Genomic DNA, 221,015 nt, shown 5'->3' with positions numbered 1-221,015 from the left:
CTGGAGCGAACGGGCGACGCAGGTTAGACGGCCAGCATGACCATGCTCGCCATCTTGTCCGCCGGGATCATCGCCTGCACCGCGCCCAATGTGCATGACGGCGACACCCTGCGCTGTGGCAAGACCTCCATCCGACTGTTCGGTGTCGACGCCCCGGAGGTCCGGCGCGGCAAGACGCCGGCGGAACCGCTGGCCTACGACGCGCGGGACCTCCTCGTCAGCCTCACGCGCGAACGCGTGGGGTGTCGCGTGGTCGACCAGGACCGCTATGGCCGACAGGTGGCGCGCTGCTGGTCGAGCGCCTCGCCCGATCTCAACGCCGCCATGATCCGGTCGGGCCTGGCCACAGAGTGGCGCGCCTACAGCAAGGGCGCCTATACGGAGGCCCAGGCCGAAGCCAAGGCGGCCGGGCGCGGCGCCTGGGCGCCGGGCGCCGCGCCACGCAAGGCGCGCTAGACCTTGGCGTCCGCGATGCTCTTGAGGTCTTCGAACGACTCCGCGATCTCGCCGAGGGCCAGGGCCTCGGCCCGCGTCCAGACCCGCGTCTCGCGCTCCTTGCTGACCTTGATCTGGATGCCGCGATAACGGATCCCGCGTGCTGGCGAGGTGCAGCAGGTCGGCAGCGCCATCCCAACCCAGTCGTCTCGCTGGAAGGAGATCAGTCCGGGCCGATCCCCATCGTCGCCCGTCTTGTCGAACTCGGCCTGCATGGCCGCCAGGAGCGCGTCGATCTCGGCTTGGGTGATCATCGGGCCGGGATAGGACGATTCCAACCAGGGGGCGCCGAGCGATCCGGCCCGCGCCAACGACATCCACAGCTTTGTCTTTTCAGTCTCCTGGCCAGCGTGGCTGCGGCGTCATCGTCGCTGACAGGATGCTCCCCGCGAACCGGGCCGTCGCAGAGATGGACCCTCGCCCCCCTCCTCCGCCCCTGATCCATTGTCCCGTTGGAACCAGAGCGGCCGATCCCGAAGGATCGGCCGCCCCCGTCCATACAGGATGATGGGCGGCCTTTCGGCCGCCCATCCCCTACTCCGCCGCCGTCAGCAGGGCCTCCACCCTGGCCTCGTCGTCGTCGGGCAGGACCACCGCGTCCGACAACACCGCGTCAAGATCGCAGAGCGGCGGCTCGCCCTCGCCATGCGGCTCAGACCCGGTCGAAGGCGCGGCGGTGTCCTCCTCGCCGGTCATGGTCGCCTCGGCTTGCGAAGGCGGCTCGACCTCTCCGCCGGGTTCGGCGCCGACCTCGGCAGGCTGTGCGCTGGTCGTGCGCAGCAGGACCGGCAGCCAGCCTGCTTCGACCAGCAGCGGTTCGGCCGTCTCGACCATGGCGGGCTTCTTCATGCCGGAGAGGCGCTCGGCCGCCTCGCCCGACACGCCGTCCGCGACGGCGGCGGTGATCTGGGCCTTGGTCACCCGGTCGAGATAGCGGACGGCGGTCGGCTTCCAGTACGCGCGCATGTCGAGATCGAGCGCCGTGGCCAGGGTTTCGACATGGCCCAGGACGGTCCGGTCCTTGCGCTCCCACGACCGCACGCCATCCACCGTCAGGCTCACGCAGTGGGCCAGAAGGCCCGCGCGACTGTCGCCGTCGAGGCCGACGATGAACGTCCAGATGTCCTCGGGCGCGCGCGGGACCTGCCGCGCCCAAAGCTGGTGGCGCTCGGCGATGGCCAGTCCCGCCGGGCTGTCCTCGATCCCCTCGCCGAAGTCGTTGAGGTTGCGCGAGCCCCACCGAATGTCGAGGCAGGTCGCCGGGGCGCCCAGGGCGAACACCCGGCTGACCAGCGCGTGGACCATCGCCAGCTGCGCCAGATCGGGGCTCTGGGCCAAGGCGTCGCGCAGGGCGGCGGTGCGATGGGCGGTCAGTTCGGCGATCACCCGTTCGGGCAGGGGCGCGGCCGGGTCCCCGGCGGGCTCCTCGGCCTCGGCCTCGACCTCGCCGTCGCCTTCCTGGTCCTGGTCCTGGTCGTCGTCCAGGAAGCGATCCTGCTCGGGGGTAGGATGGGCGGCCTCTTCGTCCGCGTCCTCCTCGGCCGTCTCTTCCTCAGGCGCGGGCTCGTCTTCGGGGCGCACGAAGCCTCGGTCGATCCGCGCCTCGCCGGACGGCGTCAGCACCACCATCACCCCGGCCCGCGCCTTCTCTTCGGGCGTATGGCCGTAGACGTCGGTGAAGCTTTCCAGGGCGTCGGCGATCGCCTCGAAGCGGGCGACGACTTCCGGCGGCAGGGGTTCGACATCGGCCCATTCGTCGGTCAGCGCCGCTTCTTCGGCCTGCAGTGCGGCCATGGTCGCGCTGTCCTTGCCGACGATGGTCAGCAGGTGCTCCCAGATGCGCCCGAACCCGTGGCCGTGCGGGACTTCCAGATGAGCGCTGGCCCACTTCCAGCCCTCGCGGTCGCGGATGTCCTGCGCCAGGGCCGCGAGCTTTTCAGCGACCAGCCGATCGAGGAGAACGACGTCCTCGATCCATCCGGCGTTGTTCTCGGTGAAGAGGTCGCGCAGCACCGGCCCGCCCGCCGCGACATAGGCGTCCAGCCCCAGGAACACCACGCGCCGGTCGTCGGCCGAAACCTTCATTTCGGTCATGCTGCGACGGATCGCGTAGGGCTGAAGGCCGTGCGGCGACATTTGCTTGTAGACCTGAAGCTGACGCTCGGTGTCCGGGTTCACCGCGAAGGCCGTCACCTGCTCCAGCGTCAGGACTTCCTCGCGGTAGAGGTCCAGCAGTTCGGGCGCGACCGCGCCCAGGCGAAGGCGCTGACGCACGATGTCGGGCTTGATGCCGTAGCGCGCGGCGATCTCCTCGGCGCTGTAACCCTTGCGGTCGGCCTGATCCTTGAATGCTTCGTACTGGTCGGCCGGGTGCAGCATCTCGCGGCTGAAGTTCTCATCCAGCGACACCTCGGCCGGGTCGTTGGTCGTATCGACCACGCACCGCACCGGCGCGCCCTTGGCCACGGCCTTGCGCTGGGCCAGCAGGCGCAGGGCCTGACGGCGGCTCTCCCCGGCGCTGACGAGATAGTAGCCGGTTTCGCGGCCGTCCTTGATCTCGGGCTCGACCACCAGGGGCTGGAGAACGCCCTTGTAGGAGATCGAGGCGGCGCGGGACTCGATGGCGGTCGGGGTGTGACTGACCTTGCGGACGTTCTTGGGCGAGGCCTTCAGGCGATTGAGCGGGATATCCCGCACCTCGCCGAACTGGACGACGAGACCGCCGATCTTGGGCGCCGGGGTCGGCTCTTGCGGGGCCGCTGGGCTGTGAGGGGTAGTCATGATCTGCCTCCTTGGGACAGGGGTGCAGGCGCAAAGCGCGCCTGAAACCCTGCCCACCGGCGAGGTCGGGGGTGAAGCGGAGGGGCGCCTTCGCGGGGACCCGGCTGCAGGTCGTCGCTGCCAGCGAGGCGATCCTTGCCATCGCGACCGAAGCTGGGCGGAAGGCGATCCGAAGCGCGCTGGGGGCGGAGCCCTAAGCCCACGGGCGCGGAGCGCCCGAAAAAACCCTTCCGGTGGGTCCGGCCGGGCTCGGTCAAGGCGACGGTGCGGCTCGCGCAGGTGCACGATCATCCGTCGTCGCCCTAACACGCGCCTGTTCGACCGCGCTCTATCGCCAGCGTCAGTCTACCTTCATCGCTTACGCTGCCCTCGACCGACGAGCGACAGGCCTGCTATTGCCACGCTCAGATTGTGGAGAAGCGTCCGATGAAATGGATCACCGCGCGGCATCTGGAAACCTGGGCCGGGACCACGCAGGGACCGTCCAGCCTACCTGGCCTCGTCGGGGCGCTGATCCGCGCTACGGTGTCCGATATCAGCCACTACCGGTTCCCCGAAGGCGACAAGGGCCGGGTCCGTGGTTTCGACGGCGTGGTCGAGACAGCGGTGACCAGCCCGTTCGTGCCCGACGGGCGTTCGATCTGGGAATTCGGCGCCGAGAAGGCGATCTCAACCAAGGCCCGCAAGGATTTCGAGACACGCTCCAAGGAGATCGACGAGGACAAGCGCAAGACGATGACCTTCGTCTTCGTTACTCCGCAGACCTGGGACACCCCGACCGTAAAGCTGCACGATTTCGTCGACGCGCTGAAGGCCGAGTACGTGTGGAAGGACGTGCGGCTCATCGACGGCGTCCAGCTGGAAACCTGGCTCGAAGAGCGCCCGGCCGTGGCGTCGAAATGGGCGCGCCAGGTCATCGGCAACTACCCCAAGGACGGGGCGCTGAGCACGGACGAATACTGGGAGTTCTATTCACGCCGGTTCGATCCCCCGCTGACCGAGGACGTGATCCTCGCCGGGCGTGAGCGCGCGGCCGAAACCCTGATCCAGGCGCTTCTGGGTGATCCTAGCCGCTACCCCCTGATCGCCGATTCCCCGAGCGAAGTGATCGCCTTCGCTGTCGCAGCCATCCGTCGCGCCCCCGACGACAAGCGCCAGCACCTGGAAGCGCGCACCTTGGTGCCGCGCACCGATGACGCCGCCCGCCAGCTCCTCGCCTACAAGGATCTCGTCTTCCTCCCGACGGAGGCGGCCATGCCCATGAGCGGCGCCCTGGCCAGCGCCGGTCCGACGGTGATCGCGCTGGGCCAGGACCAGCCCGGTCGTCGTGAAGCGGTCCTGCCCAGACCCACGGTCCAGGAGATGGCCACGGCCCTTAAGACAATGGGTTTCGAAGGCCAGCAAGGTCGAGACCTGGCACGCACGATCAGCCGCAGCGTGACGATCCTGGCGCGGCGCAAACCGGCGGAGAACATCGAGCCCCCGCGCTGGGCCCAGAAGGGGCGCGAGTTGTTGCCGGCCATGCTGGCCGGCAGCTGGAACACCGACCAGGAGTCGGACCGGGATCGGCTCGGCGACCTCAATGAGCCGGGAAGCTACATCGACCTGATGCGGACGCTGCAGCCGCTTCTGGCCGAACAGGACCCGTTCATTGAGCGCGAGCATCCAATCTGGCTGACGCGCGCGCCCGTCGATGCGTTCGTCCAGCTTGGAAAGTGGCTCACCCAGGACGATCTCGAACGGTTCGAGAAGGTCGCCACCGCGGTCTTCTCAGAGGTGGCCGCGCCGTCCGACGATGCCTTTGCGCCGGTCGAGGACAGCTACAGCCACAGTCGGTTTCTCCGTAAGGGGATGGCCCAGACTCTCCTGCAAATCGCCCTGCTCCACGAGGAAGCCCACCTCGACGTCCCGCACAAGACACCGCAGGCCTATGTCGACGATCTGATCTCCAACCTCCCCGGCCTGAAGGCTGACGCCAGCCTGATGGCCAGCTTGCGCGACGAGCTGATCGTCCTGGCGGAGGCCGCACCCGACCCTTTCCTGGAAGCCCTCGAGCATTTGCTCGAGGGGGAACAGCCTAAGGCCCTGGCCCTGTTTGCCGAAAGCGGAGACACCTTCGGCCGATCGGGCGCTTACACGAATGTCCTCTGGGCGCTGGAAGCCCTGGCCTGGTCGCCCGACCTGTTCGGGCGGGTGGCCTTGGCCCTGACGCGCCTGGCCGAGATCGATCCGGGCGGCCGCTACGCCAACAGGCCCAAGAGCACGTTGCGATCGATCTTCCTGCTCTGGAACCCCGGGACTAACGCATCCTGGGAAGACCGCCGCGATGTGCTCGAGGATTTGTTGGCGACCTCTCCGAACGTTGGATGGCAACTGCTCCTGGATATCCTGCCCGGCCGTCAGGACACCTCCCTCGCCACGGTCCGGCCCAGGCTGCGCGACGGGGGCGGTGATCGCGAGACCATGACGCACGGCCTGCTGGCGCAATGCACCCGGTATGTCACGGCCACGCTGATCGACCAGGCCGGCGCGAGCGCCGAACGCTGGGTCGCCCTGATCCGGCGACTGGTCGATTTGCCGCCGGACCATCGCGCGCTCGCCTTCGAGCGGCTGGATATGGTCCGCGCGGCGATGTCGACCGAGGACCGGACCGAGGTCTGGCACGCCCTGCGCAAGGAGCTGAAGCGCCACGAAGCGTTCGCATCCACCGCGTGGGCGATCCAGGCTGACGAATTGCGGGCCTACCAGGCCGTGACCAGCCGGTTCGGAACGGAAGACCTGGTGGTGACCACCCGCACGCTGTTCACCGACATGCCGATGGCGATGCGCGACTACGAGCAGGCGATGGCCGATCTCAAGGCGCAGCGGCAAAAGGCCTTGGCGGCCTTGTACGAGGCCCTAGGCCCAGCGGGTGTGCTCAGTGTCGTTCGCGGCGCTCCGGAGACGGGCTATGACGTCGCCATCGCCATTACCGACATTTTGAAAGATCCGCAGGATGTCTTCGCCCTCTTCCAGACAGCGCTGAAGGATCCCGGCCTGCTCACGTTCGCGCGGATGCTGAGCGGGGTGAGCTATCATCAGTTTCGGGACCAACCGCAAAGCCAGGCCGCCTGGAAGGAGGTCATCCTCCAGGTCCAGGGCAGTGGCGCCACGCCTGAGGCGGTCGCTGATCTTTGCCTACACTGGCCGGACACGCCGGAGACCTGGGCCTTCGTCGGCGAGCTGGGTGACGATGTCGCCATCGCCTATTGGCGCAACAAGCCCGGGATGCGTCTGGCCGCCGGCGACGTCCTGGAAGGCGCCCTTTTCTATCTGGTGGTCGGCCGGGCCAGCGCCGCTCTTCGCGCCGCCTATGATCAATGGGACGAGTTTCCGACGAGCGTGATCCTGCGGATGCTCGACGCTCTCGTCTCCGAGGTCAATGACGGGCGGGTCCAGGCCGACACTATGACGGCGTTCTACGTCGAAGGCGCCCTGGGGGCGCTGGACCCACGGCCCGACGCTTCGGTGGACGTGGTGGCCGCGCGCGAGTTCGCGCTGCTGCCCTTGATCGAGCACGGCGAGCGAAGCCTGACGATCTACCGCTACATGGCCGAGAGCCCAGAGTTCTTCTTCCAACTGATCAAGACGGTGTTCAGGGCCGAGGGAGAGGCCCCTTCCGAGAATGCGTCGGAAGCGGAAATCTCGTCGGCGACCCAGTCGTTCCGCCTGTTGATGAACTTCGACACCCTGCCCGGCGCAACGGACGAAGGAGTCGACAGCGACGTCCTTTCGGCCTGGGTCGACACCGTCCGCGCTCTGGGGCGCGAGAACGGCCGCGCGCCGATCACCGACCAATATGTCGGCCACGCCCTGGCCCACTCGACCCAGGTAGAGCCATTCTGGCCGGGACCGGTCGTCGCCGCCGAAATCGAGCGGGCGAAATCGGAGGACGTGGAGACCGGGGTTCGGATCGAGCGCTTCAACAAGCGCGGCGTCACCACACGCGGTATGGATGATGGCGGCCAGCAGGAGCGCGATCTGGCCGACCAGTATGCTGCCTGGGCGGCGGCGGCCAAGTCATGGCCTCGGACGCAAAGGCTGCTGAAAGCCATGGAGGCGACCTGGCGCCATGACGCCGAGCGAGAAGACCGAGAGGTGCGCCTGCGCAATGCGCGTGACGTCTAGTCCGCCCGGTCATTGCTCAGGCTGTCAGGCGTCGAAGCGCTCGGCGGCCAACACGGCCTTGGCCTCTTGCTCCGTGATCGCGATGCATTCAGCCGTCAACATGGCCAAGATCGCTTCCAGGCCAGAGTAGTCGTAGTCGGGATCGACCTGCTTCTGGGCCAGAAAGGCCTTCTGAAGTTCTTCCTTGCCCACGATCACGCCCTGGTAGCGCTCGCGCTTGTGGTCATAGCTTGTCCAGCGGATCGTCGGCGCGGGCCCCACATCGAGGTAGCACTCTATCGCGGCGGCCGTGCCGTTGATGTCGCCGACATGCTCGCCGGAAGGCCCCAGGGTCCGGAACGCCTTGAAGCGCTCGAGATCGGGCAGCTTGACGATGCGCATGTTCGGCGGCGCGTTCAGGCGCGACGATCGCTCCCAGTTGAACACGCCTTCGTTGTCGTTGTCGAAGACGACCACGATGTTGTTCTGGATCTTGATGCTGATCAGGCCACGGATGAAATTGTAGAGATTGCCGGTGCCGGAGAACGGGTAGCCCTCCTGCATGTCGACGAAATCGAAGAAGTCGGCCAAGTCCGGATAGAGCAGGTTCAGGCCGTGCCTGAGGATGTTCACGTCGGATGACCCCTCGGTCACCACCAGGAACCGGCGGCTTTGCTTCAAGGGGGCGTCAAACGACGCGCGCGGCGCCCAGCCCCCTTCGGCGACATCGGCGAACTGCCACGTCACGGGTAGTTGCTGAGCCGTCGGGTTGGCGGCTAGCAGCCGGATGATCGTGTAGGGCGTCAAGCCGTCGATATCGCTGTCTCGACGGCTTTGAGAGAACATCCGACCGGCGCCATCAGGCCCCGCGATCGGCAGGACATGGTCGAAAAAGAACTCGGTGAACTCTTCCGAACCCTTATCGGGCGCGAAGGCCGCCGTGCTGAAGTCCGCTGTCGAGAGCATCGCCGTCAGCTCGTCGAACGTGAAGTCGTGGCGACAGGACACCATTTCGCCCAGCGCCTCGAACTCGTCGCGACAGAAGGCGTCCGTATGGCCTAGGAGAAGCAGGCGTCGGGCCACGACGCTCAGCGGGGCCGAGTAGCCCTCCTGCATCTTCGTGATCAGCCGGTAGCTGAAGTCGTCCGAGGTCGTGACGAGCGGCAGGTGCGTGCGTTTCGGATCGTCCTCATCGGCCGCGTAGTAGTAGGGCACCTGGGTCAGGTCGCCTGGCCGGAACAGGGCGCTATGGTTTGTGAACCCCTCGTTCTTGCCCCAATCCAGGGTGATCCGGCCAAGGGTGAGGTGAATCATCGAGCCCATGGCGTCATGGAGCGGCGCCTGGGCGGAGGGTTCAAGTCGCCCGTGAGCGTATTGGCGACGGTCATCGACCCGGACTAGGCGGCGGCGTCCTCGCCCGCATCGTCCACCTCGGCCATCGCCCGGATCAGCCCCAGGATCTGACGGCGCGCAGGTCCGCGCAGGGTCGGCCATTGCTGGGCCAGTTCGAGGCCTTCCGACGACATCAGGAACGCCTGGACCACGCGCGAGGCCCGCTGCCCCTCTTCGTTCAGCGCGCTGTCGGGAGTCACCGGGTCAGGCAAGCCGTCGAAGAACCAGCTCACCGACGTCGTCAGCACGTGGGCCAGGGCGTGAAGCTTCGAGGCGCTGATCCGATTGGCGCCGCGCTCGTACTTCTGCAGCTGCTGGAAGGTCAGGCCGACGGCGTCGGCGACGGCGGACTGGCTGAGACCCATCGCCTTACGGCGCAGGCGCAGACGCGCGCCGACGTGCAGGTCGACATAGTGGGGCGATGGTTCGGATGTCACGGCGACGCTCCGTAGTGGAAATCTGCTCGAAGGACAAATTGGGTTGAGCGGTGTTCGCGCGGTCTGGCCAGCAGCCGGCGGTCGCGCGGGGCTCGATTTCAGCCCAGACGCGAAAGGCTGGCCCGATTAAGTTGCAGCTGAAGCCCGTCCCGAGGACGGCTCGAAGCCATCAGGACAACGATCCGCCCGGCGGGTCAGCTCGACTCGCCGCTGGGCGGATTGCCGATCAGCTGCTCGCACAGGCGCTCGGCCAGGGCCGCATCGCCCTCGGCGATCGCCTGGCCAAGCCCGCGATGCAGGGCGACGTCTTCGAGCTGGCTTTCGGGCGACTGCTTTTCCATCTGCCAGATCCAGAACCGGGTCGCCACGTTCTGCAGCGCGATCACGAACCGCGCCAGGGTCGGGTTCTGGGCGGCGACGGCGACGGCGCGGTGGAAGGCCAGGTCCATGGCCAGCATGGCGCGAAAGTCCCCCGCCGCGATCGCCGCCTCGGCGCCGTCGAACGCGTCGACGATGGCCAGGATGTCGGCGGGACGGCGATTGCGCGCCGCCAGGGCGGCCGTCCGGCCTTCCAGCATGCGCCGGACCTGGAAGGCGTGCTCGATCTCGGCGACGTCGAGCGGGGCGACGATGGTGCCGACGCGCGGCCGGCGCACGACCAGGCCCTCGATGGCGAGGCGGCCGAGCGCGTCGCGGATCCCCGCCACCCCGCCGGCATAGCGCGCGGCCAGGGCCTTCTCCTCCAGGACCTGCATGGGCGGCAGGTCACCCAGGATGATGTCCTGCAGGAGGAGGTCGTAGAGCCGGGTCTTCTGGAGACCGGGCGACCAGGCGCCGTGCGGCGCGACGCTATTGAGGGGCCCCTTCATGGGCGGGGCGCGATCGACGACTTCATGGCCAAGTTCCTAGGGACAAAACGCGGCGGCGTCATTTGTGATGGGCTCTAAAATGTAAGGTTTTCAATCGGCGACGAGCGCTTGGCCCGGCGCCACGCGACGCCCTAAGTCGCCGCCATGTCGTTGTCCCTCCCCTTCCCCGGCGCCGTCGCCGCCGCCTTCGACCAGGCCCTCCTGGCCGGCGCGGCCCTGGCCGGCGCCACCGCGCCCAATCCGCCCGTCGGGTGCGCCGCGCTGGCCGCCGATGGCGAGATCCTGGCGGTCGGGGCCCATCACGGCGCGGGCCTGGCCCACGCCGAGGCCGCCGTGCTGGACGTGTGCCGCCAGGCCGGCCGCCTGGACGCGATCGCGGCGCTGGTGGTCACGCTGGAGCCCTGCAACCACCAGGGCCGCACCCCGCCCTGCGTCGCGGCGATCCTGGCCAGCCCGGTTCGCGCGGTGTGGATCGGCGCGCGCGACCCCAACCCCGCTGTCGCCGGCGGCGGCGCCCAGGCGCTGGGCGATGCTGGCCTCATCATCGGCTTCGCAGCCGACCTTCCCCATCCCGACGCATCGGCCCTGGCCCGGCGCTGCGCCCGACTGATCGCCCCGTTTTCCCGCCGGGTGCGAACCGGACGCCCCTGGGTAACGGTCAAGCAGGCGCTGCGCGCCGACGGCGCGATGATCCCGCCGGCCGGGTCCAAGACCTTCACCAGCGAGGCCTCGCTGGATCTAGCGCACAGCCTGCGCCGCCGGGCCGACGCGATCGTCACGGGCTCGGGCACGATCCTGGCCGACAATCCCTGGTTCACCGTCCGGCGGGTGGCCGACCCCCGCACGACCCGGCGCCGCCTGGCCATTCTCGATCGGCGCGGCCGGGTGCCGGCGTCCTATCTCGTCCAGGCCCGCGAACGGGGCCTTGTCCCATCGGTCCACCCCGACTGGCCGGGCCTGCTGACCGAGCTGGCTGCAGACGGCGCGCTGGAGGTGCTGGTCGAGGCCGGCCCGACCCTGAGCGGCGCGGTGCTGGCCAGCGGCCTCTGGGACGAACACGTGCTGATCCGGGCCGCTGACCCGAGCGGCGGCGTGGATCCGGTCGAGACCCTGCTGGCCCAAGACCTGGAGATCGCCGCCTGATGTTTTCCGGAATCATCGAAACCGTCGGCGAGACCCGCTGGGTGCGGCCCGAGGCCGACGGCGCCTTGCGGATCGGCCTCGCCACCGGCTTTGCCGATCTCGACCTTGGCGAAAGCGTCGCGGTCAATGGCGTCTGCCTGACCGTGACCGACCGGGACGCCAGCGGTGAGGCGAGCTTCTTCCTGAGCGCCGAAACCCTTTCGCGCAGCACCTTCCCGCACCTGAGCGTCGGGGCCGCCGTCAATCTCGAGCGGGCCTTGCGGCTTTCGATGCGGCTGTCGGGCCATCTGGTGCAGGGCCATGTCGACGGCCTGGCGCGGATCGTGGCCATCACCGGCGGCGACGACGACCGGCGCATGCGCCTTGCCCTGCCCGGCGCGCTTTGGCCCTACTGCGTCGAGAAGGGCTCGATCGCGCTGAACGGCGTTAGCATGACCCTGACCGATGTCGCCGCGGCCGAGCCCGGCGCCCCCTTCACCGTCGGTGTGGCGCTCATTCCCCACACCTGGACCCACACCACCCTGCAGCACGCGCGCCTCGGCGATCTCGTCAATGTCGAAGTCGACGTGCTGGCCAAATATGCGGAGCGGCTATGTCACGCCTATCTGAAGCGCTCGAACGCCTGAAGGCGGGCGGCATGATCATCGTGGTCGACGACATCGACCGGGAGAACGAAGGCGACCTGGTCATGGCCGCCGAGCATGTCGACGCCGCCGCCATCGCCTTCATGGCCAAGGAAGGCAGCGGCCTCATCTGCCTGTCGCTGGAGGCCCAGGCCGTCGAGCGGCTGAACCTGGCGCCGATGGTCGCCGACAACCGCACCCGGCGCGGCACGGCCTTCACCGTGTCGATCGAGGCGGCGGTCGGCATCGACACCGGCATCTCGGCCCACGACCGGGCCATGACCATCGCGGCGGCCACGGCGCCGGACGCGACGGCCGCCGACCTGGTCTCGCCGGGACATGTCTTCCCGCTGCGCGCGGCCCCCGGCGGCGTCCTGGTCCGGCGCGGCCACACCGAGGCCTCGATCGACCTGGTGACGCTGGCCGGCCTGCGCCCGGCGGCGGTGATCTGCGAGATCATGAACCCCGACGGGGCGATGGCGCGAGGGCCCTCGCTCGACGCCTTCGCCGCCCGTCATGGCCTGCCGGTGGTCTCGATCGCCGAGCTGGTGGAACACCGGCGCGCGGTGACCGAGGTGGCGCGCGCCAACCTGCCCACCGAACACGGGACCTTCGAGGTCGTGGCGTTCCGCACGCAGGACGCCGAGCATCTGGCCCTGATCGCCGCCCCCCGTGATGGCGCCGCGCCGCTAGTGCGGGTCCATTCCGAGTGCCTGACCGGCGACGCCCTGGGCTCGCGGCGTTGCGATTGCGGCGAGCAGTTGCGGGCGTCGCTGGACCGGATCGGACAGGATGGCGGCGTGCTGGTCTATGTCGGCGGCCATGAAGGTCGCGGCCTGGGCCTGGCCAACAAGATCGCCGCCTACGCCCTGCAGGACCAGGGGCTGGACACGGTGTCGGCCAACCACGCCTTGGGCTTCGTGGACGACGCCCGCGACTATGGGGCCGCCGGCCAGATTCTGCAGGCCCTGGGCGTGGGGCGTGTCCGGCTGATGACCAACAACCCGCGCAAGGTCGAGGCGATGACCGCTGCTGGCCTGGAGGTCGTCGAGCGCGTGCCGGTCCTGGTCCGGCAGACCGACGACAACGCCGCCTATCTCACCACCAAGCGCGACCGCTTGGGCCACGACCTTGGCCACGCCGCCTGAAAGGCCCCCTATGTCAACCGACCTTCCCCGCATCGCCCTGGTCGTCAGCCGCTTCAATCGCGAGATCGTCGATGGCCTGATGGAGGGCGCCCGCGCGGTCCTCGACGCCGAGGGCGTCGTGCTGCCCCCCGAGGCCATCGTCGAAGCGCCTGGCGCCTATGAACTCCCGCTGATCGCCCAGACCCTGGCCCAAACCGGACGGTTCGACGGGGTGATCTGTCTGGGCTGCGTCATCAAGGGTGACACCGCCCACTTCGAATACATCAGCCAGGCCGTCGCCCATGGCCTGATGACGGCGGGGCTGAACGCCCAGCGCCCGATCACCTTCGGCGTCCTGACCACCTATGACGAGGAACAGGCCCAGGCGCGCAGCCGTGAGGATGAGGAGAACAAGGGCCGTGAAGCCGCCAAGGCCTGCCTGGACGCCTGTCGGGCCTTGAAGGCGATCACCCAGCAGGCCGCCTGATCTCCGCCTCGGACGCTGGCGCACGTCAGACAGCGCTCGATAAGACGCCCTTGACCACGCGCCGAAGGTCTGGCCGCCGCAGGGATGGTCCCTCGCCTGCCCTGCGGCCTTGATGGAGACGCTGACCCGGTGACACGAAAACGGCCGATCCCGAAGGATCGGCCGCACGGGCAATTGCGTCGCCGACACCAGCCCCCGCCGCCCGAGGGCGGCGGGGGCCTTCAGCGTCAGTATTCCTCGGCCAACATCAGGGTCAGGATGCGCTTGGTGACGGCGGGGTCGGCCGGGTCCGGCGATCCCTTGTCCAGGTCGAGGTCGTAGTAGTCGATCTTCCAGAGGAGCTTGGCGCTGGCGATCTCGAAGGCGCCGAAGTCGCGTTCGCCGTGCGGGTCGTTGTCTTCGGAGAAGTCCGAGAACGCGGTCACGGCCGCGAAGGCCTTGAGCCTGTCGGCCTCGGGCAGCGCCCAGACGCCCTGGGTCATCACCCAGCCCGCGCCGGGCTCGGCGCGGCAGGCGTCGTTCAGGACCGCGATCGCGGCGGAATGGTCTTGCTCGGTCATAGGAATATTCTCCTCGGTGCTCGGGGTCAGGGCGCAAGGCGCGCCTGACCCCGACGCCCGTCGGCGAGACCGGGTGTGCAAGCAGAGGGGCGTCTTCGCGGGGACCCGGCTGCAGGACGGCAAGGCCGTCCGAAGCTGGGCGGAAGACGATCCGGCGCGCGCCGAGGGCGGAGCCCTAAGCCCGCGCGCCCGCGTCAGCGGGCGCTCATGACAATGAAGCCTGCACAGGAGCCCGCCCGAAGGGCGTGGCGGGAGGCGGCGTCGAGCGTCCGGCGGCAAGCCAAAGCTTGCCTGCAAGGTCGCGCCCGAGGGAGCGGCGAAAGCCGCGGGACCGAGCGTGACCGCCGGACGGTCTCGATCTTGGGGCAAAGCCTGGCGCGGAAGCGCCGGGCGGCGCCCGCCTGGCCGATGTCCACGCCCTATCGCTCAGCGAACAGCGTTAACCAAGCTTGACAACGGGCAAGTTTTGTGGTAGTATAGAAGTAGGATTGGAATTCTTCCAACCCGTTTTCAGCGCCACTTAAAACCGACGACTGAGAAAGAAACAAAATGAACTGAAAGCAATAAGGTCTATATACAGTGATAAATCCATTTATTCAACGCATTTTCCAATCCCGCCAAGCTCGCAACGGCGGGCTCGTTCGCCGCAATATCGGCTGGGTCAACTTCCTCGCGTCCATGGAGCAGCTCGAAGCCGAGGTGCGCCGTCGCGGCTTCCACATGTTCGTCGTCGGCGACCAGGTGCTCATCCTCTGTAACAGCGGCGGCCTCCAGGTCGTCTGCTAAGGCGTCATCGGTGTCCTGGGCCTGGCCCGGGACACCACCACGCTTTGCCTGCGTGATCCTGCGGTGGCGCGAAAGGCTTCATCCCGAACCGCGCGAGGACGATGTGACGGACAGCAAAGTCGCCGAGGGCCTTCGGCCATCCAACCGCGTCCAGCGGGTCCTGATCTCATCGACCAGCTGGTTCATCGGCGAGTTCGCCGGCGATGATCTCCTGATCACCCATGCCTGGCCCAGCCTTGGAAACCGGGCGGCGCGCCAGAGGATGCTGGCCGATCGCAATGCGCGCGGCGCCTTCGTGGCCGCGTTTCTGACCGACGACTACGAGAAGGCCCCAGGCGTCGTGGTCCCGCAATATGCCGGCTACGGCGAGATGTTCGCGGCGGGTATGAGCGTACTGTTCGGCAAGCGCTTCGACGCCCATGGCTCGCTGCAGAACGATGGCATCTTCAACCTGCCCGATCTCAGCGCGTTCTCGACCTTCACCGATCCGGAGCTGCCGCAGAACAACCACCGTCCGCGCAAGACCCTGCCCGTCCTGCTGAACCTGGAAGAGGTCACCCGTCTCTATCCCGTCTGGACCGGCACGCGCGACATCCCGGCCCTGCACGCCTTCGACGCCGCGTGCCGCTTCTACATGCGCGCGCTACAGAGCAGCGAGCACGATCCCGAACAGGCCTATCTGCACCTGATCACGGCCGGCGAGATCATCTCCGAAGCTCAATACCCGGCCGGCGGGCGGCTGCTAGACCCGGACCTTGAAGACCTTCTTCAGCGGATCGAGAAGGACCTGCCGGACGGCAAGGCGGCCGGCAGTGCATTGCGAAAGCGACTGTTCGAAATCAAGCGACGGTTCGTGACCACCTTCATGGACTATATCGATCAGCCCTTCTTCGAAGGGGGCGAGGCCGAGGCGGCATTCTGGTGCTTCCAGCCTGATCGCTTCAAGGCGTCCATCGGCGCGGCCTACGACCTGCGAAGCCGCTTCGTCCATACCGGCCAGTCTTTCGCTGGCTGGGTCGAGCCCAGCCATCGGCTCAACGACGTCCAAGGCGGCCAGCCCATCGTCAACGACAAAGACCTCCGCAAGATCCTGGAACGCGCCCCGACCCTCCTGGGTCTCGAGCGCGCAACCCGCTATCTGATCCTGCGCTTTGGCCAAGCCCGCCTTGGTCTCGACCTGACGCCGCCCCCGCCACCCGAAACCACAGCCTAGCGGCCCCAGACCGAGCATCCAGCATTGAAGAACCGAGCCGAAAGCGCGACAATGCGCCGGTTCATTCACCTGGGGGAACCGTGGGCCTCACTGCGTTCAAAACCGTCCGACAGGCAATGGTGGCTTTCGCCGCCCTGCTGATGGCGGTGCTGTCCGTGCAGGCGCCAGCCGAGCAGGCCCATCTCGACGCAGACGTCGTTCAGGCCACCAGCGCGCTGAACCAAGCGGCAGAACCTCCGGGCGCCGCGGCCCAGGACGCCTCAACTTCCCTGAGGCAGAGCGCGGTCCAGCCTCCGACCGATCCTCACGCATCCGAGGCGCCCGCCTCGGGCGCGCACCATCACCATGCCGACGGCCCGCCCCTTCACGATCAGGCCGCAGACGCCGACGCTCCGGCCGTCGCGACCACCGCAGCGGCTCGATTCCGGCTGGACAACGACCACCGCGCCGGCCTGACCGGCAACCCACAAGACCGCCCACCTAGATCCGACCTCGAACCTATCGCCTAGACCGCGCGGCCCTGGCCGCGTCCTTCGTGTTCGAGGATTCCCATGTTTCTGAAGTCTTCAGGCCGCACGTCGCGGCTCCATGCGCCCGCGCGCGCCTCCACTCTGCTGTCGTCGATCGATAACCGGAGCGTCGCTCCGTGAGCCCGATCCATGACTTGACCCTCTATGCCGCCGCCCATCCCTGGGCCATGACGGCCGCCGTGCTGCTGGTCCTGATCGTCCTGATCGCCAGCCTGGTCTGGCTCTGGCAACGGCAGGCCGAGGAAATCCTCAGCCTCTATAAACAGCCCGACGACGACCCCCACCGGATCGATCTTGAGAACGGACGCTTTCGGCTCGACATCGTGCGCCGCCACGCCGGCTGGCGGTTCGTCGTGACCTGCCGTGACCACGACCTCAAACCCGGCGACGTGGTTGTGACCACGATCCGTCCGGATGGCCTGGGCCAGCGGTTCGACTTCGCTCGCCGTGGTCGGCGCCTGCAATCGATCGTCAAGGTGCGCGAACCGCTGATCTTCGTGGCCCACGTGTCGATCAGCTGGGGCGGCACGGACTCCACCTTCGTCATCGGCTTTGGTGGTGCGGTAGAACCGATCCGCGCGCACGGCGAAGTGCTCCGGCGCCCGGAGACTACCGCCGACAAAGGCTAGAGCGCCGTCTTGGCGCGCCCGCCGGGTTTGCCCGGCGGGCCCTGGAACTCGGTTCGTCCTACTCTGCGGGTCCGCGGAACGGATCGTTCTCCCGCAGCCAGCGCCGGCCGGTCGCTCGACCGCGTGATAGACCGCCACAGATACAAAGAGGCACACCGCCAGGACCCCGAGCCAGGCGGCCCAGGCCCAGACCCCGGCCGGCGGCGCCGGCAGGCGGTCCAGGGCTTCGAAATAGGCAATGTCGACCGGCAAGTGGGTCATGTAGACCGCGTAGGACACCTCACCGAGATAAACCGCCAGCGGCGCGGCCAGGACGCTGGCGCGCCCAGCCTTGTCCGTTTCCGCCAGGCAGAAGATCAGCGCCGCCAAGCCCGGCCAGATCCAGCGATCGGCCAGGCCCACGGAGGTGGACAGGACGATCCAGCCCACGGCGAGACCCGTACCCAGCAGCGCCAGCCCTGGCGACATCGACCGTGTCGCGCCCAGCCGATGCAGGGCCACGCCCATGGCGAAGGACGGCACGATCCGCAACGCCCCGCCCTGGGCGGTCAGCCGGGTCAGCGATCCGCCGAAGGTCTGCACGATCCCGTCGAGCGCGAAGAGCAGGACGATCGCCAGCGCCACGGCCAGGACGGGACGCGCGCGCAAGGCGATGGATGTGACGGCCGCCGCCGGGAACAGCAGATAGGCGAACCATTCGGCCGAGATCGACCAGGATGGGAAATTCCACTGCACGGTTGGCGTCGACCACCAGGCGTGGATCAGCATCAGATGCTGGGGGATGGCGGCGGGATCGAAGGCCTGTGTCTCGAAGCTGGCGCCGGTCCAGCGGCCCATTGCCCAGAGGACGATGGTCGCGTCCAGGGTCAGCAGATGCACAGGATAGAGCCGCGCCAGGCGGGCCCACAGGAAGGAACCGTATCGGAAGCGCCCCTCGGACCAAGCCTTCAGATAGACATGGGAGAGGATGAAGCCCGACAGGATGAAGAAGAGATCGACCCCGAGATAGCCCTTGGCGATCAGGCCGAACCGTTCGAGGTCGAGACCGAGGCGATTGCGGAAGTGATAGACGAGCACCCAGGCGGCCGCGACGATGCGCAAGCCGGTCAGGGATCGAAGATCGGCTGGATACATGGTCCCCCCCCCCGGGATGTTGATGGCCTAGCCCTCGCCGAGCATGCCGCCATCGCGGCGCGTTTCGGTTTCGCTCTCGACGCCCTCGACATTGCCGCCGGTCGGGCCGCCCTCGTCGATCATGCCGCCTTCCTTGCGGGGCGCGGGCTCCGGGGACGATGACGGCTTGCTATCGGTGCTGCTCGCCGCGTCGGGCTTGGGGGGATTGGGATTGGTCATGTGCTGCTCCTGAAAACTTGCCGTGGGACGGGTCGGGACGGGCCTTGCTCCGCGCTAGGCGGGCGCGGCCCCGGTGCGGTGGCGATGGCCGCCATAGGCGACGACCTGGATCTTGCCGATGGTCGCCAACCCCACATCGGCGGCCACTTCCAAGGTCGCGGCCAATGCGTCGAGCTTGGCGCGGCTGTCGACCATCTCGACGATCAAATGCTGTTCGGGAGCCAGATCCCGGGCCTTGGCGCCGTGCAGCACCGCCTCGCCAAAGGCCTCCTCGATACGCAGCACCGCCGCGCCGGCGATGTCCATTTCGCGGGCGCGCGCCATCAGCACCGCGTCATATGCGACCCCGTTTAGGGTCGCGCCGGCGTCCAGGTAGATCCGCAGGATGTGCAGGTCGTCTTCGTTCACGCGTCACCTCACGCTCTGAAGTCTGGCGCGCCCCAAGGTCTGGGGCGGCCAGCAGATTGAGGAGCGGCCGCCTAAGCGTGCCGCCCCTCCTCCCCGCACTCGGTCACTTCGGTCTGGATCGTGACGTGGTGCAGGTCGAAGTCGGTCTCTAGTCGGGTGGCGATCGCGGTGCGCACGGCCTCGCCCTGCGCCCCCTCCGCCAGCACGACATGGACGGTGCAGACCGCCTTGTCCGCGCCCGTGGTCCACAGATGCAGTTCGTGGACACTGGCCACCCCAGGGGTCTCGGTAATGGCCTTGCGTACGCCGGCCAGGGCCATTCCAGGAGGCGCGCCTTCGAGGAGGATTCGGGTGGTGTCCTTCAAAAGGATCCAGGTGCGCGGCAACACCCATAGGCCGATGCCGATGGCCACGATCGGGTCGACGAACCGCCAGCCGGTGATCTTGATGACGACGGCCCCGACGACCACGCCCAGCGAGCCGAGCATATCGGCCCAGACCTCGAGATAGGCGCCCTTGACGTTGAGGCTCTTGTCCTTGTGGCTGGCCAGAAGACGCATGGAGACTAGGTTGATGACGAGGCCCAGCGCCGCGACGATGAACATCCCCACCGAGCCGACGGGCTCGGGGTTGAGGATGCGCTTGACGCCTTCGACCAGGACATAGATGGCGACGCCGAACAGCAGGATGGCGTTGAAGGCCGCCGCGAGGATCTCAAAGCGCCGATAGCCGAAGGTGAAGTCCTCGGTGGGCTTACGCTGGCCGACACGGATCGCCGCCAGGGCGATGGCCAGGGCGGCGGCGTCGGTGAACATGTGCGCGGCGTCCGACAGCAGCGCCAGGCTGTTGAAGGCGATGCCGGCGACGACCTCGGCGATCAGGAATGTCGAGGTCAGCGCCAGAGCCATGGCCAGCCGCTTGCCGTTGGCCTGGCTCGCGCCGTGATCGTGTCCAGCTCCCATTGAAAACCTCTCCTCTTCCCGTGCGCCGAAAAGCGCCTGCCAAGTTTGAGGGATCAACGCACGAAACCCGCCAAATGCGAGCCTCGCGCGCGACCCTGACGTCTATTTCTTGTCGAGGATGGAAAGGGTGGCCTTCTCCATCGCGTCCTGGGTGTCGAGGACGTTGAGATTGGCCTCGTAGGCTTTCATGGCCTGCTTGAGATCGAGGCTCTCGGCCAGGCTGTTGACGTTGGGCAGCAGCACATAGCCAGCGGCGTTGGCCGCCGGATGGCCAGGATCATAGGCTTGCGGGAAGGGCTTGGGATCGGCCTTAACGCCGCTCAGCACCACCCCCTCGTCCCCGCCCATCTGCTCGACCTTGAAGACCGGAATCTGGCGGCGGTAGGGCTCTCCGCCGGCGGTTCGAGCCGTCGAGTTGGCGTTGGCGATGTTCTCGGCGAGGATCTGAATACGCTTCTTCTGGGCTTGTAGTCCCGACACGGCGATCGCCGTGCTTCCCCCTTCAATCGGCTTACTCATTCAAGTGCTCCGCAGGTGGATGTGAAGAACGAGCGGCGCGCCGAGACCAGCTCGACGCGCCGCCCCAGGCTCAGGCTTGTTCAGGACTCCCGGTTTCGGCCTTGCGCAGGACGAAGCGACAGATGGCCGGCAGGACGAAGAGCGTCAGGGCCGTGGCGGTGATCAGGCCGCCGATGACGACCGTGGCTAGCGGACGCTGGACTTCAGCGCCGGTGCCGGTCGCCAGGGCCATGGGCACGAAGCCCAGGGAGGCGACGAGACCGGTCATCATCACCGGCCGCAGGCGCTCCATGGCCCCGTCGATGATCGCTTTCTCAAGTGGCATGCCCGTGGCCAGGCGCTGGCGGATGGCGGTCATCATCACCAGGCCGTTCAGCACCGCCACGCCCGAGAGCGCGATGAAGCCGACGGCGGCCGACACCGAGAACGGGATGCCGCGCAGGGCCAGGCCGAAGACACCGCCGGCCAAAGCCAGCGGAATGGCCGAGAACACCGCCGCGGCCGGTGCGATGCCGCCCAGGGCCATGTAGAGCAGGCCGAAGATCAGCAGGAAGCAGAGCGGCACGACGAGGGCCAGGCGCGCCTGGGCGGCCTTGAGGTTCTCAAACTGCCCGCCCCAGACCAGCCAAGAGCCGGCCGGCAGTTTGACCTGCGTATCGACCTTCTGCTGGGCTTCGCCCACGAAGGAGCCGAGATCCGCGCCACGGACGTTGGCCTGGACCACGACGCGGCGCTTGCCGTTCTCGCGGCTGACCTGGTTGAGGCCTTCCGAATAGGAGAACTTGGCGACGTCGCGCAGCGGCACCGAGGCGCGAGCGCCGCCGGCCCGTTCGGGTAGCATCACCGGCAGGGCGCCGACCGCGTCGAGATCGTTGCGGCTGGCGTCCGGCAGGCGGACCACGACGTCAAAGCGACGGTCGCCCTGGAAGACCAGACCGGCCTCGCGGCCGCCCATGGCCACGGCCAGGGTGTCGGCGACCTCTTCGACCGTTAGGCCCAGGCGGCCGATGGCGTCGCGGTCGAGTTGGACGTCCAGGGTCGGGAAGCCCGAGGTCTGCTCGACCTTGACGTCGGCCGCCCCCTTCACCGTCCGCAGGACCGTAGCGATCTCCTCGGCCGTGCGGCTCATGGCGTCGAGATCGTCGCCATAGACCTTGATGGCCACGTCACCGCGCACGCCGGCGATCAGTTCGTTGAAGCGCATCTGGATCGGCTGGCTGAACTCGTAGGCGTTGCCTGTCAGGCCTTCCAGCTTGTGCTCGATGCGGCTGATCAGCTCGGCCTTGGTCTCGTTCTTGTTGGGCCACTCGTCCTTGGGCTTGAGGATGATGAAGGCGTCCGAGGCGTTGGGCGGCATGGGGTCGCTGGCGACCTCGGCCGTGCCGGTCTTGGAGTAGACGAAGGCCACTTCGGGGAAACCCGCCACGACGCGCTCGATCCGGCGCTGCATGCGCAGCGACTGCTCCAGCGAGGTCGACGGGATGCGCAGGGCCTGGACGGCCATGTCCTTCTCGTCGAGCTGAGGCGTGAACTCCCGGCCCAGGAACCCGAAGGTCACGGCGGCCAGGACAAAGAGCGCCACCGCGCCGCCGATCACCGGCCAGGGCTTGGCCACGACCTTGTGCAGCAGCGGCTCATAGCGGGACTTGGTCCAGCGGACCGGCGCGACTTCCTTCTCGGCCACCTTGCCGTTGATCAACAGGGCGATCATGGCCGGGATGAAGGTCAGCGACAGCACGAAGGCGCCGGCCAGGGCCAGCATCACGGTGATGGCCATCGGCGAGAAGGTCTTGCCCTCCACGCCGGTGAAGGTCAGCAGTGGGGCGTAGACCAGGAGGATGATCGCCTGGCCATAGACGGTGGGCGAGATCATCTCGCGGGCGGCTTCGCGGGTTTCGCCCAGGCGCTCGGACAGCGTCAGGAGACGGCCCTCGTGGTGCTGGCGCTCGGCCAGGCGCCGCAAGGCGTTTTCGACGATGATCACGGCGCCGTCGACGATCAGACCAAAGTCCAGCGCGCCCAGGCTCATCAGATTGCCCGAGACGCCCAGCTTGTTCATGCCGATGGCGGTCATCAGCATCGAGAGCGGGATAACCAGGGCGGTGATCAAGGCGGCGCGGAAGTTCCCGAGCAGCAGGAAGAGCACCACGATGACCAGCAGCGCGCCTTCGGTCAGGTTCTTCTCGACGGTCTTGATGGTCGCGCCGACCAGCTTGGAGCGGTCGTAGACCACCTGGACCTTCACGCCGACCGGCAGGCTCTTGGCCACCTCGATCAGCTTCTCGGCCGAAGCGCCGGCGACGGTGCGGCTATTCTCGCCGGTCAGCATCAGCACGGTGCCGACCACGACCTCTTCGCCGTTCTCCGAGGCCGCGCCGGTGCGCAGGGCGCCGCCCAGCTTGACGGTGGCGACGTCGCGGACGCGGATCGAGACGCCTTCACGCGCCGCGACCGTGGCGTTGGCGATCTCGTCGACGGTGCGCACGCGAGCGTCGGCGCGGACGAGGAAGGCTTCCCCGCCCTTCTCGACGAAGTTGGCGCCGACGGCGAGGTTGGCCGCTTCCAGAGCCTTGGCCAGGTCGTTGAACGAGACGCCCACCGAGGCCATGCGGGTCGGATCGGGCTGAACGACGAACTGCTTTTCGAAGCCGCCGATGGAGTCGACGCCGGCCACGCCTGCGACCGAGCGCATCTGGGGCCGGACGATCCAATCCTGCACTTCGCGCAGGAACGCCGCCTGGGCGGTGGGATCGGATAGCCGCTCCCCGGTCGAGGTCAGGTAGGACCCGTCGCTTTGCCAGCCTGGCGAACCTTCGGTGACCTTGGCGCCCTTGCCGCCCGGATGCTCGAAGGCCACGGTCCACATCAGGACCTCGCCCAGACCCGAGGAGATCGGGCCCATGGCGGGCTCGGCCCCGGCCGGCAGGCTTTGGCGCACCTGGGTCAGGCGCTCGGCCACCTGCTGGCGGGCAAAGTAGATGTCGGTCTTTTCCTTGAAGACGATGGTCACTTGGGAAAAGCCGTTGCGCGAAATCGAGCGCGTGGACTCCAGGCCGGGGATGCCGGCCATGGCCGTCTCCACCGGGAAGGTGACGAGCTTCTCGACCTCGGCCGGGGCCAGGGTCCCCGAGACGGTGTTGATCTGCACCTGCTTGTTGGTGATGTCGGGCACCGCGTCGATCGGCAGGCGCACCAGGTTGTAGACGCCCAGGGCCGCGACCAGCGTGACCAGGGCAATGACGGCCCAGCGGAAGCGGACCGAAAGGTCGAGGATACGGCCGATCATCGGGCCACCTCGCCGGTTTCCATGGCGTGAGGCTTGTCCTGATAGCGGACTTCCAGCTTGGTCACCGAGGCCAGCTGCAGCAGCGGGAAAGTCGCCTCAAAGCGGGCCGGCTCACGGTCGGTGCGCTGGGGGCTCAGGGCCGCCAGGCGCGTGGGGACGGTGATGGCCCAGTGCCCGTCTGGATCGAAGGCGCTGACATCGAGGTGAGCGGCCACCGGCGGCAGGCTGCGCCCCGGCGCGCGTCGGACCAGACCCGACACGCGCAGGCCGTTGCCGGTGTCGCGCGCCGAGGCGGTGATGATCTCGACGGCGCGGCCGCCGATGCGATCGATGGTCACCGCGTCCTTGGCCTGGACGGCCGAAGTGGTGAGCGAGGCGGCCAGAGCTGCCAGAGACAGGGTGAGCTTAGTCCTCATGGCTCGCCTCCCCCTTGCCGAGTTCGGCCTTCAGCAGGAAGGCGCCCTTGCCGGCGATCTGCTCGCCGGTGCGCACGCCCGAGAGGATCTCAACCTGGCCGCCGCCACGACGACCGACCCGGACGGGACGCGGCTCGAAGCCGTCCTTGGTGCGGACGAAGACGACCTCGGCGCCATTGACGGTCTGGACCGCCTCGTCCGGCGCGGAGATGCGGCCGCTGACGCTGGCGGCGGCGCCGCGCGGGGTGATGCGCGCGCGCAAGGCCTGACCGGGGGTCAGCATCGGGGCCTCGCCGCTCACCGCCAGCACGGCGGTAGCCGAGCGGTTCTCGGCGTCCAGCGCCGGGGTGATGCTGCGCACGGTGGCGTTCACCGACCCGCTGGCGGTCTCGACCACGGCCGCGTCGCCGGGCTTGACCCGCTGGGCGTCGGCGACCGGCAAGGCGGCCTGGATCTCGATGCGCCCCGGATCGGCGACCCGGAAGAGTTCGGAACCGGCCGCGACATAGGCGCCGAGGGTGGCGGTGGCGGCGGTGATCCGGCCCGAAATCGGGCTGGTCACGGCCAGGGTGCGGCCGTTGCCACTGACGCCAGCGGCGGCGCTGGCGCCACTGGCGCGCCGCAGTTCGGACTCGGCGATGGCCGCCTCGCGCTGGGCCGCTTCGAGGTCCTGGCGAGCGGTGATCTTGGCGTCGAACAGGCGCTGCTCACGGACCAGGGCCTGACGGGCGGCCGCGGCCTTGGCGGCCGCCGCGCTGCGGTCGGCGCTGATGGCAGCGGCGTCGCGGCTTTCGATGGCGGCGATCACCTCGCCAGCGGCGACGGGGTCGCCCAGGCGCTTGTTGATGCGGACGATGGCGCCGTCAGCGCGGGCCGCCAGGATCGCCGCGCCGTTGGGCGTGGCCACCACCGTGGCCTGGGCCGGTACGGCGGCGTCGAGCCCGCCGCCGGCCAGGGTCACCAGCTGGATGCCGTCGGCGGTGATGCGCTCGGCGGTCATGGCGACATGGGGCTTTTCGCCGGCGTGATCTTCCTTGGCCTCGGCGGCTGGAGCTTCCTTGGCCGGCGAGGACAGCATGGTCTTGCCGACCAGCGCGCCAGCGCCGGCGGCCAGCACGGCGCTGACCGCCACGGCCGTCAGCAGGGTCTTTCTATCGTTGGACTTCATGGTGAGCTTTCCTATTGGGCGGCGGCGCGTTCGAGCGCGGCCAGCGCCTTGGCGCGCTCAAGGCGCGCGGCGATGAGTTCGGTGCGGGCGGTCGTCAGGGCGCCTTGCGCGTCGAGGACTTCGAGCAGCGAGAACTTGCCGGCCTCAAAGCCACCGCGCGCCAGATCGACGGCGGTCTGGGCTTGCGGGACGATCTTGCTGTCGAGGACCTCCAGCCGGGCATTGGCCGCGCGAAGCGAAGCCTCGCCGTCGCGCACCGCCCGGACCGAGCGGGCCAGCGCCAGGCGCTCACGCGCCTCGGCGGCGGTCGCGTCGGCGCGCGCGGCCGCAACCGTGCCCTGGTTGCGGTTGGAGATCGGGATCGGCGCGGTGAAGCCGACGATCATCGCCGAGTCCCCGGTCTGCTCGAACCGCCGCACGCCAGCCTGGACCGTCAGGTCCGGGCGGCCGGCGGCGCGCTCGCGATCGATGACGGCCCGGGCCGTTTGTAGGTCCGCGCGCGCCTGGCGCACGTCCAGGGTCTCGCTAGGATCGATCGTGGTCTGGGTAGGCGCGGCGGCCTCCGGACCGCGCACCAGCTCGATCGTCTCGCCCGGCTCGCCCCAGAGGGTGACCAGCGCGCGCCGAGCGGCCAGCGCCTCGGCTTCGGCGGCGATCACCGCAGCGGCCGCTTCACGGCTGGCGGCCTCGGCCCGCAAGGCCCGAAGCGGTGGTTCGCGTCCGGCCTCGACCAGGGTGCTAGCGACTTTCGAGAGGCCCTCGGCGCGGGCGGCTGTTTCTTGGGCCAGGACCAGGCGATCCTGGGCGGCCAGCGCTTCGGCGTACCGGACCCGGACTTCCTGTGTCAGGTCGGCCTTGGCGATCGTGAAGCCGATGCGGGCGGCGTCGACCTCGGCATTGGCGGCGACGGCGCGGGTGCGGCGCTTGCCGCCCAGCTCCAGGCGTTGGCTGATCGTGGCGGTGGTCTCGGCGGCGCCGAAACGGCCGTAAGGCCCCGACCCGGCGAAGTTCTCCGACTGGAGACCTGCTTCGGGGTTGGGCATCAGGCCAGCCTGGCGAGCGCGGCCTTCGGCCGCCTTCACCGAAGCTTCGGCGGCCGTGACAAGCGGTGACTGGGTCTGGGCGCGCGAAAGGGCGGCGTCCAGGGTGAGCGGCTCGGCAGCGGCGCGCGAAAACGCGCCGGCACCGGCGAGCGCCAGGACCGCGCCGAGAACGGCAGCGGGCCGGGCATAACGGGAATGCATGGGAGGTCCCTGTGTGAGAACTGACGATGGCGATTACGCGCGCGAGGGCGCGGCCAGGGTCAGGCTCGAGGGGGCTCGTTGGGGCCGTCAGGCATGCGCGAGGCCGGCATGTCGAGGGCCGAGGCGACCAACCGAATACGGTCGGCGGACACGACGTGCTGCGCCCCAACGACCGGGTTCAGCAGCTGGGGAACATGGTGGCAGTGACCGCCCTGTTCGCCGCCTTTGGCGTCCGAGACGTCCGACGCATCCTGGTCGTCGATCTGGGCGAAGCTCGCAGCTTCAGCCGCAGCGCCATGCTCGGCGGTCACCGACGTCTCGGGCGGACAGAAGTCCAATCGCAACGACGGCGCGGCGACGGCGAGCACCAGCAGGCACGCCAAAAGCGCCCCCGTCCAGGTCTTCAGCCATGTCGTCACGTCGAACATAAAAGGGCCTATAGCGTCCGTATTGCCTCGAGGAAATACGTTACAAGATACACTCGGCGTGGCGCATCAGCGCAGCCGTAAGGGTTAGATCCGCGTGCGCGGCCGCGACCGCGCCACGGCCTTCAGGGGCGTGCTGGTGGTGACGTATTTCGCGAGAGCTTCCAGCCGGAAGTCATAGATTCTAACTAGCTTTTCGTACTCCTCCTTAAATTTGAACTGCAACGCCGCCAGACCGGTGATCTCGTTGGTGTGACGTAGCAGCGTGCCGCGTTTACTGGGCTCCAAGCGGAAGTATTCGTACGACCGCGCGAAGAACGGACCGGAGCGGAACGCCACCTCCTCGCCGGGCGCCATGCCGATGACGCGGGCCCTGACGCGCATCCGCTTTTCCGGGTTTGACCCGATGCGGATGTAGAGCCGGGCGCCCTGCACCGGCACGCCTTCGATCTCCCAGTGAGGATGCCAGCGCGGATAGGCGCCAAACTCCGACAAGGTCCGCCAGACCTTGGTCGGGGGCGCGGCGATATCGATTTCTGTCTCTAGGATCATGGGCGGCCTTTCGTCGCCTTGTCGCTCGCGCCCGACGGGGCCGAGGGCGGCTCCGGGCACGGGCGGTTCGTGGAAAGTAAGCAGACACGGAACTGCTCCCCGTCTATCGGCGGACTGGCCGTGGGCAGGTCGAAGAACGTGCAGTGGCGCTCGCGCCCGCGCAGGTCCCAGAGGACTTTCGACGCGGTGCTCAGGACCTGGCCGTCGCGATCGAGGCGATCGGCCCGCACGAAGCGCGGCGCGGGGCCGGCGGCGCGTCGGCAGACGGCGCCGTGGAAGCGCACGCCCGGGCCCTCGGCGACGGCGCGGACTCCGTCCAGCACAAAGCCTCGCGGCGTCGACAGGGCGATCGGCCTGTCGATCGTGTCGGCCAGCGCCGAGCCGGCGATCGAGGCGCCGATCATGGCCAGGGCAAGCGCCACGGCCGGGACGGAACGACGCCCGATCATGGCCGATGCCCCATGCCGACCACCGCCACGGCGATGGTGGCAGCGAGGAACACCATCGCCGCCACCAGGGCGATCAGGGCGCGGCGGGCCGAGCGGCGCGCCCAAGCCGCGGCCTCGTCGTGAGATTCAGGGCCGCTCATGCCTGACGGTCCTTGTAGGCCAGGAGGCGCAAGGCGTTGGCCACGACCAGCAGGGTCGAGCCTTCGTGGAAGATCACCGCCTCACCGATCTTCAACCCGAACAGGGTGGCCGGGATCAGCACCGCGACCATGCCCAGACTGACGAAGAGGTTCTGGCGGATGATGCCGCTGGTCTTGCGGCTGAGGCCCACCGCGAACGGCAGATGGTTGAGGTCATCGGCCATCAGCGCGACGTCGGCGGTCTCCAGAGCCACGTCCGAACCTGCCGCGCCCATGGCGATACCGACCGTGGCGTTGGCCATGGCCGGGGCGTCGTTGACCCCGTCGCCGACCATCGCGGCCTTGCCGTACTGCTCGCGCAGGGCCTTGATCGTGGCGACCTTGTCTTCGGGCATCAGGCCGCCACGGGCCTCGTCGAGACCCAGGTCGCGGGCGATGGCGTCGGAGACCGACTGGTTGTCGCCCGACAGCATGATCATCCGGGTGATCCCGAGCGATCGCAGGCGCTTGATGACGTCGCGGGCCGCCGGACGGGCCGTATCCATCAGACCGAGCACGCCGAGATACCGGTCGCCATGGCGCACCATGACGACGGTGCGGCCGCTGGCCTCCAGCTTCTGGGCCTCGCTCCAGACGTCCTCTGGCGGTCGATCGCCTTCGGCTTCGAAGAGGCCTGGCTTGCCGATGACGGCGGCCTTGCCGTCGACCTGTGCCTGGATCCCCTGCCCGGTCAGGCTCTTGATGTTGGTGGCTTCCCGGCGGGCCTGACCGTTCAGCTTGGCCTCCCCATCGCGCACGACGGCGGCTGCCAGCGGATGGTCGCTCAGCGCCTCGACCGCCACGGCGATGGCCAGCAGTTCAGAAGCCTCGACGCCTTGGGCCGGCACGATGTCGGTGAGCTTGGGCTTGCCCTCGGTTAGGGTGCCGGTCTTGTCGAAGGCCAAGGCCGTCAGGGTGCCCAGGTTCTCCAAGGGCCCGCCGCCCTTGACCAGCACCCCGCCGCGGCCGGCCCGGGCGACGCCGCTCAGCACCGCGCTGGGCACGGAAATGGCCAAGGCACAGGGACTGGCGGCCACCAGCACGGCCATGGCCCGGTAGAAGCTGCGGCTGAAGGGCTCGTCCAGCACCAGGAAGGCCAACATCAGCACGCCGACCAGCACCAGTACGGCCGGCACGAACACCTTCTCGAAGCGGTCGGTGAAGCGCTGGGTCGGTGAGCGCTGGGCCTCGGCCTCGGCGACCATGCGCACGACGCGGGCCAGGGTGCTTTCACCGGCCTTGCGGGCCACGCGGATGTCGAGCGCGCCCGCGCCGTTGATGGTGCCGGCGAAGACGCGATGCTCTGCGCTGGCCTTGGCGAAGTCGAAGTCGCGATCGGCGGCGGCGCGCTTGTCGACTGGCACGCTTTCGCCCGTGACCGGGGCCTGGTTGACGCTACTCTCGCCGGTCACGACCACGCCATCGGCGGCGATGCGTTCATTGGGCCGGACGAGAACGATGTCGCCGACCTCCAAGGCCTCGACGCCGATCTCCTCGGTCTTGCCGTCTCGGCGGACGGTGGCGCGTTCGGGCGCGAGCTTGGCCAGGGCCTCAATCGCCCGGCGGGCGCGCCCCATGGCATAGTGCTCCAGCGCATGGCCCATGCTGAAGAGGAAGAGCAGCAGCGCGCCTTCCGCCCATTGGCCCAGGGCCGCCGCGCCGGCGGCCGCCACCAGCATCAGGGTGTCGATCTCGAACTTGCGCTTGCGCAGGTTCTCGATCGCCTCGGTCAGGGTGAACCAGCCGCCGAACAGATAGGCCGCCAGGTAGAAGGCCAGCGGTATCCAGCCATCGGCCTTCAGGCTGATCAGCCACCCGACCAGCAGCGTCGCGCCGCACAGCAGGGCGAAGATGAGTTCGGTTTGCTCGCCAAACAGCCCACCATGGGCGTGGCCGCCCTCCCCGTCCCCGTGCTTGTGGTCGCCATCAGAGCCATGGTCGTGGCCCTTATGATCGTGCGCAGACTTGCTGGTCATCCTGGCCGCTCCTACCGGTGCGGTTCGACGTGATGGCCGCCGTAGCGCAGCACCTCGACCTTTTCGAAGGTGACCAGGCCGATGTCCTTGAGATCGTCGAGCTTGGTCAGGAACTCGCGCAGGCGGGCTTCCTCGTCGACGAACTCGATGACCACCGGCAGATTGTCGTTGAAGTCCAGCGGCCGGGGCTCGTGCATGCGGGCGGACTCGCCAAAGCCCTTGCGGCCGCGCAGGACCGTGGCGCCGGCCAGGCGCGCGGTCTGGGCGCGCTGGACGATGACGTCCATCAGGGAGCGGTCGCCGACCAGGGCGTTTTCGTCGGTGTAGATGCGGAGAAGGACAGCTTGTCCGGGGGTCTGCATGGGGTTTCCTTTTCGGTTGCCTCGATCGAAGGCCGGAGCCTTCGCTGGGTGGAGGTGATGCGCCGGCGCGGCGCTGTGGGGGCTGAGGGGCCGCGCCGGCGCCCCGGCCTAGTGCGTCGTGCTCAGGGGCGACGCGGCCGGTCCCTCGTCCGGGGCCTTCCGACCAGACCCCAGTTGGAGGATGAGTTTGGCGATGGCAGGCAGGACCAGCAGGGTCACGGCGGTGGCCGTGACCAGGCCGCCGATGACCACCATGGCCAGGGGCTTTTGGACTTCGGCGCCGGTGCCGCTGGCCAGGGCCATCGGGATGAAGCCGATGGCCGGGACGAGACCCGTCATCAGGACCGGACGGAAGCGTTCGACCGAGCCCTCATAGATGGCCTGGACCACGGGCACGCCGGCCTCGAGCCGCTCTCGAACGCTGGTCATGACGACCAGGCCGTTGAGGACGGCGACGCCGGCCAGCACGATGAAGCCCACCGCCGCCGAAATCGAGAAGGTGATCCCGGTCAGCGCCAGGGCGAACACCCCGCCCGAGAGTCCGAGCGGAATGGCCGCGAACACGGATGCGGCTGGCCCGAACCCGCCCAGCGCCATGTAGAGCACCAGGAAGATCAGGACGAAGCAGAGCGGCACGACAATCGAAAGGCGCTGGGTGGCGGCCTTCAGGTTCTCGAACTGGCCGCCCCAGGTCAGCCAGTAGCCGGTCGGAAGCTCGACGGCCTCGACCTTGCTGCGGGCTTCGTTGACGAACGAGCCGATGTCGCGGCCACGCACGTTGACCTGGATCACGACCCGGCGCTTGCCGTCCTCGCGGCTGATCTGGTTCAGGCCATCTGCGAAGCGGAACTGCACCAGCTCGCGCAGCGGGACCGAGCGTTGAACACCGCCTTCGCCGGCCGGCAGCATGACCGGCAGAGCGCCCAGGGCGTCTAGGTCATCGCGTTGAGCCATCGGCACCCGGACGGTGATGTCGAAGCGGCGATCGCCTTCGAAGACGTCACCCGCCTGGCGCCCGCCCATGGCCGTGGCCACGGTGTCGGCGACCTGGTCAATGCTGAGACCGAAGCGCGCGATGGCGGCCCGGTCGAACTTCACATCCAGGGTGGGCGCGCCGCCGACCTGCTCGACACGAACACCTTCGGCGCCGGGGATCGATTCCAGGACGGAACCGATCTTGGCGGCGGTGGCGCTCATCTTCTCCAGATCATCGCCATAGAGCTTGATGGCGACGTCGCCGCGGACGCCGGCGATCAACTCGTTGAAGCGCATCTGGATCGGCTGGGTGACCTCGAAGCTGTTGCCCAGCAGCGGGGCGACCTTGGCCTCGATGCGCTCGACGACCTTAGCCTTGTTGGCGACCTCCTTGGGCCACTCCTTCTGGGGCTTGAGGATGATGAAGCCGTCCGAGGCGTTGGGCGGCATCGGGTCGGTGGCGACCTCGGCCGTACCGGTCTTGGAGAACATCATCTCCACTTCGGGCAGGGACGAGACGTTCTTTTCGACCTGTCGCTGCATGGTCAGCGACTGCTCCAGGGCTGTCGACGGGATCTTCAGCGACCCCATGGCGACGTTCTTTTCGTCGAGCTGCGGGATGAACTCCTGGCCCAGCGTCGTGTAGACGACACCGGCCACCAAGAAGAGCGCCAGAGCGCCGCCGATGAACGGCCAGGGACGTTCGATCGAGCGCTTGAGGAGCGGCTCGTAGCGGGCCTTGGAGACGGCGATCACCTTGACCTCCTTCTCCGAGACCTTGCCGCGCATCAGGATGGCGACGAGGGCCGGAACGAAGGTCAGCGACAGGATGAACGCCGCGCCCAGGGCCAGCATGATGGTGATGGCCATCGGCGAGAAGGTCTTGCCCTCCACGCCGGTGAAGGTCAGCAGCGGCGCGAAGACCAGGAAGATGATCGCCTGGCCAAAGACGGTCGGGCGGATCATTTCCTGGGCCGCGCGCAGTACGGTCTCCAGGCGCTCCTTGAGGCTCAGCAGACGCCCTTCGTGGTGCTGACGCTCGGCCAGCCTCAAGAGACAGTTCTCGATGATGATGACGGTGCCGTCGACGATCAGGCCAAAGTCCAGCGCCCCCAGGCTCATCAGGTTGCCGGGCACCTTCAGGCCGTTCATGCCGATGGCCATCATCAGGAACGAGAGCGGGATGATCAGCACGGCGATGAAGGCCGCGCGGACGTTGCCCAGCAGCAGGAACAGGGTGGCGGCGACCAGGATGGCGCCTTCGGTCAGGTTGCGTTCGACGGTCTTGACGGTGGCGTTGACGAGGACCGAGCGGTCCAGGGTGGTGGTGATCACCACGCCGGGCGGCAGGCCCTTGCGGACTTCGGTCAGCTTCTCGCCGACCGACTTGGCCACCGAGCGGCTGTTCTCGCCGATCAGCATCAGGGCGGTGCCGACGACGACTTCCTCACCGTTCTTGCTGGCCGCGCCGGTGCGCAGATCGCCGCCGACGCGCACGTTGGCGACGTCCTTGACCGCGACCGGAACGGTGCGGCGCGTGGCGATGATGGCGTTCTGGATCTCGTCCAGGGTGCGCACCCGCGCATCGGCCCGCACCAGATAGGCCTCGCCGGCCCGCTGGATGAAGTTGGCGCCGACCGAGAGGTTGGCCCCTTCCAGGGCCTTGGCCAGGTCGGTGTAGGAGACGCCGTACGCCACCAGCTTGGCCGGGTCAGGCTCGACGACGTACTGCTTCTGGAAGCCGCCGATGGAGTCGACCCCGGCCACGCCCTTGACCGTGCGCAGCTGCGGTCGAACCGTCCAGTCTTGGATGGTCCGCAGGTACGCGCCCTGCGCGGTGGCGTCGACGAGACGCTCGCCCTCGGCCGTCAGATAGGCGCCATCGCTCTGCCAGCCGGGCTGGCCATCGACGACTTTGGCGCCCTTGCCGCGCGGGTTCGCGTACTCGACCGAGTACATGTAGACCTCGCCCAGACCCGTGGTGACGGGGCCGATCTGCGGCTGGATACCGGCGGGCAGGCTGTCGCCGGCCTGGGTCAGACGCTCGGCCACCTGCTGGCGGGCGAAGTAGAGGTTGGTCTTCTCCGAGAAGATCGCGGTGACCTGCGAGAAGCCGTTGCGCGAGATCGAGCGAGTGGTCTCCAGGCCCGGGATCCCGGCCAGGGCCGTCTCCACGGGGAAGGTCACGCGCTTTTCGATCTCGACCGGCGAAAGCGCGCCGGCCACGGTGTTGATCTGCACCTGGTTGTTGGTGATGTCGGGAACGGCGTCGATGGGCAGCTTGGTCAGCTGCCACGTGCCGAGGGCGGCGATGATGGCGGTGAGAAGCAGGACGTACCAACGCCCCTTCACCGACATCGAGAGTATGCGACCGATCATTTCGGCGTGTCTCCAGAATAGCGGTTAGGGGTCAGTCTTCTTCCGAGCTCTTGCCGAGTTCGGCCTTGAGCAAGAAGGCGTTCTTGACCGCCAGGGTCTCCCCGCCCTTCAGGCCGTCGACGATGACCACACGGCCGCCGCTGCGCTGGCCGGCCAGCACGTGCTGGACGCGGAAGCCTTCCTTGGTGCGCACGAAGACCACGTCGTTGCCGTTGACGGTCTGCACCGCCTCTTCGGACACGACGATCCCGGAGGAGGTAGACTGGCGCGACGTGATGCGGGCGCGGACAAGCTGGCCCGGCTGCAGGGCCCCTGCCCCGTTCGCCAGGGTCAGGACGACCGTTGCGCTGCGGGTCTCCTCGTTGACACCCGGGGTCACCGAGCGGACGACCGCGTCACGGGTCTCGCCGCTGGTGGTCTCGACCACAGCCTTGTCGCCGGGCTGGACCCGCCGGGCGTCGGCGGCCGTCACTGCCGCATTGACCTGGATCTTGGCCGGGTCGGAGATGCGGAAGAGTTCCGTCTCCGGCGCGACGAAGGCGCCCAGGCTCGCGGTCGTGGCGGTCACGCGGCCGCTGATCGGGCTGATGACGGCGACATAGCCGCCCGACACCGCCGATACGCCGGCGGCCGTGGCCGCGCGACGGGCCTCGGCCTCGGCCACGGCCAGTTCGGCCTGAGCGGTCTCGTAGTCCTGACGCGGGCTGACCTTCTGTTCGAAGAGACGCTTTTCGCGGGCCAGGTTCTTGCGGGCCAGGTCGGCCTTGGCCGAGGCGACGCTACGGTCGGCCGAGATCTGGGCGGCCTCGCGGCTGGAGACCAGGGCGAGGGTTTCGCCCGCGCGGACGGGGTCGCCGAGGCGCTTGGTGATGCGGGTGATCGAGCCCGCGGCGCGGGCGGTCAGGGCCGCTTCACCGCCGGGTTCAGCTTCGACCGTGGCTTGGGCGACGACCTCGGCGGCCAGGCCACCGGGGTTGACCGTCTGGAGCTGGACGCCCGAAGCGGTGATGCGCTCGGGGCCCATGGTCAGGGTCTGCGGGCCGGCTGGCGCCGCCGCTGCCGGCTTCTCCGGGGCCGCGGTCTCGGCGGGCTTGCCGCCAGACATCTTGCCGAACGAGAAAGCCGCGATCGCCACGACCACGATGGCCGCGCCGGCCATCAGCAATTGCCGGTTCGAGGAGTTGGACTTGGGCATTAGCGATCTCCGAAGAGGCGGCCTTGCAGGCGCGCCAGGTCGGCCTCGGCGCGGACGCGCGCCAGCTGGGCCTGGATTGTGAGGTCGCGCGCTTCGGCCAGGGACCGGCGCGCATTGATCAGTTCGACCAGCGGGGCCTTGCCGGACTCGTAGGCGATCCGGGTCAGGCGGTAGGCTTCGACGGCGCTGGTCTCGCCTTCGCCGGCAGCCGTTGCCCGCGACTGGGCCGCGCCGAGCTGGAACCGCGCGGTGCGGATGTCGGCTTCGGCGTCCAGGCGCGCGGCGTTCAACCGAGCCTCGGCGGCCTGCAACTCGCCCTGGGCGGCGGTGATATTGCCGCGGTTCTGGTCGAACACCGGGATCGGGATCGAGACCCCGGCCACCAGGGCCGTGGAGTCGTCGCCGCTGAACCGACGAACCCCGGCCGAGACGGTGACGTCCGGCACGGCGCGGGTCTTTTCGATCCGCACGCGGCGGGCGGCCGCTTCCCGATCGGCTTCAGCCGCCAGCACCGCTGGCGTCGCCAGCACGTCGATATCGCCCGGCTGGACCGGAGCCGCCGTGCTGACCAGCAGACTGTCGGTGAGTTCGGTGAAGGGCGTGGGCGAGCCGGCCAGGGCCGTCAGGCGCGCGAAAGCCCCGGTCCGTTCGGCCCGGGCCTCTTCGAGCGTGGCCCGCGCGGCGGTCAGAGCCGCCTGCGCCTGCAGGGTGCGCAGTTCGGCCTCCTTGCCAGCATCGACCAGCGCCCGCGAAGCGCGCAGGGTCTCGTCAGACAAGGTCACGGCCTCTTCAGCGAGCGTGACGCGACGCTCACCAGCTTCAGCCTGGGCATAGGCGTCAGCCAGGGCAAAAGCGAAGTCTGCCTTGGACTGCGAAAGGCGCGCCCGGGCCGCGTCGAGAGCGGCGCGGCCGGCGGCGACGCGCGCCCCCCGCTTGCCGCCGACTTCCAGCGGTTGGCTCAGCTGGAAGGTCGTCTCGGCGTTGTTCGTGCCGCTGTAGACGCCGCCGCCGCTGAAGTTCTCGATGGTGACGCCAGCCGTCGGGTTCGGACGAGCGCCGGCCTGACGGGCGAGACCTTCGGCCTGACGGACACCGGCCGCCGCTTCGGCCAACCGGGGTGCGCTACCTTGCGCCTGAGCGAGCAGGGCCTTGAAAGGCGGGGCCGGATCGGCCGCCGCGCCGCGAGCGGACGCCAACGCGCCCAAGATCGCGACCGCGCTTACGGCCGCGAAACGCAGCCGCCCACGCATGATGAGAGTCATGAAGATGTAATCCTAGAGATTGAAACGCAGACGGTCCGCCGCTCGGGGCGGAAGGGTCGCGTCAGGCTCTAGGCGGACGGTCCAGTAGAACGGCGCGGTCGCCGAGCAGGCGCTGGTCCTGCTGGGGCTGCCAGACGGCGCGATTAGCGAAGGCGACGGTTTCGGGCGCGAACGACACGGGCAGGCTCACGCCGTGAGCGGCGCAATGCCCGGTGCAGGCCGAGAGGGCCTTCTTGACGGGAGCCTTGTGGTCACCGGCGACCTTGATCACGGCCGGGGCCTCGACGGTCGACGCCACCACCTGAGCGGCGGACGGCGTTTCGGTCTCAAGGGCGGCGTGTTCGGCGGGACCGCAGACGACAATGCCGATCAGGAACGCGATGGTGACGACCAGGGCCATCACCTTGCCGAAGCTGAAACGCGCGGACGGACCGCGGCGCGAGCGCCACGTTTCGGCATTCCTGCCGACTTGCCGACCATGGAGTGCGAGTCCAACCATAGGATTCTGGCATACATGCGCAAAGTCGAGATTGAAATGCGTTATATGATTACATGTTATACTATTACATTGTTAGGAGACTTGACGAACATATCCGAACATTGAGGAAAGCTACGCCACACCTGACGAATACTCAGAACAGATAGAGCGCTGCGCCACCCTGTCGCACCAACCGAGACAGGCTGGCGCGCCTCAAACCCAGCTATCCATCCTCCGGCTCAATCTCGACCACCGGCCCTAGCTTGAAGTGTGGCGTGCTCAGCGAGGCAGGAAGCCCCTCGATGGTGAGGTCGGTCCACGTGTAGCCTTTAGACCTCATGCCACCGGCGATCTCGGGATAGTTCTTGAACAAGACCGAATTGTACTCGGGCTGGAAGCGGTGGATGAGCTGCGCTTCAACCTCCCGGGTCATTGCCTCATCCCCCAAGGGCGCCAAAGGCTCACTCATGAAACGGACAAAGGCCTCGGTGTCGGTCAGGTCAACCTCATGCACGATCGTCTGAACGCCAGGCATGTCGCTGACCCCGACGTAGGGCAATTCCGCGACGTCGGTCAGGCCGACGACTGACAACAAGATCAATGAAACTTCGAACGGCGCTCTCGCCGCCGGGGCAGCCCCGACCGGGTTTTGTACGGTGAGGATCTTCTGCATCTTCTCGTGCCCAGTCAGTCGGTCCCAAACCTTCTGATCAAATGCCTTGCCCACATAGAGGACTGAGAAGTCGAGAAACGACAGCGGATCGCCCCCATCCGCCACGGCCACTTCCAGGCCCCTGACGAGCATCTCGTAGAGGATCTTCTGGGGGCTCCACCAGACGATCATGCTCTTATCCTTCCGGAAGAGCTTGATCGCGCCGACGTCACGGAACGGCTGCTTGGCCCCAGGCGTCTTGGTGAAATATTGTGTCTCGACGCAGATTTCCTCGCCGGGACCGCAGATGCCGGCATGGACGAGATCTAGTTTGCAAGCCAGGGGCGTTGCCTCGCCGTCCGCGATCTCGAAATAGATGACGCCGTCGTCAAGCACGACGTTGTCGAAATAGGTCAGCGGCCGCTGGACCAAAAGATACAAGGTGCACTTGTCGAGGCGCTCGCGAACGACATCCTCTTCCTTGAGGAATTCGAACTCGTAAGCAGAGACAATCGGGTAGCTCACCGCGACCTGAATGTTCGCGACTTTCGCCCCCTCGACAATGTCGCTCTCTGCGTCCGCAGCTTCCATGTGCAAGCCCCCCAGTCGTTGCCCAATTTGAGCCAAACTGCGGAGCTGCGCCACTAGCCAGGTGTTCACGATCCGCCGGCGACGCACCCACCGATAGAATTCCTGTGCATCCAATCCATCAATTCAAAATACGCCGCTCCGCGCGAACAGACGCCATGGCACGACGACCGAGTGTACACGATGAGTTCACGACACCCCGTAAGCTTTTGATATTTATAATTACTTCTTACAGTCCATCATGGGCGCTATGGAAAATTTCGTCATAAGTCTTTGATTTTATTCAATAATTTTTACACCAATTGCTCCATTGGAGAATTGGACCGACAGAAACCAGACTGAAGGATTTCAATAAGTTAGCTGAATTCGAAGTGCGAGAACACACCCAAAACCACGCTCATTGTACACGCGTTGTACACGCCGAGCGCCTAATTGCGAGCAGGATGCGGACGCTTGCTCGTCGAGCTTAGCGGCGCTGGATGACCACCGAGTGGATCGGCCGTATGCCGCTTTGTTCCCGCGTCGGCCCAAGCCTGCAGATCTGCAAGGGCATAGACGACTCTACCGCCCAACTTGCGATAGAGCGGCCCTCCTCCCGTCGTGCGAAGCTTCTCCATAGTCCTAGGGGAGAGATTTAGAAAAGCTCCGGCTTCGTGCGTGCGAAGGAACTTGCTCGGAAACGTACCGTCACCACGATCTGCCATGATAATGCTCCGCTCGACGAAAGTGTTATATTGTAACAACAATAGCGGAACAACCGACCAGTTTTACGCTAACGAAGACCGCCGCACGCTCCCCCCGCCTCAAATCACGAGGCATCTCCACCGGGATCGCGCTTCCGCGCTACGCCAGTTGCTGCCGTTGGCCTGCCTCCAGGAAGAGGACGTTCCTCGCCAATCGCGGACGACTATTGAAGCTGCGGCTGGACCCCCGCTAGATTCCCCTCCTGCCCCGCCGGCACCAGCTCATAAAACCCCGACAGCTTCAGCCGCACCTTGATCGGCTTGTCGGACCGATTGCGGAAGTACCAGCCGTGGATGCCCTCGACCGGGGCCACCAGGGAGCCGTTGGCCTCGGCGCCGCTGCTGCGCTCGTAGTCGGCGACGCTGACGGCGCCGTCGCCGGCGCCTTTCACGGTGTGGCCGTGGAAGTCGAACATCAGGTCTTCGGGGACGGTCAGGCCCTCGGCCTTCCAGCTGTAGAGAAGGCTCGCGCCCTTGGGCATGCGGACCTTGAACTCCAGGGCGTTGCGGCGGGCTTCGTCGCCGCTGGCGGCCAGCGGGATTTCGAAGGTGTCGGTGCGGAACGGCACGGGCTCGCGCCGGGCGGCGGGGCCGCCGGCGGCGCTGGCGTCGACCGTCACCTCCTTCGGCGCCCAGAGGCGCGAGAGGCCAGTGGCGCGACCCAGGCCCAGCGGGTCCTTGTTGTACTCGGCCGGCAGGACGGCGGCGAAGGTGATGACCACGGCGGTGATCGCCGCGCCGCCGATCGACAGCAGCAGGGTGCGCTTGGACGGCGCGGGCGGCGTGTTGGTGTCCGACATCAGGCCGGTGCTCCGTAGGCCAGGCCTCCGAGCTGGAAGCCGATGAGGATGAAGCCCAGCGTCATCAGGACGACGTTGGCGGCGACGGACATGCGGCGGTAGCCCGGCAAGGTGCGCCAGACCATGATGAAGGCCAGCATGAAGGTCAGGGCGATCAGCTGGCCGATCTCCACGCCGACGTTGAACGACAGCATGTTGATCAGGAGGCCGTTCTTCGGCAGCTCCAGGGCCTGCAGCTTGGTGGCTAGGCCGAAGCCGTGGATCAGGCCGAAGCCGAACACGGCCGCCTTGGGGTTGGGTTGGACGCCGAACAGGGTGCGGAAGCCGCCCAGATTGTCGAAGGCCTTGTAGGCCACCGACAGGCCGATGACCGCGTCGACCAGGTAGGAGTTGACCTCGATGCCGCCCAGCACCCCGGCCAGCAGGGTCAGGGAGTGGCCGACCGAGAACAGGGTCACGTAGAGCCCCACGTCCCGCATCCGGTAGAGGAAAAAGATCACCCCCAGGATGAAGAGCAGGTGGTCGTAGCCCGTGACCATGTGTTTGGCCCCGAGATACAGGAACGGGATCGGATCGGGGCCTTGGGTCGCGGCCACGAACGCGGCGTCCTTGCCGCCCAGGCCGTGGGCCGCCGCCGAGCCGGCGACGACGACGGCCAGCAGCAGGCCAAGGCCGAGCGCCATGCGGCTCGTGCCTGGCGATGCGGAGCGGGACAGGGTCACGGGAGACCGGGCGGGATCAGCGGGCCTTGTCCGCCAGGATCGTGATGTCGAGCGCGGTCAGGTCGTTCATGCCATCGCCGAAGCCGACGACGTCCACCGACTGGCCGACCTTGATCTCCTTCAGGGTGACGCGCTTGCCGCCCTGCATCACGCGGGTGCTGTTGTCGATGTCCAAGGTGACGGTGTCGCCTTCCTTGGCCTTGATCTGGATGGTCTTGGCGGTGACGGCCGTGATCTTGCCGGCGACGGGATATTCTTCGTGGGCGGCGGCCGGCATGGCGGTCAGGACGGCCGAGGCGACGACCAGCGAGGCTAGGAACTTGCGCATCTGAAACTCCGATTGGGTGAGCGGAAACTGGGGTCGGCCAACGCCCCTAGCTGAGAACGAATTGCAATTTCAAGCCAAGACCCGCGCCTGAAAAAATATAGTTCCAATAGCGGGGGCGGCTCGATCGGGCTGCGTAACCTCTCTCATGAGGTCCAGCCCGTGGCGGCCTGATCATGGTGATTGCCTCGTTCCACGCCATGCCGCACTAACCGTTTCGGCGGACTGGACGCCGACTCTCCAGCCCCGCTCCCAGTGAACCAAATGGCCGTTCCTTCCCCCTGCCTCGACATCTGCCAATTCGACCGGCGCTCCGACATGTGCGTCGGCTGCTTTCGAACGACCGAGGAAGTCCGGCAGTGGAAGAAGATGAGCGATCACCGCCGCCACCAGATCATCGCCGAGCGCCGCCGGCGCGAAGCCAAGCTGGCCCAGAAGAAGAAGGCCTGATCGGCGCGCAAGATTTCGAGGGGGACGCGCGCGGGCTGCGTAAGGCTTAGGGCCGGGACCTTCACCGTCACGCCCGGCGCTCTCACCTCCGAGCGGATGGGTCCCGATGAGTTTCGTCGCAGCGCCAAGGTTTCAGCTGGGCCTGGCCCTGGTCCTTTTGGCCGGCGCCGCGTGGATCGCCAGGATCGCCTGGCGGAAGATGCGCGACGCCCGGATCGTTCATAGCCCGATCTTCGGCAAGCTGTGGATCGTGCCGACGCAGCCCCAGCCGCTGCTTCTGAGCCTTTGCCAGAGCGATGACGGCGTCCGGTTCCAGGTTCGCGCCGCGCTCGGCAAGCCGCCCCGTCCGGACAATGTCACCCTGCTCACGCTGCGGGCCGATGGCCTGGGGCAGCGGTTCGAGCTGGTCGATCGGCGCACGTATCTGGAGTCCAAGACCACCGTGCCCGAGCCGCACGTCTTCATCGCCCGCCTGTCGTGCCTGCCCGATCCGCGCGACCACGACATAGAGATCGAGGCCCTCGACGTCCACCACGCCCTCGACGTCGCCCTACCGCAGCCTCCACGCGCGGAACGAACGGCGCGCGGGCTCGGCGCATGGCGCCCAGACCTCGACGCCTTGAAGGCTGGCGTCGTGCTTGCCGTCAGCACACTCGCCGGCATGCTGAGCCTGGCCCTGGCGACGGCGTCTCTCCAGGCGATGCTAAGCGACTAGCTGGACGCCGCGACGATTTCAAAAAATGGCGCCGGCGCCGGGGGCGGCGCGATCGGGCTGCGTAACGTCTCTTACGAGGTCCAGCCTGTCGTGGGCTCCAACGAGGCGCTAAACCCTTGGGAATAGTCGAAGTGGTGCGTGTTCCGGCGAACCTTCGCCAGGGCCGCATGGAGGTTTCCGATGAGTGATTTCGACACCTGGCTGGACGGCGCGGCCAAGGCGCGCGTCGACTTGTCGGCGGACGCGGCCGACGCCCTGGCCCTGCGTCTGGCCGGCGAGCCCGCGCCCAGCACGATCGAGTCCCGCCGCGAGTGGCGCCAGCTGACGGCCTGCCTGATGATCGCCACCGTGTTCGGCGCGGCGACGACGGGCGGCATCGGCATGCTCAAGCGGCCGTCGAACGAGGTCGTCGCCCGCTGGCCGGCCGCCGCCTTCACCGTCTCGCCGTCCAACCTGCTGGTCCCGCGAGCCGCCGGATGAGCCGCGCGAACTGGACCCGGATGACGGTCGGCGCGGCCATCGCCGGGGCGGTCGGCGCGGTCGTGGTCTCGGGCGCGCACTGGCTGCTGCAGTCGGCGCACCCCAAGCCGATGGACCTGCACCAGGAACTGCACGAGCTGGTCCCGCTGAGCCCGCAGGAGCAAGCCCGCCTCCAGCAGCGCGAGGACGCCTATCAGGCGCGCCGCCGGGCGATCGAGCAGAGGGTCAAGGCCGCCAATGGCCGCCTGGCGCGCGCCATTGCCTTGCAGCCCGGCTGGACCCCCGAGGTCGAGGCCGCCAGCAAGGAGGTGGAGTCCGCCGCCGCCGAACTGGAGCGCGCCACCCTGCAGCACGTGGTGGAGATGCGCGAGGGCTTGGACGCCCAGCACCGACCGGCCTACGACGCGGCCCTGGTCAAGGCTCTGTCCGACGGAGCCAAGTGACCGCCGCGCCGGACGACGCCGAACTCGTCGCCCGCGCCATGGCGGGCGACCGGTCCGCGTTCGTCGACCTCTTCCGCCATCATGGTCCTTCGGTCGCCAAGCTGACCCGCGCCTACGGAGCCCCCGCCTCCGAGGTCGAGGATGTCGTGCAGGAAGTCTTCCTCTCGGCCTGGCGACGCCTGGCCGACTATGACCGCCAGCGCCCGTTCCGCGCCTGGCTGTTCGCCATCGCCCTGAACCGCGTGCGCGACATGGCCCGCCGCCGTCGCGTGCGGGCGTTCTTCTTCGGCGCCTCCGAACTGGACGATGGCGCGACCCGCATCGAGGCCGAGGCGCCTGATCCCGAGACCCAGGCCCATCACCGCCTGGCCCTCGAAGAGGTGTCCCGGCGCATCGCAAACCTGCCGGAAGACCAACGCACGGCGCTGGTCTTGACGGCCGTCTCCGGCCTCAGCCAGCAGGACGCTGCCGCCGCCCTGAAGATCACGGTGAAGGCCCTGGAAGGCCGCATCGCCCGCGCGCGCCAGCGCCTGCGCGCCGCCGAAACATCCGCTTGAAAAATCCACTCCCCCAGCGGGGGCGCCGCCGAGGGCCTGCGTAATCGCAGGTAGGCGGCCCGCGCGGTTGTTACGCGCCGGCCCAAGCTCAGGGGACGTATCCTGTCTAGACTCTCACACCTCGCCCTCGCGTGCGCCGCGTGGGGCGCCATCGCGGCGGGTCCCGCGTGGGCGCAGCCCGCGCCGGCCTTCGCCGACCTGCTGCGCCAAGCCACGCAGACCGCGCCGCGCCTGAAGGAAGCCCAAGCCGGCGTCCGCGAAGCCCAGGGCCTGGCCCTGCAAGCCCAGGCGCGTCCCAACCCGGTCGTCGGTCTCGAAGCCGAGAACTTCGGCGGCAAGGCGCCCTACAACGGGACCAACCAGGCCGAGACCACGCTGTCGGTGGCCCAGGCTCTGGAGCTGGGCGGCAAGCGCTCGGCGCGGGTCTCGGCCGCTAACGCCGAGGTGACCGCCGCTGAAGCCCGTAACCGCCAGGCTTCGGCCGACTTCGCCTATGAGCTGGCGGTCGCCTATGCCGCCGCCGAGGCCGCCCAGGCTCGCGCCGATCTGGCCGCCCAGGCGCTGAAGCGCTCGCAAGACGACCTGGGCGTCTCGCGCGCCCTGGTCGACGCCGGCCGCGAAGCCAATCTGCGGCTGGTCACGGCGCAGGCCGCCGAGGCCTCGGCCCGCGCCGACGCCGAAGCCGCCCGCGCCGATGCGGTTGAGGCCCTGGCGCGACTGTCGGCCCTGGCCGGCGTCGCCGAGCCCTATACCAGCCTGGCCGGCGGGCTTCTCTCCGCCCCGGCCTCGCCGTCGACCGCCGATGGCGTGCCGCCCGCCGACATGCCCGCCCTGCAGGTGGCGCGCGCCGAGCGGGAAGCCGCCGGCAAGCAGGTCACGGTCGAACGCCGCCGGGCTATCCCGGACCTGACCGCCTCGGTCGGCGTGCGCCGCCTGAACGGGCAAGGCCTGACCGGCAATGACTCCACGGCCCTGGTCGCTGGCGTCTCCGTTCCCTTCCCGCTGTTCGACCAGAACCGGGGCAATGTCGCCGCTGCCTCGGCCCGCGCCAACGCCGCCGACGCCCGGTTCGAGGAGGCCCGCCTGCGCGCCGAGGCCGACTGGCGCTCGGCCCGCGTCCAGGCCGACGCCGCCGTCAGCCGGGTCTCGGCCTCCCAGCAATCGGAAGCCGCCGCCGACGAGGCCTATCGCCTGGCCCGTGTCGGCTACGAGTCCGGCAAGACGCCCCTGGTCGAAGTCCTCAACGCCCAGCGCGCCCTGACCGACGCGCGCCGGACCACCCTCGATGCGCGTGTGGCGCGGGTTCGCGCCCAGGCCACCCTGGCCCGCCTGGCTGGCCGCGCCCCCTTCGGAGAATAAGACATGGCTACCCGCAACGCGGCCGGACCGCGCACCCTGATGCTGGGCGTCGCCGCCATCGCCCTCCTGGGCGCCGGCTACGGCCTGGCCAAGCTGACCACCAAGCCCGCCCCGCCGCCCGAAGCCGCCGCCGCCCCCGAGGCCGCGCCAACCGAGGTCAAGGTCGAGGCCTCGTACCTGAAGGTCTCCAACATCGCCCTGCAGACCGTCACCGCCGGCGACTTCGGCGGCCAAGTCCAGGGCTCGGGCAGCGTCGTGGCCACGCCCGGCGGCGAGGCGGTGCTGACCGCCCACGCCGGCGGCACGGTCGTGCGCATCTTCAAGCGCCTGGGCGAACCGGTTCGCGCCGGCGAGACCATCGCCCTGGTCGAGAGCCGCGATGCGGCCCTGGTCGCTGGCCAGCGCGGCGCAGCCGACGCCCGCGCTGTCCTGGCGACCTCCAACCTCGCCCGCGAGAAGAAGCTGTTCGAGCAAGGCGTGACCTCCCGCCAGGACTACGAGACCGCCAAGGCGCAGGCCGACGCGGCTCGGGCCGAAGCCGCCGGGGCCCGCGCCGCCGCCGGGGCCTCGCGCGTCTCGGCCGACGGTCGCAGCGTCGCCGTGGTCAGCCCGATCAGCGGCCGGATCACCGCCGCCCCCGCCACCCTGGGGGCCTTCGTCCAGTCGGAGAGTGAGCTGTTCCGCGTCGCCGACGCCCGCGACGTCCAGGTCGAGGTGGCGGTCAGCCCGCAGGACGCGGCCCGCATCGTCCCCGGCGCGACGGCCTCGGTGCGCAACGCCGCCGGCCAGACGATCGCCGCCACGGTGCGCTCGGTGACCCCGACCCTGAACCCCGAGACCCGCACCGCCACGGTGGTGCTGTCGGTGTCGGGCGGCGGCCTCGTCCCCGGCGAGGCCATCCAGGCCACGATCACCGCACGCGGCACCGGTCAGCCGGGCTTCATCCTGCCCGAAGAGGCCGTGCAGTCGATGGAAGGCCGCGACGTGGTCTTCGTGCGCACCGCCACGGGCTTCTCGGTCCGTCCGGTCGTGGTCGCCACCCGCAGCGGCGGTCAGGCGCTGATCGTCTCGGGCCTGAAGGCCGGCGAGACCGTCGCGGCCCGTAATGCCTTCCTGCTGAAGGCCGAGATCGTCAAAGGCGCTGACGCAGAATGATCGACCGCATCCTAGCCTTCTCGGTCAGAGCACGATGGATGGTCCTCGTGCTGGTGGCCATCGTCTCGGCGTTCGGGACCTGGCAGCTCTTCAAGTTGCCGATCGACGTCACGCCCGACATCACCAACAAGCAGGTGCAGATCAACACCGTCGTCTCGACCCTGGGACCGGTCGAGGTCGAAAAGCGCGTCACCTTCCCGATCGAGACCGCCCTGGCGGGTCTGGCCGGCGTGGAGAGCACCCGGTCGTTCTCGCGCAATGGCTTCTCGCAGGTGACGGCCGTCTTCAAGGAAGACGCCAACCTCTACTTCATGCGCCAGCAGGTGACCGAACGTCTGGCCCAGGCGCGACCCAGCCTGCCCGCCGGCGCCGAGCCGCAGATGGGTCCGGTGTCCACGGGCCTGGGCGAGATCGTCCACTACGCCGTCGACTTCAAGAACCCGAATGGCAAGGGTGCGAAAGTCCAGGACGGCAAGCCCGGCTGGCAGAGCGACGGGTCATTCATCACCGATGACGGCGAGCGCCTGGCCGACGAGACCGCGCGCCTGGCCTATCTGCGCACCGTGCAGGACTGGATCGTCCGTCCGCAGCTGCGCGCGGTGCCGGGCGTGGCCGACGTCGACTCCCTGGGCGGCTACGTGAAGCAGTACGTCGTCGAGCCCGATCCGGCCAAGCTGACCGCCTACGGCATTTCCTACAGCGAGCTGGGCGACGCCCTGGAGAAGGCCAACCTGTCGGTCGGCGCCAACTTCATCCAGCGTTCGGGCGAGAGCTACATGGTGCGCGGCGACGCCCGCATCCAATCAGCCGACGAGATCGCCCGCGCGGTGGTCGCCACGCGCGGCGGCGTGCCGGTGCTGCTGCGCGACGTCGCCACGGTCAATATCGGCGGCGAGCTGCGTCGCGGCGCGGCCAGCCGCGACGGCCACGAGATGGTGGTCGGCAGCGTGCTGATGCTGGTCGGCGAGAACAGCCGCACGGTCGCCCACGCGGCGGCCGAGAAGCTGAAGGCCATCAACCCGAACCTGCCAGCGGGCGTCACCTCGGAAGTGATGCTGAACCGCTCGCAGCTGGTCGAGGCGACCATCGCCACCGTGGCCCGCAACCTCACCGAGGGCGCGCTGCTGGTCGTGGCCATCCTGTTCTTCATGCTGGGCAACTGGCGGGCGGCCCTGATCGCCACGCTGGTGATCCCGCTGTCGCTGCTCTTCAGCGCCATCGGCATGAACGGGATGAAGATTTCCGGCAACCTGATGAGCCTGGGCGCGCTGGACTTCGGCCTGATCATCGACGGCGCGGTCATCATCGTCGAGAACACCCTGCGCCGCATGGCCGAGCGCCAGCACCACGAGGGTCGCATCCTGAACCTGCAGGAGCGGCTGGAGGTGGCGCTGAGTTCGACCCGCGAGATGGTCCGCCCGACCGTCTACGGCCAGATCGTCATCTTCCTGGTCTTCCTGCCCTGCCTCACCTTCCAGGGCGTCGAGGGCAAGATGTTCTCGCCGATGGTCATCACCCTGATGCTGGCCCTGGCCTCGGCGTTCGTGCTGTCGCTGACCTTCGTGCCGGCCATGACCGCCCTCCTGATCCGGGGCCACATCTCGGAGAAGGAAGTCCCCGCCGTCGCCAAGACCAAGGACGCCTATGCGCCGTGGCTGCACCGCGCGGTGGCCCAGCCCTGGCCGTTCATCGGGGCTGCGGTCGGCGTCTTCGCCCTGGCCATGGTGGCGTTCGCCTTCGTGGGCCGCGAGTTCATGCCGACCCTGGACGAGCAGAACCTGAACCTGTCCTCGGTCCGCATCCCCTCGACCTCGATCGACAAGTCCGTCGAGCTCGATTTGCCGATCGAGCGGGCGATCATGGCCCTGCCCGAGGTAGTGACGGTCTATTCCAAGGCCGGCACCGCCAGTCTGGCGGCCGACCCGATGCCGCCCAACGCCTCGGACAACTACGTCATCCTCAAGCCCAAGAAGGACTGGCCCGCCGGCGTGAAGACCAAGGAGCAGGTGATCGAGCGCATCCGCAAGGCCACCGCCCCGATCGTCGGCAACTTCTATGACGCCACCCAGCCCATCGAGATGCGCTTCAACGAACTGATCGGCGGGGTCCGCTCCGACGTGGCCGTGAAGCTCTATGGCGAGGACCTGGGCAAGATGACCGCAACGGCCGACCAGATCGTCAAGGTCCTGCGCACCGTGCCGGGCGCCTCCGACGCCCGCGTGGCCCAGACCGAGGGCTTCCCGACCTTCGACATCAAGTTCGACCGGGACGCCATCGGCCGCTATGGCCTCACCGTGCAGGACGTCGCCGACACCGTCTCGGCCGCCCTGGGCGGACGCGAAGCCGGCCAGGTCTTCGAAGGCGACAAGCGCTTCGACATCGTCGTGCGCCTGCCCAACGCCAAGCGCAACGACCTGGACGCCCTGGGCGCCATCCCGGTGATGCTGCCGCAGACCGGAACCGGCCCCCGCGCCTCGGTGCCGCTGCGCCAGCTGGCCAGCTTCCAGTTCACCGAGGGCCTCAATGAGGTCAGCCGCGACAACGGCAAGCGCCGCGTCTATGTCGAGACCAACGTCGTCGGCCGCGACCTCGGCTCATTCGTCGACGAGGCCCAGAAGAAGATCGACCAGCAGGTTCGCCTGCCGGCCGGCTCGTACATCGAGTGGGGCGGCCAGTTCCAGAACCTGCAGGCAGCCAGCAAGCGCCTCAGCCTGATCGTGCCGATCTGCTTCCTGATGATCTTCGGCGTGCTCTACATGGCCCTGCGTAGCGCCGCCTTGGCCGGCACGGTGTTCACCGCCGTGCCGCTGGCCCTGGCGGGCGGGATCTTCGCGATCTTCCTGCGCGGCATCCCGTTCTCGGTCTCGGCCGCCGTCGGCTTTATCGCCGTCTCGGGCGTGGCGGTGCTGAACGGCCTCGTCCTGATCGCCGCCATCCGCCGCAATATCGAGGACGGTATGGCGGTCGACGAGGCGGTGACCCACGGGGCTCTGGAACGCTTCCGGCCGGTGCTGATGACCGCCCTGGTCGCCTCCCTTGGCTTCGTACCCATGGCCATCGGCACGGGCACGGGCGCGGAGGTGCAGCGTCCGTTGGCCACGGTCGTCATCGGCGGCCTGATCACCTCGACCGCCCTGACCCTGTTCGTGCTGCCCGCCATCTGCGGCCTCGTCCTTCGCCGGACGCGCCGCGCGGCCGAGGTCGCCTGACGGTTCGCCGGAGATGCTCAGCCCCCAAGACATCTCCGGCGCTCGCGGCCGGCGGTTCCCCCCCCCCGCCGTCGGCCGCACCTCACCAGCGCCAAGGCTTCGGAAAGTCCGGGGCCCGGCCTCTAGTCGATGGGCTTGAAGACGAGGATCGCCGCTTCCGCCGAGCCCGCCGCCCTGGCCGCCACGAACAGCCGATCCTGCTCGGGCACGAAGAGCCCCGTACGCGCGCCGCTCCGCGTCTTCGCCCGTCCCAGGGATGCATAAGGCGGCGTCGATGACCGCACCTCCACATCGCCCGAACCGCAGACGACGTAGAACCTTTGGCGTCGGCCATCGACGAAGACATCGTCAGCGTCGCCGCAGGTGGAGACGTCGCCGCGCACAGCGCCGTCCGCCATCACCGCCAGGCGCGCGGGCAGTCTGTAGACCGTGACCAGCGCACCGTTCCCGTCCAGCGCCATCGGGAAGTTCCAGCGATGGTCCGCCTTCCAGGTCGCCGTCACCCTGCCCTGGTCGATATCCCCTGCCACGATCGCGCCAGCGTCGGGCACATTGACGAAAGCCTTGGGGCCGTCCAGCCGGAAGCCTTCGGGATGGCCGGGAAGCTTCAGCTCGCTCACCACCTTCCGCGAAGCCGGGTCGATCGTCGCCAGGGCGCCGTCGCCGTAGCCCACCACCAGACGCCCCGATCGCGTATCGATGCGCAGATTGTCGGCATCGTCGCCAACGCGGACCATGCCCGCCGGCGCGAGGTCGGCGGCCTTGTAGAAGCGCACCGTCCCGTCCCCGCCGTTGGCCACAGCCAGTTCGTCACGGTCGGCCAGATAGGCCAGGCCCTGCGGTTCCGCGAGACCGGTGATCCGCCCCAGCGACTTGCCCGAGCGCAGGTCGATCGCCTCGACCGAGCCGTTGCCCAGTTCGGCGACGAATAAGCGCTGGCCGGCGACATCCACCGCCAGATGGTCGATGCGTCCCTTGACCCCGGCGAGCGGGATCGTTCGGTCCAGGGCCAGCGGCGCCTGGGCGCCCGCGCTGGCGCAGGCCGCGACACCGCATAGGGCCGATAAGGCGACCGCCGCCCATCTCCAAGGATCGGGTCTCACGGTCGCCTTCCCCGTCACGCGGCCATGCCCTTGAACAGGCCGTCCGCGTGGCTCCAGTTGATGGTCGCCATGAAGGCGTCGACATAGGCGCCCGCCTTGGCGCCGTAGTCCATCGCGTAGGCGTGTTCGTACATGTCGAGCGCCAGCAGCGGCGTTCCACCAGCCAGGGTCATGGTGTGATCGGCGGCCCAGGTGTTGACCAGGCGCTTGTCGCGCGCGCTCCAGGTCAGCAGCACCCAGCCCGATCCGCCGCCCAGCGCCTTGCCCATGGCCGCGAACTCGGCGCGCCAGCGGGCGTCGCTCCCAAAGTCCCGCTCGATGGCGGCGGCCAGCGCCGCGCCCGGCTTGGACGGCGCGCCCAGGCCGGCGAAGTACAGCTCGTGCAGGATCATCGAATTCCAGGCGATCAGCTCCTCGCGCTTGAGGCCGTTCAGCAGGAACGTCGGCGCGGCGGCGGGGTCGAGTCCGGCGAGCTGTGCGTCGATGGCCCCCAAGCGCTTCACGGCGCCGACGTAGTTGTTGTCGTGGTGGCTGGTGAGCAGCTTTTCCGACAGGCCGGTGATCGTCTTGGGATCGAACGGCAGGGCTTGAGGCGCGAAGCCGGGCGTGGCCTTGGTCTGGGCCAAAGCCGGCGCTGCGGGAGCGGCGGCGAGCGCGCCGACCAGAGCCGCTCCCGCCAGGACCTGGCGACGATCAGCACGAAACTCGGTCATGGGTGGTTTCCTGTTAGCGAGGGATGGAAGACGTGGAACGGCAGGAACTCTCGGCCAGCTCGTTCAGCAGTTCGCCGAGACGCTGGTCGAGATCGGCTTTGGCGCGATCATAGTCCGTGACCCAGGACGGCGTGCGCCAGGCGCGGGCTTCCGAAAGCCCCGGCGCCGCGGCGGCCTCGTCGAAGGCGATGACGATGTCGGCCCAGGCCGCATCCGCCAGCGCGAAAGTCCGCGCGGGCTCTGAAGTCGGCTCGATCCCGTCGGCGTGCAGTCGCTCGGCAAGCTCGGGATAGAGATGATCCTCGATCTTGAGCCCGCGCGATCGCACCTCGATGGGGACTTGCCAGGCCGGCGCCTTCCTCCTCAGAACCTCACGTGCGATGGCGCTCTTCACCGTCCCCGCCGGGCAGACGAAGAGCACGCGGTAAGGGGCGCAAGCTCTGGGATTGGCGCTGGCGCTGACACTCGTGCTGTCGCCGGCGCTGGCCACGCCAGGCAGCAACAAGAGTCCGAAGACCAGCGCGCTTCGGCGACTCAAGCCGGAGCGATGGCCGCCCATGCTCGAGGATTTCAGAACTTGACGCATGATCGCTCGATCGCCGTCTGGGGAAATGTCCTCCCAGTCTGCCCGCGAAGTTTAAGGCAGTTTTAGAGGCCGGCCGCTCTTCGGCGCCCCTTAAAACAGCCGTAAAAGAACCCGCGCCCTATCGCGTTGAGAGGAAGCGAGGAGCCATGCGCCTGCTGGTGATCGAGGATGAGCGGCGGATCGCCGAACTGGTCGCCGAGGGACTGCGCCAGGCCAGCTTCGTGGTCGATACGGTGGCGACGGTGGCCGACGCGCAGGCCGCGCTGGAACTGACAAGCTACGACGCGGCGGTGCTCGATCTGGGCCTGCCCGACGGCGACGGTCTTCGCCTGCTCACGGCGCTGCGGCGCAAACCCGACACGCCTCCGATCCTCGTCCTGACCGCACGCGACACCGTAGAGGATCGCGTCGCGGGGCTAGACGCCGGCGCGGACGACTATCTCATCAAGCCCTTCGCCATGGTCGAGGTGGTCGCCCGCGTGAAGGCGCTCTTACGGCGTCCCGGCGGGCCGCTCGGCGTTCGCCTGGAGGCCGGCAATCTGGTGCTCGACACCGTGGGGCGCGATGTCGAAGTCGACGGCCAGGTCGTGCCGCTCGCCCGGCAGGAGATCGCCATCCTGGAGCACCTGATCCGCCGTCTCGGAAGGGTCGTGCCCAAGGCCGTACTGGAAGAGAAGCTCTACGGCATGGGCGACGAGCTGGGCTCCAACGCCATTCCGGTCCACGTCCATCACCTGCGGCGCAAGCTGATCGAGGCCAAGGCCGTCTGCGCCATCCATACGGTGCGCGGCGTCGGCTACTTCCTGGAGGAGCAGGCATGAAGCGCGCGTCCTGGCCTCGCTCTCTGGAAGGCCGGCTGCTGCTCCGGCTGGGCGTGCTGCTGGGCGTCACCTTGATCGGGGGCTTGGCCTCGGGCATCGGCGCGGCCCTTCATGCGGCCAAGACGCTCGCGGACGACGGCATGGCCGACAAGTTCGTCGCCGAGTTCATGGGCGACGTCGGTTGGATGTTCCCGGTCCTGACCCTCGCCGTCCTGGTCATCGCCGCCTGGACCCTCCGAGCCAGCCTGAAGCCGTTGCGCGCGGTCTCGACCCAGGCGGCGGCGATAACGCCCGGCGCCATCGCCGTCCGCCTCCCGATCGAGGACCTTCCGCTGGAACTGCAGCCGGTCGTCATGGCCGTGAACGAGGCCCTGGACCGTCTGGCCAAGGGCTTCGAGACCCAGCGTCAGTTCACGGCCGACGCCGCCCACGAACTGCGCACGCCCTTGGCCATTCTCACGGCGGGCTTGGAAAACCTGCCGACCACCGGCGAGATCGAGCGCTTGCGGCTCGACGCCGAGCGTATGAACCGCCTCGTCGCCCAGCTGCTGGGCGTGGCCAGGCTCGATGGGCAGCCTCTCGACGTCAGCCAGACGGTCGATCTGGGCGAGGTGGCGGCGCGGGTCGTCGAGCGCTTCGCGCCCTTGGCGGCCAAGACCGGGTGCAGCCTGGCGTTCGAGCCAGCCGCCAGCCCGGTGCTGGTGACAGGCAATACCGACGCCCTGGGCGATGCGATCCGCAATCTGGTGGAGAACGCCATCGCCCATAGCCCGCCGGGACAGGAGGTCACCGTCGGCGTCGACACGGCCGGCGCCGTCTGGGTCGTCGACCAAGGTCCGGGCGTGCCGCTGGAGGACCGGGACCGCATCTTCGAGCGCTTCTGGCGCAGCCGGGAGCGACGCGGCTCCAGCGCCGGCGCGGGCCTCGGCTTGTCCATCGTCGCCGAAATCGCCCGCGCGCACGGCGGGACGATCGCGGTGATGGACACCCCCCAAGGCGGCGCGCGCTTCGTGCTGGATGTGCCGCTCGCCCCATCCGTCGTCGGATCGAGGGACACCGATCTATGAGCGGCGGAGGCGCCAGGGCGAACGCCCGATCGCGCATTGCCTCCCACCCATTCCCCAAGTATGCGGTGACGCACCGGGCTCTCGCGGGTCGCCCGGACACAGACGGTCCGCCGTCCAAGAACCCGCTCTGGAGGACGCGCGTCACGCGCGGCCAATGGAGCGTGTGTGTTGGATAGTCAGATCGAGACCCCGATCCCCTCGAAGTCGATATCGTTCGGCGAAGCACTGAAGGTGTGGGCGCGCGTAGCGGCGCTGAGCTTCGGCGGCCCTGCCGGCCAGATCGCGGTGATGCACCGCATCTTGGTGGAAGAGAAACGCTGGCTGGGCGAGCGCCGGTTCCTGCACGCGCTGAACTATTGCATGCTGCTGCCCGGTCCGGAGGCCCAGCAACTGGCCATCTATATCGGCTGGCTGATGCACAGGACGATCGGCGGTTTCGCCGCCGGTATCCTGTTCGTGGCGCCCGGCTTCCTGGCGATCATGGCGCTCAGCGTCCTGTACGCCCTGTTCGGCCAGGTCGGTCCGGTGGCGGCGCTGTTCTTCGGCCTGAAGGCGGCGGTGCTCGTCGTGGTGGTCGAGGCGGTGCTGCGGGTCGGTCGACGGTCGCTGAAGAGCCGCGCGATGATCGCCATCGCCGCCGTCGCTTTCCTGGCGCTGTTTGTCTTCAAGGTCCCATTCCCCATCGTCATCGTCACCGCCGGCCTCATTGGCTTCGTGGGCGCGCGACTGGGCGTGGCGGCCTTCCTGAAGGCTTCCGGTCACGGTCCGGCCAGTGGTCATGAAGTCGCCGACGCCGACACCATCCTAGGCGAGGACACGCCCGAGCACGCCAGGCCAAACCTGCGCTGGTCGCTTTCGATCAGCGCGGCGCTGCTGCTGGCCTGGTGGGCGCCCGTGGGTATTTCGGCGCTGGTCCTGGGTCCGAACGCCACGCTCACCCACATCGGCCTGTTCTTCAGCAAGATGGCCATGGTGACCTTCGGCGGAGCCTACGCCGTGCTGGCATACGTCGCCCAGGAAGCCGTTGGGACCTACCACTGGCTTCGCCCCGGCGAGATGCTGGACGGCCTGGGCATGGCCGAGACGACGCCCGGCCCGCTGATCATCGTCACCCAGTTCGTCGGCTTCATGGGGGCCTATCGCAACGCTGGAAGCCTCTCGCCGCTGACAGCCGCGATCCTGGGCGGCGTCCTGACCACCTGGGTGACGTTCGTGCCGTGCTTCCTCTGGATCTTCCTGGGCGCGCCATTCATCGAGGCCCTGCGCGGCGCCCGCGCGCTCAACGGCGCGCTGTCGGCGATCAGCGCGGCCGTCGTGGGCGTCATCATGAACCTGGCCCTGTGGTTCGCGCTGCATGTGCTGTTCGCGCGGATGACGGTGCTCGATGCCCTGGGTGCGCGCCTTGAGGTTCCGGACCTTTCCAGTCTGAACCTGCCGAGCGCACTCCTGGCCCTGGCGGCCGCCATCGCCGCCTTCCGCTTCAAGGTCCCGATGATCCCGCTAGTGGCGGGCTGTTCGGCAGCCGGCGTCCTGTTTTTCCTGCTGGTCGCCCACAGCTAGGATCACGCCTTCGGCCAGCGCTTGTGCTGACCGTCGATCACCACCGGATGGGCGTGGGCTCCATCCTGGCCGTTGGCCAGGTGCGGATGCTCCGCCGGCAGGTCGTCGTGCGTGTGCGGCAGGTTCTCGGGATCGTTGGCCGGCCAGATCACCAGCCCCAGGATAGCGCCCAGACCACAAAGCCCCGCCAGCACCAGGAACGCGGCGCTGGGATTGGCCTGGGCCGAGACCAGGCCCGCCACCGGATAGGCGATCAGCCAGCAGGCGTGCGACAGGGCGAACTGGGCGGCGAACAAGGCCGGGCGATCGGCGGCCGAGGCCGAGCGGCGCAGGGCTCGCCCCGCCGGCGTCAGGGTCAGCGAGTAGCCAAAGCCCATGACCAGCCAGAGCGCCAGCAGCGCCGGATAGCTCTTGGCGGTGAAGGCGCCGGCCAGTAGCACGCCAGTCATCAGGAAGGCGCCGGCGACCATGGCGCGACGGTCGGTGACCTTCTCCAGGACGCGCGGCAGGACCAGGGCCGCGCTCATCGAGCCCAGGCCGAACACCGCCAGAGCCCAGGCGCTGGCCTGGTTGGACATGCCGAAGTTCGAGCGCACCAGCACGACGGTGTTGATGAACACCATGGCCCCGCCAGCGGCCTCGGCCAGGCTCACCGCCAGCAGGCCCCGCAGGCGCGGCGTCAGGGCGAACAGGCGCAAGCCCCCGGTCAGACGCTGCGAGAACGGCAGCTGCTGGGCGCTGGAGACCGGCGGCAGGACGGCCGTGACCACAAAGCCGGCCGACAGCACGAAGCCCAGCGCCGTGCCCAGGAAGAGGTCGTTGAAGCTGATCACCGACAGCAGGATCGCCGCCAGCACCGGGCTGGCCACGCTCTCCAGGTCCGACGCCAGGCGCGAGAGCGACAGGGCTTTGGTGTACTCGGCCTCGTCTTCGAGCAGGTCGGGGATCATGGCCTGGAAGGCCGGGGTGAAGGCGGCCGAGGCGATGTAGAGCACCGTCATCAGGCCATAGACCTGCCAGGGCTCACGCACGAACGGCAGCGCCACGGCCACCAGCGCCCGCACGACGTCGAGCGACACCAGCAGCGTCTTGCGGGGGAGCTTGGTGGCGAGGGCCGACGCGAACGGCGCCACGCCGATATAGGCGACCATCTTGATCGACAGCACCGCGCCTAGGATTTCCCCGGCGCTGGCGCCCGCTAGGTCATGGGCCAGGAGGCCGAGGGCGACGGTGGCCATGCCCGTGCCCAGCAGCGCGGCGACCTGGGCGATGAAGAGGTGACGGTAGGCGCGGTTGCGGAGGGGCGAAAACATTGGGCGGGGATCCTCGATCGGCCAACGAGACAGCGGACAATCCCGTTGCAAGGTCTTACGCAGCCCGCGGGCGCCGCCCTCGCCTCAATAGGTCGATGTCAATGAAGTCGTGAGGCTTTGCCGCCCCGAACGCCGCACAAAGTCGTTGGAGAGATCGTTCAGTTTCAACCTTCACGGCGATGGTGGATCGAACCAGTCTTCAGCGCCTTCCAATCCCTCGTGAGCACGATGGCGAGGATGGTGTCGAAGGTCCCCACAAGGAACCCCGATAGCCACTTCATGCCGATGAGGCCAAGGACAATGCCCACAATCAAACTGGCCGCGGCGAGCCATCCCAGCGTCGCATAGATGATCGCCTGAGCGCCCTCGCCTCGCTTCGCCAGCAGGAGTTCCAGGATACGTTCAAGCCAAAAGCCAATCACCTTCCCTCCCCTCGATGGACATTACTATCACCCACCACTGGCCGACCTAATTTCGACTGCGCAGGCGGATGGCCGTGCGAACATCCCGAGCATCGGCGCGGCTGGCTTGCAACTGCTGGCGGAATTGCGGAAAGATCGGCCGCGTACCTTCAGGGTCTTCCAAAGTCAGAAGCACAGCGAAGGGCACGCCCTCGGCAGGGAAGCTCGCCTCGGCCCGCACCAAACTCGTGACCTCCAAACACCACTGCGAGGACTCGCCGTTCTCGTTGAAAGTGCTCTCGTACTGCTTGGACGGCCACCATTTCAGGCCGTGATCGATCAAGGCTCGCTCGGGAATGGCCAGCTTCGCCGACCCTGGCAGATAGCCGGCATCGATCTGGTTGAGGAAACGCGCGCGCCCATCCTTGGCTGGTTCGGTTTGCCGCTGCCTGAGGCTGGCCTCAAGATTGACGCGAACGAATTCCGCGCCAAAGGCTGGGTCCAACGGCGGCGAGTAGACAAGGGTAATCCGGGCCCGCCCCGAGCAGGCCCCGTCGGGCGTGGTCAGGCTCTGTGGCCAAGTGAACGGGAAGTGCAGGATAACGGGCTTGCGCTCACCGATGCTGAGCCGGCTCTGGAACAGCAGCGTGATCTGATGATCGCCGGTCTCCAGCATGTCGACCACCTGAGCCGGCTGACCGAAGCCCGCGAATTGTCGGGCCAGTTGCTTGTGCCCGCGCTTGGTCAACGGTTCAGGCATGACCGCGTGGTGCAGCAACATGGCGCGCAGGGCCTCACTGGTCAGCCCGCCCTCCGTCGCGACATCCAGGCCCGCCAGGCCGCGTGCCACCAGAGGCGCAGCGAAGCTGGTGCCGACCACGTCCTGACGAAGACCGGCCGGAGTCAGGGAGCTCAGGCCCGTGGACGCACCAGGCCGAGCCCCGCCGGCCCCGCCATACGCGGCCACGTCAGGTTTGACCCCAACCTGCAGACCAGGCCCGCGCGTGGTGTAAATCGTCGGCGCTCCAGCCACATCCGCCAGACCTGGCGGATTCAACGCCCCCACCGAGATAGAGCGTACGCTCTCGGACGGTTTGAAGATCGTGTCCGGCGACGTGCGTGAGGCGAAATACGACACCGCTTCGCTAGGCTTCTTGGGCCATGGCGCCCGCGACTGAGACCGGGGGAGATTGCCTGCGGAATTGACGAAGATCACCCCGTAGGTGTCGGCGATCTGATCCAAGCGCGAAGCGTAAATGCTGTAGCGGTGACGCTCGACATCCGACACGGCGTTGATCGACAGATTGAAAACCCGCACGCCGTGCTGCTGGATGGCCTCAGCGACCGCCTGCTCGACTTCCTCGAGGAAGTCGGTGAAGCCCCGCGGATACTTCTCGCTGAACGAACCGGTTGGATAGAGCGGCACGTCGTAGATCTGGCAGCCGTTGGCCTCTGGCGTCACCGTCGGCGGATTCACCAGCTGCGGAACGGCGATCAGGCCGGCCACCCCAGTGCCGTGGACAGCGTTAAACTCAGTCTCGTCCAGGAAGTCGAACCGCCCGACCACCCAATCCTCAAGACACTTGCCAACGCCAGAGTCGATCACCCCGACGACCGGATAGCTCGCCCTGCTCGCTGGCGTTGGGATTTCCAACGGCTCATCCCCAAGGGAAAGCCCCTCGGCGGACCGCGTCGGGGTCTCCTCGTCCGTAAGCTGCAGAAGCACCGGCGGCAGCACCGCCCGCACAAGGGGATGGGCCTGCAGAGCGTTCAACACGGCTTCATGCCGCGCAGGATCCAGGTCTACCGGAGCCGGGGGCGGCGCCGGTACCAGATCGGACCGGATAAGACTGGTGCGGTTGTCGACCAGGGCCGGCTGGACGCTGCGGGTCAGCTGCAGTTCCATAACCGGCGTACGGCCGATCGCCGAAGCGATGAAGCTGCGCGCGCCAGCGCCAGTGGACAGCAACACCTGCTCGAGCGATCGGCGCAGCGCAGCTCGCCCCGTGAGATCGCTGGCGATGACCTTTTCATCCGGCGTCTCAAAAAGTTCGATCTGGTAACCGGAAACCACGCGCGGGTCCTCGAAGGCCGCCAGCGCCGCCGAGACCGAAAACGAGCGCTTCTGTTCGGGCGGCGCGATTTCGATGGACTCGATCGCCCCGACCTCCTGGCGCGCGTAGGTGGGAGCCTTGTAGGGTTCGCCGTCGCGCTGGCGATACTTGGTGACGACCGTCAGCTCCGCCTGTTCGATCCTGGCCCGGAGCGTGGCGAGATAGAGCAGCGGGGCCCGGAAGTAGAGCGTTCCGACCGCGTCGGCGCCGACGCACGGGAACTGGTCGCGCTTGAAGAGCCAGCCCGGTCGATAGGACTTGGCCAGCGCCTCAGGACGCATCTGGACCTTGAGATAGGTGGCCGGCCCGTGAGGGCTCTTCGTCACGGCCGCGATCACCGCGTCGACTGCCGCAAGCAACTCGGCCTTGTGTGCGGCGAAGGCGGCGTCGGCTCCGTCGTAGAAGTCCTTGGTGCGGGGCGGCTGACCAGGCTCGGGGGCCTGATGGAAGTCCTGATCGTTGAGGATGATCTGGACCGGATTGTTAGGCATGAGCGGCCTCCATCAGGGGCAGATGCAGCTTGGCTTTCTTCAGATCGCTTATTTTGGATTGGGCGTAGCCGGTGGCGTCGCCGATCTCGGTCTGCTTGAGACCCGCATCAGGGTCACTGGCGATAAGACTGACAAAGGCCTCCAAGTCGGCGGCAAGAATGCGCGCAGGCTGGGAGTCCAGCGATGGCGCGCGGGCCAACACCGCACTAAGAGCTCGGAACAGGGCCGGCCCGTCATGGGCGTCGCCACTCAACGCGACCCAACGCTTCACCGCTGCGCACACTCGCTCAAGATCAGCGCCGGATCGCCCGGCCAGGCAGTAGGCGAAGATCCGCAAGGTGGCAGGCTCGGCACCGATCGGGCGCAGGAAGCGGGCGATCATCTGTTCGCGAGCCCCAGGTTCAGGCTCGCCCATGTGGACGTGGGTCTCGAACCGCCGCCACACCGCCGGATCGAGAAGACGGTCGTGGTTGGTGATGGCGACGGTGATGCCGAACTCGCGGCGCATGTCGAGGTTCTGCAGCAGGGTATTCACCACCCGCTTGATCTCGCCGATCTCCTGGGGGTCGTCGCGAAGCTTGGCGAGCGCGTCGAACTCATCGAGCAGAAGCACGCACGCGTAGCGATTGGCGAAGTCAAACAGGTTGGCGATGTTGCGCGCGGTGGTGCCGAGGAACGAAGAGATCAGGCCGTCGATGCGGGCGGTGATCAGAGGCAGGCCAAGACGCTCGGCAATGTAGCGCGCGGTGACCGTCTTGCCCGACCCCGGAGGGCCATAGATAAGCAAGGTGCGTGTTGGCTCCACGCCGACAGATTGAAGCGCCGCCGCACTGCTCCATTCTTGGAGCAGGCCTTCGATCGTTTCCCGGATAACCGGGCCATAGATCGGCGCCGGAAGACCGTCGCCGACGAAATCGATCGAACACAGCCGCGCGCCGGTTTCGCGATCGATGGGCGGATGCACTTCACGGGTCAGCCGCTCGCCGGTGACCAGAGAGCGGGAAACCTCGACGCGGCTGGGCGCCATTTCGCGGGTTTCCTCGACCGCCTCCAGCAGGCGCTCCAGCGTCGCGGCCTCCTTCGCCGCGCCGGCCTTCTCCAGCCTTTCGCGCAGACGGGCGACCTGTTTGCCCAATGCCGCCTGATCGCCCGCAAGCGCGGCGCGAACGATACTCTGCACCACAGCAAAATGTTCCATAGGACGATCCACCCGTAAACCAGTAAGGCAGATTCATATCGACGAAACAGAAAGAGAACAAGGGAAATTTCGTTAATTTATCTCAAAACTCCCGATCAATATCGGGATTTTCGCCATTCATATCTGACAATTGGGAAATCAAATCCGAATTGGACGGCGGAGCCATCGCCCATCCCGTCCGCATAAGCGCCGCCCCACCCGAGGCGACCCCTTAGGCGTCGAAGTAGACGAACGAGTAGCTGAGCATAGTCCTTCGCAGCCCCGAGGGCTGGATCGCGCCGCCGACGGGCCGGCGCGCAATTTCGGGCAATTTCGCGCGCTGGAGGGGAGAAGAAAAGGCGAACGCAGTGTACACGCACTGTACACGTCGCCCCATAAGTTATTGATATTTAAGGCCGATCAGACCAATCCATCATGGGCGCTATGGAAAATTTCGCCATAAGTCTCTGATTTTATTCAGCAATTTTCACACCAATTGCCCCAATGGATAATTGGACCGACAGAAATCTGATTCAATGATTTCAATGAGTTAGCTGAACTCGAGGTGCGAAAAACACGCCCAAAGCCACTCTCACTGTACGCATAGTGTACACGCCGAGGGCCTATTTGCGAACAGGACGCGGACGCTTACTTGTCGAGGTATGCGGCGCTAGGGTGTCCGCCGTTGGTGTAGGCTGTATGGCGCTTTGTTCCTACGCCGGCCCAAACCTGCAAATCCGCGAGAGAATAGACAACCCTACCGCCGGCGTCTCCTACATGGAGGCCATGATCCCGCACCACTCGATCGCGGTCATGACCAGCGAGCGCGCTCGACTGCGCGATCCGGAGGTGCGTCGGCTGGCCGACGGAATTATCGACGCGCAGCTACGCGAGATCGAGGAGATGAAGCGCCATATCGCGCGACTGAAGGCCAATCCGCCGTCTGATTCCGCACCGCCCCTGCCCTCTTATCGCCAGCGTCACGTCCCGCCGCCGCCCCCGCGCACCGATCGTTCGACCGGCATAGACACCTTGTCCATTCCGCGCTGATCGAGGGTGCTATTTCGAGCTGGCCGCCCGGGCGGCGGAGCCAGACGCCTGACGCCAGCCGCGCACAGCAACAACACGGCCAAGGCGGCGATCACGGCGCTGATGACGCCTGCCGTATGGGCGACGATCAGCCAAGCGTCGCGCGTCATGATGCTGACCGCGACGCCGCCCAGCAACAGCATCGCGCTCCCGAAGACCATGCGCAGAGCGATCCGCAGCAGGATCATGCCCGCGGCTCGCCGTGTTGGGCGCTCTTGCCGGCCCGCCGCCTGGGCCGCGTCCAGGCGCGCGCCAGGGCGTGGTAGAGCGGAGTCGGCGCGATGGCTTCCGAGCAGCGACGCGCGATCAGGGTGCAGAGCAGCAGCGGTCCGACAAGACCGGGGTCGCGGGTCATCTCCATCAGGATCACAGCGCTCGTCAGCGGCGCCTGGACGACGCCAGCGAGATAGCCGGCCATGCCCAGGGTCACCGCTTCACGGGCGCCCGCCCAAGGCGCGAGATGCGAGAAGAGCGCGCCCAGGCCCGCGCCCGTGGCCAGGGACGGCGCGAAGATGCCGCCCGGGGCTCCGCTGGCGGCGGCGGCCAGGGTGGCGAGCCACTTACCGACCGCCAGTCCCCAGCCCGAGGCGAAGCGGCCAAAGAGCAGCGATTTGGCCTCCGCATAGCCCGCGCCATAGGTAGCTCCGCCGCTGAGCAAGGCCGCGCCGGCGGCGACCAGGCCGCACAGCGCGGCGAAGCCGATCGGCCGCGCGTCCTTCCATCGGCGAACGGGATTGTCGCCGACCAGGACCGCGGACATCGCGCGCGAGAACAGGCCGCCCATCAGGCCCGAGCCGACGCCGATCAAGGCCGCGCTGATCCAGGCGTTCCACCCCGCCGAGCCGGACATGTCGCCGAAATAGGCGTAATTGCCGCCAAGCGCATAAGCCGCCACGCCCGCCGAGACGACCGCCAGAATGACCACGGTGTTAGCTCTCTTGTCGAAGCCGCGCGCCAGTTCCTCGACCGCGAAGACGATGCCGGCGATCGGCGTGTTGAACGCCGCCGAGACGCCCGCCGCCCCGCCGGCGATCAACAGGGTGCGGCGCCCGGGTCCGCCGCGAAGCCAGCCGGTCAGGAACACCATGACCGCCGCAACGACCTGAACGGTGGGGCCTTCGCGGCCGATGGAGCCGCCGCAGACCAGCAAGAGCGCCGCCAGCGCCACCTTGACCAAGGCCGTGCGGATCGAGACCCGTTCGTCGTGGATCTTCTCGCCTCCAGCGTCGCGCCCGCGACCGATTTCGCCAGCGGCGATCACCTGCGGAATGCCGCTGCCCGCGGCGGCGGGCGCCAGCCGGCGCATCAGCGCCACGCAGAGCGGCATCCCGATGACGAGCAGCACCGGCCCCAGCCACGGCCTACCAGCCAAGAGGCGCGCGTGCGAGGCCATGGCTAGGTCGCAGAGCTTGGCGAAGCCGACAGCCGCGGCGCCCGCCGCGATCGCGGCCGTGACCACGGCGCCCGTGCGCATGGACCGCCGAGCGCGCAGGCGGACAAGTTTGCGCTGACGATCCAGCGCGCGAAGGGGTGCGTTCATGAACAGGCTCTGGTGGCCGGCGCCCTGGGAAGAGAAGGCGCACTTTCTATCGCGTTACGATGTTTATCGCCGTAGCCACCCTCGGATCCGTGGTCAAGGCGCGCCCTCCCCAGCCTGGAATGTGCTGGCGGCGTCGCGCCTCAGCTGGCCAGACGCAGTGACGCGACGGCGACGCAGACGAGCACGGTCGCGATGATCACGGCGACTTCAACCGGAAAGCCAATCGGACGATCGCGTTTCAGGGCGCGTCTCCTCCCAGCGACGGCTCTGACGGCCGTGCGCGTCGAGACGAGCTCGACGGGAAGATCGTATCACGATGCTTTTCGGCTGTCGCCGCCGGTGTTGGTCACGGTCGCGAGATCGCCGGCCAAGGCGGCCACGAACCGATCGCGCCATGCGGCGACGTCATCGCGGAGGACGCCGTCCATCAAACGCCGCCAGCGCTTGCGCCGCTCTTCGCGCGGCATGGCCAGCGCCCGCGCCAGCGCCTCGGACATTTCCTCGCGGCTGAAGGGATTGACGATCAGCGCATCGGTCATCTGCTCGGCCGCCCCCGCATAGCGCGACAGGACGAGCACGCCAGGATCCTCGGGGTCTTGGGCGGCGACATACTCCTTGGCCACGAGGTTCATGCCGTCTCGCAAGGGTGTGACCAGACCGACATGGGCGGCCCGATACAGGCCAGCCAGTTCGTCGCGGCGATGGCTGCGATTGACGTATCGAATCGGCACCCAGTCCACGGTGGCGTAAGCGCCGTTGACGCGGCCAGAAATCGCGTCGAGCCGGGCTCGTATTTCCTGATAGGCCTCGACCGCGTCGCGGCTCGGCGTGGCGATCTGCAGCAGGAAGACTTGCTCGGCCAAATCCTGGTGATCGGCCAGCATCTGCTCGTAGGCTAGGAAGCGCTCCTCCAGGCCCTTGGAGTAGTCGAGCCGATCAACGCCGATGATCATCCGCCGGCCGGCCTGGCTTTGCCGCATGCGCTCGAAGGCGGCCCGCGCCGCCGGCGCTTGGGTCAGTCGCGCGAAGGCCTCGCCTTCGATGCCGATCGGAAAGGCGCCCGCGCGCGTTTCGCGATCTCCGAAAGCGATGATCCCGTCTTGGACCTTCAGGTCGAGTTCTCGCTCCACATACTCGCCAAAAGCGGTCAGCGCGTCGTTGCTCTGGAAGCCGACGAGATCATAGGCGAGCAAGGATTCCACCAACCGCCGATGCTGCGGCAGGGTCGTAAGCGTGCGGGGCCCCGGCCAGGGGATGTGCAGGAAAAAGCCGATGCGGTTGGCGACCCCCAGGCGACGCAGTTCCTGGCCCAGCGGGATCAGATAGTAATCGTGGATCCAGACCAGATCGTCGGGCCCGATCAGCGGCGCGAGCGTCTCGGCGAAGCGCCGGTTGACGCGCTGATAGCCGGCGTCGAAGGAGCGCTCATAGGCCGCCAGATCGGTGCGCGAGTGAAAGAGCGGCCAGAGCGTGCGGTTGGCGTAGCCGTCGTAATATTCCTCTCGGTCCTGCTCCTCGAGATCCATCAGGGCCACGGTGACCCCGCCGATCCTCTGCATGGAGATCTGGCCGGTGAAGGTCTCGACGGTCTCGCCGCTCCAGCCGAACCAAGTCCCGGAATACTCGCGCAAGGCCGCAGCCAGGGCCATGGCCAGTCCGCCGGCGGTTTCGACGCCGGCGTCGGCCGGCGGGTTGACGCGATTAGAAACGACGATCAGCCGACCCATTTGTCGCCTCCAAGACAGGTTTCGAGCCAGGCCAGCACGGCGGCGGGCGTCTCCAGGCGATAACGCGCCAGCGTCGCGCGGCGCGGTGGCCCGACCAGGACGCCAAAGCCGCCGGCCGCCTGCGCCGCCAGGAAGCCATCTTCGTCGGTCAGGTCATCGCCAACGAAGATCGGCCGCGCGCCCTGGAAGGGCCACTCGGTCAGAAATCGCTTCACCGCCGCGCCCTTGTCGTCTCCGCGCGTCCGAAGCTCGGCGACCATGTCGCCCTCCTGCAGCATGAGGTCGGTGCAGGCTTCCAGGCGGCGGGCGGCCTCGCGCACGGCCTCGCAAGCTGCTGGCCGACCACGATAGTGCAAGGCCACGCTCACGCCCTTGTCCTCAAAGATGAGGCCCGGCTGGGCGCTCGCGAGATTTTGGAAGACCTCGCGCGCCTCGGCGAGGTCGGGATCGGGGACCGCGGCGCTGAAATCGCCGAGCACCCCGCGGCGTTCGAGCCCGTGAACGCCGGCGATCGCGGGCACGACGTTCTCGGTGATCGCCGTGATCTGGCGAACGGAGCGGCCGCTGACGATGGCGATCCGCCGATCGAAGCGGTGGACCAGACGGCGCAGGACGAAGGTGCGCCAGGGATCGGGACCGACGGCGTCCGGCCGATCCATGATGGGGGCAAGCGTGCCGTCGAGGTCGAGGAAAAGCGCGTCGCGACGGGGCGACAGCACCGGCGGGGCGGTGAGAGAGTCTGGGAAGGCGATGATCTGAGCCGTCATGGCGATCTCCATGGCAAGCGCCGAAGCAGGACTTCGACGCGGGGCGCGGCGCGTGGAGGCGTCTGCGCGTTCAGGACGAGCGCGGTCTGGAGAAGACCCTGCGCGCTAGGGCGGCGATTGCGACCCTAGAGGGGTCTCAGACTCGGTTGCCGCCATCGGCATGCGCGAAAAAGATCGATCGTCATGAACAGCCCTCTTCGAATTGGACGCCGTGCGCGGCGCGGGAGATCTCCAGCCAGATGGAGCCGCCGTCGGACGGGACGGCGAACCGTGTCGCTGTATGCGAGCGGTGGCCAAGGACCGACGAGGCGGCCTGACCGTCAGAACCTAGCAAACGATTGCGCTTGCGGACGGACTGTCACGCGATGGTGAGCCGGAAGTGACCTTGGCGAGCGGCGACACGCGCAGGCGGGGCCCGTTCAGGCGGGGCGTCGCCAGCTCGTCCATGCCGATCGCCTGGCCCGCGAGAGCTCCTGCGAAGGCCATGGTGATGGCTCCGGCCAGCGCGATCCAAAGCCGCCACCCGGGGCGAAGCGTCGGCGCGCGCGGGTCCGGGTGCGCGTGCGCCGACGACCCCGGCGTGCGGACCTGATCATCAGGAGTCGCTGCCATGGGACCTAAATATCGCTCCACGATATATTGGTCAAATCGCCGGTGTCGCAGGGGCTCGGGATTATGTTAGACGTGGCTCACGTCGCGCTGGGGTGCGGCGCTGGAAGATCGCCTTGCCTAAACGCCAACCCGCCTCCGAGGCCGAGCCCACCCTCGCCTCTTCCGATTACCGAGCCTTGGGTGAGTTTCGCTTCGCGATCCGACAGTTCCTGGCGTTCAGCGAGGAAGGCGCCAAGGCTCACGGCCTCACCAGCCAGCAACACCAGGCGCTCCTCGCGATCAGGGCCCATCCGGGCTCAGATCCGATCTCCATCGGCGAGCTGGCCGAAAGCCTGCTGATCAAGAACCACAGCGCCGTCGAGCTCGTGGCCCGGCTGGTCGAGCGTGATCTGGTGGCGCGGCGCGATTCCGACGCCGATCGCCGGCGCGTGGTCCTGACCTTGCGTCCGAAAGGCGCGGAGATCCTGGAAACCATCTCCCGACGCAACCTGGCTCGGCTGAACGAGGGCGCCGATATCCTGGCGGACATCATCGATGCGGCTCGCCGGGCGGCCAGCGCCCAGCGTTCAGGGTCCTAGCAGACAACAACGCTGGCGCGGGCCGACCAAAAGCTTCCAGGTGGGGCCGCGCTGAGACCCGGCCCGTTGTCGCCGAGGAGCACGGCCCGCGAGATGACGATCAGGTCAGATGGCCGATCGCGCAGGTAGCGCCATATCCCCTGGCCGATCCGCTCGGCCCGGATGGCGAAAGCCTGGGCGCGGCCATCCAGCGCTTGGCGGGCCAGGGCGACCTTGTCATCGGCGACCTCTCCCTCCCGCGAGACCACGAGCACATCGAGTTCGACGTCCTGGCCGGCGTGAAGCGCCACAAGATCGATCGCCGCGCGCCGGTTGGGATCCGCATCGGTAACCGCGACGACGCGGTGGATGGGCAGAAAGACCTGAGAGGCGAGACAGATCGGGACGGTCATGGCTCGGACAAGCGGCTCGACATGTCGGCCAAGGTGCTCGCGGGACTGGTCGGCCCGCCCTCCGCGCTTCCCCATGACCACCGCCGCCGCGCCGGCGCTGAGCGCCGATCCCAGCACCCCGCCTTCGCCGAGGCTCAGCTGCGGCCTGGGCGCGCCTTGGTCGGCGAGCGTCGCGGCCAAGCCTTCAAGCAGATCTCGGCCTTGCGGCGGTGTCTCGTGGCCTTCGCGAACATGCCGAAGTTCCAGCTTGGCGCGTAGGCGCTCGGCCAGCCAGGCGCCGTGCTCGGCGACGCTCGCGGCGTAGGCGGACTCGTCGACCAGCGCGCAGACCAGAGGCGGCGCGGCGACGATGTCGTCCGTCATGTCGGCCACTGGGCCAACGTCGCGCCCTTGTCGTCCTCGAACGCCACGCGATCGAGCGCGGCGCCATAGAGGCAGGTCGGCCGGTGTTCGGCGGACTCGCTCCAGCAATGGATCGCGGCACCGTCGGCGAAACCCGTCAGTCGCCCCTCGATCACCAGCACGAAGTTCTGCGCCGCTCCGACTTCGCCCGCCGGGGACTTGATGACGACCTCGTAGGGCCGGTCGCCCCGGCGAGCCGCTCGCGGCCCGTCCGCGTCGTGGAACACGGCCAGGCCTAGGCTGGGGGCTTCCACCGGGGTCGGCGTCGCGGGCGGCGCCACCGGCCGCCGCTTCGGACATCCCTCGGCCGTGAGCCAGGGCCGAGGCAGCCAGAAGCCTTCGACGCTCTCGGTCTTCGGCGGAAGCGGCGCGCCGCGGATCAACGGCAGGTCCGTCAGGATCACGGGTCGGGCCACCAAGCGAAGTGTCCCCGCCGCGACGTCACGCTGGTAGTAGGCCTGAGCGACGCCAGGATCGACCACGGGCCCCGCGCATCCGAAGGCCAGGCGCAGTGAAAATGCTCGGCCGGCCAAGTTCGTTGGAGCCGCGACGCCGCCGGCCGCGTAGGCGTCGGCCGCCGTCCGGGCGCCCTCGATCAGGTTCGCGCGGCGCAGAGGCGCGTTCGCGGCGGGCGGAGCCGCCACCAGGGGCGGCGCGGGCTCTGACGCTGGCGTGGGTGGCGCGGGCGCTTTGACGGTCGGCGCCGGTCTCAACAGCAACATGATCAGCACCGCGACCGCCGCCAGACCGATCGCGATCGGCGCGACCAGGGCGAACTTGCGGTCGGGGGGCCTTGGCCTATTGTCGCTCATGCCCTCAGCCTAGAAGACAAGGTCTCGATTGCAACCTCTTGTGCTCAGGCCATGACCGCGCCCCAGCTCATCGCGCTCGGCGTTCTGGTCGTCGTCGTCGCCGCGCTCATTCACGGCAAGCTTCGCTCCGACGTCGTGGCCCTGGCCGGCGCGGCGGTCCTGCTGGCGACCCGCACGGTGCGTCCGGTCGAGGCCCAAGGCGCCTTCGCCAGCCCGGCGATCATCGCCCTGGCCTCCCTCTTCGTGATCGCCTACGCCATGGAGCTCTCCGGACTTCTCGGCCTAATGATCCGGGGGGCGACGAAGCTCTGCGCGCGGCTGGGCGCGGCCGGACTGTGGATCGTGATCGGTCTGTGCGGCCTGGCCTCCGCCTTCCTCAACAACACGCCCATCGTCGTGCTGAGCGCCCCCGTGGTCCGCGACGTTGCTCAGGGTCTTTCCCTCTCGCCCAAGCGTTTCCTGATCCCTCTGTCCTACGCGACGATCCTGGGCGGCGCTTGCACCTTGATCGGCACCTCGACCAACCTGCTGGTCAACGACATGGCGCGCAACGCCGGCCAACCCGCCTTCAGCCTTTTCGAGGTCACGCCCGTGGCCTTGGTAGTCGCGGCCGTAGGCGGTCTTTATCTCCTGCTCGTCGGTCCTCGGCTTCTCGTGGCTGATCCCCAGCCCGAGCAAGAGCTCCTGGTCCGGCCACACGGGACGCCGCCAACCGGCGAGGATCCGGCCCTTTATCCGCCCAACCCACCGCTTCAGCCGGTCAAGGCTGTCAGCGCCCTCCTTGTCTTTCTTTTGGTGGTAGTGGCGGCGTCGACGGGCCTCTTGCCCATCGCCGCGTCGGCCTTCGCCGGCGCCGTGGCCTTGGTGCTGATCCGTGTGATCGGCGTCGACGAGGCCTACAGGGGATTGCGTCCGGACATCCTGCTGCTGATCGCCGGCATGGTCGTGGTGGGCCTGTCTCTGGAGGTCACAGGCCTCGCGGCGCTCGCCACTCAGCGGCTCGCCGGCTGGATGCACGGGCTTGGCCCGCTCTACGCTCTGGCTCTGGTCTACGGCGCGACGCTGCTCTTGACCGAGGTGCTGTCGAACGCGGCGGTGGCGGTGCTGCTGACGCCGGTCGCGGTGGCCCTGGCCGAGAGCCTGGGGGTCAGCCCGCGACCGTTCCTGGTCGCGGTGATGATGGCCGCCAGCGCCGCGTTCGCCACCCCGTTCGGCTACCAAACCAACGTCTTGGTCTATCAGCTGGGCGGCTATCGCTACCTCGACTTCGTGCGCATCGGCGCCCCACTCAACCTGATCACCTGGGCCGCCGGCATGGCCGCCATACCCGCCTTCTTCCCCTTCTGACGCGACGGGTCACGATATCGTCAGGCCGATGTGTCCAGCTTCACCATTAGATCGTGATACGATCTATTTAGGCGAGCCAAAGGGCTCTTTGACGCTGGGGAGCGCATGCACGACACCGACAAGGAAACCGTTCTTCTCATCTGCGGCGACGCGGCCGAGGCCGCCCGCATCATGGCCGACCTCTATGAGGCCGAGGTCCGGGTCATAGGACCGATCCAGACCGCCGGGGTGGCCTTGGCCATGACCGCCCAGACGAGCGCCACCCTGGCCCTGCTCGCTGGCGAGCCGACGGGCCAGCGCACCGCGCCGCAGTTGGCAAAAGCCTTGCTGGAGACTTGGGGCGTGCGCTCCATGCTGCTCGACGAAACGGAACACGCGGCCTTGGGCGATGTCGCCTGGCGCGCGCCCGAAGTCCAAGTCTCACGCATTCGCAACGTGCTCTCCCGCACGCCGCTGTCGGCCTAGGCCACCTATCGGGCCGTCCAACGGCGGCCCTTTCCAAGATTCTGTTTCAAGGAGCACGCGCCGATGACGGCTAGCGAACGCATCCTCGCGGCCCTCAAAGGCCTTCTGACGCATTTCTCGGCCCTGAGCTTGACCGGATGGCTGATCAACCTCGCGCTCACCGCGACGGTCATCGCCCTGGCCTGGGCGGCGGGGCGTGTTGCGCGACGGCTCACGCTGATCGGCGCGCACCGATTGCCAGGGCCGGCCGACGCGGAAAAGACCGTGCGCACGCATCGTCTGGCGCGACTCGCCGGCTTCACCGTGAGGAGCGTCTCGAGCCTTCTCGCCGTCCTGGTGGCGGCGGATATCTGGGGCTTCAACCTGCTCGCCTGGACGGCCACGCCGGTGGGCGCTCAAATCCTGGCCGGCCTTCTGCGCCTAGTGCTGTTGTTGATCGTCGCGGTGGCCGCGTTCGAGCTGGTCGGGCTGGCGATCGGACGCGCCATGGGCGGCTTCGCCGAGCGCGCCGACGAGCCGCGCCGTCGCGCTCAGCTGGCGACCTTGGCGCCTCTCCTACGAGGGATCACGCAGACGGCCATTGTCGTCGTCGCGGTGCTGATGGCCCTTTCGGAACTGGGCGTCAAAATCGGCCCGCTCCTGGCCGGCGCCGGCGTGGTCGGCGTGGCGCTTGGCTTCGGCGCTCAGACACTGGTCAAGGACTTCCTGACCGGGATCTTCCTGATCGTGGAGGACATCGTTTCGGTTGGCGATATCGTGCGGATCGGCGACAGCGGCGGCCTGGTCGAGCAGATGACCTTGCGCACGATCCGCCTGCGCGACTTCGACGGGACGGTCCATGTCTTTCCCTACAGCGAAGCCCAGGTGCTGCATAACCTGACCAAGAGCTTCTCCTATTATGTGTTCGACCTGCAGGTGTCCTACAGCTCGGACCTGGACGCGGCGCTGGCGATCATGAAGCGCGTAGGCGCACGCCTTAAGTCGGATCCCAATTTCGCCGACAAGATCCTCGAGCCGATAGAAGTGGTCGGCGTCGATAATCTGGCCGACAGCGGCGTGGTGCTGAAGGCGAGGATCAAGACCATTCCCATTCAGCAGTGGACCGTGGGCCGCGAATACAATCGTCGGATCAAGCTGGCCTTTGACGAGGCAGGCGTCGAGATTCCGTTCCCGCACCTGAAGGTCGTCATGCCCGAGCAGCAGATCGCGGAGCTGACCGCGACCCGAGGCGCGCCGAACTAGGCCGCGTGGAGGCGGCGCACGATCGGCGATCAAATTAGATCGTTACACGATATTTTGAAGCCACCTTCTAGCGCTAAACGCATTTCTCCGACTGAGCGCGGCTGTACGGGCCGCGGCGGACGGAGGGTCCTGCCATGAGCGAAGCAACCAAATCCTGGCCGGTGAAAGTGCTGGCGGTGAGGATCTTCGCCGCGATCCTGGCGCTGATCGGCGCGATCCTGGCGGTCGGCGGGACCTGGTTGGCGACCCTCGGCGGCTCACCGTACTATCTGCTCGCCGGCATCGGGCTCATTGTCTCCGGCGTGTTGATGATGCGGCTGCGGCTCGTCGGGATCTGGGTCTATAGCGGCGTCTTCTTGGCGACCCTGGCCTGGGCCGTTTGGGAGGCGGGGCTGAACGGATGGGCGCTCGTCCCCCGGCTGGTCGGTCCCTATGTCCTGCTGGTTCTCACCTTGGCCTGCGTTCCAGCCCTCTCCGCCCAAAGAGGAACGCGCCGGACAGCGCTCGCGCTCTTCGGCGCGGCGACGGTGATTGTCGCGGGGCTCTTCGGGGTAAGCGCGATCGGCGGGGGAGGCGCGATCGCGGCGCCGTCCGGCGGAACGCCGCCGGCCGGAGACGTCGTGGGCGCGGACTGGCCAGCCTATGGCGGGACGTATGGCGCTCAGCGGTACTCGGCGCTCGCCCAGATCACGCCCGACAATGTCGGCAAGCTGAAGCGCGCTTGGCTGATCCACACGGGCGACCTCCCCGCCTCGGAAACCGCGCGCAAGATGTACGGGGCCGAAACCACCCCGCTGAAGGTCGGCGACACCCTCTATCTCTGCACGCCCAAGAACATCCTGATCGCTCTGGATCCGGCGACCGGGGCGACGCGCTGGCGCTTTGATCCAAAGGTGCCCGACGCCAACATCCCCTACACCGCCGCCTGCCGGGGCGTGGCCTACTACGCGGTCCCTGGAGCCGCTCCCGAACAGGCCTGCGCGACACGGATCATCGAAGGAACGCTGGACGCTCGCCTGATCGCGGTCGACGCCCGTACCGGACGTCCCTGCGCCGACTTCGGCTTCGGCGGCCAGGTCGACACTACTCAAGGGATCGGCAAGCACGTCCCCGGGATGTTCTCCATCACTTCAGCGCCGACCATCGTGCGCGGCGTGGTGGTCACCGGCCATCAGGTGCTGGACGGCCAGAAGCGGGACGCGCCTTCGGATGTGATCCAGGGCTACGACGCCGTGACGGGCGAGCTGCGCTGGGCGTGGGACATGGTCCGGCCCGACCGCGTGGGCGCGCCGCCGCCCGGCGAGACCTATACACGCGGCACGCCGAACATGTGGACGACCGCGACCGGCGACGAAGCGCTCGGACTGGTCTATCTGCCGCTGGGTAATAGCGCCGTGGACTATTGGAGCAGCACGCGCTCGCCGCAGGAAAAGGCCCATTCGACTTCGCTGGTCGCCCTCGATGCGACGACGGGCAGGAAGGCGTGGTCGTTCCAGGCCGTTCACAACGACGTCTGGGACTACGACCTGGGCTCCCAGGCGAGCTTGGTCGATTACCCGACTGCCGCCGGCGTCGTTCCCGCCGTGATCCTTCCGGGCAAACAGGGCGACCTCTACGTCCTGGACCGCCGCACCGGGGCGCCGATCACCGGCGTGGAGGAGCGCCCCGTGCCGCAAGGCGGCGTCGAGCCGGAGCAGAGGTCGAAAACCCAGCCGTTCTCGCTGTTCCACACGCTCCGCAAGGCCGACCTCACCGAAAAGCGGATGTGGGGCATGTCGCCGATCGACCAGATGATCTGCCGCATCCAGTTCCGACGCGCGGCCTACAAGGGCTTCTACACCCCGCCGGAAACCGAGCGGCGGTATGTCGAATACCCCGGCTATAACGGCGGCTCCGACTGGGGCGGCGTCGCCATCGATCCGGCCCGCGGCGTCATCGTCGCCAACTACAACGACATGCCCAACTATAATCGCCTGATCCCCCGCGCCGTGGCGGATCGGAAAGGCTGGGCGCCGCGGGGCGAGGAACGCGGCGGCAGCCTCAAGAAGGGCGCCGAAGGAGCCGGCGATCCGCAGATCGGCGCGCCCTACGCGATCGACGTCAACGCGGGCTGGCGCCTGCCCGGCACCGGTCTGCTCTGTAAGGAGCCGCCCTATGGCGGTATCCGCGCGATCGATCTGAAGACTGGGCGCACGCTTTGGGACCGTCCGATCGGCACGGCTCGCACCAACGGTCCGTTCGGCATTCCGTCTCACCTGCCGCTGAGGATTGGCACGCCCAACAACGGCGGCGCGGTCGTCACCGCCGGCGGACTGATCTTCATCGCCGCCACCACCGACAACCTGATCCGGGCCATCGATCTTAAGACCGGGAAGACGCTCTGGAGCGACGTGCTGCCGGCCGGGGGCCAAGCCACGCCCATGACCTACGAGTCCGGCGGGCGGCAGTACGTGGTGATCATGGCGGGGGGCCATCACTTCATGGAGACGCCGATCGGCGACGCTCTGGTGGCCTATGCGCTGCCGCGTTGAATTGAACTCACGCGGAATGGAAGACCAGCGGCAGCCGCCCAAGGCCGGTGGGCGTTGAACGCTGATGACCGCCTCTCCTGACAGCGCACGCGGCTATCCGCGCCTCGCCTTGACCCTCCTCGCGGTGATCGCAGCGGTCTTCCTGGCCTGGAGGCTCGCCAATGTCGCGCTCATCGCCCTGGCGGCCGTCATCGTCGCGGTGCTGCTGCGCGCCCTGGCTGACCCGCTGCGCCGACGAACCCATCTCCCCGAGGGCGTGACGCTGCTGCTGTCGGGCGTCGGTGTCGTGGGAGCTCTGGGCGCGGCGAGCTGGCTCTTTGGATCGACGGTGATCGAGCAACTGCAAGGCCTGTTCGCGCGCCTGCCGCGTGATCAGGAGGAACTCCAGGCGCTGCTTGACCGGCTGCCTTTCGGCGAGACCTTGGGCGACATGTCGCTGAGCGCCGGCGCCTTGGTCGGACGCATGGACGGCGTCGCCGGGCGCGTCGGCGGCTATGCGCTGAACGCCTTCACCGCCCTGACCAACACGGCCCTCGCCCTGGTCGCGGGCGTCTTCCTGGCGCTCAAGCCAGCGGTCGCGCGCGACGGCCTGTTGCTACTGGTTCCCGAGGACAGGGTGGCGACGATGAGAGCCGCGCTCGACACGTCGGGAAGCGCGCTTCGGCTATGGCTGCTGGGCACGTTCGCGGACATGGCCGTAGTCGCCGTGATGACCGGTATCGGCACGGCGCTCATCGGCCTGCCCTCCCCCATCGCCCTCGGGATCCTGGCCGGGGTGGCGGCCTTCGTGCCGATCGTGGGCCCCATCGTTTCGGTCATCCCGGCGATCCTGATCGCCGCGCAGGAGAGCCCCGCCATGGTGCTCTGGACCGTCCTCGTCTACGTGGCGGTCCAGCAGATCGAGAGCAACCTGATCTTCCCGTTCATCCAGCGTCGCGCGGTCGATCTGCCGCCGGTCCTGACGCTGTTCGGCGTGTTGGCGTTCGGCGTGCTTCTGGGCCCGCTGGGCGTGATCCTCGCCACGCCGCTGCTGGTCGTCGGCATGGTCTTCATCAAGCGCTTCTATGTTCGAGGCGCGCTCGGAAAGACCGTCAGTATTCCTGGCGAGCGCGATCCCGGCGAGGCCTTGTCTTGACGCCGTTTCATCTGGCGGCGCTCCTGCTCGTCCTCGTGGCGGCGGTGGGCTGGGTCAATGTCCGCTTCCTGCGCTTGCCGACGGGTGTCGCCATGGTCTTGGCCGGGAGCTTGGGCGCGGCGGGTCTCTTGCTTCTCCGCTGGCGGCTTCCCGATAGCGGCGCGGCGTCGGCGATCACCGCTTTGAGCAAGCTCGATTTCACCAAGGCCATTCTGGACTACCTGCTGGCCTTCCTGCTGTTCGCCGGGGCCTTGCAAGTCGATCTCGCCGACCTGCGGCGCCGGGCGCTGGCGGTCTGGACCTTGGCGACGCTCGGCGTGCTGGCCTCGACCATCATTGTCGGGTTCGGGCTCTGGCTCGGCGGCAAGGGCCTTGGCGTCGACCTGCCCCTGGCCTGGGCCTTGGTGTTCGGCGCCCTGATCAGTCCCACCGATCCGATCGCCGTGCTAGCGGCCGTGCGCGACGGCGGCTTTTCCCGGAAGCTGCAGTCCATCCTGCAGGGAGAGGCGCTGTTCAACGACGGCGTGGGCGTGGTGATTTTCAGCGCGGCCGTGGCGGTGGCGGCCGGCGGCGGCGAGCTGCATCCGCTCGCGGCGCTCGGACGCGTGGGTGTCGAGGCCATCGGCGGGCTCGTCCTGGGCCTGGCGCTAGGCTGGGTGGCGATCAGCGCCACGCGAGCGATCGACGACTACGCGGTCGAGGTCGCCATCACCCTGGCCCTCGCCGCCGGCGCCTATAGCCTCGCGCAAGCCCTCCATGTCAGCGGTCCGATCGCGGCGGTGGGCGCGGGACTGCTGGTCGGCGACCGCGGCGTCCAAACAGCCATGAGCGACACCACCCGCCGATATGTACGGGGCTTCTGGAGCCTGGTCGATGAGATTCTCAACGCCGCGGTGTTCCTGCTGCTCGGGCTGGAACTAGCGGTGCTCGGTCTACCGTGGCGCGACGCCGGCCTGTGGTTGCTGGCCATCGGACTTGTCCTGGCCGCGCGCCTAGTCGTGGTGGCGCCGTGGGGGGCTCTCATGCGCATCCGATACGAGGAGCGTGGCGCGACATCGGTCCTCATGTGGGGAGGCCTGCATGGCGCCCTTTCGCTGGCGCTGGCGCTCAGCGTTCCTGAAACCGGGCCACGCGACCGGGTGCTTTCGATCACCTACGCCGTCGTGCTCTTTTCCGTCCTTGTTCAGGGCCTGACCTTCCCCGCGTTCGCCCGGTGGCTTGGCCGGAATCAACGAGTAGGAGCGGTTGACGAGGCGCGGAGCGACGGCGACTTCCATGACTGAGCTGCGCCGACATGGGGCCTAGCCCTACTGGCCGTTCTTCCTACAGCCCGGGAGTGCAATCACTCTAGCCAAACCGCCCGCAGACATAGTCCTGGGTTCGCGTCACCTTGGGACGCATGAAGATCTCGTCGGTGGGACCGAACTCGATCATCTTCCCTAGGTACATAAACCCCGTGTAGTCCGAGATCCGCGCGGCCTGGGACAGGTTATGGGTCACGATGACGATCGTGTAGTCGGCCTTCAGCTCGGTGATGGTCTCTTCTAGCTTCGCGGTCGAGATCGGATCGAGAGCCGAGGCCGGCTCGTCCAGCAACGGGATCTCGGGCTCGACGGCGATGCCGCGGGCGACGCACAGCCGCTGCTGCTGGCCGCCCGACAGCGACAGGCCCGAGGCCTTCAGCTTATCCTTCACCTCGTCCCAGAGCGCAGCCTTGCGCAGGGCGTTCTCAACCACGGCGTCCATCTCGGCGCGCGACTTGCCCTCGTAAAGGCGGACGCCGAAGGCGACATTGTCGTAGATCGACATCGGAAACGGTGTCGGCTTCTGGAAGACCATGCCGACCCGCGAGCGCAGCCGCGCCACGTCCTTCATGGCCAGCAGGTTCTCGCCGTCCAGCATCACCTCGCCCGAAGCCTTCTGGCCGGCATAGAGGTCGTACATGCGATTGAAGGTCCGTAGGAGCGTCGACTTCCCACAGCCCGAGGGGCCGATCAGGGCGGTCACGGCGTTGCGCGCCACCGGCAGATTGACGCCGTGCAGCGACTGATGCTTGCCGTAGAAGAAGTCGAGATCGCGGGCGCGCAGGGTGACCATGCTGTCTGGCAGGTCGGCGACGAAGCTTTCGGGTGGGGTCATGGCGTTCATGGGCGGTGGCTTCCCCGCGCGGCGATCACGCGGCCAAGGATGTTGATGGCGAGCACCGCCAGGGCGATCAGCAGGGCGCCGGCCCAAGCCAGGCGCCGCCAGTCGTCATAGGCGCTGAGCGCGTATTGGAAGATTACCGCCGGCAGGCTGGCGGTGGGCTTGGACAGGTCATGGTTCTGGAACTGGTTGTTCAAGGCCGTGAACAAAAGGGGCGCGGTCTCGCCGCTGATCCGGGCGAAGGCCAGAAGGCCGCCGGTCAGTAGGCCGCCGCCCGCGCCGCGCCAGATGATCTTGCGGATTGTCACCCAACGCGGCGTACCGAGCGCGGCGCCCGCCTCGCGCAAGGCGTCGGGCTGGAGGCGCAGAATGTCCTCGGTCGTGCGGGTCACGACCGGCACGGCCAGCAGAGCCAGAGCCACCGCCCCCGCGAAACCCGAGAACCCGTGCAGCGGCCGCACCACCAGTTCGTAGACGAACAGACCGACCAGGATCGACGGCGCGGCCAGCAGCACGTCGTTCAGGAAGCGCACGAGGTGGCCGTAGGGGCTGGCGCCGCCGTATTCGGCCAGCCAGGTGCCGGCCAGGATCCCGACGCCGACCGCCATGGCCATGGCCAGGGCGCACATCATCAGCGACCCCTCGATGGCGTTGCGCAGGCCGCCGACCGATCCGGGCGCTGGCGTGTCCTTGGTGAAGATGTTGGCGTCGAGGCCGCCGACCCCCTGTTTGAACAGCGAGTATAGGATGAAGCCCAGCGCGGTCAGGGCCAGGACGGTCGCCAGGCCGCAGGCCGCGACGAAGACCGTGTTGGCGAAGGCGCGTCGAGCAGGCCTGGAAAGGATCGTGCTCATCGGGCGCCCCTAGTCGTACCGCTGCCGCAGAAGCAGCAGCCGCGCGATCGCTAGCACGGCGAAGGTGATGACGAAGAGCACCAGGCCCAACGCCGTCAGGGCGGCCGTATGCATGACGCCCGTGGCCTCGGTGAACTCGTTGGCGATGGTCGAGGCCAGGGTCGAGCCGCTGTCGAACAGCGACTTGGGCAGGCCGTGGGCGTTGCCGATGATGAAGGTCACGGCCATGGTCTCGCCAAGCGCGCGGCCCAGGCCCAGCATGACGACGCCGATCGCCCCGCCGCGCACATAGGGCAGCACCACCGACAGGATCACTTCCAAAGGCGTGCAGCCGATGCCGTAGGCGCTCTCGCGCACCTGCGGCGGCACGGTCAGGAACAGCTCCCGAAACACCGCCGCCATGTAGGGCAGGATCATGATCGCCAGGATCAGAGACGCGGTGAAGATGTTGGCGCCGTTCGGCACGCCGTAGAACAGCGTCTCCCAAATCGAGCCGGCCGGCGCGTTCATCATCAGCGGCAGCTGAACGTGCTCGGCGAAGAACGGGGCCAGCACGAACAGGCCCCACATGCCGTAGACGATTGAGGGGATGCCCGCGAGCAGCTCCACGGCCACGGCGATCGGCCGGGCCAAGGGCTTGGGGCAGAATTCGACGAGGAAGATCGCGACGCCCAGGGCCACCGGCAGCGCGATGGCCAGCGCCAGGAACGAGGTGACCAGGGTGCCGATGATCGGCCCGGCAGCGCCATAGACCTCGGTCACCGGGTTCCACGAGGTGGTGACGAAGAACTTCAGGCCAAAATGGCTCAGCGCCGGCCAGCCGCCGATCGCCAGGGACACGACGACGCCGGCCAGGGCGGCCAGCAGCAAGGTCGCGGCGAACAGGCACGCGCCTTCGAAGATCGGATCAAGCCAGGCCCCGCGCGAGGCGGGCCGGCTCAGGGCGGCGTCGGTCATGGTCGCCTCAAAACAAAAAGCGGACGGGAGCCGAGGCTCCCGCCCGTTACCCACACTTACTTCGAGACGTAGACCGGCTTGCCGCCGGCCTTGACGTTGGCGGCCCACTGCTTGCGGACCAGCGCCTTCACGGCGGCCGGCATCGGCACGTAGTCCAGAGCGCCGGCGGCGGCGTCGCCGTTCTTGTAGGCCCAGTCGAAGAACTTCAGCACGCCTTGGCCGGCGGCGGCGTCGTCCTGGTTCTTGTAGACCAGGATGAAGGTCGCGCCGGTGATCGGCCACGACTTGGCGCCCGGCTGGTCGAGCAGCAGCAGGTAATTGCCCGGAGCCTTGTTCCAGTCGGCGCCCGCTGCGGCGGCGGCGAAGTTGGCGGCGGTCGGCGCGGGGAATTGACCGGCCTTGTTCTGCACCAGGGCGTAAACGGCGTGGTTCTGCTTGGCGTAGGCGTATTCGACATAGCCAATCGAGCCAATCGTCTGCTTCACGAAGGCCGAGACGCCGTCATTGCCCTTGCCGCCCAGGCCCGTCGGCCATTCGACCGAGTCGCTGGCGCCGACCTTCGATTGCCATTCGGGGCTCTTCATCGACAGGTAGGAGGTGAACAGGAACGAGGTCCCCGAGCCGTCCGAGCGGTGCACGACGGTGATCGGCAGGTTCGGCAGCTTCACGCCCTTGTTCAGGCCGGCGATGCGCGGGTCGTTCCACTTGGCGACCTTGCCCAGATAGATGTCCGCCAGCAGGGAGCCCGTAAGATGGACTTGCCCCGGATTGACGCCCGGCAGGTTCATGATCGGCACGACGCCGCCCATCACCGTCGGGAATTGATAGAGGCCGACCTGGTCCAGTTGCTCGGGCTTCAGCGGCTTGTCCGAGGCGCCGAACTGCACGGTCTTGGCCGTGATCTGCTTGATGCCGCCGCCGGAGCCGATGGCTTGGTAGTTCAGGCCAATGCCCGTCTGGGCCTTATAGGTCTCGGCCCACTTGGCGTAGACCGGCGCGGGGAACGTGGCGCCCGCGCCAGACAGGTCCGCCGCTTGAGCGGCGCCGCCCACCAGAACCGTCGCGCCCAGAACCGTCGCGCTGAGCGCGACCGCGATCGTCTTGAACATCCGTGATCTCCCAGGGGCGCACGCGTTCAATAGGCGCCCGACGGGAGCTGCTTAGGTGGAAAATATAACAACCCGATGACACATATTAAGTTTGACTTACAATGATCGGGCCGCGCCGCCTTTCAGTCGCGCCGTGCCGCGGCGGATCTCCAGCTTCAGCCAGCTGACGAACCGCTCGGCCGCCTCCCCCATCGCGCCAGCCGACCGAAGGGCCAGGCCGCGCGAGGACGGCGCCTCGAACGGCAGCGCCACCAGCGAGCCGCTCTCGAGATGACGATCGGCCACGAACAGATTGGTCAGGGCCACGCCGGAGCCGTGGATGGCGGCCTCCATCGCCAGGGCCGGATCGTCGAACACGTGGGCGCGCGGCGCGCGACCCGGGGAAAGGCAGTGCATGGCCCATTCGCCCCAGCTGGCGCCGGGCTCGGCGATCAGCGGCGCGCGCACGACGTCCTGGGCGGTCTCAAGACCCAGCGTGGTCAAGAGGTCCGGATGGCAGACGGGGACGTGCGTCAGTTCATAAAGCGCCTGGCTGTCAGGGAGTTCGGTCCAGGCGAGGCCGACCGCGCTGGACGCGTCGTCGGCGCGAGTGCGCACCTCGACCTCTACGTCCGGCAAGGCCATGCCCAGCGCTGAGAGCTTCGACGAGAACCACAGGCGAGCAAGCTCCGGCGGCATGGACACGGCCAGGGTGGAGATCGCCTCGGGGTCGGCGATCTCGCGGATCGCCCGTACCAAGGCGTCCTGGGCGGCGGAATAGGTCTCGGCCAGCTTCAGGGCGGCGATGGACGGCTCCATCGCCCCCCCCTTCCGCTCGAACAGGGTCGCGCCCAGCTCGGTTTCGAGCCGGCGGATCGACTGGCTGACGGCGCTGTGCGTGATCTGCAGCTCGCGCGCCGCGCCGGTGAAGCTGCGGTGGCGCGTGGCGGCCTCGACGGCGCGCAGGGCGGTAAAGGGCGGCGATCTCTCGGTCATCGTCTCGACGCTAGCTTGGAAACTTGTACTTACAAAGACTCGCGACGCTTAGTGCAGGGTGGGTTCGAGCACACGACGCTGCCCGTGGCCGCCCTCGAGCGGGAAGGTCAGCTCCGAGATCCTGCCCTCGGCGGCGCTGCGCGAGGAGAATCGCCCCCGCAGTTGCTCGACCATGGCGTCGATCAGGGAAGGGCCGCGCGGCGCGATCGGGCGCAGCGGGCGTTCGATCTCGGTGATGCGCAGACTGCCGATCCCGCGATCGGCGCGCAGGCCGATGCGCATCACGCCGGGGTCCTCGGACGCCAGGCGCTCGTTCAGGCACTCCAGCAGCACGATCGCCACCGAAGTGGCCTGCTCCGACGACAGCCAGAGGCCACCCTGATCGAACTCGATCCGCAACGGCGGATTGGCCCGGGCCGACAGGGTCGCCTCCAGCAGTTGGCGGGCGAAGGCGTCGAAATCCAGCAGCTCGCCGCCCTCCCCCGCGATGCTGCGGTGGGTCTTGGAGATCAGCATGGTGCGGGCGGCGGCCTCGCCCAAGGCCTTGCGAGCGGCGGCGTCCGGCTCATCACGCGCCTGTAGCTGCAAGAGGGCGGCCACAAGCTGTAGGTGATTGGTCACGCGCTCGTTCAGCTCGCCAAACAGCGCCGCGTGCGCCTTGGCCAGGGTCTCGGCGCGGGCCTGGGCCTCGCGGGTGGCGGCGACCGCGCGCGCCAATCCATGGATCAGATAGATGGCGCTGGACGAGGTGACGGCGAAGAAGCCCAGCGAGGTCAGGCTGTCGGCGTCTAGCTTCACGGCGTGGGCCGGCGCGGCGAAGCACCAGTAGCCCAGCGCGGCGCTGACCAGGGCCGCCAGGATCGCGGGTCCCGCCCCGAACGCATAGGCCGAGACCAGCACCACCGGGTAGAAGGCGGTATAGGCGTGGTTGGCGCCGAAAACCGGCTGCAGCGCGAGGCGGGCGGCGTAGCCCAGCATGGCCAGCCCCAAGGCCGCGGCGTAGGTCGCCCAGCGCTTTGTCCCCCGTCGGTCCACGCCCGCACTCCTTCACCGTTCAAAGCTTCGCTTCGTACGACAATGGCGCGACAGATCAATGACGGACTTACAGGCCCTTTCGCATTGTAAGTTCATCTTGACATATGCCGACGAGAGGCGGCTAGACTCTGGCGTCATGCGTCTCGCCTATGTTCAACTCGGCGCCGGTTTCCCGCCCCTGGACGACCAGGTGCGCCGGCTGATGCCGCTCTATCCCGACGACTATGCGATCGAGGAGAATCCGACGATCGCCGCCCTGCGTCGGATCTGCGGTCGTCTGGACGCGCTGGGCCCCGGCGACCGTCTGTGCGTCGCGACGTTGGACGCGTTCTGCGGCACCGCGCGCGAGATGATGGCGGTCTTCCTCGATCTGTTCAAACGCGGCGTCGTGGTCGAGTCCTTTGACGAATATGGGGAAATCTTCGAGCTGGGCGGCTCCGGCGAAGCGCTCCGGCTGCTCGATTGGCTCGTGGCCAGGCCGGAATCACCCGCCGCCCGCAGCCCGCGCCGCGGCGGAGCCCTCGCGCCGCTGTCGGCCGGCGACATCGCCGAGATCAAACGTCTGGCCGCCTCGGGGCTGACAGCGCGGCGCATCGGCTTGATCTTCCGACGCTCCCCCAAGAGCATCGAGGAGATCCTCCGGCTCCGTACCGCGACGCAAACGCCACAGGCGCCGCAAAGCGCGGCGCGTTACGGATAGTGTAAGTTTAAATTACATAAGACTGTCATGAAACGTGACTAGCACCCCTGTCCAACCCGACCAACCGGGTGGACAAGGGGACCCTCCATGAAATCGAAATTGTCTCTGTGCGCCGGCGCCGCCCTGGGCGTCATGCTGGCCGCCGGCCTCGCCGCGCCCTCGCAGGCCGCCCCGCGCAAGGCCAAGGCCGCGCCCGCCGCCAGCCAGGCCGAGATTCGCGAACTGCGCGCCCAGATCGAGGCCCTGACGGCCCGCCTGAACGCTCAGGAAGCCGCCCAGGCCCAGACGGCGGCCGCCGCGCAACAGGCCCAGGCCCAGGCCGAGACCGCCACGACCCAGGTCCAGGCCGTCCAGGCCGCCGCTGACAGCCAGATCAAGATGATCCCGGACCAGGTGAAGACCGCCGTCGCGGCCAATACGCCGAAGCCGAAGAAGAGCTGGGCCGACGACACCGTCGTCAGCGGCCGCATGTACTACGACATCTCAAACGTCACGAACAAAGTCGACGGCGTGAAGAAGGCCCCGTCGGGCAACGGCTTCGACATCAAGCGCTTCTATGTGGGCATCGACCACAAGTTCAACGACACCTTCTCGGCCAACATCACCACCGACTTCCAGTATTCGTCAGCGATCGGCGCGACCGAACTCTACATCAAGAAGGCCTACCTGCAGGCCAAGGTCAGCGACGCCCTTGTGATCCGCGCTGGCTCGACCGACCTGCCCTGGGTGCCCTTCGCCGAGGACGTCTACGGCTACCGCTACGTGGAAAACACCCTGATCGACCGCACCAAGTTCGGCACCTCGGCTGACTGGGGCGTGCACGCCTCGGGCAAACTTGGCCCGATCTTCAGCTACGCGGTCGCCGTGGTCGACGGCAACGGCTACAAGAACCCGACCCGCGCCAAGACCATGGACGTCGAAGGCCGCCTGAGCGCCCAGCTCGACAACGTTATCCTGGCCGTCGGCGGCTACAGCGGCAAGCTGGGCAAGGACAATCAGGGCTCGGTGACCTATCACACCGCCAACCGCTTCAACGCCCTGGCCGCCTACAAGACCAAGACCTACCGCGTCGGCGTCGAGTACTTCTCGACCGAGAACTGGAACAATGTCGCCACCGCGGTGTCGGACAAGGCCGACGGCTATTCGGTGTTCGGCTCGTACCAGTTCAACGACAAGTTCGGCGCCTTCGCGCGCTACGACTACGTCAAGCCGACCAAGGACACGGCCTCGGCCAAGAAGGACGGCTATTACAACGTCGGCCTGACCTACAGCCCGGCCAAGATCGTCGACTTCTCGCTCGCCTATAAGCACGACAAGGTCGAGAACGGCACGCTGTCGACCTCGAACGGCGTCATCGGCGGCGTGCGCCAAGGCACGTACGACGAGATCGGCATCTTCGGTCAGTTCCGCTACTGACGGCCGGTGGGCCTCGCGCTCACGGCGCGAGGCCCACTTGCGAAGAACGCCAAACGTCCAACCTCGGCGGGAGCAAGCCGCATACGTCAGTCGCGCTGCGTGTCAGTAGAGGTCGCGACAGGTTCGCCGGCTTTTGTCTCAGCCCGCTTCTTCCGTGAGCGGACTTTCCCAAGGTCGGCGATGAGTCACGTCTGCTGTAAGCGTCCGGCCGCTGCACGTCGGTCAGGTGTTGACGTGATTTCCGCTCTTCCAGGCCCAGGGCAGCAGCTCGTCGAGGCGGTTGACGGGGTGGCCGTCGACCATGCGCTCGAGCACATCGCGCAGGTAGGCGAAGGGCTCGACGCCGTTCATCTTGGCGGTCTCGATCAGCGATCCGACCACGGCCCAGCGGTCGCCGCCGCCGTCCGAGCCGGCGAACAGGTGGTTCTTGCGGCCCAGGGCGATAGGCCGGATCGCGCGCTCGACGGGGTTGTTGTCGAGGTCGATGCGGCCATCGGTGAGGAACAGGCTGAGGGCGTCCCAGCGGCCCAGGGCGTAGCGAATGGCCTCGGCCAGGGCGCCGCGCGGCGGCACGCGGGTGAGCTGACGTTCGAACCAGGCGTGCAGGGCATCGACCAACGGACGGGAAGACTCCTGACGCGCCGCCCGTCGCAGCGCCGCCGACTGGCCGCGCACCTGGGCTTCGATGGCGTAGAGCTCGCCGATCCGGCGCAACGCCTCGACGGCCACGGGCGCCTTGGTGGACTCGGCGATCTCATAGAACTTGCGCCGAGTGTGCGCCCAACAGGCCGCCAGCTTGACGTCCCCGGACGCCGTCAGCGGTTCGAAGCCGGCATAGCCATCGACCTGGAGAACGCCCTTGAACCGGCCCAGATGGGCGGCCGGGCGCTCGCCCTTTCGGTCCGGCGCATAGACATAGACCGTGCCCGGCGGCTCGGGTCCGCCCCAGGGTCGATCATCACGGGTGTAGGCCCAGAGGCGCCCGGTTTTGGTCCGGCCCCGGCCAGGATCCAGCACCGGGATCGGCGTATCGTCGGCGAACAGATGGCCGCTGGCGAACAGGTTTTCGGCCAGCCTGTCGTGCAGGGCTTGCAGCCACCAACAGGCTCCGCCGACCCAGCCGGCCAGTGTCGAGCGTTCCAGATCCACGCCATGCCGAGCAAAGATCTTGGACTGCCGATAGAGCGGGGTGTGGTCGCAGTATTTGCTGACCAGCACCTGGGCCAGCAACGCTGGCGTGGCCAGGCCGCCGTCGATCGGTCGCTCCGGCGCCGGCGCCTGGACCACCGTGGCGCAGGCCCGGCAGGCATACTTGGGGCGCACGATCCGGATCACCCGCATCTGCGCGGGGACCCAGTCCAGCATCTCGCTGACGCTCTCGCCGATGCTGTGCAGCGCGCCACCGCAGGCGCAGACCGGGCTGGCGATATCGATCAACCGGTCTTCGCGCGGCAGGTGGTCGGGGAGCGATTTGCGCTTGGGCTGAGCCCTCGCGGGCGCCGGCAGGATGTCGGGCCGGCGCGCTTCGGCGGCGGCCAGATCGGTCTCGACATCCTCCAGGGCCAGCGCCAGTTGATCGGCGTCCAGGCGCTCGGACCGGCGGCCAAACTGGGCGCGCTGGAGCTGCTTGATGATGGCTTTGAGCCGCTCGATCTCGCCGTCCCGCTCACCGACGAAGCCAGCCATTTCGCGCACCAACTGATGCAGCAAGGCCGTGTCGGTAGGCAGGTTTTCGAGATCCAGCCGCATGCCCGATTCTACTATTTTCGGAGTCCGCGACCAAGCACTTTCCCCTTATTTGACAGGGGTTTTGGCGTGGTTTCAGCCGGCGATGGCGGGCCTCCAGGTGCGCTCTGGGAACCGCCAGTCGATGCCTTCGATCAGCATGGCCAGTTGTGCGGGCGTGAGCACGACGCAGCCGCCTGGCGTGGTGATATGGGGCCAGATGAAGCGCCCGCGTTGCAGTCGCTTGGTGAACAGGCACAGCCCCGTTCCGTCCCAGTAGAGCAGCTTGATGGTGTCGGCCTTTCGTCCCCGGAAGGCGAACAAGTGGCCCGAGAACGGGTCTTCCTTCAGCAGGTCTTGCACCAGCATCGACAGGCCGTCGAAGCCCTTGCGCATATCGGTTTGACCCAGCGCCAGATGCACCTTCACGCCGGAGGGGATGATCATCATCGCGCCGCCTCCCGCTGGGCCACGTACCGTCGGACCTCGTCCGGATCGCTCCCGGGCGGCGCGAAGACCCGGCGTCCGTCGCCAAGATCGACCGCCACCGCGCCTTCGGGAATGGGCAAGGGGATGCCCGCCGTGGGCGCCTGGCCCGCTGCCTTGAGGCCTTCGCCAACCAGGCGAACGCGAGCCAGCCGGGCGCGCTGGTCCTGGCCAAGGCCCATCTGGGCGCGCCACCGGAACACCATGCTGGTGACCACGCCGTGCTTCCTGGCCACCGCGCTGACCGTGGCGCCGGGCGCCTGTGTCTCGGCGACGATGGCGCGCCTTTGCTCGTCGTTGAACGTCCGGCGGCTACTCCGACCATCACCGTCGCGGACGGTCCTGGTCGCGCCCGTCAAGCCGGATTCCGGCGTCCGGGCCTTAGCACTAGTGCTTCGTCTGGGGCCCACATACGGGCGGGCGCTGGGATGAACGAGCTCTCGCCAATCGATCCCAAGGGGGTCTTCGTCCAGGCGTTGACGCCACTGACGCAGCGACGACGGTGTCAGTCGATGGGCGCTGGCGTACTCTGCGGCGCTCAGTCCGCTCCACAGTTGGGCCTCGACGTGCATGGCCCAGAACGCCTGCACGGCCCTGTTGCGGACCTCGCTGGCGGAGCGTCGCGGCGGAGGCTTTCGCTTGCTCGAAGGCTTGTGCTGCAAGGCGTCGGCGTCACCGATCTTCTTCAGCCAACTGCTGAAGACGCCGGGTTTGAGCTGGTGCTCGCCGCAGTACGCCGCGCGCGACAGACCGCTCAGCCGCCAGGCCTCGATGTGGACCGCCCAGTAGGTCCGCAGTCCTCGGTTTTGGTAGCGCTTCGACGCCACGGCCGACCTCCCTCGATCATCAGGAGCCCGACATGGTTCGTCTCATGGAAGGAGAACAAGAGTGCAACAACCGAACGCAAACCGTCTGCTCGCCCGACGAAGCCGAAGAAAAGCGCAAATGCGCGTGTGCAATTCGCGCACAATATGCGGAATAAGTTATTGATTTTTATGTAAAAATACACCAATCCATCATCGGCGCGACGGAGAATCTATGGCTTCGAAAGGCGTCATTTTTATCGCAGATTCAATGCATTAAGAGCGGCGAAGTCCGAAGGCCGCACCTGAAGGCGCCCATGTCTTCTCTATGTTCCGACATTTCACCGTACGCATGGCCTACACGAAAATGGCGGACTCTGGGAACCTGCCGCTCGGCGCCTGGCGAGCCGTCATCCATCGGGGCGCTATATAGGCGAGACGTTCAAGCCGCGCGAGGACGCGCGGCGTTGGGCCACGGCCACGGACATATCCCCCGCTTCGGCTCCAAGCGCCGAGATCGCCATAGGCATGGGCGCGAGCTCGTTTCCAAGGCCGCCGGCGCCCTGGCGAGATCATGTTGAGGATCGACGCTTCGCCACGCGGGCGGCGCGTTGATAAGACCCGTTTGGGTCTATCTATAAATCCGATCGGGAGGCCTTCGACGGGGGTAGCGCCCGATCAGGAAGCAAGAATGACACGCTATCAGGTTGATCTGGCCGGGACCCGGCACCGCTTCGAGACGCTGGCCGAAGTCCTGGCCAAGGCCACGCCGTCGCGCTCGGGTGATCACCTGGCGGGGCTGGCGGCCCTGTCGTCCGAGCAGCGCGTCGCCGCGCGACTGGTTTTGGCGGACCTGCCTTTGACGACCTTTCTCGACGACTTGGTGGTTCCCTATGAAACCGACGAAGTCACCCGGCTGATCATCGACCGTCACGACGCGACGGCTTTCGCCCCCCTGCGCGCCCTGACCGTGGGGGGCTTGCGCGAATGGCTGCTGGACGACCGCACCGACGAAGCGGCCCTCAAGGCGGCCGCCCGCGGCCTGACCCCGGAAATGGTCGCCGCCGTGTCCAAGCTGATGCGAAACCAGGATCTGGTGTCGGCCGCGCGCCGGATCGAGAACGTCACGGCCTTTCGCAACACCATCGGGCTGCGAGGCCGCCTCTCGACCAGGCTGCAACCCAATCATCCCACCGACGACGCCAAGGGCGTGGCGGCCTCCATCCTCGACGGCCTGCTGCTGGGATCCGGCGACGCGGTCATCGGCGTCAATCCGGCGACCGACGACATTCCCACCATCGGCCGGTTGCTGCGCCTTCTCGACGAGCTCCGCCAGGGGCTGAATATCCCGACCCAAAGCTGCGTGCTCACCCACGTCACCAACACCATCGCGCTGATCGGCCAGGGCGCGCCCGTGGATCTCTGCTTCCAGTCGATCGCCGGAACCGAAGCGGCCAACCGCGGCTTCGGCGTTTCCCTGGACCTCCTGGCCGAGGCCCATCACGCCACCCTGGCCCTGGGGCGAGGATCGGTCGGGACCAACGTGATGTATTTCGAAACCGGCCAGGGCTCATGCCTGTCATCGGACGCCCATCACGGCGTCGACCAGCAAACCCTGGAATGCCGCGCCTATGAGGTCGCCCGCGCCTACGCGCCGCTGCTGGTCAACTCCGTCGTCGGCTTCATCGGCCCCGAATATCTCTACGACGGCAAGCAGATCCTGCGCGCGGCGCTGGAAGACCACTTCTGCGGCAAGCTCCTGGGCCTGCCGATGGGTCTGGACATCTGCTACACCAACCACGCCGAGGCCGACCAGGACGACATGGACGTCATCGCCACCCTGCTGGGCGTGGCCGGAATCAGCTTCATCATGGGCGTCCCCGGCGCCGACGACGTGATGCTCGGCTATCAGTCCACCAGTTTCCACGATGCGCTTTACCTGCGCGATGTCCTTGGGCTGCGGCCCGCGCCCGAGTTCGAGGCTTGGCTCGCCGAGGTTGGACTGACGGACGCCGCGGGCAAGCTGGTCAGTCCGGATTCGCGCCTGCCATCCCTCGAGCGGGTTCCAGCCTTGGCGGCGCTCTATGGCTGACCTGATCACCTCCTCGAGCCTGCGCGAGCGTCTTCGCGCCTACACCACCGCGCGCGTAGCCATGGGCCGGGTCGGCAGCGCCGTCCTCACGCGCGACATGCTGGACTTCCAGCTGGCTCACGCCCGGGCCCGCGACGCCGTCCACAATGGCTTGCCCGAAGGCGCCTTTGGCGTCGCTTTGCACGGCCAGCCCGTCGTCGAGGTCCGCAGCCAGGCCCCCGACCGGGCGACTTATCTGATGCGACCGGATTTGGGTCGGCGTCTGAATCCCGAAGACCTGCCGCGCTTGGCGCGTGAGCGCGCCCAGTTGGCGATCGTCATCGCCGACGGCCTGTCGGCCACCGCCGTCCTGGCCCATGCCGCGGACCTGGCCGGCGCGGTGATCGCCCGCGCCGGGCGCTGGCGGGTCGGGCCGCTGGTGGTGGCGCGCCAGGCGCGCGTGGCGCTGGGCGACGATATCGGCGAGGCGTTGGGCGCGGACCTGGTGGTGGTGCTGATCGGCGAGCGTCCAGGCCTCAGCGCGGCTGACAGCCTATCGGTCTATCTCACCTGGAAACCCGTGCGCGGCCGCATGGATAGCGAACGAAACTGCATCTCGAACATCCGCCCGCCCGAGGGCTGGAGCATCGAGGCCGCCGCCGACGAGATCATGCGCATCGCCGCGACCGCGCGCCTGCTCGAGAAGACCGGGGTGGGTCTGTTCAACGGCGACGTGACCGCCTTGCCGGCGGGCTGATTGAATCAATCAGATCGAATAAAAGATCTTCAATTCAAAAGTTTAGAGCTTTTTTCGATCCGATGACCGTTTCCCACTTGTTGAAAAATGCTCTAGCCGCCGCCGCGCTCCACGGCCAAGCTCCGTAACAACCCGGGGGGCGACATCGGCGCCGCCTTGGATTAAAGCCGGTCTCGTGACTCGTTCGCCGCTCCAGCGCCGTTCCTTCGCCCGCGCCGTCTTCATGACGCTCGCGGCGCTGGCGGTCGCCTTCAAGGTGATGATCCCGGCCGGCTTCATGACCGCGCCCGATCCGCGCAACGGCCTGCCGTTCTCTTTGGTGCTCTGCACCGGCGACGGCGCCAAGCTCGTCCAGCCCGGAGAGGCGCTGGCCGGTCATCACGACAAGGACGCCGACAAGTCCGCACACGACTCGCCCTGCCCGTTCGCCAGCCACGGCGCGGCGGCCCCGCCGCCGAGCCCGTTCACGGCGACCAAGGTCGCGTTCGTCGCCTATCTCGACGTCCCGCCCGCGCGGGTCGTCCACCTCGCCCCCGGGCGAGGCCTCGCCGCCCCGCCCCTGCCGGCGCGCGGTCCTCCAAGCCAGCTGATCTAGAGCCTCCGGCCGCCGCTGGAGCGTAGCGCGCCGCCTCGCGGACGCCTCCACTCGCGCGCGCCGCTCCGCCTTTCAGTCTTGCTTATCCGGCGCGCCAAGCCGCGCCCAAGGACCTACCATGAAGTCTCTCCTCCTGGCCGCCACGGCCATCGCCGCCTTCGTTCCGCCCGTCGCCCACGCCGCCGACAAGCCGGACGCCGACACCCAAGTCTCGTCGGTCATCGTCACCGCCCGCCGCAATCCCGAGGACCCGCCCGTCGTCGCCGACGCGCGCAAGCGCCTGTCGGAGACCCCCGGCGCGGTGTCGGTGATCTCGCAAGAGAGCTACATCAACCGCCAAACCCTGGCGCTGGACGACATGCTGCGCGACGCCCCCGGCGTCTACGCCCAACGCAAGTGGGGCGGCGACATCCGCATCTCGATCCGCGGCTCGGGCATCGGCAACGCCAACCACAATCGGGGCCTGCTGATCGCCCAGGACGGCGTGCCGCTGAACGAGGCGGACGGCTATGGCGACAGCCAGGTCGCCGATCCGCTGAACACCCGCTACGCCGAGGTCTATCGCGGCGGCAACGCCCTGCGCTTCGGCGGCGCCCTGCTGGGCGGGGCCATCAACATGGTCACGCCGACGGGCAAGGACGCGGGCTTCTCCAACCAGATCCGCATCGACGGCGGCTCCTATGGCCTGCTGCGCGAGCACGTCGCCATGGCCCGCCAGTTCGGCGACTGGGACGTCTACGCCGCCGCCACCAACCAGACCAATCAGGGCTGGCGCTCGCAAAGCCAGCAGAACATCCAGTTCGGCAGCCTGAACATCGGCCGTTCGTTCGGCCAGGACCGCGAAGTCCGCTTCATCGTCAACGGCTCGAACATCAACCAGGAGATCCCCGGCGCGCTGACCCTGGACCAGTTCAACAAGAACCCGCGCCAGACCCCGGTCGCCAACATCAACGCCGATCAGGGCCGTAACCAGCGCGGCGTGCGCGGCTCGCTGCAGACGACCTGGCGTCTGAACGATCAGGTCGTGTTCCAAGGCGCGGTCTATGCGGTGTGGAAGGATCTGGACCATCCGATCTTCCAGGTCATCGACCAGCAAAGCCGCAACTACGGCGCCTTCGGCCGCTTCGACTGGGACGGCGAGATCGGCGGCAAGCGCGCCGACGCCTTCTTCGGCGCCTGGTACCGCCAAGGCGACCTCGACTCCAACTTCTACGTCAACAATCGCGGGGCGCGCGGCGCGCCGACCTCGCGCACGCTGCAGAACGCCAAGGCGATCGATCTGTTCGGCGAAGGCCGGCTTTTCGTGACCGATCAGGTCGCCCTCGTGGCCGGCGCGACGTGGGGCCAGGCCAAGCGCGACTACACCAGCTTCGCCGTGCCGGGCGTCAGCTCGACCTTCAATCTCAAGGCCGACAAGACCTACGACTGGATCTCACCGCGCGTCGGCCTGCTCTGGCAGAACGAAGCGGGCGATCAGATGTTCGCCAACCTGACCCGCTCGGTCGAGCCCCCGAACCTCGGCTCGATGTCGCCCATCAACACCGGCTTCACGCCGGTGAAGGCGCAGAAGGCCTGGACGGGCGAGGTCGGGGCGCGCGGCCGTCGCGGACCGTTCACCTATGACGTCACGCTGTATCGAGCCGAGCTCAAGGACGAGATGCTGCAGTACACGCCGGGCGGATTGATCCCGGCCGCGACTTTCAACGCCGACAAGACGATGCACCAGGGGATCGAGGCGGCGCTGGACTGGGCCGTCGCGCCCAAGTGGCGCATTCGCCAGACCTGGACCTATTCGGACTTCCGCTTCAAGGACGACGTCCAGTACGGCGACAACCGTCTGCCGATCGTGCCCAAGAACTTCTACCGGTCGGAAGTCCGTTACGACGATCCGCGCGGCTGGTTCCTGGCGCCGTCGGTCGAGTGGTCGGCCACCGACCAGTGGATCGACTACAAGAACACGAAGAAGGCCCCCAGCTACGCGATCCTGAACCTGAACGCGGGCTGGAAGGTCACGCCGGCCGTGTCGCTGTTCCTCGACGCGCGGAACCTGACCGACAAGGCCTACGTCTCCAACACCCAGGCCGCGACCACCTGGACCGCCTCGACCGCCACCCTGTGGCCAGGCGACGGCCGTTCGGTGTTCGGCGGCGTGACCGTCAACTTCTGATCCGGATCGGCGGCGACTCGCGAGAGTCGCCGCCACTCGCTGTAATCTACCCGCTGGTCGGCGCGTCGCTGATCGCGCCCCTTCTGATCGATCTCATCTTCCGGCGACTGACCTCGCCTTCCCTGAAAGCTGGAGCCTGACCATGAAGACCCTGACCCTGATCGCCTTCTCCGCCGCCGCCCTGGCCTCGGCCGCTCACGCGGCGCCCGCGCCGAAGGTGACCGCGACCGAGGCCTGGTGCCGCCCGACCGTCGCCGGCGCCATGGCCGCCGGCTGCTACGTCACCCTGACGGCCAAGGGCGAGGATCGCCTGATCGGCGTCGAGACTACGGCCGCCGACCACGGTGAAATCCACACCATGTCGATGGACGGCGGCGTCATGCGCATGCGCAAGCTGCCTGATGGCCTGGCCTTGCCGGCCGGCAAGGCCGTGGCGCTGAAACCCGGCGGCGAGCACCTGATGCTGATCGCGCCCAAGTCGGCGCTGAAGGAAGGCGCGAAGGTTCCAATGACCCTGAAGTTCAAATCGGCGCCCCCCCTGACGGTCGAGGCCGTCGTCAAGACGCCGCCGATGCCTGGCATGGCCCACTGATGCGGCGGGCGCTTCTGATCACCGCGGCCGCCATCCTGGCGGCCGCGCCCCTGGCGGCCTGCAACCGCCAGGACGGGGCGGGTCCGGCGCGTTCGCTGGTCAAGATCGGCGGGCCGTTCAACCTGGTCGACATGAACGGCAAGCCGGTCACCGAGAAGTCGCTGCTGGGCAAGCCCACGGCGATCTTCTTCGGTTTCACCTATTGCCCGGAGGTCTGCCCCACCACCCTGACCGACCTGACGGTGTGGCTGAAGACCCTGGGCCCGGAGGCCGACAAGCTGAACGTGGTGTTCGTCTCGGTCGATCCCGAGCGCGACACGCCCGAGCAGATGCGGCTGTATCTCTCGAACTTCGACCCGCGCATCCAGGGCTTCACCGGGACGCCCGCCGCGGTCGCCAAGGCGGCCAAGGCCTATCGGGTCTACTACCAGAAGGTCCCGCAGGAGGGCGGCGGCTACACGATCGACCACTCCTCGTCGGTCTATCTGTTCGACGCCCAAGGCCGGTTCGTCGCGCCGATCCCCTACCAGTCCCCGCCGGATCGGGCGGTGCATCAACTCCAGGCGCTGCTGGCGAAGTAGCGGCCAAAAGAAAAGCCCGGCGACAAGGCCGGGCTTGGAAAGTCAGGGAGGAAACGCCCAGGAAAGGGCAGAGGCATCGGCCTCACGGGGAGGTCAGTTATGATCGCCCCGTCCCCATTCAAGGGGCGTGGACGGAAAAACTTCCCGTTCCGCGCGCTTGGATTGGCCGGGCCGTGTGGTATGAGCGCCGACGACGAGTGCGGGCGTGCGCCCGAAGCGAGCGCCGATCCCATGTCCGACGAGCCGAACGACCTCGACCCCAACACGCCGCCGCGCCAGCCTAGCCCGCCGCGCGACCCGCAGGCGGCGTTGGCCGATCCCGCGCTGGCGTCCGCGCCCGAAGCCACGCCGCCGGCGCCCGAGCCCATGCCCGAGCCGGCGCCTGAGCCCGCGCGAAAGCCCTTCTGGCGGCGGCACATCTGGCTGATCGGCGCGGTAGCCGCCGTTGTCCTGGTCGTCGCCCTGGTCGCCACCCTCTTCTGGTCGCTGCCGCTGAGCCGGGCGCTGGAGCCGCTGAACAATTCGGCCATCGTGCTGGTCGCCAGCGACGGCTCGCCGATCGCCAAGCGCGGCTCCTACAAGGAGGCGCCGATCGACGCGACGAAGCTGCCGCCTTACGTGCCCGGCGCCTTCATCGCCATCGAGGACCGACGCTTCTACAGCCACATGGGCGTCGACCCCAAGGCGATCGCCCGGGCCCTGGGCAAGAACGCCCAGGCCGGCGGCGTCTCGGAAGGCGGCTCGACCATCACCCAGCAACTGGCCAAGAACGCCTTCCTGTCCAGCGACCGCAACCTGCGCCGCAAGGCGCAGGAGGCCCTGATCGCCGTCTATCTGGAGGCCCGCCTCTCCAAGGCCGAGATCCTGTCGCGCTACCTGTCGTCGGTCTATTTCGGCGACGGCGCCTTTGGCCTGCGCGCCGCGGCCCGCCACTATTTCGGCAAGCAACCCGAGCAACTGTCGATCGGCGAGGCCGCCATGCTGGCCGGCCTGGTCAAGGCCCCCTCCCGCCTGGCCCCGACCAACAATCTCGAAGGCGCCCGCGAGCGCATGCGCGTGGTGCTCGGCGCCATGGTCGAGACCGGAACGATCACCCAGGAACAGGCCGACGCGGTCGGCGACGTCTCCCCGATCGAGGTCGAGGACAAGGTGCCGACCGGTTCCTATTTCGCCGACTGGGCCCTGCCCCAGGCCCGCGCCAGCATCGGTCCCCGCTATGGCGAGACCATCGTCCGCACGACCCTGGACCCCAAGCTCCAGGAAAAGGCCGAGAAGATCCTCAACGACTTCATCGAGCGTGACGGCAAGGTCCTGAACATCACCCAGGGCGCCCTGGTGGCCATGCGCAAGGACGGCCGCGTCGTCGCCATGGTCGGCGGCCGCGACTACAAGCAAAGCCAGTTCAACCGCGCCGACGGCGAGCGCCAGCCCGGCTCGTCGTTCAAGCTGTTCGTCTATCTGGCCGCCCTGCGCGAAGGCATGACGACCACCAGCCCGATCCTCGACACCCCGGTGCAGGTCAGCGGCTACATGCCCAAGAACCACGAGGGCAAGTATCGCGACCGCGAGATCCCGCTGATCAGCGCCTTCGCCGCCTCGTCGAACGTGGCCGCCGTGCGCCTGGCCCACGACCTGGGCCCGGCCAAGGTGATCAAGGTCGCCCGCGATCTTGGCATAACCGAGAAGATACCCAACGACCTGACCATGGCCCTGGGCACCGGCTCGATGAGCCTGACGCGGCTGACGGCGGCCTACGCCTCGGTGGCGGCGGGCGAATATCCGATCGTCCCGCACGCGCTGGAGACCTTCAGCAAGCCCAAGACCACGGCCTATGATCCCAAGGTGCTGGCCGGCATGCGCGACCTGCTGCGCTCGGCCACCCATCGCGGCACGGGCCTGGAGGCCGCCATCGACGGCGCCTATGGCAAGACCGGCACCACCCAGAACTATCACGACGCCCTGTTCGTCGGGTACGTCGACGACCTGGTGGTCGGGGTCTGGGTCGGCAATGACGACAACAGCCCAATGAACGGCGTCGTCGGCGGCGGCGAGCCGGCCAAGATCTGGAAGGCCTTCATGCTGTCGGCCCTGGGCCGCGACGTCGCCCTGCGTCCCGCCGAGGATCCGCTGGAGGACCTGGGCCTGCCGCTGGAAGGCGAGATCGGTCCCGACGGCCTGCCCGTCGCCCCGCTGACCGTCCCCGCCGAACCGGCGACGCCCGCCGCGCCGAACAGCGGCGTCCCGCAGGCCCCGCCGCCCGCCGAGCCGCGCCCTTAAGCCTCGTTCAGGTCAGGTTCACACGGCCAAGCTCCAACTGCTCCCGAGGGCCAAGCCCTGGGGAGGTTGAAATGCGTGTTCCTGGTAAGCGGTCCGTGGTCATCGGAGCCTTCGTCGTCCTCGCCGGCCTGACGGTCGCCGCCTGCGCCACGCTCAGCAAGGAGCAGTGCCTGCAAGGCGACTGGCGGGCCATCGGCTATATCGACGGCGCCGACGGTCGGTCGATGAGCCGGATCGAAGACCACGCCAAGGCCTGCGAGAAGACCGGCGTCGCCCCCGACATGAGCCTCTACATCCAGGGCCGCGACCAGGGCCTGATGCGCTACTGCACCGAAATGAACGGCTTCCGCGTTGGACGCCAAGGCCATTCCTACGCCGGGGTTTGCCCGCCGCCCGTCGAGCCGGAGTTCCTGGGCGGCTATGCGGACGGCGAGCGGGTCCACGCCGCCGAGAGCCGCCTTTCCAGCGCCCGCTCCGACCTCAGCAGCGCCGACGCCCGGGCCGACCGGCGCGCGCGAGAAGCCGACGGCGTCGAGGACGAGCTGCGCAATCCCAAGCTGACCGACGAGCAGATCCGCGAGCTGCGCGACCGTCTGCATCGCCTGCGCCGCGAGCGCCGCGAGGCGATCGAGGACGGCCGCCGGGCGGCGGACGCGATCCGCGACGCCGAGCGCGAGGTCGACGACCTGAGGGCCCGCTTCGCGCCGCACTACGGCGGGTGGTGACCTAGTCCGCCACCAGCTTGCCGGCCGGCGGCACGCGGACGATGAAGTGGCCCTTCACGCCCTCGGGCCACTGGCGGTAGGGCACGACGCCCTCCTCGCTCGCGGCATAGGCCAGGGCGTAGTCCAGGATCGCCCGCGCCGCCTGCGCGGTCGGCTCGAAGCGGCCCAGGACGTAGCCGATCTTGCCCGGCGCGCGCAGGTGGACCGAGCAGTGCTGGCCGCAGTTGAACAGGCACGGCATGGTCTGGACCGCCACGCCCGTCCCGTCGGCCGCCTCGCGCAACGCCGCCGCCAGCAGCGCGCCGCCCCGCACGCCGTCCGGACCGTCGCGCTCCTCCGCCGAGAAGCGGCAGGTGTCGCAGACCACCACCGCCGGACCGTCGTCGGCCTCGCGCAGGACACTCAAAACTCGATCCCCGCCTGGGCCTTCACGCCGGCGCGGAACGGGTGCTTGACCTGGGCCATCTCGGTGACGAGGTCGGCGACCTCGATCAGTTCGTCGGGCGCGTTGCGGCCGGTGATCACCACGTGCTTGCCCTCGGGCCGCGCGGCCACGACCTCCAGCACCTCGGCCAGCGGCAGATAGTCGTAGCGCAGGATGATGTTCAGCTCGTCGGCGATGACCATGTCCCAGTCGTCGGGATCGAGGATGCGCGCCTTGATCACCTCCCAGGCCGCGCGGGCCACGGCGATGTCGCGGGCGCGATCCTGAGTGTCCCAGGTGAAGCCCTCGCCCATCGGCCGGAACTCGACCTGGTCGGGAAACGCGTCGAATACCACCTTCTCGCCGGTTGTCATCGCGCCCTTGATGAACTGGATGATGCTGACCCGGTGGCCGTGGCCGATGGCGCGGATGGCCATGCCCAGCGCCGCCGTCGTCTTGCCCTTGCCCGCCCCCGTGTGGACGATCAGCAGGCCCTTCTCGATGTTCTTCTCGGCCATCATCTTGGCGCGAGCCGCCTGGATCGCCTTCATCCTGGCGTTATGGCGCGCGTTCTTTTCAGCCTCTTGGGCCGCCTCGTGGTGCGTTTCTTCGCTCATCGTCCGTCCTTCGCCGGACACCCCGCCGGCCGCGTTGATGTGACGAAGGCCGGTCTCCTGGCTTACGCCCTCCCGTCGCGGCGCCTTCCCAGAACCGAAGCTCCAGTGGCGTGAGGCCGCGACGATCGACGGACGATCACAGTTGCGGGGGCAGCCGCGGATTGGTCACCGCGTTCCCGGAGGCCTTGCGGCCTCCATGCCTTCGAGAACCGGCGTAGGCGCGGCGGGTGGACGGGTCAAGCGGGGATGGCGCCCCGCGCCAAGGTCAAGCTTCGTCCGCACACGGACGCTGTCGCAAAACTGTCGCCGAACTGTGACAAAAGCCCGCTCATCGATCCGGCATGTTCCCCCCAACTTCCCCCGGACGACACAGGATTTGACGACATGAACAAGCTTCTTGGCGCGGTCGCGACCATCGCCCTGCTCGCCGTCGCCGATCAGGCCCACGCGGCCCGCGACTATGTCTGGGCCGCCGGCTCCTCGACGGTGTTCCCCTTCTCCACCCGCGTGGCCGAGAACTTCTCGAAGAAGACCGGCAAGAAGTCGCCCAAGGTCGAGAGCCTGGGCACCGGCGGCGGCATCAAGATGTTCTGCGGCGGTACGGGCGAGAAGTTCCCCGACATCGCCAACGCCTCGCGCCCGATGAAGAAGTCCGAGTTCCAGGCCTGCCAGAAGGCCGGCGTGAAGGACATCGTCGAGATCAAGATCGGCTTCGACGGCATCGTCGTGGCGACCGACAAGCAAGGCCCGGACTTCAACTTCAAGCTCGAGCAGCTGTATCTGGGCCTGGCCGACCAGACCCTGCGCGGCGGCCAGCTGGTCAAGCAGCCCTACAAGAACTGGAACGAAGTCGGTCCTGGCCTGCCCAAGGCGCGCATCCTGGTCTACGGGCCGCCGCCGACCTCGGGCACCCGTGACGCCTTCGTCGAGCTGGCCATGGAAGGCGGCGCGGCCAAGCTGCCGACCCTGGCCAAGATGAAGGGCGAGGACGAGAAGAAGTTCAAGGCCACTGTCTCGCCGATGCGCACCGACGGCGGCTGGGTGGACGCCGGCGAGAACGACAACGCCATCGTCGGCACGATCGAGAAGACCCCGAACGCCCTGGGCGTGTTCGGCTTCTCGTTCCTGGAAGAGAACGCCTCGCGCATCAAGGGCGCGGCGGTCAACGGCGTGAAGCCGACCCCGGCCACGATCGCCAGCGGCCAGTATCCGCTGTCGCGCTCGCTGTTCATCTACGTGAAGAAGTCGCAGGTCGGCGTCACGCCGGGCCTGAAGGAGTTCGTCACCGAGTTTGTGTCGGACGCCGCCACTGGTCGCGGCGGCTACCTGCAGGGCCGCGGTCTGATCCCGCTGCCCCCGGCGCAACACGCGGCGATGAAGAGCAAGGCCGGCGCCCTGCCCGCCATGCCCGCGCCGAAGGAATAACCGAAAGCGTGCAGGCGCACGCTTGACCTTCCGTTCCAGCCGGCGCTCCATGACGGCGGCTGGAACGGAGACGGTCATGACCGACAAGGTCGAAGAGAGGCTGCGCGATCTTGAGGCTCTGGTGGTCCGCCAGGCCGAACGCATCGAGGCGCTGGAAGACTACATCGCTACGCTGATGCAATTCTCGCGGCGCGCGATCATGACGCGTTTCGTCCCGCCCGAAGACGAAGCGGCCTGATCACCTATCCTCCGCCGGTTTCGCGCCCATACGGACGAGCGTCGTCGCAGATCTCGTACCAGGAGGGCTTGTCCGGCGCGTATTCATGAAACTTCACCCGCGCCTCGATGTCGTCGTCCAGGCAGTTGGCCGAGATCGCCAAGATGCGGCCCGCATAGGGGTCGCCGATCGACGTGCCGCAGCGACGACAGAAGACGCGATTGAACCGCATCGGCGGTTTCGGCTGATAGCGGATCAGCAGATTTCGACCCGCCAGCCAATGGAAAGCCTCCGCCCGAACATAGGCATAGGTGCTGGACCCAGCCTTTCGGCAGCGGGAGCAATGGCACGTCCCCATCATCGCGGGCGGCTCGAACAACTCGAACCGCACGCCCCCGCACACGCAGCTTCCCTTGATGGTCAAGCGCATCTCCTTGATAGCCCAAGGAAACTGCGCCCCTCCTGCCGCCAGCGCGGTGTCAGCAGGCTGTGGATGAATCGTGAGACGGGTTGTCGCGGCTCACTTCGGCTTGGCGCGGGACGTCATGCCGGCGGCGGCGGCGTCTTCGGCGACCTGGGGATCCAGCTGAGCGGGCGGCGGCGCGGCGGCCGGGGGCGCTTCCGGCGTGGGAGCGGCCATAGGCGGCGCCGTGGGAGACGACTGCGCTTCCGAGGCTGGAGCCCCGCGCATGGCCGCGTCGGCCGCCTGCTCGGCGGCGGTGGCGCGCGGCTCCATGTAGTCTTCGACGCCGCTATCGTCGGCCAGGTTCAGGAAGAAGATCGCCACGAAGGTGGTTAGGACGCCGAGGACGAAGCCGACAAAGATCCAGCCGAACCGGCCGCCGCGACGCTCGCTCATCCTACCTCGCTTCGATCACGCGCCCTTCCATTGGCGCACCCGGCCCACGTCCACGTGGACGAACCGGCTCTGCGGATAATAACCCACGCCGCCCATGCCGAGATCCAGGGCGGCGGCTCTTACGTGTTCGAGGGCGACGTCCTCCAGATAGATGTCCATCGCCTTGCCCTCCATGTGGAGGCTGTGTTTGGCGACTTCGCCGCTGCGGTTGGACAGCATCTTGTTGGTCGCCGGCGAGCGATAGCCGGAGATCACCTGGAAGGGCGACTTGGCCTCGGTGCGGGCCTGGATCTTGCCCAGAATGTCATAGAGGCCGGGGTCCATCGGGTGGACCTGGTCGTTGCGATAGTCGCGAAGCACCTTGTTCAGGGCCTGGACCGCGTCGGGGACGTACTCGCCGTTCTCCCAGTAGACCGCTTCCAGCTTCTCGCCAGTGTGCACGTTATGCAGATGGACCCAACGCGTCTCGATGGGCGCCGGCGCGGCCGCCGGCGTGGGCGGCAGAACCGGCTCGGCGGGAACCGGAGCCGCGGTCGGATGTTTCCCCTGAAGGATCGCGCCGATGATGTCGTCGTCGGCGCGCGCGGCCGCGAGCGGCAGAAGTCCGGCCCCGAAAGCGCCCAGCCCCCACTGGAGCAGCTTACGTCGATGCATGCGTTTACGCCCTTACCCGACACTGAAGTGGGGGCAGGACACCGCAAGAACGTTAAGAATGCAAGCTGAGCCGGGTCAGAGTGCGGCGATACGCTGCACCAGCTCCTTGTCCCAGCCATACGGATCGTCGCGGAAATTCACCTGCCCGTCCGGCGTCACATAGGCCGTCCAGTACAGCAGGAAGACCGCCATCTGCTGGGGCAACTTGGCCCGCACCGTCTCGCCCGAGGCTAGGGTCGCGTCGATCTTTTCCGGCGTCCAGACCGGGTCGCCGGCCATCAGGAGCTTCACCAGCTCGATCGGCTTTTGCAGGCGCACGCAGCCGTGGCTGGCCAGGCGGCTGAAGCTGTCGAACTTCGAGCGGCTGGGCGTGTCGTGCAGATAGACGCCGTAGGGGTTGTCGAAGTCGAACTTCACCTGCCCCAGCGCCGCCTTGGGGCCGGCCTTCTGCTGCAGGCGCGAGCCGCCGTCGCCCGTCGGGATGACGATGAAGTCGTTGCGCGCCAGATAGCCGGGGCTGGCCTTTTCCTTGGGCCAGATCTCCTTGGCGGCGATCGACTGCGGCACGTTCCAGGGCGGGTTCAGGACGATGCTGTGAATCAGCGACGACAGCATCGGCGTCTCGTCGCCCGGGCGGCCGGTGACGGCGCGCATGGTCAGGGTCGGGACGTCCTGCTGGAACACCGACATGACCGCGGCGGCGACGTTCACCTGGATGCGATCGGCCGGCAGGGTCTGGGGCAGCCAGCGCCAGCGCTCCATATTGGCCTCGATCTGGTCGATGCGGCGCGCGATGGGCACATTCAAGGCGCGCAGCGTGCCCGGTCCGACCACGCCGTCGGGATCGAGGCCGAAACGCTTTTGAGCGCGTTGCACGGCCTGGACCAAGGCGGGATCATAGAGGTCGCTTCCGGTCCGGGCGACCGTGGCGTCCTCGACGGATAGACGCGCCCGCAGGACCTTCACGCGCGGATCGGTCATGCCTTCGGTCAGGCTGGGGCCTGACGGCACCACGCTCCAACCGCCCTTGGCCGCGAGACCGCGATAGGTCGCAAGGCCCGTCATCAGCGTCTGATAGCCCGTATACGGCGGCGGCAGGCTGGCCAGCCACGCGGCGATCCGATCCTGCTGAACGGCGGCTGCGAAGTCCGGCGCGGGGTCGTAAGCGTCCGGCCGCAGCCCCCACTCGGCCATGAAGGCGCTGGTCGGCAGGCGGCCCACATGGACGGCGCGGGCATAGGCCAGGGTCAGGTCGATCAGCTGCGCCTGGCCCTTGGCGCGGGCGGCCGGGTCCTGGCCGGCCAGCAGCGCCATCGCCGCGTCCGGCGCGAACGTCTCCGGCGGCAAGCCGTGGGCGTCCGCGCCGCGCAGAGCCTGGGCCAAGGCGTCGGCCTGGGCGGCGCTCAAGGAGAGGGTCGTCAGGTCGACCGCCGGCTTGGCGGGAACCACCGGAACCGCCTGCACCTGGCGACCGGCGGCGACGGGCGGGCTCTGGGATTGGGCCAAGACCGGCGAGACGGGCAACACGCTCAGCGCCGCCGCCAGGACGCCGCAGGATCTCAAGACTCGCTTCACCGTCACTCTGTCCGTCGCCTTCGCGCGGCCGCGCCGCGTCTTGAAGTTCAGATGGTCGCCTGGACCTTCGCCGTCAACGCGACAGACCCTCGCCCCACCCTTCCGCCGCGCCGTCGCGACGGATTTCTCGAAGACAGGAACCCGCAAGCCACACTGTTGGTTTCAACCGGCGAACGGGGACCCCTGGGGGCGGCCCGAGGGGGCGCTAGGAACAAGACCTTGGACAAGAAGACGCTCGACCTCTTCCCGATCGGCAATTGCGCGGTCAGCGCGCTGATCGACACCGCCGGCCGCTTCGTCTGGGCCTGCGCGCCGCGCGTGGACTCCGATCCGGTGTTCAGCGCCCTGCTCGACGACGCCGATCCCGACGGCCAGGACGCCAAGGGCCTGTGGGACGTGCAGGTCGACCGCCGCGCCGAGGTCCGCCAGGGCTACATCCGCAACACGCCGATCCTGCGCACCGAGATCGCCGACCTGGACGGCGCGCGGCTCGAGATCATCGACTTCGCCCCGCGCTACGAGCAGTTCGGCCGGATCTTCCGCCCCACCGCCTTCATCCGCCTGATCCGGCCGCTGGTCGGGGTGGCGCGCATCACCCTTCGCCTGCGCCCCACGGCGGGCTGGGGCGCCAAGGTCGCCGAACACACGCGCGGCTCGCACCACATCCGCTATCTCTGCTCGGACATGACGATGCGGCTGACCACCGACGCGCCGGTCTCGCACATCCTGGAGGAGCGCACGTTCCGCCTGGAAAAGCCGATCGCCATGTTCCTGGGCGCCGATGAAGGCTTCGAGGCTCCGGTGGGCCCGACCTGCGAGCGGATGCTGCGCGAGACCGAGAGCTATTGGAAGCACTGGGTGCGGGGGCTGGCCGTGCCTCTGGAGTGGCAGACGGCCGTGATCCGCGCGGCCATCACCCTGAAGCTGTGCCAGCACGAGGAGACCGGCGCCATCGTCGCGGCGCTGACGACCTCGATCCCCGAGCACGCCGACAGCGGCCGCAACTGGGACTACCGCTACTGCTGGCTGCGCGACGCCTATTACGTGGTCCAGGCCCTGAACCGGCTGGGCGCGGTGGACGTGCTGGAGAACTATCTCGGCTATCTGCGCAACATCGTCGACCGGGCCCAGGGCGGCCACATCCAGCCCCTGTTCGGCGTCGGCTTCGAGGAGGTGCTGACCGAGCGCGTCGCCCCCGACCTTCCCGGCTATCGCGGCATGGGGCCGGTGCGCGTGGGCAACCAGGCGTTCGAGCACATCCAGAACGACGTCTACGGCCAGATCGTGCTCTCGACGGTGCAGGCCTTCTTCGACGAGCGCCTGCTGCGGCCGGCCACGATCGACGACTTCGAGGCGCTGGAGCCGGTCGGCGAGCAGGCCTTCCGGCTGCACGACCAGCCCGACGCCAGCCTCTGGGAGTTCCGGGGCCGCGCCAACGTCCACACCTATTCCTCGGCCATGTGCTGGGCCGCGTGCGACCGCCTCGGCAACGCCGCCGAGAAGCTGGGCCTGACCGAAAAGGCCGCCTTCTGGAACGGCCGCGCCGCCCATGTGCGCAAGGTCATCGAGGACCGCGCCTGGAACGCGGAGCTGGGCCGCTTCGCCGCCACCTTCGAGGGCGACGAGTTGGACGCCTCCCTGCTGCAACTGGTCGACCTGCGCTTTCAGAAGGCCGAGGACCCGCGCAATCTCGCCACGCTCAAGGCCGTCGAGGAAGGCCTGCGGCGCGGGGCCTACCTGCTGCGCTACGCCATCCCCGACGACTTCGGCTCGCCGCAGACGGCGTTCAACATCTGCACCTTCTGGTTGATCGAGGCGCTGCACCTTCAGGGCCGATCCGAAGAAGCCCGCGCGCTGTTCGAGGACATGCTGAGCCGCCGCACCGGCGCGGGCCTGCTGTCCGAGGACATCGGCTTCGCGGACGGCGAGCTGTGGGGGAACTATCCGCAGACCTATTCGCTGGTCGGGCTGATCAACTGCGCGGTGCTGCTGAGCCGCCCCTGGACCTCCGTCCGTTAGGCTTTCGCAAGGCCCGGATGTTGCAATCTTGGCAAGCACTGAAATCCGGACGCCACATGCGGCAGGCATCGGCGATCTTGGGACTTTGAGACTTCGGAGACGTTCCTTGACAAGCCACAAGCTGGCCCTGGTCGGGTTCATGGGATTTGTCGCGGCCGGCGCCGCCCACGCCCAGGACGCCAAACCCGCCGCCCCCGCCTCCCAAGCCAAGCCCGCCGCCGCACCGGCAGCGACGCCTCAGCGCGCGCCGCAGACGGCGCAGAAGCCAGTGACGCCCGAAGACCTGGACACCGAGGTCGAGGCCATCACCATCACCGCCAGCGGCAAGCCCTATGGCGCGGTGCTTGGCGACATTCCGCCCGAGGAGACCTTCAGCGCCGCCGACGTGCGCTCGTTCGGCGTCTCGTCGATGGAGGACCTTCTGACCGAGCTGGCGCCCCAGACCACCAGCGGGCTCGGCGGCGATCCGGTGACGCTGCTGAACGGCCGCCGCATCTCGGGCCCGGGCGAAATCCGCGACATCCCGACCGAAGCGATCCAGCGCGTCGAGATCCTGCCCGAGGAGGTGGCCCTCAAGTACGGCTACACCGCCGACCAGAAAGTCGTGAACATCGTGCTGCGCCAGCGCTTCCGGGCCCAGACCGTGGACGCCACGGTCGGCGGCTCTACCGAAGGCGGCCAGGCGACCGAGCAGCTGAACTGGAGCCAGCTGCGCCTGAACCGCGACGGCCGTACCAACCTCGCCATCAAGATCCAGAACGCCGACGAGCTGCTGGAAAGCGACCGCGATCTGGTCAGCCGCAGCAACAGCGGCCTCTACGACTTCACCGGCAATATCTCGCCCGCGTCTGGCGGCTCTCTGACGGCGCTGAGCGCCCTCGCCGGCTCGCCGGTAACCGTCGCGGGCGTCCCCGCCTCGGCCGCCGGCGCCGCTCAGCCCCTGTCCGCCTTCCTGCCGGGCGCGAACCGCGCCAACGCCAGCGACATCACCGATGATCGCACCCTGCTGCCGCGCAATCGGCAGGTATCGATCAACAGCGTCACCAACCGCTACATCCTCGACAACGTCTCGGCGACGCTGAACCTGGGCCTGACGGCGTCGCAGAGCGACTCCCTGCTGGGCCCCGCCCGCGCGCGCCTGGTGATCCCCGCCGCCGATCCCTTCTCGCCCTTCGGCCAGGACGTCGCCCTCTACCGCTATCTCGGCGACCAGGACGCCCTGGGTCAGACCAACCGCAATCTGGCGGGCCACGCCGGCTTCACCCTCAACCGCGACACCGAGACCCTGCGGCTGTCGCTGACCGGCAATTACGACCACGCGGTCAGCAAGACCGAGACCGATCGCAGCGTCGATGTGACCGGCGCGCAGGCGCGTCTGACCGCGCTGGACCCGACGTTCAATCCGTTCGCGCCGCTGACGGGCCTTTCCGTCAACGCTGACCGCGCTCGCTCGACCACCGACAGCGGCGACCTGCAGTTCGTCGCCAACGGCGCCCTGGCGAAACTCCGCGCCGGCGACCTGTCGACGACCCTGAAGCTGGGGGTCACCGGCTCGCGCCTGACGGCCACCTCGCGCCGCTCGGGCGTGGAGAGCGACAGCGAACTGTCGCGCGGCGACGCCAACGCCCAGGTCAGCTTCGACCTGCCGCTGGCCAGCCGCCGCAAGGGCGTGCGGGCCGGGATCGGCGACCTGTCGACCAACCTGAACCTGGCCATCCGCTCGGTTTCGGACTTCGGAAGCCTGACCACGATCGGCGGCGGGGTGAACTGGTCCCCCATCAAGCCGGTCAGCTTCATCGTCTCGGCCACCCGCCAGGAGAACGCCCCCAGCATCAGCCAGCTGGGCAATCCGCTGATCACCACGCCGAACAGCCAGATCTTCGACTATGTGCGCGGCCAGAGCGTCGACGTCACCCGGATCAGCGGCGGCAACGCCGACCTGCGGGCCGAGACCCGAAACGTCCTGCGCCTGGGCGCGACCTACAAGCCCGACCAGATCCAAGGCCTGTCCCTGACCGCCAACTACAGCCGCGTGCGGGTCGACAACCCGGTCGCCAGCTTCCCGGCCGCCACGGCGGCGGTGGAAGCGGCCTTCCCCGACCGCTTCACGCGCGACGCGAGCGGCGTGCTGACGCGCATCGACACCCGGCCCGTCAACTTCGCCAAGCGCGAGAGCGAGCAGTTCCGCTGGGGCTTCAACTTCTCGCGCCAGATCGGCAAGGCGCCAGCGCCTCAGCCGGGCGACGCCCGTCCGCGCTTCGGCGCCGGGCAGGCCGCGCCGTCGGGCGGCGACACGGCGGATCGTCCGCAGACGCCGGCGACCGAGACCCCGTCCGATCCCAACGCCCAGCAGCAGGCCCAGGCCCCAGCGGTTGGCGACACCGTCCCGCGCACGGGCTTCGACGGCGGCGGACGCGGCGACGGCGCGCGCGGCCCTGGCGGCGGGTTCGGCGGCGGCTTCGGCGGTCGGGGGGGCGGCGGCGGCAACCCGCGCGCCACGCGCCTGCAATTGGCGCTGTTCCACACCGTCCACCTGAAGGAGCGCGTGACGATCGCCGACGGGATTCCGGTCCTCGACCTCCTGAACGGCGACGTGATCGGCTCGGGCGGCGGCCAGGCGCGCAACGAGGTCGAGGCCCAGGCGGGGATCACCCGCTATGGCCTGGGCGCGCGCGTGACGGCCAACTGGAAGAGCGGCACGCACGTCGACAGCGGCGCCGGCGGCGCCACGACGGATCTCGACTTCTCCAGCCTGGCGACGGTCAACCTGCGCCTGTTCGCCAATCTCGGCGTCCGGCGGGACCTCGTTCAGAAATATCCGCTCCTGCGTGGGACCCGCCTGACCCTGGCCGTCAACAACCTGTTCGACGAGAAGCAGACCGTCCGCGACGCTAACGGCGTCATCCCCGTGACCTACCAGCCGGACTACCTGGATCCGCGCGGCCGGGTGGTGCAGTTCAGCGTGCGGAAGTTGCTGTTCTAAGACCCTCGTCCGGCCCCTCACATCCCCCGCACAAACCCGTGAGCTTCAGCGTTCGCGGGATCGAACCTCGCTGTTCGGCGTTCTTGGCGCATGTTGCTTACAGATGAGGGGGTTCTCGTCATGACCGCGGCTACGCCGGTCGTGCGGGCGGAGTCCGTGGATCTCTCGCCCCCGCCGCTCAATCTCGCCCGCCGTACGGCGCTGTTCCTGGATCTTGACGGCACCCTGGCGCCAATCATGCCGCGCCCTGACGACGTCGGGCCAGACGCCCGCCGCGCGCGGGTGATCGCGCGGCTGCGCGATCGGTTCGAGGACCGCGTGGCCGTGGTCAGCGGGCGCTCGCTGCCGGACCTCGACCACATCCTGGGCGGCGGCGTCGCGGCGATCGGCGCCATCCACGGCCTTGTGCGCCGCACCGCCGGCGGCGGCGTGGTCGAGCTGAAACCGCACGACGGCCTGGACGACGCCCGCCGCATCCTGGGCGAGCTGGCCGACTGCGAGCGCGGTCTGCTGTTCGAGGACAAGGGCCTCAGCGTCGCCCTGCACTATCGCAACGCGCCGACCTGCGCCGAGGCGGTGATCGAGGCCGCCGAGCGGCTCTCGCAATCCACGGGCCTTGTCCTGCAATTGGGCGACATGGTCGCCGAGCTGCGCACGCCCGGAGCGGACAAGGGCTCGGCCGTGGCCGCGTTCCTGAACGAGGCGCCGTTCGTCGGCGCGACCCCGATCTTCGTGGGCGACGATCTCACCGACGAGGACGGCTTCGCCGCCGCGCGCCGCCTGGGCGGCTTCGGCGTGCTGGCCGGTCCGCCGCGCCCCACCGAGGCGCGCCACCATTTGAGCGGTCCAGACGCCGTCCTCGACTGGCTGGAGCGCCTGACGGAAACGGCGGGGGTCCACGCATGAGCCGCCTGATCGTCGTCTCCAACCGCGTCAACCCGCCCAACCCCGCCGAGGGCGGCGAAAGCAGCGTCGGGGGCCTGGCCATGGCCCTGGCCGCCGCGCTGCGGGAATATTCCGGCATCTGGTTCGGCTGGAGCGGCAAGACCATTCCGGAGTTCACCGGCCAGCTGAACATGCAGCGTATCGAGGGCGTCACGGTCGCCACCGTCGATCTCGAGGAGACCGACTACCAGGAGTACTACAACGGCTACGCCAACAAGACGCTGTGGCCGCTGTTCCACTATCGCGTGGACCTGACGGCCTATGACCGCTCGTTCGGCGAAGGCTACGACCGGGTCAATCGGCGGTTCGCCGAGACCCTGGCGCCGCTGATCGAGCCCGACGATATCGTCTGGGTGCACGACTATCACCTGATCCCGGTGGCCCGCGAGCTGCGGCGGATGGGGATCACCAACCGCATCGGCTTCTTCCTGCACATCCCCTGGCCGGCCCACCAGCTGGTCGTCACCCTGCCCCGCCATCGCCAGCTGGTGGAGGCCCTGTTCGACTACGACCTGATCGGCTTCCAGACCGAGGAGTCGCTGCAGGCCTTCGAGGGCTACGTGTTCTCGGAGGTGCAGGGCTCGAAGAACGCGCGCGGCGAATTGGTCGCCTTCGGACGACGGACCCGCGCCGAGGCCTTCCCGATCGGCGTGGACGCCCAGGATTTCGCCGAGATCGTCAACAGCGAGAACGCCCGGAAGACCTACGACCGGATGATGGCCCACAGCGTCTTCCGCAAGATGATCGTGGGCGTCGACCGGCTGGACTATTCCAAGGGGTTGGAGGAGCGGCTGGTCGGCTACGAGCGGTTCCTGCACGACCATCCGGAGATGCGGCGCGAGGTGATGCTGCTGCAGATCGCCCCGATCTCGCGCGATCAGGTCGAGGCCTATCAGGACCTGCGCGGCCGGCTGGACGGCCTGATCGGCCGCATCAACGGCGCCTATGCCGAGATGGACTTCACGCCGATCCGCTATGTAAACCGCTCCTACCGGCGCGACGAGTTGGCGGGGGTCTATCGCGCGGCCAAGGCGGCCTTGGTCACGCCGCTGCGCGACGGCATGAACCTGGTGGCCAAGGAATATGTCGCGGCCCAGAACCCGGACGATCCCGGCGTGCTGATCCTGTCGCGCTTCGCCGGCGCGGCGCGGCAGATGAAGGACGCGTTGATCATCAATCCGAACAGCCCCGAGGAGATCTCCGACGCCCTGGAGCGCGCCCTGTCGATGAGCCTGGAAGAGCGCAAGAGGCGCTGGGAGTCCCTGTTCGACAACGTGCGGCGCGAGGACGTCACCGCCTGGCGCGACGACTTCGTGGCGGCGCTAAGAGAGCGGCCGGGTCCGGACGACGACGGCGACGAAGTTCCCGAGCCGCCGGTGCGCACGCTGGACGTCGCGGCCAAGGCTCTGAGAGCCCAGGGTCCGGAAGCGACGGCGGTGCGCGCCTAAGGCTCTAGCAGACTGGCGCCGCGGAACGCCCGCGGCGTCACGCCGACCACCGCCTTGAACGCCCTGTTGAACGGCCCGATCGAGCCGAAGCCGCAATCCAGGGCGATCAACAGGATCGGCCGGCCGCGCAGCGCCGGGTCAGCCAGCATCCGCCGGGCGCGCGCGATCCGGTGGGCGTTGATCATCTGGTTGAAGTTGGCGAATCCCAGGGTCGCGGTGATGCAGCGCGTGACCTTGTAGTCCGGCTCGCCCAGCCGGCGCGCCAGATCGGCGACCTTCAGATTGGGCGCGGCGTGGATCTCCTCCTCGCGAAGCAGCCATGTGATGCGGCGGGCCAAGTCGGCGTCCTCGGCGCCCTGACCTATCCGCGCCGTTCGTCGCGCGCCTGGCGCGGTCAGGGGGTGACGGGCGCGGAACCACGCCGCCGCACCGCAGAACAGCAAGGCCGCCGATGCGCAGATCGTCTTGACCAGCTCGGCCAGCTCGCGGTCCGCCGCGCCCGCGCCGGGCTGATTGACGGCCAGAACGGAGCTGCCCATCAGCGCGGCGTAGACGGCGACGAAGGCGATGCGGAACCGCTTCTCGGCGCCCGGCAGGTCGCGACGGTAGCCCGTGAAGGGTTCGACGAAGGTCAGCATCAGGACCGTCGAGCTACCAAGCGCGTGCGTGTTCTGGATCACCCGCAGGATCGGCGTCGCCAGGCCATCGCCCAGGACCACCGCAACGCCCGTCAGGAAGACGACAAGCACCACGATCCGGGACCAGCGGGCGTCATGCGGCGCCGGATCGAAAACCGCCCGCGTGAACAGCCAGGAAAACCCGCAACTGGCCGCGCCGCCGATGGCCAGCGGCGTCGTCCAGACGCCGGCGTGCGTTCCAAGCAGTTGGCCCAGGATGAAGCAGGCGAGCGAGACGGTGGTCAGGGCCCAGTGGGCGCGCAGCCGTCCGGGCGGCTTCGGCGCGACGTTGGCGGCGGTGTCCGCGGTCAAGGAGGTGAGCGTCAGGTCCATGCGCCATTCAGCCGGTTCGCGTCGCATCATCGCGCAGCTTAGCCCGTCGCTGTCCAGCGCGCGGACCCGGAATCTTTGGCCGATTTCCAAATCGGCGAGACGGCCGATCGCCCGCCGCCCCATCGACCTGCGACGACCGGCGCGTCGCCGGAGTCGAAGGAGGTCACATGTCGAGCACCGAAGTTTCAGCGCGCGCAAACAGCTTGGACGCCGCAAGCGTCCTGGGTTGGGCGGCCCGGCTCTGGTTCGTCGTCGCGGCGCTGGGCCAGGCCGCGTTCATCTATTTCATCGTCGCGTTCTACGGGACCCGGACGGCGTCCGGAAGCTTCGCCGCCTGGAACGACAAGCCGCTGATCACCGGCTACGTGAAAGGCGACGCCGCCGGCAACGCGATGTTCGCCGCCCACGTCCTGTTGGCCGCGGTGGTGACCCTGGCGGGCCTGGCCCAGCTTGTCCCAGCCCTTCGGCGCGCCGCTCCCGCCCTGCACCGATGGACGGGTCGTGTCTTTTTGGCCGTCGCCTGCTTCCTGGCGCTGGGCGGCGTCTGGATGACGATCGCGCGCGGGAGCTATCTCTCGGCGATCTCCGCCGTCGCCATCTTGCTGGACGCCGCCCTGATCCTGGCCTTCGCCGTCCTGGCCTGGCGCGCGGCCCTGGCGAGGCGTTTCGACCAGCATAGACGCTGGGCGATGCGGACGTTCATGGTGGTCAGCGGCGTCTGGTTCCTGCGCGTCGGCCTGATGGGCTGGATCGTCGTGAACGGGCGACCGATCGGCATGACCAAACGGATGGACGGCCCGGCGGACATCGTGCTGGCGTTCGGCAGCTACCTCATCCCGCTGGCGATCCTGGAGCTGTACTTCGCGGCCGAACGCGACGCGAGGCCCGCGATGAAGCTGGCCGTCGGCGCGTTGATCCTCGCCTCGACCGCCTATGTGGCGGCGGGCGTGTTTGGCGCGATCATGATGATGTGGGGGCCGTATCTGTAGGAGGACTAGCGCTCTTCCAGCCCTTCGATCAGCTTCTTCAGCTTGGCCACCTCGTCCGCCTTCAGCGGGCGATGCTGGGCGAAGTGGCTGATCAGCGGGGCCAACTGCCCCTCGAACAGGCGGTCCAGAAGGCCCTGGCTCTCGGCCTGGACATAGGCGCTGCGGTCGACCAGCGGCCGGTAGCCGTGGCGGCCCTCGGCGCGCTCGGACTTGATCGCCTTCTTCTTCAGCAGGCGGTTGATCAGCGTCTTGACGGTGGCTTCGCCCCAGTTCTGCGCGCCGCCGACCTCGGCGACCAACTCGTCGGCCGACAGGGGCGCGCGGCGCCAGAGCGCTTCCATGACATGGGCTTCGGCGGCGGTGATGTGCATGGCGCTTACGTCCGTAATTCTCAGCGACGCTATACGCGCTGTCGCTGGTGTCAAGCGGCCGGAACCCCGTACAATCCCGCCGCGACGGGTTCACCCCCTCATTGTCAATGACACCGGTTTCCACTAGAGACTCGGGCAAACCCGCCAAGCCGGGCTTGAGCCGAATTCTAGGGAGGATCCGCGGCGTGACCGTTTCTGAGGCCCATAGCGAGGCGTTCGCGCCCGAGGCCATTGCTCCCCAGTTCGTCAAGGCTCGCCAGGAAGGTGTTTGCGTCCCCGGCTATCCGGGCGGCGTGATTCCCGCGACCATGGCCGACGGCTACGCGGTTCAGGACATCGCCATCGATCTTTGGCCCGACGAGCTGGTCGGCTGGAAGGTGGGCCTTGTGCCGCCGCAGCACCGCGAGCGCCTGGGCGCCGAGCGCCTGGCCGGCTGCATCTTCAAGTCCAAGGTCCAGCAGGCCAACACCGACGGCCAGCCGAACAGGTTCCGCGCCATCGAAGGCGGCTTCTGCGCCGTCGAGGCCGAGTTCATCATTCGCCTGGGCAAGGACGCCCCGGCCGGCAAGACCCAGTGGACCGCCGAGGAAGCCGCCGAGTACGTGGGCGAGCTGCTGGTCGGCGTCGAGATCGCCGGCAGCCCGCTGAAGACCATCAACGCCCTGGGCCCGACGGTCGTGGCCTCGGACTTCGGCAACAACGATGGTCAGATCATTGGTCAGGCCATTTCCAACTGGCGCGACATCGCCTGGGAGGATATGCCCGTCGAGACCCTCATCAACGGCAAGTCGGTGGGCAAGGCCACCGCGGCGACCATTCCGGGCTCGCCGCTGGCGGCCCTGGCCTTCCTGCTGGGCGCGGTCGCCGCGCGCGGCAAGCCGTTGAAGAAGGACATGATCGTCACGACCGGCGCGACCACGGGCATTCACGACGTGGTGGCGGGAGACGTGGCCCACGTGGATTTCGGCCCGTTCGGAACCGTGGACTGCGTCGCCGTCCCGGCGAAATAAAAGAACACTAAGGGAAGGAAGGCCAAGGTTCATGGACGTTTCGAAGCCGCCCGAGCCATCCGAGAAGATCGGTCGCTATCGCTGGATCGTCGTCAGCCTGCTGTTCGCGGCGATGGTGATCAACTACGTCGATCGCCAGACGATCGGCCTTTTGAAGGCGGACCTCTCCAAGGAATTCGGCTGGGACGAGACCCACTACGCCGACCTCGTCTTCTACTTCCAGCTGGCCTACGCCATCGCCTACCTGGCGTGGGGCAAGATCATGGACAAGATCGGGGCCCGCTGGGGCTTCGGCATCGCCTTCCTGATCTGGCAGGTCGCCCACATCGCCCACGCCGGCGCCAGCCACATCACCGGCTTCATCGCCGCGCGCATGGGCCTAGGGATCGGCGAAGCCGGCGGCTTCCCGGGCGGCATCAAGGCCGTGGCCGAGTGGTTCCCCAAGAAGGAGCGCGCCTTCGCCACGGGCCTGTTCAACGCCGGCACCAATATCGGCGCCATCGTCACCCCGCTGGTCGTGCCGGGCATCGTGCTGGCCTTCGGCTGGCAGATGGCCTTCATCGTCACCGGCGTCGCGGGCCTGGTCTGGCTGCCGATCTGGTTGATCGTCTACCGCCGCCCGCGCGAGGCCAAGGGCCTGTCCGCCGGCGAGCTGGCCTATATCGAGCAGGACCCCGCCGACCCGGTCGAGAAGATCGCCTGGACCAAGCTGCTGACCAAGCGCGAGACCTGGGCCTACGCCCTGGGCAAGTTCCTGATCGACCCGATCTGGTGGATGTTCCTGTTCTGGCTGCCGGACTTCCTGGGCAAGCGCTATGGCCTGGATCTCAAGACCTTCGGCCCGCCGCTGATCGCCATCTACCTGCTGTCGGACGTCGGCAGCGTGGCCGGCGGCTGGATGTCCTCGACCCTGATGAAGAACGGCGCGACCATCAACAAGGCCCGGAAGCTGACCATGCTGGTCTGCGCCCTGCTGGCCGTGCCGGTGATCTTCGCCTCGTACGCCAGCTCGGTCTGGCTGGCCGTTCTGATCATCGGCGTCGCCACCGCGGCCCACCAGGGCTTCTCGGCCAACCTCTACACCCTGCCCTCGGACGTCTTCCCGCGCGGCGCGGTCGGTTCGGTCGTCGGCATCGGCGGCATGCTGGGCGCGTTCGGCGGCATGGTGTTCTCCAAGTACATCGGCAAGGTGCTGGACAGCATCGGCACCTACGCCCCGATCTTCCTGGTCGCCGGCAGCGCCTATCTGATCGCCCTGCTGGTGGTGCACCTGCTGACGCCCAAGATGGAGCCGGTGAAGATCTAACCACCGCGCTTCACGCGATCGCGATCCGGGCCGGGGAGCAATCCCCGGCCCTTTTCGTTTACAGCTTCGCCATGCCCCACTCTCGCATCCTGAACGTCGCCCTGGTCGGCTTCGGCTATGTCGGCAAGACCTTCCACGCCCCGCTGATCGCCGCCACGCCGGGGCTCAAGCTGGCGACCGTGGTCTCCAGCGATCCGGCCAAGGTCGCCGCCGACCATCCGGACGTCCGCGTCGTCGCCGATCTGGACGCCGCCCTCGCCGATCCCGCGATCGAGCTCGTGGTCATCGCCACGCCCAACGCCCTGCACGCCCCGCAAGCGATCGCGGCGCTGGAAGCCGGCAAGCATGTCGTCGTCGACAAACCCTTCGCCCTGACCGCCGCCGAGGCCCGCATGATGGCCGACGCGGCCCAGCGCGCGGGAACCCGGCTGACGGTGTTCCACAATCGCCGCTGGGACAGCGATTTCCTGACCCTTCAACGGCTGATCCGCGACGGCGTTCTGGGCGAGATCGTCCAGTACGAGAGCCACTTCGACCGCTTCCGCCCCGTGGTCCGCGACCGCTGGCGCGAGCGGGCCGGTCCGGGCGCCGGCGCCTGGATGGACCTGGGGCCGCACCTGCTGGACCAGGCCCTTCTGCTGTTCGGCGAACCGCTGGCGGTTTCGGCCGACATCGGCGTCCAGCGCCCTGGCGCGGAGGCCGACGACTACTTCCACGTGGTCCTGCGCTATCCGACCCTGCGCGTCATTCTGCACGGCAGCCTGCTGACCGCCGCCAGCGACCTCCGCCTGGCCGTCCACGGGACCGGCGGCAGCTTCGTCAAGCACGGCCTCGACCCGCAGGAGGCCCAGCTGAAGGCCGGCATGGTCCCCGGCGCGCCCAGCTATGGCCGCGACACCCGCCACGGCGTGCTGACCACCGTCGAGGACGATGCCCCCGTCCGCGCCGACGTCAGCCCCGAGCCCGCCGACTACCGCGCCTTCTACGCCGGGGTCCGCGAAGCCATCGTTGTGGGCGCGCGCCCTCCCGTGCCGCTGGACGAGGCGCTGCGGGTGATGGAGCTGCTGGAGCTGGCGCGGACGGCGAGCGACGCGCGGCGGGAGGTGGCGTTGTGAGCGAGCTTCCTAAAACCTCAACCGCCTAGCCCCCTGCCCCGAAACCATCCTAAGCTCCCGTCATGCGCTCATCCCTGCTCACCGCCTCCGCCGCCCTCGCCGTCGCGCTCGTCGCCTGCGGCCCCGCGCCCGCTCAGCCCGGCCAAGCCGGCGCGCCGGTCGAGACTCGGCCGCCCAATGCGCCCGAGCAGAAGCCGGCCTTCCCGAACCAGACCCGCGCGCCGGGCCTGAGCTCGGGCGTCATCGGCCAGTACCAGGTGCTGGCGAGCGGCCTGGATCACCCGTGGGGCATGACCTTCCTGCCGTCGGGCGAGCTGCTGGTCACCGAGCGCGCGGGCCGCCTGCGGGTGCTCTCCAAGGACGGCAAGCTATCGCCCGCCGTCGCCGGCCTGCCGGCGGTGTTCGCATCGGGCCAGGGCGGCCTGTTGGACGTGGCGCTGGACCCCGCCTACGCGACCAATAACCTCGTCTACTGGAGCTACGCCGAGGCCGAAGGCGGCGTGAACGGCACGGCCGTGGCGCGCGGCAAGCTGGTCCTTGGCGCCGCGCCGAAGCTTGAGAACGTCCAGGTCATCTGGCGCCAGGCGCCGAAGATGGACAGCGCCCTGCACTTTGGCGGCCGTCTTGTCTTCGCCCGCGACGGCAAGCTGTTCATCACCACCGGCGAGCGCTCGATCCTGCCGGGCCGCGTCCAGGCCCAGAACCTGGACGCCACCCTGGGCAAGGTCATCCGCATCAACGCCGACGGCTCGATCCCCGCCGACAACCCGTTCGTGAAGACGCCGGGGGCCAAGCCGGAGATCTGGTCGCTGGGCCACCGCAACATCCAGGCCGCCGCCCTCGATCCCATGGGCCGCCTCTGGACCGTCGAGCACGGCGCGCGCGGCGGCGACGAGCTGAACCATCCCGAGCCTGGCAAGAACTACGGCTGGGCCGTGATCACCTATGGCGAGGAATATTCCGGCAAGCCGATCGGCGACGGGATCACCCAGAAGGACGGCTTCGAACAGCCGGTCTACTACTGGGATCCTGTCATCGCCCCCTCGGGCATGACCTTCTACGAAGCGAACCTGTTCCCCGCCTTGAAGGGCAGCCTTCTGATCGGTTCGCTGCGGGAGCAGCACGTCGATCGCCTGGTCCTCAAGGACGGCAAGGTCGTCGGCGAAGAGCGCCTGTTCACCGACATCGGCGGCCGCGTCCGCGACGTGAAGGTTGGCCCCGACGGCGCGATCTACGTCGTGACCGATGACGACGACGGCAAGGTGATCCGCATCACGCCGAAGCCGTAGGCGCCGCGCCTCAGCCCATCGGCTTGTCCAGCGACGGCGGCGGCTGGCTGAACCAGCGCGGCCCCTGCTGGGTCAGGTAGATGCAGTCCTCCAGCCGGACGCCGAATTCGCCAGGGATGTAGATGCCTGGCTCGTCCGAAAAGCACATGCCCGGCGCCAGCTTCGTGGTCTCCGACATCACGAAGTTGACCGGCTCGTGTCCGTCCATGCCGATGCCGTGGCCAGTCCGGTGCGACAGGCCCGGCAGCTTGTAGCGCGGCCCCCAGCCCAGGCTCTCGTAATAGGCCCGAACCGCGCGATCGACCGACCCGGCCTCGACGCCGATCTGGGCGGCCTCGAAGGCGACCTGCTGGCCGCGCTGGACGTCGGTCCACACCTTGCGCTGGCGGGCGGTGGGTTCGCCGAACACGAAGGTGCGCGAGATGTCCGACTCATAGCCGCCGACATTGCAGCCGCAATCCATCAGCACGACCTGGCCTTCGCTCAGCACCTGCGGCTGGCGCGAGCCGTGCGGATAGGCGCTGGCCTCGCCGATCAGGATCAGGTTGAAGCTGACCCGTCCGCCCAGCGCCGTCGTCCGCTCGGCCATCAAGGCGGCGATGTCGCGCGGCCCCATGCCGGCCCGCACATTGGCGTGCGTGTGGCGCAGCGCCGCGACGGTGATGTCGGACGCGGCCTGCATCAGGGCGATCTCGGCCGGGGTCTTGATCATCCGGCAGCCGCGGAACACCGCCGCGCCCGGGACGATCTGGGCGTCCGGCAAGGCCCCGGCCAGGCCCTGGACGATAAAGTCCCGGATCGTCTCCTCGACGCCGATCTTGCCCTTGGCCAGCTTGCGGTCCGCCAGCAGGCCGGCGGCGATGGCGTAAGGGCTCTCGTCCTCCTCCCAGGTGCGCACCTCGGCGGGGACCGACAGGCTCTGGCGGATCGAGCCTTCCTCGAACTTCGGCATCACCATGCCGACCTGCCCCTCGCGGGGGAGGATCGCCAAGGTCGGCCGCTCGCTACGGCTCCATTGGGCGCCGGTGAAATAGTCCATCGACGAGCCGGCCTCGGTGATCACGGCCGAAAGACCCAGCTGCGCCATCAGCGCCTGGGCGCGCACGAGACGGGCCTGCCGTTCGGCGGGCCCGATCATGGCCAGACCGTCGGTCAGCTTCTTCAGAGGCGCCTGGCGCGCCCAAGCCTGACCGCCCGTGGCGACCGCGCTCGCGGCGACGCCGGCCAGAAAGCCCCGTCGACCAAGTCTATCCAACGCACCCATACGCTTTCCCCCAAACACCGCGAGCCGACGCCGATGCGGACTCAAGGCGGATGGTCTTGTCCGCCATCGGTCCGGATCCTGACAAGTCCAATGACGGGTCGCCTTGTTCGATAGGGGTGCCCGCGCCGCCGAAAGCCTCTCTCCGCCCAAGAACTCTGCTATCTATCAACCCATGAAGCGCGGACGCAGCATCCTGATCGTGGGCGGCGGGACAGCCGGGTGGCTGACGGCCGCCTATCTGGCCAAGGCCCTGCGGATCGCCGAGCAGACGCATCTGTCGATCACCGTGCTGGAGTCGCCCGAGATCGGCGCCATCGGCGTGGGCGAGGCTACGTTCCCCACCATCCGCGGCACCCTGCAATTCCTGGGGATCGACGAGGCGCGGTTCATCCGCCAGACCTCGGCGACCTTCAAGCAGGGCATCCGCTTCGTGGACTGGGGCGACGCCCCCGCCGAAGGCCGCCGTCACAGCTTCTTCCACCCGTTCGAGGCGCCGTTCTCGACCGATGGCGTCAGCCTCGCGCCCTACTGGCTGCTGCAGGACGAGGCCGCGCGCGCGCCGTTCGCCGAGGCTGTCACCATCCAGGCGCGCGTCGCCGACGCGGCCCGCGCGCCCAAGCGGCCGCACGAGAGCGACTTCTCGGGGCCGCTGAACTACGCCTACCACTTCGACGCCGCCAAGCTGGCCGAGGTGTTGGCCGAACGCGCGCGGGAACTGGGCGTTCGCCACTTGCAAGGCCATGTCGGCGAAGTCGCCCTCGACGACGCTGGGGCGATCGCCCGCATCGCCTCGCCCGAACACGGCGACCTCACGGCCGACCTCTACATCGACTGCAGCGGCTTCCGCGCCGAACTGATCGGCAAGGCGCTGAACGCCCCGTTCAAGTCGGCCCGGCCGGTGCTGTTCGCCGACCGCGCCGTGGCCTGCCGCGCGCCCTACGCGCGCCCCGACGCGCCGATCCAGAGCTACACCATCGCGACCGCCCACGAGGCCGGCTGGCTGTGGGACATTGGCCTGTCGGGCGCGCGCGGCGTCGGCTGCGTCTATTCGAGCAACCACATCGACGACGCCCGCGCCGAGGCGATCTTGCGCGACTATGTCGGGGCCGAGGTCGAAACCCGCCGCATCGCCTTCGAGGCCGGCTATCGCGAGAAGCAGTGGATCGGCAACTGCGTGGCCGTGGGCCTGTCGGCCGGCTTCCTGGAGCCGCTGGAGTCGACGGGCGTCGTGCTGATCGAAGCGGCCGTGGCGATGATCGCCGAGCTCTTCCCGCACACCGGGCCGGTCAGCGCCCCGGCCCGCCGCTTCAACGAGCTGATGGCGGCGCGCTACGAAAACATCATCGTGTTCCTGAAGCTGCACTACGCCCTGAGCCGCCGGCCCGAGCGGTTCTGGCGCGAGAACACCGATCCGGCCACGATCCCCGAACGGCTCCAGGAGCTCCTGGAGCAATGGCGTCACCGGCCGCCGGCGCGGTTCGACTTCATCCTCGATCTGGAGACCTTCGCCTTCTTCAACTACCAGTACATCTTGTACGGCATGGGCTTCGCCACCGACCTGGCCGACGGCGCGGACGAGTTTCCGGACACGGCCGGCGCGGCCAAGCTGTTCGCCAAGATCCGCGGCTTCGCCGATCGCGCCACCCAGGACCTGCCCAGCCACCGCGACCTGATCGCCCAGATCAACCGCTTCGGCTTCGAGGAACGGGCGCTGGCCTAAGCTGGGATCGTTTGCGGCTCCGCTCGCGTTCTAGGGCGCGACACACCCAAGCTTCGGAGCGCTATCCATGACCCATCGCCTTCTCCTCCCCCTGACGCTGGCCTTCGCCGTGGCGGGCCTGGCCGCCTGCGACAAGGAGGCCGGCCGCAAGCAGGAGACCGTCGGCAAGATCGAGTCCGGCGCGGGCAAGATCGTCGGCGACAAGGACCTCAAGTCCGAGGGCAAGAAGGACCAGGTCGCCGGCAATGTGAAGCAGGGCGAACTGAAGGACGCGGTGAAAGAGGCGAAGAAGTAGACGCGGGGCTACGCCCCAACGCCTTCCGGGACCGCGCCCAGTTTACCGCTGGCGCGGGCCTTCCTGCCGTAGACGACCTCGAACAGCGGGCTGGCCATCACCGTGGTGACGATCGCCATCAGCACCAGCATCGAGAACAGCGTCGGGCCGATGATGCCCTTCTGCAGGCCGATGTTGATGATGATCAGCTCCATCAGGCCGCGCGAGTTCATCAGGGCGCCGATGCCCATGGCGGTGTCGTGGCTCTCGCCGGTCAGGCGCGCGGCGGCGTAGCACGCGCCCCACTTGGCCAGCACCGAGGCGGCCAGGATCCCCAGGGCGATCAGCAGCAGTTCCAGTGAGTTGACCATGTCCATCCGGGTGTTCAGGCCCGAATAGGTGAAGAACATCGGCAGCAGCAGCACCACCGCGATCGGCTCGACCTTCTTCTTCAGCTCCTCGACGAACAGGCCGCGCGGCATGAAGACGCCCAGCAGGAAGCCGCCGAAGATGGCGTGGATGCCGACGGCGTCCATCAGGAAGGCCGAGAGACAGAAGGCCATCAGGGTCAGGGCCAGGACGGTGAAGCTCATCTCGCCGTCGCGCTCGACCATGCGGCCCAGCGGCGCCAGGATGCGCTTGCCGAACAGGACCATGAAGACGAGGTAGGCCAGGCCGCCGCCGATGGCGAGGATCGCCACCCCCGGCCCGCCGCCGAACGTCGCCAGCACCAGCGCCAGCACGCACCACGACACCGCGTCGTCGAAGGCGCCGGCGGTCAGCGACAGCGTGCCCAGGGAGGTCTTGGCCAGGCCTCGCTCGTTGATGATCCGCGCCAGCATCGGAAAGGCCGTCAGGGCGATGCAGGCGCCCATGAACAGGGTGGCGTTGGCCTGGCTGATGCTGGACGCGAACAGGCCCGGGACCTTCAGCAGGAAGGGCGTGATGATCGCGGAGATCACGAACGGCGCGGCGATGCCGGCGAACGAGACGCTCATCGCGCTCTTGGCCTTGGACCGGAAGTGGCCCGCCTGGAAGCTGGTGCCGACGATGAACATGTAGAGGCCAACGCCCAGCTGCGAGCCGACATAGAGGACGTTCCGCGTCTCCTTGGGGAACAGCGCGGCCTGGAAGTCGGGGAACAGGAGGCCCAGCAGCGACGGGCCCAGAATCACGCCGGCGATCATCTCGCCCACCACCTGCGGCTGGGCCAGCAGCTTCTTGCCCAGCCAGCCGACCACGCGGCAGGCCAGCAGGATCACGGCCAGCTGGAGGAAGAAATGGATGGAGAAATCGCCCGGCGCGTAGCTGTGGGCGGCGGCTTTCGTGGCCGGACCGTGCGGAGACAGGATTTCGGACGCGGTTTTCAGCGTGTCGGCAAGCAGGTCGGACAACGGATAGGCCCCCTAACGGATCGTCTTGGCTTTGCGCCTTGTCGCCATGCCGACCAGAGAAGCCGCTCCGGCGCAATCCCCGGACGGCGTTTTTGACACGCCCGTCAGCAGATTGTTTTTGCTGGCGAATTTTCTGTTGCTGGAAGAGCACTATGTAGTAACGTACCTACAGACAGCCCTGTCATTCCCTCCCTAGAGAGCGCGCGATGAAGGTCCTCACCAGCCGCGAGTTCAATCAAGACGTCAGCCAGGCCAAGCGCGCGGCGCGCCTTGAGCCGGTGTTCGTCACCGACCGCGGCAAGCCCACGCACGTGCTGATGAGCATCGAGACCTATCGCCGGCTCAGCGGCCAGACCGAGTCGATCGTCGACCTCTTGGCCATGCCCTCGCCCCTGCCCCCGCTCGATCTGCAAACCGCCCGCGCGCCCGAGACCTGGGAGCGCTGATGCACCTGCTGGACACCGAGGTCGTCTACGCCCTGCGCGAGGCCAAGGGCGGCCGGGCCGACGCGGCGCTGACGGCCTGGGCGTCAGGCGCGGCGCGGACAGCCCTGTTCGTCTCGGCCCTGACCCTTTTTGAGTTGGAGACCGCCGTCGCCCGCGTCGAGCGCAAGGACAAGGCGGGGGGCGCGGGGCTGCGCGACTGGCTCGACAACCGCGTCGCCCGCGCCTTCGAAGGCCGCATCCTGCCGATCGACGCCGCCGTGGTCCGCCGCCGCGCGAGCTTGGCGCTCGCCGACGGCCGCGACGCGCTGCTGGCCGCCACGGCCCTTGAGCACGGCCTGACCCTGGCGACCCGAGACCAGGCCGCCTTCGCCAAGGTCCCGCGCCTGAAGCTGTTCAACCCCTGGACCTACAAGCCCGAGGCCGTCGACGAGGACGAGGACTGGGGCCAGGCCGCCAAGGCCGGCGCCCAGTGGCTGCGCAACATCTTCGTGCGGGGCTGAGGCCCTACTGCACGCCCGAAGTGTCGCCCGCCGCCGCCACGATGGTCGTGAAGGGAGCGATGGGCGAGGAGACCAGAACCGGCGGCGCGGCCGGCGCGGCCGCGACGTGAACCGGGACGGCCTCGGCGGCGACCAGCGGCGGCTTCGGCGCGGCCTTGGCAGAGACATAGACCGTCCGCTCGCCCTGGCAGGTCCCGGCGTTCATCAGGCCCTTCAGATAGGCGCGGCGCACGAAGCCGGCCTTGATCGCCTCGCGCACCTGCTGGTCGTGGCGCTCGGCGCAGGTCAGGCGACGGACCCAGCCGCGCATCGGGATCACGTCGGTGATCGTGCTGGCCACGACGCTGAGCACGGGCCTGGAGACACTCTCGTCGTCGTTGTCGTCCTTGGGGTCGTCGTAGTCGTCGCCCAGCACCTCATCCAGCTGCGCGATCTCGGCCTTGAGCGGCGCGCAGCCCGTCTTGGGCGGGGCGTAGGGATCGACGATGGCCTTCTTCAGGAGGTCAGGAATCTCGGAGCGGACAACATTGATGTCGCGCAGCGGGGCCACCACCGCCGAGCCCAGGTTGTCGCTATTGGCTTCGGCCGATGTCTGAGGGGCCTTCTGCCGCTTTCCCGCCTGCGCCGCGTCGGCCGCCCCCATCCCCACACACAGCGCCAGGACGGCCACGCCGCAGCGCTTCAGCGCGCTGACGGAAGGCTTTTGAACTGGCGACGTCATCGTCGTGAACTCGCACGGTTGATCCATGCGGGTTCAACCCCGGAGCGGTTCAGCCTGTTCCGTCGCGCGCGTCTTCGTGATCTCTAGAGCCTCGGCAGCCCGTCCATGATCGCCGTCAGCGCCAGCACCGTCTGACCCTCCATGGCGCTGTGGCCGGCGTCGGTGATGACATAGGTCGCCGGCGGCGTTCCGGCCCGCTCAAGCGCCGCGACCAGCCGCGAGGCCTGGGTCAGCGGGCAGACCTGGTCGAAGCGGCCGTGGACGATGTGGACCGGAACGTCCTTCAACACGCCGACGCCGTCGGTGATCTCATCGGGCTTCAGGAACAGATCGTTGGCGAAGAAGTGGGCCTCGATCTGGGCGAAGCTGAGCGCGAACGCGGCCTCGCCGAACTTGCCCGGGTCGCTGGCGGCCGGGATCATGTTCGAGATCGTCCCCTCCCAGACCGACCAGGCCAGGGCCGCGCGCAGTTGCAGGTCGCGCTCGGCGTCGGTCGTCGGGACCATGTCGAAGATCGCCTTGTAGGCGCCCATCATGTCGCCGCGCTTCTCGGCTGGAATGACCTCGACGAAGGCCTTCCACTCGTCCGGATAGGCGATGTAGGCGCCCGGCTCGGTCAGGCCGTAGGGCTCTTCGGCGAAGGTCGCCGCGTTGCCCTGGTACATGTAGAGCAGGTCCTCCTTGGACCCTAGGAAGATGCCGCGCAGGATCAGCGAGGCGACCTTATCCGGATGGCGGATGGCGTAGACGAGCGCCAGCGTGCTGCCCCAACTGCCGCCGAAGACGTGCATCTTGCCGGTGATCCCCAGCGCGTCGCGCAGGGCGTTGATGTCGTCGACGAGATAATCGGTGGTGTTGTGCGCCAGAGCCTTCTCCGGCCCGTCGGCGGCCACGGTCGGGCGGCTCTTGCCGCAGCCGCGCTGGTCGAACAGGATCACGCGATAGCGGTCGGGATCGAAGAAGCGCGACATCACCGGCGCGCAGGCCCCGCCCGGCCCGCCGTGCAGGAACATCACCGGCTCGCCGTCGGCCCGGCCATATTCCTCCCAATAGAGCTCGTGGTCCGGCGCGGTGTCGACCCGCAGCCAGCCGGTGCGCAGGGGCTCGCCTTGCGGATAGGTCCACTCGTTGGTGACCTTGCTGGTCGTGCGAAGCCGCGAGAAGTCCATCGTCGAATCCTGTCGAAAGAGGCCGCCATAGTCTCTAGAGGAAATGCGGCCTCAATCCGAGCGAGCGACATGACCATAGAGATCGAAGACCGCCACGCGGCCGCCGCCTTCCGCCGCCTGGTCGAGCACCTGCAGATGCGCGCCGACGCCCAGAACATCGACCTGATGGGCCTGGCCGGCTTCTGCCGCAACTGCCTGGGCGACTGGGTCAGCGAGGCCTCAGAGGGCGCGATCAGCAAGGAATCCGCCCGCGCGGCTGTCCACGGCATGCCCGCCGCCGAGTGGAAGGCCAAGCACCAGACGCCCGCCACGCCCGAACAGTTGGCGCGGATGGAGGCGAGCCTGGCGCTGAACGAGAAGCTGCGCGCCGAACGCTCGTAAAGGGACGGGAATAGAACCCCTCTCCCACGGGGAGAGGGCGGGGCCCGCGCCGTCAGGCGTGGGAGGGTGAGGGTTTGGCGAAGCCGCCCTCCAGGCCGCGCAAGCGCCTGATTGAATTAAGCTTTATTCGGCGAGCGGGACATCCCTCACCCTCCCGCGCGATGCGCGGGTCCCTCCCTCTCCCCGGGGGAGAGGGTGATGTCTCCGACGAGCATTCCCGCCTTCTCATCCACCCCCTCCGAAACCGCCTTATCCTGTCTCCACCTCGAAGCACTGGGGAGGGCGCGCGGCCAGCGACCTTCGCGGCTTTGGGGGGCGGTCGAGCGGGGCCAGGTTCGAGGGGGATACTCGAACGGTCCGGGGATCTGGTTGCTGGCCAGACCCGCGCCGTTGGCGTGGTTGAAGGCAAAAGGGCGTGTCTGGCTGTAAGCCCGTCCTCTTCGACCGCTGGGGCTTCCGGAAACGGAGCGCCCCGGGTCCCGGTAAGGCCTGAACAGGGCCACCCGACGGGACGCTGGCGGATAACGATCGCGCGAGGCGTCGGGCTTCGTCGAAACGGTACTTACTACTCACACTCCGGACGGATGTCCGGCGCCTCGCATCCCTCCCCGCTCCTGGCGTTTCCGCGTCAGGCTGATTTCGCGCGCCCTCCCCCTTGATGGGGGAAGGGAGCCCTTGGGAGATCCGTCATGCCTCTGCCTCGAAAGCCAAACCTCAAGCGCGTAGCCAACGGCACCCGCGCCAGCCGCCGCAACACCCGTGACAAGAAGCGCCTGACCGCCATGCTCATGGCCCGGTTCATCGCGCTCCATGACCAGATCGAACGGCGCAAGCAATACACCTATCGCGGTGCTTACGGCGCGATCAGCTACTTCAAGCCCGGAGAGCCCATTCCGCCGGGCTACCAAAAGGTCGAGTACGACGAGAACGGCAACGAGACGCCGCCCTACGTCAAAGAAAAAGTCCCCGGCCTTGCGACCGAGGACTTCTCCTTGTTCTTCAAAGAGCGAGAGGTTTAGCGGATGACCCGCGCGCCCTTGCCCTTCATCACGGCCTCGACCTCGGCCGCGCGCACCATCGAGGTGTCGCCCGGGGTGGTCATGGCGAGCGCGCCGTGAGCCGCGCCGTATTCAACGGCGGCCTGCGGGCCCTTGCCTTCCATGAAGCCGTAGGCCAGGCCCGAGGCGAAGCCGTCGCCGCCGCCGACGCGGTCGTAGATCTCCAGGTTCTCGCGCATCATCGAGGCGTAGAACTGGCCGCCGGCGTACAGGATCGCCGACCAGTCGTTGACCGAGGCGGTCTTGGCGTTGCGCAGGGTGGTCGCGGCGACCTTGAAGTTCGGGAACTCCTTCACGGCCGTCTCGATCATCTTCTTGAAGTTGGCCGGGTCGATCGAGCTGATGTGCTCGTCCAGGCCTTCCACTTCGAAGCCGAGGCAGGCGGTGAAGTCTTCCTCGTTGCCGATCATCACATCGACGTACTTGGCGATGTGGCGGTTGATCTTCTGGGCGCCTTCCTTGCCGCCCTGCGACTTCCACAGCGAGGCGCGGTAGTTCAGGTCGTAGGAGACGATCGTGCCGTACTTGCGGGCCACTTCCACGGCCTCGATCACGGCTTCGGCGGTGTTGCTGGCCAGGGCCGCGAAGATGCCGCCGGTGTGGAACCAGCGCACGCCTTCCTCGCCGAACAGCTTTTCCCAGTTCACTTCACCGGGGCGGATCTGCGAGGCGGCCGAGTGACCACGGTCACTACAGCCCAAAGCGGGGCGCACGCCGAAGCCCTTTTCGGTGAAGTTCAGGCCGACGCGGGTGTTGCGACCCAGGCCGTCGAACTCGCGCCAGATGACGTGGGACATGTCCACGCCGCCCTGCATGATCAGGTCCTCGACCAGCCAGCCCAGGTCGTTGTTCGGCAGGGCCGTGACGACAGTCGAGCGCTTGCCCCAGCACTTACGGAACGCGCGGGCGACGTTGTACTCGCCGCCGCCTTCCCAGACGTTGAACTGGCGGGCGTTGCGGACCCGGCCAAAGCCCGGGTCGAAACGCAGCATCACTTCGCCGAAGCTGGCGCAATCCCACTTCGTCTCCGAAGCCGGGCGGATGTTCAGGATGTTGTCGGTCATTTGGTCTTAGGCCTTCCCACGAACCTTCTTGATCAGATCGACGGTCTCGCGGACCTTCTTGGAGATGCCCGCGTAGTCCTTGGCGTCCAGCAGCTCTTGCGTGATCAGCTTGGAGCCCATGCCGGCGGCGACGATGCCCGCGCCGAACCACTTCTTCACCGAGGCCTCGTCCGGATCGACGCCGCCCGTCGGCATGATGCGGGTCCAGGGCATCGGGCCCAGCACCGCCTTGACGAAATCGGGGCCGCCGACCGACGAGCCCGGGAACACCTTGACGATCTCGCAGCCCAGCTCTTCGGCGTACGAGATTTCCGAGGCCGAGCCGCAGCCCGGCGAGTACGGGATCTTGCGGCGGTTGCAGACCTTGGCGACGTCGGCGTTCAGGATCGGGCCGACGACGAACTTGGCGCCGTTGGCGATGTAGATGCCGGCGGTGGGCGCGTCGACGATCGAGCCCACGCCCATGATCACGCGCGGATCGGCCTTATCGAAATGGCGGGTGACTTCGTAGAAGACGTGGCTGGCGAAATCGCCGCGGTTGGTGAACTCGATGCAGGGCGCGCCGCCGTCGGCGCAGGCCTGGATCACGTTCTTACAGACCTCGACGTCGGGGTGGTAGAACACCGGGATCACGCCCTGGTCCATCAGGGCGGTCAGCACCGCCATACGGTCTTTCACCATCTCAAACTCCTTCCCGAAGGCTCGTTCTTGCGCGGCGCGCCGGAAAGACGTCCGCGTGAGCAAAATTTCGCCGATGCCGGCTCAGGCCGTTCCCTTAGACCGCGTTGCGGACACACGCCAGAACTGGCTTGCCGCTACGTCAAACTAAAGGGCGGAACGCGGGGCCGAGCCGCCGGGCTCGCGATCCGCGTGAAAGACACTGGTCCTCGTTTCCTTCCCCAAACCTTTTGCATCGCCTCCCCTCGCCCGCCCGCCGGCGCAAAAGTGAGGGCGCCGGCATGACCGACGCCCCGGAGTTTGCGCAGGAGCGAGCTCAAAGAGCCGCAAACGAGACGGACCGACCACGACGCCGAACCGAAACGTTGATGACACCGGTGTCACTCGAGAGAGGCGTGAAGTGGCCAGGCCACTTCGCCACCGGTGTCATGCGCAGATAAACAGAAAGCGCCGGAGAGCGCAAGCGGCGCGAAGCTCAGATTCTCAAACAAGCAAAGGATTGAAAACGAAAGACTTTGAACCAATGAAAGAACGACGGTCGGCCGCCGTTCTCCCCGCCCCTCGAAATCAACCGGTATTACGCAGGCCCGCCGCGATGCCGGCCACGGTCAGCTGGATCGCCAGACGCAGCTCCTCGTCCTGGTCCCCCGCCCGACGGCGCGACAGCAGCTCCAGTTGCAGATGGTTCAGCGGATCGACGACCCGGCCGGCCAGCGCCACGGATTCGGCGAGGTCGGGCTGGTTGTCGAGCAGACTGGAGCCGCCGCGGATGGCCAGGGCCAGCTCGGCCGCCCGCTCGTGCTCGCGCCGGATGGTCGCGAAGATGCGCTGGGCGTTCGCCTTGTCCGGCGACAGTTCGACGTAGCGCGAGGCGATCGGCATGTGGCTCTGGGCCAGGGCCAGCTCCATGTTCGACAGCAGCGAGGCGAAGAAGTCGAAGTTACCGGCCAGGTCGCGCAGCTGCTCGACCGACAGGCCCGCCCGATCGACGCCCGAGGCGAAGCCGTACCAGCCGGGCAGCATGAAGCGGGCCTGCGACCAGCTGAACACCCACGGGATAGCCCGCAGGTCCTCGATCTTGCGGCTGGCGGTGCGGCTGGCCGGGCGGCTGCCGATATTGAGGCCGACGATCTCGCTGATCGGCGTGACCGACCAGAAGAAGTCCTCGAAGGCCGGATCGTCGTACACCAGGGCGCGGAAGCCGTGGAACGAGGCGTCGGCCAGGGCGGTCATGGCCGCGTCGATCTTGGGATCGGGCGCGTGGACCGGACGCTCGCTGGCGATCAGCACGGCGGCGGCCAGGCCGTCGAGGTTGCGACGGGCCGTGGGCTGGTCGCCGAAGCGGCGGGCGATCATCTCGCCCTGCTCGGTCATGCGGATGCGGCCCTGGACGGTGCCGGCCGGCTGGGCCAGCACGGCCTCGGCGGCCGGCCCCCCGCCCCGCCCGACGCTGCCGCCGCGGCCGTGGAACAGCTGCAGGCCCACGCCCATCCGGTCGGCCTCGCGCGCCAGGGCCGAGGCCCCGACCGCGACGCCGCGCCGGCTGGCGACATAGCCGCCGTCCTTATTGCTGTCGGAGTAGCCGAGCATGATCTCCTGCACCGGACGGTCGCCCAGGATCGAGCGAGCCAGCGGCAGCTCCAGCCACTGGCGCAGGACGGCCGGACCGTTCTCGAGGTCGCCGATGGTCTCGAACAGCGGCGCGACCTTGACCGAGGCGCGCGGCGCGGCGCCGCCCCAGACCAGGCCGACCTGCTTGAGCAGAACCAGCGGCTCGAGGATGTCGGACAGGGTCGCCGACTTGGAGATGATGTACGCCCCGAGGCACCCGTGACCATAGTCCCGAACCGCCTGGGCGGCGGCGGTCATGGTGGCCAGCTCCTTGGTCGTCTCCTCGCTATAGGCGGTGAAGGGCGAAACCAGCGGCCGCTGGTGCGACAGCTCTTCGATCAGCAGCTTGCAGCGGGCGTCCTCGTCGAGCTTCAGGTACTCGACGCCCGAGCCGGCCCGCTCATAGAGCTCGTGGACGGTGCGCTCATGAACGTCGGCGTTCTGGCGCAAATCGAGGCTCATCAGGTGAAAGCCGCAAGCCTTGGCGACCTCGACCAGGGTGCGCAGGGCCGAGCCGACCAGGCGCTCTCCGCCGTTGCGCTCCAGGCTATCGATGATCACCGACAGGTCGGCGATGAAGGCGTCCGGATGGCCGTAGGGCTCGACGCTGGTCACGCCCGTGGCGAAGGCGACCGGCTGGCCGGTCAGCTTCTGGGACACGGCCGTCAGGCGGTCGAAGATCAGCTCCAGCGCCAGGCGATAGGGCTCGTCCAGGCGATGGACCGAGGGGTCGCGGGTCTGGGCGGCCAGGGCCAGCAGCTCTTCCGAAACCGGCGCATAGGCCGTGGAGACGGCGAGGTTCGACCACAGCTTGCGGACCTCGCCGGCGTACCAGTCGAGGATCACGCGCGACTGGCTGGCGAAGGCCAACTTCAGGGTCTCGCCATTGACGCCCGGGTGGCCGTCGCGATCGCCACCCAGCCACGAGCCCAGCTTCAAGAGCGGCGCCAGATGGCCGTGCGTGCCGATCTTGCCGGTCCAGTCGCCATAGAGGTCGATGATCGCCGGCAGGATCGAGGTGCGGACGATCGACAGGGCGTTGCGAATTTCGTCCTTCACGGTGATCCGCTCGGGACGATAGAGCCGGGTGCGCCACATCAGGGCGATCTCACGGAACAGGCTCTCGCGGATCTCGGCCTCGAGGTCCGGCGGCAGGTGGTGGCGGCGCAGGGCCATCAGGCGCGAGATCTCGGTCTCGCGGTCGACCATGCTGCGACGGCGCACCTCGGTCGGGTGCGCGGTCAGCACCGGCACGACGTTCATCGCGCCGAAGGTCTTGGCGAGCTCTTCGTCGGTCTTGCCCTGGCTCTTCAGCAGCTTGACGGCGTCCACAAGCGTGCGGGGACGCTCGTCGCCCGGCTGGGCGTCGGCCTCGGCGTGGCGGCGGCGGCCGGCGACGTCCTCGCCGATGTTGGCGAGCAGCGAATGGCTGGCGAAGGCGCGGGCCAGGAACACGGCCTCGTCGGTCGAAAGGTCGGAGAACAGGTGGTCCAGCACCGGGGCGTCGCCGTTGGCGACATCCTCGTGCGAAGCGACCCGGCGCGCCCGAGCCACCAGGGCGGCCGCCTCCTCGCCTTCCAGATAGGCGATCGCCTCGACCAGCAGATCGCTCAGAAGATTGGCGTTCTTGCGGACGTGTTGGCTGGTCGGACGATCGACGTCGATCGACAGGGCCGGGTTGCGCATGCGCGGACTCCGAGGACCCCGAGCGACAGGGTCCCATGCAGACAGAGGGTTCGAGGGCGCGTCGCGGCGGGGAGACCTGACGCTACGGCGCCCTCTAGCCTTGTTCACCAGCCGAGAAAACCCGCCCGGCACGATGGTTGCGCTACCATCGGCCGATTGCGTGTTTTTATTTCGTCAGCGGGCCAGCCAGCCGCCATCCACGGGCAGAGTAATCCCCTGGACGTAGTCCGAGGCCGACGAGGCCAGGAACACGGCGGCGCCGCCGATGTCCTCCGGACGGCCCCAGCGGCCGGCCGGAATGCGCGCCAGGATCGCGGCGTTGCGGTCCTGGTCGGCGCGCAGGGCCTCGGTGTTATTGGTGTCGAAATAGCCGGGCGCGATGGCGTTGACGTTGATCCCCTTGGTCGCCCACTCGTTGGCGAGGATCTTGGTCAGGCCGGCCAGGCCCGACTTGGCGGCGGTGTACGACGGCACGCGGATGCCGCCCTGGAACGAGAGCAAGGACGCGATATTGATCACCTTGCCGCCACCTTGCTTGAGCGCCTGCTTGGCGAAGGCCTGGGTCAGGAAGAAGACGACCTTCAGGTTGGTGTCCATCACCGCGTCCCAATCGGCCTCGCTGAACTCGATCGAGTCCGCGCGGCGGATGATGCCGGCGTTATTGACCAGGATATCGGCCTTGCCGAAGGCGGCCACGGTCTCGTCGACCACGCGCTGGACGGGCTCGGTCGAGCTGAAGTCGGCCTTGATCGACAGGAACTTGCGGCCCAGGGCCTCGACGGCGGCTTGCGTTTCGGTCGGCTCGCTGCGGCCCGCGGCGGCGATGTCCGCGCCGGCGGCGGCCAGGGCGATGGCGATCCCCTGCCCGATCCCGGTGTTGGCGCCGGTGACGAGCGCGACCTTGCCTTCGAGGCTGAACGGATTGGCCATGGTTCTGATTTCCTGATCCCAAAATCGTGTCATCCTGGAAGCCTTGCAGAGGCTATCCGGGACCCAGGGGCGACCGCTCTGCGCGTGGCCCTGGGTCCCGGGTCTTCGCTGCGCTTCGCCCGGGATGACACGGGAAAAGCGCCTGGCCTTTCGGCCCTACTTCAGCTGGCAGATGTCCAGCACGTTCATGTCGGTGTAGTCGAGGTTCTCGCCGCCCATCGCCCAGATGAAAGTGTAGTTGGCGGTGCCCGAGCCCATGTGGATCGACCACGGCGGGCTCATCACGGCTTCCTCGTTGGCGATCACGATGTGACGCATCTCGTCCGGCTCGCCCATGTAGTGGAAGACCCGGTCGTTCTCACCCAGGCCGAAGTAGAAATAGGCTTCCGAGCGGCGGTCGTGCAGGTGGGGCGGCATGGTGTTCCAGACGCTGCCCGGCTTCAGCACGGTCATGCCCAGCAGCAGCTGAGCCGATTTGCAGGTGGTCGGCACGATGTACTGGTAGATGGTGCGCTCGTTGGAGGTCTCCAGCGCGCCGCGCTCCAGCGGGATCGCGTCGGCGAAGGCCAGCTTCTTGGTCTCGAACGCGGCGTGGGCCGGCAGGCTGACCAGGTAGAAACGCGCGGCGCCGTCGACGCCTTCGAAGGTCACGTCCTTGGCGCCCATGGTGACGTACAGGCCGTCACGCGGAACGATCTCGTAGACGACGCCGTCGACCGTGACCTTGCCCGTCGTCTCGCCGACGTTGATCAGGCCCAGCTCGCGACGCTCCAGAAACGGGTGGCCGGCGGCCGAGGCGGGCTCGGTCTGGTCAGGCAGCTTGATCGGGCTAGTGGCCACGACGCCGCCGACGACGAAGCGTTCGGCGTGGTTGTAGGTCAGGACGATCTGGCCGTCCTGGAACAGGCCCTGCATCAGGTAGCGGTCGCGCAGGTCGTCATTGCTGACCGCGAACATCATGTCCGGATGGGTGGCGTGATAGGTCTTGGCGAACATCGAGAAGTCTCCGGAAAGGGTGTTCTATTCGGCGGCGGCGCGCAGCGCGGCGGGACGAGCCCAGTCCGGACGCTGGTCCAACTTGTAGGCCTTCTTAGGCAGGTTGTACGTCAGATCGACGATCAGCTCCTCGGCCTCGACGAGGTCCATGCGGTGCTCGGCGACCATGCGGGCCAGGAAGGCGCTGTCGACGCGGCGGGCCACGTCGTGGCGGGCCGGGATCGACAGGAAGGCGCGGGTGTCGTCATTGAAGCCGACGGTGTTGTAGAAGCCGGCGGTCTCGGTGACCTGCTCGCGGAAGCGCATCATGCCTTCCGGGCTGTCGTGGAACCACCAGGACGGACCCAGCTTCAGCACCGGATAGTGCCCGGCCAGCGGAGCCAGCTCGCGGCTGTAGGTCGTCTCGTCCAGCGTGAAGAGGATGATCGACAGGCGCGGATCGTTGCCCATGCGGGTCAACAGGGGCTTGAGCGCATCGACGTACTCGGTGCGCATCGGGATATCGGCGCCCTTGTCGCGGCCGTGCGAGTTCAGCAGGCCGACATTGTGGTTGCGGTGCGAGCCGGGATGGATCTGCATGACCAGCCCGTCGTCCAGGCTCATCTTGGCCATCTCGGTCAACATCTGGGCGCGGAAGAGCTCGGCCTTCTGGGGTGTCACATCGCCCTTCACCAGATCGGCGAACAGGGCCTCGGCCTCGGCGTCGCTGAGATCGGCCGTCGCCGCGGTCGGGTGACCGTGGTCGGACGAGGTAGCGCCGGCTTCGATGAAGGCCTGGCGGCGCAGGCGGTGCGCCTCAAGGTAGGACTTCCAGCTATAGACGTCCTGGCCGGACACCTCGGCGAAGCGCTCGAACGCGCGCGGGCTGCGCTCGTCCTCGAAGTCGATGACAGCGTCGGGGCGGTAGGCGGTGATGACATGGCCGCCCCACCCGCTCTCGCGGATCGCCTTGTGGTGCGCGAGGCTCTCGTGCGGACCTTCGGTGGTCGCCAAGGTCTCGATGTTGAAGCGGTCGAACAGGGCGCGGGGGCGATAGGCCTCGGTCGCCAGGGCCTCGGTGATGCGGTCGTAGTAAGCGTCCGAGTTCGAGGCTTCGAGGAACTCGGTGAAGCCGAACACCTGGCTGAACACATGGTTCAGCCACACCCACGAAGGCGTGCCGCGGAACAGATGGAAGTGGCTGGCGAAGACGCGCCAGGCTTCGCGCGGATCGGTGTCGGGAACGCCCGCCTTGGAGCGAACCTTCAGCGCGTCCAGCTTGACGCCCTGGCTGTAGAGCATCCGGAACAGATAGTGGTCCGGCGCCAGCAGCAGGTCGGTGGCGTCCTGGAACGGCGCGTTGGTCGCGAACCAGCTGGGATCGGTGTGGCCATGCGGACTGATGATCGGCAGGTCCTTGACCAGGCCGTACAGTCCCCGCGCGTAGGACCGCGTGGTCGCATCGGCCGGAAACAGCCGGTCATCATGGAAATTCAGAGGCCTGGGCATGGCTTAACGTCTGCTCCCTGTCTGACCGGCGACTTCGCGAGGGGCCGCTTCGGGCCGCTTGGTAACCGGTGTCATGTTCCTATGCAAGCCGCAGGCGGCCGCGAGCGCTCAGGCCGGAGCCGGCCCGGAGGACTCGCGCACCACAAGGCTCGGCTCGGTCGTGGTGAGATCGCGCGGCTCGGGGCGTTCGACGCCCAACAGCTTCTCGGCGGCCATCCGGCCGATCGCGCGCGTCGGCGTGCGCACCGTCGTCAGCGGCGGCCACACGGCCTGGGCGATCTGGAAGTCGTCAAAGCCGACGACGGTCACGTCCTTCGGCACCGACAGCCCCGCCTTGCGCGCGGACTGCAGCACGCCCGCCGCCATTTCGTCATTGCCGCAGAAGATCGCGGTCGGGCGCGGGTTGCGCGCCAAGAGAACGTCCCCGCAAGCCACGCCAGACTCGAAGGTGTAGCCGCCCTGGACGATGTCCTCGGGCGCGAGTTTCAAGCCTGCCTTGGCCAAGGCGTCCTCGAAGCCCCCTCTCCGCTCGTGCGACGAGCGGAAGGTCGCGGGACCGGAAATGAACGCGATCCGGCGATGCCCCAGGGAAAGAATATGCTCAGCGGCCTGAAAACCGCCCAGACGGTCGTGACCGACAATCATGTGCTCGGGCTTGTCCAGCTCGACCGAGGCGATGCGGATGTACGAGCACCCAATCTCGTTGAGCAGCTTGGCGACCCGGTCGTCCTCGGAAACCGACGGCGGCAGCACCACGCCAAACAGCTTCTGACGCTCCACGAAGGCGCGGATATCGGCCAGGAAGGTCGGGCTGGAGCGATCGCAGGGGTGCACCACCAGCTCGAAGCCGGAACCGCGCAAGCCATCCAGAAGGCCCAACTGCATGTTCACGACATACTGCGGATTGGGGTTGTCGTAGATCATGCCGATCAGGAACGACCGCCGGAACGCCAGACCTCGCGCCTGGGGATCAGGCGCATAGCCCCACTCGGCGATGACCGCCTCGATCCGCTCGCGCGTCTCGTCGCGAACGAAAGGCGACTGATTGATGACGCGCGAGACGGTCTTCTTCGAAACCCCGGCCAGACGCGCGATATCGTTGATCGTCGCTCGGCGGCGTCCGCCCTCGACGCCGGTCTCACTTTCTTCCGGATTCGAGGAAGGCGTATTCGAAGCAGTCACGGCGTTTCCAACGGCTTTGTTTATTTAGGCTTGTCATACTCTAGCGACGCGGTGATCGCCACCTACGACGAAACATCGACTTGCCGCCAATCTGACACCGGTTACCATGTCACTGATCTTTTCTTTTGGCGATCCCCGCCCCGAGGGCGAGACTTCACGATGACTGATGCGCTCCAGCCGCAACGCGAATCGATCCACCCGGTCGACCCGCGTGACCATGTCGCCACGGCCCTGCGCGACATCGCGCGCGGCGAGGCTGTGGACCTGCACGGCCAGACCATCACCGCGCGCGCCGACATCCCCAAGGGCCACAAGATCGCCATCCGCGCCGCCAAGGCCGGCGAGGACGTGCTGAAGTACGGCTGGCCGATCGGGCGAGCGCTGGCGGACATCACCGTCGGCGATCACGTCCACGTCCACAACGTCGCCACGCGCCTGGAGGGCGTCGAGGACTTCGCCTGGACGCCCTCCCCGCCCGAACCCCGGCGGGAGGCAAGGCCGCGCACTTTCCAAGGCTATCGTCGCAAGAACGGCCGGGCTGGCACCCGCAACGAAATCTGGGTGCTGTGCACCGTCGGCTGTGTCGCCAACACCGCCCGCCGGATCGCCGAGAAAGCCAACCAGCGCTTCGCCGGACGCGTCGATGGCGTCTTCGCCTTCCCCCACCCGTTCGGCTGCTCTCAGCTGGGCGACGACCTGACCCACACCCGCAAGCTGATCGCGGCCTTGGCCAGCCACCCAAACGCTGGCGGCGTGCTGCTGCTGGGCCTGGGCTGCGAGAACAATCAGCTCAAGGCCCTGCTGGAGAGCGCGCCGGAGATCGACCGCGAGCGCTTGCGCAGCTTCACGACCCAGATGGTCGAGGATGAGCTCGAAGACGGCCTCGCCGCCGTCGAGGCGCTGGTCGAGATCGCCGAACGGGACCGCCGCGAGCCGATCCCGGTCTCGGAGCTGGTCGTCGGCCTCAAGTGCGGCGGCTCGGACGGCTTCTCGGGCGTCACCGCCAATCCGCTGGTGGGCCGTATCGCCGACAAGGTCGCCGACGCCGGCGGCACGCCGGTGCTGACCGAGATCCCCGAGGTGTTCGGCGCCGAGGGCATACTGCTGGCGCGCGCCGCCAGCCGCGAGGTCTTCGACCAGGCCGTCCGCGTGATCGACGACTTCAAGCGCTACTTCATCGACAACAACCAGCCGATCTATGAGAACCCCTCCCCCGGCAACATCGCCGGCGGCATCACCACGCTGGAGGAGAAGTCCCTCGGCGCCGTGCAGAAGGGCGGCCGCGCGCCTCTGGTCGAGGTGCTGCGCTATGGCGAGCGGGTCGGACCGCACGGCCTGACCCTGCTGGAGGCGCCGGGCAATGACGCGGTCTCGTCGACAGCCCTGACCGCGGCCGGCGCGACGGTGATCCTGTTCACGACCGGACGCGGCACCCCCCTCGGCTTCCCCGCCCCGACCCTGAAGATCGCCTCGAATTCGGGCCTGGCCCAACGCAAGCCAGGCTGGATCGATTTCGACGCTGGCCAGGTGCTGGCGGGGGTCTCGATGGAGCAGGCCGCGGACGCGCTGATGGACCTCGTGATCGAAACCGCCTCCGGCCAGCCGACCAAGGCCGAGCTGAACGGCGAGCGCGAGATCGCCATCTGGAAGTCCGGCGTAACCCTCTAGAAATTGGTCAAGCCAATTGTCACCGAGGCCAGACTACAGCATGTAGGCGGCCTGAACATTCCTTCGATCCCTAGGCGCTTCCCTTGACGGCTTCTTCCGAGACCTCCTCCGCCCTGCGTCTGAGCGCCACCAGCTATCCCGGCGCGATCCCGGGCGTCGCCCTGCCGCCCTACGACCGCGACAAGGTCCAGATCGGCGTCGTGCACTTCGGTCCCGGCGCCTTCCACCGCGCCCACCAGGCCTTCTATTTCGACCAGCTTCTGGCGACCGACCCGCGCTGGGGGATTTGCGCCGTCTCGCTGAAGAGCCCTGGCGTCCGCGACGCCCTAGAGCCGCAGGACGGCCTCTACACCCTGGCCCAGCTGGACGCAGAGACGACCTTCCGCGTCATCGGCTCCATCCAGGAAGTGCTGGTCGCGCCCGAGGATCCGCCGTCGGTCTTCGCCCGCCTCGCCGCGCCGACCACCCGCATGGTCACCCTGACCGTGACCGAGAAGGGCTACACCCTGTCGGCCGAGGGCGGGCTGGACGAAAGCCACCCCGACATCGTCCACGATCTGGCCAACCCGCGCGAACCCAAGAGCGCCGTCGGCTACATCGTCGAGGGCCTGCGCCGGCGCCACGCGGCGGGGCTCGCGCCCTACGCCGTGGTGGCCTGCGACAACCTCGCCGACAATGGCTGGCGCCTGAAGGCGGCCGTGGCGGCCTTCGCCGCCAAGCTGGACGCCGAGCTCGCCGCCTGGATCGAGCGCGAGGGCAGCTTCCCGCGCACCATGGTCGACAGCATCACGCCCGCCACCGACGACGCCTTGCGCGCCCGTGTCCTCGCCGCGACCGGTCTGGAAGACGCCTGGCCGATCCAGCGCGAGGCCTTCACCCAGTGGGTGGTCGAGGATGTGCTGCCGGCTGACGCCGCCGACCTCGCCAGCGTCGGCGTCATCCTGACCGACGACGTCCGTGGCTTCGAGCGGGCCAAGCTGCGCCTGCTGAACGGCGTCCACTCGACCCTCGCCTATGCCGGCATCCTGCGCGGCCATGAGACGGTGTTCGAGGCGGTCAGCGATCCCACGCTGGAGACCCTGGCGCGCGACATGATGACCAAGGACATCATCCCGACCCTGACCGCGCCGCGCGGCCTCGATCTGGCCCAATACGCCGAAGCCATCCTGGCCCGCTTCCGCAACCCCGAGATCCGCCACTATCTGTCGCAGATCGCCTGGGACGGCTCGCAGAAGCTGCCGTTCCGCATCCTCGGCACCTTGACGGAAACCTTGGAAGCGGGCCGTTCGATCGAGCGCCTGGCGATCCCTCTGGCGGCGTGGATGCGGTTCGTCGCCCTCCGCGCCAAGGCCGGCGAGGCGATCACCGATCCCCTGGCGGACAAGCTGACGGCGCTGGGCGCCGCGGCGACCGGAGACGCCAAGACCGACGTCGCTGCGTTCCTGGCGCTGGACACCGTCTTCCCGGCGGCTCTGACGTCCAATCCGACCTTTGTCGCCGCTCTGGAAAAGGCCTACGCCGACCTCGGCTAGCGGGTAACGCCCTTGGCCGTCAGCACCGGAACGACGGTGCTGGCAAGGATCTTCAGGTCGAACAGGAACGAGCGCCGACGCAGATACTCGGCGTCCAGCGCCACCTTGTCGGGAATGGCCAGCTCGTCCCGGCCATTGATCTGCGCCCAGCCGGTCACGCCGGGCCGCAGCACATCGACCCCGGCGGCCTTGCGCGCCGCGATCAGGTCGTCCTGATTGAACAGCGCGGGGCGCGGACCGACCAGGCTCATGTGCCCGACCAGCACGCTCCACAGCTGGGGCAGCTCGTCCAGGCTCAGCTTGCGCATCATCGGCCCGACGGGCGTCAGCCATTGGTCCGGATCGGCCAGCAGATGGGTCGCGACCTCGGGCGTGTCGATCCGCATGGTGCGGAACTTCGGCATCGGAAAGAGCGTCGAGCCCTTGCCCACCCGCTGCGACCAGTAGAGGCCAGGACCAGGCGAAGTCAGCCGCACCAGCAGCCACAGCGCCAGCATCGGCGCGGCCAGCACGATCAGGCCGACCGCCGAGGCCAGCAGGTCAAAGGCGCGCTTCAAGTCGAACGTCCGAAATTAGCCGAGGTCGCCGCTGGCGGCGTCGAGCAGCAGATAGGCCCGCCCGGCGTCGGAGGACAACAGCGCCGCCATCAGGAAGCCTTCGCGGTCCTGCCCGGCCGCTTCCTCGACCATGCCGGCATAGCGCTTGATGAAGCGCTCGGCGTTGCCCTTCAGGGTCGAGTCGGAGAACAGGCGGCGGACCAGGCGACGGATGGCGGCCGGCGCCAGGCGCTTGACCACCTCGCGAGCGCCGCCGGCGTCGCCCGTCTGCAGAGCCGCGGCGATCTCGTCGATGCGCGGACGCGGCAGCAGGGCGTGCGGATCGATGCCCATGGCGGTGATCTCAGCCGCCAGCTTCTCGCCCAGGGCGGCGTCGCCCGGCGAGCTGTTCTCGATGCCCGACAAAAGGTTGCGCCAGCTCCAGCCGCCCTGCCCCTCATCTTCGCCCGCGGGCGGCGCGGCCTTGCGGCTGCTGGCCTTCTCGAAGACCGAGCGGAATTCCTCGTCCGTCGCGGTCGGCGTCAGGCGAAGACGGCGGCGATCCCCCGACGGCTCGGCGTCGTCGTCGAATTCCGCCATCGGCAGGGGTTGAGGTTGGGAGGCCTTCGCAGCGGGCGCGGCTGGCGGCGGCGGAGCGGCTCGGCCCTTGGCCGCAGACGACGAAGCCGCCCGGGCCGCGACCGTGGACACGCCCGCAGCGGTCACGGCGCCAGCCGCCTCGCTGAGCATCTCGTAATTCCGGCGCACGCGCTCCTGGAACGCCTGGTCGATCGCCGCGGTCTCGTCGGCGGTGCGCCGCACGGCGTTCATCAGCTGCTCGACGCCCTGCTCGATCGAGACGCGAACCTCGGCGGCCTTCAGCAGAGCCTCGGACGGCAGCTCGGCGGTGCGCTTGCCGATCTCGGACAGCATCGCCTCCAGTTCGTCCAGCGTGCCGCGCGCGGCTTGCACCGAGTCCGCCAGCTTCTGGGAGGTCCGCGCGCCGGCCTGTTCGACCATCTGGGCGGAGTGCTCGATGATGTCGCGCGCCTCCTCCATGCGAGCCTCGAACACCGCGTCGGCCTTCTGGCCGGCCGCGAAGGCGATTTCGTTGAGCTGATCGACGCGGCTGCGGGCGGCCTCGACGCGGGCTTCGACGCCCTGAGCGGCCTTCAGCGCGGCGTCGGCCATGGCCTCCATCGCCGCCTTCAGCTCTTCCTCCAGCAGCGTCCGCTGGTTCTCGGCGACGTCGCCGATCATCTCGAGCGTCTTCTTGGTCTCTTCGGCCAGGGCGTCCTGACGCGCCTTGGCGCTATCGGCCATCTCGCGGAACTGGTCGGCGGCGGAACTGATCAGTCCACGCAGGATCTCGGCGCCCATCGCGGCCTGGTCGGAAAGCTCCGTGGCCCCCACACGGGTATAGGCCACGAACTCGGTGAGTTGGGCGGTGCGCGTCTCGGCCTCGGCGGCGAAGTCCTCCTGCTCGGAGCGCAGCGCCTGGCTGACTTCGAGCAGCGCCGCGCGCTGGGCGGCCAGGGTCTTTTCGACCACCGCGACCTGATCGCTGACGCCCAGGCCGGCGCTCTCCAGGCGAGCGACCTGACGCGACAGGTCCTCGGCCCCGACGCGGGCGGCGTCGGAAGCTTCAGCGGCGGCGGCGGCCAGGTCGGCGGCGCGGGCGGCCAGAGCCGCCTCGGCTTCGCGCAGCTGGGTTTCCGCCAGGTCGGAGGCTTCTGCGACCATGCGGGCCTGGCTGCCGATGGCGTCGACCACCGCGGTGGAACGCGCGTCCAGCGACTGCGACAGGGTCTCCATCGCCGTGCGCTCGTGACCGAGCCCCTGAGCGAGTTGATTGGCCATCCGGGCCGACTCCGCGGCCGCCTCGGCAAGGCGCGCGGTCTCTTCCGCCAGGGCCTCGCGGAGGGAGATGATGTGCTCACGGGCGCGCTCGGCGGCGGCGGCGGCCTCATCGACGCCTTGGCGCATGGCGTCCACGGCGCTGGAGGCGCCGACGGCGGCCAGGGCGGCGGGCGTCAGGATGCGGTCCGTCGCGGTCCGCGTCCGGCGCAGCTCGTCGGAGATCCCCGTCGCCTGCCGCAGCAGATAGGCGCCCAGCAAGGTCATCAGAGCCGGGCCGATGGCCAGACTGGCGAAGACCGTGAAGGCGAAGCCCTCAACCTGGAAAGCCGGCACGCCCCTGGCGTAACCGAACGCGAACGCGATCGGCGCCAAAGCCCAGAGGGCGGCGATCGCCGAGGCCAGGGTCCAGAACAGCGCGCCGGACATGCGCCTCGGCGAATCTTCAGTCTCAAGCGCCACCGGCGTCGAGCCCGGCGGCAGGCGGAGATCGAGAGCGGCGTCGCGCTTCTCCGCCTTGGCGGGCGCGGCGCGCTCGGGCTCGGGGATCGGCGCCAAGGGCTGAGACACCGACAGCGAAGGCGCGGGCTTCAATTCCGGTTCGGCGAAGCTCTTGGGCTGTCCGGGCTCGGCGTCCCGACGGCGTCGCGACCGCACGGTCGGCGGCGGAACATCCAGGTCGTCGTTCAGGGTCAGAGGTTCGGCGGAGGCCGGTTCGATCGCGGGATCGGAAAACGACGCCGATTCGGGAAGCTCAGGCGCGACGCTGCTGTCCTCCACGGGAGGAGTCGTCGGCGTCGCGGAGAAATCGAACGGTTGTCGCTTCTTAGGCTTCATACACAGCCGGAGTCCCAGGGCGTCGGCGGGGGGCGCTGAGACAGCCTTCGCGCGCCGGCCCCTCCTTCGCGTGTCGGATGAACCTAACGGTGAAAAGCCTTTACGAAAAGCGGCTTTGGTTGCGTTCGCACAGGTGCGACGCCTAATCGCGGCTTAAGCGGCCTTGGGTGTGACCGAGGGCGCGGCGGTCGGGACCTGCCGCGGCTTGGCGGCTTCCGCGCGCGGCGAGCGCGCCACGGTCTTCACGGCATGAGCATGGCCGGCCTTGTGGGCGCGCGTCTCCGTCGCCACGCCAAACTGGCACAGCGCGAAAGAGGACAGCCAAACGACCGCCACCGCCAACATCTCAGCCAAGAAGGCCATAGCCCGCCTCAGGAACCGATAGCGGCGTTATGCGAGAGTCTCGCCCGTCGCGCGAGTGAAAATTCCGTCATGAACGCCGAAGCTTGCGGAGTGTGGCCCCATTCCAACTGACAGCGCCTCCAGATTTCCGGCGTTGCCGCCGCCGCTCGCCGGGCCTAGGTCGCACCACAGGTTCGACGTCTTTCCCATCCAGGAAGGCGTACGGACATTTTCCCTTTGCGGAACCTCGCCTTGGCCCTTACCGAATTCGCACCCACAGCGCTTCCGCCGGAACCGATGACGACGACTCAGATCTCGCCGGCCCGCCTGACGCACCTCCAGCGCCTGGAGGCCGAGAGCATCCACATCCTGCGCGAGGTGGCGGCCGAGTGCGAGCGGCCGGTCATGCTGTACTCGATCGGCAAGGACAGCGCGGTGATGCTGCACCTGGCCGCCAAGGCGTTCTATCCCAGCAGACCGCCCTTCCCGCTGCTGCACGTCGACACGACCTGGAAATTCCGGGACATGTACGCCCTGCGCGATCGGATCGCCTCGGAGCTGGGCTTTGACCTGATCGTTCACAAGAACCCCGACGCCGAGGCCCGTGGCATCAACCCGTTCGACCACGGCAGCGCCCTCCACACAGACCTCTGGAAGACGGAAGGCCTCAAGCAGGCCCTGACCAAATACGGCTTCGACGCGGCCTTCGGCGGCGCCCGCCGCGACGAAGAAAAGAGTCGCGCCAAGGAGCGGGTCTTCTCGTTCCGCTCGGCCGAGCATCGCTGGGACCCGAAGAACCAGCGCCCGGAGCTCTGGAACCTCTACAATACCCGAAAGCATCCGGGCGAAAGCCTGCGCGTCTTCCCGATCTCCAATTGGACCGAGCTGGACGTCTGGCAGTACATCCACCTGGAGAACATCCCGATCGTGCCGCTGTACTTCGCGGCCGAGCGACCGGTGGTCGAGCGCGACGGCGCGCTGATCATGGTCGACGACGAGCGCTTCCGCCTGCGCGACGGCGAAGCCCCGCAGATGAAGAGCGTCCGCTTCCGCACCCTGGGCTGCTACCCGCTGACCGGCGCCGTCGAGAGCACCGCCGCCACCCTGCCCCAGGTCATCCAGGAAATGCTGCTGACCACCACCAGCGAGCGGCAAGGACGGGTCATCGACCATGACCAATCCGCCTCGATGGAGAAGAAGAAGCAGGAGGGCTACTTCTGATGGCGCACCAGTCCGCTCTCATCGCCGAGGATATCGACGCCTACCTGCACCAGCACCAGCACAAGTCGCTGCTGCGCTTCATCACCTGCGGCAGCGTCGACGACGGCAAGTCCACCCTGATCGGCCGCCTGCTGTACGACAGCAAGATGATCTTCGAGGACCAGCTGGCGGCCCTCGAAGCCGACAGCAAGAAGGTCGGCACGCAAGGCGGGGCGATCGACTTCGCCCTGCTGGTCGACGGCCTGGCCGCCGAGCGCGAGCAGGGCATCACCATCGACGTCGCCTACCGCTTCTTCTCGACCGAGAAGCGCAAGTTCATCGTCGCCGACACCCCCGGCCACGAGCAGTACACGCGCAACATGGTCACCGGCGCCTCGACCGCCGACGCGGCCGTGATCCTGATCGACGCGCGCAAGGGCGTGCTGACCCAGACCCGCCGCCACAGCTATCTCGTCAGCCTGCTGGGCATCCGGAACGTGGTGTTGGCGGTGAACAAGATGGACCTGGTCGGCTGGGACCAGGCGGTGTTCGACGCCATCGTCGCCGACTACCGCGCCTTTGCCGACCAGATCGGCCTGTCCGTCTTCACGCCGATCCCGATCTCGGGCCTCGGCGGCGACAATATCGCCACGCGCAGCGAGGCGACGCCCTGGTTCGAAGGGCCGATCCTGATGGACTGGCTGGAAAGCGTCGAGGTGGAGGACGATCTGCAGGCGGGGCCCTTCCGCATGCCGGTCCAGTGGGTCAATCGTCCGAACCTGGACTTCCGAGGGTTCTCGGGCCTGATCGCCTCGGGAACGATCAAGCCGGGCGACCGCATCCGCGCCCTGCCCTCCGGCCGCGAGAGCCGCGTGGCCCGGATCGTCACCCTGCCTGGCGATCTCGATCGCGCCGTGGCCGGGCAGTCGGTGACCCTGACGCTTGAGGACGAGATCGACATCTCGCGCGGCGACGTCATCGCGACTGCCGACGCCCCCGCCCCCGTCGCCAACCAGTTCGAGGCCACCCTCGTCTGGATGGACGACGAGCCCCTGCCCCCGGGCCGGACCTACCTGCTGAAGCTCGGCGCCCGCACGGTCGGGGCCAGCGTCACCGACATCAAGCACCGGGTGAACGTCAATACGCTGGAGCATATGGCCGCCAAGCGGCTGGCGCTGAACGAGATCGGGCTTGTAAACCTGTCGCTCGACCAGGCCATCCCGTTCGAAGCCTATGCCGACAATCGCCAGATGGGCGGCTTCATCCTGATCGACCGGCTTTCCAACCGCACGGTCGGGGCGGGCATGATCAACTTCGCCCTGCGGCGTGCCGACAACATCCATTGGCAGCACACCGACGTCACCAAGGTCTCGCGGGCGGCGCTGAAGGCCCAACGCGGCCAGGTGGTCTGGCTGACGGGCCTGTCGGGCGCGGGCAAGTCGACCATCGCCAACCTGGTCGAGAAGCGCCTGCACGCCCTGGGCCGCCACACCTATCTGCTGGACGGCGACAACGTCCGCCACGGCCTGAACAAGGACCTCGGCTTCACCGAGGAGGACCGCGTCGAGAACATCCGCCGGGTGGCCGAGGTCGCCAAGCTGATGGTCGACGCCGGCCTGATCGTGCTGACCGCCTTCATCTCGCCGTTCCGGGCCGAGCGCCAGCTGGCGCGCGATATCCTGGAGCCCGGCGAGTTCATCGAGGTCTTCGTCGACACGCCCCTGGCGGTGGCCGAGGCGCGGGACGTCAAGGGTCTCTACAAGAAGGCCCGCTCGGGCCAGCTGAAGAACTTCACCGGCGTCGACAGCCCGTATGAAGCGCCGGAAAGCCCCGAACTGCGGATCGACACCACAGCGATCGATCCCGTCGAAGCGGCCGAGCAGATCGTGGCGTGGCTCGAGGGCCAGGAAGTCGACTACACGATCTGATGGCGTGATCGGCGAGCCAGGACGATCGCGCCGATCAGTCCGAGCCCGGCCATGCCCGCCGTGGCGAGGTAGCCGAACGCGCCCAAGGCATCAAATAGAGGCCCCGAGGCCAGGGTCGCTATGCCGAGCGTAAAGCCTGACGATAGGGCCGAGTTGATCGCCTGGGCCGGCGAGGCCGCGGCGGGCGGCGCTAGCTTCTCGATCAGGCGCAGCGACGCCAGGAACGAGGCGGCGAAGGTCAGGGCGTGCAGCCCCTGCAGCGGGAACAGCGCCCACAGCGGCGGCTGGAAGGCGTAGGCCGTCCAGCGGACCACCGCCGCCAGGGCGCCGAGGATCAGGAACCGCTCGGGTCCCCAGCGACGGCGCAGGGGCTCAAGGAAGAACATGAAGCCCACCTCGACGGCGACGCCCACGCCCCACAGCACGCCGATCATCGGCTCGGATATGCCCTGCTTGCGCCAGAGGATGGCCGAGAAGCCGTAGTAGAAGGCGTGCGCGCCCTGGATCAGGCCGGCCGTGACCACCGCCAGCACGAAGGTGCGGTTGCGCATCAGGTCGCCCAGCCCCTTCCAGCGTTCGGCGCGGTCGGGCTTGGCGCCCTCGGCGTGAACCCTTTCGGGCGGCACCAGCCAGGCGGCCGCCAAGGCCCCGACGAAGCAGGTCGCGACGATCCACTGGGCGATGATGGTCGGCGCCGCGAAGGTCAGGATCGCGCCCATCAGCAGGTTGGCGGCGATGAAGGCGCTGGACCCCGTGCCGCGCGCCAGGCCGTAGTTGAAGCCCTCGACCCGCGCCCGGCGCAGGGTGATCACGTCGATCAGCGGCGAGACGGTCGACATCAGAGTCTGGCCGACGAACCAGGCCAGGATCAGCCAGAATAGGTTATAGCCCGCCAGAAGGCCCGCATAGCCCAGGCCCGCCCCGATCATCAGCAGCACCATCGGCGTGCGCCGCAGCTTGAAGCCGTCGGCCCAGACCGCCAGCACCGGCCCCGTGAAGGGCTTCAGCAGCAGCGGCACGGCCAAGATGAGGCCAATGGCCCCGCCGCTCATGCCGCGATCGCGCAGGAAAGTCCCCGCGTAAGGCAGGCTGACGCCCGAGACCAGGAACAGCGAGGCGTAGAACAGGCAGAGCCGGACGAGGGTCGGTAGCCCCTTTCCGTCCGTCCGACTGTCCGCCCCCGCGGTCACCCTATTCCGCGCCGCCGAAGCGGGCCGTCCATTCGGCGATCTGGTCGTCGTCGATCTTCTTGAAGAGGACGTCAGGGACCGTGATCGCTTGGCCGACCGTCAGCTTGGACAGTTCGGCGGCCGCGTCGTCCGAGGGCCAGGCCGCCGGGAAGTCCAGGCCAAAGGCCTCGCTGATCTTCTCGGCCGCGAACGGGATGAACGGGGCCGAGATCTTGGCGTAGAGAGCCGCCAGGTTCAGGGCGGTGCGGACGATGACGGCGGCGCGGTCGCGATCGGTCTTGATCGCGGTCCACGGCGCGGCCTCCTGCAGGTACTCGTTGCCGACCACCCAAAGGGCCCGCAGCGCCTGGGCGCTCTTGCGGATCTCGATGGCGTCCATCTGTTCGGCGAGATCGGCGAGACGCGCCGAGACATCGGCGAACAGCTTCTCCTCCAGCGGGCCGGGCTGGCCGCCCTCGGGCACGACGCCGTCGAACTTGCTCTCGGTGAACTTCAGGATGCGGTTGACGAAGTTGCCCAGCACATCGGCCAGGTCGCGGTTCACGGCGCTGGCGAACTGCTCCCAGGTGAAGGCCGTGTCGCTGCCTTCCGGCGAATTGGCTGTCAGGTACCAGCGCCAGAGGTCGGGCGGCAGGATATCGAGGGCCGCGTCCATGAAGACGCCGCGCTTGTTGCTGGTCGAGAACTTGCCGCCGTACCAGTTCAGCCAGTTGAAGGCTTTCAGCATGTCGACGCTCTTCCACGGCTCTTCCGAGCCGAGGATGGTCGCCGGGAAGCTGACCGTGTGGAACGCGACGTTGTCCTTGCCCATGAACTGGACGTAGCGGACGTCGTCCGCGCCCTCGTCGGTGCGCCACCAGCGCTTCCAGTCGCGATCGGGCGCGCCTTCGGCCCACTCCTGGGTGGCGGCGATGTATTCGATCGGAGCGTCGAACCAGACGTAGAAGACCTTGTCCTCGAAGCCCGGACGCGGAATTCCGTCCTTGGCCACGGGGATCCCCCAGGCTAGGTCGCGGGTGATGCCGCGGTCGATCAGGCCCTCGTCCAGGTGCTTGTAGGCGATCGACCGCGCCAGCGGCGGCCAGTCGGCGTGGCTGTCGACCCAGGCGCGGATCTTGTCCTGCATCTTGGTCTGCAGCAGGTACAGGTGCTTGGTGTCGCGCACCTCGATGTTCCGCGAGCCCGAGATCACCGAGTACGGATTGATCAGGTCGGTGGGGTCCAGCAGGTTGCCGCAGTTGTCGCACTGGTCGCCGCGCGCTTTCTCGAAGCCGCAGTGCGGGCACGTGCCTTCGACGTAGCGGTCGGGCAGGAAGCGCTTGTCGTCGACCGAATAGACCATCTGGTCGACCCGCTCCTCGATCAGGCCGTGGTCCTCCAAAGCCTGGCAGAAGTGCTGGGTCAGGCGATGGTTCTGCGGCGACGAGGACCGGCCGAAATGATCCCAGGACAGGCCAAAGGCCCGGCCCACGTCGTGCTGCAGCACGTGCTGCTCGGCGCAGTAGGTGGCGACGTCCTGGTTGGCGGCGGCCGCCGCGAGTTCCGCGGGAGTCCCATGCTCATCGGTGGCGCAGATGTAGAGCGTCTCGTGGCCGCGAGCCCGCTGGAAGCGCGCATAGACGTCGGCCGGCAGCATCGACCCCGCCAGATTCCCCAGGTGCTTGATGCCGTTGATGTACGGCAGGGCCGAGGTGATCAGGATGCGAGCCATGCGGGCGCGGCCTTTCGGGCAAGTCGGACGAAGCAAAGAAGCGTCCGCATATAGAAGGACCGGCCGTGAAACGAAAGCTCTCGCCCGTTGACCGAACATCGTTATCGGGCGCAGCCTTGCGAAAGAGGGACCGAGCGAGGTCCGCATTTGGGGAAACGCCCATGAAATCCGTGAACTGGATCGGCCTCGTGGCCGCGCTCGTCGCCGGGCAGATCTTCGGGATCGTCTGGTACGGCAATCTGTTCAGCGCCGTCTGGGCCCAGGCCATGGGCCTGACCGAGACCGATTTCGTCGGCCAGGAGTGGCGGATGGCGCTGGGCGTCGTGAACATGCTGCTGATCCTGCTGGCGCTGGATCTCGCCATGCGCCGCCTGGGAACCCGCGGCTGGCTGGCCGGCGCCAAGCTGGGCGCCTTCATCGGCCTGTTCTTCGGCGCGACCGTGTCGGCCCTGAACTACATCTATGCGGCGGGTCCTCTTGCGCTGCTGTTGATCGACGGCGGCTATCAGGTGGTGTCCTACGCGTTGCTCGGCGCTCTACTGAGCGGCTTGAGGCGCGCGCCCAAGGCGGAGTGAACCGCAGGGGCTAGAACGCCACCGCCAACACCACGACGCCCGCCAGCCCCACCACCGCCGTCGCCACGAGCGGCGCAGCCGCCCTCATCCCCGCCGAGCCCCTGGCGATCGCATAGGCTAGGCCCGCCTTGACCAGGGTGTTGGCGAGGATCGGCGCGGCCAGGATCAGGCCGGCGAGCTTAGGGCTAAGTGTTCCGGCCGGCAGTCGGCTCATGGCGATGATGGCGGCGTCGACGTCGACCATGCCGGAAATGCCCAGGACCGTGGCGAGGCCCGCATGGCCGAACGCCTGCATGGCCCATCGACCCGCCAGCGAAATGACCATCACGAGGGCGGCGAGCATCAGCGCGGGCCCCAGGTCGAACGGGTTGCGCACGATGGGCGCCGGTCCCTCGACGCTCGCCGCCGGATGGCGCAGGGCCCAGGCGACATAGGCCGCGCCGACCAGTCCAGCCGGAACAACCACCAGGGCCAGCGGCGCCAGGGCGAACGGCGCCAGCAGCGCAACCAGGACCAGGACGCGCGTCACCATGACCGTCGAGGCCAAGGCGATGCCCGCCGTCAGCACCGCCGTATCGCCGTCCGATTTGCGGATCCGCGCGGCCATGGCGGCGGTGACGGCGGTCGAGGAGACCACGGCCCCGACGGCCGCCGTCGCCAGCACGCCCCGCTCCGCGCCCAGCTTCCGGCTCGCGGCATAACCGATCAGCGACAGGCCCGAGACCAGCACAACCACCATCCAGATCTCGCGAGGGTTCCAGGCGTTCATTGGCCCGAATTCGCGGTTGGGCAGCAGTGGCAGGATCGCCAGCGAGATTAGGGCGAAGCGAACGATGGCCTGGAGCTCGATCTCGCTCAGCCCTTCGACCCACTCGTGTAGCCTTTTGCGTTGCGCGAGGATCAGCGTGGTCAAAGCCGCCAGCACGCAGGCCAGAGTCCACTGCCCGGCCGCCGCCAGGGCGCCGAGGCCCAGGGTGATGATGCCGACAACCGTGGTGGTGGCGCTAAGGTCGTCCTTGGCCGCCGCGCGAGCGTAGCCGATCAGCAGGGCCGCCGCCGCCGCGATCAGGATCGCCGCGCCGATCAGCGGCGACACGCGCGCGGTCGCCTCCCCCGCCACGCCGCCGGCCAAGCCCAGCAGGGCGAAGGTGCGGATGCCCGCGACACGCGAGCCGTCCGGCTCCATCCGGTGCGACCAGCCGCGCTCGACGCCGATCAACAGCCCCAGCGCGAAGGCCAGGCCGACGCCGGCGAAAGGCGACAGGGCCTGGATCCATTCCGACAAGGGCCAAACCTCCGCGACTACAGCGGAATGTTATCGTGCTTCTTCCAGGGGTTGGAGAGTTCCTTGCCCTTAAGGCTCTTCAGGCCCCGCACGATCCGGCGGCGGGTGCCGTGGGGCATGATCACGTCGTCGATATAGCCGCGCTGGGCGGCGACGAACGGATTGGCGAAGGCGTTTTTGTACTCGGCCTCGCGGGCGGCCAGGGCTTCGGGGTCCTTGGCCTCCTGGCGGAAGATGATCTCCACCGCGCCCTTGGCGCCCATCACCGCGATCTCGGCGGTCGGCCAAGCGTAGTTCAAGTCGCCGCGCAGGTGCTTGGAGCTCATCACGTCATAGGCGCCGCCATAGGCCTTGCGGGTGATGACGGTGATCTTCGGCACGGTGGCTTCGGCATAGGCGAACAGCAGCTTGGCGCCGTGCTTGATCAGGCCGCCGTACTCTTGCTTGGTCCCCGGCATGAAGCCCGGCACGTCGACGAAGGTGATGATCGGGATGTTGAAGGCGTCGCAGAAGCGCACGAAACGCGCGGCCTTGCGGCTGGAGTCGATGTCCAGCACGCCGGCCAGCACCTGGGGCTGGTTGGCGACCACGCCCACCGTCTCGCCGTCCATGCGGGCGAAGCCGCAGATGATGTTCTTGGCCCACTCGCTGGAGATCTCGAAGAAGTCGGCCTCGTCGACGACCTTCAGGATCAGCTCCTTCATGTCGTAGGGCTTGGTCGGGTCGGCCGGGATCAGGGTGTCGAGGCTCATTTCCTCGCGATACGCCTCGTCGAAGCTGTCGCGCTCGGGCGCCGGCTCGCGGTTGGACGACGGCAGGAAGTCGACCAGGCGGCGCACCTGGGTCAGGGCCTCCAGATCGTTCTCGAACGCGCCTTCGGCCACGCCCGACTTGGCGGCGTGGACGCGAGCCCCGCCCAGCTCCTCGGCCGTGACCACCTCGTTGGTGACGGTCTTCACGACGTCCGGGCCGGTGACGAACATGTAGCTCGTGTCCTTCACCATGAAGATGAAGTCGGTCATGGCGGGCGAATAGACGTCGCCGCCGGCGCAGGGGCCCATGATCACGCTGATCTGCGGCACCACGCCCGAGGCCATTACGTTCTCGAGGAAGATGTCGGCATAGCCGGCCAGGCTGTCGACGCCCTCCTGGATCCGCGCGCCGCCGGCGTCGAACAGGCCGATCACCGGCGCCCCGACCTTCATGGCCTGACGCTGGACCTTGACGATCTTGGCCGCGTGCGCGCCCGACAGGCTGCCGCCGAAAACCGTGAAGTCCTTGGAGAAGACGTAGACGACCTTGCCGTTGATCGTGCCCCAGCCGGTCACGACGCCGTCGCCCGGCACCTTCTGGTCCTGCATGCCGAAGTCGGCGCAGCGGTGCTCGACGAACATGTCGAACTCTTCGAAGGAGCCCTCGTCCAGCAGCAGGTCGATCCGCTCGCGGGCGGTCAGCTTGCCCTTGGCGTGCTGGGCGGCGACGCGCTTCTCGCCGCCGCCGGCCTTGGCCTGCTCGCGACGACGTTCGAGTTCCTCGAGAATGTGCTGCACGCGCGTACTCCCCTGCCCGGACTTATTCGATGGCGGCGTTCCGCCTTTGGCAGCAGGCGTAGCGAGGGCGGAGCCTTGGCGCAAGGCGGACCTTGCGGCAGCGCAGCATAGCTTTTCAGTTCGTTCGCGGAGCGAAGAGGATGATCCCCGCGCCAATCAGGCAAACCGCGCCGCCAAGCAGGTCCCAGCGATCGGGCCGCGCGCCTTCCACCAGGCGCATCCAGACGATCGAGGCCAGGATGTAGATCCCGCCATAGGCGGCGAACGCGCGGCCGGCGACGCTGGTGTCGATCCGCGTCAACAGCAGGGCGAAGGCGATCAGCGACAAGGCGCCCGCCCCGGCCCACCACGGCGACCGGCCCAGGCGCAGCCAAGCCCAGAAGGCGAAGCAGCCGCCGATCTCGGCGAACGCCGCCAGGGCGTAGATCGCGAGGGTCCGGATCACCGCCCTTCCCTTAGGCTCTCAGCGCCGCGAACCAGCGTTCGATCATCGCCGCCTCGACCGCCAGCGCCTCGGCGCGCGCCTTGGCCTCGGCGTCCTCGCCCCACTGCTCGGCCTGGTAGATCTCGTCGAGACGGGAGAGATCCAGGGCCCGCTGGCCCGTCAGGCGACCGGCGCGGACGGCCAGCGCCAGTACGGTCGAGCCGAACAGGCCGGCGGCGAAGGCCGCGCCCGTCAGGGTGAAATCGTCCAGCGTGAGCGCCAGAGCCTCCACCGAGGCCAGGGTCGAGGACGGTTGCGGTTGGTGGATGATCCCGGCGACCGGCGTGAACGCCAGGCCATGCTCGGCCTTGGCCCACTCCAGGATCGCGCCCCACTCCCGCTCCTGCCGCTCGACCAGGGCCTTGGGGCTCTCGGCGCGGTAGCAAAGGTGATCGGACGCGGCGTAGGCGGTGATCTCCCTGGCGACCTCGGCGCGGGTCTCGGAGACCCGGTCGATGGCGGTGAAGGCCAGGCGCGTGGCGGGCATCAGGCTGTTGTCGATGAACTCGACCTGCGCTTCCCACTCGGCCGCGACCAGGTCCGCGAGCGCCTTCGTCGGCAGGACCAGCGGCTTCTTGGCCGGCGACTTGGGCGTGCGGCCGTCCAGCTGGACGGCGAAGCCGCCCTCTGTCGGCGCGGCGGCGGCGGCCTTGTAGAAGCGCTTGGGTTTCAGCAGCAGCTCGGCTTTGTCGGACACGGGAAACTCGTTTTTCGGGCCGCGCGCGACGGAACGGCGGCGAACCCGCGTTGAATGGGCAATGTCACGTCGTCGCGCAAGGGAGAGCGGCTGTTGAGCTTGCCCAGCAAGGACATGATGGCCGCCATCGCGGTCACCCGTTTCGGCCTCGGCGCCCGCCCCGGCGAGATCGAAGCCGCCCAGGCCGACCCGAAAGGCTTCCTGACCGCTCAGATCCGCCGCGAAGGCGCCGACCTGCCGCAGGACGGCGGCGAGACCTCGGCCCAGCGCTTCGACCAGATGCGCCAGGTGCAGCAACTGCGGAAGATGGCGCGCGACCGGCGGGACGGCCAGGGCGACCAGGCCGCCAAGGACCCGGCGGTCCAGGACGCTCAGCGCATGCTGCGCGACAAGGTCGGCGCCGACTTCCTGGCGCGGGCGCGGCTGGCGACCAACACCGACGCGGCCTTCCGCGAGCGCTGGGCGCTGTTCTGGGCCAATCATTTCACCGTCTCGGCGACCAAGGAGGTCACCTCGGTGCTGATCGACCCGTTCGAGCGCGAGGCGATCCGGCCGTACGTGTTCAGCAGTTTCGAGAACCTGCTGGTGGCGTCCTCGACACACCCAGCCATGCTGACCTATCTGGACCAGGCGCCGTCGATCGGTCCCAACAGCCAGGCGGCGGGCTCTGCGGCGCGGCGCGGGAACGGCAAGGCGGGGCTCAACGAGAACCTGGCCCGCGAGATCCTGGAATTACACACCGTGGGCGTTGACGCCGGCTACAGCCAGGCCGACGTCACCGAATTCGCCCGCGCCCTGACCGGCTTCTCGATCGGTCGCGACAACGAAGACCGCGCGGGCCAGTTCGTGTTCCGCGAAGCCGCGCACGAGCCGGGCGCCCGCACGATCATGGGCCGCCACTACGGGCGGCAGGGCATGAAGCAAGGCCTGGCCGTGTTGAGCGACTTGGCCGCCGACCCGCATACCGCGCGCCACGTCTGCGGCAAGATCGCCCGCCACTTCGTCTCGGATGCGCCGCCGCCTTCCCTCACTGAGCGACTGGAGCGGCGCTGGATGCAGACCGGCGGCGATCTCGCCAAAGTCGCCCAGGCGCTGATCGAGAGCCCCGAGGCCTGGGACCCCACCCCAGCCAAGTTCAAGACGCCTTACGAGTACACGTTGTCGACCTGGCGGCTGATCGGCGCCGAGCCGTCGGCGATCGAGCGGCTGGCGCCGATCCTGACGGGCCTGGGCCAGAAGCCCTTCTCCGCCCCCTCGCCCAAGGGCTGGGCGGAAGACGCCCAAACCTGGGCCGCGCCGGACGCCCTGATCAAGCGCATGCAGTGGGCGCAAGGCTTTGCCGCCGTCGTCGCCGACCGCACCGATCCGAACGCCCTCGCGGCCGAGGCTCTGGGCGCGCGCCTGACGCCCGCCGTCGCCAAGGCCGTCTCGCGGGCGGAGACCCGCCGGGAGGCCTTCGCCCTTCTCCTGATGAGCCCGGAGTTCCAACGCCGATGAACGCTCAACTGAACCGCCGTTCGCTGCTGGGCCTGGGCGCCAGCCTTGGCATCGGCGTGACCTTCCTGGGCGGCCAGGCTTTCGCCGCCTCCGAGGGCGACCTGGCCAAGAAGAAGCTGGTCGTCGTCATCTGCAGGGGCGGCATGGACGGCCTGTCCGTCTCGCCGCCGGTGGGCGATCCGAACTATGCGGCCCTGCGCGGGTCCATCGCGATGAAGCCCGACGAGGTGCTCAAGCTGGACGGGACCTTCGGCCTGCATCCGGAGCTCTCGACGGTCCATGCCCTGGCCCTGAAGGGCGAGGCCCGGATCGCCCCGGCCATCGCCAGTCCCGATCGGGCCCGCTCGCACTTTGAGGCCCAGGACGTGCTGGAGACCGGCGCTTCGGGCGTCTATGGCGCGGACACCGGCTGGCTGAACCGCACGCTGGAGGTCCTGGCGCCGATCCGCCCCGTCGAGGGTTTGTCGGTGGGCGGCACCGCCCCTCTGATCCTGCGGGGCAAGGTGCAGGCCGCCAGCTGGTCGCCGGGCAAGGGCGTCGACGAGAGCGCGCGCCTGCCCGCCCTGCTGCAGGACCTCTACAAGACCGATCCGCTGCTGGGCCCCGCCTTCGCCAGCGGGTTGGAGACCGAGGCCATGGCCCAGCGCGCCATGACCGCCATGGCGCCTGCCCCGGGCATGAACATGGCCGCCGGTCCGAAACGGCGAGACGACGAGACCGCCCGTAAGCTGGGCTCGACGCTGGGCGGCTTCATGGTCCAGCCCGGCGGACCGCAGATCGCGGTGATTTCTCTAGACGGCTTCGACACCCACGCCGGCCAGCCCAGCCTGATCGCCACGCGTCTGTCTTACCTGGATACGGTGCTGGACGGCCTGCACACGGGTCTGGGCGCGGAGTGGAAGAACACCGTGGTGATCGCCGTCACGGAGTTTGGCCGCACCGCCCGGGTCAACGGCACCGGCGGCACCGACCATGGCACGGCCTCGACAGGCCTGATCCTGGGCGGCGCGCTGAAGCCGGGCGGCATTGTCGGCGACTGGCCCGGCCTGGCTCAAAGCGCCCTGTTCGAGAACCGCGATACGGCCCCGACGCTGGACATGCGCAGCCTCTTCAAGGGCGTGCTGACCGAGCACATGGGCGTCGACCGCGCCATCCTGGAGACCAAGGTGTTCCCAGACAGCAAGACCGCCAAGCCGCTGATCGGTCTGGCGTAGAGACCCGCCCGCGAAGGCGGAACGGCCGCGCACGCCCCCATAGCGCGGCCTGGTGGGGGGCCAAGCGGCGCTGCGTATTAGCGCCGCTTGGTCTGACGCCGCGCGAACGGATCCTGCTCGGCCTCGTCTTCCGAGAAGCCGAACTTGCGGAAACCTTCCTTCATCTCGGGGCTCAGCGGCGCCTCGATGTGCAGCATGCCGGCCGAGGGGTGCGGCAGCAGGATCGAGCGGGCGTGCAGCTGCAGCTTCAGCCCTTCCGACAGCGGCGCGGACTTCTCGTCGCCATACTTGGGATCGCCCAGGATCGGGTGGCCCATCGCCTTCATGTGGGCGCGCAGCTGGTGGGTGCGGCCCGTGTGCGGGCGAAGGGCCATCCAGGTGACGCGCGGACCGGCGCGGCTGATGGTGACAAATTCGGTCTCGGCCGGCTGGGCGTCCGGATCCTTGGGCTGGGCGGGCACGACGAGTTCACGGTCGCCGACGCCCCGCTTGGCCAGGTGCAGCTCCATCACGCCCTCGGTCGGGTGAGGATTGCCCGCGACGATCGCCCAGTAGGTCTTCTGCGCCTTGCGCTTGGCGAAGGCGCCCGACAGGCGCGCGGCGGCGCTGGGCGTCTTGCCCAGCAGCAGCACGCCCGAGGTGTCTCGGTCCAGGCGGTGGACCAGGCGCGGGCGATCGACGCCCTCACCCCAGGCGCTGAGCAGCTTGTCGATGTGCTTGGTGGTCTTGGTGCCGCCCTGTACGGCCAGGCCCGCGGGCTTGTTGAGGGCCAGGACCTCTTCGTCCTCGTACAGCACCAGCGACTTGGCGTAGGCGACGTCGCGGGCCGACAGCTTGTTCTTGTCGGCCGGATCGGGCGCGTCGGGCAGCGGCGGCACGCGGATCTGGCTGCCCGCCGCCAGCTTGGTGTCGGCCTTGGCGCGCGAGCCGTCGACCCGGACCTGGCCCGAACGGAACAGCTTGTTGAGCTGGATGTGGTTCAGGTGCGGCCAGCGCCGCTTGAACCAGCGATCCAGGCGCACGCCCTCCTCGCCGGCGTCGACGTAAAGGGTGCGGACTTCCTTGGGGGTGCTCATGCGAAGATCCTGCGGGCGATCAGAAGGCCCGCGAACAGGGCCGCCACGGACAGAAGCACGCTGGCGGCGGAATAGGAAAAGGCCTGCAGATAGGCGCGCTTCTGGATCATCAGCGCGGTCTCCAGGGAAAACGACGAGAAGGTGGTGAAGCCGCCCATGACGCCGACGCCGAGCAGCACCCGCCAGGGCTCGCTCGATACGGTCCCGCGATGGGCCAGCCAGGAGGCCAGACAGCCCATCAGGAAACCGCCCACGACATTGACGGTGAAGGTTCCATACGGCCAGCCCGGGCCGAAGGTTCGTAAAGCGCCCACCCCGACAAGATATCGCGCAACCGAGCCGACGGCCCCGCCGGCGGCCACGAGAAGCAGTTTGTTCATGAAAGTCTTATGCTCCGAGCCGCCCGCAACGCCAAGCTCTCAAGATAGTTCCCTTGATTTTACGCGATTTCTTTCAAGGTAAACAACTTTGGAAACCCTATTCGGTCACCACTCGTTAAACGCGCGGACGGCATTTTGTCGCGGTATTTGTAAAGCGCAGAGCCATGTCCCGCCCACAGCAATCCACCGACGCGACCGAACGCGTGGCCCTTCCGGGGCCGGTGCTTCAGCGCCTCGCCGGCACGGATCTGGTCGCGCGCGGCTCGGTCAATGTCATCAGCGTCAAGACCATCCGCATGTGGGCGGGCGACTGGTGGTCGCAAAAGCGCGCCGATGTCTGGACCTATGTCGAGCGCAAGCTGGCCGAACACCTGGACCGCAACGACCTGCGCGCCCGGATTTCGGAAAGCGAGTTCCTGATCGCCACCAATAACGAGCACGGCCTGGCCGCGCAGGCGACCAGCGTGCGCATCCTCGAGGACGTGCTGACCCACCTGCTGGGCGCGGCCGATCCGGCCGACCTGGGCATCCGTTCCGTGGTCAGTGTCGAAGCCGGCCAAGCCGTCTGCAAGCGCATAGATCCGACGGTGATCCTGGCGGCCCGCGCGCGCCGCGACTCCGAGCGTTCTCCCGTTCGCATCGCGGTCGATCCGGCCGACGAAGCCCGTCGCACCCCGGTGGCCTTCACTACCGCCGCCGGTGCCGCGCTGCGCGTGGACTTCACGCTCGAGCACGTGGTCAATCTGCGCCGTAACATCACCACCGCCGTGCGCATCGAGCCGATGGTCACGCACCTGGCTAGCGGACGCCAGGCCTCGGCCCGCGCCCTGACCAAGCTGTCGGATCGCGATGTGGCCTTCATCGACGAGTCGACCCTCAAGTACGCGGCGGTCTTCGCCCGTTCGGCGCAAGGCCCCCATACGCCCGAGCTGATCCTGCCGGCCTCGTTCCGCACGCTGGGCACCCAGCGCGGCCGCGACCTGCTCACAGGCACCGCCGGTCTCTCGCTGGGCCTTCTGCGCGGCGGGATCATGATCGAACTGGTTGACGTCACCCGCGGCACGCCCGCCGGCCGCCTGCTGGAGGTCGTCGGCCTGCTGCGCGCCCTGACCCACGGCGTCATCGCTCGCGTGCCGCCGGATCGCGAAGCCTTGCGCGTGCTGCGCGACGCGCGCCTGGCGGGTCTGGCGCTGGACGCCTCGGACCTGACCGGCGAAGCCGGCAAGATCGCCATGGACATCATGGCCTTCGGTCGCGACGCGCGCGGCCTGGCGGCCACGACTATCCTGCAAGGTCTGCCGGCCGAGGGTTATTTCGCGGCGGCCGAGACCGCGGGCCTCAGCCACGCCTCGCTGCGCGCGACCTACCCCTTGGGCAAGCAGGCGGCGGCCTAAACCCGCCCGCGTCCGTACCCAATCGTCTTCACGATTTCCCGCGCGTCATAGGCGTCGCGGTCGCGCGGCGTCGGGCCCTTCCCGAACACCACCTCGATCGACTGGGCGTAGGATGGTCCCGGCCCGAGGTTGAAACTCGTCCCCAGACCCAGGCCAAAGCTCGTGCGGCGGCCGAAGCTGGCCGAACCGCCGCCGACCGACATCCGGGGTCCGCGGTCGTATCCGGAAGCCGAGGTCGATCGAGACGCGATCCGGAACCAGTCGTAGCCATCGCGTAGCGCCAGCTCGGCGGCGCGCAGCAGGGCATAGTCGGCGATCTGGGCTTCCTTCGCGCCCGGCCCACCCTGGAAGGTGACGCGATAGCGGCCCGCCTCCAGCCGATATTCCGAATAGCCGATGTCGTTCGGCGCGCCGGCCTGGGCGCGATAGACCGTGGGCGCGCTGGCGCAGGCGGTGAGCAACAGGCCTGACAGGACGGCGGCGACGAGGGGTTTGACAATCTTCATGGCGGGCCTCTTCAGACCTGTTCAACGGCGTCCGACGCCGGCTGTTCCGGGATCGGCAGGTCCAACGCTTCAAGCATCGCGATGAAATCCGACGGAAGCGGGGCCGTGATCTTGCGCTCGGCGCCCAGGGGATGCGGGAAGGTCAGCCTGGACGCGTGCAGCATCAGGCGCGGGACGGCCACGCCGCCCAGCATCAGCGCTCCGCCGTAGCGGCTGTCACCCGCGAGCGGCCGGCCGATCGAGGCCATGTGGACACGCAACTGGTGCATGCGGCCGGTGTCCGGCGAAAGCTCGACCAAGGCGGCGGTCGCATTGGACGCCAGCGTACGATAGCGGCTGCGGGCGGTCTCGGCCTCTGGATGGTCGGGCGCGCAGACCCGCATATAGGCCTCGCGGCCGATCGATTCGCGACGCAGCGGGCTGTCGATCATGCCGCCCTTGGGCTCCGGCGCGCCGGGCGCGACGATGGCCAGGTAGCTCTTGCGAAAGCGCTTGGCCATCATGGCCTCGCCCAGGAAGGCCGCGCCCGGCTTGGTCTTGGCCGTCAGGATCACGCCCGAGGTGTCGCGGTCCAGACGGTGGATCAGCCGAGGCCGGGCCTTGCCCGGCTTGGCGAACGCCCAAAGCAGATCGTCCAGCGTGTGCGCCTTGATCCGGCCGCCCTGGCTGGACAGGCCCGCCGGCTTGTCCAGCACGATGATCGCCTCGTCCTCGTACAGCACCCAGGATTGCGCCGCCGCGATCTCGTCAGGCGTCAGGTTGATCGGACAATCGACGGCCTTGGGCTTGGCGACGCCGGGAGGACGGCGAAACTTGGGATTGCTCATTTGCCGTCCTTACGCACCTTGCCCCAGGCTTCCAAGCGCTCGCGCACCTTGGCCTCGGCGCCGACCGGCTTGGGCTCATAGAAGCGCCGGCGCTCCATGCCGTCCGGGAAGTAGTTCTGGCCCGAGACGCCGCCCTCGACGTCGTGGTCGTAGGCGTAGCCGTCGCCATAGCCGAGCGACTTCATCAGCTTGGTCGGCGCGTTGAGGATGTGCGACGGCGGCATCAGGCTGCCGGTCTCCTTGGCCGCGCGGCGGGCGGCCTTGTAGGCGGTGTAGACGGCGTTCGACTTGGGCGCGCTGGCCATGTGGACCACGGCCTGGGCCAGGGCCAGCTCGCCCTCCGGCGATCCCAGGAAGTCGTAGGCGTCCTTGGCCGCCGTCGTCAGCAGCAGGGACAGCGGATCGGCCGCGCCGATGTCCTCGGACGCCATCCGCACCAGGCGGCGGGCGATGAACAGCGGGTCCTCGCCGCCCTCCAGCATCCGCGCCAGCCAGTAGAGGGCCGCGTCGGGATCGCTGCCGCGCACCGACTTATGCAGGGCCGAGATGAGGTTGTAGTGCTCCTCGCGGTCCTTGTCGTAGGCCGGGCGGCGCTTCTGCAGGAACTGGCCCAGTTGGGTCGGGTTCAGCGGGCTGTCGGTTCCGATCGAGAACAGGGTCTCGGCCAGGGTCAGCAGATAGCGACCGTCGCCATCCGCCATGGCGACCAGGGCCGAACGCGCTTCGGCGTCGACCGGCAGCGGGCGGTTCTCGGCGGCTTCGGCGCGCTGGAGAAGCTGCTCCAGCGAGTCCTCGTTCAGGCGCTTGAGCACGAACACCTGGCAGCGCGACAGCAAGGCGCTGTTCAGCTCGAACGAGGGGTTCTCGGTCGTGGCGCCGACCAGGGTGACGATCCCCTCCTCCACGAACGGCAGAAAGCCGTCCTGCTGGGCGCGGTTGAAGCGGTGGATCTCGTCGACGAACAGCAGGGTGCTCTGGCCGGCCATGCGCCGGGCTCGGGCCTGCTCGAAGGCCTTCTTCAGGTCGGCGACGCCCGAAAACACCGCCGAAATCTGCTGGAACTCATAGCCGCCGGCCTTGGCCAGCAGGCGGGCGATGGTGGTCTTGCCCGTGCCCGGCGGTCCCCACAGGATCATCGAGGCCAGGCGATGCGCCGCCGCCATACGACCGATGGGCCCCTCGGGGCCCAGCAGATGCTGCTGGCCCACAACCTCGTCGAGGCTCTGGGGTCGCAGACGGTCGGCCAGCGGGGCCGGAGCGTGGGGCGTCAGGCCGGCGGCCTGGAAGAGATCGGACATACGACTCTTCTAGCAGGCGGCCGGCCCCGAACCCAAACCTAGAACCGCGCCTGGATCAGTTGACCGCCGCGTTCGATGGTGACGTTCCAGCCCGCCGCGCGCCCGGCAATAGCCGAGGCGAGGTCGGCGACGGTGTTGATCTGCCGGCCGTTGACGCTGCGGACGAAGTCGCCGGGGCGCATCCAGTTGCCGGCGTAGCCGGGGCCGATCTTGCTGACCAGCGCGCCGCGCCCCGCGAACGGATCGACGCCGAGGTCCTGAGCCACCGCTGGCGAGAGGTTCAGCACCGTCGCACCGTTGAACGGGTTGTTGCCCGACAGGGTGCGCTCGTCGCGCGGCGGCGTCTCGGGGGCGGCGTCGGCGCGGACCGTGATGGTCTGCTCGCGATCGCCGCGGCGGATCTGCATCGGCACGCGGTCGCCCAGCTTGTGGGTGCCGATGGCGAAGGCGCCGCCGCCCTCGTCGTTCACGGCTTGGCCGTCGATCGAGAGGATCACGTCGCCTTCCTTCAAGCCGGCGCGATCGGCCGAGGAGCCAGGATAGACCTGCGCCACCAGCACGCCGCGCGGCGCGGTCATGCCCAGGCTCTTGGCGATCTCGCCGTTGACGGCCTGGCCCTTCACGCCCAGCCAGGGCCGCACGATGCTGTGGCCGCCACCTAGCGCGGCGCCCACCACCTGGCGAACGACTCGCGCGGGAATCGCGAAGCCGACGCCGCTGGACGAGCCGGAGCGCGAGATGATGAAGGTGTTGATGCCGACGAGGTCGCCGTCCATGTCGACCAGCGGACCGCCGGAATTACCCGGGTTGATGGCCGCGTCGGTCTGTATGTAGCTGCCGAAGTCGGCCGCGCCGACATCCGTCCGCGCCAGGGCCGAAACGATGCCGTTGGTCACGGTCTGGCCGACGCCGAACGGATTGCCCATGGCCAGGACGAGATCGCCGACCTCCAGCTGCTCCTGGTCGTCGATCGCCATCACCGGCAACTTCTCGCCCTTGGTGTCGATCTTCAGCACGGCGAGGTCGGCGCGCGGGTCGTCCAGCAGGACCACGGCCGGAAACTCGCGACGGTCGGCCAGTTGGACGGTGATGTCGCTCATCCCGTCGATGTTGTGATGGTTGGTGATGATCACGCCGTCAGAGCGCACGATCGCGCCCGAGCCCAGCGAGCCCTGCACCTGAGAGCCGCCCTGCCCGCCGCCCATGAAGAAGTCCCAGAACGGATCGACGCGGCGTTGCACCACCCGGCGGCTGGCGACATTGACCACGGCCGGCGCGGCCTTCTTCACCACCGGCGAGAACGACTGTTTCATCGACGCCGCATCCGCCGGCACGCGGCGCGTCGGCTGAGGCATGTCGGGAATGGCCTGGGCGTTCGACTGCCCCGCCGGATTCGAACAGGCGGTCAGCAGGACCAGGGCGGGCAGCAGGGCGCGAAGGTTGCGCATGGTCTTCAAGGACGGCTCCTTACGGTTCCTCGCGAACTCACCGAAGGTTTCTGGCGAGTCTAAGGCGGCGAAAGGTCAAGGTTTCGGCGTTGGCTTAAGGTCTCAGGCGGCTTGTGGTTCCAGCGTCGGCGCCGGCTTGGCCTTGGCCCAGGCCAGCAGGGTCGCCATCAGCATCAGGCTCGCGGCGATCAGCACGGGCAAGCCCGGCATATGCAGGGTCGCGTCGTGGCGCACGGCGAAGGCGAACGGCAGCAGGAACAGCGAGGGGCCGATCATCGAGGCGATCCCCATCAGGGCCGCGTTCGCGCCCTGCAACTGGCCCTGCTCGTTCGGCGCGACGCGGCGGGTCATCAGGCCCTGCAGCCCCGGCTGAATCAGGCCCGAGAACGCGAAGATCGGCAGGCCGCACAGATAGACCAGCCCCGTCGGCGCCAGGGCGTAGATGGTGAAGCCGGCGAAGCCCGAGAACAGGCCGACCAGCAGCGCGCCCCGCTCGCCCAGCTTGCGGACCGCCGGGCCCACGACCAGGCCCTGGATGATGATGCTGGAGATCCCGCTGGCCATCAGCGTCAGGCCGACCGTGTCGGGACCCCAGTTGTAGCGGAAGCCCATGTAGAGCACGAAGACGCTGGGCAGAACGTTGTGGGCCAACTGGAACAGGAAGCCGACGCCGGCCAGTCCCAGCAGTCCCGGATGGCGGCGCAGCAGCTGCAGCGAGCCCAGCGGATTGGCCTTCTTCCAGTCGAAGCGCGGCTGACGGCGCTCGGGCGGCAGCGATTCCGGCAACACGAAGAAGCCGTAGAGCCAGTTGCACAGCGCCAGGGCCGCGCACACCAGGAACGGCGCGCGATGGTCGACATTCCACAGCCAGCCGCCCAGGGCCGGACCAAAGGTGAAGCCGATCCCGAACGCCGCGCCCATCAGGCCAAAGCCCTTGGCGCGGTTTTCGGGCGTGGTGACGTCGGCGACATAGGCGCCGGCGGTCGCGAAGCTGGCCGCCGTCATGCCGTTGAAGATCCGTCCGACGAATAGCCACCAGAGGTTCGGCGCGAAGGCCATGAACAGGAAGTCGACGCCAAGACCGAAGATCGAGGTCAGGATGACCGGTCGACGCCCGAAGCGATCCGACATCAGGCCCAGGATCGGCGAGCAGAAGAACTGCATCACCCCCCAGGTAGTGGCGAACAGCACGTTCCAGTCGGCCGCCGCGGCCGTGTCGCCGCCGCCGAACGCCTTCACCAGATTGGGCAGAACGGGGATCATCACCCCCAAGGACAGGACGTCCATGATCGCGGTGACGAAGATGAAGCCCAGCGCCGCCTGGCGCTTGCCCCCCGTGATCTGCGTGTTGGTCATGCCTCGCCCTCCCCGGCGGCTCCTAGTTGGCGGCTGTTCGCCCTTGTCGCAAGGCCCGTCAGCAGCGCGCGCCACCATTCGCCATGCCTGTGCAGGAACACCGCATCGGGAAAACCATGTCGCGCCGCATTCTCGGCGGGGATGGCGTCCCAGCCGCGATGCTCGACCGTGACGCGGGTTCCCGCCTCGACAGGCTCGAAGCGCACCTCGACCTCGGTCTCCACGCCGGGCGCGAAGCTGGCCTGACGCCAGCCGAACACCAGACGCGCGCCGCGCTCCCAGACCCGCACGGCGCCAACCTCGAACGTCTTACCCGACGCCAGACGCTCGACCAGCCGCCCCTCCTCGAAAGCCATGACGCCCGGCGAGCGCGGCGTGAACGAGAACAGCGGATTGGGCCGCCACCACAGCGCGATGTCGTCGACGAAGGCGTCGAACACCGCCTCGGGCGAAGCCTCGATCCGAAGGGCGACCAGGATCCGCGAACTCACCGCGCCGCGCCCTCGATGTGGGCCCTAAGTCCCGACAGTTGATCGGCCCAAAGGTCCTCGGCGGCGTCCAGCCAGGCCTTCAGCTGGGCCATGGGTTCAGGCCGCAGGCTGTAGACCCTGACCCGCGCGTCGAACTCGGGATGGCTCTCCTCGACGAGGCCCGACTGGCGCAGAGCGCGCAGATGCCGGCTCATGGCCGGCGGCGAAAGGCCCAGGCTCTCGGCCAGCTCGCCCGCCCGGCGCGGCCTTTCCCGCAAAAGATCGACCGCTCGCCGACGATGCGGATCGGCCAAAGCCGCCAGGGTTCGGTCCAGCGCCTCGCTCAAGTTTGACCGTCCAGCAGCGCTCTCGGCGCGACGTTGCGCCAGGCGTCCAGCAGGGCGCCGCGCGCCGTCGTCTCGTCGCAGGCGGAAAGGCGCAGGCGGGTCGCTCCGCCTTTCCCCCAGCCGCCTGGGACGGGGACGAAGATCTCGGGCTCGGCCGCCACGCGCATCTCCTGTTGATCAGGCGTCAGCTTGACCATGGCCCAATCCGCATCGGGATTGCCCAGAGTGGCGAAGATCTTCCCACACCGGAAGTCGACCGTGCCCATGTGCGCGCTTTCGATCGCTCGGGGCAGGCCCAGCGCCAGACGGCGGAAGTCCTCGAGCGTGATCATGTCGACGGCGCGCTGATCTTGTGGCCGCTCCGCGCCTCCATCTCGGCGAAAGACACCGTTTCGACGGCCGCGCCGACGGTCCAGATGTGCCCCTCGAGGTCGTAGCAGCGGTAAGTGCGGTCGCCGTAGAACTGGTTTTCCGGCTCGGCGAAGATTTGAGCCCCGGCCGCGCGGGCCCGAGCGCAATGGGCGTCGACGTCACCGACGATCTGGATATGAACGGTCTGGGTGGTCTTGCCGCCAACCATGCCAGGACTGGCGATCCGGTCGCTCCAAGGCGAGCCGATCATGACCGTCGACTCGCCATAGGTCATCTCGCAGTGGGCCAGGCGGCCCTGATCGTCCTCGACTAGCAGCGCCACCTCGAAACCGAACGCGCGCTCCAGCCACGCGACGGCGGCCTTGGGGTCGTCATAGGCGATCGCGGAAGTCAAACCAGGACGCCGCATGGCCGAGCTCCTTCAAAAAAGGAGCAATATTTAACGCATATCGAAATTAATTCAGCAAGCCCCCGCTTGAGCGCGCGTCCAGCGGGGGACTGAACGCGCGCCGCCGCAGGGCGTCAGGCCGGTTCGAGTTCCTTGGCCTCGGCGCTCAGGTGCTTGACGTAGTCGTCCTCGCTGGTGAACGGGATTTCCTTCACGTCGACCAGCAGCCGCTTGTTGGAGCCGACGATGAGGATCTTGGGCAGGTACATGCCATTGAAGGAGCCAGAGACAGTATAGCTCCTCTGCCCTTTGCCGATCGGGCCCGTCCAGCCCATGACATCGATCGCCAGACCCCCGACGAAGTGGGGATCACGCACCAGCGTGATGCCGGTGGTGAAGTTCGGCGCATTGCCCTTCACGGTGACACGAAAGAACCCCGGCGTCCGCAGGCCCGTCCACACATAGGTGGCCTCGGCGGTGTCGAAAGGTTCGGGACCATAGAAACCCATAACGTTCTCCCTAAGCTGGTTGAACCGCTTCCCAGGGCGGGAAGCGCGGGCGTCGCCGATGGTCAGTGGCGCCTGATCCTCTATACACCCAGCGCTTCGTCAATGCAGTTATTGGTTGCATTTGTGGACCACAATCGCGCTTTACGAGAATTTCCACTTCGCTAGCGCAGGGCTTGCCGAAGAACGGCCAGCGAACCGTCGCCCCGTTCCGGCGTCACGCCCGTGATCCTCGCCAGCAGCGAATAAACGTCGACATTGTCGAACACGGGCAGGACGACGCCCCGCCGGAACGAGGGACCGTGGGCGACGAAGACCGCTCGCATCAGCGGGTCGTATGGATCGAAGCCATGAGCGCCGCCGTCCTTGCCGTCCCACTTGCTGGGCTTGGCCTTGGCCGCGCGGGTCGTCGTGTACCATCCGCGCTCCGACAGGCAGATGATGGCTGGCACGCGCGGGTTGTGGCCGTAGTGGAACCGGGCGGGGATCTTTCCCTTCTTCCAGCAGGTCATGTGCGGCGGACGCTGGCCCAGGAACGCGCGCTCGACCGCGGCCTCATGGCCCTTCTCCGGCGAGAAGCTGGTCATCGCGCCCCGGGTCACCAGGTGGATCTTGGAAAGGTCGATCAGGTCGTCCAGGACGACGCGATTGGCGGCGGGCAAGGGCGCCATCCCGTGATCGGCGACGATGATGATGTCGGTCGCCTCGAACCGCCCCCTCGCCTTCAGGCCATCCACCAGACGCCCGATCGACCGGTCGACCTCAGCCAAGGCCGCGCGCAGTTCCGGCGAGTCCGGACCGTAATGATGCCCCTCGGTGTCGGCGGCGTCGAAATACAGCGTGGTGAAGGCCAGGGGCGGTCCGTCGGCGCTGTCCATCCAGGACAGCACCTGATCCACGCGAACATCATACGGCAGCTTCTCGTCGTACTTCATCCAGTGCGTCGGTCGCGCGCCATCGATCTCGGTCTCGGAGCCCGGCCAGAACATGGCGGCCGCCGGCTTGCCCTGCTGGACCGCCGACACCCAGAAGGGCTTGGCCTGGCTCCACCAGCGCGGGTCATTGGCGGTCGGCCCGTTCATCGTGAACTTCGGCCCGCCGATGACGGCGTCCTCCATCTCGTTGGCGACCACGCCATGCCGGTCGGGACGCTTGCCCGTGACCAGGGTGTAGTGGTTCGGATAGGTCTGGCTGGGAAACGACGGCCGCATGGCCGCGCGCGCGCCCTCATCGGCCAAGGCCCTGATGGTCGGGGTGACGCCGCGATCCAGGTAGTCCGCCCGAAAGCCGTCCAGCGAAATCAGGATGGTCAGGTGCGGCGCCTTCTCCCGCGCTTCCGCGCCGCCCGTCAGGGCCAGGGCGGCGGCGAAAGCGATGAAAAGAAGACGGCGAAGGCCCATGACGGAAGCTCGACAAGACGGCGGTTTCAGGCCTGATCCGTCATGGATGTTGCCTCCGTATGACGACCACCATTCGCGCGAGCCATGACCGCGACTTAACTTGGCGGCGCCCCGTCGGCTGGCCATAGTCCCCTCGCCGGGCCGAGTCGTTCGGCGTCCGGGATTCGTCGCATGTCGATCGCCCTCGAGGCCGACCGCCTCACCAAGACCTACGGGGCGGTGCGCGCCCTCGACGAGTTCTCCATCGCCATTCCCGCCGGCGGCGTGTTCGGGGTCCTGGGCCCGAATGGCGCGGGCAAGAGCACCCTGTTCCGGATCGCGCTGGGCCTGGTGCGTCCGACTAGCGGCGCGGCCCGGCTGTTCGGCGCCGCGCCCGGCGACATCACCGCCCTGCGCAAGGTCGGGGCGATGATCGAGACGCCGCGCTATCCGCCCTATCTGACCGCGCGCGACACCCTGACCATGCTGGCGCTGGAGAGCGGCAAGAAGGACGCCGACATTGGCGGCTGGCTGGAGCGGGTCAGCCTGACCCACGCCGCCGACCGCGCCACCAGCGGCTTCTCGGTCGGCATGAAACAGCGCCTGGGCCTAGCCGCCGCCTTCCTGACCAAGCCCGAGCTCGTGATCCTGGACGAGCCGACCAGCGGCATGGACCCGGCCGGCATCCAGGAGATCCGCGCCCTGATCGTCGATCTGGCCAAGCGCGAGGGCGTCACGGTCATCCTGGCTAGCCACCAGCTGGACGAGGTCAAGCGCGTCTGCGACCGCGTCGCCATCCTCTCGCGCGGCAAGGTCGTGGCCGAAGGGGGCGTCGCCGAACTGACCGCCGGCGAGGCCCGTCTGCGCCTGACGCTGGCCTCCCCCCTCGCCCCGGCGCTGTCGGTGCTGGGCGACCGCGGCGAGGCCGACGGCGCGGACGCCGTACTGGCCGACATCCCCCGCGCCGAAGCCCCCGCCGTGATCCGCGCCCTGGTCGAGGCCGGCGTCGACATCGTCGAGGCGCGCTGGCGCGAGGTCGATCTCGAAGGGGTCTATCTGAAATCGCTGGGCCAGACGCCCACGGCCGCCACCTCGGAAGGAGCCGCCTGATGCTCGCCGACGCCATCGCCGCCGAACGCTTCCGCCTGCTGCGCGACCGTTCGACCCTGTTCTGGGGTTTCTGCTTCGCCCCGCTGATCGGCTTCCTGCTCAGCGTCGGCGGAGACCTCTTCCTACGGTTTGTGATCAAGAAGCCGATGCCCGGCCTGGCGGTCGGGTTGATCGATCAGGTGATCAAGACCCTGTCGAACGGCGCCTCGACCTTTGGCGCGCTGTTCCTGATGATCGGGGCGGCGGCGGTGCTGGCCGGCGACTATCGCTGGGAGACCTGGCGGCTGCTGACCCCGCGCAACACCCGCCAGAACCTGCTGCTGGCCAAGCTGATCGTGGTCGGCGAGGCGGTGTTCTGGAGCCTGCTTCTATCGGCGGTCCTATCAGCCCTCGCCGCGCTGGTCGGCTCGGCGATCAACGGCAAGACGGTGGCGCTCTCGCTGCTGGACCGCAACCCGTTCGACATCGTCGGCGTGCTGGCCATCACCTGGCTGGAGGCCATGGTCCTGGCCGCCCTCGCCGCCTGCGTCGGGGTGCTATCGCGTTCGACGATGGGCGTGGTCATCGCGTGCCTGGGCGTGCGCTTCGTGCAGACGATCCTGTCCGGCGCGCTGCGGGCGATGGAGCAAGGCCCGCCGAGCTGGAAGCTGTTGTCCCTGCCAGTCTTCGACGCCGACCTGCTCCGCGCGGCGCTGCTGGCGCCGGATCAACTCGGCGACGCCGGCGGCTCGGCGGGCGTGGCGCTGGCGGCGCTGGTCGCCTGGACGGCGGCGCTCGCGGCGGTGGCGGTATGGCTGTTCCGGCGGCAGGATTTGACGAAGGAATAGGGACGCGAGAGGAAACCCAGCAGCTTGGGGACTTGACCGGCCAAATTACACACGTAACCTCACCTTGAAACGGAGGGAGACGTCGTGGTCGAAGTGCTCGCAACCGTGTTCGCGAACGCGGCGGCGCCTCAGAAGAGCCTGCTTGTCGTTCTAATAGCCGCCATGCTCGCGGCTCCTCTCCTCGCGGCCTTGGCTTACTCCGGCCTACCGATCCTGCGACGCTTGCTTTCCGAGCTGCGGCTTACCGCGCCGCTTGTCGGGTTGCTGATGGCCGGCATGGACAGCTTCCACATGGCGCGCACGATCCTAAAGCTCCCCATCGAGGTGACCGCCCGGCAGCTCGCACCTGGCCTGCTTGAAGTCTCCACCTTCGTGGTCATGGGCGCCGCCGTCGGGCTAATCGCACAAGCAAGCCTCGTCGCGCTCGAAGTTGGCGAACGGCGCATCGGCTGACGCCAACGAAAAAGGCCCCGGATCACTCCGGGGCCTTCGCGTTCAGCCTAGGCTGAAAATCTTAGTCTTCGGCTTCGTTCGTGTAGACCGGACCCGAGTCCTTGCCCTTTTCCGAGACGTCGCGGTCGACGAACTCGATGACAGCCAGCGGGGCGTTGTCGCCGTAGCGGAAGCCGGCCTTAAGGACGCGGATGTAGCCGCCCTGACGGTCCTTGTAGCGCGGGCCGAGGACCGCGAAGAGCTTGCCGACTTGTTCGACGTCGCGGACGGTCGAGATGGCCTGACGGCGAGCGTGCAGGTCGCCGCGCTTGGCCAGGGTGACCAGCTTTTCGACGATTGGACGCAGTTCCTTGGCCTTCGGCAGGGTGGTGACGATCTGCTCGTGCTTGATCAGCGAGGCCGACATGTTGGCGAACATGGCGGTGCGGTGAGCCGAGGTGCGGCCCAGTTTGCGGTGGGCGTAGCCGTGACGCATTTTCTTCTCTCCTGGGCGCTTGGCCCGAGCGGCGTCCTGACGAGGAGCGCCTGATTGTCACCAATCCTGGTCTTTCCCGACCGGGTCAGAGCGAAGCGCCGGGGCCCTCCACCGCGATTGCGGCTTCAAAAGGCCCAGGCCGCCCTCCGAAAAAGGCGGCCCGGATTAGCGCGTTAGGCTTTGAAGGTTCTTAGATTTGGTCTTCGAACTTCTTGGCCAGGTCTTCGATGTTCTCCGGCGGCCAGTTCGGCACGTCCATGCCGAGGTGCAGACCCATGCCGGCGAGAACTTCCTTGATCTCGTTCAGCGACTTGCGGCCGAAGTTCGGGGTGCGGAGCATCTCGGCTTCGGTCTTCTGGATCAGGTCGCCGATGTAGACGATGTTGTCGTTCTTCAGGCAGTTGGCCGAACGGACCGACAGTTCCAGCTCGTCCACCTTCTTCAGCAGGGCCGGGTTGAACGGCAGTTCCGGCTTGGACTCGTCGGCCGACTTGGCCTTCGGTTCCTCGAAGGTGATGAAGATCTGCAGTTGGTCCTGCAGGATCCGGGCGGCGTAGGCCACGGCGTCCACCGGGGTGACGGCGCCGTTGGTTTCCACTTCCAGGATCAGCTTGTCGTAGTCCAGCGACTGGCCTTGACGGGTCGGCTCGACGCGATAGGCGACGCGCTTGACCGGCGAGTACAGGGCGTCGACGGCGATCAGGCCGATCGGCGCGTCTTCCGGACGGTTACGGTCGGCCGGGACATAGCCCTTGCCGGTGTTGACCGTGAACTCCATCCGCACCGAGGCGCCGTCGTCCAGCGTGCAGAGCACGTGGTCGGGGTTCAGGATCTCGATGTCGGCCGGGGTTTCGATTTGGCCGGCGGTGACCGGACCGGGGCCCGTGGCGCGCAGGGTCATGCGCTTGGGGCCTTCGGCGTGCATGCGCACGGCCAGTTGCTTAATGTTCAGAACGATGTCGACGACGTCTTCACGAACGCCTTCGAGCGAGGAGAATTCGTGCACCACGCCATCGATCTGGATGGCGGTGACGGCGGCGCCTTGCAGCGACGAGAGAAGAACGCGACGCAGGGCGTTGCCGAGCGTCACACCGAAACCACGCTCCAGCGGCTCGGCGACGATGCGAGCCTTGCGGCTGGCGTCGGCCCCGGTTTCGATCTGCGGCTTCTCAGGACGGATCAGCTCGTTCCAGTTTCTTTCGATCACGTGGTCGGTCCCTTGAACGCGGCTCGCCGGCCGCGTTTTGCGCAGCCGGCGAAGGAAGATTGTGGTCTAAAAAGTACTAGACGCGACGACGCTTGGGCGGACGGCAGCCGTTGTGCGGGATCGGCGTGACGTCGCGGATGGTCGTGATGGTCATGCCCGCGGCCTGGAGGGCGCGCAGGGCCGATTCACGGCCGGAGCCCGGGCCCGAGACGTTGACTTCCAGGGTCTTCACGCCGTGTTCCGCAGCCTTCTTGCCCGCGTCTTCGGCGGCCATCTGAGCGGCGTACGGGGTCGACTTGCGCGAGCCCTTGAAGCCCATCATGCCGGCCGAGGACCACGAGATCGTGTTGCCCTGAGCGTCGGTGATGGTGATCATGGTGTTGTTGAACGAGGCGTTCACGTGCGCCACGCCCGAGGTGATGTTCTTACGTTCGCGACGTTTAACGCGACCCGGTTCCTTGGCCATCGTCAGGCTACCTTACTTCTTCTTGCCGGCGATCGGCTTGGCCGGACCCTTGCGGGTGCGGGCGTTCGTGTGAGTGCGCTGACCGCGGACCGGCAGGCCCTTACGGTGACGCAGGCCGCGATAGCAGGCCAGGTCCATCAGGCGCTTGATGTTCATCGAGTTCTCGCGACGCAGGTCGCCCTCGACGGTGTAGTCACGGTCGATCGTCTCGCGGATCGCGAGGACTTCGGCGTCGGTCAGTTGATTGACGCGACGCGCATCCTCGATGCCCACCTTCGTGATGATGTCACGAGCGGACTTTTGGCCGATGCCGTGAATGTACTGAAGCGCGATCAGCACGCGCTTGTTCGTCGGGATGTTGACGCCTGCGATACGGGCCACGTCTAATGTTCTCCTAGTCACGCACTAAAGACGCGAACGGCGCGCCCGGCTTGATCAGGAGACCAAGACCGGCGCGCACGGATCGCGCCCTTTCGCGGAAGCGCCCCGTTATAGGGATCGTTTCGCTTCCGTCAACAACTGAATCCACCGGACATCCAATGAATTCGGGCTTTGTTAGGCTGCTCCCGAGAGAGCGGCGTCGATGGACGTGGCCACGGCTTCGACCGAACCCATCCCATCCAGTTCCTTCAGCTTCCCCTGCCCTTGGTAATACGGCAGCAGCGGCGCGGTCTGGGCGTTGTAGGCGGCCAGGCGAGTCACGAAGACTTCCGGATTGTCGTCGGGCCGTCCCTGCTCTTCGAACCGTTTCTTGATCCGATCGATCAGGGCCGGCTCGTCTACCTTGAGTCGGAGAACCACGTCGATCTTCTGACCGCGCGCCGAAAGTATTTTATCCAGGGCCTCGGCCTGGGCGACCGTGCGCGGGAACCCGTCGAAGATCGCGCCGCCGGCCGCCTCGGCCTCGGGCAGGCGATCCTCGATCAGAGCGATGACGATCTCGTCGGTGACCAGCTCGCCGCGATCCAGCACGCCCTTGACGCGTTGGCCGAGCTCCGAGCCCGAGGCGATGGCGGCGCGCAGCATGTCGCCGGTCGAGAGCTGGACCATGCCGCGCTCGCTGACCAGGCGCTTGGCCTGAGTGCCCTTCCCCGCCGCCGGCGGACCGAACAGGATCAAATTCATAGAAGCCCCTTCGCGCGTCACCGGGTCTGCGCCCGGTTGTCTCCCGGAGCAGACCTAGAGCCCCGGCGATAAAAACGGAAGCCGGTTTTGTGACAAACCGGCTTCCGACGCTTGTAATAAAATTGAAGCCCCGCTTAGCGGCCGCGACCGCCGCGCAGCTTCGACTTCTTGATGAGGCCCTCGTACTGGTGGGCCAAGAGGTGCGACTGGATCTGGGCGACGGTGTCCATGGTCACCGTCACGACGATCAGGATCGAAGTGCCGCCCAGGGCGAACTGGTTCGACTTGATCGCCATCATCACCAGCTCCGGCGCGACGCAGACGGCGGTGATGTAGGCCGCGCCGATCACGGTCAGGCGGGTCAGCACGTAGTCCAGGTACTCGGCGGTGCGCTTGCCCGGACGAATGCCCGGCAGGAAGCCGCCGTACTTGCGCAGATTCTCGGCCGTCTCCTCGGGGTTGAACACGACCGAGGTGTAGAAGAACGAGAAGAAGATGATCAGCAGGGCGTAGAAGATCAGGAACGCCGGATGGCCGTGCTGCAGCGCGCCCACCACGCCCGGCAGCCACGAGGCCCAGGCCGGCAGGTTGGTGGTCTGCACGAACTGCATGGCCGTGGTCGGCAGCAGCAGCAGGCTCGAGGCGAAGATCGGCGGGATGACGCCCGCGGTGTTGATCTTCAGCGGCATGAACGAGCTTTCGCCGCCGATCATGCGGTTGCCTTGCTGGCGCTTGGGATAGTGGACCAGCAAGCGGCGCTGCGAGCGCTCCATGAAGACGATGGCCAGGATGGCGGCGACGCAGCCGATCACGATCAGGAACAGCGGGGTGTAGTTGCCCGAGGTCTGGCCCTGGACCAGCATCTGGCCCAGCACGACCGGCAGGCGCGCCACGATCCCCGCGAAGATGATCAAGCTGACGCCGTTGCCGACGCCGCGGCTGGTGATCTGCTCGCCCAGCCACATCAGGAACAGGGTGCCGCCGGTCAGGGCCACGACGGTCGAGACGACGAAGAACGCATGGCCCACGCCCTCGACGACGACGCCAGGCTGGGCCGCCAGGCCCATGGCGATCGAGGCCGACTGCACGACGGCCAGAACCACGGCCAGGTAGCGGGTGTACTGGTTGAGGGTCTTGCGCCCGGCCTCCCCGCCTTCCTTCTTCAGCTTCTCCCACGGCGGATAGACCGTGCCCATCAGCTGCACGATGATCGAGGCGCTGATGTAGGGCATCACGTTCAGCGAGAAGATCGCCATCCGCGAGACAGCGCCGCCCGAGAACATGTTGAACATGCCCAGGATGCCTTCGGAGTTGCTGTTGAACAGCCGGGCGAAGGCGTTGACGTCGATCCCGGGGATCGGAACGTAAGAGCCGAGGCGATAGACGACCAGGGCGATGATCGTGAACCAGATGCGCTTGTGAAGTTCGGTCGCCTTCTGGAACGACGCGAAATTCATATTGGCTGCGAGTTGTTCGGCGGCCGAGGCCATTCAGATCCCCACGACTCAGGAGCGCGATAGCCGAAAGCCAATACCGCTTCGGCGGCGATCGCGCTCTGAAATTAGGTTTCCCGGATCAGGCTGATCCGAGGAGAGCGCCACAAATAGGTGAGGCTCGCCGCGATGTCACGGCGAGCCTCTAAATTCTGTCATCCCGGTCGAAACGAAGTCCCGCAGCGCCAGGCGCTCAGCGGGATGACATATGCCTTTTAGGCTTCGGCTTCCGCCTTGGCCTTCTTGGTCACGGTGACCGAACCACCGGCGGCCTCGACGGCCTTGATGGCGGCTTCGGTGGCCGAGTAGACGGTCAGCTTCAGGGCGGTCTTGATCTCGCCCTTGCCCAGCAGCTTCACGCCGTCGAGTTCGCGACGGATGACGCCGGCGGCGACCAGTTCAGCAGCGCCCAGCTCGGCGCCCTTCTTGATCTTGCCAGCGGCGACGGCCTGTTCCAGGCGCCACAGGTTCACTTCAGCGAACTCCAGGCGGAACGGGTTGTTGAAGCCGCGCTTCGGCATACGCATGTGCAGCGGCATTTGACCGCCTTCGAAGCCGTTGATCGAGACGCCGGTACGCGACTTCTGACCCTTCACACCGCGGCCGCTGGTCTTGCCCTTGCCCGAACCCGGGCCGCGGCCGACGCGCATGCGGCCCTTGGTCGAGCCTTCGCGGGGAGCCAGTTCGTTCAGCTTGGTCATATGTGCCTCTCCTTGGAGATCTGCGCCCGGACGAGGTCCGGACTCGGCTGTTGAATTTCGAGCGCGCTTAAAACCCTAAAACGAGCAGGATTTCAAACGAAAACCACCCCGGCTTTCACCGGGGTGGCGTATTTCGCGTCTTGTAGAGGACTACTCGACGATTTCCAGCAGGTGCTGGACCTTGCGGATCATGCCGCGGACCGACGGGGTGTCTTCCAGCGTGGACACGCGGCCCAGCTTGTTCAGACCCAGACCGGCGAGCGTGGCGCGCTGGTCCTTTTCACGACGGATCGGGCTGCCGGTTTGGCGCACCGTGACTTTCTTAGCTTCAGCCATGACTTAGCCCTCGATGGCTTCCGGCGCCGAAGCGCCGTCGGCGCGACGGCCGAGGATGTCGCCAACCTTCTTACCGCGCTTGGCGGCGATCTGGCGGGGCGACGATTGCACCTTCAGGGCTTCGAACGTGGCGCGCACCATGTTGTACGGGTTCGAGGAACCCGTCGACTTGGCCACGACGTCCTGGACGCCCAGGGTTTCGAGAACCGCGCGCATCGGACCGCCGGCGATGACGCCGGTGCCGGGAGGCGCCGCGCGCATCATCACCTTGCCAGCGCCCCAACGGCCAGCGCCGTCGTGGTGCAGGGTGCGGGATTCGCGCAGCGGAACGCGGATCATCGTCTTCTTGGCTTCTTCGGTCGCCTTACGGATGGCTTCCGGCACTTCACGCGCCTTGCCATGACCGAAGCCGACGCGGCCCTTTTGGTCGCCAACGACCATCAGAGCGGCGAAGCTGAAGCGACGACCACCCTTCACGGTGGCGGCGACGCGGTTGATGTGGACGAGCTTTTCGACGATGTCGCTGTCGACCCGCTCTTCGGGGGCGTTGCGGTCGCGACGGTCCCGGCGTTGACCGCCTTCACCGCGCTGTTGTTCACCACGAGCCATTTTCGTTCCCTTAGAAGTTCAGGCCGGCTTCGCGCGCGGCGTCAGCCAGGGCTTTCACCCGGCCGTGGAAGATGTAGCCACCACGGTCGAAAACGACGTCCTTGACGCCCTTTTCGATGGCGCGCTCGGCGACGAGCTTGCCAACCTTGGCAGCGGCATCCTTGTCCGCGCCCTTGCCTTCGGCTTCCAGAGTGGAAGCCGACGCCAGGGTCACGCCGCGTTCATCATCGATGATCTGGGCGTAGATGTTCTTCGACGAACGGAAGACCGACAGACGCGGACGACCGTTGGCGAGGCTCTTGAGGCGGGTGCGAACGCGCTGAGCGCGCTTGGCCGCCGATTCACGAGGAGAGAGCGCCATGGCTTACTTCTTCTTGCCTTCCTTGCGGCGAACGGTCTCGCCAGCATAACGCACGCCCTTGCCCTTGTAGGGTTCCGGCGGACGAATGCGGCGGATCTTCGCGGCAATCTCACCAACCGCCTGCTTGTCGATGCCGGCGATCTTGATTTCGGTTTGCTTCGGCGTGGCGAACGTGATGCCGGCCGGAGCCGCAACGTCCACATCGTGGCTGAAACCGAGTTGGAGGCTCAGGGCGGTGCCCTTCATGGCCGCGCGGTAACCGACGCCGACCAGTTCGAGGCTTTCCTCGAAGCCGGTGGTCACACCGTGCACCATGTTGGCCACCAGCGTGCGGGACAGACCCCACATGCCCTTGGCGCGCTTCGTGTCGACGCGCGGCGTCAGCGAGAGCTCATTGCCCTCTTGCTTCAGCTCGACTTCGTCGGCGATCGTCCACGAGAGTTGACCCTTGGGGCCCTTCACCGTGACCGTCTGGCCCGCGATCGTCAGGGTGACGTTCGAGGGGATGACGACGGCTTTCTTACCGATACGTGACATGCTCTTTCCCTCCCGCGCCTAGTAGACGCGGCAGAGGACTTCGCCACCGACGTTAGCGTCGCGTGCGGCGGTGTCCGACATGACGCCCTTCGGCGTCGAAAGGATCGAGATGCCCAGGCCGTTCTTGATCGGCTTCAGGTCCTTGATCGACGAATAGACGCGACGGCCAGGCTTGGACACGCGGCTGATCTCGGCGATCACGGGCTCACCGTCGAAGTACTTGAGCTCGATCTCGAATTCGGGGAACGCACCGGGCTTCTCGACCAGCGAGTAGCCGCGGATGTAGCCTTCGTCGGCCAGCACGTCGAGGACGCGAGCGCGCAGCTTGGAAGCCGGCGTCGACACCTTCGAGCGCTTGCGCGTGGCGGCGTTCTTGATGCGAGCGATCATATCGCTCAGGGGATCGTTCATCGACATCTGATCGTCCTCACCAGCTCGACTTGACGAGGCCGGGGATCTGCCCCTGCGAACCCAGTTCGCGGAGCGCGATACGGCTCATCTTCAGCTTGCGGTAATAGGCGCGCGGGCGGCCGGTGACTTCGCAGCGATTGCGGATGCGGATCGCGGCGCTGTTACGCGGCAGCTTGGCGAGCTTGAGGCGAGCTTCGAAGCGCTCCTCGAGCGGCAGGCTTTCGTCGTTGGCGATCGCCTTCAGCGCGGCGCGCTTCTCGGCGAACTTCTTGACGAGAGCCCGGACGGCTTCGTTGCGGTTGACGGCGCTTTTCTTGGCCATGGTTTGTTTTCCCTTCCCGCTCTCTTAGTTGACGAACGGGAACTGGAATTCCTTCAGGAGAGCCTTGGCTTCCTGGTCGGACTTCGCAGTGGTGCAGACGATGATGTCCATGCCCCAGATCTGTTCGATCTGGTCATAGTTGATTTCCGGGAACACCAGGTGCTCCTTCAGGCCCATGGCGTAGTTGCCACGGCCGTCGAAGCTCTTGCCGTTCAGACCACGGAAGTCCTTCACGCGCGGCAGCGCGATCGTGACCAGGCGGTCGAGGAACTCGTACATCCGGTCCTTGCGGAGGGTGACCTTGGCGCCGACCACCATGCCTTCGCGCAGCTTGAAGCCGGCGATCGACTTGCGGGCGCGGGTCGCGACGGGCTTTTGGCCGGCGATCGCTTCCAGGTCCTTCAGAGCGGTCTGAGCCTTCTTGGAGTCAGCCACAGCCTCGCCGATGCCCATGTTCAGGACGATCTTGTCCAGCTTGGGGATCTGCATTTCGTTGGTGTAGCCGAACTGCTCCTTCATCGCGGCGCGGATGCGCTCGCGATAAACGGTCTTCAGCCGGGGCTCGTAAGCTTGATCAGCCATTGATCACCTCGCCGGTCGTCTTGGCGACGCGCACCTTCTTGTCGCCTTCGATCTTGAAGCCGACGCGGGTGGGCTTGCCCTTGGAGTCCACGATGGCGACGTTCGAGACGTGCAGCGCGGCTTCCTTTTGCTTGATGCCGCCTTGCGGGTCGGCCTGGGTCGCCTTGGTGTGACGCGAAACCATGTTCACGCCTTCCACGACAACGCGGTTGTCCTTCGGCAGGACTTGCAGGACCGAGCCTTGCTTGCCCTTGTCCTTGCCGGCCAGAACGACGACGCGGTCGCCCTTCTTGATCTTAGCGGCCATTACAGCACCTCCGGAGCGAGGGAGATGATCTTCATGTGGTTCTTGGCGCGCAGTTCACGGGGAACCGGGCCGAAGATCCGCGTGCCGACCGGCTCGCTTTGCTTGTTCACGATCACCGCGGCGTTCTTGTCGAACCGAATGACCGAACCATCCTTGCGCTTCAGGTTCTGGTTCACGCGAACGACGACGGCGCGAAGCACGTCACCCTTCTTCACGCGACCGCGCGGAATGGCTTCCTTGACGGAGACGACGATGACGTCGCCCACGCTGGCGTAGCGACGGCCAGCGCCGCCCAACACCTTGATGCACATGACCCGGCGAGCGCCAGAATTGTCAGCGACTTCCAGGTTAGTTTGCATCTGGATCATGGTCTAAACCTTCCAGATTAAGCCGAAGCCTTGGGAAGCACTTCCCAGGTCTTCAGCTTGGACTTCGGAGCGCACTCGATGATGCGGATAGCTTCACCGGCCTTGTACGCGTTGGCTTCGTCGTGCGCGTGGTACTTTTTGGACTGACGCACGATCTTCTTCAGAACGGGGTGGACGATGGTCCGTTCGACCTTCACCACCACGGTCTTGTCGCCCTTATCGGAGACGACGACCCCTTCGAGGATACGCTTGGGCATATCGTTCTCCTTAAGCCGCGGCCTTGGCGCGCAGCACGGTCTTGATCCGCGCGATATCCTTACGGATCTCGTTGAAGCGGTGGGTCTTCTCGACCTGGCCCGTGGCGCCTTGGAAGCGCAGATTGAACTGCTCCTTCTTCAGGTTCAGCAGGGCTTCGGCCAGCTGGTCGGGGGTCATGCCCCGGATGTCAGCGATCTTCATGAGCCTCAAGCCTCCATGGCCACACCCGCGTCGATGCGGGTGACAACACGGGTGCGGATCGGCAGCTTGGCGGCGCCCAGGCGGAGAGCTTCACGCGCGATATCGTCCGGCACGCCGTCGATTTCGAACATGATGCGGCCCGGAGCCACGCGAGCGGCCCAGTAATCCACCGCGCCCTTACCCTTACCCATCCGGACTTCCGCCGGCTTGCCGGTGACCGGCACGTCCGGGAAGATACGGATCCAGACGCGGCCTTGACGCTTCATCTGGCGGGTGATGGCGCGACGAGCGGCTTCGATCTGACGGGCCGTGATGCGCTCCGGCTCGACGGCCTTCAGGCCGTACGAACCGAAGTTCAGCAGGGTGCCGCCCTTCGAGGCGCCGTGGATGCGGCCCTTGAACTGCTTGCGGAATTTGGTCTTCTTCGGAGACAGCATGGCGATCTAATCCTTAGGCGCGATCGCGACGGTCACGACGGTCGCCCCGGTCGGGACGATCGCCGCGCTCACGGCCGCCACCTTCGCCGGCGGGGCCGGACTCGGTGGCCAGGCGCTTGTCGAGCGCCATCGGATCATGCTCCAGCACCTCGCCCTTGAAGATCCAGGTCTTCACGCCGATGATGCCGTAGGTGGTCTTGGCTTCGGCGAAACCGAAGTCGATGTCCGCGCGCAGGGTGTGCAGCGGCACGCGACCTTCGCGGTACCACTCCATCCGAGCGATTTCAGCGCCGCCGAGGCGACCCGAGACGTTGATCCGGATGCCTTTGGCGCCGAGGCGCACGGCCGACTGGATCGAACGCTTCATGGCGCGACGGAAGGCGATACGACGCTCGAGTTGTTGAGCGATCGACTCGGCCACCAGCTGAGCGTCGGTTTCCGGCTTGCGGATCTCGACGATGTTCAGGTGGACTTCGCCCTCGGTCTGAACCGACAGGTCCTTGCGGAGCTTGTCGATGTCAGCGCCCTTCTTGCCGATGATGACGCCCGGACGAGCGGCATAGATCGTGATGCGGCACTTCTTGTGCGGACGCTCGATGATGATGCGCGAGACACCAGCTTGGTACAGGCGCTTCTTCAGGGCGGCGCGGACCGCGAGGTCCTGATGCAGCATCTTGCCGTACTGGGCGCCGTCGGCGAACCAACGGCTGTCCCAGGTGCGGTTCACGCCGAGCCGCAGCCCGACCGGATTGACTTTCTGACCCATTAGGCGGCCTCACCCAGTTCGCGGACCACGATCGTGATCTCGGAGAACGGCTTCTCAACGCGCGTCGCGCGACCGCGAGCGCGGGGCGAGAAACGCTTCATGATCAGGTTCTTGCCCACATAGGCCTCGGCGACGACCAGCGAGTCGATGTCGAGGTTGTGGTTGTTCTCGGCGTTGGAGATCGCCGAGTACAGCGCCTTGCGGACGTCCTGAGCGATGCGCTTGTGGCTGAACTCGAGCTCGTTGAGAGCGCGTTGGACGTTCAGGCCACGGATGGACTGAGCGACCAGGTTCAGCTTGCGCGGGCTGGTGCGCAGGGTGCGAACCTTGGCCATCGCTTCGGCGCCGTCGAGGCGGCGAGCTTGCTTTTGCTTGGCCATGATTACTTCCTCTTGGCCTTCTTGTCGGCGGCGTGACCCGGGAAGTTCCGGGTCGGCGCGAATTCGCCGAACTTCATGCCGACCATGTCTTCCGACACGAGCACGGGAACGTGCTTGTGGCCGTTGTGCACGCCGAAGGTCAGGCCGACGAATTGCGGCATGATCGTCGAGCGGCGCGACCAGGTCTTGATGACGTCCTTGCGGCCCGACGACAGAGCGGCATCGGCCTTCTTCAGGAGGTACCCGTCGACAAACGGGCCTTTCCAGACGGAGCGGGTCATGGCTTAGCGGCCCTTCTTCGCTTTGTGGCGCGAACGGATGATGAACTTGTCCGTGGCCTTGTTGACGCGGGTCTTGGCGCCCTTGGTCGGCTTACCAGCCGGGGTCACCGGGTGACGACCGCCCGAAGTCCGGCCTTCACCACCACCGTGGGGGTGGTCGACCGGGTTCATGGCGACACCGCGGACGTGCGGGCGACGGCCCATGTGACGAGAACGACCGGCCTTGCCGAGGTTCTGGTTCATGTGGTCGGGGTTCGAAACGGCGCCGACGGTGGCCATGCACGTGTCGAGCACCATGCGCAGCTCGCCCGAGTTCAGGCGGATCTGGGCGTAGCCGGCGTCACGACCGACCAGCTGGGCGTAGGCGCCAGCCGAACGGGCGATCTGACCGCCCTTGGCGGGCTTCAGCTCGATGTTGTGGATGATCGTGCCAATCGGCAGCGTGCGCAGCGGCGAGGCGTTGCCCGGCTTCACGTCGACCTTCTCGCCGGTGACGACTTCGTCGCCGGCCTTCAGGCGTTGCGGGGCCAGGATGTAGGCCAGCTCGCCATCGGCCTGATACTTGATCAGAGCGATGAAGGCGGTGCGGTTCGGGTCGTACTCGAGACGAACGACCGTGGCCACGCCTTGCTTGCGACGCTTGAAGTCGACCAGACGGTACAGGCGCTTGGCGCCGCCGCCGCGGAAACGGACCGCGATACGGCCATTGCCGCCGCGACCGCCCGACTTGGTCAGGCCTTCAACCAGCTTCTTCTCGGGCTTGCCCTTGTGAAGTTCGCTGCGGTCGATCAGCACCAGGCCGCGCTGGCCGGGGCTGGTCGGGTTAAATTGCTTCAAGGCCATGACTTAGAGCCCCGTCGTGATGTCGATCGACTGGCCTTCGGCCAGCGTCACGATCGCTTTTTTGACGTCGTTGCGACGACCCACGATGCCGCGGAAGCGCTTGGTCTTGCCCTTGGTCACGATGGTGTTGACCTTGGTCACCTTGACCTTGAACAGCTCTTCGACGGCGGCGGCGATTTCGTCCTTGGTCGCGTCGTTGGACACCTTGAAGACAACCTTGTTCTGCTCGCTGAGCAGGGTCGTCTTTTCGGTGATCACCGGCGACAGGATCGTGTCGTAGTGGCGAGCGGTGGCGGCCATTAGGCGGCTTCCTTCTCAGCGAAACGAGCCGAGATCGCTTCGACCGCGTCCTTGGTCAGGACGAGGGTCTGGCGACGCAGCACGTCGTAGACGTTCAGGCCGGCGTTCGGCAGGACATCCACGTTCGGGATGTTGCGGGCGGCGAGCTTGAAGTTCGCGTCCACTTCCGGACCGGCGATGACCAGGGCGTTCTTCAGACCGATCTTGTCGAAGTTGGCGCGCAGGGCGGCCGTCTTGGCTTCGGTCAGAACGGCGCTGTCCAGGACGACCAGCGAGCCCGACTTGGCCTTCGACGACAGAGCGTGCTTCAGGGCCAGGGCGCGGATCTTCTTGGGCAGGTCGAAGGCGTGGCTGCGGACCACGGGACCGTGGGCCTTGGCGCCGCCGACGAACTGGGCCGCACGGCGCGAACCGTGACGGGCGCCGCCGGTGCCCTTCTGCTTGTACATCTTCTTGCCCGTACGAGAGACCTCGTTGCGGACTTGAATCTTGTGGTTGCCCGAGCGGCGCTTGGCCAGCTGCCAGGTCACGACGCGCTGCAGGATGTCGCCGCGGATGTCGTCGATGCCGAAGATGGCGTCGTCGAGATCAACGGAACCGGCCTTGCCGCCGTCCAGTTTGATGACGTCGAGTTTCATTAGCCTTCGCCCTCTTCGGTCGCAGCCGCCGGGGCCTCTTCAGCGGGGGTTTCAGCAGCAGCCGGAGCCGCCTCGCCAGCCTTGCGGAAGGCGCCCGGACGCGGAGCGTCAGCCGGCAGAGCCTTCTTCACGGCGTCGCGAACCTTCACGTAGCTGCCTTCGTGGCCGGGGACAGCGCCCTTGACCAGGATCAGGCCGCGCTCGACGTCGACCTTCCAGACGGTGACGTTGAGGGTGGTGACGGTTTCTTGACCCAGGTGACCGGCCATCTTCTTGCCCGGGAACGTACGGCCCGGATCCTGGCGGTTACCGGTCGAACCGTGCGAACGGTGCGAGACCGAAACACCGTGGGTGGCGCGGAGACCACCGAAGTTCCAGCGCTTCATGGCGCCGGCGAAACCCTTACCGACGGTGACGCCTTGGATGTCGACCTTCTGGCCGGCGACGAAGTGGTCGGCCGTCAGTTCGGCGCCGACTTCGATCAGGGCGCTTTCCTCGACGCGGAATTCCGCGACAACGCGCTTCGGCTCAACGGCCGCCTTCGCGAAGTGGCCGCGCAGGGCCTTCGAAGTGTTCTTGGCTTTCTTGGAGCCAGCGCCGAGTTGCAGGGCGGTATAGCCGTCCTTCTCAACGGTGCGCACGCCCGTGACCTGGCAACCGTCGAGCGACAGGACGGTGACCGGCACGTGCTGACCAGCTTCGTCGAAGAAGCGGGTCATGCCGAGCTTCTTGGCGAGGACGCCAGTGCGTTGGGTGGGGAGAGTCATAAGCGGGCCCTCCTTACAGCTTGATTTCGACGTCAACGCCGGCCGACAGGTCGAGCTTCATCAGCGCGTCCACGGTCTGCGGAGTCGGGTCAACGATGTCGAGGACGCGCTTGTGCGTACGGATCTCGAACTGCTCGCGCGACTTCTTGTCGACGTGCGGCGAACGGTTGACGGTGAATTTCTCGATAAGCGTGGGCAGGGGGATGGGGCCCCGCACCGTCGCGCCCGTGCGCTTGGCCGTATTCACGATCTCGCGCGTGGAATGATCCAACACGCGGTGATCGAAGGCCTTGAGCCGGATGCGGATGTTCTGACGATCCATATCGCTCGGTTTCCTAGTGGGCTGCGCCCGCGTCTCGAACCATTTCAAAGACCAACTCGGAACCCAGATGGGTCCCGTACGCAGCGTCCGCAAAACAAAATCCCCAACAGTCGCCTGTCGGGGGTGATGACCAGATATTGCGCCCCTCCCGAAAGAGGTTGCGGCGCTATGTCCGGGCGTCTCGCGAACCGCGTTTGAGCCCGAAAGCTCACAGCCGGTCCAACAGAGGCGCGCTTGTACGTTCCAGAATCGGTTTCGTCAAGCGCTCTGTCCGGTTTGTCTCGTCCGAAAGGACTCGAGTCGTCGGGCGGGTTCTGGATAGGCGCCCTTCCCCCTCCGCGCAAGACCTTCGCAAACATAACGCCGGTCGGTTTTTAACACTCTCAGGTCAAAGCAAGAAATGAACGTGCGCCCGCTTGCGCGTAGTCGAAATTCTCATCTCCGCAAGTGTCACAAAAATGCATTATTCGCCCCGCAAGCGTCGCCTATGGTCTTGAGCGCGGGGTCGAACCTCCATAGATGCCGCCCCTCCCCGGCGGACTGGGCGGCCCCTCCCCCCAACAACGACCGCCCAGCCAGCCGGAGGAGCCACAGTCACTAAGGGGATAGACCCAATGCGTACCAAGCTCTTCGCCACCGCCGCCCTGATCGCGGCCGCCGTTTCGGCCCCGGCCTTCGCCCAGAACGTGGGTTCGGTCGGCGCGGCCGTGAACTACACCGACCTCAACACCAACATCGGCGGCGCCCACGGCTCGTCGGCCGTGATCGACGGCTCGGTCGCGATCCCGCTGCAAGGCGCCTGGACCGTGACCGCCAACGGCGACGTCTCGATCTCGGACAACGACCTGTCGGACGACACCGTCGCCTCGGGCGCCGCCCACCTGACCACCAAGATCGGCGACAGCTGGCGCGTCGGCGGCTTCACCGCCCTCTCCCGCCCGGCCAACGACACGATCTGGGCCGTCGGCGGCGAAGCTCACAAGTACCTGTCGAACGTGACCCTGTCGGGCGTCGCGGCCTACGGCCAGTCGAACGACCTGGACGCCGACCTCTACACCGTGCGCGGCGACGTCCGTTACTTCGTCACCGACAACTTCCGCCTGGACGCCGGCGCGGCCTGGTCGCGCATCGACACCAACGTCAACGCGGACCTGTGGGACGTGAACGTGGGCGGTGAGTACAAGTTCGCCAACACCGGCTGGTCGACCTTCGCCAAGTACACGCACAGCGAATCCGACGACCTGGCCGACCTGAACGCCGACGCCATCAAGGTGGGCCTGCGCTACACCTTCGGCGGCAGCCTGAAGGACCGCGATCGCGCCGGCGCCGACCTGATCTCGGCCGGCGACCTGTTCGGCTTCGGCGTCCGCTAAGCGGAGGCTGGACCCAAGGTCCGGACATGAAGAAGGCCCCGGGAGCGATCCCGGGGCCTTCACTCTTATATATATATGTGTGTGCGTGGCCGGCCTACTGGCCGATGATGACGTCGCCCGAGCCGGCCACGTGCTTCTTGATGGGGCCGTTGACCTTGGCGATGCGGACGTCGCCCGAGCCCATGACGCTGACTTCGAGCTGGTCGGCCTCGCCCTTGAAGGTGACGTCGCCCGAGCCCATCACGCTGACCTCGACGGCGCGGCTGCGGCCGCCCGCGACCGTGATGTCGCCAGACCCCGCGATATTGCCTTCCAGCTTGCCGCCGATGCTCGCTGCCGAGACGTCGCCCGAGCCGGCGATATTGGCTTCGAAGTCGCCCGCGATCGCCTGGGTGCTGACATCGCCCGATCCGGCGATGCTGATCTCGGCCGAGCTGGCCGACCCCGTCCGCGTGTCGCCCGATCCGGCCTGGCTGACCTCCAGCTTTCCTTTGGTGTTGGCGACCGTCCAGTTGCCGCAGCCGGCGTTGCCCAGCTCGACGCTGTCCGAGCGGCCGATGTCGCCGAACACCGCGCCGCCGGCGCCGACGCGCACGTCCATCGGCGTCCGGATGGCGACCTGCGGAATGTTCTCATAGGCCACGTCGCCGACGCCGCGCACCCGGACCGACGTCTTGCCATTGCGGTTGTTGCAGCCGTTGATCCGGCTCATCCGCAGGTCGCCGTCGATGACGACCTTGTCGCCTTCGTTGCGGACCGTCAGGGGCAGGCTGGCGTTGGTGGTCAGGAACTCCACCTTAATGTCAGGGCGGTTCTCCGGAATGACCACGACGCGGGCGACGGCGTCCTTGATCTTCACGGACGGCTCGGCCTGGGCGACGCCCGCGGCGGAAACGGCGGCGGCCAGCACGGCCAGGGTGGTCATAGCGCGCATCGGTTTGCTCCCCATCGGATGCGTGTATCTCGATGCGGGCAAGCTATCGATGCTTCGTCCGGACCACGACTTAATTCGCGGTCATGACTTGGAAGTCATCGAACGCCATTCGGCCTGATGCTTGCGGAGCCTGACGGGCGCGGACTTGTAGGCCGGCGTGCCCGAGCGCTGATCGTAGTCGTCCAGCGCGATGACCACATTGGTCTCTGGGTAATAGGCGGCCAGGCAACCCGGCGGGATATCCCGCGCGACGACCGTGAAGGCGCGGACCACGCGCTCGCCGCTCTCGTCGAAGGCCGCGCCGACATCGATCAGATCGCCTTCCGCCAGACCCAACCGCGCCATGTCGTCGGGATTGGCGAAGACGACGTCGCGCCGACCGAACACGCCGCGATAGCGGTCGTTCTGGCCGTAGATGGTCGTGTTGTACTGATCATGGCTGCGCAGGGTGGTCAGGATCAGCACGTCCGGGTCGCCCCGGCGCGGGTCGCCGCCCTTCGGATCGAAGACCAGGAAGTTGGCCTTGCCCGTCGCCGTCTTCCACACCCGATCCGAGGGTCCGACCGGCAGGCGGAAGCCGCCCGGAACGCGGACCTTCTCGTTGTAACCGTCAAAGGCGACCGGGAAGACCCGGGCGATCAGGTCGCGGATGGCGTCGTAGTCGTCGGCGAGGCCCAGCCAGTCGATCAGCGGATCCTGGCCGAAGGTCGCCGCCGCGATCCCCGCGACGATGGCCGGCTCGGACAGCAGATGCTCGGACGCCGGCGGGTTCAGGCCCCGCGAGGCGTGGACCATCGACATCGAGTCCTCGACCGTCACCGACTGGCGAACGCCGGCCCGCACGTCGAGTTCGGTCCGCCCCAGGCACGGCAGCAGCAGCGCAGCCTTGCCGACCAGCAGGTGCGTGCGGTTGGGCTTGGTGGCGATGTGGACCGCCATGTCCAGCCTGCGCATGGCCGCGAAGGTCCGCACCGGATCCGGCGCGGCGACGGCGAAGTTGCCGCCCAGGCCGACGAAGACCTTGGCCTCGCCTCGCTCCATCGCCGCGATTGCCTCGATCACGGTGTGGCCGTGGACGCGGGGCGGCTCGAAGCCGAAGACGTCGCGGATCGAGTCTGACAGCGCCTCCGAAGGCTTCTCCCAGATGCCGACCGTGCGGTTGCCCTGGACATTCGAATGGCCTCGCAGCGGACAGATCCCCGCGCCCGGCCGGCCGATATTGCCCTTCAGCAGCAGCAGATTGACCAGTTGCTGGACGGTCTGGGAACTGTCGCGGTGCTGGGTGAGGCCCATGCCGTAGCAAAGGATCGTCGCCTTGGAGCGGGCGTAGGTCGCGGCCGCGTCCTCGATCCGCCCGCGCGGCAGGCCGCAGCCGGCCTCGATGGTCGCCCAATCCAGCGCCTCCAGATGCGCGACCAGCGCCTCGAAGCCGGTGGTGTGCTCGGCGATGAAGTCGCGGTCCAGCCCCCCGCCGTCCCGCGCGTCCAGCGCCAGCACCGCCTTCATCATGCCCTGAACCAGCAAGGCGTCGCCGCCGATGGTCAGCTGGTAATAGGCCGAGGCGATCGGGGTCGAGGTCAGGGTCGTCATCTCGACCGGATCCTGCGGCGAGGCGAACCGCTCCAGCGCCCGTTCCCGCAACGGATTGAAGGCCAGGATCGTCGCGCCGCGCCGGCTGGCCTCGCGCAAGGTCGCCATCATCCGCGGATGATTGGTGCCGGGATTGTGCCCGAAGCACAGGATCAGGTCGGCGTGGTCAAAGTCTTCCAGCGTGACCGAACCCTTGCCCAGGCCGATCGAGTCCGGCAGGCCGACGCTGGTCGGCTCATGACACATGTTCGAGCAGTCGGGAAAATTGTTGGTCCCGAACCGGCGCCCCAGCAGTTGGTACAGGAACGCCGCCTCGTTCGACGCGCGACCCGAGGCGTAGAACTGCGCCTGGTTCGGATCGTCTAGCGCCTTCAGCGCCGCCCCGGTCCGCGCGAAGGCCTCGTCCCAGGTGATGGCCTTGTAGCGGTCATCGGCGGGATCATAGGCCATGGGCTCGGTCAGCCGGCCCAGGTCCTCGATCTCATGGTCGCTCCAGGTGAGAAGCTCGCTGACCGTGTGCTGGGCGAAGACCTCTGGCGTCGCCCGCTTGGACGTCGCCTCCCAGGCCACGGCCTTGGCGCCGTTCTCGCAGAACTCGAACGATGAGGTGTGCTTGGGATCGGGCCAGGCGCAGCCGGGGCAATCGAAGCCCTCCGGCTGGTTGGCCCGCAACAAGGTCTTGCCGCCCTCGACAACGGTCTCCTGATCGATCAGCGCGCCGGCGACCGCCTTCAGTGCATCCCAGCCGCCGGCCGGATGGCGATAAGGGCGAACACCCGGCGCCTTTTCGTTCGCCATCAGACCAGCTCCGCTTGGGCTTCGATCAGTCGCTTCCCGCCGGCGAATACCGCGTGACCGTCGGAACGCGCGAGGGCGACCAAGGTGATCCCGGCCTCATCCGCCTTGGCGACCGCCAGGTCGGTCGGCGCCGACACCGCGACCAGGATGGGGCAGCCCATCCGGGCGGTCTTTTCGACCATCTCGAACGAGCAGCGACTGGTGACGACGACGAAGCCCGATGCGGCGTCGATCCCGTCTCGCGCCATGGCGCCGGCCAACTTGTCGAGCGCGTTATGACGGCCGACGTCCTCACGGACCAGGACAAGCTCAGCCTCCGGCGTGAAGAAGGCGGCCGCGTGGGTCGCCCGGGTCAGGCGGCCCAGGGCTTGCTGTTCCTCCAGCGCCGCCAGCGCGATGGGGATCGCCTCGTGCCGGATGCAGACGCCCTCCTCCACCGCCGGCAGCGGCCGGACCGCGTCGGCCAGGCGCTGGACGCCGCAAAGACCACAGCTGGACCGCCCCTCGAGATTGCGCGGCCGGGCCTTGCGGGCCAGGACGCCGGGCGCGAAGGCGACGTCGACCAGGACGCCCTGCTCTTCTTCCTTGATGGAGACCGCCGTCACGTCGCCCGCCTTGGCGACGCCTTCGGTGACCACGAAGCCCAGCGCCAGCTCACCCAGGTTCTCCGGCGTCGCCATCAGCACCGTGTGCGGACGACCGTCGAACGACAGGCCCACCGCCGTCTCCCGCGGCGTGATCCGCTCGAACGGTCGCGCGGCCTGATCGGCGCGCCATTGGACGGCGGGGCGGGGAGCAATGGCGGAACGCGACATGCCTGGAAGCCTACTCCGTGGGCGCCGGGCGGTACAGCCGATGACGTTACGACACGATTGTTCAAAACCGTCATCGATCCGCCGATGACCAAACGTCATTCCTGGCGCAATCTCCGGTAATGGCCAGCACCACCTTAGAAACCCGTCGCGCTCAGATGTTTCCCCGGCTGGAGCCGGAGGAGATCGACCGCCTGCGCCGCTTCGGCCAAGTCGTCCAGGCCAAGGCCGGCGAGGCCCTGGCCACGGCGGGCGTCGCCTCGCCCGGCCTGTTCGTCGTGCTGGAGGGGCGCGTGGCCATCACCCGCCGCGACGCCAATCGCGAGAGCCAGCCGATCGTCGAGCACGATCCCGGCCAGTTCGTCGGCGAGATCAACCAGCTGTCCGGCCGCCCCTCGTTGGTCGACGTCACCGCCCTGACCGAGGTCGAGGCGTTGCTGATCCCGCCCGACCGCCTGCGCGCCGTGCTCGTGGCCGAGGCCGAACTGGGCGAGCGGATCATGCGCGCCCTGATCCTGCGCCGGGTCAGCCTGATCGAGACCGGCGCCGGCGGGCCCATCATCATCGGCCGCGCCGCCGACGCCGAGGTCATCCGCCTGGCCGGCTTCCTGGCCCGCAACGGCCACCCCTATCAGAACCTCGACCCGGACCAGATGGACTGCGCCAAGGTGCTGATCCAGCGCTTCGAGGTCGACGAGAGCGAGCTGCCGATCGTCCTGTGTCCGAACGGCTCGATCCTGCGCCAGCCGACCAACCACCAGCTGGGCCGCTGCATCGGCCTGGTCGGGCCGATCGACGAGAGCAAGGTCTATGACGTCGCCGTGGTCGGCGCCGGGCCCGCGGGCCTGGCCACCGCCGTCTACGCGGCGTCCGAGGGCCTGTCGGTGCTGGTGCTGGATACTCGCGCCTTCGGCGGCCAGGCCGGGGCCTCGGCGAGGATCGAGAACTATCTGGGCTTCCCGACCGGGATTTCCGGCATGGCCCTGATGGGCCGCGCCCATGGCCAGGCCCAGAAGTTCGGCGCCGAACTGGCCATCCCCGACGAGGTCGCCTCCCTGGCCTGCGAGGACGACGGCCTGCACCGCTATCGCCTGGCCCTGGTCAGCGGCGAGAAGGCCCAGGCCCGGACGGTGGTGATCGCCAGCGGCGCCCGTTATCGCCGTCTGGATGTCGAAAACCTCGACCAGTTCGAGGGCGCCAGCGTCCACTATTGGGCCTCGCCGCTCGAGGCCAAGCTGTGCGCGGGGCAGGAAGTCGCCCTGGTCGGCGCCGGCAATTCGGCGGGACAGGCGGCCGTCTACCTCTCCAGCCAGGTCAAGAAGGTCTGGATGATCGTGCGCGGCGAAAGCCTGGCGGCGACCATGTCGCGGTACCTGATCGACCGCATCGAGAGCACGCCCAACATCGAGGTTGTCGTCCGCAGTGAAGTCGTCGCCCTGGAGGGCGAAGGCGGCCAGCTGTCCAGCATCCGCTGGCGCGGTCCCGGCGGCGCGGAGACCGCCCGCGCCATCAGCCACCTTTTCCTGTTCATCGGCGCCGCGCCCAACACCGGCTGGCTATCGCAATGCCAGGTCGAGCTGGACAACCACGGCTTCGTGCGGACCGGAACCGACCTCGCGCCCGGCCACCCCCTGCTGCAGACCAGCCGCAAGGGCGTGTTCGCGATCGGCGACGTCCGGGCCGGCTCGGTCAAGCGCGTGGCCGCCGCCGTCGGCGAAGGCGCCCAGGCCGTCGCGGCGATCCACGCCTATCTGGCCAACGCGTAGGGAGCGCGCCGATGACCTGCATGCACGGCGACGCGATCCGCCTGGTCACGCCCAGCGCCAAGGGCTGCGAGGAATGCCTGAAGACCGGCGGCTGGTGGGTGCACTTGCGCCTCTGCCGGACCTGCGGCCATGTCGGCTGCTGCGACGACAGCCCCAGCAAGCACGCCAGCGCCCACTTCCGCGCGACCCGCCATCCGATCATCGAGGGCTATGACCCGCCCGAGGGCTGGGGCTGGTGCTTCATCGACGAAGAGTTCGTGGAGCTGCCTGATCAGACCCCGCAGGTCGGGCCCATTCCCCGGTTCGTCGAGGGCTAGCGCGCCTTCGAAATCCGCACGGCGTCGCGGCGGCGTGATGACATTTGAATGACGCCCGTGACCTCAAAAGCACAAATCTCGCCGTTACAATTGAAATCCTGCTGAAAAAATTCCTCACCTTCGCGGCGCGGCATATCTCTTCGCGTCGCCGGAGACACTAAGCTCGTCATTTATTGCCTTCGCTATCAACGCGTCGCCGTCTCTACATCGGCGGCCAGTCAGCGACTAACAAACCCCCACAATCGGGACACAGACGCCTCCTAGCCCTCTGCGCATCGCGAACACCTTTTCGCTGATTTTTGGCCGTCTTCCGCAAAGACGGCGCGTTAGGGGACAGTCCTATGCTCAAGATCCAGTATCTTGGGGGCGCATCCGCCCTCGTGCTTCTATTGAACGCCGCCCCCGTGGTCGCCCACGCCCAGACCGACACGGGCGCCAGCGCCACGGCCGTCGAGGAGATCGTCGTCACGGGGTCGCGCATCGCGCGCCGCGACTACTCCTCCGACAGCCCGATCGTCACGGTCGGCAAAGCCGATATCGAGAAGCTGGGCTCGGTCACCGTCGACACGATCCTGAACCAGATGCCGCAGTTCGTGCCGTCGGTCAGCAGCACGTCGAACAACCCGTCGAACGGCGGCCAGGCCAACATCGACCTGCGCGGCCTGGGCACGGCCCGCACCATGATCCTGATGGACGGCCACCGCGTTGTGCCCTCGAACTCGGACGGCACGGTCGACGTCAACATCATCCCGGCCGCGCTGATCCAGAACATCGAAGTGATCTCGGGCGGCGCCTCGGCGACCTACGGCTCCGACGCCCTGGCCGGCGTCGTCAACTTCAAGCTCAACAACAACTTCACCGGCCTGCAACTGGACGCTCAATATGGCGTCACCGAGGAGGGTGACGGCCGCGAGAAGTCCCTGGCCCTGACCGCCGGCGGCAAGTACGCCGAGGATCGCGGCCACGCCGTCTTCTCGCTCAGCTATTCGGAACGCGGCCAAGTCTACAACGCCGCTCGCGACTTCTCGAAGATCTCGGGCGCGTCCTCGACCACGCCGTACGGCCGCTATGACGCCACGGGCACCAACCTGCCCAGCCAGGCCGCCATCAACGCGGTGTTCGCCAAGTACGGCATCGCCGCCGGCACGGTGAAGGCCAGCGCCAATCTCGGCTTCAACGACGACGGCACGCTGTTCTACAACGGCGTGAACTACAAGGGCTCGACCGCGATCGACTATTCGACGATCCCGGTCAACGGCACCTACAACACCGGCGCCTTGAACCTGCTGCAGCTGCCGCTGAAGCGCTACAACGCCTATGCGGCGACCGACTATCAGATCAACGAGCACGCCCAGTTCTACGGCTCGTTCAACTTCACGCACTATGATTCCACGACGGTCCTGGCCCCGGCGCCCGCCGCCAGCTCGACCGGCTTCAGCGTGCCGGTGACCAACCCGTTCATCCCGGCGGATCTGGCCACCCTGCTCGCCAGCCGCGCCAACCCGAACGCCAGCTTCCTGCTGCGCAAGCGCTTCACGGACGTCGGCCCGCGCGTCTCGGACACCACCTTCAACGTGTTCCAGATCGCCGGCGGCGTGCGCGGCGACATCGGGTTCAAGGACTGGACGTACGACGTCTTCGCCTCGTACGGCCGCTCGGAGCAGAACGAGACCCAGTCGGGCAACATCAGCCACTCGGCGGTCCAGACCCTGCTCAACGCCTCGGACGGCGGCGCCAGCCTCTGCGAAGGCGGCTATGACCCGTTCGGCCTGAACGCCCTGTCGGCGGCCTGCCGCTCGTACATCTCGCGCCAAACCAAGAACCGCACGGTCGCCGAGCAGCAGGTGGTCGAGGCCAACCTGCAAGGCGGCCTGTTCGACCTGCCCGCCGGCGAGGTCCGCGCCGCCATCGGCGCCAGCTATAAGCGCGACACCTACCTGTTCGAGCCCGACAGCCTGCTGTCGACCGGCGACGTCGTCGGCTTCAACGCCCAGGACGCCATCGACGCCTCGACCAACGTCAAGGAACTGTACGGCGAATTGCTGGTCCCGGTCCTGAAGGACCTGCCGTTCATCAAGGCCCTCGACCTGAACGTCGGCTACCGCCTGTCGGACTACAACACCGTCGGCGACGTCAACGCCTACAAGCTGGACGGCGACTGGGAGGTCGTGGAAGGCTTCCGCATCCGCGGCGGCTATCAACGCGCCGTGCGGGCCCCGTCGATCGGCGAGCTCTACTCGCCCCAGAACCAGGGCTACCCCTCGATCACCGAGGACCCCTGCGCCTACAACAGCACCTACCGCGCCGGCTCCAACGCCTCGACGGTCCGCGCTCTCTGCCTGGCCCAGGGCGTGCCGTCGGCGATCATCGACAGCTACACCTACGCCAACACCCAGGTGAACGCGCTGAGCGGCGGCAATCCCGACCTGCGCCAAGAGACGGCCAATACCTACAGCGTCGGCGCCGTCTGGACCCCGCGCATCGACCATCCGCTGCTGGAGCGCCTGTCGCTGTCGGTCGACTACTATTCGATCGACATCAAGAACGCGATCGGCACGATCGACGCCGCCACGGCGCTCGACAAGTGCTACTCGGCCGAGGGCAACCCGACCGGCTCGACCAGCAACTATTATTGCAGCCTGTTCAAGCGGAACAGCGAGACGGGCGAGATCGACACCCTGACCCTGACCAACCTGAACCTGGCCGAGTACAAGACCACGGGCGTCGACTTCCAGGTCGACTGGGGCTTTGGCCTGGGCGCCGTCGGCCTCGACGACCGCTACGGCGCGATCAAGGTCAACGTCATCGGCACCTATCTCGACAGCTTCAAGGTCCAGAGCCTGCCGGGCGAGGACTTCATCGAGCTGAAGGGCACGATCGGCAACACCCAGATCAGCTCGACCGCCGTCTCCCATCCGGAGTGGAAGTACAACACCTCGGTCAGCTACCTGATCGGTCCGGTCGAGATCGGCGCGCGCTGGCGCTACATCGGGAACATGGTCGACGCGGCCGACGCCAGCGAGAAGATCGGGGCGGTCAACTACTACGACCTGAACGCCTCGTGGAAGGTCAACGACACCTACTCGATCCGCGGCGGCGTCACCAACCTGACCAACAAGCAGCCGCCCTACTTCTCGTCCTACGTCCAGGCCAACACCGACCCGTCGACCTACGACGTGCTGGGCCGCCGCTTCTTCGTGGCGGTGAAGGCCAAGTTCTAGGGCTTACGACTTCCACCCCAACTCGACGGGCGGGCTCCTCGCGGGGCCCGCCTTTTCTTTGGCCTGGAGGCGGGCGCGAAAAGGCGCCCTTCCGCCGGTGGATCCGGCGGGCTTGGGGAGGCGGCGGAGCGTCCGGGCAGGGCCCGGATGAGTGTTTGATGGAGTACCGTTTCGGCCGAGGCCAGAGCGCTCCGCGTGACCTGTGCTCCAGAGCCTTCGACGCGCGGGGTTTTAACCCGCTTTCGAAAGAGGCCCTGGGCGGGCAGAGGAAGATGCGTTCCCTCCGGACCACGCGGGCGATTTCAGCCCGCGCCTGCCGCGCCTGTCTCCTTCGGGATCCGGCTTTCGTCCCGATGTTTCAGGGAGCCCGTCCGAATCCGTCGCGAAGGCGGCCCAAAGGCCACGACCAGCGCTTCCCGCTCGATCACCCCCGCCGCTCGTTCGGTCGCCAGCTGAACGCCCTCCCCCGCGACGGGGCGAGAAGAAGTATGCGGGCGGTTTTGGGAGCGATGCGTCGATTTTGGCGGCGCTCGTGGGTTAGGGGCGTAAGGCGTTGAGATTGTTGGGGCGGGATGCGCTGGACGCTCGTGAGTGGATGGGCGTCCACGCGAAATCCCTCTCTCCAAAGAGAGGGATTCCGCATGCCCCATAGCAAAAGGCCCCGGAGATTGCTCTCCGGGGCCTTCGCATTGTCTAGCTGTCGCTAAGACCGTTCGATTACTCGACGATCTTCGAGACGACGCCGGCGCCGACGGTGCGGCCGCCTTCGCGGATGGCGAAGCGCAGCTTTTCTTCCATGGCGATCGGGGTGATCAGCTCGACGTCCAGCTCGGCGTTGTCGCCCGGCATGATCATTTCCACGCCTTCGCGCAGCTTGATGATGCCCGTCACGTCCGTCGTGCGGAAGTAGAACTGCGGACGGTAGTTGGTGAAGAACGGGGTGTGACGGCCGCCTTCTTCCTTGGTCAGGATGTAGGCTTCGGCCACGAACTTGGTGTGCGGCGTGATCGAGCCCGGCTTGCACAGCACTTGGCCGCGCTCGACGTCTTCACGCTTGGTGCCGCGCAGCAGCACGCCCACGTTGTCGCCCGCTTGACCTTGGTCCAGCAGCTTGCGGAACATTTCGACGCCCGTGCAGGTGGTCTTTTGGACCGGACGGATGCCGACGATTTCGACTTCTTCACCGACCTTCACGATGCCGCGCTCGACGCGACCGGTGACCACGGTGCCGCGGCCCGAGATCGAGAACACGTCTTCGACCGGCATCAGGAACGGCAGGTCGACCGGGCGTTCCGGCTGCGGGATGTAGGCGTCGACTTGCGTCATCAGCTCGAGGATGCGGTCTTCGCCGATGGCGGCGTCGCGGCCTTCGACGGCGGCCAGGGCCGAGCCCTTGACGATCGGAATGTCATCGCCCGGGAACTGGTAGCTCGACAGCAGTTCGCGAACTTCCATTTCGACGAGCTCGAGCAGCTCTTCGTCGTCGACCATGTCGACCTTGTTCATGAACACGACCAGGGCCGGCACGCCGACCTGACGGGCCAGCAGGATGTGCTCGCGGGTCTGCGGCATCGGGCCGTCGGCGGCCGACACCACCAGGATCGCGCCGTCCATCTGGGCGGCGCCGGTGATCATGTTCTTCACGTAGTCGGCGTGGCCGGGGCAGTCGACGTGAGCGTAGTGACGGTTTTGCGTCTCATACTCGACGTGCGCGGTGTTGATCGTGATGCCGCGGGCCTTTTCTTCCGGCGCGGCGTCGATGTCGGCGTAGTTCTTGGCGGTCGCGCCGCCCGTCTTCGCCAGCACGATCGTGATCGCGGCCGTCAGGGTCGTCTTGCCATGGTCAACGTGACCGATGGTGCCGATGTTGCAGTGCGGCTTAGTACGTTCGAACTTTTCCTTGGCCATCGTCTCTACCTTCGCGCCGGCGGCTGGGTTGTTGGGAATAACTCTCGGGGAGCTGGAGCGGGTAGCGGGAATCGAACCCGCATCCTCAGCTTGGAAGGCTGCTGCACTACCATTGTGCTATACCCGCCAAGCTTGCGGGGTCGCGTCGGCTCCCGGTCTCTGGCTCTGGGACGCCCTCACCTGCCTTCAGAACTCATCGCGCGCATGGTGGGGGAAGTAGGACTCGAACCTACGAAGGCTTACGCCAGGGGATTTACAGTCCCCCCCCTTTGCCACTCGGGACATTCCCCCAAGCACGCGATGGAGTTCCGAAGCCGGCGGCCTTTATCCGCTTCGACGAGCGACGGCAAGCCGTCAAACGCCGATGCGAAACAAAAGCTTCTTGGACCGGTGACGGACGATGCTAAGAGCAGCGCCGGCTGGCCGAGAAGCCCTCGGGGCCCCAAATCGGAGCGCGTCTTATAGTGTCCTCTCATTCCGAACGCAACGACCGGAAACGCCCTTCTGCACAAGGACGCGATTTTCGTTCCAAGCCCCGGAAACAAAACGACTTTTCCAGAGGCCAAGGCGACGCCAAGGACTGGATTTGGGGGACTCACGCCGTCGAGGCGGCGCTTTCGAACCCTCATCGCCCCGCCCCCAAGCGCCTTCTGGCGACCCCGGATCGGGCCAAGCGACTCGCCCCCGACCTGCAGAAACTGTCCTGCCTGCAGGTGATGGAAGGCCAGGAGATCGCCAAGCACCTGCCCCAGGGCGCCGTGCACCAGGGCCTGGCGCTGAAGATCGACGAGCCCGAGTCGCTGTCGATCTCTGAACTGGCGGCTTCGGGCGAAGGCTTCCTGGTCATGCTGGACCAGATCACCGACCCGCAGAATATCGGCGCGATCTTCCGCTCGGCCGCCGCGTTCGGCGCCAAGGGCGTCATCCTGCAGGACCGCCACGCCCCCGCCCTGACCGGCGTGCTGGCCAAGACCGCCGTCGGCGCCGTGGACAAGGTGCCCTACGCGCGCGTGGTCAATCTCTCCCGCGCGCTCGAGGAGCTGGCCGAGCTCGGCTGGCGCGGCGTGGCCCTGGCCGGCGAGGCCGAACAGACCCTGGACGAGGTGTTGGACGGCGGCCCCACGGTGCTGGTCCTCGGCTCGGAAGGCGAAGGCGTGCGCCGACTGGTCGCCGAGCACTGCGACGTGCTGGGCAAGATCCCGATGCCGGGCGGCTTCGAAAGCCTCAACGTCTCGGCGGCCGCGGCGATCGCGCTCTATGAAGCGTCCAAGCCGCGCGGCAAGGCGGCGGTCTAGGCGTTTCGCGCCCGTGCGGAGGCTCCTCGTCGTTCTGGCGGCGGCCGTGGTCGGGGCTCAGGGCGGCCTCGCCCAGGCTTCCACGGCCGAAACCCAGTCCCGACTAGCGCGGGCGCGACCCGTCGCGACGCAAACGGTGACCCCGCCTCCCCCGCCTGTCACGCCCGACCAGCCGACGACGGTCGGCGAGCCCCTGACGAAGCCGCCACGGTCCGGTCTCCCGGCGCGGGAGAGGCCGCCGCCCAAGCCCGCGAAGCGCCACGACCTCGGCCTGATCCTGCTTTTGCCGAGCCTGCTCGCGCTGGTCGCGCTCGTGCGATGGTTTGCACGGCGCCGCCGATCCGCGACAAGGCGCGTTTAGGTCCGGCGCGGCCTTTTGCGTCTTGCATCGACCCGCGCGTCATCCCATTGAGGGCGCATGTTCGACACGTTGATGGCCCACTTGGATGGCTTTCAGGGACCGCTGACAGCTTTCCTGCAAGTCCTGATGATCGATCTCGTCCTGGCCGGCGACAACGCCGTGGCCGTGGGCTTGGCGGCCGGCGGCCTGCCGGTCAAGGATCGCAAGAAGGTCATTCTCTACGGCTTGGGCGCGGCGGTCGTGCTGCGGATCAGCTTCGCCCTGATCACCACCTGGCTGCTGGGCGTCATCGGCCTGCTCCTGGCCGGCGGTTTCCTGCTGCTGTGGGTCTGCTGGAAGATGTGGCGCGAACTGCGCGAGCAGGCCTCGCACGACCAGGCCGACGCCGTGGCCATGGTCGACTCCGATCCCAGCACCGAGCCGCGCGCCCGTCCCGCGAAGTCTTTCAAACAAGCCTTCGTCCAGGTTCTGATCGCCGACGTCTCGATGTCGCTGGATAACGTGCTGGCCGTGGCCGGCGCGGCCCGCGAGCATCCGGCCATCCTGGTCTTCGGCCTGCTGCTGTCGATCATCCTGATGGGCCTGGCCGCCAGCGCCATCGCCAACCTGCTGCACAAGCACCGCTGGATCGGCTTCGTCGGCCTCGCCATCGTGTTCTACGTCGCCCTGCACATGATCTGGGAAGGCCACCGCAGCGTGGTGATGGACCTCAACGAGACCGGCGCCTACAACGCCGCCGCCCCCGCTCCTCTGGACATCAGTCCAGAGGAGATGGCCAAGCACAACCGGCACAAGTAGCGGTTCAGCGTCCCGGCAGCGGCGGCATGTCCAGCCGGCGAAGGTCGGCCATCCGGGCGTAGAACCGCAGGATCGCGCGATGCCGCGCGGTGTCGCCCCTGGCCTCCACCGCCTCATGCAGGCGGATCAGGGCCGAGCGCAGACGCGCGTTCGCCGCGTCCAGCGCCGCCAGCGACAGCTCGTCGGTTCCGGCGGCGGCCTCGACCTCATAGTCGCCGGACGCCTCGTCCAGCAGCGCGCGGATCGCGGCGTTTTCGGTCACCCGCGCGGCGACGCCGCGTTCGCCCTCCTGGGCGGCCAGCAGCGACAACAGCGCCACCACCGCGACCTTGCCGGCCATGAACTCGCCCTGCTGCTCGGGCGGCGGCGGGTCGATCATGCACATGAAGTTGCCGACCAGGATGTCGGGCAGGCTGGGCGTCATCGCGGTCTCTCCAAGGCTTGGCCCTCCCATTTCAGCAAGGCCTCGGCCAGGATCTCGTCGTGGCGGCGGGCGGTGTACCAGCCCGAGATCGCCAGCACCGGATCCTTGAAGCCGCCGTCGCGGTATTCCTTGGCCGCCGAGGTCCAAATCGCCTGGCCCTTCACGGCGTTGAACAGGCTCCACCAGGCCAGGGCCGCCTCGTCGACCTCGAGGCCGCTGGCCCTCTTCCAGATCGCCAGGGCCTCCTCGCGCGGCAGCATGCCGGCGACCTTGTCGGCCTCGTAGTGGCCCCACAGCGGATCGAGCGCCCAGCCCAGGTCCTCCAGCGGATCGCCCAGGTGGACCATCTCCCAGTCCAGGATCGCCAGGATCTTCCCCGCGCCGTCGTGCAGGAAGTTGCCGGTCCGATAGTCGCCATGCACGACGCGGATCGCCTGGGCCGGCGGCGGCGGGCGACGGCGCAGGGCGCGGATCGCCGCCCAGACGATCGGCTGCGGATGCTGCTGGTCGGCCTCGATCACGCCCGCCCAATGGTCCAGCGCGATCTTCCAGCAAGCGTCCGGCGCGGGCGCGTCGGCGGCCTTCGCCAGGGGGAGCGCGGCGGGATCGGCGGCGGCGATCGTCCCCAGGATCGAGAAGAACTGTTCGCCGATGGTCCGCGCATGCTCGCCGTAGGGCGCGACGGTGAACGGCGAGGCGGCGGCCCCGCCCTCGACCCGCTCCATGATGAAGAACGGCCGCTCCAGCTCCGCGCCCTCGGCCTCCATCGCAACGGGACGCGGCACGGGAAGCCGGTCGTGGAAGCTCTCGAAGGCCAGATATTCCTGATTGCGGTCGGTCTCGATCAGGCTGCCGGGCGGGTCGCGGCGCAGGATCAGCGGCCGTTCGCCCTTCGCCGTCCGGGCGCTGAACCGATAGGTCTCGCGGCTGGCTCCGCCGGGGATGCGCGAGAGGTCGACGACCGTGACGGCCTCGCCCCACACGCGCGACAGATACGCCTCCAGGCGTTCGGCGAGGCTCATGGGGCCATGTCCAGGATCGAGGCGAAGCCGGACGGCGCGTGCGGGCCGATCGCCAGCTGCTCGAAGACCCCCCGCCCCTTTCGTGTCCGCCCCGCGCCGTCGACATAGGTCACGTCGCTGAGGGCCTGGACGTGCAGGTGCTGGGGAACGGCGCGGTCGAGGTCGGCGGCGACAAAGTCCTCGCGCTCGACCTTCAGCTTGCCCTGGTTCAGCCCGTGCCCCCAGGTGGGGTGGGTGTAGCCGAGGCCCAGCATGAAGAACTCGCGCTTTGGCTCGACCGTCGTCGTCCCGTCGGCGCCGAAATCCAGCGTGGCGGCGCGGGCGTGGCGCGTGCCGCTCTTCCACTGGATGGCGTAGGAGGCCTGCGCGAAACCGCCGAACTCCAGCTCGCGGCCGCCGTCCTCCAGCCACAAAGCCCGGCGGTTCCAGGCCCGACCCAGCTCGTCGTCGTTGGTGTGGAAGAAGAGCCCGCCGTCCTCGAAATTGCACGGCGCCCACAGCCAGAAGAACTGCGGGAGAACCGGCGGGGCCAGATCCTGAGGATCGCGCGCGCCCACCGGCCGCACGCCCCAGGAGCGGTCCCGCGTGCCGACGAAGCCGTCGACACTTGAGCGCACGCCATCGACCTCGATCCAGCCGGAATAGCGGCCGTTCTGGGTCAGGCGGGTGTAGTCCATGAAGGCGCGCGGGCCGTTGCGGCGAACGAAGCGCGGCTCCTCGATCGGAAAGGCGCGGCCCTCGAAGACGATCTCGGCGGCGATCCCCTGCTCGGGCGCGCTCACCGTCAGCTTCAGACGCTTCAGCGGTTCGATCACGCTGATGGCGATCGGCCCGACGGTCAGGTCCATCCGCTCCATCTCAAGCCAGCGGCTGGCGTGCAGATTGACCTGCTTGCCGTCCTTCATCACGCAGAAGGCCGCGTCGGCGATGTTGAGGTGCGGATAGACCCCGAAGGCCGCGGCGAAGAACAGGTCGTCCCCGTCACCTGACGCCGCGTAGCCGTTGAAGAAATAGCGATCATAGAAGTTCCGATCCGTGCCGGCGTAGGCCACGGGCTCGGGCGTCTGATGGATCGGATAATCGTCGCCCCAGGTGAGCGCCATGCCGTCCTCCCCTAGATCGCGCGGCGTTCTGGCGACGCCGCTTTACGTCCAGATGAACAACGTTAAGGTCGCGCCGCACGATTGCAACGTTTCCGGAGCGTCAAGGCGATGAGCGGGTGGACACCTAGAACCTGGACGGGTCTGGCGGCGGTCAGCGGACTGCTGGCGGTGGGTTTCGGGGCCTTTGGCGCGCATGGCGTCCATGATCCCAAGGCGGCCGAGTGGCTGCGCATCGGCTCGCAGTATCAGATGGCCCACGCCCTGGCGGTGTTCGCGGCCTTCGGCCTGCATCGCGCCGGCGCCAAGGGGATGGGCGCGGCGGCCGCGCTCTTCCTTGTCGGCAGCCTGATCTTCGCCGGCTCGCTCTACGCCATGGCGCTGGGCGCGCCGCGCGTACTGGGGGCGATCACGCCGATCGGCGGCGTGTCGTTCATGATCGGCTGGGCGCTGCTGGCCTGGCGGGCCTTCACCTTGCGGGATCAGGCCTGAACCTTCGCTCCGCCCGGCAGGGCCACGAAGAAGATCGCCAGCGACGAGCCGACCAGGCAGGCGAACATCACCGCCGCCACGGGCTTGGCCGTGCCGTCGTGCAGGACGCCGCCGGCCCAGGAGGCCAGGGCGCCAGCCCCAAACGAGGCCGAGCCCATCAGGGCCGAGATCGAGCCGGCGCGGCGCGGATCGACGCTCAGCGCGCCGGCCATGGTGTTCCCGCCCATCAGGCCATAGACCGACAAGGCCGCGAACAGCAGCGGCAGCACGGTCCACTGGCCGCCCCAACCGGTCCAGGCGGCCAGCGTCAGCAACAAGGCGGCGACGATCGAAGCGGCGCTGGCCTTGCGCAGCACCTGGTCGGGCGTCGATCGCCGCAGCAGCCAGCGATTGACCTGGCTGGCGCCGATGATGCCGACGGCGTTCAGCGCGAAGATCAGGTTGAAGGTCATCGGCGTATGGCCGTAGGTCCCCATCACCAGATCCGGCGCGGTCGAGATGTAAGTGAACAGCACCGCCCCGTTCAGCGCCCCGGCCAGGGCGTAACCCACCAGCCGCTTCATGCCGAACAGCGCGACATAGGCGCGAAGCGGGTGCTCGGCGCGGGCCTGGGCGGCGGTCTCCGCCGAGCGCGACTCCGGCAGGCCGAACATCACCCAGGCGCCGATCACCACGGCGAAGACAACCAGGGTCCAGAACACGCCGCGCCAGCCAGCGACCAGTTGGACCAGGCCGCCAAGCTGCGGCGCCAACACCGGCGCCAAACCCATGATCAGCATCATCAACGACAGCACCCGGGCCGTATCGGTCTGGCTGAAGCGGTCGCGGACCACCGCCCGGGCAACCACCGCGCCGGCGCATCCGCCCAAGGCCTGGACGAACCGGGCGGCGATCAGGGTCTCGATGTTCGGCGCCAGGGCGCAGACCACCGACGCCGCGAGGAAGACGCCAATCCCGATCAGCAAAGGCGGCCGGCGGCCCAGGCGGTCCGAGGCCGGTCCATAGACGAATTGGCCGATCGCCATGCCCGCGAAGAAGGCGGCCAGCGTAGCCTGTGTCTGGTCCGCCCCCGCGTGCAGCGTGCGCCCAATCGACGGCAGACTGGACAGGTACATGTCGATCGACATCGGCGCGAAGGCCGTCAGAGCGCCCAGCAGCAGGACAAGTCGCCAGGGAACGGCGGGGGGCGGCGGAGGCGCTTCGGTCATCGACGCTTTTTACGCGTGTTCGCGCACGATGAAATACTCAATGGCGAATTCTCGCGCATGGCTTGCGCGCTTCTGGTCGGCGCTTCAAGGTGAACGCCAATCATATAAGAACGCCGAGGGAGACGCCCGCTCATGACACCCCTGCCCGCGCCCCAGTTCGCCGACGTCAATGGCGTCCGCATGGCCTATTACGAAGCCGGACCGCGCGGCGGCGTCCCCATCGTCTTCTGCCACGGTTTTCCGGAGCTGGCGTTCTCCTGGCGCCACCAGATCGCGGCCCTGGCCGCGGCGGGACGCTGGGTGATCGCGCCCGACCAGCGGGGCTACGGCCTCACGCCCGGTCCCGAGGCGGTCGAGGCCTACGACATGGAGCACCTGACGGGCGACCTCGTCGGTCTGCTCGATCACCTGGGCGCGGACAAGGCCATCTTCGTCGGCCACGACTGGGGCGGCATCGTCGTCTGGGCCATGCCGCTGCTGCACCCCGACCGCGTCGCGGGCGTCGTCGGTTTGAACACGCCTTTCGTGCCGCGCCTGCCGCTCGACCCGATCGAGATGTTCCGCAACGCCTTCGGCGAGGACATGTACATCGTCCACTTCCAGAAACCGGGCGTGGCCGACGCCCAGCTGGGCGCGGACGTCGAGAAGACCCTGCGCTTCTTCATGCGCCTGCCCAAGGGCACGCAGGAGGACTTCGCCTCGCGTCCGGCCGAACAGCGCAGCCTGGCCCTGCAGGACGCCTTGGCTCACTACGACCCGGCGACCGACGCTCACCAGTTCCTGTCGCCCGAAGAGCTTGGCGTCTTCGTCGAGGCCTTCAAGCGCACCGGCTTCACCGGCGGCATCAACTGGTACCGCAACTTCAGCCGCAACTGGCGCATGGCCGAGGGCCTGCCCAACAGGATCGACGGCGTCCCCTGCCTGATGCTGATGGCCGAGCACGACGTGGTGCTGCCGCCGTCCATGGCCGACCGCATGGGCGACCAGATCGGCGATCTCGAAAAGGTGCTGATCAAAGGCAGCGGTCACTGGACGCAGCAGGAGAAGCCCGCCGAGGTCGACGCCGCCCTGCTGGACTGGCTGGACCGGAAGTTTCCGCTGGGAGGGTGAGGCGGTTTGGCGCCCCGAGAGCCAATCCAATTCTCCGTCATTCCCGCCCCAAAATGGCGAGGACCGTCACAGACAAGCCGCTCGCGGGTTCCGAGAGTGGACATGGCGATCGTTCGTCCAGGGGGGGCTGACGTTACCCCGCACGTATTGTAGAGCTTTCTTTATAATTGTGGTTGGCATTTTTTTAATTCTAAGGTTGCGCACCCTCAACTAGGGGATGTGCATGCCTTATTTCAGCGCGCCCGGCGGCGGCGGTGACTCGGTCGAAGTGGACTCGCTCACTATTACGGCAGCGATCAGTACCGGATTCGGAGCTGGCGGCGGCGGATCCAACAACCCGATGCAGGGTTGGCACATCGAGCGGCATCCATCTGACCCGGGCGAACCCTTCGTCGATATCTCGTTCAAACCCGACCGTCAAAAATTGCAACGAAGCGCGCTTCTTGCTTGGTCAGGCAAAGCAAAAACAAACTGAATTCAACACGCTGAAGAATGTTTTCGACAACGACCACGCCGATATTGCTCAGAAGATCGCAGAGAAAACGATTGGCCTAGGGGCCTTGCTGGGTATCGGAGCCTCAATGGCTGCAATCTGGAACAAGGTGAAGGAAGTCCGCGCCGCAATCATGGCCGAACTTGGTATGGCGGGCTCTGCGGCAGTTGCGATTGGCGCACTGTCGGTCGGGATTGTATTGTATATTGATCGTGACCGCTGGGATGCGGTCGTTGCTCAGGCGCAAGCAGATAAAGATCGTCTCTGCGGATCAGGCTCAGCTTAGGTGGGGTGGCTAAGATGCCGCTTATCTTCAGAAAATACCCGCTGGCATGGGCCAATATCGCATTCATTCTCATCGGCTACGTGATTTTCTACGGCATTTCCGTAGCAATGAAGCGTAGTCTTGAGGTTGTTGATCTTGTGAATATTTGGCCTGTCCACTTGGTGCTGTTCTTCAACATTGCGGTTGTCGCTGGCGTCATCAAGGTGGGGAAGCGGCCGTGAGACATGTCTGATGTGGCTGCGCTGTGAGGCGTGCAGCTGCATTGGATTTCGACTTGCCCCCTAACTCCCAAATTGTCGTCACGCCTGTTCTTTGGTGTAGAGCTCGTCGATTGCACGCTTGATGATTTCGGAGTTTTTGAGCTTGAGCCACGTTTTGAGCAAGACGAAGGTGGCGACGTCCTCCTTCTCGAAATAGCCGCCGATGTGTTTCAGACCTGGCCCGTAAGCGCAGCTTCACGATGGATCTTCTGGCGGAACAACAGTACGCATCCGGTTGGTGGCCGTAGCGACCTAGGCCCGGTTAGCGGACCGTCATCAAGTTCTGCTCAGGGTCGCAAGCACTCTTCGGCATCGACGCCGTTTTCAGACGTTCAAAACGCCGTCGCGAGCCAACGTCCTTCTCGATAGGCGCCTGCCCTTCGGCGGAAATGACGGCGCTTAGGGGATGAACCGTGCGTCCCCGCCCTAGCTGGCGTTCAGCAGCATCTCGGCCCGACGGCGCATGGCGGCCGCCAGCTGCAGCATGGCCAGGGCGCTCACCTCATCGCGTTCCGCCGCCCGGATCGAATAGACATTGGCCATGGCGAACAAGGCTTCGACCCGATCCACGCCCTCGGCGCCGAACATCTGGCCGATCTGACGGTCAAGCTCCGCCAGCTGCCGAGGATTAAGCATCTCGAGCAGTTCTTCGTCGGTGTAGTCTTCAGGCGCCGGCTGAATCATGCGCGCAGAATACAGAACTCGACGAAACGTCGCGACCCCCACTCGATCCTCCGTTCACAGCTGGGCGAAAACCAAGTTAGGGTTAGCGCATGGATCGTCATGCTTCCGCCGCCGCCATGAGCTCTGTGGGCCGTCGCGGCCTGTTCCGCGAGGTCGAGCCGTTCTCGTTCGGTTGGATGCCGACCGGCGGCGCGCACGAAATCTACTACGAAGAGTGCGGCAATCCGCGCGGCAAGCCCTGCGTGATCCTGCATGGCGGCCCAGGCGGCGCGGTCAATCCGACGATGCGGCGGTTCTTTGATCCGTCCAAATGGCGCATGGCGCTGTTCGACCAACGCGGCTGCGGCCGCTCGCGCCCGAACGCCAGCCTCGACGACAATACGACCTGGAGCCTGATCGCCGACATCGAGCGCCTGCGCGAGCACCTGGGCGTCGAGAAATGGACCGTGTTCGGCGGCTCGTGGGGTTCGACCCTGGCGCTGGCCTACGCCATCACCCATCCCGATCGGGTCGATGGTCTGGTCCTGCGCGGCATCTTCCTGCTGACGGAGAGGGAGTTGCACTGGTTCTATCAGGACGGCGCCTCGATGCTGTTTCCGGACGCCTGGGAGCGGTTCCTGGCTCCGATCCCGGTCGAGGAGCGCGGCGACCTGATGGCCGCCTATCATCGCCGCCTCACCTCGACCGATCGTCGCGTCCAGGCGCAGGCCGCCGCGGCCTGGAGCCAGTGGGAGGGCGATACGATCTCGCTGCGCGGCCCCGAGGCGCGCCCGCCCAAGTTCAACGAAGAGGACTTCGCGATCGCCTTTGCGCGGATCGAATGCCACTTCTTCACGAACAAGGGCTTCTTCGACGAAGACGGCTGGATCCTGAAGAACATCGACAGGATCCGCCACATCCCGGGCTGGATCGTCCAGGGCCGCTTCGACGTGGTCACGCCGCTGGAGAGCGCCTGGAAGCTGCGCAAGGCCTGGCCCGAGGCGCGCTTCGACATCGTCTGGGACGCCGGCCACGCCTCGACCGAGCCGGGCGTGATCGACGGCCTGGTCCGAGCGACTGACGCGGCGTTGATCAGCTAGGCCCTAGACCAGCGAGCCCTTGCCGCTGGTCACTTCGGTGTAGCGGTGGACGCGGACGGCCTGGACGAGGCCAAAGCCGACCATGACCGTCAGCATGACGGTGCCGCCGTACGACAGCATCGGCATCGGCACGCCCACGACCGGCGCCAGGCCCATGACCATCGCGCCATTGATCAGCACGTACAGCGAGAAGGTCGCCGTCACCCCCGCCGCCGCCAGGCGTCCGAAGTGGCTATGGCTGATCGAGGCGATCCGCAGCGCCATGAAGATCACCGCGCCATACAGGAACAGCACGCCGAAACAGCCGACGAAGCCGAACTCCTCGGCCAGGGTGGCGAAGATGAAGTCGGTCTGCTTCTCGGGCAGGAAGTTCAGCTGGCTTTGCGACCCAAGACCGAAACCCTTGCCCAGCAGGCCGCCGGACCCCAGGGCGATCTTGGACTGCAGGATGTGGTAGCCGTCGCCCGACGGATCCTGCTCGGGGTTCAGGAAGGTCAGGATGCGGTTGCGCTGGTAGTCGTGCAGCCCGAACATGATGAAGGGGGGGATCGCCACGGCGGCCGCGGCCGCGCCGGCGGCGATCACGCGCCAGTCCAGACCCGCCAGCACCATGATGGCGCCGCCGGTGGCGACGATCAGGATGCCGGTGCCAAGGTCGGGCTGCTTTGCGACCAGCAGGAACGGCACGACGATCATCGCGGCCGGGATCAGCAAGCGCCAGGACAGTCGGGCGCTGTCGGCCGACAGGCCGTGGTAATAGCGGGCCAGCGCCAGGACGAGACCGATCTTCATCACCTCGGACGGCTGGAAACGCACCGGCCCCAGTTGCAGCCAGCGCTGGGCGCCCAGCGAGATGTCGCCGACCAGGTCCACGGCCACCAGCAGGACCAGGCCCACGGCGTAGATCGGATAGGCCGCCGCGAACCACCAGCGCAGGTCGCACATGGCCAGGATGATCATGATGATGAAATAGACGCCGAAGCGCAGCAGGTGCTTGTCGGCCCAGGGCTCCCACGAAGCCCCGGCGATCGAGAATAGCATCAGGGCGCCGACGCCGGCGATCAGGGCCAGCGCCAGGCAGAAGGTCCAGTCGACCTCCATGAACTTGATGATCGGCCGGTCGCGTTCGCCGGGCCGGGTCAGGCCGCCGCTGAGGGTCATCGGGGCGCTCCCTGCGGAGGGGTGGACGGTGTCGGCGCAGCGGGCGCGCCCGGCGCGGGCGGCGGGGTCTCGACGGGATCGTCGGGCGCGGCGCCTTCCATGACGTCTTCGGGCGCGGCCTCGGGCAACGGCATGGGCCGTTCGATGCGGGCCCGGATCTCGGGATCCTTCAGCAGCGCCACGCGCATCACCTCGCGGGCGCGCGGGGCGCCGGCCGTGGCGCCGCCCATGCCGCCGTGCTCGACGATGACCGCCACGGCGTAGCGCGGATCGTCATAGGGCGCGAAGGCCACGAACAGGTTGTGGTCCTTGAGCCGCCAGATGGTGCCCGTCCCCTTGCGGTTGGCGACGCCATCGTAGCTGCGCACCTGGGCCGTGCCGGTCTTGCCGGCCATCTGCACGTCGCCCAGGCCCAGCTGGCTCTGCTTGTAGGCGGTGCCGCGCACGTCGTTGGCCACGGCCGCCATGCCGCCGCGCACATAGGCCAGATGCTCGGCCGAGAACGGCAGGTCCGGGACCTCCGCCCCGCTGGGCTGCTCCACGCCGCCCACCGACTTGATCAGGCGCGGCACCAGCGCCTTCTTCGCGTTGGCCAGGCGCGAGGTCATCACCGCCAGCTGCAGGGCGTTGACCGTCAGGGCCCCCTGTCCGATCCCGTAGCTGGGCGTTTCGCCCGGAAACCAGATCTGGTTGGCCGGATTCTTCTTGAAGGCCCGCTTCTTCCACTCCCGGTCGGGCACATTGCCCTTCTTCTGGCCGGGAATGCCGATGTCGTAGAGCTGCCCAAAGCCCATGGCCCGCGCGGCGTTGGCGATCGCGTCGGGACCGATCTTGAGGGCGGTCTGATAGAAGTAGACGTCGCACGAGTTCTTGATGGCGTCGTGCATGTTCTGGGGACCGTGGCCGCCCTTTTCCCAGCAGCGCCAGACCCGGCCGCCATAGTACCAGCTGCCCGGGCAGTTGATTCGGAGTTCCGGGTCGATCCCCGCTGTCAGCGCGGCCAGCCCCACCGTCGGCTTGAAGGTCGAGCCTGGGGGGAACAGGCCGGTCATCGACTTGTCCAGCAACGGCTTGCGCTCGTACTCGGCCAAGGCCTTGTATTCGGCGCCGGACAGGCCCTTGACGAAGCGGTTGGCGTCGAAGCTGGGGGCGGAGACCATCGCCAAGAGGTCGCCGTTGCGGACATCCATCACGACGATCGCGCCGCTCTCGTCGCCCATCACCTCCAGCGCGCGGTTCTGGATGTCGGCGTCGAGCGTGAGGCGGATCTCCTTGCCCGGCGTCGGGGGGATGTCGCCCGCCGGGTCCAGGCGCACGACGCGGCCTTGGGCGTCCACCTCGGTCTTGGTGGCGCCGGCGCGGCCGCGCAGCTGCTTGTCAAAGGCCTTCTCGACGCCCTGCTTGCCGATCCGGAAGCCTGGGTGGTGCAGGAGCTCCTGGTCCTGGGTCGCGTCGCCCTCGGCGGCCTTCAGGTCGCGGTCCGAGACCTTGGCGACATAGCCGATCACGTGGGCGAAGGCGCCGCCGAACGGATAGACCCGCACCTCGCCCATGTCGGCGGTGACGTTGGGCAGTTCGGGCGCGCGGATGTTGACGCGGGAGAACTCCTCCCACGACAGGTCTTCCATGACCACCACGGGCGCGCGCTTCGGCGCGCGGTCCAGCTCCTTCAGCACCCGCGCGCGGCGCGAGCCGTCGATCGGCACCAGCTTGGCCAGGTCGTCCAGGACCCCCTCGGCGTCGAGGTCCTTGTCCTTGTTGATCATCAGCCGGAAGTTCGGCCGGTTGGACGCCAGCGAGACGCCGTTGCGGTCCAGGATCAGGCCGCGCGGCGGCGGCACCAGACGGTAGTTGAACTGGTTGCCGGCCGAAAGCTTCTGGTAGCGCTGGGCCTCGACCAGCTGCAGCTGCGCCAGCCGGCCGCCCAAGGCCAGCAGGCCCGCGCCGGTCAGACCGCCCAGCAGGAAGGCGCGTCGGTGGAAGACGCCCTGGCGCTCGTTGACCTCGGAGAAGAAGATTGAGGGCTCGCTCATGACCTCACCGGAACCGCACGTCGGCGTCCTCGAAGCGGTCGATCAGGCGATAGGCGAACGGGAACAGCACCGTCGTGGCCAGGAATTGCCAGAACACGGCCATCAGGCTGGGCATGGCCAGGCTGTCGAGCATGGTGAAAAGATAGCCGCCCGCCATGGTGATGGCGGTGATGGCCGCGAACCAGCCCCACAGGATCGGCTGGCTTTGGCCGGTCATCATGTTTCGAAACAGCAGCACGACCGCATAGCCCAGCAGCAGCGACAGGCCCCACAGGCCCGTCGGCCCGCCCCAGAAGACGTCCAGGAACAGGCCCAGCAGCAGGATCGCGAACGGCGCCAGGATCGAGGGCCGGATCAGCGCCCACGCGAAAGCCGGGACCATGGCGAACACGGGCTCGGGCAGCTGCAGGCCCCAAACCCGGAGAGGCGCGGCGAACAGGTAGGTCGCGCCGACGCAGGCGACCATCGGCGCGCCGAGCCAGATCGTCGGATTCAGAGGGCGCGCGCCGCTCATCGCGGCGGTTCCGTGGGCGCGGCCGGCTTGGCCGCCGCGGGCTTTGCTGGAGCGGCCTGAGCCGGGGCGGGCTTCGCGGACGGCGCGGTCGCGGGCGGCTTCGGAGCCGTCGTCGCGGGCGGCGTCGCCGGTGGCGCCTGGGGCGGCGGCGTCGGGACCGACAGGATGGAGGCTTGCGGATCCTCGGTCGTCACCGGCGGCAGGCTGTGGGTCTCCAGCTGTTTCTGGTCGGCCAGTTGGGCGAAGTCCTTGAACAGCAGGATGCGGACATAGTCGATCGACGCCTGGTCTGCGAACAGCACCACGCGCCAGCGGCCGTCTAGCCCCTTCACGGCCGCGCCGACCGGCAGGCCGCGCGGCACGACGCCGCCGTCGCCCGAGGTCACCACTCGGTCGCCCTGCTGGATCGGATCCACCCCACGCAGATAGTCGAGCTTGGGATTGGGGCCGCCGTCGCCGGTGAGGATGGCGCGGGCGTTGGTGCGGTCGATCATCACCGGCGTGCGAGAGGCGATGTCGGTCAGCAGCAGCACGCGGCTGGCGCCCTTGGCGACGCCGACGACGCGACCGACCAGGCCCCGCTCGTTCAGCACCGGATTGCCGACCTCGACGCCGCGCTCCGAACCGGCGTCGGCCAGGCGCGTGTTGGCGAAAGGCCCGCGGCTGTCGCTGACCACGCGCGCGGCCGTCATCGGGATCGGCGGATCGGTGCGCAGGCCCAACAGCGAGCGGAAGCGATCGTTCTGGTCCTGCAGCGCCAGGGCGCGGTCGCGCCATTGTCGCATCTCGGCCATTTCAGCCTTCAGGCGACGGTTCTCCGACGCCGTGAAGAAGTAGCTGCGGACATAGTCGACGCCCAGACCCGTCCAGCGTCCCGGCGCGGCGATGGCCCCGCTGACCGGCTTGGCCACGGTGTCCATCGTCTGGCGGGTGACGCCGTAGGCCTGTTCCTGGAGGGTCTCGCGACGGTCGGCCAGCAGGAAGGCCACGGCGATGACGGCCGCCACCACCAGGGCCACGGCGGCCGTCCAGGTAAGCGGCACTTTCAGGTCGCCGAGGGGACCTTCGCGAAAGGGCACGTACTGTTCTCCTGGCGCCCCCCGGCGCCTCTAGAGGAGCTGTAAGACTAGGCCAGGGTGGATTCCAGGACGCCCTTCATCCACTTCGGATGCTCCAGCACCTTGCCGCAGCCCAGGGCCACGCACGACAGGGGGTCGTCGGCGACCGTGACCGGCAGGCCGGTGTGGTCGCGGATCTCGGCGTCCAGGCCGCGCAGCAGCGCGCCGCCGCCCGTCAGCATGATGCCCTTGTCGGCGATGTCCGAGGCCAGTTCCGGCGGGGTGGCTTCCAGGGCGACCTTCACGGCCTCGACGATCTGCCCGACCGGTTCGGCCAGGGCGTCGGCGGCCTGCTTTTCACTGATGCGGACTTCGCGCGGCACGCCCTGCATCAGGTCGCGGCCCTTGACGTCGATCGACAGCCCCTCGCCGTCGGCCGGCGCGCGGGCGGTGCCGATTTCCTTCTTGATGCGCTCGGCGGTCGTCTCGCCGATCAGCAGGTTATGGTGGCGACGCATGTAGCTGATGATCGCCTCGTCCATCTTGTCGCCGCCGACGCGGACCGAGCGCGAATAGACGATGCCCGACAGCGACAGCACGGCCACCTCGGTGGTGCCGCCGCCGATGTCGACGACCATCGAGCCGGTCGGCTCGTGGATCGGCAGACCCGCGCCGATGGCGGCCGCCATCGGCTCGTCGATCAGGCCGACGCGACGCGCCGAGGCGTTCAGGCAGCTGTCGTTGATGGCGCGGCGTTCCACGGCGGTGGCGCCCGACGGCACGCACACGATCACCTTCGGGTTCACGAAGCCCTTGCGGTTGTGAACCTTGCGGATGAAGTACTTGATCATCTCTTCGGCGACTTCGAAGTCGGCGATCACGCCGTCGCGCATCGGGCGAATGGCTTCCATGTGGCCCGGGGTGCGGCCCAGCATCTGCTTGGCCTCGATGCCCACGGCGTGGACGATCTTGCGGCCGCCGACATTGCGCAGCGCCACCACCGACGGCTCGTTCAGAACGATCCCCTTGCCCTTCATATAGATGAGGGTGTTGGCCGTTCCGAGGTCGATGGCGATGTCGTTCGAGATCACGCCGAAGAGGGAAGAGAACATTGAAAGCCCTGACTGAGGGGTAGGAGGGGCGTTGGCGACTGTCAGATCGAGGTAGTAGCAGAGGCAGGTCGGAGAAGCGGAACCCGTTCCGTCCGGACATCCGGCGGAGGAGGCGACGAAGGAAAACGGCTCCTACTTCAAATCAATGCGAGGACAACATGATTCCCGCAACTTGGGGACTTCGACCCGGTCGGCGCGCCCTGAACACCGGGCGGAAGCGCCGCCGCCTGGCCGCGCCATCGTCCTGATCGCCAAAACGCATCGACGACAGCCCGTTTGCCCTGCGAAAGCGTTGATTTCAAGGTCTATTCGGCGCGCGTTTGACGGCTTTTCCGGTGAAGTCGCCCCAGCATCCGATCGTGGCGAAATCTAGCCCACGGCCGCCATCACGACCCCGACCGCCGTCACCGCCCCGGCCAGCACTTGCAGCGGGGTCAGACGTTCCTTGAACAGACGACGTCCGGCGATCGCGGCGATCGGCATCTCGACCACGCCGACCGCCCTCACCGGTCCCACCGGCGACAGGGCCATGGCCGTGAACCACAGGCCCGACGCCGCCGCCCCGCAGAACCCCGCGCCCAGCGACTGGCGCCAGGCGGCGATCACCGCGCGCAACGAGTCCGGACTTCGCCAGGCCAGATAGCCCGTCAAGCCAACCGTCTGGATCGCCTGCACCGCCATCACCGTGACGAAGGCCGAGGCGGCCGGATGCGCCGGCTCGAACGCCAGGCTGGCCTGGCGAAAGCAGTTGGCGCTGAGGGCGAAGATCGCGCCGGAGCCCAGACCCGCCAGCGCCGCGCCCTTGCGCATCACGACCTCGCCCCGCGGCCAGGTCAGGATGGCGAGACCCGCGCTGGCGATCAGCCCGCCCGCCCAGGTGACCGGACCGACATGGTCCCCGAAGAGCAGCGCGCCCCAGACCAGGGCGAACGGCAAGCCGCTCTGTTGCATGGCCGTGCCCAGGGCGAAGGTCGAGCGATGCATCGCGGTCAGCAAGGCGGCGGTCGCGGCGATCTGCAGCCCGGCCCCGGCGGCGCAGGCCAGCCAGAAGATGGGCGTCGGATGCGCGCTCGCGCCCGGCGTCAGCAGCCAGCCGACAGCCGCGAACGCCGTGGCGAACGGCAGGCCGAACAGGAACCGCACCAGGGTCGCGCCCCAGGGTCCCGCTCCGCCCATGATCGAGCGCTGCGCGGCGTTGCGCGCGACCTGCAAGGCGGCGGCCCCTACCGTGATGGGAATCCAGATCATCGTTGGACCTTTACGCCGCCCTTAGGCGGGGCGGGCTTGTTTCGCATGGAGCCCTTACGCGGCCAAGGCGCATCAAGGACGGCGTAGGGCGCCATTCGTGGACGCCCGCTTTGATGAGGTTCTTCGACCATGTCGCCCCACCCGCTCCGTCAAGCCGCTCAGTTTCTGCTGGGCGTCCCGACAGAAGGGATCAATCCCGCCCTGGATCGCATGCTTGAGCTCGCCCAGGCCACGCCGCTCTGCTTCGTGGCCGTGGCTGGCCCCGGCGCCGGAGACGCCATGTGCCAGCTTTGGCGGCGCGGCTACCAGCGGGTCGAGGCGGCGCGGCGGGCGACGTGTGGGGCCGCCGACGAACGCAGCGACGTGCTGCTGGTGATCGCTTGCCCCACGGCGCACGACGCGCGCGCCGTCGTCGCCGCGACCTACACGATGCTGCGTCCCGGCGGGACGCTGGTCGTGGACGCGGGCGCGCTGCTGGACGAGACGCCCCGAAGGGCGCTCGCCGACAGTTTGCGGGAGCTGGGCCTGGACGTTCAGCCCCAGGCGCACCTGGGGGCTGAAATCCTGGCGACGCGGCCGTTCAGCAACCGCCGAGCTGCTTAAAAGCCGCTGGCGATCGCCGCTTCGGGCCGGCTCTTCTCCTTGCGGGCGAAGAGGTTGTTGAGGGCGTTGACATAGGCCTTGGCCGAAGCCGTCAGCGTGTCGGTGTCGGCGGCCGCGCCGGTGGCGATGCGGCCGTCCTCTTCCAGACGCACCGAGACCTGGGCCTGGGCGTCGGTGCCTTCGGTCACCGCGTGCACCTGGAAGAGGCGCAGGGCGGCGCTGTGCGGCACGATCTTGTGGATGGCGTTGAACACCGCGTCGACGGGACCGTCGCCCGTGGCCTCTGCGGTGCTGGAGACGCCGTCCACGTCCAGGGTCAGCTCGGCCGACTGGCCGTCGGTGCCGGCCACCACGCGCAGACGCGAGACGCGGATCTTCTCCGAGCCGCGCGCCAGGGCGTCGTCGACCAGGGCGATGATGTCGTCGTCGTAGACGTGCTTCTTGCGGTCGGCCAGGTCCTTGAAGCGGCCGAAGGCCTCCTTCAGCGCGTTCTCGCCCAGCTCGTAGCCCAGGTCCTTCAGCTTGGCGCGGAAGGCGTGGCTGCCCGAGTGCTTGCCCATGACCAGGCTCGACGGGGCCTGACCCACCGACTCCGGCGTCATGATCTCGTAGGTCTCGCGGTTCTTGAGCATGCCGTCCTGGTGGATGCCGCTCTCGTGCGCGAAGGCGTTCTTGCCGACGATAGCCTTGTTGTACTGCACCGGGAAGCCGGTGATGGCCGAGACGTAGCGGCTGGCGCGGGTGATGTGGGTGGTGTCGATGCCCGTGCGGAACGGCAGGCGGTCGCCGCGCACCTTCAGGGCCATGACGATCTCTTCCAGCGCGGCGTTGCCGGCGCGTTCGCCCAGGCCGTTGATCGCGCACTCGACCTGGCGGGCCCCGCCCTGCACGCCGGCCAGGCTGTTGGCGACGGCCAGGCCCAGGTCGTTGTGGCAGTGGGTCGAGAAGATCACCTTGTCGGCGCCCTCGACGTTGTTGACCATCCAGTTGAAGAGATCGGCGTATTCCGACGGATAGGTGTAGCCGACGGTGTCGGGCAGGTTGATCGTCGTGGCGCCGGCCTTGATGGCGGTCTCGACCGCGCGGCGCAGGAACTGGCGGTCGCTGCGGGTGGCGTCCTCGGCCGACCACTCGACGTCGTCGCGCAGGTTGCGGGCGTGGCTGACCGAGCGGGCGATCACGTCGATGACCTGATCCGGCTCCATCTGCAGCTTGTGCTTCATGTGCAGGTCGGAGGTGGCGATCACCACATGGATGCGGCCGCGCTGGGTGGGCTTCAGGGCCTCGGCGCAGCGGTCGATGTCGACCTGGTGGGCGCGGCACAGGCCGGCGATGGTCGAGTTCTTGACGATCTTGGCCACTTCGCGGACGGCCTCGAAGTCGCCGTTCGAGGCGATCGGGAAGCCGGCCTCGATGATGTCGACCCCCATCTCCTCGAGGATCTTGGCCAGCTCCAGCTTCTCTTCCAGCGACATCGAGGCGCCGGGCGACTGCTCGCCGTCGCGCATGGTGGTGTCGAAAATGACGACGTTGTCGCGCTTGTCCGAAGCGCTGGTCGATACGGAGGTCATGGAAGTACTCGTCGAAAGGGGTGTGTGGCGTGCGGGCTGCGGGTCAGAAATCCCCTGTGCGCCCGGCCACGACGATGCGCGGCCCCTAGAGCGCCCAGGGGCTGATAAGCCGAAGCGAAAGCAGGTCGCGCGCGACAGTCATGAGCGACTTTCTACACAGGCGCCTTGAATCGAGCAAGCAATTTGCGCCCAGCGCGCAATCCGCCGCATGCTAAGCAATATTATTGCCGCGACATGCACTCTCGGAAATATATATCCCCGCTCACGCGGCGGGAGGGCCAAAGCCTCTCATCAAATCGCCTTCGCCAGCACGGTTCTTGCCAAATCCTAGCAACGAGATTGGGGATGGCTCTACTCGGAAACGGTTTCTTCCGCGGCTTCGCGCTTCTTCAGCCAATTGCGGCTGATAAGGCCCATGCCCAGCCAGATGACGATCGCCAGGATGATCATCACGATGTGCTGCTTGCCGCCGCCCTTCATCGCCTGGACGATCGAATTGCCGGCGAAGGCGGTCAGGGCGATCTTGGGGACGATGCCTATGGCCGTGCCGCTCGCGAAGTCGCGCAGCCGCATCGGCGTCACGCCGGCCGCCATGTTGACGACGATGAACGGCGCCGAGGGCACCAGGCGCACGATCAGGCTGGCCATGAAGCCGTTCTTGCCGATCATCCGCATGAACTTGTTCACGCCTTCGGTGGCGAACTCGCGCAGGATCTTGGCGCCATAGATCCGCCCCAGCCAGAAGCCGACCAGCGACGAGACCAGGGTGCCGATCCAGCTGTAGGCGAAGCCGGTCCAGGGTCCGAAGGCCACCACCGCCGCGGCGATCAGCACGAACTGCGGCACGCCCAGGAAGGCCATCACCGCGAAGGCGGCCACCGCCACCGGCAGAGCCCAGGGCCCCGTGGCCGCGCCCAGCCAATGCTCGACCGCCGCCTCGCCGTTGACGCCCAACAGCTGCGCGCCGAACAGGAAGACGACTCCGACCCCGCCGAACAGCACGAACGAGACCGCCACCATGCGCCAGGCGCGGGCGTCCATATTGGTCACGAAGTCGATGAAACGGCGGATCACGCGCCTTGCCTCGCCCATGGTTCGCGCCGGGTCAAGCGCGACCGGTGGAAGACCTCTCGAAACCGCCCTCTCCCGCGTTGCGCCGCGGCGAACGGGGGCGTAAAGACCGCCGCAATCCTGAAACGGTCCTCAAGTCGGACCAGGCAAACCCAGGGGAGTCCTGCAAGATGTCGCTCGAGTCCGCCGCCCTGCGGCGCATCGCACCGTCGGCCACCATCGCCATCAGCGCCAAGGCGCGCGCGCTGAAAGCCGCCGGTCGTGACGTGATCGCCCTTTCCGCGGGCGAGCCCGACTTCGACACGCCGGACAATATCAAGAACGCCGCCATCGAAGCCATCAAGGCCGGCAAGACCAAGTACACCGACCCGGACGGCATGCCCGAGCTGAAGGCCGCCATCTGCGCCAAGTTCAAGCGCGAGAACGGCCTGGAGTACAAGCCCAGCCAGATCCACGTCGCCCCGGGCGGCAAGCCGGTGATCTACAACGCTCTGGTCGCCACGCTGAACCCGGGCGACGAGGTGATCATCCCCGCGCCGTACTGGGTGTCGTACCCCGACATGACCCTGCTGGCCGGCGGAACGCCCGTCTCGGTCGAGACCACCGCCGAGAGCGGCTTCAAGATCACGCCGGCTGCCCTGGAAGCGGCGATCACGCCGAAGACCAAGTGGCTGATCATCAACAGCCCCTCGAACCCCTCGGGCGGCGCCTATACCCGCGCCGAGCTGAAGGCCCTGGCGGACGTGCTGCTGCGCCATCCGCAGGTCTGGGTGCTGACCGACGACATGTACGAGCACCTGGTGTTCGACGACTTCGAGTTCACCACCATCGCCCAGGTCGAGCCCAAGCTTTACGACCGCACCCTGACGATGAACGGCGTGTCCAAGGGCTATTCGATGACCGGCTGGCGCATCGGTTACGCCGGCGGTCCCGAGCCGTTGATCAAGGCCATGGGCAAGATGATCAGCCAGACGACCTCGAACCCCTGCTCGATCTCGCAGTGGGCCGCTCTGGAAGCGCTGAACGGCACGCAGGACTTCATCAAGCCGAACGCCAAGCTGTTCCAAGAGCGCCGCGACCTCGTGGTGTCGATGCTGAACCAGGCCAACGGCCTGCACTGCCCGACCCCGGAAGGCGCGTTCTACGTCTATCCCTCGTGCGCCGGCCTGATCGGCAAGACCGCCCCCTCGGGCAAGGTCATCGAGAGCGACGAGGATTTCGCGACCGAACTGCTGGAGTCGGAAGGCGTCGCCGTCGTGCACGGCGCGGCGTTCGGCCTCTCGCCGTTCTTCCGCATCAGCTACGCCACCAGCAGCGACGTGCTGGAAGACGCCTGCTCGCGCATCCAGCGCTTCTGCGCGGCTGTGAAGTAAGCTCTCAATAGTTCCTCCCCCGCGACGCGGGGGAGGTGGCCCAGAGGGCCGGAGGGGGCTAGCTGGATGCATGCCGCATTAGCCCCCTCAGTCACTCCGTGACAGCTCCCCCGCATCGCGGGGGAGCATCTTTCTTACCCTACCCATTGATCCAGTCGGTCAGTCCCTCGCGGGCGTGGACCTCGCGCAGCGCCGGGCGCTGGCGGATGCGGTCGAGATAGCGCTTGAGGTTCGGCCACTCGGTCGCGGGCTTGGGCATGTTGCGTGACCAGCGGCACAGGATCGTGGCCAAAAGGTCCACCGTCGTGAACGTGCCGCCGACAATGTAGTCGCGCCCGGCCAGATGGGCGTCCAGTCGCGAGAGCCCGGCCTCGATCCGCGTCCGGGCGGCCGACTTCACGGCGTCCTGCGCCTCGCCGCCGGCCGGCTCGTGCGGATAGAACCAGGCGCGGAAGTGCGGCTGGAAGCTGTTGGCCAGCCAGAAGCTCCAGCTGAGGTAGGCTGTCCGCTCGGGCGAACCCGCCGCCGATGCGAACCCCGCCTCGGGATGCCGCTCGGCCAACAGGGTGGCGAGCGCGGCCATCTGAGTCACCGGCGCGCCGTCGACGATCAGGGTCGGCACCACGCCATCGGGATTGAGCGCCAAATACTCCGCCGTCTTGTGCTCGCCTTTCTCGAAGTCCAGCAGCTTCACCTCGAACGGAACGCCGAGCTCCAACAACATCCAGTGGATGGCCGTGCCGGCCGTGCTGGGCGAACCATAGAGCGTGTACATGTGACCTCCTGGAATCTCAGCGCCGATAGGATCGGCTATCGGGCGATGGTCAAGCGCCCCCCCTCACCCGCCTTCACCCCAAGGTCAAGTCGAGCTTGCCTTGCGCGCGAGAATTGCGCTCCATACGATCAGAGATCGCCGCTCTTGTTCCAGGGCTCGACACTGGCCCTTCGCCGGACAGCGCAACGGGAGTTCTCGATGAAGCGCGCGCTTCGCCTCGCGGCGGCTGTTGTTCTCCTTGCATGGCCGAACGGAGGCCACGCCCAGCCGATTTCACGGGAACACGTCGTTGTCGTCCGCGATCTGATCGGTCGCTCTCCCCTGGAGGTTCAGCGCAAGCTGGTGGGGCTCGATATCGATTGGCCAAGACAGATGGACTTCGAGCTGGCGACAGCGCGCGGCGTTCTGTCGTTCGCCACGCTTGAGGACAATCTGAGAGACCCCGGCGCCGCCCGGTTCTCGACCCAGTCGCGCACGCGGACCGAAGGCCCGCCGATGTCCATGACGTCATGCGGAAACATCGGTCCCCTCTACGGGAATGGGGTCCTGTTGATGTATCGGAACGGCAAGCTTGACCGCGTCTGGAGCCCGCCACCCTCCGGTTGGGACTCCAGCGTCTATTCCGCGCCCGGCAAGCTTCCTCTGGAGGACGGCG

At 67.7% G+C, this 221,015-nt stretch carries 218 protein-coding genes, 2 tRNA genes, 3 pseudogenes and 1 riboswitch (1 of these 224 running past the window's edge); of the genes and pseudogenes, 80 read left to right on the top strand and 143 right to left on the bottom strand.

The genetic code is table 11. From position 1 onward, the window contains the following. The first annotated feature begins 36 nt into the window (after positions 1–36). Positions 37–456 (top strand): thermonuclease family protein, encoded by a 420-nt coding sequence (locus CSW60_RS20865; RefSeq protein ID WP_004616619.1) that lies wholly within the window; start codon positions 37–39, stop codon positions 454–456. Here the strand turns inward: CSW60_RS20865 and CSW60_RS20860 are convergent. Both CSW60_RS20860 and CSW60_RS20855 read right to left on the bottom strand, forming a co-directional pair. Next, positions 453–812, bottom strand: a complete 360-nt coding sequence (locus CSW60_RS20860; protein WP_004616620.1) for a hypothetical protein — start codon at positions 810–812, stop codon at positions 453–455. The two genes, CSW60_RS20865 and CSW60_RS20860, sit on opposite strands and share 4 nt — an antisense overlap. 217 nt (positions 813–1,029) lie before the next feature. Then, positions 1,030–3,276 carry a ParB/RepB/Spo0J family partition protein gene (locus tag CSW60_RS20855; RefSeq protein ID WP_099538999.1) on the bottom strand — a complete coding sequence of 749 codons (2,247 nt, stop codon included), beginning with the start codon at positions 3,274–3,276 and terminating at the stop codon, positions 1,030–1,032. A gap of 426 nt (positions 3,277–3,702) precedes the next feature. Here CSW60_RS20855 and CSW60_RS20850 point away from each other — a divergent pair, with 426 nt between their 5' ends. Then, positions 3,703–7,443 (top strand): hypothetical protein, encoded by a 3,741-nt coding sequence (locus CSW60_RS20850; protein ID WP_004616622.1) that lies wholly within the window; start codon positions 3,703–3,705, stop codon positions 7,441–7,443. Between the two features lie 24 nt (positions 7,444–7,467). Here the strand turns inward: CSW60_RS20850 and CSW60_RS20845 are convergent, their stop codons facing one another. From CSW60_RS20845 to CSW60_RS20835, 3 genes are all read right to left on the bottom strand, one after another. Continuing rightward, positions 7,468–8,736 (bottom strand): HEPN/Toprim-associated domain-containing protein, encoded by a 1,269-nt coding sequence (locus CSW60_RS20845; protein ID WP_131368812.1) that lies wholly within the window; start codon positions 8,734–8,736, stop codon positions 7,468–7,470. Between the two features lie 83 nt (positions 8,737–8,819). Then, a complete protein-coding gene (locus CSW60_RS20840; protein WP_004616626.1) occupies positions 8,820–9,251 on the bottom strand; it encodes a helix-turn-helix domain-containing protein in 432 nt (143 codons plus the stop codon). A gap of 194 nt (positions 9,252–9,445) precedes the next feature. Next, positions 9,446–10,120, bottom strand: a complete 675-nt coding sequence (locus tag CSW60_RS20835) for a GntR family transcriptional regulator (RefSeq protein ID WP_004616628.1) — start codon at positions 10,118–10,120, stop codon at positions 9,446–9,448. Positions 10,121–10,264: 144 nt separating this feature from the next. Between CSW60_RS20835 and ribD the strand changes: the two genes are divergently transcribed. From ribD to ribH, 4 genes are read left to right on the top strand one after another with little or no spacing between them, the layout of a single operon-like run. Next, on the top strand, positions 10,265–11,263 hold the full coding sequence (ribD, locus tag CSW60_RS20830) for a bifunctional diaminohydroxyphosphoribosylaminopyrimidine deaminase/5-amino-6-(5-phosphoribosylamino)uracil reductase RibD (protein ID WP_099538998.1): 999 nt from the start codon (positions 10,265–10,267) through the stop codon (positions 11,261–11,263). Then, positions 11,263–11,889 (top strand): riboflavin synthase, encoded by a 627-nt coding sequence (locus CSW60_RS20825; protein WP_004616630.1) that lies wholly within the window; start codon positions 11,263–11,265, stop codon positions 11,887–11,889. Before ribD ends, CSW60_RS20825 begins: the two co-directional genes overlap by 1 nt. Next, the gene (locus tag CSW60_RS20820; RefSeq protein ID WP_004616631.1) at positions 11,856–13,034 is read left to right on the top strand and encodes a bifunctional 3,4-dihydroxy-2-butanone-4-phosphate synthase/GTP cyclohydrolase II; all 1,179 of its coding nucleotides are present in this window, start codon (positions 11,856–11,858) and stop codon (positions 13,032–13,034) included. The genes CSW60_RS20825 and CSW60_RS20820 overlap by 34 nt, the downstream gene beginning before the upstream one ends. A gap of 10 nt (positions 13,035–13,044) precedes the next feature. Further along, on the top strand, positions 13,045–13,500 hold the full coding sequence (gene ribH, locus CSW60_RS20815; RefSeq protein ID WP_004616632.1) for a 6,7-dimethyl-8-ribityllumazine synthase: 456 nt from the start codon (positions 13,045–13,047) through the stop codon (positions 13,498–13,500). Between the two features lie 227 nt (positions 13,501–13,727). Here the strand turns inward: ribH and CSW60_RS20810 are convergent, their stop codons facing one another. Beyond that, positions 13,728–14,060: a DUF3768 domain-containing protein gene (locus CSW60_RS20810; protein WP_004616635.1), complete on the bottom strand. Its 333-nt coding sequence runs from the start codon at positions 14,058–14,060 to the stop codon at positions 13,728–13,730. 889 nt (positions 14,061–14,949) lie between these two features. On the opposite strand from CSW60_RS20810, the gene CSW60_RS20805 reads away from it, so the two are divergent. Continuing rightward, positions 14,950–16,059, top strand: a complete 1,110-nt coding sequence (locus CSW60_RS20805; protein ID WP_004616639.1) for a HEPN domain-containing protein — start codon at positions 14,950–14,952, stop codon at positions 16,057–16,059. A gap of 80 nt (positions 16,060–16,139) precedes the next feature. Continuing rightward, complete coding sequence (locus CSW60_RS20800; RefSeq protein ID WP_143324230.1) at positions 16,140–16,568, top strand: hypothetical protein; 429 nt, start codon at positions 16,140–16,142, stop codon at positions 16,566–16,568. On the opposite strand, the gene CSW60_RS20795 is transcribed toward CSW60_RS20800, so the two are convergent. The 24 genes from CSW60_RS20795 to CSW60_RS20685 all read right to left on the bottom strand — a co-directional run bounded on the left by CSW60_RS20795 (position 16,565) and on the right by CSW60_RS20685 (position 40,639). Further along, a complete protein-coding gene (locus tag CSW60_RS20795; RefSeq protein ID WP_099538997.1) occupies positions 16,565–18,352 on the bottom strand; it encodes an acyltransferase in 1,788 nt (595 codons plus the stop codon). The genes CSW60_RS20800 and CSW60_RS20795 overlap by 4 nt on opposite strands. Before the next feature lie 27 nt (positions 18,353–18,379). Then, a complete protein-coding gene (locus CSW60_RS20790) occupies positions 18,380–18,571 on the bottom strand; it encodes a hypothetical protein (protein WP_004616642.1) in 192 nt (63 codons plus the stop codon). A gap of 54 nt (positions 18,572–18,625) precedes the next feature. Beyond that, entirely contained in the window at positions 18,626–18,979 is a 354-nt protein-coding gene (locus tag CSW60_RS20785; RefSeq protein ID WP_004616644.1) for a DUF190 domain-containing protein, read from the bottom strand. Positions 18,980–19,050: 71 nt separating this feature from the next. Further along, a complete protein-coding gene (locus tag CSW60_RS20780; RefSeq protein WP_004616646.1) occupies positions 19,051–19,941 on the bottom strand; it encodes a cation diffusion facilitator family transporter in 891 nt (296 codons plus the stop codon). A gap of 102 nt (positions 19,942–20,043) precedes the next feature. Then, a complete protein-coding gene (gene flgC / locus CSW60_RS20775; protein WP_004616649.1) occupies positions 20,044–20,460 on the bottom strand; it encodes a flagellar basal body rod protein FlgC in 417 nt (138 codons plus the stop codon). Between the two features lie 70 nt (positions 20,461–20,530). Next, positions 20,531–23,746 carry an efflux RND transporter permease subunit gene (locus tag CSW60_RS20770; RefSeq protein ID WP_099538996.1) on the bottom strand — a complete coding sequence of 1,072 codons (3,216 nt, stop codon included), beginning with the start codon at positions 23,744–23,746 and terminating at the stop codon, positions 20,531–20,533. Next, complete coding sequence (locus CSW60_RS20765; protein ID WP_004616653.1) at positions 23,743–24,162, bottom strand: hypothetical protein; 420 nt, start codon at positions 24,160–24,162, stop codon at positions 23,743–23,745. Before CSW60_RS20765 ends, CSW60_RS20770 begins: the two co-directional genes overlap by 4 nt. After that, positions 24,152–25,330, bottom strand: a complete 1,179-nt coding sequence (locus CSW60_RS20760) for an efflux RND transporter periplasmic adaptor subunit (RefSeq protein WP_004616656.1) — start codon at positions 25,328–25,330, stop codon at positions 24,152–24,154. Before CSW60_RS20760 ends, CSW60_RS20765 begins: the two co-directional genes overlap by 11 nt. An 11-nt stretch (positions 25,331–25,341) precedes the next feature. After that, positions 25,342–26,574, bottom strand: coding sequence for a TolC family protein (locus CSW60_RS20755; RefSeq protein WP_004616658.1), 1,233 nt, complete (start codon positions 26,572–26,574; stop codon positions 25,342–25,344). Between the two features lie 59 nt (positions 26,575–26,633). After that, complete coding sequence (locus CSW60_RS20750) at positions 26,634–27,002, bottom strand: hypothetical protein (protein WP_004616661.1); 369 nt, start codon at positions 27,000–27,002, stop codon at positions 26,634–26,636. A gap of 84 nt (positions 27,003–27,086) precedes the next feature. Beyond that, positions 27,087–27,551 carry an SRPBCC family protein gene (locus tag CSW60_RS20745; RefSeq protein WP_004616663.1) on the bottom strand — a complete coding sequence of 155 codons (465 nt, stop codon included), beginning with the start codon at positions 27,549–27,551 and terminating at the stop codon, positions 27,087–27,089. Further along, positions 27,548–28,000, bottom strand: coding sequence for a hypothetical protein (locus tag CSW60_RS20740; RefSeq protein WP_004616665.1), 453 nt, complete (start codon positions 27,998–28,000; stop codon positions 27,548–27,550). The genes CSW60_RS20745 and CSW60_RS20740 overlap by 4 nt, the downstream gene beginning before the upstream one ends. Continuing rightward, positions 27,997–28,140: a hypothetical protein gene (locus CSW60_RS23545; protein ID WP_004616667.1), complete on the bottom strand. Its 144-nt coding sequence runs from the start codon at positions 28,138–28,140 to the stop codon at positions 27,997–27,999. The genes CSW60_RS20740 and CSW60_RS23545 overlap by 4 nt, the downstream gene beginning before the upstream one ends. Next, positions 28,137–30,155, bottom strand: a complete 2,019-nt coding sequence (locus tag CSW60_RS20735; RefSeq protein ID WP_004616669.1) for a heavy metal translocating P-type ATPase — start codon at positions 30,153–30,155, stop codon at positions 28,137–28,139. Before CSW60_RS20735 ends, CSW60_RS23545 begins: the two co-directional genes overlap by 4 nt. 11 nt (positions 30,156–30,166) lie before the next feature. Continuing rightward, a complete protein-coding gene (locus CSW60_RS20730) occupies positions 30,167–30,517 on the bottom strand; it encodes a DUF190 domain-containing protein (RefSeq protein WP_004616671.1) in 351 nt (116 codons plus the stop codon). A 108-nt stretch (positions 30,518–30,625) separates the two neighbouring features. Continuing rightward, positions 30,626–33,871 (bottom strand): efflux RND transporter permease subunit, encoded by a 3,246-nt coding sequence (locus CSW60_RS20725; protein ID WP_004616673.1) that lies wholly within the window; start codon positions 33,869–33,871, stop codon positions 30,626–30,628. Positions 33,872–33,902: 31 nt separating this feature from the next. Further along, entirely contained in the window at positions 33,903–35,066 is a 1,164-nt protein-coding gene (locus CSW60_RS20720; protein WP_099538995.1) for an efflux RND transporter periplasmic adaptor subunit, read from the bottom strand. After that, entirely contained in the window at positions 35,066–36,328 is a 1,263-nt protein-coding gene (locus CSW60_RS20715; RefSeq protein ID WP_004616677.1) for a TolC family protein, read from the bottom strand. Before CSW60_RS20715 ends, CSW60_RS20720 begins: the two co-directional genes overlap by 1 nt. Positions 36,329–36,389: 61 nt before the next feature. Then, positions 36,390–36,728: a hypothetical protein gene (locus CSW60_RS20710; protein ID WP_004616678.1), complete on the bottom strand. Its 339-nt coding sequence runs from the start codon at positions 36,726–36,728 to the stop codon at positions 36,390–36,392. 301 nt (positions 36,729–37,029) lie between these two features. After that, positions 37,030–38,049, bottom strand: coding sequence for a hypothetical protein (locus tag CSW60_RS20705; protein WP_004616680.1), 1,020 nt, complete (start codon positions 38,047–38,049; stop codon positions 37,030–37,032). 425 nt (positions 38,050–38,474) lie between these two features. Further along, positions 38,475–38,750, bottom strand: coding sequence for an AlpA family transcriptional regulator (locus CSW60_RS24185; protein WP_081612877.1), 276 nt, complete (start codon positions 38,748–38,750; stop codon positions 38,475–38,477). 203 nt (positions 38,751–38,953) lie between these two features. Continuing rightward, on the bottom strand, positions 38,954–39,589 hold the full coding sequence (locus CSW60_RS20695; protein WP_004616682.1) for a hypothetical protein: 636 nt from the start codon (positions 39,587–39,589) through the stop codon (positions 38,954–38,956). Then, on the bottom strand, positions 39,589–40,272 hold the full coding sequence (locus tag CSW60_RS20690) for a HupE/UreJ family protein (protein WP_004616684.1): 684 nt from the start codon (positions 40,270–40,272) through the stop codon (positions 39,589–39,591). Before CSW60_RS20690 ends, CSW60_RS20695 begins: the two co-directional genes overlap by 1 nt. A 55-nt stretch (positions 40,273–40,327) precedes the next feature. Next, the gene (locus tag CSW60_RS20685; protein WP_004616686.1) at positions 40,328–40,639 is read right to left on the bottom strand and encodes a DUF5666 domain-containing protein; all 312 of its coding nucleotides are present in this window, start codon (positions 40,637–40,639) and stop codon (positions 40,328–40,330) included. Between the two features lie 261 nt (positions 40,640–40,900). Between CSW60_RS20685 and CSW60_RS20680 the strand changes: the two genes are divergently transcribed. The 8 genes from CSW60_RS20680 to CSW60_RS20645 all read left to right on the top strand — a co-directional run bounded on the left by CSW60_RS20680 (position 40,901) and on the right by CSW60_RS20645 (position 49,004). After that, positions 40,901–41,086 (top strand): DUF1289 domain-containing protein, encoded by a 186-nt coding sequence (locus tag CSW60_RS20680; protein WP_004616688.1) that lies wholly within the window; start codon positions 40,901–40,903, stop codon positions 41,084–41,086. Between the two features lie 106 nt (positions 41,087–41,192). Beyond that, positions 41,193–41,801, top strand: a complete 609-nt coding sequence (locus CSW60_RS20675) for a hypothetical protein (protein WP_004616690.1) — start codon at positions 41,193–41,195, stop codon at positions 41,799–41,801. Positions 41,802–41,981: 180 nt separating this feature from the next. Beyond that, the gene (locus CSW60_RS20670; RefSeq protein ID WP_004616692.1) at positions 41,982–42,281 is read left to right on the top strand and encodes a CnrY/NccY family anti-sigma factor; all 300 of its coding nucleotides are present in this window, start codon (positions 41,982–41,984) and stop codon (positions 42,279–42,281) included. Next, positions 42,278–42,724, top strand: a complete 447-nt coding sequence (locus CSW60_RS20665; RefSeq protein WP_004616694.1) for a periplasmic heavy metal sensor — start codon at positions 42,278–42,280, stop codon at positions 42,722–42,724. The genes CSW60_RS20670 and CSW60_RS20665 overlap by 4 nt, the downstream gene beginning before the upstream one ends. Next, entirely contained in the window at positions 42,721–43,281 is a 561-nt protein-coding gene (locus CSW60_RS20660) for an RNA polymerase sigma factor (RefSeq protein WP_004616696.1), read from the top strand. Before CSW60_RS20665 ends, CSW60_RS20660 begins: the two co-directional genes overlap by 4 nt. A gap of 99 nt (positions 43,282–43,380) precedes the next feature. Continuing rightward, positions 43,381–44,640, top strand: coding sequence for a TolC family protein (locus CSW60_RS20655; protein WP_054508509.1), 1,260 nt, complete (start codon positions 43,381–43,383; stop codon positions 44,638–44,640). A gap of 3 nt (positions 44,641–44,643) precedes the next feature. Beyond that, a complete protein-coding gene (locus CSW60_RS20650) occupies positions 44,644–45,795 on the top strand; it encodes an efflux RND transporter periplasmic adaptor subunit (RefSeq protein WP_004616699.1) in 1,152 nt (383 codons plus the stop codon). Continuing rightward, complete coding sequence (locus tag CSW60_RS20645; RefSeq protein ID WP_099538994.1) at positions 45,792–49,004, top strand: CusA/CzcA family heavy metal efflux RND transporter; 3,213 nt, start codon at positions 45,792–45,794, stop codon at positions 49,002–49,004. Before CSW60_RS20650 ends, CSW60_RS20645 begins: the two co-directional genes overlap by 4 nt. A gap of 122 nt (positions 49,005–49,126) precedes the next feature. Here CSW60_RS20645 and CSW60_RS20640 read toward each other — a convergent pair whose 3' ends face one another. The 3 genes from CSW60_RS20640 to CSW60_RS20630 are packed head-to-tail and all read right to left on the bottom strand — an operon-like array spanning position 49,127 to position 51,406. Further along, positions 49,127–50,107, bottom strand: a complete 981-nt coding sequence (locus CSW60_RS20640) for a YncE family protein (protein ID WP_200864120.1) — start codon at positions 50,105–50,107, stop codon at positions 49,127–49,129. 14 nt (positions 50,108–50,121) lie between these two features. Beyond that, complete coding sequence (locus CSW60_RS20635; RefSeq protein ID WP_004616703.1) at positions 50,122–50,820, bottom strand: superoxide dismutase; 699 nt, start codon at positions 50,818–50,820, stop codon at positions 50,122–50,124. Between the two features lie 13 nt (positions 50,821–50,833). Continuing rightward, complete coding sequence (locus CSW60_RS20630; protein ID WP_004616705.1) at positions 50,834–51,406, bottom strand: low molecular weight phosphatase family protein; 573 nt, start codon at positions 51,404–51,406, stop codon at positions 50,834–50,836. Positions 51,407–51,552: 146 nt separating this feature from the next. Between CSW60_RS20630 and CSW60_RS20625 the strand changes: the two genes are divergently transcribed. The 3 genes from CSW60_RS20625 to chrA all read left to right on the top strand — a co-directional run bounded on the left by CSW60_RS20625 (position 51,553) and on the right by chrA (position 54,854). After that, the gene (locus CSW60_RS20625; protein WP_004616706.1) at positions 51,553–52,227 is read left to right on the top strand and encodes a response regulator; all 675 of its coding nucleotides are present in this window, start codon (positions 51,553–51,555) and stop codon (positions 52,225–52,227) included. Further along, entirely contained in the window at positions 52,224–53,294 is a 1,071-nt protein-coding gene (locus CSW60_RS20620; protein WP_099538993.1) for a cell wall metabolism sensor histidine kinase WalK, read from the top strand. The genes CSW60_RS20625 and CSW60_RS20620 overlap by 4 nt, the downstream gene beginning before the upstream one ends. Positions 53,295–53,459: 165 nt before the next feature. Continuing rightward, the gene (gene chrA / locus CSW60_RS20615) at positions 53,460–54,854 is read left to right on the top strand and encodes a chromate efflux transporter (protein WP_004616709.1); all 1,395 of its coding nucleotides are present in this window, start codon (positions 53,460–53,462) and stop codon (positions 54,852–54,854) included. Positions 54,855–54,856: 2 nt separating this feature from the next. On the opposite strand, the gene CSW60_RS20610 is transcribed toward chrA, so the two are convergent. The 4 genes from CSW60_RS20610 to CSW60_RS20595 all read right to left on the bottom strand — a co-directional run bounded on the left by CSW60_RS20610 (position 54,857) and on the right by CSW60_RS20595 (position 60,371). After that, complete coding sequence (locus CSW60_RS20610) at positions 54,857–56,167, bottom strand: MFS transporter (protein ID WP_004616711.1); 1,311 nt, start codon at positions 56,165–56,167, stop codon at positions 54,857–54,859. 164 nt (positions 56,168–56,331) lie between these two features. Continuing rightward, positions 56,332–56,589 carry a hypothetical protein gene (locus tag CSW60_RS20605; protein ID WP_004616713.1) on the bottom strand — a complete coding sequence of 86 codons (258 nt, stop codon included), beginning with the start codon at positions 56,587–56,589 and terminating at the stop codon, positions 56,332–56,334. Between the two features lie 46 nt (positions 56,590–56,635). Further along, entirely contained in the window at positions 56,636–59,173 is a 2,538-nt protein-coding gene (locus CSW60_RS20600; RefSeq protein WP_004616715.1) for a S8 family peptidase, read from the bottom strand. Further along, entirely contained in the window at positions 59,166–60,371 is a 1,206-nt protein-coding gene (locus CSW60_RS20595) for an ATP-binding protein (protein WP_004616717.1), read from the bottom strand. The genes CSW60_RS20600 and CSW60_RS20595 overlap by 8 nt, the downstream gene beginning before the upstream one ends. A 678-nt stretch (positions 60,372–61,049) precedes the next feature. Between CSW60_RS20595 and CSW60_RS20590 the strand changes: the two genes are divergently transcribed. Further along, entirely contained in the window at positions 61,050–61,400 is a 351-nt protein-coding gene (locus CSW60_RS20590; protein WP_099538992.1) for a DUF305 domain-containing protein, read from the top strand. Here CSW60_RS20590 and CSW60_RS20585 read toward each other — a convergent pair. The 4 genes from CSW60_RS20585 to otsB (CSW60_RS20570) all read right to left on the bottom strand — a co-directional run bounded on the left by CSW60_RS20585 (position 61,331) and on the right by otsB (CSW60_RS20570) (position 65,473). Beyond that, positions 61,331–61,627 (bottom strand): hypothetical protein, encoded by a 297-nt coding sequence (locus tag CSW60_RS20585; protein ID WP_099538991.1) that lies wholly within the window; start codon positions 61,625–61,627, stop codon positions 61,331–61,333. The genes CSW60_RS20590 and CSW60_RS20585 overlap by 70 nt on opposite strands. Next, positions 61,624–62,979 carry a chloride channel protein gene (locus CSW60_RS20580; protein WP_236634324.1) on the bottom strand — a complete coding sequence of 452 codons (1,356 nt, stop codon included), beginning with the start codon at positions 62,977–62,979 and terminating at the stop codon, positions 61,624–61,626. Before CSW60_RS20580 ends, CSW60_RS20585 begins: the two co-directional genes overlap by 4 nt. Before the next feature lie 311 nt (positions 62,980–63,290). Beyond that, complete coding sequence (gene otsA, locus CSW60_RS20575) at positions 63,291–64,706, bottom strand: alpha,alpha-trehalose-phosphate synthase (UDP-forming) (protein ID WP_099538989.1); 1,416 nt, start codon at positions 64,704–64,706, stop codon at positions 63,291–63,293. Then, complete coding sequence (otsB, locus tag CSW60_RS20570) at positions 64,694–65,473, bottom strand: trehalose-phosphatase (protein ID WP_236634323.1); 780 nt, start codon at positions 65,471–65,473, stop codon at positions 64,694–64,696. The genes otsA (CSW60_RS20575) and otsB (CSW60_RS20570) overlap by 13 nt, the downstream gene beginning before the upstream one ends. A gap of 704 nt (positions 65,474–66,177) precedes the next feature. Here otsB (CSW60_RS20570) and CSW60_RS20565 point away from each other — a divergent pair. After that, positions 66,178–66,663, top strand: a complete 486-nt coding sequence (locus CSW60_RS20565) for a MarR family winged helix-turn-helix transcriptional regulator (protein WP_236634322.1) — start codon at positions 66,178–66,180, stop codon at positions 66,661–66,663. Here CSW60_RS20565 and CSW60_RS23290 read toward each other — a convergent pair. Beyond that, on the bottom strand, positions 66,660–67,427 hold the full coding sequence (locus CSW60_RS23290) for a hypothetical protein (protein ID WP_161495667.1): 768 nt from the start codon (positions 67,425–67,427) through the stop codon (positions 66,660–66,662). The two genes, CSW60_RS20565 and CSW60_RS23290, sit on opposite strands and share 4 nt — an antisense overlap. Then, positions 67,415–68,269: a hypothetical protein gene (locus CSW60_RS20555; RefSeq protein ID WP_099538986.1), complete on the bottom strand. Its 855-nt coding sequence runs from the start codon at positions 68,267–68,269 to the stop codon at positions 67,415–67,417. The genes CSW60_RS23290 and CSW60_RS20555 overlap by 13 nt, the downstream gene beginning before the upstream one ends. A 51-nt stretch (positions 68,270–68,320) precedes the next feature. Here CSW60_RS20555 and CSW60_RS20550 point away from each other — a divergent pair, with 51 nt between their 5' ends. From CSW60_RS20550 to CSW60_RS20525, 6 genes are all read left to right on the top strand, one after another. After that, positions 68,321–69,616, top strand: a complete 1,296-nt coding sequence (locus CSW60_RS20550; RefSeq protein WP_099538985.1) for an SLC13 family permease — start codon at positions 68,321–68,323, stop codon at positions 69,614–69,616. A 105-nt stretch (positions 69,617–69,721) separates the two neighbouring features. Further along, the gene (locus CSW60_RS20545; protein ID WP_099538984.1) at positions 69,722–70,081 is read left to right on the top strand and encodes a hypothetical protein; all 360 of its coding nucleotides are present in this window, start codon (positions 69,722–69,724) and stop codon (positions 70,079–70,081) included. Between the two features lie 63 nt (positions 70,082–70,144). Beyond that, positions 70,145–71,323 (top strand): mechanosensitive ion channel family protein, encoded by a 1,179-nt coding sequence (locus CSW60_RS20540; RefSeq protein ID WP_099538983.1) that lies wholly within the window; start codon positions 70,145–70,147, stop codon positions 71,321–71,323. A gap of 134 nt (positions 71,324–71,457) precedes the next feature. Beyond that, positions 71,458–73,854, top strand: a complete 2,397-nt coding sequence (locus CSW60_RS20535) for a membrane-bound PQQ-dependent dehydrogenase, glucose/quinate/shikimate family (RefSeq protein WP_099538982.1) — start codon at positions 71,458–71,460, stop codon at positions 73,852–73,854. Between the two features lie 64 nt (positions 73,855–73,918). Further along, on the top strand, positions 73,919–74,989 hold the full coding sequence (locus CSW60_RS20530; RefSeq protein ID WP_099538981.1) for an AI-2E family transporter: 1,071 nt from the start codon (positions 73,919–73,921) through the stop codon (positions 74,987–74,989). Next, positions 74,986–76,272, top strand: coding sequence for a sodium:proton antiporter (locus tag CSW60_RS20525; RefSeq protein WP_099538980.1), 1,287 nt, complete (start codon positions 74,986–74,988; stop codon positions 76,270–76,272). The genes CSW60_RS20530 and CSW60_RS20525 overlap by 4 nt, the downstream gene beginning before the upstream one ends. 64 nt (positions 76,273–76,336) lie before the next feature. Here CSW60_RS20525 and pstB read toward each other — a convergent pair whose 3' ends face one another. The 6 genes from pstB to CSW60_RS20495 form a co-directional block, all read right to left on the bottom strand. Next, on the bottom strand, positions 76,337–77,137 hold the full coding sequence (gene pstB / locus CSW60_RS20520; protein WP_201723097.1) for a phosphate ABC transporter ATP-binding protein PstB: 801 nt from the start codon (positions 77,135–77,137) through the stop codon (positions 76,337–76,339). Further along, a complete protein-coding gene (gene pstA / locus CSW60_RS20515; protein ID WP_201723096.1) occupies positions 77,134–77,988 on the bottom strand; it encodes a phosphate ABC transporter permease PstA in 855 nt (284 codons plus the stop codon). Before pstA ends, pstB begins: the two co-directional genes overlap by 4 nt. Positions 77,989–77,997: 9 nt before the next feature. After that, on the bottom strand, positions 77,998–78,945 hold the full coding sequence (pstC, locus tag CSW60_RS20510) for a phosphate ABC transporter permease subunit PstC (protein WP_099538979.1): 948 nt from the start codon (positions 78,943–78,945) through the stop codon (positions 77,998–78,000). A gap of 56 nt (positions 78,946–79,001) precedes the next feature. Continuing rightward, positions 79,002–80,054: a phosphate ABC transporter substrate-binding protein PstS gene (gene pstS, locus CSW60_RS20505; protein WP_099538978.1), complete on the bottom strand. Its 1,053-nt coding sequence runs from the start codon at positions 80,052–80,054 to the stop codon at positions 79,002–79,004. Positions 80,055–80,150: 96 nt separating this feature from the next. Continuing rightward, positions 80,151–81,029: a LysR family transcriptional regulator gene (locus tag CSW60_RS20500; RefSeq protein ID WP_099538977.1), complete on the bottom strand. Its 879-nt coding sequence runs from the start codon at positions 81,027–81,029 to the stop codon at positions 80,151–80,153. A gap of 48 nt (positions 81,030–81,077) precedes the next feature. Further along, entirely contained in the window at positions 81,078–82,064 is a 987-nt protein-coding gene (locus tag CSW60_RS20495) for a histidine kinase dimerization/phosphoacceptor domain -containing protein (protein WP_099538976.1), read from the bottom strand. A 136-nt stretch (positions 82,065–82,200) separates the two neighbouring features. Here CSW60_RS20495 and CSW60_RS20490 point away from each other — a divergent pair, with 136 nt between their 5' ends. Both CSW60_RS20490 and CSW60_RS20480 read left to right on the top strand, forming a co-directional pair. Continuing rightward, on the top strand, positions 82,201–82,764 hold the full coding sequence (locus CSW60_RS20490) for a hypothetical protein (protein ID WP_099538975.1): 564 nt from the start codon (positions 82,201–82,203) through the stop codon (positions 82,762–82,764). Positions 82,765–82,851: 87 nt separating this feature from the next. Further along, complete coding sequence (locus CSW60_RS20480; protein ID WP_201723095.1) at positions 82,852–84,180, top strand: hypothetical protein; 1,329 nt, start codon at positions 82,852–82,854, stop codon at positions 84,178–84,180. 222 nt (positions 84,181–84,402) lie between these two features. On the opposite strand, the gene CSW60_RS20475 is transcribed toward CSW60_RS20480, so the two are convergent. The 3 genes from CSW60_RS20475 to CSW60_RS20465 all read right to left on the bottom strand — a co-directional run bounded on the left by CSW60_RS20475 (position 84,403) and on the right by CSW60_RS20465 (position 87,218). Further along, positions 84,403–85,929, bottom strand: a complete 1,527-nt coding sequence (locus CSW60_RS20475; RefSeq protein ID WP_062095310.1) for an IS66 family transposase — start codon at positions 85,927–85,929, stop codon at positions 84,403–84,405. A gap of 72 nt (positions 85,930–86,001) precedes the next feature. Continuing rightward, complete coding sequence (tnpB, locus tag CSW60_RS20470) at positions 86,002–86,355, bottom strand: IS66 family insertion sequence element accessory protein TnpB (RefSeq protein ID WP_062095312.1); 354 nt, start codon at positions 86,353–86,355, stop codon at positions 86,002–86,004. After that, a complete protein-coding gene (locus tag CSW60_RS20465; protein ID WP_062095314.1) occupies positions 86,352–87,218 on the bottom strand; it encodes a transposase in 867 nt (288 codons plus the stop codon). Before CSW60_RS20465 ends, tnpB begins: the two co-directional genes overlap by 4 nt. A gap of 667 nt (positions 87,219–87,885) precedes the next feature. On the opposite strand from CSW60_RS20465, the gene CSW60_RS20460 reads away from it, so the two are divergent. From CSW60_RS20460 to CSW60_RS20420, 8 genes are all read left to right on the top strand, one after another. Beyond that, positions 87,886–89,286 carry an ethanolamine ammonia-lyase subunit EutB gene (locus CSW60_RS20460; RefSeq protein ID WP_099538973.1) on the top strand — a complete coding sequence of 467 codons (1,401 nt, stop codon included), beginning with the start codon at positions 87,886–87,888 and terminating at the stop codon, positions 89,284–89,286. Next, positions 89,279–90,022: an ethanolamine ammonia-lyase subunit EutC gene (gene eutC / locus CSW60_RS20455; protein WP_099538972.1), complete on the top strand. Its 744-nt coding sequence runs from the start codon at positions 89,279–89,281 to the stop codon at positions 90,020–90,022. Before CSW60_RS20460 ends, eutC begins: the two co-directional genes overlap by 8 nt. 175 nt (positions 90,023–90,197) lie before the next feature. Continuing rightward, entirely contained in the window at positions 90,198–90,617 is a 420-nt protein-coding gene (locus CSW60_RS20450) for a DUF2946 family protein (protein ID WP_236634321.1), read from the top strand. 118 nt (positions 90,618–90,735) lie between these two features. Continuing rightward, a complete protein-coding gene (locus CSW60_RS20445; RefSeq protein WP_099538971.1) occupies positions 90,736–92,784 on the top strand; it encodes a TonB-dependent receptor domain-containing protein in 2,049 nt (682 codons plus the stop codon). 142 nt (positions 92,785–92,926) lie between these two features. Next, a complete protein-coding gene (locus CSW60_RS20435; protein ID WP_099538969.1) occupies positions 92,927–93,376 on the top strand; it encodes a copper chaperone PCu(A)C in 450 nt (149 codons plus the stop codon). Then, the gene (locus CSW60_RS20430) at positions 93,376–93,957 is read left to right on the top strand and encodes an SCO family protein (RefSeq protein WP_099538968.1); all 582 of its coding nucleotides are present in this window, start codon (positions 93,376–93,378) and stop codon (positions 93,955–93,957) included. The genes CSW60_RS20435 and CSW60_RS20430 overlap by 1 nt, the downstream gene beginning before the upstream one ends. A gap of 99 nt (positions 93,958–94,056) precedes the next feature. Continuing rightward, positions 94,057–96,234, top strand: a complete 2,178-nt coding sequence (locus CSW60_RS20425; protein WP_099538967.1) for a transglycosylase domain-containing protein — start codon at positions 94,057–94,059, stop codon at positions 96,232–96,234. A gap of 71 nt (positions 96,235–96,305) precedes the next feature. Beyond that, entirely contained in the window at positions 96,306–96,959 is a 654-nt protein-coding gene (locus tag CSW60_RS20420) for a DUF2799 domain-containing protein (RefSeq protein WP_099538966.1), read from the top strand. 1 nt (position 96,960) lies between these two features. Here CSW60_RS20420 and CSW60_RS20415 read toward each other — a convergent pair whose 3' ends face one another. Then, positions 96,961–97,365, bottom strand: coding sequence for a DUF1636 domain-containing protein (locus CSW60_RS20415; protein ID WP_099538965.1), 405 nt, complete (start codon positions 97,363–97,365; stop codon positions 96,961–96,963). Next, positions 97,362–98,000 carry a cob(I)yrinic acid a,c-diamide adenosyltransferase gene (gene cobO, locus CSW60_RS20410; RefSeq protein WP_099538964.1) on the bottom strand — a complete coding sequence of 213 codons (639 nt, stop codon included), beginning with the start codon at positions 97,998–98,000 and terminating at the stop codon, positions 97,362–97,364. Before cobO ends, CSW60_RS20415 begins: the two co-directional genes overlap by 4 nt. Before the next feature lie 29 nt (positions 98,001–98,029). Continuing rightward, positions 98,030–98,219, bottom strand: a riboswitch (cobalamin riboswitch). 165 nt (positions 98,220–98,384) lie between these two features. Between cobO and CSW60_RS20405 the strand changes: the two genes are divergently transcribed. Beyond that, positions 98,385–99,425, top strand: a complete 1,041-nt coding sequence (locus tag CSW60_RS20405) for a substrate-binding domain-containing protein (protein ID WP_099538963.1) — start codon at positions 98,385–98,387, stop codon at positions 99,423–99,425. 76 nt (positions 99,426–99,501) lie between these two features. Further along, positions 99,502–99,663, top strand: coding sequence for a hypothetical protein (locus CSW60_RS23540; protein ID WP_161495666.1), 162 nt, complete (start codon positions 99,502–99,504; stop codon positions 99,661–99,663). A 4-nt stretch (positions 99,664–99,667) separates the two neighbouring features. Here the strand turns inward: CSW60_RS23540 and CSW60_RS20400 are convergent, their stop codons facing one another. The 4 genes from CSW60_RS20400 to CSW60_RS20385 form a co-directional block, all read right to left on the bottom strand. Continuing rightward, complete coding sequence (locus CSW60_RS20400) at positions 99,668–100,066, bottom strand: GFA family protein (RefSeq protein WP_099539200.1); 399 nt, start codon at positions 100,064–100,066, stop codon at positions 99,668–99,670. Between the two features lie 96 nt (positions 100,067–100,162). Continuing rightward, entirely contained in the window at positions 100,163–100,501 is a 339-nt protein-coding gene (locus CSW60_RS20395) for a hypothetical protein (protein ID WP_099538962.1), read from the bottom strand. Positions 100,502–100,516: 15 nt separating this feature from the next. After that, on the bottom strand, positions 100,517–101,155 hold the full coding sequence (locus CSW60_RS20390; RefSeq protein ID WP_099538961.1) for a DUF882 domain-containing protein: 639 nt from the start codon (positions 101,153–101,155) through the stop codon (positions 100,517–100,519). Positions 101,156–101,230: 75 nt separating this feature from the next. Then, positions 101,231–102,730 carry a murein L,D-transpeptidase gene (locus tag CSW60_RS20385; RefSeq protein WP_099539199.1) on the bottom strand — a complete coding sequence of 500 codons (1,500 nt, stop codon included), beginning with the start codon at positions 102,728–102,730 and terminating at the stop codon, positions 101,231–101,233. Positions 102,731–102,949: 219 nt separating this feature from the next. Between CSW60_RS20385 and CSW60_RS20380 the strand changes: the two genes are divergently transcribed. From CSW60_RS20380 to otsA (CSW60_RS20365), 4 genes are all read left to right on the top strand, one after another. Beyond that, the gene (locus CSW60_RS20380; protein WP_099538960.1) at positions 102,950–104,749 is read left to right on the top strand and encodes a glycoside hydrolase family 15 protein; all 1,800 of its coding nucleotides are present in this window, start codon (positions 102,950–102,952) and stop codon (positions 104,747–104,749) included. A gap of 106 nt (positions 104,750–104,855) precedes the next feature. Further along, entirely contained in the window at positions 104,856–107,732 is a 2,877-nt protein-coding gene (locus tag CSW60_RS20375; RefSeq protein ID WP_099538959.1) for a TonB-dependent receptor, read from the top strand. 120 nt (positions 107,733–107,852) lie between these two features. After that, complete coding sequence (gene otsB, locus CSW60_RS20370) at positions 107,853–108,638, top strand: trehalose-phosphatase (RefSeq protein ID WP_099538958.1); 786 nt, start codon at positions 107,853–107,855, stop codon at positions 108,636–108,638. Continuing rightward, positions 108,635–110,125, top strand: coding sequence for an alpha,alpha-trehalose-phosphate synthase (UDP-forming) (otsA, locus tag CSW60_RS20365; protein WP_099538957.1), 1,491 nt, complete (start codon positions 108,635–108,637; stop codon positions 110,123–110,125). Before otsB (CSW60_RS20370) ends, otsA (CSW60_RS20365) begins: the two co-directional genes overlap by 4 nt. Here the strand turns inward: otsA (CSW60_RS20365) and CSW60_RS20360 are convergent. After that, positions 110,122–111,135 carry a helix-turn-helix domain-containing protein gene (locus tag CSW60_RS20360; protein ID WP_161495665.1) on the bottom strand — a complete coding sequence of 338 codons (1,014 nt, stop codon included), beginning with the start codon at positions 111,133–111,135 and terminating at the stop codon, positions 110,122–110,124. The two genes, otsA (CSW60_RS20365) and CSW60_RS20360, sit on opposite strands and share 4 nt — an antisense overlap. A 167-nt stretch (positions 111,136–111,302) precedes the next feature. Here CSW60_RS20360 and CSW60_RS20355 point away from each other — a divergent pair, with 167 nt between their 5' ends. Next, positions 111,303–112,124 carry a DUF2306 domain-containing protein gene (locus CSW60_RS20355; RefSeq protein WP_099538955.1) on the top strand — a complete coding sequence of 274 codons (822 nt, stop codon included), beginning with the start codon at positions 111,303–111,305 and terminating at the stop codon, positions 112,122–112,124. A 5-nt stretch (positions 112,125–112,129) separates the two neighbouring features. Here CSW60_RS20355 and CSW60_RS20350 read toward each other — a convergent pair whose 3' ends face one another. After that, on the bottom strand, positions 112,130–112,495 hold the full coding sequence (locus tag CSW60_RS20350; RefSeq protein WP_099538954.1) for a BlaI/MecI/CopY family transcriptional regulator: 366 nt from the start codon (positions 112,493–112,495) through the stop codon (positions 112,130–112,132). Positions 112,496–112,680: 185 nt separating this feature from the next. Between CSW60_RS20350 and CSW60_RS20345 the strand changes: the two genes are divergently transcribed. From CSW60_RS20345 to CSW60_RS20330, 4 genes are all read left to right on the top strand, one after another. After that, on the top strand, positions 112,681–113,505 hold the full coding sequence (locus CSW60_RS20345; protein WP_099538953.1) for a 2-keto-4-pentenoate hydratase: 825 nt from the start codon (positions 112,681–112,683) through the stop codon (positions 113,503–113,505). Positions 113,506–113,536: 31 nt separating this feature from the next. Beyond that, positions 113,537–114,811 (top strand): MFS transporter, encoded by a 1,275-nt coding sequence (locus tag CSW60_RS20340; RefSeq protein WP_099538952.1) that lies wholly within the window; start codon positions 113,537–113,539, stop codon positions 114,809–114,811. 71 nt (positions 114,812–114,882) lie between these two features. Continuing rightward, positions 114,883–115,926, top strand: a complete 1,044-nt coding sequence (locus CSW60_RS20335) for an oxidoreductase (protein WP_099538951.1) — start codon at positions 114,883–114,885, stop codon at positions 115,924–115,926. A gap of 62 nt (positions 115,927–115,988) precedes the next feature. Next, a complete protein-coding gene (locus CSW60_RS20330; protein WP_099538950.1) occupies positions 115,989–117,215 on the top strand; it encodes a PQQ-dependent sugar dehydrogenase in 1,227 nt (408 codons plus the stop codon). 10 nt (positions 117,216–117,225) lie between these two features. Here the strand turns inward: CSW60_RS20330 and CSW60_RS20325 are convergent, their stop codons facing one another. Beyond that, entirely contained in the window at positions 117,226–118,479 is a 1,254-nt protein-coding gene (locus CSW60_RS20325) for a Xaa-Pro peptidase family protein (protein ID WP_099538949.1), read from the bottom strand. A gap of 172 nt (positions 118,480–118,651) precedes the next feature. Here CSW60_RS20325 and CSW60_RS20320 point away from each other — a divergent pair, with 172 nt between their 5' ends. Both CSW60_RS20320 and CSW60_RS20315 read left to right on the top strand, forming a co-directional pair. Beyond that, the gene (locus CSW60_RS20320; protein WP_099538948.1) at positions 118,652–120,199 is read left to right on the top strand and encodes a tryptophan halogenase family protein; all 1,548 of its coding nucleotides are present in this window, start codon (positions 118,652–118,654) and stop codon (positions 120,197–120,199) included. A 67-nt stretch (positions 120,200–120,266) separates the two neighbouring features. Continuing rightward, the gene (locus CSW60_RS20315; protein WP_236634320.1) at positions 120,267–120,494 is read left to right on the top strand and encodes a CsbD family protein; all 228 of its coding nucleotides are present in this window, start codon (positions 120,267–120,269) and stop codon (positions 120,492–120,494) included. An 8-nt stretch (positions 120,495–120,502) separates the two neighbouring features. On the opposite strand, the gene CSW60_RS20310 is transcribed toward CSW60_RS20315, so the two are convergent. Continuing rightward, on the bottom strand, positions 120,503–121,867 hold the full coding sequence (locus tag CSW60_RS20310; RefSeq protein WP_099538947.1) for a cation:proton antiporter: 1,365 nt from the start codon (positions 121,865–121,867) through the stop codon (positions 120,503–120,505). A gap of 206 nt (positions 121,868–122,073) precedes the next feature. On the opposite strand from CSW60_RS20310, the gene CSW60_RS20305 reads away from it, so the two are divergent. After that, positions 122,074–122,313 (top strand): type II toxin-antitoxin system Phd/YefM family antitoxin, encoded by a 240-nt coding sequence (locus CSW60_RS20305; RefSeq protein ID WP_099538946.1) that lies wholly within the window; start codon positions 122,074–122,076, stop codon positions 122,311–122,313. Then, positions 122,313–122,813: a PIN domain-containing protein gene (locus CSW60_RS20300; protein WP_099538945.1), complete on the top strand. Its 501-nt coding sequence runs from the start codon at positions 122,313–122,315 to the stop codon at positions 122,811–122,813. Before CSW60_RS20305 ends, CSW60_RS20300 begins: the two co-directional genes overlap by 1 nt. A gap of 4 nt (positions 122,814–122,817) precedes the next feature. On the opposite strand, the gene CSW60_RS20295 is transcribed toward CSW60_RS20300, so the two are convergent. Then, positions 122,818–123,534, bottom strand: a complete 717-nt coding sequence (locus CSW60_RS20295) for a hypothetical protein (protein WP_099539197.1) — start codon at positions 123,532–123,534, stop codon at positions 122,818–122,820. A gap of 83 nt (positions 123,535–123,617) precedes the next feature. Then, the gene (gene pip, locus CSW60_RS20290; RefSeq protein WP_099538944.1) at positions 123,618–124,703 is read right to left on the bottom strand and encodes a prolyl aminopeptidase; all 1,086 of its coding nucleotides are present in this window, start codon (positions 124,701–124,703) and stop codon (positions 123,618–123,620) included. A gap of 69 nt (positions 124,704–124,772) precedes the next feature. Here pip (CSW60_RS20290) and CSW60_RS20285 point away from each other — a divergent pair, with 69 nt between their 5' ends. Then, positions 124,773–125,084 (top strand): DUF1244 domain-containing protein, encoded by a 312-nt coding sequence (locus CSW60_RS20285; protein ID WP_099538943.1) that lies wholly within the window; start codon positions 124,773–124,775, stop codon positions 125,082–125,084. 689 nt (positions 125,085–125,773) lie between these two features. Then, the gene (locus CSW60_RS20275; RefSeq protein WP_099538941.1) at positions 125,774–126,103 is read left to right on the top strand and encodes a hypothetical protein; all 330 of its coding nucleotides are present in this window, start codon (positions 125,774–125,776) and stop codon (positions 126,101–126,103) included. Here the strand turns inward: CSW60_RS20275 and CSW60_RS20270 are convergent. From CSW60_RS20270 to CSW60_RS20235, 8 genes and pseudogenes are all read right to left on the bottom strand, one after another. Beyond that, on the bottom strand, positions 126,100–127,206 hold the full coding sequence (locus CSW60_RS20270; protein WP_099538940.1) for a sugar kinase: 1,107 nt from the start codon (positions 127,204–127,206) through the stop codon (positions 126,100–126,102). The two genes, CSW60_RS20275 and CSW60_RS20270, sit on opposite strands and share 4 nt — an antisense overlap. Before the next feature lie 6 nt (positions 127,207–127,212). After that, the gene (locus CSW60_RS20265) at positions 127,213–127,887 is read right to left on the bottom strand and encodes a bifunctional 4-hydroxy-2-oxoglutarate aldolase/2-dehydro-3-deoxy-phosphogluconate aldolase (protein WP_004616830.1); all 675 of its coding nucleotides are present in this window, start codon (positions 127,885–127,887) and stop codon (positions 127,213–127,215) included. A 564-nt stretch (positions 127,888–128,451) separates the two neighbouring features. Beyond that, a complete protein-coding gene (gene ppc / locus CSW60_RS20255; protein ID WP_099538939.1) occupies positions 128,452–131,181 on the bottom strand; it encodes a phosphoenolpyruvate carboxylase in 2,730 nt (909 codons plus the stop codon). Between the two features lie 174 nt (positions 131,182–131,355). Further along, positions 131,356–132,111, bottom strand: a complete 756-nt coding sequence (gene kduD / locus CSW60_RS20250) for a 2-dehydro-3-deoxy-D-gluconate 5-dehydrogenase KduD (RefSeq protein WP_099538938.1) — start codon at positions 132,109–132,111, stop codon at positions 131,356–131,358. Between the two features lie 55 nt (positions 132,112–132,166). Further along, a pseudogene (locus CSW60_RS24170) lies at positions 132,167–132,241 on the bottom strand (hypothetical protein); the annotation flags it as partial. Positions 132,242–132,267: 26 nt separating this feature from the next. Beyond that, the gene (kduI, locus tag CSW60_RS20245; protein WP_062099878.1) at positions 132,268–133,107 is read right to left on the bottom strand and encodes a 5-dehydro-4-deoxy-D-glucuronate isomerase; all 840 of its coding nucleotides are present in this window, start codon (positions 133,105–133,107) and stop codon (positions 132,268–132,270) included. A gap of 24 nt (positions 133,108–133,131) precedes the next feature. Further along, positions 133,132–134,595 (bottom strand): glucuronate isomerase, encoded by a 1,464-nt coding sequence (gene uxaC, locus CSW60_RS20240; RefSeq protein ID WP_099538937.1) that lies wholly within the window; start codon positions 134,593–134,595, stop codon positions 133,132–133,134. A 108-nt stretch (positions 134,596–134,703) separates the two neighbouring features. Beyond that, the gene (locus CSW60_RS20235) at positions 134,704–135,777 is read right to left on the bottom strand and encodes a LacI family DNA-binding transcriptional regulator (protein ID WP_099538936.1); all 1,074 of its coding nucleotides are present in this window, start codon (positions 135,775–135,777) and stop codon (positions 134,704–134,706) included. Between the two features lie 159 nt (positions 135,778–135,936). On the opposite strand from CSW60_RS20235, the gene CSW60_RS20230 reads away from it, so the two are divergent. Both CSW60_RS20230 and CSW60_RS20225 read left to right on the top strand, forming a co-directional pair. After that, positions 135,937–137,445 (top strand): UxaA family hydrolase, encoded by a 1,509-nt coding sequence (locus CSW60_RS20230; RefSeq protein WP_099539196.1) that lies wholly within the window; start codon positions 135,937–135,939, stop codon positions 137,443–137,445. Between the two features lie 83 nt (positions 137,446–137,528). Beyond that, entirely contained in the window at positions 137,529–138,977 is a 1,449-nt protein-coding gene (locus CSW60_RS20225; protein WP_099538935.1) for a mannitol dehydrogenase family protein, read from the top strand. Here CSW60_RS20225 and CSW60_RS20220 read toward each other — a convergent pair. The 3 genes and pseudogenes from CSW60_RS20220 to CSW60_RS24465 all read right to left on the bottom strand — a co-directional run. Continuing rightward, positions 138,974–139,534 carry a sugar transferase gene (locus tag CSW60_RS20220; RefSeq protein WP_099538934.1) on the bottom strand — a complete coding sequence of 187 codons (561 nt, stop codon included), beginning with the start codon at positions 139,532–139,534 and terminating at the stop codon, positions 138,974–138,976. The genes CSW60_RS20225 and CSW60_RS20220 overlap by 4 nt on opposite strands. 15 nt (positions 139,535–139,549) lie before the next feature. Beyond that, complete coding sequence (locus CSW60_RS20215; RefSeq protein ID WP_099538933.1) at positions 139,550–142,207, bottom strand: polar localization protein TipN; 2,658 nt, start codon at positions 142,205–142,207, stop codon at positions 139,550–139,552. 287 nt (positions 142,208–142,494) lie between these two features. Continuing rightward, positions 142,495–142,582 (bottom strand): annotated as a pseudogene (locus tag CSW60_RS24465) (hypothetical protein); the annotation flags it as partial. 219 nt (positions 142,583–142,801) lie between these two features. Here CSW60_RS24465 and cysD point away from each other — a divergent pair. After that, on the top strand, positions 142,802–143,770 hold the full coding sequence (gene cysD, locus CSW60_RS20205) for a sulfate adenylyltransferase subunit CysD (RefSeq protein WP_099539195.1): 969 nt from the start codon (positions 142,802–142,804) through the stop codon (positions 143,768–143,770). Further along, on the top strand, positions 143,770–145,677 hold the full coding sequence (cysN, locus tag CSW60_RS20200; RefSeq protein WP_099538931.1) for a sulfate adenylyltransferase subunit CysN: 1,908 nt from the start codon (positions 143,770–143,772) through the stop codon (positions 145,675–145,677). The genes cysD and cysN overlap by 1 nt, the downstream gene beginning before the upstream one ends. Here the strand turns inward: cysN and CSW60_RS20195 are convergent. Both CSW60_RS20195 and metG read right to left on the bottom strand, forming a co-directional pair. Next, positions 145,665–146,867 (bottom strand): MFS transporter, encoded by a 1,203-nt coding sequence (locus CSW60_RS20195; protein WP_099538930.1) that lies wholly within the window; start codon positions 146,865–146,867, stop codon positions 145,665–145,667. The genes cysN and CSW60_RS20195 overlap by 13 nt on opposite strands. Position 146,868: 1 nt before the next feature. After that, the gene (gene metG / locus CSW60_RS20190) at positions 146,869–148,578 is read right to left on the bottom strand and encodes a methionine--tRNA ligase (RefSeq protein ID WP_099538929.1); all 1,710 of its coding nucleotides are present in this window, start codon (positions 148,576–148,578) and stop codon (positions 146,869–146,871) included. Positions 148,579–148,739: 161 nt separating this feature from the next. Between metG and CSW60_RS20185 the strand changes: the two genes are divergently transcribed. Continuing rightward, the gene (locus tag CSW60_RS20185; protein WP_099538928.1) at positions 148,740–149,153 is read left to right on the top strand and encodes a DUF1761 domain-containing protein; all 414 of its coding nucleotides are present in this window, start codon (positions 148,740–148,742) and stop codon (positions 149,151–149,153) included. A gap of 10 nt (positions 149,154–149,163) precedes the next feature. Here CSW60_RS20185 and CSW60_RS20180 read toward each other — a convergent pair whose 3' ends face one another. The 4 genes from CSW60_RS20180 to CSW60_RS20165 all read right to left on the bottom strand — a co-directional run bounded on the left by CSW60_RS20180 (position 149,164) and on the right by CSW60_RS20165 (position 153,169). Next, a complete protein-coding gene (locus CSW60_RS20180; RefSeq protein ID WP_099538927.1) occupies positions 149,164–150,438 on the bottom strand; it encodes an MgtC/SapB family protein in 1,275 nt (424 codons plus the stop codon). A gap of 17 nt (positions 150,439–150,455) precedes the next feature. Further along, positions 150,456–151,988: an acyl-CoA carboxylase subunit beta gene (locus CSW60_RS20175; protein ID WP_099538926.1), complete on the bottom strand. Its 1,533-nt coding sequence runs from the start codon at positions 151,986–151,988 to the stop codon at positions 150,456–150,458. Between the two features lie 115 nt (positions 151,989–152,103). Then, positions 152,104–152,430, bottom strand: coding sequence for a YnfA family protein (locus tag CSW60_RS20170; RefSeq protein ID WP_099539194.1), 327 nt, complete (start codon positions 152,428–152,430; stop codon positions 152,104–152,106). Positions 152,431–152,443: 13 nt separating this feature from the next. Further along, positions 152,444–153,169, bottom strand: a complete 726-nt coding sequence (locus CSW60_RS20165; protein WP_099538925.1) for an ATP12 family chaperone protein — start codon at positions 153,167–153,169, stop codon at positions 152,444–152,446. A gap of 54 nt (positions 153,170–153,223) precedes the next feature. On the opposite strand from CSW60_RS20165, the gene CSW60_RS20160 reads away from it, so the two are divergent. Next, positions 153,224–154,666 (top strand): DUF1800 family protein, encoded by a 1,443-nt coding sequence (locus tag CSW60_RS20160; RefSeq protein WP_099538924.1) that lies wholly within the window; start codon positions 153,224–153,226, stop codon positions 154,664–154,666. Further along, positions 154,663–155,880: a DUF1501 domain-containing protein gene (locus tag CSW60_RS20155; protein WP_099538923.1), complete on the top strand. Its 1,218-nt coding sequence runs from the start codon at positions 154,663–154,665 to the stop codon at positions 155,878–155,880. Before CSW60_RS20160 ends, CSW60_RS20155 begins: the two co-directional genes overlap by 4 nt. Positions 155,881–155,957: 77 nt before the next feature. Here CSW60_RS20155 and CSW60_RS20150 read toward each other — a convergent pair whose 3' ends face one another. Both CSW60_RS20150 and crcB read right to left on the bottom strand, forming a co-directional pair. Then, positions 155,958–156,956: an RluA family pseudouridine synthase gene (locus CSW60_RS20150; protein ID WP_099538922.1), complete on the bottom strand. Its 999-nt coding sequence runs from the start codon at positions 156,954–156,956 to the stop codon at positions 155,958–155,960. Continuing rightward, entirely contained in the window at positions 156,953–157,336 is a 384-nt protein-coding gene (crcB, locus tag CSW60_RS20145) for a fluoride efflux transporter CrcB (RefSeq protein ID WP_099538921.1), read from the bottom strand. Before crcB ends, CSW60_RS20150 begins: the two co-directional genes overlap by 4 nt. A 164-nt stretch (positions 157,337–157,500) precedes the next feature. Between crcB and CSW60_RS20140 the strand changes: the two genes are divergently transcribed. Continuing rightward, entirely contained in the window at positions 157,501–158,730 is a 1,230-nt protein-coding gene (locus tag CSW60_RS20140; protein ID WP_099538920.1) for a hypothetical protein, read from the top strand. Here the strand turns inward: CSW60_RS20140 and CSW60_RS20135 are convergent. The 11 genes from CSW60_RS20135 to CSW60_RS20085 all read right to left on the bottom strand — a co-directional run bounded on the left by CSW60_RS20135 (position 158,727) and on the right by CSW60_RS20085 (position 167,648). Beyond that, positions 158,727–159,236, bottom strand: coding sequence for a hypothetical protein (locus CSW60_RS20135; protein ID WP_099538919.1), 510 nt, complete (start codon positions 159,234–159,236; stop codon positions 158,727–158,729). The two genes, CSW60_RS20140 and CSW60_RS20135, sit on opposite strands and share 4 nt — an antisense overlap. Positions 159,237–159,247: 11 nt before the next feature. Next, a complete protein-coding gene (locus CSW60_RS20130; protein WP_099538918.1) occupies positions 159,248–160,063 on the bottom strand; it encodes an RluA family pseudouridine synthase in 816 nt (271 codons plus the stop codon). Continuing rightward, complete coding sequence (locus tag CSW60_RS20125; protein WP_099538917.1) at positions 160,060–161,361, bottom strand: replication-associated recombination protein A; 1,302 nt, start codon at positions 161,359–161,361, stop codon at positions 160,060–160,062. The genes CSW60_RS20130 and CSW60_RS20125 overlap by 4 nt, the downstream gene beginning before the upstream one ends. Positions 161,362–161,399: 38 nt before the next feature. After that, positions 161,400–162,818, bottom strand: coding sequence for a Do family serine endopeptidase (locus CSW60_RS20120; protein WP_099538916.1), 1,419 nt, complete (start codon positions 162,816–162,818; stop codon positions 161,400–161,402). A gap of 93 nt (positions 162,819–162,911) precedes the next feature. Continuing rightward, entirely contained in the window at positions 162,912–164,165 is a 1,254-nt protein-coding gene (locus tag CSW60_RS20115) for a TCR/Tet family MFS transporter (RefSeq protein ID WP_099538915.1), read from the bottom strand. Next, positions 164,162–164,656, bottom strand: a complete 495-nt coding sequence (locus tag CSW60_RS20110) for an SRPBCC domain-containing protein (RefSeq protein ID WP_099538914.1) — start codon at positions 164,654–164,656, stop codon at positions 164,162–164,164. The genes CSW60_RS20115 and CSW60_RS20110 overlap by 4 nt, the downstream gene beginning before the upstream one ends. Further along, positions 164,653–164,982 carry a helix-turn-helix transcriptional regulator gene (locus CSW60_RS20105; protein WP_099538913.1) on the bottom strand — a complete coding sequence of 110 codons (330 nt, stop codon included), beginning with the start codon at positions 164,980–164,982 and terminating at the stop codon, positions 164,653–164,655. Before CSW60_RS20105 ends, CSW60_RS20110 begins: the two co-directional genes overlap by 4 nt. Continuing rightward, complete coding sequence (locus CSW60_RS20100; RefSeq protein WP_099538912.1) at positions 164,979–165,314, bottom strand: MmcQ/YjbR family DNA-binding protein; 336 nt, start codon at positions 165,312–165,314, stop codon at positions 164,979–164,981. The genes CSW60_RS20105 and CSW60_RS20100 overlap by 4 nt, the downstream gene beginning before the upstream one ends. Continuing rightward, positions 165,311–165,763 carry a VOC family protein gene (locus CSW60_RS20095; RefSeq protein WP_099538911.1) on the bottom strand — a complete coding sequence of 151 codons (453 nt, stop codon included), beginning with the start codon at positions 165,761–165,763 and terminating at the stop codon, positions 165,311–165,313. Before CSW60_RS20095 ends, CSW60_RS20100 begins: the two co-directional genes overlap by 4 nt. 113 nt (positions 165,764–165,876) lie before the next feature. Beyond that, positions 165,877–166,251: a hypothetical protein gene (locus tag CSW60_RS20090; protein WP_099538910.1), complete on the bottom strand. Its 375-nt coding sequence runs from the start codon at positions 166,249–166,251 to the stop codon at positions 165,877–165,879. Between the two features lie 161 nt (positions 166,252–166,412). Further along, complete coding sequence (locus CSW60_RS20085; RefSeq protein WP_099538909.1) at positions 166,413–167,648, bottom strand: ectonucleotide pyrophosphatase/phosphodiesterase; 1,236 nt, start codon at positions 167,646–167,648, stop codon at positions 166,413–166,415. A 171-nt stretch (positions 167,649–167,819) separates the two neighbouring features. Here CSW60_RS20085 and CSW60_RS20080 point away from each other — a divergent pair, with 171 nt between their 5' ends. From CSW60_RS20080 to CSW60_RS20070, 3 genes are all read left to right on the top strand, one after another. Beyond that, a complete protein-coding gene (locus CSW60_RS20080; RefSeq protein ID WP_099538908.1) occupies positions 167,820–168,737 on the top strand; it encodes an ABC transporter ATP-binding protein in 918 nt (305 codons plus the stop codon). Further along, on the top strand, positions 168,737–169,564 hold the full coding sequence (locus CSW60_RS20075; protein ID WP_099538907.1) for an ABC transporter permease subunit: 828 nt from the start codon (positions 168,737–168,739) through the stop codon (positions 169,562–169,564). Before CSW60_RS20080 ends, CSW60_RS20075 begins: the two co-directional genes overlap by 1 nt. An 84-nt stretch (positions 169,565–169,648) precedes the next feature. Then, on the top strand, positions 169,649–170,017 hold the full coding sequence (locus tag CSW60_RS20070; RefSeq protein ID WP_099538906.1) for a hypothetical protein: 369 nt from the start codon (positions 169,649–169,651) through the stop codon (positions 170,015–170,017). 61 nt (positions 170,018–170,078) lie between these two features. Here the strand turns inward: CSW60_RS20070 and rplQ are convergent, their stop codons facing one another. The 28 genes and pseudogenes from rplQ to CSW60_RS19930 form a co-directional block, all read right to left on the bottom strand. Further along, the gene (gene rplQ / locus CSW60_RS20065) at positions 170,079–170,492 is read right to left on the bottom strand and encodes a 50S ribosomal protein L17 (RefSeq protein WP_099538905.1); all 414 of its coding nucleotides are present in this window, start codon (positions 170,490–170,492) and stop codon (positions 170,079–170,081) included. A 190-nt stretch (positions 170,493–170,682) separates the two neighbouring features. Then, positions 170,683–171,699, bottom strand: coding sequence for a DNA-directed RNA polymerase subunit alpha (locus CSW60_RS20060; RefSeq protein ID WP_013078664.1), 1,017 nt, complete (start codon positions 171,697–171,699; stop codon positions 170,683–170,685). Positions 171,700–171,775: 76 nt separating this feature from the next. Then, complete coding sequence (gene rpsK, locus CSW60_RS20055; RefSeq protein WP_013078663.1) at positions 171,776–172,165, bottom strand: 30S ribosomal protein S11; 390 nt, start codon at positions 172,163–172,165, stop codon at positions 171,776–171,778. A 12-nt stretch (positions 172,166–172,177) separates the two neighbouring features. Continuing rightward, a complete protein-coding gene (gene rpsM / locus CSW60_RS20050) occupies positions 172,178–172,546 on the bottom strand; it encodes a 30S ribosomal protein S13 (RefSeq protein ID WP_066684382.1) in 369 nt (122 codons plus the stop codon). Positions 172,547–172,720: 174 nt separating this feature from the next. Next, the gene (locus tag CSW60_RS20045; RefSeq protein ID WP_099538904.1) at positions 172,721–173,290 is read right to left on the bottom strand and encodes an adenylate kinase; all 570 of its coding nucleotides are present in this window, start codon (positions 173,288–173,290) and stop codon (positions 172,721–172,723) included. 134 nt (positions 173,291–173,424) lie between these two features. Beyond that, complete coding sequence (secY, locus tag CSW60_RS20040) at positions 173,425–174,780, bottom strand: preprotein translocase subunit SecY (protein ID WP_099538903.1); 1,356 nt, start codon at positions 174,778–174,780, stop codon at positions 173,425–173,427. Between the two features lie 218 nt (positions 174,781–174,998). Next, positions 174,999–175,484 (bottom strand): 50S ribosomal protein L15, encoded by a 486-nt coding sequence (gene rplO / locus CSW60_RS20035; RefSeq protein WP_099538902.1) that lies wholly within the window; start codon positions 175,482–175,484, stop codon positions 174,999–175,001. A 150-nt stretch (positions 175,485–175,634) separates the two neighbouring features. Continuing rightward, positions 175,635–175,820 carry a 50S ribosomal protein L30 gene (rpmD, locus tag CSW60_RS20030; RefSeq protein ID WP_099538901.1) on the bottom strand — a complete coding sequence of 62 codons (186 nt, stop codon included), beginning with the start codon at positions 175,818–175,820 and terminating at the stop codon, positions 175,635–175,637. Between the two features lie 3 nt (positions 175,821–175,823). Continuing rightward, positions 175,824–176,429, bottom strand: a complete 606-nt coding sequence (rpsE, locus tag CSW60_RS20025; RefSeq protein WP_010919144.1) for a 30S ribosomal protein S5 — start codon at positions 176,427–176,429, stop codon at positions 175,824–175,826. Between the two features lie 10 nt (positions 176,430–176,439). Then, entirely contained in the window at positions 176,440–176,790 is a 351-nt protein-coding gene (gene rplR, locus CSW60_RS20020) for a 50S ribosomal protein L18 (protein ID WP_066684377.1), read from the bottom strand. Positions 176,791–176,793: 3 nt separating this feature from the next. Continuing rightward, a complete protein-coding gene (gene rplF, locus CSW60_RS20015; protein ID WP_099538900.1) occupies positions 176,794–177,327 on the bottom strand; it encodes a 50S ribosomal protein L6 in 534 nt (177 codons plus the stop codon). Positions 177,328–177,345: 18 nt separating this feature from the next. Then, a complete protein-coding gene (rpsH, locus tag CSW60_RS20010) occupies positions 177,346–177,744 on the bottom strand; it encodes a 30S ribosomal protein S8 (protein WP_013078656.1) in 399 nt (132 codons plus the stop codon). Positions 177,745–177,754: 10 nt separating this feature from the next. Continuing rightward, a complete protein-coding gene (gene rpsN, locus CSW60_RS20005; protein WP_013078655.1) occupies positions 177,755–178,060 on the bottom strand; it encodes a 30S ribosomal protein S14 in 306 nt (101 codons plus the stop codon). 24 nt (positions 178,061–178,084) lie between these two features. Further along, complete coding sequence (gene rplE, locus CSW60_RS20000) at positions 178,085–178,642, bottom strand: 50S ribosomal protein L5 (protein ID WP_013078654.1); 558 nt, start codon at positions 178,640–178,642, stop codon at positions 178,085–178,087. After that, positions 178,635–178,949 carry a 50S ribosomal protein L24 gene (rplX, locus tag CSW60_RS19995; protein WP_066684374.1) on the bottom strand — a complete coding sequence of 105 codons (315 nt, stop codon included), beginning with the start codon at positions 178,947–178,949 and terminating at the stop codon, positions 178,635–178,637. The genes rplE and rplX overlap by 8 nt, the downstream gene beginning before the upstream one ends. Then, positions 178,949–179,317 carry a 50S ribosomal protein L14 gene (gene rplN / locus CSW60_RS19990; RefSeq protein WP_010919137.1) on the bottom strand — a complete coding sequence of 123 codons (369 nt, stop codon included), beginning with the start codon at positions 179,315–179,317 and terminating at the stop codon, positions 178,949–178,951. Before rplN ends, rplX begins: the two co-directional genes overlap by 1 nt. A gap of 17 nt (positions 179,318–179,334) precedes the next feature. Continuing rightward, the gene (gene rpsQ / locus CSW60_RS19985; RefSeq protein ID WP_010919136.1) at positions 179,335–179,574 is read right to left on the bottom strand and encodes a 30S ribosomal protein S17; all 240 of its coding nucleotides are present in this window, start codon (positions 179,572–179,574) and stop codon (positions 179,335–179,337) included. A gap of 10 nt (positions 179,575–179,584) precedes the next feature. Next, positions 179,585–179,776, bottom strand: coding sequence for a 50S ribosomal protein L29 (gene rpmC / locus CSW60_RS19980; protein WP_099538899.1), 192 nt, complete (start codon positions 179,774–179,776; stop codon positions 179,585–179,587). Positions 179,777–179,781: 5 nt separating this feature from the next. Then, positions 179,782–180,213, bottom strand: a complete 432-nt coding sequence (gene rplP / locus CSW60_RS19975; RefSeq protein WP_066684373.1) for a 50S ribosomal protein L16 — start codon at positions 180,211–180,213, stop codon at positions 179,782–179,784. A 13-nt stretch (positions 180,214–180,226) separates the two neighbouring features. Further along, entirely contained in the window at positions 180,227–180,979 is a 753-nt protein-coding gene (rpsC, locus tag CSW60_RS19970; RefSeq protein WP_013078650.1) for a 30S ribosomal protein S3, read from the bottom strand. After that, on the bottom strand, positions 180,979–181,359 hold the full coding sequence (rplV, locus tag CSW60_RS19965; protein ID WP_099503306.1) for a 50S ribosomal protein L22: 381 nt from the start codon (positions 181,357–181,359) through the stop codon (positions 180,979–180,981). The genes rpsC and rplV overlap by 1 nt, the downstream gene beginning before the upstream one ends. 2 nt (positions 181,360–181,361) lie before the next feature. Further along, entirely contained in the window at positions 181,362–181,640 is a 279-nt protein-coding gene (gene rpsS / locus CSW60_RS19960) for a 30S ribosomal protein S19 (protein WP_010919131.1), read from the bottom strand. 3 nt (positions 181,641–181,643) lie between these two features. Continuing rightward, complete coding sequence (gene rplB / locus CSW60_RS19955) at positions 181,644–182,483, bottom strand: 50S ribosomal protein L2 (RefSeq protein WP_013078648.1); 840 nt, start codon at positions 182,481–182,483, stop codon at positions 181,644–181,646. A 3-nt stretch (positions 182,484–182,486) separates the two neighbouring features. Next, on the bottom strand, positions 182,487–182,783 hold the full coding sequence (locus CSW60_RS19950; protein ID WP_099538898.1) for a 50S ribosomal protein L23: 297 nt from the start codon (positions 182,781–182,783) through the stop codon (positions 182,487–182,489). Next, complete coding sequence (rplD, locus tag CSW60_RS19945) at positions 182,783–183,421, bottom strand: 50S ribosomal protein L4 (protein ID WP_066684370.1); 639 nt, start codon at positions 183,419–183,421, stop codon at positions 182,783–182,785. The genes CSW60_RS19950 and rplD overlap by 1 nt, the downstream gene beginning before the upstream one ends. Then, positions 183,421–184,188, bottom strand: coding sequence for a 50S ribosomal protein L3 (gene rplC, locus CSW60_RS19940; RefSeq protein ID WP_099538897.1), 768 nt, complete (start codon positions 184,186–184,188; stop codon positions 183,421–183,423). Before rplC ends, rplD begins: the two co-directional genes overlap by 1 nt. Positions 184,189–184,201: 13 nt before the next feature. Beyond that, the gene (gene rpsJ / locus CSW60_RS19935) at positions 184,202–184,510 is read right to left on the bottom strand and encodes a 30S ribosomal protein S10 (protein ID WP_004616952.1); all 309 of its coding nucleotides are present in this window, start codon (positions 184,508–184,510) and stop codon (positions 184,202–184,204) included. A 13-nt stretch (positions 184,511–184,523) separates the two neighbouring features. Continuing rightward, positions 184,524–184,722, bottom strand: a pseudogene (locus CSW60_RS19930) (hypothetical protein). 402 nt (positions 184,723–185,124) lie between these two features. Here CSW60_RS19930 and CSW60_RS19925 point away from each other — a divergent pair. Continuing rightward, positions 185,125–185,883: a hypothetical protein gene (locus CSW60_RS19925; RefSeq protein ID WP_099538896.1), complete on the top strand. Its 759-nt coding sequence runs from the start codon at positions 185,125–185,127 to the stop codon at positions 185,881–185,883. Between the two features lie 94 nt (positions 185,884–185,977). Here the strand turns inward: CSW60_RS19925 and CSW60_RS19920 are convergent, their stop codons facing one another. The 3 genes from CSW60_RS19920 to fdhD all read right to left on the bottom strand — a co-directional run bounded on the left by CSW60_RS19920 (position 185,978) and on the right by fdhD (position 190,020). Then, a complete protein-coding gene (locus tag CSW60_RS19920) occupies positions 185,978–186,817 on the bottom strand; it encodes a GIN domain-containing protein (RefSeq protein ID WP_099538895.1) in 840 nt (279 codons plus the stop codon). 81 nt (positions 186,818–186,898) lie between these two features. Next, complete coding sequence (locus CSW60_RS19915) at positions 186,899–189,205, bottom strand: FdhF/YdeP family oxidoreductase (protein WP_099538894.1); 2,307 nt, start codon at positions 189,203–189,205, stop codon at positions 186,899–186,901. Next, the gene (fdhD, locus tag CSW60_RS19910; RefSeq protein WP_099538893.1) at positions 189,205–190,020 is read right to left on the bottom strand and encodes a formate dehydrogenase accessory sulfurtransferase FdhD; all 816 of its coding nucleotides are present in this window, start codon (positions 190,018–190,020) and stop codon (positions 189,205–189,207) included. The genes CSW60_RS19915 and fdhD overlap by 1 nt, the downstream gene beginning before the upstream one ends. A gap of 155 nt (positions 190,021–190,175) precedes the next feature. Between fdhD and CSW60_RS19905 the strand changes: the two genes are divergently transcribed. From CSW60_RS19905 to CSW60_RS19895, 3 genes are all read left to right on the top strand, one after another. Beyond that, positions 190,176–191,783, top strand: a complete 1,608-nt coding sequence (locus tag CSW60_RS19905; RefSeq protein WP_236634318.1) for an FAD-dependent oxidoreductase — start codon at positions 190,176–190,178, stop codon at positions 191,781–191,783. An 11-nt stretch (positions 191,784–191,794) separates the two neighbouring features. Beyond that, entirely contained in the window at positions 191,795–192,100 is a 306-nt protein-coding gene (locus CSW60_RS19900; RefSeq protein ID WP_099538891.1) for a UBP-type zinc finger domain-containing protein, read from the top strand. A 341-nt stretch (positions 192,101–192,441) separates the two neighbouring features. Then, a complete protein-coding gene (locus CSW60_RS19895; protein ID WP_099538890.1) occupies positions 192,442–195,321 on the top strand; it encodes a TonB-dependent receptor domain-containing protein in 2,880 nt (959 codons plus the stop codon). Positions 195,322–196,038: 717 nt separating this feature from the next. On the opposite strand, the gene tuf is transcribed toward CSW60_RS19895, so the two are convergent. The 3 genes from tuf to CSW60_RS19880 form a co-directional block, all read right to left on the bottom strand. After that, positions 196,039–197,229 carry an elongation factor Tu gene (tuf, locus tag CSW60_RS19890; protein ID WP_066680301.1) on the bottom strand — a complete coding sequence of 397 codons (1,191 nt, stop codon included), beginning with the start codon at positions 197,227–197,229 and terminating at the stop codon, positions 196,039–196,041. 53 nt (positions 197,230–197,282) lie between these two features. After that, positions 197,283–197,356 (bottom strand) — tRNA-Gly (locus CSW60_RS19885). A 78-nt stretch (positions 197,357–197,434) separates the two neighbouring features. Then, positions 197,435–197,520: transfer RNA gene (locus CSW60_RS19880), tRNA-Tyr, on the bottom strand. Between the two features lie 173 nt (positions 197,521–197,693). Here CSW60_RS19880 and rlmB point away from each other — a divergent pair. Together rlmB and CSW60_RS19870 are read left to right on the top strand one after the other, a co-directional pair. Beyond that, positions 197,694–198,524 (top strand): 23S rRNA (guanosine(2251)-2'-O)-methyltransferase RlmB, encoded by an 831-nt coding sequence (rlmB, locus tag CSW60_RS19875; protein WP_099538889.1) that lies wholly within the window; start codon positions 197,694–197,696, stop codon positions 198,522–198,524. Between the two features lie 418 nt (positions 198,525–198,942). Further along, positions 198,943–199,683, top strand: a complete 741-nt coding sequence (locus CSW60_RS19870; RefSeq protein ID WP_099538888.1) for a TerC family protein — start codon at positions 198,943–198,945, stop codon at positions 199,681–199,683. Between the two features lie 4 nt (positions 199,684–199,687). On the opposite strand, the gene CSW60_RS19865 is transcribed toward CSW60_RS19870, so the two are convergent. Genes CSW60_RS19865 through CSW60_RS19855 form a run of 3 tightly spaced genes read right to left on the bottom strand, consistent with a single transcriptional unit; the run spans position 199,688 to position 202,232 of the window. Continuing rightward, the gene (locus CSW60_RS19865) at positions 199,688–200,107 is read right to left on the bottom strand and encodes a hypothetical protein (protein ID WP_099538887.1); all 420 of its coding nucleotides are present in this window, start codon (positions 200,105–200,107) and stop codon (positions 199,688–199,690) included. Beyond that, positions 200,104–201,129 (bottom strand): phosphotransferase family protein, encoded by a 1,026-nt coding sequence (locus CSW60_RS19860; RefSeq protein WP_099538886.1) that lies wholly within the window; start codon positions 201,127–201,129, stop codon positions 200,104–200,106. The genes CSW60_RS19865 and CSW60_RS19860 overlap by 4 nt, the downstream gene beginning before the upstream one ends. Beyond that, a complete protein-coding gene (locus CSW60_RS19855; RefSeq protein ID WP_099538885.1) occupies positions 201,126–202,232 on the bottom strand; it encodes a hypothetical protein in 1,107 nt (368 codons plus the stop codon). Before CSW60_RS19855 ends, CSW60_RS19860 begins: the two co-directional genes overlap by 4 nt. Before the next feature lie 108 nt (positions 202,233–202,340). Between CSW60_RS19855 and CSW60_RS19850 the strand changes: the two genes are divergently transcribed. Next, positions 202,341–202,721, top strand: a complete 381-nt coding sequence (locus CSW60_RS19850) for a DUF423 domain-containing protein (RefSeq protein ID WP_099538884.1) — start codon at positions 202,341–202,343, stop codon at positions 202,719–202,721. Here the strand turns inward: CSW60_RS19850 and CSW60_RS19845 are convergent. Beyond that, entirely contained in the window at positions 202,712–203,929 is a 1,218-nt protein-coding gene (locus CSW60_RS19845) for a multidrug effflux MFS transporter (RefSeq protein WP_099538883.1), read from the bottom strand. The two genes, CSW60_RS19850 and CSW60_RS19845, sit on opposite strands and share 10 nt — an antisense overlap. Positions 203,930–204,061: 132 nt before the next feature. Between CSW60_RS19845 and CSW60_RS19840 the strand changes: the two genes are divergently transcribed. From CSW60_RS19840 to CSW60_RS19835, 4 genes are all read left to right on the top strand, one after another. Next, positions 204,062–205,039 (top strand): alpha/beta fold hydrolase, encoded by a 978-nt coding sequence (locus CSW60_RS19840; protein WP_099538882.1) that lies wholly within the window; start codon positions 204,062–204,064, stop codon positions 205,037–205,039. A gap of 223 nt (positions 205,040–205,262) precedes the next feature. Continuing rightward, positions 205,263–205,514 carry a hypothetical protein gene (locus CSW60_RS23285; RefSeq protein WP_143324227.1) on the top strand — a complete coding sequence of 84 codons (252 nt, stop codon included), beginning with the start codon at positions 205,263–205,265 and terminating at the stop codon, positions 205,512–205,514. After that, on the top strand, positions 205,483–205,818 hold the full coding sequence (locus CSW60_RS23280; protein ID WP_143324226.1) for an RpiB/LacA/LacB family sugar-phosphate isomerase: 336 nt from the start codon (positions 205,483–205,485) through the stop codon (positions 205,816–205,818). Before CSW60_RS23285 ends, CSW60_RS23280 begins: the two co-directional genes overlap by 32 nt. A gap of 14 nt (positions 205,819–205,832) precedes the next feature. Then, positions 205,833–206,039, top strand: coding sequence for a hypothetical protein (locus CSW60_RS19835; protein ID WP_143324225.1), 207 nt, complete (start codon positions 205,833–205,835; stop codon positions 206,037–206,039). 465 nt (positions 206,040–206,504) lie between these two features. On the opposite strand, the gene CSW60_RS19830 is transcribed toward CSW60_RS19835, so the two are convergent. Next, on the bottom strand, positions 206,505–206,762 hold the full coding sequence (locus tag CSW60_RS19830) for a low temperature requirement protein A (protein ID WP_099538880.1): 258 nt from the start codon (positions 206,760–206,762) through the stop codon (positions 206,505–206,507). 89 nt (positions 206,763–206,851) lie between these two features. Between CSW60_RS19830 and pip (CSW60_RS19825) the strand changes: the two genes are divergently transcribed. Next, positions 206,852–207,841, top strand: a complete 990-nt coding sequence (gene pip, locus CSW60_RS19825; RefSeq protein WP_099538879.1) for a prolyl aminopeptidase — start codon at positions 206,852–206,854, stop codon at positions 207,839–207,841. Positions 207,842–207,844: 3 nt separating this feature from the next. Here pip (CSW60_RS19825) and rodA read toward each other — a convergent pair whose 3' ends face one another. The 6 genes from rodA to CSW60_RS19795 all read right to left on the bottom strand — a co-directional run bounded on the left by rodA (position 207,845) and on the right by CSW60_RS19795 (position 214,967). Next, positions 207,845–209,002: a rod shape-determining protein RodA gene (rodA, locus tag CSW60_RS19820; RefSeq protein WP_099538878.1), complete on the bottom strand. Its 1,158-nt coding sequence runs from the start codon at positions 209,000–209,002 to the stop codon at positions 207,845–207,847. Beyond that, complete coding sequence (mrdA, locus tag CSW60_RS19815; protein ID WP_099538877.1) at positions 208,999–211,035, bottom strand: penicillin-binding protein 2; 2,037 nt, start codon at positions 211,033–211,035, stop codon at positions 208,999–209,001. Before mrdA ends, rodA begins: the two co-directional genes overlap by 4 nt. A 4-nt stretch (positions 211,036–211,039) precedes the next feature. Next, positions 211,040–211,549, bottom strand: a complete 510-nt coding sequence (locus tag CSW60_RS19810; RefSeq protein ID WP_099538876.1) for a hypothetical protein — start codon at positions 211,547–211,549, stop codon at positions 211,040–211,042. Next, a complete protein-coding gene (gene mreC, locus CSW60_RS19805) occupies positions 211,546–212,628 on the bottom strand; it encodes a rod shape-determining protein MreC (protein ID WP_099538875.1) in 1,083 nt (360 codons plus the stop codon). The genes CSW60_RS19810 and mreC overlap by 4 nt, the downstream gene beginning before the upstream one ends. Positions 212,629–212,675: 47 nt before the next feature. Further along, a complete protein-coding gene (locus CSW60_RS19800) occupies positions 212,676–213,719 on the bottom strand; it encodes a rod shape-determining protein (protein WP_004623009.1) in 1,044 nt (347 codons plus the stop codon). Between the two features lie 369 nt (positions 213,720–214,088). Next, positions 214,089–214,967 (bottom strand): DMT family transporter, encoded by an 879-nt coding sequence (locus tag CSW60_RS19795; RefSeq protein WP_099538874.1) that lies wholly within the window; start codon positions 214,965–214,967, stop codon positions 214,089–214,091. Positions 214,968–215,096: 129 nt separating this feature from the next. On the opposite strand from CSW60_RS19795, the gene CSW60_RS19790 reads away from it, so the two are divergent. Continuing rightward, a complete protein-coding gene (locus CSW60_RS19790; RefSeq protein ID WP_099538873.1) occupies positions 215,097–215,570 on the top strand; it encodes a hypothetical protein in 474 nt (157 codons plus the stop codon). On the opposite strand, the gene CSW60_RS19785 is transcribed toward CSW60_RS19790, so the two are convergent. The 3 genes from CSW60_RS19785 to CSW60_RS19780 all read right to left on the bottom strand — a co-directional run bounded on the left by CSW60_RS19785 (position 215,567) and on the right by CSW60_RS19780 (position 218,215). Further along, positions 215,567–217,141, bottom strand: coding sequence for a 2-isopropylmalate synthase (locus tag CSW60_RS19785; RefSeq protein ID WP_099538872.1), 1,575 nt, complete (start codon positions 217,139–217,141; stop codon positions 215,567–215,569). The genes CSW60_RS19790 and CSW60_RS19785 overlap by 4 nt on opposite strands. A gap of 85 nt (positions 217,142–217,226) precedes the next feature. Next, positions 217,227–217,283, bottom strand: coding sequence for a hypothetical protein (locus CSW60_RS23275; protein WP_127847010.1), 57 nt, complete (start codon positions 217,281–217,283; stop codon positions 217,227–217,229). 209 nt (positions 217,284–217,492) lie between these two features. After that, positions 217,493–218,215, bottom strand: coding sequence for a TVP38/TMEM64 family protein (locus tag CSW60_RS19780; RefSeq protein ID WP_099538871.1), 723 nt, complete (start codon positions 218,213–218,215; stop codon positions 217,493–217,495). A gap of 167 nt (positions 218,216–218,382) precedes the next feature. On the opposite strand from CSW60_RS19780, the gene CSW60_RS19775 reads away from it, so the two are divergent. Next, positions 218,383–219,585, top strand: coding sequence for a pyridoxal phosphate-dependent aminotransferase (locus tag CSW60_RS19775; RefSeq protein ID WP_099538870.1), 1,203 nt, complete (start codon positions 218,383–218,385; stop codon positions 219,583–219,585). Positions 219,586–219,724: 139 nt separating this feature from the next. Here CSW60_RS19775 and CSW60_RS19765 read toward each other — a convergent pair whose 3' ends face one another. Next, positions 219,725–220,360, bottom strand: coding sequence for a glutathione S-transferase family protein (locus CSW60_RS19765; protein ID WP_099538869.1), 636 nt, complete (start codon positions 220,358–220,360; stop codon positions 219,725–219,727). Between the two features lie 198 nt (positions 220,361–220,558). Between CSW60_RS19765 and CSW60_RS19760 the strand changes: the two genes are divergently transcribed. Then, a protein-coding gene (locus tag CSW60_RS19760) for a hypothetical protein (protein ID WP_143324224.1) crosses the window boundary here: on the top strand, positions 220,559–221,015 show its 5' portion. It continues 485 nt past the right edge of the window; only the first 457 of its 942 coding nucleotides appear in the window; the start codon lies at positions 220,559–220,561; its stop codon lies off the right edge, out of view.

The organism is Caulobacter sp. X, assembly GCF_002742635.1.
Classification (GTDB): Bacteria; Pseudomonadota; Alphaproteobacteria; order Caulobacterales; family Caulobacteraceae; genus Caulobacter.
Note: the sequence above shows the minus strand (reverse complement) of the source record. Positions and strands in the feature narration are given on the sequence as shown.

What these genes read in the sequence shown, in the direction of transcription:
- CSW60_RS20865 (WP_004616619.1), top strand. Translation starts at nt 37, where the DNA reads ATGACCATGCTCGCCATCTTGTCCGCCGGGATCATCGCCTGCACCGCG.
- CSW60_RS20860 (WP_004616620.1), bottom strand. Translation starts at nt 812, where the DNA reads ATGTCGTTGGCGCGGGCCGGATCGCTCGGCGCCCCCTGGTTGGAATCG.
- CSW60_RS20855 (WP_099538999.1), bottom strand. Translation starts at nt 3,276, where the DNA reads ATGACTACCCCTCACAGCCCAGCGGCCCCGCAAGAGCCGACCCCGGCG.
- CSW60_RS20850 (WP_004616622.1), top strand. Translation starts at nt 3,703, where the DNA reads ATGAAATGGATCACCGCGCGGCATCTGGAAACCTGGGCCGGGACCACG.
- CSW60_RS20845 (WP_131368812.1), bottom strand. Translation starts at nt 8,736, where the DNA reads ATGATTCACCTCACCCTTGGCCGGATCACCCTGGATTGGGGCAAGAAC.
- CSW60_RS20835 (WP_004616628.1), bottom strand. Translation starts at nt 10,120, where the DNA reads ATGAAGGGGCCCCTCAATAGCGTCGCGCCGCACGGCGCCTGGTCGCCC.
- ribD (WP_099538998.1), top strand. Translation starts at nt 10,265, where the DNA reads ATGTCGTTGTCCCTCCCCTTCCCCGGCGCCGTCGCCGCCGCCTTCGAC.
- CSW60_RS20825 (WP_004616630.1), top strand. Translation starts at nt 11,263, where the DNA reads ATGTTTTCCGGAATCATCGAAACCGTCGGCGAGACCCGCTGGGTGCGG.
- CSW60_RS20820 (WP_004616631.1), top strand. Translation starts at nt 11,856, where the DNA reads ATGTCACGCCTATCTGAAGCGCTCGAACGCCTGAAGGCGGGCGGCATG.
- ribH (WP_004616632.1), top strand. Translation starts at nt 13,045, where the DNA reads ATGTCAACCGACCTTCCCCGCATCGCCCTGGTCGTCAGCCGCTTCAAT.
- CSW60_RS20810 (WP_004616635.1), bottom strand. Translation starts at nt 14,060, where the DNA reads ATGACCGAGCAAGACCATTCCGCCGCGATCGCGGTCCTGAACGACGCC.
- CSW60_RS20795 (WP_099538997.1), bottom strand. Translation starts at nt 18,352, where the DNA reads ATGTATCCAGCCGATCTTCGATCCCTGACCGGCTTGCGCATCGTCGCG.
- CSW60_RS20790 (WP_004616642.1), bottom strand. Translation starts at nt 18,571, where the DNA reads ATGACCAATCCCAATCCCCCCAAGCCCGACGCGGCGAGCAGCACCGAT.
- CSW60_RS20780 (WP_004616646.1), bottom strand. Translation starts at nt 19,941, where the DNA reads ATGGGAGCTGGACACGATCACGGCGCGAGCCAGGCCAACGGCAAGCGG.
- flgC (WP_004616649.1), bottom strand. Translation starts at nt 20,460, where the DNA reads ATGAGTAAGCCGATTGAAGGGGGAAGCACGGCGATCGCCGTGTCGGGA.
- CSW60_RS20770 (WP_099538996.1), bottom strand. Translation starts at nt 23,746, where the DNA reads ATGATCGGCCGTATCCTCGACCTTTCGGTCCGCTTCCGCTGGGCCGTC.
- CSW60_RS20765 (WP_004616653.1), bottom strand. Translation starts at nt 24,162, where the DNA reads ATGAGGACTAAGCTCACCCTGTCTCTGGCAGCTCTGGCCGCCTCGCTC.
- CSW60_RS20760 (WP_004616656.1), bottom strand. Translation starts at nt 25,330, where the DNA reads ATGAAGTCCAACGATAGAAAGACCCTGCTGACGGCCGTGGCGGTCAGC.
- CSW60_RS20755 (WP_004616658.1), bottom strand. Translation starts at nt 26,574, where the DNA reads ATGCATTCCCGTTATGCCCGGCCCGCTGCCGTTCTCGGCGCGGTCCTG.
- CSW60_RS20750 (WP_004616661.1), bottom strand. Translation starts at nt 27,002, where the DNA reads ATGTTCGACGTGACGACATGGCTGAAGACCTGGACGGGGGCGCTTTTG.
- CSW60_RS20745 (WP_004616663.1), bottom strand. Translation starts at nt 27,551, where the DNA reads ATGATCCTAGAGACAGAAATCGATATCGCCGCGCCCCCGACCAAGGTC.
- CSW60_RS20740 (WP_004616665.1), bottom strand. Translation starts at nt 28,000, where the DNA reads ATGATCGGGCGTCGTTCCGTCCCGGCCGTGGCGCTTGCCCTGGCCATG.
- CSW60_RS23545 (WP_004616667.1), bottom strand. Translation starts at nt 28,140, where the DNA reads ATGAGCGGCCCTGAATCTCACGACGAGGCCGCGGCTTGGGCGCGCCGC.
- CSW60_RS20735 (WP_004616669.1), bottom strand. Translation starts at nt 30,155, where the DNA reads ATGACCAGCAAGTCTGCGCACGATCATAAGGGCCACGACCATGGCTCT.
- CSW60_RS20730 (WP_004616671.1), bottom strand. Translation starts at nt 30,517, where the DNA reads ATGCAGACCCCCGGACAAGCTGTCCTTCTCCGCATCTACACCGACGAA.
- CSW60_RS20725 (WP_004616673.1), bottom strand. Translation starts at nt 33,871, where the DNA reads ATGATCGGTCGCATACTCTCGATGTCGGTGAAGGGGCGTTGGTACGTC.
- CSW60_RS20720 (WP_099538995.1), bottom strand. Translation starts at nt 35,066, where the DNA reads ATGCCCAAGTCCAACTCCTCGAACCGGCAATTGCTGATGGCCGGCGCG.
- CSW60_RS20715 (WP_004616677.1), bottom strand. Translation starts at nt 36,328, where the DNA reads ATGACTCTCATCATGCGTGGGCGGCTGCGTTTCGCGGCCGTAAGCGCG.
- CSW60_RS20710 (WP_004616678.1), bottom strand. Translation starts at nt 36,728, where the DNA reads ATGGCCCTGGTCGTCACCATCGCGTTCCTGATCGGCATTGTCGTCTGC.
- CSW60_RS20705 (WP_004616680.1), bottom strand. Translation starts at nt 38,049, where the DNA reads ATGGAAGCTGCGGACGCAGAGAGCGACATTGTCGAGGGGGCGAAAGTC.
- CSW60_RS24185 (WP_081612877.1), bottom strand. Translation starts at nt 38,750, where the DNA reads ATGGCAGATCGTGGTGACGGTACGTTTCCGAGCAAGTTCCTTCGCACG.
- CSW60_RS20695 (WP_004616682.1), bottom strand. Translation starts at nt 39,589, where the DNA reads ATGTCGGACACCAACACGCCGCCCGCGCCGTCCAAGCGCACCCTGCTG.
- CSW60_RS20690 (WP_004616684.1), bottom strand. Translation starts at nt 40,272, where the DNA reads ATGGCGCTCGGCCTTGGCCTGCTGCTGGCCGTCGTCGTCGCCGGCTCG.
- CSW60_RS20685 (WP_004616686.1), bottom strand. Translation starts at nt 40,639, where the DNA reads ATGCGCAAGTTCCTAGCCTCGCTGGTCGTCGCCTCGGCCGTCCTGACC.
- CSW60_RS20680 (WP_004616688.1), top strand. Translation starts at nt 40,901, where the DNA reads ATGGCCGTTCCTTCCCCCTGCCTCGACATCTGCCAATTCGACCGGCGC.
- CSW60_RS20675 (WP_004616690.1), top strand. Translation starts at nt 41,193, where the DNA reads ATGAGTTTCGTCGCAGCGCCAAGGTTTCAGCTGGGCCTGGCCCTGGTC.
- CSW60_RS20670 (WP_004616692.1), top strand. Translation starts at nt 41,982, where the DNA reads ATGAGTGATTTCGACACCTGGCTGGACGGCGCGGCCAAGGCGCGCGTC.
- CSW60_RS20665 (WP_004616694.1), top strand. Translation starts at nt 42,278, where the DNA reads ATGAGCCGCGCGAACTGGACCCGGATGACGGTCGGCGCGGCCATCGCC.
- CSW60_RS20650 (WP_004616699.1), top strand. Translation starts at nt 44,644, where the DNA reads ATGGCTACCCGCAACGCGGCCGGACCGCGCACCCTGATGCTGGGCGTC.
- CSW60_RS20645 (WP_099538994.1), top strand. Translation starts at nt 45,792, where the DNA reads ATGATCGACCGCATCCTAGCCTTCTCGGTCAGAGCACGATGGATGGTC.
- CSW60_RS20635 (WP_004616703.1), bottom strand. Translation starts at nt 50,820, where the DNA reads ATGACCGAGTTTCGTGCTGATCGTCGCCAGGTCCTGGCGGGAGCGGCT.
- CSW60_RS20630 (WP_004616705.1), bottom strand. Translation starts at nt 51,406, where the DNA reads ATGCGTCAAGTTCTGAAATCCTCGAGCATGGGCGGCCATCGCTCCGGC.
- CSW60_RS20625 (WP_004616706.1), top strand. Translation starts at nt 51,553, where the DNA reads ATGCGCCTGCTGGTGATCGAGGATGAGCGGCGGATCGCCGAACTGGTC.
- CSW60_RS20620 (WP_099538993.1), top strand. Translation starts at nt 52,224, where the DNA reads ATGAAGCGCGCGTCCTGGCCTCGCTCTCTGGAAGGCCGGCTGCTGCTC.
- CSW60_RS20610 (WP_004616711.1), bottom strand. Translation starts at nt 56,167, where the DNA reads ATGTTTTCGCCCCTCCGCAACCGCGCCTACCGTCACCTCTTCATCGCC.
- CSW60_RS20600 (WP_004616715.1), bottom strand. Translation starts at nt 59,173, where the DNA reads ATGCCTAACAATCCGGTCCAGATCATCCTCAACGATCAGGACTTCCAT.
- CSW60_RS20595 (WP_004616717.1), bottom strand. Translation starts at nt 60,371, where the DNA reads ATGGAACATTTTGCTGTGGTGCAGAGTATCGTTCGCGCCGCGCTTGCG.
- CSW60_RS20590 (WP_099538992.1), top strand. Translation starts at nt 61,050, where the DNA reads ATGGCGCTTTGTTCCTACGCCGGCCCAAACCTGCAAATCCGCGAGAGA.
- CSW60_RS20585 (WP_099538991.1), bottom strand. Translation starts at nt 61,627, where the DNA reads ATGATCCTGCTGCGGATCGCTCTGCGCATGGTCTTCGGGAGCGCGATG.
- CSW60_RS20580 (WP_236634324.1), bottom strand. Translation starts at nt 62,979, where the DNA reads ATGAACGCACCCCTTCGCGCGCTGGATCGTCAGCGCAAACTTGTCCGC.
- otsA (WP_099538989.1), bottom strand. Translation starts at nt 64,706, where the DNA reads ATGGGTCGGCTGATCGTCGTTTCTAATCGCGTCAACCCGCCGGCCGAC.
- otsB (WP_236634323.1), bottom strand. Translation starts at nt 65,473, where the DNA reads ATGACGGCTCAGATCATCGCCTTCCCAGACTCTCTCACCGCCCCGCCG.
- CSW60_RS20555 (WP_099538986.1), bottom strand. Translation starts at nt 68,269, where the DNA reads ATGAGCGACAATAGGCCAAGGCCCCCCGACCGCAAGTTCGCCCTGGTC.
- CSW60_RS20550 (WP_099538985.1), top strand. Translation starts at nt 68,321, where the DNA reads ATGACCGCGCCCCAGCTCATCGCGCTCGGCGTTCTGGTCGTCGTCGTC.
- CSW60_RS20545 (WP_099538984.1), top strand. Translation starts at nt 69,722, where the DNA reads ATGCACGACACCGACAAGGAAACCGTTCTTCTCATCTGCGGCGACGCG.
- CSW60_RS20540 (WP_099538983.1), top strand. Translation starts at nt 70,145, where the DNA reads ATGACGGCTAGCGAACGCATCCTCGCGGCCCTCAAAGGCCTTCTGACG.
- CSW60_RS20535 (WP_099538982.1), top strand. Translation starts at nt 71,458, where the DNA reads ATGAGCGAAGCAACCAAATCCTGGCCGGTGAAAGTGCTGGCGGTGAGG.
- CSW60_RS20530 (WP_099538981.1), top strand. Translation starts at nt 73,919, where the DNA reads ATGACCGCCTCTCCTGACAGCGCACGCGGCTATCCGCGCCTCGCCTTG.
- pstB (WP_201723097.1), bottom strand. Translation starts at nt 77,137, where the DNA reads ATGAACGCCATGACCCCACCCGAAAGCTTCGTCGCCGACCTGCCAGAC.
- pstA (WP_201723096.1), bottom strand. Translation starts at nt 77,988, where the DNA reads ATGAGCACGATCCTTTCCAGGCCTGCTCGACGCGCCTTCGCCAACACG.
- pstC (WP_099538979.1), bottom strand. Translation starts at nt 78,945, where the DNA reads ATGACCGACGCCGCCCTGAGCCGGCCCGCCTCGCGCGGGGCCTGGCTT.
- pstS (WP_099538978.1), bottom strand. Translation starts at nt 80,054, where the DNA reads ATGTTCAAGACGATCGCGGTCGCGCTCAGCGCGACGGTTCTGGGCGCG.
- CSW60_RS20500 (WP_099538977.1), bottom strand. Translation starts at nt 81,029, where the DNA reads ATGACCGAGAGATCGCCGCCCTTTACCGCCCTGCGCGCCGTCGAGGCC.
- CSW60_RS20490 (WP_099538975.1), top strand. Translation starts at nt 82,201, where the DNA reads ATGCGTCTCGCCTATGTTCAACTCGGCGCCGGTTTCCCGCCCCTGGAC.
- CSW60_RS20480 (WP_201723095.1), top strand. Translation starts at nt 82,852, where the DNA reads ATGAAATCGAAATTGTCTCTGTGCGCCGGCGCCGCCCTGGGCGTCATG.
- CSW60_RS20475 (WP_062095310.1), bottom strand. Translation starts at nt 85,929, where the DNA reads ATGCGGCTGGATCTCGAAAACCTGCCTACCGACACGGCCTTGCTGCAT.
- tnpB (WP_062095312.1), bottom strand. Translation starts at nt 86,355, where the DNA reads ATGATGATCATCCCCTCCGGCGTGAAGGTGCATCTGGCGCTGGGTCAA.
- CSW60_RS20460 (WP_099538973.1), top strand. Translation starts at nt 87,886, where the DNA reads ATGACACGCTATCAGGTTGATCTGGCCGGGACCCGGCACCGCTTCGAG.
- eutC (WP_099538972.1), top strand. Translation starts at nt 89,279, where the DNA reads ATGGCTGACCTGATCACCTCCTCGAGCCTGCGCGAGCGTCTTCGCGCC.
- CSW60_RS20445 (WP_099538971.1), top strand. Translation starts at nt 90,736, where the DNA reads ATGAAGTCTCTCCTCCTGGCCGCCACGGCCATCGCCGCCTTCGTTCCG.
- CSW60_RS20435 (WP_099538969.1), top strand. Translation starts at nt 92,927, where the DNA reads ATGAAGACCCTGACCCTGATCGCCTTCTCCGCCGCCGCCCTGGCCTCG.
- CSW60_RS20430 (WP_099538968.1), top strand. Translation starts at nt 93,376, where the DNA reads ATGCGGCGGGCGCTTCTGATCACCGCGGCCGCCATCCTGGCGGCCGCG.
- CSW60_RS20425 (WP_099538967.1), top strand. Translation starts at nt 94,057, where the DNA reads ATGATCGCCCCGTCCCCATTCAAGGGGCGTGGACGGAAAAACTTCCCG.
- CSW60_RS20420 (WP_099538966.1), top strand. Translation starts at nt 96,306, where the DNA reads ATGCGTGTTCCTGGTAAGCGGTCCGTGGTCATCGGAGCCTTCGTCGTC.
- cobO (WP_099538964.1), bottom strand. Translation starts at nt 98,000, where the DNA reads ATGAGCGAAGAAACGCACCACGAGGCGGCCCAAGAGGCTGAAAAGAAC.
- CSW60_RS20405 (WP_099538963.1), top strand. Translation starts at nt 98,385, where the DNA reads ATGAACAAGCTTCTTGGCGCGGTCGCGACCATCGCCCTGCTCGCCGTC.
- CSW60_RS23540 (WP_161495666.1), top strand. Translation starts at nt 99,502, where the DNA reads ATGACCGACAAGGTCGAAGAGAGGCTGCGCGATCTTGAGGCTCTGGTG.
- CSW60_RS20395 (WP_099538962.1), bottom strand. Translation starts at nt 100,501, where the DNA reads ATGAGCGAGCGTCGCGGCGGCCGGTTCGGCTGGATCTTTGTCGGCTTC.
- CSW60_RS20390 (WP_099538961.1), bottom strand. Translation starts at nt 101,155, where the DNA reads ATGCATCGACGTAAGCTGCTCCAGTGGGGGCTGGGCGCTTTCGGGGCC.
- otsB (WP_099538958.1), top strand. Translation starts at nt 107,853, where the DNA reads ATGACCGCGGCTACGCCGGTCGTGCGGGCGGAGTCCGTGGATCTCTCG.
- otsA (WP_099538957.1), top strand. Translation starts at nt 108,635, where the DNA reads ATGAGCCGCCTGATCGTCGTCTCCAACCGCGTCAACCCGCCCAACCCC.
- CSW60_RS20360 (WP_161495665.1), bottom strand. Translation starts at nt 111,135, where the DNA reads ATGGACCTGACGCTCACCTCCTTGACCGCGGACACCGCCGCCAACGTC.
- CSW60_RS20355 (WP_099538955.1), top strand. Translation starts at nt 111,303, where the DNA reads ATGTCGAGCACCGAAGTTTCAGCGCGCGCAAACAGCTTGGACGCCGCA.
- CSW60_RS20350 (WP_099538954.1), bottom strand. Translation starts at nt 112,495, where the DNA reads ATGCACATCACCGCCGCCGAAGCCCATGTCATGGAAGCGCTCTGGCGC.
- CSW60_RS20340 (WP_099538952.1), top strand. Translation starts at nt 113,537, where the DNA reads ATGGACGTTTCGAAGCCGCCCGAGCCATCCGAGAAGATCGGTCGCTAT.
- CSW60_RS20335 (WP_099538951.1), top strand. Translation starts at nt 114,883, where the DNA reads ATGCCCCACTCTCGCATCCTGAACGTCGCCCTGGTCGGCTTCGGCTAT.
- CSW60_RS20330 (WP_099538950.1), top strand. Translation starts at nt 115,989, where the DNA reads ATGCGCTCATCCCTGCTCACCGCCTCCGCCGCCCTCGCCGTCGCGCTC.
- CSW60_RS20325 (WP_099538949.1), bottom strand. Translation starts at nt 118,479, where the DNA reads ATGGGTGCGTTGGATAGACTTGGTCGACGGGGCTTTCTGGCCGGCGTC.
- CSW60_RS20320 (WP_099538948.1), top strand. Translation starts at nt 118,652, where the DNA reads ATGAAGCGCGGACGCAGCATCCTGATCGTGGGCGGCGGGACAGCCGGG.
- CSW60_RS20315 (WP_236634320.1), top strand. Translation starts at nt 120,267, where the DNA reads ATGACCCATCGCCTTCTCCTCCCCCTGACGCTGGCCTTCGCCGTGGCG.
- CSW60_RS20305 (WP_099538946.1), top strand. Translation starts at nt 122,074, where the DNA reads ATGAAGGTCCTCACCAGCCGCGAGTTCAATCAAGACGTCAGCCAGGCC.
- CSW60_RS20300 (WP_099538945.1), top strand. Translation starts at nt 122,313, where the DNA reads ATGCACCTGCTGGACACCGAGGTCGTCTACGCCCTGCGCGAGGCCAAG.
- CSW60_RS20295 (WP_099539197.1), bottom strand. Translation starts at nt 123,534, where the DNA reads ATGACGTCGCCAGTTCAAAAGCCTTCCGTCAGCGCGCTGAAGCGCTGC.
- pip (WP_099538944.1), bottom strand. Translation starts at nt 124,703, where the DNA reads ATGGACTTCTCGCGGCTTCGCACGACCAGCAAGGTCACCAACGAGTGG.
- CSW60_RS20285 (WP_099538943.1), top strand. Translation starts at nt 124,773, where the DNA reads ATGACCATAGAGATCGAAGACCGCCACGCGGCCGCCGCCTTCCGCCGC.
- CSW60_RS20275 (WP_099538941.1), top strand. Translation starts at nt 125,774, where the DNA reads ATGCCTCTGCCTCGAAAGCCAAACCTCAAGCGCGTAGCCAACGGCACC.
- CSW60_RS20270 (WP_099538940.1), bottom strand. Translation starts at nt 127,206, where the DNA reads ATGACCGACAACATCCTGAACATCCGCCCGGCTTCGGAGACGAAGTGG.
- CSW60_RS20265 (WP_004616830.1), bottom strand. Translation starts at nt 127,887, where the DNA reads ATGGTGAAAGACCGTATGGCGGTGCTGACCGCCCTGATGGACCAGGGC.
- ppc (WP_099538939.1), bottom strand. Translation starts at nt 131,181, where the DNA reads ATGCGCAACCCGGCCCTGTCGATCGACGTCGATCGTCCGACCAGCCAA.
- kduD (WP_099538938.1), bottom strand. Translation starts at nt 132,111, where the DNA reads ATGGCCAATCCGTTCAGCCTCGAAGGCAAGGTCGCGCTCGTCACCGGC.
- kduI (WP_062099878.1), bottom strand. Translation starts at nt 133,107, where the DNA reads ATGTTCGCCAAGACCTATCACGCCACCCATCCGGACATGATGTTCGCG.
- uxaC (WP_099538937.1), bottom strand. Translation starts at nt 134,595, where the DNA reads ATGCCCAGGCCTCTGAATTTCCATGATGACCGGCTGTTTCCGGCCGAT.
- CSW60_RS20230 (WP_099539196.1), top strand. Translation starts at nt 135,937, where the DNA reads ATGACTGATGCGCTCCAGCCGCAACGCGAATCGATCCACCCGGTCGAC.
- CSW60_RS20215 (WP_099538933.1), bottom strand. Translation starts at nt 142,207, where the DNA reads ATGAAGCCTAAGAAGCGACAACCGTTCGATTTCTCCGCGACGCCGACG.
- cysN (WP_099538931.1), top strand. Translation starts at nt 143,770, where the DNA reads ATGGCGCACCAGTCCGCTCTCATCGCCGAGGATATCGACGCCTACCTG.
- metG (WP_099538929.1), bottom strand. Translation starts at nt 148,578, where the DNA reads ATGGCTCGCATCCTGATCACCTCGGCCCTGCCGTACATCAACGGCATC.
- CSW60_RS20185 (WP_099538928.1), top strand. Translation starts at nt 148,740, where the DNA reads ATGAAATCCGTGAACTGGATCGGCCTCGTGGCCGCGCTCGTCGCCGGG.
- CSW60_RS20160 (WP_099538924.1), top strand. Translation starts at nt 153,224, where the DNA reads ATGGGCAATGTCACGTCGTCGCGCAAGGGAGAGCGGCTGTTGAGCTTG.
- CSW60_RS20155 (WP_099538923.1), top strand. Translation starts at nt 154,663, where the DNA reads ATGAACGCTCAACTGAACCGCCGTTCGCTGCTGGGCCTGGGCGCCAGC.
- CSW60_RS20150 (WP_099538922.1), bottom strand. Translation starts at nt 156,956, where the DNA reads ATGAGCACCCCCAAGGAAGTCCGCACCCTTTACGTCGACGCCGGCGAG.
- crcB (WP_099538921.1), bottom strand. Translation starts at nt 157,336, where the DNA reads ATGAACAAACTGCTTCTCGTGGCCGCCGGCGGGGCCGTCGGCTCGGTT.
- CSW60_RS20140 (WP_099538920.1), top strand. Translation starts at nt 157,501, where the DNA reads ATGTCCCGCCCACAGCAATCCACCGACGCGACCGAACGCGTGGCCCTT.
- CSW60_RS20135 (WP_099538919.1), bottom strand. Translation starts at nt 159,236, where the DNA reads ATGAAGATTGTCAAACCCCTCGTCGCCGCCGTCCTGTCAGGCCTGTTG.
- CSW60_RS20130 (WP_099538918.1), bottom strand. Translation starts at nt 160,063, where the DNA reads ATGAGCAATCCCAAGTTTCGCCGTCCTCCCGGCGTCGCCAAGCCCAAG.
- CSW60_RS20125 (WP_099538917.1), bottom strand. Translation starts at nt 161,361, where the DNA reads ATGTCCGATCTCTTCCAGGCCGCCGGCCTGACGCCCCACGCTCCGGCC.
- CSW60_RS20115 (WP_099538915.1), bottom strand. Translation starts at nt 164,165, where the DNA reads ATGACCAACACGCAGATCACGGGGGGCAAGCGCCAGGCGGCGCTGGGC.
- CSW60_RS20100 (WP_099538912.1), bottom strand. Translation starts at nt 165,314, where the DNA reads ATGATCACGCTCGAGGACTTCCGCCGTCTGGCGCTGGGCCTGCCCCGA.
- CSW60_RS20095 (WP_099538911.1), bottom strand. Translation starts at nt 165,763, where the DNA reads ATGCGGCGTCCTGGTTTGACTTCCGCGATCGCCTATGACGACCCCAAG.
- CSW60_RS20090 (WP_099538910.1), bottom strand. Translation starts at nt 166,251, where the DNA reads ATGGGTTTCTATGGTCCCGAACCTTTCGACACCGCCGAGGCCACCTAT.
- CSW60_RS20085 (WP_099538909.1), bottom strand. Translation starts at nt 167,648, where the DNA reads ATGGGCCTTCGCCGTCTTCTTTTCATCGCTTTCGCCGCCGCCCTGGCC.
- CSW60_RS20080 (WP_099538908.1), top strand. Translation starts at nt 167,820, where the DNA reads ATGTCGATCGCCCTCGAGGCCGACCGCCTCACCAAGACCTACGGGGCG.
- CSW60_RS20075 (WP_099538907.1), top strand. Translation starts at nt 168,737, where the DNA reads ATGCTCGCCGACGCCATCGCCGCCGAACGCTTCCGCCTGCTGCGCGAC.
- rplQ (WP_099538905.1), bottom strand. Translation starts at nt 170,492, where the DNA reads ATGCGTCACGGCTACGCCCACCGCAAACTGGGCCGCACCTCGGCTCAC.
- rpsK (WP_013078663.1), bottom strand. Translation starts at nt 172,165, where the DNA reads ATGGCCAAGGAACCGGGTCGCGTTAAACGTCGCGAACGTAAGAACATC.
- CSW60_RS20045 (WP_099538904.1), bottom strand. Translation starts at nt 173,290, where the DNA reads ATGAATTTGATCCTGTTCGGTCCGCCGGCGGCGGGGAAGGGCACTCAG.
- secY (WP_099538903.1), bottom strand. Translation starts at nt 174,780, where the DNA reads ATGGCCTCGGCCGCCGAACAACTCGCAGCCAATATGAATTTCGCGTCG.
- rplO (WP_099538902.1), bottom strand. Translation starts at nt 175,484, where the DNA reads ATGACCAAGCTGAACGAACTGGCTCCCCGCGAAGGCTCGACCAAGGGC.
- rpmD (WP_099538901.1), bottom strand. Translation starts at nt 175,820, where the DNA reads ATGGCTGAAGCTAAGAAAGTCACGGTGCGCCAAACCGGCAGCCCGATC.
- rpsE (WP_010919144.1), bottom strand. Translation starts at nt 176,429, where the DNA reads ATGGCTCGTGGTGAACAACAGCGCGGTGAAGGCGGTCAACGCCGGGAC.
- rplR (WP_066684377.1), bottom strand. Translation starts at nt 176,790, where the DNA reads ATGGCGCTCTCTCCTCGTGAATCGGCGGCCAAGCGCGCTCAGCGCGTT.
- rplF (WP_099538900.1), bottom strand. Translation starts at nt 177,327, where the DNA reads ATGTCACGTATCGGTAAGAAAGCCGTCGTCATCCCCTCGAACGTCACC.
- rpsH (WP_013078656.1), bottom strand. Translation starts at nt 177,744, where the DNA reads ATGTCGATGAACGATCCCCTGAGCGATATGATCGCTCGCATCAAGAAC.
- rpsN (WP_013078655.1), bottom strand. Translation starts at nt 178,060, where the DNA reads ATGGCCAAGAAAAGCGCCGTCAACCGCAACGAAGCCGTCCGGGCTCTC.
- rplE (WP_013078654.1), bottom strand. Translation starts at nt 178,642, where the DNA reads ATGGCTGATCAAGCTTACGAGCCCCGGCTGAAGACCGTTTATCGCGAG.
- rplX (WP_066684374.1), bottom strand. Translation starts at nt 178,949, where the DNA reads ATGGCCGCTAAGATCAAGAAGGGCGACCGCGTCGTCGTTCTGGCCGGC.
- rplN (WP_010919137.1), bottom strand. Translation starts at nt 179,317, where the DNA reads ATGATCCAGATGCAAACTAACCTGGAAGTCGCTGACAATTCTGGCGCT.
- rpsQ (WP_010919136.1), bottom strand. Translation starts at nt 179,574, where the DNA reads ATGCCCAAGCGTATCCTCGAAGGGGTCGTCGTCTCCGATAAGGGCGAC.
- rpmC (WP_099538899.1), bottom strand. Translation starts at nt 179,776, where the DNA reads ATGAAGATCGCTGACATCCGGGGCATGACCCCCGACCAGCTGGCCGAA.
- rplP (WP_066684373.1), bottom strand. Translation starts at nt 180,213, where the DNA reads ATGCTGTCTCCGAAGAAGACCAAATTCCGCAAGCAGTTCAAGGGCCGC.
- rpsC (WP_013078650.1), bottom strand. Translation starts at nt 180,979, where the DNA reads ATGGGTCAGAAAGTCAATCCGGTCGGGCTGCGGCTCGGCGTGAACCGC.
- rplV (WP_099503306.1), bottom strand. Translation starts at nt 181,359, where the DNA reads ATGGCCAAGCAAAAGCAAGCTCGCCGCCTCGACGGCGCCGAAGCGATG.
- rpsS (WP_010919131.1), bottom strand. Translation starts at nt 181,640, where the DNA reads ATGACCCGCTCCGTCTGGAAAGGCCCGTTTGTCGACGGGTACCTCCTG.
- rplB (WP_013078648.1), bottom strand. Translation starts at nt 182,483, where the DNA reads ATGGCCTTGAAGCAATTTAACCCGACCAGCCCCGGCCAGCGCGGCCTG.
- CSW60_RS19950 (WP_099538898.1), bottom strand. Translation starts at nt 182,783, where the DNA reads ATGGCCGCCACCGCTCGCCACTACGACACGATCCTGTCGCCGGTGATC.
- rplD (WP_066684370.1), bottom strand. Translation starts at nt 183,421, where the DNA reads ATGAAACTCGACGTCATCAAACTGGACGGCGGCAAGGCCGGTTCCGTT.
- rplC (WP_099538897.1), bottom strand. Translation starts at nt 184,188, where the DNA reads ATGACTCTCCCCACCCAACGCACTGGCGTCCTCGCCAAGAAGCTCGGC.
- rpsJ (WP_004616952.1), bottom strand. Translation starts at nt 184,510, where the DNA reads ATGGATCGTCAGAACATCCGCATCCGGCTCAAGGCCTTCGATCACCGC.
- CSW60_RS19925 (WP_099538896.1), top strand. Translation starts at nt 185,125, where the DNA reads ATGCGTACCAAGCTCTTCGCCACCGCCGCCCTGATCGCGGCCGCCGTT.
- CSW60_RS19920 (WP_099538895.1), bottom strand. Translation starts at nt 186,817, where the DNA reads ATGCGCGCTATGACCACCCTGGCCGTGCTGGCCGCCGCCGTTTCCGCC.
- CSW60_RS19915 (WP_099538894.1), bottom strand. Translation starts at nt 189,205, where the DNA reads ATGGCGAACGAAAAGGCGCCGGGTGTTCGCCCTTATCGCCATCCGGCC.
- fdhD (WP_099538893.1), bottom strand. Translation starts at nt 190,020, where the DNA reads ATGTCGCGTTCCGCCATTGCTCCCCGCCCCGCCGTCCAATGGCGCGCC.
- CSW60_RS19905 (WP_236634318.1), top strand. Translation starts at nt 190,176, where the DNA reads ATGTTTCCCCGGCTGGAGCCGGAGGAGATCGACCGCCTGCGCCGCTTC.
- CSW60_RS19900 (WP_099538891.1), top strand. Translation starts at nt 191,795, where the DNA reads ATGACCTGCATGCACGGCGACGCGATCCGCCTGGTCACGCCCAGCGCC.
- CSW60_RS19895 (WP_099538890.1), top strand. Translation starts at nt 192,442, where the DNA reads ATGCTCAAGATCCAGTATCTTGGGGGCGCATCCGCCCTCGTGCTTCTA.
- tuf (WP_066680301.1), bottom strand. Translation starts at nt 197,229, where the DNA reads ATGGCCAAGGAAAAGTTCGAACGTACTAAGCCGCACTGCAACATCGGC.
- CSW60_RS19870 (WP_099538888.1), top strand. Translation starts at nt 198,943, where the DNA reads ATGTTCGACACGTTGATGGCCCACTTGGATGGCTTTCAGGGACCGCTG.
- CSW60_RS19865 (WP_099538887.1), bottom strand. Translation starts at nt 200,107, where the DNA reads ATGACGCCCAGCCTGCCCGACATCCTGGTCGGCAACTTCATGTGCATG.
- CSW60_RS19860 (WP_099538886.1), bottom strand. Translation starts at nt 201,129, where the DNA reads ATGAGCCTCGCCGAACGCCTGGAGGCGTATCTGTCGCGCGTGTGGGGC.
- CSW60_RS19855 (WP_099538885.1), bottom strand. Translation starts at nt 202,232, where the DNA reads ATGGCGCTCACCTGGGGCGACGATTATCCGATCCATCAGACGCCCGAG.
- CSW60_RS19850 (WP_099538884.1), top strand. Translation starts at nt 202,341, where the DNA reads ATGAGCGGGTGGACACCTAGAACCTGGACGGGTCTGGCGGCGGTCAGC.
- CSW60_RS19845 (WP_099538883.1), bottom strand. Translation starts at nt 203,929, where the DNA reads ATGACCGAAGCGCCTCCGCCGCCCCCCGCCGTTCCCTGGCGACTTGTC.
- CSW60_RS19840 (WP_099538882.1), top strand. Translation starts at nt 204,062, where the DNA reads ATGACACCCCTGCCCGCGCCCCAGTTCGCCGACGTCAATGGCGTCCGC.
- CSW60_RS23285 (WP_143324227.1), top strand. Translation starts at nt 205,263, where the DNA reads ATGCCTTATTTCAGCGCGCCCGGCGGCGGCGGTGACTCGGTCGAAGTG.
- CSW60_RS19835 (WP_143324225.1), top strand. Translation starts at nt 205,833, where the DNA reads ATGCCGCTTATCTTCAGAAAATACCCGCTGGCATGGGCCAATATCGCA.
- CSW60_RS19830 (WP_099538880.1), bottom strand. Translation starts at nt 206,762, where the DNA reads ATGATTCAGCCGGCGCCTGAAGACTACACCGACGAAGAACTGCTCGAG.
- pip (WP_099538879.1), top strand. Translation starts at nt 206,852, where the DNA reads ATGGATCGTCATGCTTCCGCCGCCGCCATGAGCTCTGTGGGCCGTCGC.
- rodA (WP_099538878.1), bottom strand. Translation starts at nt 209,002, where the DNA reads ATGACCCTCAGCGGCGGCCTGACCCGGCCCGGCGAACGCGACCGGCCG.
- mrdA (WP_099538877.1), bottom strand. Translation starts at nt 211,035, where the DNA reads ATGAGCGAGCCCTCAATCTTCTTCTCCGAGGTCAACGAGCGCCAGGGC.
- CSW60_RS19810 (WP_099538876.1), bottom strand. Translation starts at nt 211,549, where the DNA reads ATGAGCGGCGCGCGCCCTCTGAATCCGACGATCTGGCTCGGCGCGCCG.
- CSW60_RS19800 (WP_004623009.1), bottom strand. Translation starts at nt 213,719, where the DNA reads ATGTTCTCTTCCCTCTTCGGCGTGATCTCGAACGACATCGCCATCGAC.
- CSW60_RS19795 (WP_099538874.1), bottom strand. Translation starts at nt 214,967, where the DNA reads ATGATCTGGATTCCCATCACGGTAGGGGCCGCCGCCTTGCAGGTCGCG.
- CSW60_RS19790 (WP_099538873.1), top strand. Translation starts at nt 215,097, where the DNA reads ATGTCGCCCCACCCGCTCCGTCAAGCCGCTCAGTTTCTGCTGGGCGTC.
- CSW60_RS19785 (WP_099538872.1), bottom strand. Translation starts at nt 217,141, where the DNA reads ATGACCTCCGTATCGACCAGCGCTTCGGACAAGCGCGACAACGTCGTC.
- CSW60_RS19775 (WP_099538870.1), top strand. Translation starts at nt 218,383, where the DNA reads ATGTCGCTCGAGTCCGCCGCCCTGCGGCGCATCGCACCGTCGGCCACC.
- CSW60_RS19765 (WP_099538869.1), bottom strand. Translation starts at nt 220,360, where the DNA reads ATGTACACGCTCTATGGTTCGCCCAGCACGGCCGGCACGGCCATCCAC.